This is a genomic window from Cryobacterium sp. 10S3 (assembly GCF_034344045.1).
Taxonomy (GTDB): domain Bacteria; phylum Actinomycetota; class Actinomycetes; order Actinomycetales; family Microbacteriaceae; genus Cryobacterium; species Cryobacterium glucosi.
Genome location: NZ_CP133773.1, coordinates 1,030,760 through 1,256,646 on the forward strand (window position 1 = coordinate 1,030,760; position 225,887 = coordinate 1,256,646).

The following is a 225,887-nucleotide window of genomic DNA, read 5'->3' on the forward strand; positions in this document are numbered from 1 at the left end:
AACACTGAGCGCCCGCAGCGTGATGGTGAGCGTCCTCCGTACCGCGGTAATTCCGAGCGTCCGCAGTCGGGCGAGCGTGCCCCGTACCGCGGCAATTCCGAGCGCCCCCAGGGCGACCGTGCTCCGTACCGTGGCAACTCCGAGCGTCCGCAGTCCGGTGAGCGCGCGCCCTACCGCGGCAACACTGAGCGCCCGCAGCGTGATGGTGAGCGTCCTCCGTACCGTGGCAACTCCGACCGTCCGCAGTCGGGCGAGCGCGCCCCGTACCGTGGCAACTCCGACCGTCCGCAGGGCGGCGCCGAGCGCAAGCCCTGGTCGAAAGACGCGCCCCGCACCGACCGCCCGCAGCGCGACGGCGAACGTCCCGCGTACCGCGGCAACTCCGATCGTCCCCAGACCGGCGAGCGCAAGCCGTGGTCGAAGGACGCACCGCGCACCGAGCGTCCGCAGTCGGGCGGCGACCGCAAGCCCTGGGCGAACGCGACCCAGCGCGGCGGTTCGGCCACCCGCGCCGGAGCACCGCGCGGCGACGCCGGCAAGAAGCTCTGGACCCGCGACGGCGCCCCCGCCCGCGGCGACCGCGATGCCCGCGCCGTCGAAGATGAAATGACCGAAGAGCAGCGGATGCAGCGCGAGCTGCGTTCGGTGCGCCCGCGCCACGACGATCCCGAGCTCCCCGACGACATCTCGTCTGCCGACCTCGACCGGATCGCACGGAACGAACTCAAGACCCTGACCAAGGACAACGCCGAGGCCGTCGGCGCCCACCTCGCCATGGCCGCCCGGGTCATCGACGAAGACCCCGAGCTCGCCCACCGTCACGTGATGAGCGCCGCCCGCCGTGCCGGCCGCATCGCGGTCGTGCGGGAGAGCCTCGCGATCACCGCGTACGCCACGGGCGACTTCGCCCTTGCTCTGCGCGAACTGCGCACCTACCGCCGCATCTCCGGGTCCAACTCGCAGCTGCCGCTCATGGTCGACAGCGAACGCGGCGTCGGTCGCCCGGACCGCGCCCTCGAGCTCGGCCGTTCCGTCGACCGCTCCACCCTGCCCGCCGGCGTCCAGGTCGCCCTGGCGATCGCGATGTCCGGTGCCCGTCTCGACCTCGGGGAGACCGAGGCCGCCCTGGCCGAGCTCGACATCCCGCAGCTCGACCCGAAGACCGCGTTCTCCTACAGTGCCGAGCTGTTCTCCGCCTACGCCGAGGTGCTCGAGGAACTCGGCCGCACCGACGAGGCCGCGCAGTGGAATGAGCGCGCCGACCGCGCGGATGCCGCCCAGGCATCCGCCGCCGACATCGACGAGACCATCGAGATTCTCGAGATCGACGAAGAGGACACCGACGACGAGTACTTCGACGTCGACGATGCGAGCGACGACGACGACGAAGACGGTGACGAGCCCGAAACCGACGAGCCCGCCGCCGAAATCGACGAGGTCGAAGAGCTCGATGAGATCGACGAGATCGACGTCGCCGACGAGACCATCGACGTGGTGCTGCCGGACTCCGAAGGGGACCCGGCGACGGGAACCGACGAGGAGTCCGATGCTCAGGCGCCGACGCATGAGTGAAACGACGACGCCGCTCACCGGCGTCGACGTGGTGCTCGCTGACCTCGACGGAGTCGTGTACCAGGGACCGCACGCGATCCCGTTCGCGATCGAGAGCCTGAACAAGGCCGCGGAGACCGTGCGGGTCGGCTACCTCACCAACAACGCCTCCCGCACCGACCAGACCGTCGCCGACCACCTCACCGAGCTCGGGCTGCACGCCCGCGCCGAGGACATCGTCACCTCGCCGCAGGCCGCCGTCCGGCTGCTCGCCCAGGAGGTGCCCGCCGGCGCGCGCATCCTCGTCATCGGGGGAGCCGGCCTTGTGAAGGAGGTCGAGAAGGGTGGATTCGAGATCACCCGCTCCGCCGACGACCACCCCGCAGCCGTGATCCAGGGCTTCACGCCCGAACTCGGCTGGAAGGACCTCGCCGAGGCGGCTTTCGCCCTGCACCCGAACGAAGACGGCATCGAGATCCCCTGGGTCGCGACGAACACCGACTGGACGATCCCCGTCGCCCGCGGCATCGCGCCCGGCAATGGCACTCTCGTCGCCGCCGTGCACAGCGCCGTTGGCCGTCTCCCGATCGTGGCAGGCAAGCCGGAGGTCGCGATCTTCGACGAAGCCATGACCCGCTTCCAGGCGAAGCACGCGCTCTTTATCGGCGACCGGCTCGACACCGACATCCTCGGCGCCAACCGGGCGGGCATTCCCGCGGTGCTCGTGCTCACCGGCATCGACAAGGCCAAGCAGGCCCTCGCCGCCGCAGAGAAGGAGCGCCCCCGCTTCATCCTCGACGACCTGCGCCAGCTGCACGAGCCCTACCCGGAGACCGTGTTCTCCAGGGACCGCGCCACTGCGACCGTCGCAGGCGCGAGCGTGCGCATCACTGGTGCTGACGTCGAGATCGTCGCGGAGGGCGACGGCGGGATCAATCTGCTCCGCGCCGCGTGCGCCGTGATCTGGGCGTCCGGCCGGCCCGTCTATGGGCTGAATGTTCCGGAGCGACTGTATCTCAGACGGTAACGTGGAGAGGGTGCAGCAGAACCCAGCGGACATCCCCCAGGGCGTCAGCCCCGTAAATGTGACCATGGCGGACGAACTCCTGTCCCGGCTCGGAGACATCGGCGACCTGCCCCTCGAAGACCGCGCGGCGGCATACGCGCAGTTGCACGACGAGCTGCGCACGCACCTCGAGGGCGGCGACAGTGCACCCCGGCCCTGAGGCGAACGCGGATGCCGGGGCGGACTCCGGGTCCGAGGCTGAGCTTGTTCCTGAGCGGATGCCCGACCAGCGCCTCGACACGGCCCTCGCCGACCGCGGGCTCGTGCGTTCGCGCACGGTAGCGGCGCAGGTGATCGCCGGAGGCCTCGTGACGGTCGACGGCCAGCCCGTCGTCAAGGCGTCCACCAAGGTGCGCGCCGACCAGGTGCTCGTCGTTGCCCCGACCGACCACTACGTCAGCCGCGGCGCCCACAAACTCATCGCGGCGCTCGATGCGTTCGACATCCCCGTCGCGGGCCGGACCGTGCTCGACGCGGGCGCCTCGACGGGCGGCTTCAGCCAGGTGCTCCTCGAACGCGGCGCCGCACAGGTGCTCGCCGTCGACGTCGGCCACGGCCAGCTCGCCCCCGAACTCGCCCTCGAACCGCGCCTCGCGGCCGTCGAGGGGTTCAACCTGCGCTACGCGACGCCGGAAACGCTCGCCGCGGCATCCGGTGTCGACACCCGCCCCGACCTCGTCGTCGGCGACCTGTCGTTCATCTCACTCCCGACCGTGCTGCCTGCCCTCGTGGCGACGGCAGCGGAGGGCGCCGATTTCGTGCTGCTGATCAAGCCGCAGTTCGAGGTCGGCAAGGAGAGCATCCGCGAGGGCGTCGTGCACCGGCCGGCCCTGCGCGCCGACGCGATCGCCGGCGTGCTCTGGGCGGGCTGGGACCTCGGCCTCCGCACAAACGGCCTGATCGCATCCCCGATCGTCGGCGCCGCGGGCAATCGGGAGTATCTGTGCTGGATGAGCGCGCGGGTGGGCAGCAATCCGACAGAATGGATCGACCGCACAACGGCACTGGTGGGAGCGTGACGAGATGACTGCATCACCCCGGCACATCCTTGTCGTCGCGCACACCGGGCGCACGGACTCGCTCCGGGCTGCTGTGACCGTCTGCCAGCAGCTCCTCGCCTCCGACGCGACCCCCGTGCTCGCGCCCACCGAACTCACCGACATCCTCGCCGCCTGCCCCGAGCTCGACGGCCGTCTCGCCATCCTCGGCGAAACCGTGCAGGCGACCGAGCTCGAGCTCGTCATCGTCCTCGGCGGGGACGGCACCATCCTGCGCGCCGCCGAGGTCGTGCGCGGCTGCTCGGCGCCCCTGCTCGGCATCAACCTCGGTCACGTCGGCTTCCTCGCCGAGAGCGAACGCGACGACCTCGGCGAAGCCGTGCGCCGCGCCCTCCTCCGCGACTACCTCGTCGAAGAGCGCATGGCCCTCGCCGTGCGGGTCAAACTCGGCGACGAGGTCATCTACGAAACCTGGGCCCTCAACGAGGCAACCGTCGAAAAGGCGAGCCGTGAGCGGATGCTCGAAGTCGTCGTCGAGGTCGACGGCCGGCCGCTCTCCTCCTTCGGCTGCGACGGCATCGTGATGTCCACCCCGACCGGATCGACCGCGTACGCCTTCTCGGCGGGCGGCCCGATCGTCTGGCCGAGCCTCGACGCGCTCCTGCTCGTCCCGCTCAGCGCCCACGCGCTCTTCTCCCGCCCGCTCGTCGTCGGGCCGGACTCGTCGCTCGCCGTCGAGGTGCTCGCGCACTACGGCGGAGCCGCGGTGCTCTGCGCGGACGGTCGCCGGGTGCACGACCTGCCCGCCGGATCCCGCGTGATCGTGCGCCGCTCCCCGGTGCCGGTGCGCCTCGCCCGCCTGCACTCCGGCCCGTTCACCGACCGCCTGGTGAACAAGTTCAACCTGCCCGTCACGGGCTGGCGCGGACCGGTCGGACGTGAGTGAGCGCCGCGTGAGTGAGCCCCGCGTGGATGAGCCCTGCGCGCCTCGCGCGAGTGAGCCGCGCGTGACCAGGCCCGTCGCGGGGGAGGCCCGCTCGTGATCGAAGAACTCGTCATCCGCGACCTCGGCGTGATCAAGGAAGCCACCCTCCCGCTCGGCCCCGGTTTCACCGCCGTCACGGGCGAGACCGGCGCGGGCAAGACCATGGTCGTCACCGCGCTCGGCCTGCTGCTCGGCGCCCGCGCAGACCCCGGCCTCGTGCGCCACGGCGCGCAGCAGACCTGGGTCGAGGGCCGCTGGCAGGTCGACGCCGACGGCACCGTCGCCGGCCGCGTGCGCGACGCCGGGGGAGACCTCGACGGCCCGGACCTCATCCTCAGCCGTTCGGTTTCGGCCGAGGGCCGCAGCCGCGCCATCGTCGGCGGCCGCAGCGCCCCCGCGAGCGTGCTCGGCGACCTCGGCGGCGACCTCGTCGTCGTGCACGGGCAGTCCGACCAGGTCCGACTCCGCTCCGCCGGCGCCCAGCGCGCCGCCCTCGACCGCTTCGCCGGCCCCGAACTCGGCCCGGTGCTCACCGACTTCGAGACCCACTACCACCGCTGGCAGGACGACCGCGCCGAACTCGCCCGCCTCGTCACCGAACAGGACGAGCGCACGAGCGAGGCCGCCGACCTCCGCGCCGCCATCGACGAGATCGAGGCGATCGCCCCGCAGGCGGCCGAAGACGACGACCTCGCCGCCCGCGCCGAACGGCTCGGCAACCTCGAGGAGCTCCGGCTCGCCGCCGCCCAGTCCCGTGAACTCCTCTCCGCGGAAGAGAACCCCGACGGGCTTCCGGATGCCGTCACCCTGCTCGACGCCGCGCGCCGGCAACTCGAACGCGCCGGCGACCACGACCCTGCCCTGTCCGAGCTCGCCCAGAGCCTCGCGAATGCCGGCTTCCTCGTGGCGGATGTCGCCGCGCAGCTCTCGAGCTACCTCGCCGGCCTCGACGCCGACGGCGCCCGCGAGCTCGAGATCGTGCAGGAGCGACGGGCCGTGCTGACCGGCCTGGCCCGCAAGTACGCCGGCGGCCTCGACGAGGCGATCGCCTTCCTCGACACCGGCAGCGCCCGCCTGCTCGAACTCGACGGGGACACCGACCGGATCGAGCAGCTCCGCGTCGACACCGAAGCCGAGCTGCTCGTCGTCGAGGCGCTCGCGGACCGGCTCACCGGCATCCGCACCACGGCGGCCGCAGCCCTCGGCACCGCCGTCACGGCCGAGCTCAGTGCCCTCGCGATGCCCGACGCCGCCCTCGTCGTCGAGGTCGACAGCGGAGGAGAGCTCACCGCGCACGGCCGCGACCAGGTCGGCATCCTCCTGCGCCCGCACGCGGGAGCCGAACCGCGCACCCTCGCCCGCGGCGCGTCCGGCGGCGAACTGTCCCGGGTGATGCTCGCCATCGAAGTCGTGATCAACGCGACAGACCCGGTTCCGACCTTCGTCTTCGACGAGGTCGACGCCGGCGTCGGCGGCGCGGCCGCGATCGAGATCGGCAGAAGGCTCGCCCGGCTTGCCGAAACCGCCCAGGTCATCGTGGTGACCCATCTCGCCCAGGTCGCGGCCTTCGCGGGCAACCACCTGAGCGTCGTCAAGGACAGCGACGGTTCCGTCACAGAGTCGAGTGTTCGCCAGCTGACCGGCGACGATCGCGCCGCCGAAATGGCCCGGCTGTTGTCCGGCCTGCCCGACTCCGTGAGCGGCCTCGAACACGCCCGCGAACTGATGAACCTCGCGAGTGCTGGCGGATCCACGAAGATCCGATGATAGAGTCGAAGCCCGTGGTGGAAAATAGAAACGCGGACAATTCAGACGGCACGACCAAGCACATCTTTGTGACTGGTGGTGTCGTTTCTTCATTAGGCAAGGGCCTGACGGCGGCAAGCCTCGGCAATCTCCTGACGGCCAGCGGCTTACGCGTGGTCATGCAGAAGCTCGACCCCTACCTCAACGTGGACCCGGGAACGATGAACCCGTTCCAGCACGGCGAGGTCTTCGTCACGGACGACGGCGCGGAGACCGACCTCGACATCGGTCACTACGAGCGGTTCCTCGACATCAACCTCAACCAGGCCGCGAACGTCACCACCGGCCAGGTCTATTCGCAGGTGATCGCGAAGGAACGCCGCGGCGAGTACCTCGGCGACACCGTACAGGTCATCCCGCACATCACCGACGAGATCAAGCGCCGGATGCGCCTCCAGGCCGACGACGCGCTGCGCCCCGACGTGATCATCTCCGAGATCGGCGGCACCGTCGGCGACATCGAGTCGCAGCCGTTCCTCGAGGCCGCCCGCCAGGTGCGCCACGAGCTCGGCCGCCAGAACGTGTTCTTCGTGCACGTCTCCCTCGTGCCCTTCCTCGGCGCGGCCGGCGAGCAGAAGACCAAGCCCACCCAGCACTCCGTCGCTGCGCTCCGCTCGATCGGTATCCAGCCCGACGCGCTCGTGCTGCGCAGCGACCGTCCCGTCTCCGACGCCAACAAGCGGAAGATCGCGCTGATGTGCGACGTCGACGAAGACGCCGTGGTCAACTGCGTCGACGTGCCCAGCATCTACGAGATCCCCGCCGTGCTGCACGAGCAGGGCCTCGACAAATACATCACCGACCACCTCGGCCTGCCCGTCACGAGCGTCGACTGGACCGGCTGGCAGAAGGTGCTCGACGCCGTGCGCGAACCCAAGCACGAGGTCACGATCGGCCTCGTCGGCAAGTACATCGACCTGCCCGACGCCTACCTCTCCGTCACCGAAGCCCTCCGCGCCGGCGGCTTCGCCCACAAGACCAAGGTCCACGTCCGCTGGATCGCCTCAGACGAGTGCGAGACCGAGGAAGGCGCCACCCGCCTGCTCGGCGACCTCGACGGGATCTGCGTTCCCGGCGGCTTCGGCGTGCGCGGCATCGAGGGCAAGCTCGGGGCTCTCCGCTTCGCCCGCGAGAACGGCATCCCCGTGCTCGGCCTCTGTCTCGGCCTGCAGTGCATGGTCATCGAATACGCCCGCAACAAGGCCGGCCTCACCGGGGCGTCCTCCTCCGAGTTCGACCCGGACACCGAGTTCCCCGTGATCGCGACCATGGAAGAGCAGGTCGAGATCATCGCCGGCGGCGACCTCGGCGGCACCATGCGCCTCGGCCTCTACCCGGCCGACCTCGCGGCGGGCTCCCTCGTCGCCGAGCTCTACGGGGCCCCCTCGGCCTCCGAACGCCACCGTCACCGCTACGAGGTCAACAACGCGTTCCGCGAACAGATCGCGGATGCCGGCATGTGGTTCTCCGGGACCTCTCCCGACGGCCACCTGGTCGAGTACGTCGAGCTGCCGCGTGCAGAGCACCCGTTCTACGTCGGGACCCAGGCGCACCCGGAGCTCCGCTCGCGCCCGAGCCACGCGCATCCGCTCTTCCGCGGCCTGATCGGCGCCGCACTCGACCGCCAGCAGGCCAGCCGCCTGTTCGAGGTCAACGAGGGCAACGACACGGGCGACGAGACCGTCGACGTCGCTGCGGTCGTCGGCGCCGAGGCCTGAGCCGTGACTGAGCTCCTCGAGGACGAGGTCGCCTCCGCGGCGGTCTCCGAGTCCGATGTGGTCTTCGCCGGCCACGTCTGGGACATCCGCAAGGACACCTTCCGCTACGGCGACTCCGACATCGTGCGCGACTACGTCGACCACACCGGTGCCGTCGCCGTCTTCGCCCTCGACGAGGACGACCGGGTGCTGCTGATCAAGCAGTACCGGCACCCCGTCGGCATGCGCGAGTGGGAACTGCCCGCCGGCCTCCTCGACGAGGCCAACGAGCATCCGGTCGAGGCGGCCAAGCGCGAACTGGGCGAGGAAACCGACTACGTCGCCGCCGAGTGGCACGTTCTGAGCGAGTTCTACACGTCACCGGGCGGCAGCAACGAGGCCTTGCGCGTCTACCTGGCCCGCGGCCTCACCGCCGCGCCCGAGGTCTTCAACCGCACCGAAGAGGAAGCCGACATGGAGATCCGCTGGGTCCCCTTCGCCGACTGCCTCGACGCCGTGCTCGCACGCCGGGTGCAGAACCCCGCGCTCGTGATCTCGGTGCTCGCCGCGTTCGCCGCGAAGGAACGCAACTGGAGCACCCTCGGCGCCGCAGACCTGCCCTGGCCGCGGCACCCGAACAATTGGAATCACACCGGCCGATGACGGTCGCGGCGGCGGTCGAAGCGTTCCTGCGGCACGTCGCGATCGAGCGCGGGCTCAGCGCGAACACCGTCGCCGCCTATCGGCGCGACCTCGTGGTCTACGCCGGCTGGCTCGAGGCCGAGGGCCTCACCGAACCCGGTCAGGTCACGGCGCTGCACGTCTCCGCGTTCGTGCGGCACCTCGCGACCCGATCCGAGTCGCCGCTCACGGCCGCGTCGATCGCGCGGATGCTGTCGACCGTGCGCGGGCTGCACCGGTTCCTGCTCGAGGAATCCCTCGTCGACGCGGACGTCGCCCACGACGTGAAACCGCCGAAGCTCGCGACCCGGCTGCCGAAGGCCATCAGCATCGAGCAGGTGGCCCTGCTGCTCGCCGCGACCGACGGCGAGGACGTTCACCAGCTGCGCGACAAGGCGCTCCTCGAATTGCTCTACGCGACCGGCGCGCGCATCTCCGAGGCCGTCGACCTCAACGTCGACGACGTGCTCGACCTCGACGTCATACGGCTCACCGGAAAGGGCGCCAAGCAACGCCTGGTTCCGGTCGGCAGCTTCGCCCGTGCGGCCGTTGAGGCCTACCTGGTGCGGGGGAGGCCCCTGCTCTCTGCACGCGGCCCGGCGACCCCCGCGCTCTTCCTCGGGCTGCGCGGCCGGCGCCTCGGCCGCCAGAACGCCTGGCTCCTGATCCGCGCCGCCGCCGAGCGCGCCGGCCTCGAGGGCCACGTCTCGCCGCACACGCTCCGGCACTCCTTCGCGACGCACCTCCTCGCCGGCGGCGCCGACGTGCGCGTCGTGCAGGAACTCCTCGGCCACTCCTCCGTCGCGACGACCCAGCTGTACACCCTCGTCACGGCGGACACCCTCCGCGACATGTACACCACGGCACACCCGCGCGCCCGCTGAGCCCGCTGAATCCGGGGCATCCGCGGTATCAGGCGGATGCGGAACCGCGGCTTCCCGGCGATCCTTGCGGAAGGGCGCCGATCGGCTCGCTACACTCGACTGAGTGATGGGTGCAGGACGGAACGAGGACACCGGAGTGAAGCGCGAAAAAGCTGACCGGACACTACTCCCCGGATTCGAGGACGTGGTCGTCGGTGCAACCGGACGGCCGAAACACGAATTCGACGAACCCGCGGCGCTGAAAAGCCACGGCCCCGCGCGCATCATCTCGCTCTGCAACCAGAAGGGCGGCGTCGGCAAGACGACGACCACCATCAACCTGGGTGCCGCACTCGCCGGTTACGGCCGCCGCGTGCTCGCCATCGACTTCGACCCCCAGGGCGCACTCTCCGCGGGCCTCGGCATCCCCACGCACGACCTGCCGACCGTCTACGACCTGCTGCTCGGCAACAAGTACACCCCGGCCGAGGTCATCCAGAAGACCGCTGTCGAGAACCTCGACATCATGCCCGCGAACATCGACCTCTCCGCCGCGGAGGTGCACCTCGTCAACGAGGTCGCCCGCGAGCAGATCCTCGCCCGGGTGCTCCGCAAGGTGTCCGCCGACTACGACGTCATCCTGATCGACTGCCAGCCCTCGCTCGGCATCCTCACCGTCAACGCCCTGACCGCGAGCCACGGCGTGCTCATCCCGCTCGAGTGCGAATTCTTCGCCCTGCGCGGCGTCGCCCTCCTGATCGAGACCATCGACAAGGTGCGCGACCGCCTCAACCCCGCGATCGAACTCGACGGCATCCTCGCGACCATGTTCGACTCGCGCACGCTGCACTCCCGCGAGGTCCTCGAGCGCGTCGTCGACGCCTTCGGCGACAGCGTGCTCGAAACCGTCATCGGCCGCACGGTGAAGTTTCCAGACGCGAGCGTCGCCGGGGTGCCGATCACCGAGTTCGCGCCGGAACACGCGGCCGCCAAGGCCTACCGCCAGGCGGCGCGGGAACTGATCCAGCGTGGCGCTGTCGCCTGACACCGTCCCCTCGCGGACATTCTCGGTCGCCCTGGGCAACTTCGAGGGCCCGTTCGACCTGCTGCTCTCCCTGATCGGCAAGCACGAACTCGACATCACCGAGGTGTCGCTCAGCCGCGTCACCGACGAGTTCATCGCCCACCTCAAGGGGCTCGACCAGGCCGAGGAACTCGACCAGGCGAGCGAATTCCTCGTCGTCGCCGCGACCCTGCTCGACCTCAAGGTCGCCGGGCTCCTGCCGCAGGGCGAGCTCGTCGACGCCGAGGATGCCGCCTTGCTCGAGGCCAGGGACCTGCTGTTCGCCCGGCTCCTGCAGTACCGCGCCTTCAAGACCGCCTCGGCCTGGTTCCTCGGCCGGATCGAGGTCGAGTCCGGCCGGCACGTGCGTTCCGTGCGCCTCGAGGACAAGTTCCGGCAGCAGACCCCTGAGCTCGTCTGGACGCTCTCCCTCGCCGACTTCGCCGCCCTCGCCACCCGGGCGCTCACCCCGCGTGAGGTGCCCACCGTGGGGCTGGACCACCTGCACGCGCCGCTGGTCAGCATCCGTGAGCAGGCGGCCTGGCTCGTCGGGATGCTGCGCTCAGGCGACACGCTCACCTTCCGTGAACTCATTGCCGACGTCGAACTGACCGGCGTGATCATCGCGCGTTTTCTCGCCGTGCTCGAGCTCTACCGGCGCGGCTTCCTCTCCTTCGACCAGCTCGAACCCCTCGGCGACCTGAGCCTGCACTGGAGTGCCGCGGCGTCCCCGGACGAGGACTGGTCGGACGACACCCTCGCGAACCTCGGAGCGGACTATGACAACTGACACCCTGGCCGGCCCCGGTGCAGGAACCGGCGCGACCCGCACGCCCGGCGCAGCTCCTGCACCCGGCAGCGCACTTGCCGTCGAGGCCGCCGCCCTGGACCGCTCTCTCGAGGCGATCCTGATGGTCGCCGACGAACCGCAGAGCCTGCTGCACCTCGGCACCGCGCTCCGCAGGCCGCTGAGCGACGTGCGCCGCTCGATCGCCCGGCTCGTCGCCGACTTCGACGGCACGGCAGGCACCGTGCGCCGCGGTTTCGAGCTGCGCGAGGTCGCCGGCGGCTGGCGCATCTACGTGCGACCGGAATACGACACCGCCGTCGCCGACTTCGTGCTCACCCAGAACCCGAGCAAACTGTCCCAGGCGGCCCTCGAGACCCTCGCCGTGATCGCATACAAGCAACCGATCAGCCGCGGGGCGGTAGCCTCAATCAGGGCCGTTAACGTGGACTCGGTCGTACGCACCCTCGTGGGGCGCGGCCTGATCACCGAGGTCTTCACCGATAGTGAGACCGGTGCGATCAACTACGGCACCACAGACTTGCTGCTCACACAGCTGGGAATCAACTCGCTCGACGAGTTGCCCTACTTATCGCCCCTGCTCGCAGACGGCGCAAATGGATTTGAGGATTCACCATGACGATCGACCCCCAGGGCACGCCCACCAACCCGGAAGCCGCCGCGGACGGCGTGCGCCTGCAGAAGGTGATGGCCTCGGCCGGTGTCGCCTCCCGCCGGGTCTCCGAAGACCTCATCGCCGCGGGCCGGGTGCGCGTGAACGGCAAGGTCGTCACCGAACTGGGACGCCGCATCCACCCGGACCACGACCAGATCATGGTCGACAACGTCGCCATCCAGCTCGACACCAGCCGCCGCTACGTGATGCTCAACAAGCCCGTCGGCGTCGTCTCCTCGATGCAGGACGAGAGCGGCCGACCCGACCTGCGCGAATTCACCGAGCAGTTCGAGGAGCGCCTCTTCAACGTCGGCCGCCTCGACGCCATGACGAGCGGCCTGCTCATCCTGACCAACGACGGCGACCTCGCCCACATCCTCGCGCACCCCTCCTTCGGCGTGATGAAGACCTATATCGCCAAAGTCGAGGGCCGCGTCACCGCGCAGACCATCCAGTTGCTGCAGACCGGCATCGAACTCGACGACGGCCCGATCAACGCCGACAAGGCCCGGATCCTGACGAGCCCTCCCGGCGACGGCTTCAGCCTCGTCGAGCTCACCCTGCACTCCGGGCGCAACCGGATCGTGCGCCGGATGATGGAGGCCGTCGGCCACCCCGTCGTCGACCTCGTCCGCCGCCAGTTCGGACCCCTGCACCTCGGCACCCTGCGGGCCGGTGACCTGCGCGACTTGACTAAGGTTGAACTCGGTCAGCTGCTCACGATTTCGCGGGCGGACACCGAATACTAGAGGCACAACACGCACGAAGTCAGGAGACACCCGTGGTCGAAAGTCGCCTGATCGGGCCCGTGCGCGTCGTCGGCACCGGGCTGCTCGGCACGAGCATCGGCCTCGGCCTCCGCGCGCGCGGCATCGAGGTCATCCTCGCCGACGCCTCGCCGACGAACCTCAGCATCGCGATCGACTACGGCGCCGGCCGGGCCGCCCAGGCCGGCGACCGGCCGCAGCTCATCGTCGTGTGCGTGCCGCCGGACGTGACCGCCGAGATCGTCGCCCGCGAACTCGAATCCTTCCCCGACGCCATCGTGACGGATGTCGCGAGCGTCAAGCTCGCGCCCCTCGCCGAACTGCGCGCCCGCGGCGCCGACATCTCCCGCTACATCGGCTCGCACCCCCTCGCCGGCCGCGAACGCGGGGGACCCCTCGCCGGACGCGCCGACCTCTTCCTCGGTCGGCCCTGGGTCGTCGCCGCCCACGACGGCATCAGCTACCAGCAGGCCACCGCGATCGACGACCTCATCCTCGACCTCGGTGCGACCCTCGTGGAGATGAGTCCCGAAGACCACGACCGCGGCGTCGCCCTCGTCTCCCATGTGCCCCAGGTCGTCTCGACCCTGATGGCCCGGCGTCTCACGGATGCCCCCGCCGCGTCCCTCAACCTCGCCGGCCAGGGCCTTCGCGACGTGACGCGCGTCGCTGCGAGCGACCCCGAACTGTGGGTGCAGATCCTCGGCGCGAACGCGGCCCCGGTGCGCGAGATCCTCACCGCATACCGCGACGACCTCGACCGGTTCATCACCGCCCTCGCCGACCCGGCGGCCCCCGGCGCCCGCCGCCGCGTCGCCGAAGAACTCGCCGGCGGCAACGCCGGCGTCTCCCGGCTGCCCGGCAAGCACGGCCACGACCGCCGCTTCGTCTCCCTGACCGTGATGGTCGACGACACACCCGGCCAGATCGCCCGGCTCCTCAACGAGATCGGCGCCCTCGGCGTCAACGTCGAAGACCTCCGGCTCGAGCACTCACCCGGTGCGGAACTCGGCCTCGCCGAGATCTCCGTGCTCCCAGAGGCCGTCACCCGCCTCACCGAAGAGCTGGCCGCACGCGGCTGGCGGATTGCCGGCTAGCACATGACTGAATCCACGCATCCGCTCGTCGTCGCCATCGACGGCCCCGCCGGGAGCGGCAAGTCGAGCGTCAGCCGTGCCGTCGCCCGCCGCCTCGGCTACGGCTACCTCGACACCGGCGCCGCCTACCGGGCCCTCGCCTGGTTCGTGCGCGACCGCGCCATCGACCCCGCTGACACGGATGCCGTCATCGGCGCCCTGCCCTCCTTCGACTATGCGATCGGCACAGACCCCGACGACCCGGCCGTCAGCGTCGGAGCGGTCGACGTCACCGAGGCCATCCGGGAGCCGGCCGTCTCGGCGATCGTGAGCGCCGTCGCCCGCGTCCCCGCCGTGCGCGCCCACCTCACCGCGCTGTTCCGCAGCATCGCAGCGGGCGTCGACCGGCCCGGAATCGTCGTCGAAGGACGGGACATCACGACCGTCGTCGCACCGGAGGCGGAGGTCCGGATCCTGCTCACGGCATCCGAACAAGCTAGAATGGCTAGGCGCTCTGCGGAAATATCGACTCAATCGGCTCAAACCGTGGCAGATCAGTTGCGATCGAGGGATCGCGCCGACTCACAGGTCGTCGAATTCATGAGCGCCGCAGACGGTGTGAACACCGTCGACTCCACCCATCTCGACTTCGAACAGACCATTGGCGCGGTCATCGAGGTCATCAACACACGTACCGCGAGGACCTCGCATGACTAACGAATACGACGAAACACTTCCCGATCTCGACCCCGACCTCGGGGCAAGACTGGACGATCTCGACGACGACCTGGCGACACAGCGCGCCGCCGCCCTCCGCACCGGGCTCAACGACTACGACCTCGACGACGAGGACTTCGATGTCCTCGACTCGGTGACGGACGACCCCGACGCGATCACCTACCTCCCGGCCCTGCCGGTCATCGCCATCGTCGGCCGCCCGAACGTCGGCAAGTCGGCGCTCGTCAACCGCATCCTCGGCCGCCGTGAGGCTGTCGTGGAGAACACCCCCGGCGTCACCCGCGACCGCGTCACCTACAAGGGCGAATGGCACGAACGCAAGTTCAGCATCGTCGACACCGGCGGCTGGGAGCCCGACGCCAAGGGCATCGACGCCTCCGTCGCCATGCAGGCCGAGCTCGCCATCGAGCTGTGCGACGTTGTCATGTTCGTCGTCGACTCCAACGTGGGCCCGACCTCGACCGATGAAGCCGTCGTTCGCCTGCTCCGCAAGGCCGGCAAGCCGGTCTTCCTCGTCGCCAACAAGGTCGACGACGTGCGCCAGGAGCCCGAATCGGCCAACCTGTGGTCGCTCGGCCTCGGCCAGCCGTGGCCCGTCTCGGCCCTGCACGGCCGCGGCGTCGCCGACCTGCTCGACGCGATCCTCGAGAAGCTTCCCGAGATCTCCGCCGTCGCCAAGCAGGAAGTCGGCGGCCCCCGCCGCGTCGCCATCCTCGGCCGCCCGAACGTCGGCAAGTCCAGCCTCCTCAACAAGGTCGTCGGCGAAGAGCGCGTTGTCGTCAACGAGCTCGCCGGCACCACCCGCGACCCGGTCGACGAGCAGGTCGAACTCGGCGGCAAGGTCTGGCGCTTCGTCGACACCGCCGGCATCCGCCGTCGCGTGCACCTCTCCCAGGGCGCCGACTTCTACGCCTCGCTCCGCACGAGCGCCGCACTCGAAAAGGCCGAGGTCGCCGTCGTGCTCATCGACGTGACCGAGGTCATCTCCGAGCAGGACGTGCGCGTCATCGACCTCGTCCTCGAATCCGGCCGCGCCCTCGTGCTCGCCTTCAACAAGTGGGACCAGATCGACGACGACCGTCGCCGGTACCTCGAGCGCGAGATCGAGCTCGACCTCGCCCACGTGGCATGGGCCCCCCGCGTGAACATCTCGGCGAAGACCGGCCGCCACATGGAGAAGCTCGTCCCCGCCCTCGAGGTCGCCCTCGAGTCGTGGGACACCCGCGTCGCCACCGGCAAGTTCAACGCCTTCCTCGCCGAGCTCGCCGCAGAGCACCCGCACCCCGTGCGCAGCGGCAAGCAGCCGCGCATCCTGTTCGGCACCCAGGCCTCGAGCCGCCCGCCGACCTTCGTCATCTTCACCACCGGGTTCCTCGACCCGGGCTACCGTCGCTTCATCCAGCGTCGCCTCCGCGAGGTCTACGGCTTCGAGGGCAGCCCGATCAACATCAGCATGCGCGTCCGCGAGAAGCGCAAGCGCTAAGCAGTCGTTCCACGCTTGACCTGACGCATGCGTCGCCGTCCCCGGTAGGGGGAGGCGACGCATCCGTCGTTTAAGCGCCTGTGGCGATGTTGCCGGGCCGATCGACGTGCACGGATGCGCCGCCGCCCCGAACCGGGGACTGTCGCGCATCGGCGCTCTCCTCTACATTCGGGCTAGCGCCCCAGCGGTGCCACAGGTGTCGGATCCCCGCCCGAATCGGGGAGCTCGCCACCCGCCACACGTGTCGGATCCCCGCCCGAATCGGGGATTTCGACATTCAAGCCTTACCCGAGGATTGTCCATGCATACGAAGTTCCCTGCTTCGCTGACCCGAAAACGTTTCGCCGCCCGAACGGTGCCGCCCGCCGCACCACTCGCGTCGACTGCGCCGTCGGATGCCCGCATCGCGCCGCCCGCTGCCCGGGCATCGCGCCGAGGCGTCCCCGAGATCGCCTATGGTCGCGCCGCCATCTTCACCGTGGTGGTCGGCTGGGCTGCCCTGCTCGCCGTCGTCATCCTCCGCCAGACGGGAATCGACGGCGCGCCCTGGTCGATCCTCGACCGCGCGCTGTCCGTGGCTGGCGCGACCCTGTGTGCGATCGCGCTCCTCTGCTACCTAGCCGCTCGGCAGGGCGCCCTGATCCGGCTGAACGAGCACGTGCGCGTCCCGCGCAGGGAACTGGAGCGTCACTTCGCCGCACGCCAGGAGGCCCTGACCGTGCTCGTCGCCGGGGGCGACAGTGCCGGTGCCCGAACCGGGCCGCACGCCCTGCGCGCCTCGCTCTGGTCCGCGGCCCTGCAGGAATACCCCACGCTCCGGGTCGTGCTGCTGCTCGACGCCAGCTCAGAGCCGAGCGCCCAGGCCGAGGCCCTGATGATCGTGCGCCGGCTCACCGATGCCCTGGCCGAACCCCGCGCCCGGTTCGAAGACGCCCTGTTCGTGCTGGAGCTCGAACTCGCCTGGGGCCACGACGCGACCGACGCCCACGAGGTGGCCGAAGACCTCATCGACGGCCTCGCCGCCGACTACCGCTGGGCCGTCGCCTGGCTGGCCCGGCAGCGCCTCGACGAGGCCGTCACCGACCCGTCGAGTGCCGTCTTCAGCACGCACACCCTCGGCGGTCCCGCCGCCGACTTCGCCCGCATCGCCGCGGACCTCGACCGGGCCATCTCCGAGCACATCCCGCAGACCCCCGAGCGGATGCTCCGTCTTCAGCGCCGCCTCGCCTGGACGTTCTCCGCCGAACTGGAGATCTTCGACGGCAGCCTCGCCGGTTACGTGGACCAGATCGGTGCCACTGCTACTTCCACCGGCACCGGCACCGGCGATGTCGCCGAGACGGACTACCTGCTCACCCTCGGGCCGGAAGCCCAGCTCCTCAGCGATTACTGCCTGCGCTCGATCTACTTCCTGGACGAACCGGAGCACCGCGGTGTCGCCGTGGTCCAAACCCCGTCGTTCCCGCAGGGCGGCCAGTGCACCGGGCGATTCTTCCCGGGGATCCGCAGCCTCCTGCACCGCAGCGCGTCCCGGTATGGAGCCTCGTTCTGGGTCGGGTCCACCGCGCTCATCCGCACGAGTGCCCTCGGCGATTTCCGTAGCGGTCGGGCCGGGGGAGTAGCGGCCGTGCCCGCCGAAGTGGATGCCCCCCGCGGCCTGGCCATGCCGGCCCGCGCCGCGTCCGGGCCGTCCTCACCGCCCTCGCCGTCCGCACCTGGCTCGGTCTCCGCGGTCGACCTGGGCGTGCGCGGCTGGACGCTCGCGAATTTCCCGGAGCGTCTCAGCTTCAGCCCGGCGGCCCCCGGATTCGGTTCGGTCATCGTGCAGCACCGCCGCCCGCTCCTCGGCGACGCCGTTCTCCTGCCCCGGATCTGGCGGCAGCTGCGCCGCGAGTTCGGGGCCGGGCGGTCCGCTGGCGGGAGCGGTCGTTCGCCCCGGTGGACGCCGCGCTGAGGGACGGGCGTCGCCGGGCGTCCGTTGTGCACACAAGAGGTCGCCGGAGGCGGTAAGCTTTCTAAGTTGTCTCCTGCAGAATGCGCTTCTCGAAGTGTGTTGGCGGAGGGTGACGGGCTGTAGCGCAGCTTGGTAGCGCACCTGACTGGGGGTCAGGGGGTCGCAGGTTCAAATCCTGTCAGCCCGACCAAATGTCCCGGAAACTCAAGGGTTTCCGGGACTTTTTGGTTAGAGGATTTAACGAGAGCCCCGCGCTACGCGAGCGGTCTCATCGAGGCACCCGGCTAAAACCGTAAAGGCCCACGGAACGTCTAGGCTCCTGAGGTCATCCGGGCGGTCGTGTCGAAGGTCTCGTGGACCTCTCGGTCGGCCGCGACGGGCAGCGCTAGAACTCACACCCGCGTGGGAGCGCAGTACGTCCATGTCGAGAGCGGCATCCGGGGTTCCCGGGGGCGAGCATCTCTTCGCTTCCCGAGTCGTCTGCGCTCACCATGAACGGCCGTAGCCGCGTGATTGCTGGGATGCCCATTCCCCCACCCGTTTCGAACGCCCGCGGGGTGAACGCTGGCCTTTCCATCAATCAAGAACCTCCATCGAAACCGGGGGGTGATACTACTGTTGCCGTATGTTCATGAACGAGCCGCTGCCCAGCCACCCCGCTCCGGATAACCCGTCAGGGAAGCTGATTCTCTTGCGCCATGGGGAGACGGAGTGGTCGAAGGAGGGTAAACACACTGGACTCACGGATGTTCCGCTCACCGACCGGGGAGAGGAACTGGCCCGCGGCGCGGGCAGGTTAGTGGCCGGCTACGATTTCTCCCTCGTGCTGACCTCGCCGCTGCAGCGTGCGCGACGCACTGCTGAGCTCGCTGGCCTTCAAGCGGAGGTTGATCCGCTTCTCATTGAGTGGGACTACGGCGGGTACGAGGGGCGTACGACGCGCGATATCCGCAGCGAACTCGGCTACAACTGGAGCGCATTCACCCACGGCGTGATTCGTGGTCACACGCCCGGTGAGACGGTCGAGGAGGTCGCCGCCCGCGCGTCGCGGGTGCTCACGCGGGTGCTGCCTGCCATGGAGGAGGGAAATGTCGCCCTGATCGCGCACGGCCATTTCCTGCGCATTCTCACCGCCGTGTACCTGAGGATGGCCCCTCGATTCGGTGCTCAAATCACCCTGGATGCTGGATCAGTCTCCGTGCTCAGCTTCTACCGTGAGCAGCCGGCCATCGTGTCTTGGAACTACGGAGCCGAACTTCCCTTGGTGCCCTCGGAGTCCTAAGACGCAACTCAGGCTGCCCAAGGACTTGCGATTCGGTGCCGGCTGCTGGTGCGCCGGCATGTGAGCGAGGTTGAACATTTCGCGGATGCGGCTGCCTGGGCGAAACCGTCGGACCTAGAACTGCGCGGCCTAAAAGCGCGCGGTACCTCGCAACGGGCGGGGCCGGCCATCCGGGTCCATGACGAAGCGCCCGATGGGGACCGCCCAGAGCCGCTGGATGCGCGTGACCGGTTCGGGAGTGTGGTGGCGCACTCGTCCCGTGGGGCGGGTCGCGCGGTGGCCGGTTGCGTGCCAGTCGTCGAGGCCGTCGGCGGTGGTGTTCCACAGGCGGAGCGCGGCGGCGGGGTCGCCGAGCGCGGGATCGTCCGGGTCCAGGCCCAGGTGTTCCGACCACAGTTGCAGGCGGAGGTCCCGGGCCAGACGCCCGGAAGCATCGGGGCCGTTCCCTGCGCCGGGTGCTTCCGGGGTGCCCGGGGTGGTATCGATGACGGCGCACGTGAGCTCGCTGTCGGTGGTCCACGATCGGCGATTGAAGTTGTCCGAGCCACAGGTGACCCACGTGTCGTCGACGATGCAGACCTTGGCGTGCACGTAGATCGGAGTGCCCGCGGCGTTCTCGAGGTCGAAAACGCCGACCCGGCCTGGCGCGGCGCGGCGGAGCATGCTGAGTGCCCGCAACTGGCCCAGCCGGCTTGCCGGCCCGGCGAGACGCCCGTCGGAGTCGGGATACCGGGGCACGACGACGATCAGGGTCAACTCGGGGTTGCGTGTGAGGGCCGCCGCGAGAGCGGCTGCGACTTCCGTGGACCACAGATACTGGTCCTCTATGTAGATCAGCGAGCGCGCGCGGGCGAAGGCCTTCCCGTAGGCGCGGGCAATGCTGCGCTCCCCGGCAGGCGCGAACGGGAACGGTGGGCGCTTCACACCGTAGGTGCGCAGCAGCTGCACGGCGTGCGGGCCCGCCGGCGGCGGTGGTGGCGCGGATTCCGGCAGGGGCCTGGGGTGCCGGGGCATGCGGGCGAGACGCTGTAGCAGCATCCGGTAGGGCGTGCGCCGGTCCAGTGGGTGAGGGTCGTTCCATCGCTCGGCGAACACCGCCAGTAGGTCTGCCACCACGGGGCCGTGCAGTTCGAGGGAGGCATCGTGCCACGGCGGGCGTTTGCCGTACCGCGGATCCATATCCAGCGCCTGCGGGTCTCCCGTGTGTCCGGCGTCGTCCCGGCGGCCGTGGCAAAGGTCGAGTCCGCCGACGAACGCGATGTCCCGCGACGGGTCGTCCCGACGGCGGATGACGAAGAACTTCTGGTGATGCGAGCCGAAGAGGCGCACGCGCTGGTCCAGCAGCACCTCGCCGCCAGCCTCGTTGATCTCGCGACCCAGCCGTTCGTTGGAGCGGCCGCTCATCGGGGCCGACACGCTTTCCCCGTGGGATCTCCAGACGAGGCCGCGCACTTCCACTCCCGAGCGGGCCAGTCCAGCGAGCAGATCGCCGATCGATGGCCCGTCCGGCAGCATCCGCTCGTCGGCATCGCCACGCCAGTCGGTGAACCAGACGCGGTCTCCCGCCTGCAACGCCGTCAACTCCTCGTGCAGCCGGGCGAAGTAGGTGGTGCCATGCACCAGGGGCACCACGAGGTTGCCCTCCGACCAGGCCGGCGATCCGGCACTACCCGCATGCACGTCCGTGGACAGGTTTCCGCGCTCGGCCCGGCTGAGGAACCAGGTACTCGGATCAGTGCGCACGCGATGCACTTTACGGCACGACCGATCCGAGGCCGAGGATCACTCCTGCACATCCTCGGGTGGGATAAGGGATCCGTGGAAGTGCTGCTGCCGGAACCATCCCGATGTGCCTCCACCGGGGATCTGATGCAGCCAAACGGGCAATGAAACGACCGTGATGTCTCCTTCAGGAGCAGCCGCGTGGATTTCGCACATGGACTGGCTCACCGACCCGCCGATCTACCTTCCACTTTGCGCCGAGGATCGAGCGTTTTCAATCGTTCCATCCGCGAAAGCGGAAGAACGTCCGTAACTTCCTTGGCGGTGCCGGTGTTGCTCGACGTGTCGGTCACGGTTCAGCGCTCCTAGTGCGTGCGGCCCTCGACGGGTGTGGGGCATCGAGCCGGTGTGCCGGTCAGCCCCCGTTGGAGACGGTCGTGGCGGTCGGGGAGATCGCGTCCTCGGGCCAGGCCGACTCGTACGGGTGGCCGGTCAGCTTCTCGACGACCACACGGGCCTCGGAGGTGACCTCGTCCTTGGAGCCGCCGGCCTCGAGGCGGTCGATCTCGGCGCGCAGAACTGCGTGGTTCTGCGGGTCGAGGTACATGAACCGTGAGATGGCGAACGCGATAGCGATGAGGACGAGCGGCCCGACGATGACGACGAGTGCGATGACGTGCTGGGTGCCGGAGCTCTGAACGAGGGGGCAGGAGTTGAGGCACGAGGCGTCGAGCTGCACGCCGCCCTCGCTGCCGGGCTTGAGGAATCCACCCAGGTCCAGGAACCACGAGACGATGAGGGTCGCGACCGCGCCTGTCGACTTGCGGCCGAAGGTCATCACCGCGGCATAGATTCCGGCGCGGTCCTGGCGGGTCATAATCCGGTCGACGTCGGGGATGAACGGGAAGACGTTCCACGGCGTGAACTCGAGGATGGATCGTCCGGCCTGATACGCGAGGCCGACGATGACGAGCAGCACCATCGTCGAGGACGGCTGGATGAGGTAGATCGCGCCGAGGGCGAGCAGGCAGGCGATGATCACGGAGTAGGACATGGCAAACAAGTAGCGCGGGCCCTTGCGGATCATGAGGAATGCGGCGAGCACCGTGGTCGGCAGCCCGATGATGGACAGCGCCTGGAGGGTGAGGCCGAAAGACTCGCTGCCGTGCACGGCGTACACGACGAAGAACGTCAGCGCTGTGGCGAAGATGTCCTTGCCCGTAAAGGAGAAGAGATAGATCGCCAGGTGCTTGCGGAAGCTCGAGTTCTTGAACGTCGAGCCGAAGTCCTTGAGGTTGTCGGTAATGAGCTTTCCGACAGGCACCTTGGGCTGGGCGTCGAGCTCCGCGAGGAACTCCGGGGTGAGCTTGCGCTCCCAGGTGGTGAAGTACGTCGTGATGACGGCGCCGGCGAACAGCACGGAGAAGATGAGACCGGTGATGAGGTAGGCGTTCGGGTTGTTCGTCCCCTTGATCTGGGCCGGGATGAAGAAGACGAGGAAGGTGCCCGTGGCCGACAGGAACATGCGGGTTGAGCTGAGCTTCGTCCGCAGCTTGTAGTTGTCCGTCATCTCGGTGGGCAGGGTCTCCCACGGGATGAGAATCATCGCCATGATCATCTCAACAGCCAGGTAGACGATCAGGTAGTACCAGAAGCCCTGTTGCGAGATCCACAGCAGGGGGAAGACGACGAGGAGCAAGGGTGCGCCGATGAGCAGGAAGAAGTGGCGGCGGCCGAACTTTTTGCCCAGGCGGGTCCGATAGAAGTTGTCGGTCAGCGGGCCGATGATGAGGCTGACGACCGCGTCGACGATGCGGGCGATGAAGAGGATCGTGCCGGCTTGGACGGCGCTGACGTCCCCGTAGGTCGTGAAGAAGTACAGCATCAGGCCGCTGATGATGGTGTTCCAGCCGCCGCCCATGAGGTCCAGGACACCGAAGCCGATGCTCCGGGCAAGCGTGATGGGTCGGGCCGTGTACACGCGTGGGGTCGATTTGTCGATGAGGGGGCTCACGTCATTGTGCCTTCTGCTTCAGGGTCCCAGGCTCGTTCCGGGGATGTCTGCACACTACCATACAAGCACACATGCGTGTGTGATCGAGGCATGAGCACAGCGATATACGGATCCTTCCCTGTGCCGACACGGCCGAGCTCAGCGACTAGGTCCGGCTCAGCGCTTCCTCATCGGCCGCAACATTCTTCTGCACGGCGAACTGGGTCCGGTGTAATTCCTCGTACCGACCACCCACAGCCAGCAGTTCCTCGTGCGTACCGCGCTCCACGATCGAGCCGTCCTCAACCACGAGGATCAGGTCCGCGTTGCGGATGGTGGAGAGGCGGTGTGCGATCACCATCGCCGTCCGTCCCTTGAGCGCCTCGCTGAGCGCCGCCTGCACGGCGGCCTCAGACGTCGAGTCCAGCGCCGCCGTTGCCTCATCGAGGATGACGACGCGCGGCTGGGCGAGCAGGAGTCTCGCGATGGTCATCCGCTGGCGCTCACCCCCGGACAGCCGGTAGCCACGCTCTCCCACCATGGTGTCCAGCTGGTCCGGCAGCGACCGGATAAGCGGCTCGAGCCGCGCACGGCGGACGGCGTCCCACACCTCGTCGTCGGACGCCTCCGGCCTCGCAAGGCGCAGATTGGAGAGGATGGTCTCGTGGAACAGGTGGCCGTCCTGCGTCACCATGCCCAGGCTGTGCCGCATGGAGACGAACGTGACATCGCGGACATCCGTCCCCGCGAGGCGTACGGCGCCGCTGTCGACGTCATACAGGCGCGAGAGGAGCTGCGCAATTGTGGACTTTCCGGCACCGGACGAACCAACGAGGGCAACGGTCTGCCCCGGCTCAATCCTGAAGGACACGCCGTGCAGCACCTCCTCGCCGCCGCGGGTGTCCAGCGTGGAAACCTCTTCGAGGGAGGCGAGGGAGACTTTGTCCGCGGACGGGTAGGCGAAGCGGACGTTGTCGAACTCGACGGCCACTGGGCCTTCGGGGATGGGGACGGCGTCGGGCTTCTCCTGGATGAGCGGTTCGAGGTCCAGCACCTCGAAGACGCGCTCGAAGCTGACCACCGCGCTCATGATCTCCACCCGTGCGTTTGCCAGGCCGGTGAGCGGCGCGTAGAGGCGGGTGAGGAGGAGCGCCAAGGTGACCACGTCACCCGTATTCAGCTGGCCGGCGAGTGCGAGGGAGCCGCCGAGCCCGTACACGAGCGCCAGAGCGAGAGCAGAGACGAGCATCAGTGCGGTGAAGAAGACGAACTGCAGCATCGCGGTCCGGACCCCGATGTCGCGGACGCGGGCGGCGCGGACGCGGAACTCCTCGGCCTCCTCGTCGGGCCGGCCGAACAGCTTGACGAGGGTGGCGCCGGGCGCCGAGAAGCGCTCGGTCATCTGCGTACTCATGGCGGAATTGTGGTCGGCGGCCTCGCGGCGCAGCGCGGCGAGGCGGCTGCCCATGCGGCGCGCGGGCACCAGAAAGATGGGGAGCATGATCACGGCGAGAACCGTCACGAGCCAGGACGTGCTGAGCATGACGATCAGGGTGAGGGTCAGCGCCACGAGGTTCGTGACCACGCCGGACAGCGTGCCGCTAAAGGCCTGCTGAGCGCCGATCACATCGTTGTTGAGGCGGCTCACGAGGGCGCCCGTCCGCGTGCGGGTGAAGAACGCGATCGGCATCTTCTGCACGTGGTTGAAGACGGCAGTGCGGAGGTCCAGGATCACGCCTTCGCCGATCCGCGCCGAGTACCAGCGCGTCACGAGTGATACGGCGGCGTCGGCCACGGCCACGAGGGCGATGACCACTGCGATCCAAACGATCGTGGTGACCGCGCCCTGGGCGACGATGACGTCGACCACCTTGCCGGCGAGTACCGGCGTCGCGACCGCGAGGAAAGCTCCCACGATGGAGAGGGTGATGAAGATCAGAAGCTTGGACCGGTAGGGCACCGCGAACGTCAGGATCCGCCGAACGGACTCACGGGAGAAGCCGTTCTTGCCGTCCCTGGCGGAAGAGATCTTGTACAGCGAGCTCCAGGCCGCGCTTTCCATGCTCATTGAGGTTCCTTCCGTGGGCAGAAGGCCCAGCTTAGATGGCGACGTGCCCCAGCTCGCTGTTCTCCGCTGCGCCGGCTCCGAGGCGGAAGTCAAGACGGTTGTCATCGTGGTTGGTGGTCGTGGTGGTGTTCCAGCCGGGGAACAGCCGGAGACTGACCCCGCGGCCGGGCCGAAGGAGCGGGCCCGGTCGGCGAACCACCGCCTCGACCCAAGTCGGTCAGCGGCACGATGCTGAAATCTTGTGAGCTAGGCTAACAAAAAGCTTGATGTTAGCGATCACTTTCGGCCAAAGAGCCCACTGGCGTGGCATCCAAGTCCCATAACCGGGAAGGGCATGCGTCAGAGTGGACAGCTGCGATAGGGAATAGCTGAGCACACCATAATGTGCCGCGCTCCATTTCATCGCCGAGAACGCACTCATGGCACAACGGCCTAGGCCCGAGACGACGTCCCGGCCAGCCATCCTTCCTAGTGATCAACCGGGGCTGAAACTAGTTCCTCACTCGGAGTGAAAAATGGAAAAAGAAAAAAAGATCGACAGCAAGTTCATCTACTTCTTCGGATCATTCGGAGGCATCCTTTTCGGCTACGACATCGGAGTCATGACTGGGGCGCTCCCGTTCCTGCAAAGCGACTGGGGCCTTGACGATGCCGCCATCATCGGTTGGGTAACCTCTGGCGTCATGTTCGGCGCCATCTTCGGTGGCGCTGTGGCCGGACAGCTTTCCGATCGATTCGGACGGCGCAAGATGATTCTCGCCGCAGCGGTCGTCTTCATGCTCGGATCAATTCTCTGCGGCCTGGCACCCGAGGATGGTGTCATCTATCTGGTCATCGCCCGAATCTTCCTGGGGCTGGCGGTCGGCGCGGCGTCCGCATCGGTTCCCGCGTACATGTCCGAGCTTGCACCCGCGCGGCTACGTGGACGCTTGTCCGGCCTGAATCAGACAATGATTGTCTCCGGCATGCTGATCTCATACATCTTGGATTTCCTGCTGAAGGATCTGCCCGAAGCGTGGGCGTGGCGAGTGATGCTCGCGACGGCCGCAGTGCCGGCTGTGATTCTGTATCTGGGCGTGTTGCGGTTGCCCGAATCGCCCCGGTTCCTGGTGAAAGTCGGCAAGGAAGACGAGGCACTCACGGTACTTCGCTACATTCGCCGCCCAGACGAGGTCGATGCCGAGCTCAGATCGATCACAGAAACGGCCCAAGTCGAGAAGCAGGCGGCTGGCAATACCTCACTTGCAACGTTGTTCGACAGCAAGTACCGGTATCTCGTCATTGCGGGTGTCGGTGTCGCCGCGTTCCAGCAGCTCCAAGGTGCCAACGCGATCTTCTACTACATCCCGTTGATCGTGGAAAAGGCCACAGGTAATGCGGCAAGTTCGGCGCTGATGTGGCCGATCATCCAGGGCGTGCTCCTAGTGCTCGGCTCATTGCTGTTCCTGGTGATCGCGGACAAGTTCAACCGACGCCTCTTGCTGACCGTGGGCGGCACGATCATGGGTGTGTCCTTCCTGCTGCCCGCGATACTGAATACCGTGATGAAGGACGCGAACCCGATGATGATCGTGGTGTTCTTGAGCATCTACGTGGCAGCCTATTCGTTCACGTGGGCCCCACTCACCTGGGTGATCGTTGGAGAGATCTTCCCAATGGCGATTCGCGGCAGGGCCTCTGGTATCGCATCGTCCTTCAACTGGATCGGATCGTTCGCTGTCGGTCTCTTGTTCCCGATCATGACCGCACTGATGAGCCAGGACGCGGTGTTCGCGATCTTTGGTGCCATTTGCATTCTTGGTGTCATCTTCATTCGGACTCGTGTCCCCGAAACTCGTGGCCGCACGTTGGAGGACATCGAAACCAAAAGTATTCCGACCCAGAAAGCTTTCGCTTCTTACGAGAGGGCAGGAAGGTGACGATGTTCTCCGAAAATTCGGGCGCTGCGTGCAAGAGTTACGGCGGATGCGACATATTCAGTAGGTGAGCATCGCCGACACCCCAGCCACCGCGGACAGGAGCGAGGGAGTGGCGCTGCCTGACAGTGCGGACCCGCCCACGACTGCGGCCGATGTGGACTGGTTCACCGTGATGGTCCGCGAGTACTCGACCGCGCTCATCCGCTATTTCGCCCGCCGCGGGCCGCGTCAGGATGCCGAGGACCTGGCCGCTGAGGTCTTCGCGACAGCCTGGCGTCGACGCAACGACGTGCCCCGGGAGGCCGTGCTGCCGTGGCTGTATCGCACGGCGGGATTCACGCTCGCGAATGCGCGCAGGAAGCACATCGATCTTCCGGTCGACGAGGTGCCCGAGTCGGGCGTGGCGCGAGTCGACGGCGATCCGGAGCTGAACAGCCTGTTCGATGCGGAACTCCGTGGCGCGCTGGCAAGCGTGAGCGAGCGCGACCGGCAGATCCTTCTTCTGCACGCGTGGGAGGGCCTGGACGGAGCCGAGCTCGCCGAGGTGCTCGGTATCTCCCGATCCGGGGCGGACGCCGCGCTGTCGCGTGCGCGCAAGCGATTGCGAGAAGCCTGGGGCGAGCGGATGTCGTTCTAGGGCTTCTGCAAGATGCGGCACGGAGCGCACATATACCAGGTGAACCGAAAGCCCGGAGGCTGATTGACATGAACGACGACGACAAACAACAAGACCCGGTCGCCCGGCTGCGTGCCGCCGACCCCGCGGGGGATATCGAGGCACGTGCCGGGTTCGCCGACGAGGTCGTCGCTCGGATGACCGGCCCTGAGGCTGAACCGATGTCCGGATCGGCACCCGTGGCCGACCTGGAGACGGCACGAGCACGCCGACGGCCGCGCTGGCTCCCGTTCGTCGCGGTCGCGGCGTCGATCGCGATCGTCGGTGCCGCGGGATACGGGATCGGAGCGAGCGAAGGCGGGCCGAAGAGCCTGGCCGACGGCGCTGCTCCGCCCATCACTCTGCAGTCCAATGGGCGCCCCGACAGCGTCGCGCACGGCGGAATGGAGACATCCGTGGGTTCTGGCGCCGCGACCGACCAGAAGATGTCTTCCTCGACCTACCCCCACGGATCCGGCCGGAACGCCTTCAGCGCGTCCGGTCTTGGCACACAGGCGGGCACAGCTCAGGCCTACGCCTACGACCCTCGTTCGGCATCCAGCTCAGACAAGGTCACCGCGCTCGCCGCGGCGCTCGGCATCGGGTCACCAGCCGAACTGCGGGACGGCAGCTGGGTCGCCGGCCCGCAGGATGGCAGCGCCCCGAGCCTGTCCGTGAGTCTCGACGGCATGCTGTCCTTCTACTTCCAGAACCCGCAAATAAACCCGTGGAAGTGCGAGGGTGACAGCGCCTGCGAGCCGACCGGCCAGCCGCCGAGCGAAGACGCCGCGATCGGAGCGCTTCGTGCGCTCCTCGCCGCCGCCGGCCGGGACCCCGCCGAGTTCGAATTCACCTCTCAGGTGTCGGAGGGCTCTCCCACACGAACCGTCACGGCAAAACCGGTCATCGACGGGCAGCAGGTCGACCAGGGCTGGTCCTTGGAGATGGCCGAAGGTGGTGTCGTCAACGCCAACGGTGCCCTCGCCGACGTCATCGCTCTGGGAACGTACCCGGTGGTCAGCGAGCAAGAGGGCTTCGAACGCCTCTCAGACCCGCGGTTCAGCGGAGCGGCGACGTCTCTGCCGATCGCCCTCCGCGATCAGGCGTCGACGACCGAGGAGTGGGTGGCACCGACGGAGCCGCCGGCAACACCAGTCGCCGGCACCTCGGTCTCCTGGCCGGTGAACAAGGTCGAGATCGTCAGTGCACGCCTAGGTCTCACCACCCAGTGGCAGCCGGACGGGAGCGTCCTGGTGGTTCCCGCGTTCGCATTCACGGATGCCGAGGGCGGCACCTGGTCGGTTCTCGCCGTCGCGGAATCGAAGCTGGACTTCCGGGCCTTCTAGACCATGACAGTCGCATCGGGCGACTATTTCATTCGCCGGTTCGTGCAGAGGCTGCTCTGCGTCGTGTCACGGGCGACCGCGGCGTTGGTTGACGAACCACTCATGGATCCAAGGATCGCGATCGTCTCGATGCAGGACCGAGTTGTCAGTCTCGGGCATGTCCGGATGGATCACCGCGTGCGTTCCTCCGACGACGTCCACCTGGAATCCATCGATATCGACACTGTCCCCGGGTGCGACGACCGTAACCCGGCCGTCGTTGTTGTGGACCTGCGCCACGACGTCTGCCGGCGCCCAGATCCGGAGCTCTCGCTGGGACTCGAGTGCCGCGGAGAGCAGGTCGACGTCGAAGTGGTCGGGGTGGTCGTGTGTGACCAGGACGGCGGACGTCCCGCCGACCAGCCGAGGCGCAGCAGGTGTGAACGTGCCGGGGTCGATGAGGAGAAAGGTGCGTTCTGTTCGCGGGAGAACCGTGGGATGGGGGTGCTTGTGGAGGATCACGAGAGGGTTGTCGCCTGTTCTGCTTCGGAGTGAGCGTCGGGGTGTGCGTCGAGCGGTGACCCTGGCGCACGGCGGATGCTGACTCGTCGGAGGACGATGGCGACCACCGCGATGAATGCGGCGACGATGAGGGCGTCGATGCCGATTCCGATGCGTAGGGCGAGGAGGCTGGAGAGGCCGCCGGCAGCGGTCGCGATCGCCGACACGATCGGGGTGCCGAGGGTCATGCCGACCTGCTGTGTCATTGTGACCAAGCCGGTCGCGAGGCCCTGTTGTCCCGGTTCGACACCGGACGTCGCGGCAACCAGGAATGTGACGACGGCGACCATATGACCGATCGCGGCTATGAAGCCGACCACGGAGTAGAGGGCGATCGATCCGGGGTGGTCGTTCACGGCGACGAGTGCGGCGGTTGCCAGCGCCTGGGTTCCGAGGCCAAGGAGCATCGCGCCGCGGATACCCAGCCGTCCGACGACGCGGGGCCCGATGACGCCGCCGACGACAGCGCCGACGCCTGTCAAGCCGATGATCAGACCGGTGATGAGCGGGTCGAGTTCCAGCACGTGCTGGAAGTACATCGTGGACAGGAACACAAGGCCGGTCTCCATCGCGAGCGATGCGAAGCCGATGAGGTGACCGGCGAGGATATTCGGCCGTGTCAGGAGCTTCAGGGGCACCAGCGGGGCGCTGTGGCGTCGCTCGGTGCGGATGAAGAAGACGATCAGGACAATGCTGGCGGCGAGACAGATCAGGCCGTTCGGGTCCGTGACGCCGTGCTCACCGAAGCGGGACATCGCGAAGACCAGGGTGATCAGCGCCGTGGTGATGAGCGCCGCACCGCGCACGTCAAGGCGGGCCTGATGCTCTCTGGTTGGTTCGCGGATGATGAGTAGCGCCAGTACAACGACTGCGGCGGCGATCGGGACGTTGACGAGGAACGCTGCCCGCCAGGACAGGTAGTTCGTCAAGATCCCGCCGAACACCGCGCCGGCAGTGAATCCCAGCGAGGCGAGGACGCTGCTCAGCCCGAGTGCCCGGCGTCGGAGCGGCCCCTCCGGGAAGATGGAGGTGATCAGCGCGAGCGCGGCGGGCATCGCGGCCGCTGTCGCCAAGCCCTGCAGCGCCCGCGCTACGAGCAGAACCGCGGGAGAGCCAGCGAAGCCGCCCACGAGCGATGCTCCAGCGAGGACTGCCATACCGATGACGAACATCCGGCGACGTCCGACCCAATCGCCCAGCCGCCCGAGCAACAACGTGAAGCCCGCCGCGCACAGCGCGAACGTCGTCGCGACCCACTGCACATCGGCGGACGCAAACCCCAATGCCGACCCGATTTCCGGAAGTGCGACGTTCAGAATCGAAAAGTCCACCGAGAGCAGGAACTGCGAGGAAAGGAGGATCAGGAGTGCGACGAGTTGGTGTCGGGTCATACGTGAGTGCATTTGCCCTAGCCTGTCGTTGTCGGTGATGACCAGCCAGACCCCCGGTGTGCGTACCACCAGCAGGGTCAGGCTGATCCTCCCGACCGGTCGCTGCACCGCGCATACTGGGATGATGTCAACAGAGTTTGGGGACTTCCTTCGCAGCCGCCGCGCCGCGCTGACTCCGGAAGCGGTTGGGGTGAATGCCTATGGGGCGCGGCGTGTTCCCGGACTGCGGCGAGAAGAGATCGCTCAGCTGGTCGGCGTGAGCGTCGCCTATTACACCCGGCTCGAGCAGGCAGCGGATGCAGAGCGAGCATCTGATCAGGTGATCGAAGCCCTCATTCGCGCCATGCGGCTCGACCCCGATGAAGCACTCCACCTCCGTCGCCTCGCGCGCCCCTCGTACGCGCGTGCGATCGGTGTCCCAGCCGAACGGCCGCGCCAGAGCATCTTGCGGCTCATCGCGGCCCTTCCCGGGCCTGCGATCGTCTTCGATCACGCCAACGATATCTACGCCTGGAACAGGCTCGGTCACCTACTACTTGCCCACGACCTTCCCTTTGACGCGACCGAGCGGGACGACATCCGTCCGAATTTCGCCCAGCGCTTCTTCCTCGGATGCGCTGGCCCCGAGCTGTTCGAGGATTCAGAGACCATGGCGCGTGAAGTCGTTGGGTTCCTCCGGTACTCGTCGAGCACCTGCCCCGACGACAAACGACTCAGCGGAGTCATCGGTGAGCTCGCACAACGCAGCGACGCGTTCGCCAGGATCTGGGCTGAGCACCCCGTGCACGACCTCAGCTATGGCCAACACCTTTTCGCCCACCCCTTGGTCGGTCGGCTCACCCTCGACTTCGACGTCCTCCGGCCAGCTGAATCCAACCTGCGCGTCCTCACCTACCAGGCACAGCCGGGCACCCCCGACGCCGACGCCTTACAACTCCTCGCCCAACTCAGCCAGTGACGGATGCGAGTGGGCACGTAGCATCGGTCGCGTGAGGTCCATATCATCCGTCACCGGGTCGTAGCTGTCATCGCTCAAAGGGGTTCGGACGGCCACTGGAGGGCGCTCCTATCCCCAGCGGGGACGCGGGACTACGCTGACGAAGCTCAGGATCTTGCGAATCCCGTCGAGACCATCGTGGTTGCCCGATCGACCTGCCTCGACCTGAAAACCGAAAAGTGGAGGAACGAACATGGCCACCGAACACGCAACCGTCCCGGCTCGCTCCCCATATCGAAGGACTTCGTTGATCGCGGGCATCCTTTATGTGCTCACCTTCGTCTCGATTCCGTCCCTCGTCCTGTACGGCCCGGTAAAGGGTGCGGACTATGTTCTTGGCCCCGGCCCGGACACCGGGGCCTTGCTCGGCGGTCTCTCGGAGATCATTGTCGCCCTCGCGGGTATCGGCACCGCCGTCGTTCTGTTCCCCGTGCTCAAGAAGCAGAACGAAGCGGCCGCACTGGGCCTGGTGGCCGCACGGATACTGGAGTCGAGCGCCATCTTGCTCGGCGTTGCCGTGATCCTGACGATCGTGGCATTACGGCAGGGCGGTACTGGAACAGACGTCGTGGTCGCCGGCCACACGCTCGCCTACCTGTACGATCGCATCTTCCTCTTGAGTCAGAGTTTCATGCCGGCCGTCTGTGACCTGCTCCTGGGGATCTTGCTGTTCCAGTCCCGTCTGGTGCCCCGGGCCCTGTCCCTGATCGGAATCGTTGGAGCCCCCGTACTCCTTGCGAGCTATCTCGCCGTATTCACCGGGCTCATCGGTCAACACGACGCATTGGCGGGAGCCTCAGCGCTCCTCGTTGCCGTATTCGAGTTCTCGCTCGGCATCTGGCTGATCTTCAGAGGGTTCAGCCCCCAGGCCATCGTGGCCCTGGAAAAGAGGAGCTTGTTCAGCGCTGCTGTTCGATAGTTCACCGGGGTCCTTCCCGTCGCCACTGTCTCGGATTCCGAGGTACGCGCACAGACGACGGCAGCGTCGGGAACAGATTCCGCGGGGATGTCGCCGGGTCTCGGGATCGAGTGCGTTACTCCGACTCCAGCGCCTCCGCGATCTGCTTGATCGTCGCCAGCCGGCGGTCCCACTGCGCCCCGATCAGGTCGAGCCGCCGGGCGGTCTCGGCGAGCTGGCTGCCCAGCACCCGGTACCGGACTTCGCGACCCACTCGCACTGGCTCGACCAGTCCGACGTCCTGCAGCACCGCCAGGTGCTTGGCGATCGCCTGGCGCGAGACGGGGAGGACCTCGGCGAGGGCGGACGCCGATGCGTCCGCCCCGCCGAGGGCTGCCAGGATGCTCCAGCGCGTGTCATCGCCGAGGGCGGCGAAAACGGGAACGAGGGTGGACGCGGTCACTCGGAACCTTCGAGGTAGGCGACCAACTCGTCCAGCTCGAAGTCCCAGCCACCGCGGTTGCCGTCCATGCTCGCGGCGGGGTCACGGAGGGCGTCGAAACCGGATTCGACGACCGTGAGTTGCGTGCCGGCATCCACTGTTTCGAGGGTGAAGCGGAAGACGGTGGTCTCGCCCGACTCGAGAGTGGATGCGGCGGCGTTGCTGTTGCCCCAGCGGTAGGCGATCATGTGCGGCGGGTCGAGCTCCTCGATGCGGACCGGGAAGTCGCCATGGTCGGACCAGCCGAAGACGCCGGTGGTGCCGACCGCGAGCGGTGACAGGGTTGCGTGCTCGGGAAACCAGCGGGCGATGTGCTGCGCCTCGGTGACGGCGGCCCAGACCTTCTCGATGGGGGCTGCGATGGTGATGGTTCGTGAGACGGTGAACTTGTCGGCATCGATAACGGACAACTCGTTGATCTTCGTGCTCATGGTGCATCCCTTCGGTGGATTAGTCCTTCAGTTGATTACTGCAACCTAAGCGTTGCACAAGCGAAGAAAAACTGCAACCAAAAAGTTGCAACCGAGTGTTGCTGTCCTGAGGACAATTCAGAGCGCGGTTGCCATTGAAACGAAGCGGCCCGACAGATGGTGCGCTTTGTGGAGGCGACGCGTTATTCGCTCTGCACGTCGCGCATCCACCGGCTGCTGTGTTGGCCGCTTTCGGGGCCTCCAGCGGTTATCGCACGCGCTGGGCGGTGAACTGCATGCGTGGGTGCGCATAGGATTCTTGCGCCTGAACGAGCTGCAGTTCTCGCTCACCTGACTGGTAGGTCAGCTCGAGGAGATCGAACACGCTGGACACGGTCCGTTCCAGCGCCACCGCAGCGTCACCTGTCGCGCGGTAGTGCGCCGAGAAAAGCGCCGCGGTGACGTCGCCCGATCCGTTCGCTTTGAAAGGGAGATGGGGCGTCTGCACGATCCACGCTCCCGTAGCATCCACGGCGAGCATCTCGACGGTGCCGGGTTCGCGGTCGGGGCGTTCCACGCTGGTCACGAGCACGGTGTCCGGTCCCATCGCCCGGGCGATGTCGACGGATGCGAGTGTGGAGTCCAGCGTCGAGGGCTCGGTTCCGGTGAGGAATCCCAGCTCGAACTGGTTCGGAGTGATGATGTCGGCCACGGGGACGACGCGATCCCGAAGCAGGTGGGGGATCTCGGGCGCCACGAAGCACCCGGACTTCGCGTTACCCATCACGGGGTCACACGCGTAGATGGCCGACGGGTTCGCCGCCTTCACCCGCTGCACCGCATCCACGATGACGTCGCCGATCCCGGTGCCGCCCTGGTATCCCGAGAGCACGACGTCGATCTGGGGGAGCACACCACGTTCTTCGATACCGAGGATGACATCGTGCACGTCCTCGGGTGCGATGAGGGATCCGCGCCACGCGCCATATCCCGTGTGATTGGAGAAGTTCACCGTGTTGACCGGCAGCACTTCGACCCCGATGCGCTGGAGGGGGAACACGGCTGCGGAGTTGCCAACGTGGCCATAAGCGACGGCCGACTGAATCGAGAGAATCTTCACGACACCAATCCTCCTCCCTACGAGCAGCCAGGGCCGCCGGGAAGCTCTGCACCGGAATCCGTGGGCGGGCGCAGCTACTTCGCGGAAGTGCTCAGCGTCGACAGCAGCGCGGCAGGTGTTTCAGGCTCATTGAGTGAGAGTGCGAACTGCTTCCCATTGGTGAGGGTGACGACGACCCCTGGTCCTGTGCGGAGGATGATCGCTGACCGCCCGGGCATGAATCGGTAGCCCCAGCCTCCCCAGTGCATCGGTTCCAGCGTATTGGTGTGCACGGACTCGATGTCCGTGAGCGGAATGGTCTTCAGTGCGATGCCCAGGAACCAGGTGACGACTTTCAGGCCGCGCCAGTCCACGCTGATCCGCAGTCGGGCAAACCCCAGCATGAGGACGGCCAGAAGGAGAAGGACCACGGCACCGAAGACATCCGCCCCGGGCTCGCCCTCTCTGGTTGTGAGGATGAGCAATGCCGCTGCGGCGGCGAACAGTGCCAGGCTCACGATCGCGAACAACGGAACAGTGACTGTGGTGATCCAGGCACCGATCTCTGTCGGCCCAAGCACGACCTCCACCGGATGATGTTCGGGTTCGGCAGCCACCCACCGGTGCGCGAGTAGGAACGGAATCAGGCCGTACCCGAGCAACGCCATGAGGAGCAGTGGCCACGCACCGACCTGCGGTTCCGCGCCGGGACCGGACGTGATCGTTGATCCGGCGATCATCAGCCAGCCTCCGGTTGCCAACCCTGCCGCGAAGCCGCTCCACAGGAATGTCTTGCGGCGAGTCGGTGCCGCACCCTCCCGCAACGCGAACGTTGCGATGAGAGCCGAAGCTAAGCAGACCACGACCAAGAGCGCGATTGCCATCCACGTCGGCCACGTCGAACTGACCCCATGGCTGCCCCACTGGCGGGGCAGGTCGGTCGGAAGCTCTTCTCGCCAGATGAGCCAGGTCGTGACGACTGCGGCGAGGGGGACCCAAACTGCGACCGCAGCGAGGACGTCGCGAGCGCGTGCCCGTCCGGAACTGCGTGCACCCATAGTTGGACTCCTTCTCCATTTGTTACAGAATCCTGGTAGCTGCTCACATTCAGTATGCGCACATGCTGACACGTGATCGGAATATGGCGCGGTGAAATTTTCTGACCCGATCAGGGGCAATTTGTCGTAAATTTCCCGCGGATGGCATTGACTAGTCATGGGGGTGGTCATGAAGACTACGGGGGAGTCCGACCTGGTGCTTTCGTACCGGTCGCAGAGAGCGCATGGCCGCGCATTCGGGCTGCGGTTCGACCGTTTCCGCTCTTCGGAAGCGACGGCACCACCGTTCTCGGCACCGTCCGCCTCGTTCTCTGACACGGGCATCCATCTGGTGCACACACCGCTGAAGGTCCCGGCTCCGCGCCCGGCACGGATCTCCTGGAAGGTCCTCGGCATTGCGCTCGCGCTCCTCGTGCTGAGCGGATGCGCCGCCGCGCCGATCCCTGCACCGCCGGCCACGCCCTCGCCGACGGCGACCTCGCACCTGTCGAAGTATCCGACGCCGCGAGACCAAGGACCGTTTGACGGCGCCGAAGGTACCACGACGATCGACAGCTCGGGCAAGATCACCTACACCGTCGTCAGCGGGGACTCTGCGAGCACGATCGCCACTCGCTTCGGCGTCTATCCCGAGCAAGTCGAGACCCTCGGCGGCGGCAAGGTCGGGATGTCCGCGATCCACCCCGGAGACAAACTCCAATTCGGCACCCGCGGCTACACGTGACCGAAGGCCAACGGTGCCGCGTTCCACCCGAGGTCGCACGCAAACCGAGGCACGAGTGTCGAGACTATTCGTGCGCTCTCGATTCGCCGGACGGCGGGAACGATTGGCGGGATGTCGGTCTCGATGGCACTGGGTCAGTCGAGAGAAGGCAGCAGGCCAGTCATCTCAGTGAACTCGTCGGCGATGTCTCGGGCGCTGAGCCACAGGTCGAGCTCGGCGGCGGGGACGGGCCGGGACATGTAGTAGCCCTGGGCTTGATCGCAGCCGAGGCGGACGAGCTCGGTGTAAGCGGCCTTGGTCTCGACGCCTTCGGCAACCAGCCGCAGGCCGAGGCTGTGGGCCAGGCCAATCGTGGAGGCGACCAGTGCTGCAGCCCGGGCGTCGTCGACCATCGGGAAGACGAACGAGCGGTCCAGCTTGAGCTCGTCGAGGGGCAGATCGCGCAGGTAGGAGAGTGAGCTGTACCCGGTGCCGAAGTCGTCGATGGAGATCTGGATACCGCTGCTCCGCAGCCGGGTCAGGATGCTCCGGGCCCGGTCGCGGTCGGCCATCAGGAACTCCTCGGTGATCTCCAGCTGGAGGGCACCCGGCGGGAGGTTACGGACCGTCAGCATCGCTGCGACCTCGTCGGGCAGGCTGGTGTCGATCAGCGTGCTGCCCGAGAGGTTGACTGCGACCGTGAGGGGTCGGCCTTCGGCGTGCCACACCGCCGCCTGGTCCAGGGCGACCTGAAGGACGACCCGGGTCAGGGTCCGCATCAATCCTGATTCTTCGACCAAGGCCAGGAACGCGTCGGGGTAGAGCAGGCCTCGGGTGGGGTGATCCCAGCGCACCAGCGCCTCCACGTTGTGGACCTCGCCGGTGTCCAGGTCGATCTTGGGCTGGTAATGCACCACGAGCTGGTCGGTGGTCAGTGCGGTTCGCAGTTCCTCGACCGTCTTCAGCCGGGTGGTGGCGTCGGTGTCGTCGGCGGTGTTGTAGACGTGCTGGCCACGGCCCGATGTTTTGGCCTTGTACATGGCGATATCGGCCGTGCGTAACAAGGAGCTCAGGTCCAGACCGTGGTCCGGGAAGAGCGCGATACCGACGCTGACACTGGTGTGCAGTGTGATGTCCTCCAGAGCGAATGGCTCGGCCAGCGCGGCGCGCAACTTGACGGTCACGTCAATGGCCTCGGCGTGGCCGGCATCCTCGAGCAGGACCGCGAACTCGTCGCCGCCCAGACGCGCCAGCAGGTCCCCAGGCCGCAGGTGCTCACGCAGGCGGGCGCCGACCTGGACCAGCAGCTGGTCTCCGGCGTGGTGGCCCAGGCTGTCGTTGACCTCTTTGAACTTATCCAGGTCGAGCATCAGCAGCGACTGGCGGCGACGCTCCGGGTCCACCAAGCGCGCGTGCCCCTCTACGTGGAGGGCCCGCCGGTTCGGGAGGCCTGTTAAGTCGTCCGTTGCAGAGGCAACGCGGCGCAGATGCGCCATCCACGCGACCTGACGGAAGGCGACCTGGGTGCGAGCTGTCGCCGCGACCAACGTCGCCCCCGCAAGAGCGACTGAAAACGTTGACAAGGGCACCCGGCTGCTCACCAAGAGCACCCCTAGCCCTGCGGCGGTGGCCACCACCGGCACCATCAGTGCCGCCCTGCCGGTCGCTGGGCTCGTCTCGGGTACCGCGGCCGGATGAGTTCGCTCCATACCGTCGACCCACAATGCCAACAGGGCAAGTCCGATCGCCCAGGCCGCGGCTAGCGGCGTACCGCGCACATAGGTGTTGGCGTTCACCTGCAGCGCGTAGAGCACGTCCGCCGCGGCAAAGACCAGCAGGCCCACGAACAGCAACACCCACCGTCTTCCCAGCCGCCTGCCCCCCAAGGCGCCGATCCCGCCGATAGCGGCCACGAGCAGCAGATCGAAGAGTGGGAAGGAGATCGCCGTCACGGTGGCCAACCACGATGAACTGGTCAGGGCCGAGTCCAGCACCGGGCTCAGCGGAATCGCCAGCACCGCGGCTGCGCCGAGCGACCCCACCACGCAGTCCAGCCAGACCGACGATGCCAGCGTCCGCACGTGGCGGCGCACCGCAACGATCAGAGCGGCCAGCATCAGCAGGTAGAACAGCGAATACAGGACGTCGCCAACCGACGGGAACGGAATCGAGCCGGTCGTGGCCTCTACCCAGGCTCTGTAACAGTCACCAGCAACGTAGGCGGTCATCGCGGTCGCGGCGAGCAGAACCTCCGGGCGCCGAAGTCCGACCCTTCCGACAGCCATCCAGCACACTGCGACGGGTAACAGGTCCGTCAGCCCTACCGAGACGACAAGGACCGGCTCGAACCAGACGTCACCTGCCGGGCCCCATCCGCCCCAATGCACAGCCAGCCCGACCACGCTGGCGGCCAGGACCAGGACCATCGCCCACACCAGTCCGGTATGAATCCGCGCGCGCATCAGCGCCTCACCGGAATAGGCAGACTCGAGGTAGTGCTCCGGAACAGGTCGCGTTCGCGAGGACAGACGCTCGAACGATCAACCACAGTCCCCCCTAGAACTCCCACCAATCTATCGACCCATTGAGTGACATTCCCCTCAAGAGGTGTCGACCCGAGGTCACCGCCCCAAACTGGGGGAGTCGCGAAGGTCGAGGCCTCCGCGCCCCCAGTCCACAGACACACGCTCACCTTGGCGAATGGTCCACTCAACTGGTCAATAAATGGCCCTTCACGCTGGACCGTAGAGCTTCTAGGTTGGGTGCTGTGAACGTCGGAATCTGGGCTGAACGAACGACAACATCCGCTACTCGCGAAGGAGACGCGTCATGAACGCCCCCATCACAATCACGCCCATTCATGTCGGTGACTTGACCGCAGAGGGGTACCCAATGCCCGTCTACGTGCACCTCATCGAACATCCCGATGCGAGGGTGCTCGTCGACACCGGTTTCACAGAGATCCACCCCGCAGCGGCCGATCTCGACCCTCGCCCCCACTCTCTCAAGGCGCAGGCATTCGACCTCGAGAGCGTCGACATCGTCATCAACACACACCTTCACTTCGACCACTGTGGCGGCAACCACCTCTTCCCCGGCACGCCCATCTACGTCCAGCGCCAGGAACTTGACGATGCCCGCACCGAAGACGACTACACCATCCGAGAATGGGTGGACCCGCCCGGCGTGCACTATGTACCCGTCGATGGAGAATTCGACCTGCTTCCCGGGATTCGACTCCTCCCGGCGCCGGGCCACACCCGCGGCTCACAGATCGTTGTCGTCGATACCGGCGAGCGTCCGACAATCATCGCCGGAGACACCGCGGTGTGGTTCGGCGAGCTGGACAACCCCGAGACCGAAGGCCAGCGACTGATTCGCTCGCTGCATCCTGAACACGTCTGGATCACGCACGAGCACACGTCCTGGACCGCAGATTAGCGGGATCTCCGTGTGCGACCGCGTCATCGGTTTCGCCGTGTCGTTCGCCGGCCGCGTGTAGCAGCCAGCGCTCTTATGGCACGATCCTATTAAAAGGATGTTCGTCCTCTATAATGGCACTCTGGGGTCATTCGACCCGCCCGAAGGAGAAGCCGTGACCGTCGAACCGATCATCCTGTCATCGGACCGTCGCCGTGCCGAACCTGCCGACCATGAAGCATCGGCCGAAGCGCCCACGCGCGCCATCTGACCCCGACGCTATCCTGACCTGACCCACGCCGATGACTACGCCGAGCCCTCTTCGCCGAACCGGCAGCGCTACGCGGGGCACCGGCCCGATGGAGCGGCCTCCTGTCACCGCCCGGCTGGTCTTCCTGCTCCTCGGGGGCATCGCCCTGCTCGCCGGACTCAACGGCGCGCTGCTCCTGCTCGGCCTCTGGGCGCCCGTCGACAGCACCCGACTAACGGAGGTGCACGGCCCGCTGATGGTGTTCGGCTTCGTCGGCACCGTCGTGGTGCTCGAGCGGGCCGTGGCCGTCCGCCGCACGTGGGCCTATCTCTCGCCCGGCCTGCTCGGTGCCGGCGGCATCGCGCTCATCTCACCGCTGCCGGTGGTCGTGGGCCAGGCCGCCTTGGTCGCCGGCACCACCATGTTGCTGGCAATCTACAGCGAGATCTGGCGCAAGCAGGGCTCGGTCTCCACCGCCGTACAGGTGCTCGGCGCCCTGGCCGGGCTCATGGCCACGATCTTCTGGCTGCGCGGAATCGGCATCCCGCAGCTCGCACCGTTGCTCATTCTCTTCCTGGTGCTCACGATCGCCGGCGAACGCCTCGAACTGTCCCGCATCTCGCCCACCGTCAACCGGCGCGCCGAACAGTGGATGCTCGGCATCAGCCTCGCGCTCAGCTTCGGCTCGGTCGTCGCCCTGGTCTGGCCGATCGCCGGCTACCCCCTGCTCGGTGCCGGGATGCTGGCGCTGGTGGCCTGGCTGTTCCGGCACGACATCGCCACCCGCATGGTGCGCTCGGTCGGGTCGCCCCGCTACATGGCCTGGTGCCTGCTGGCCGGGTATGGCTGGCTCGCCGTCGTGGGCGGCATCTGGTTGCTGCGGGGTCCGGTCTACTCCGGCCCCGGTTACGACGCCATGATGCACGCCGTGTTCCTGGGCTTCGTCATGTCGATGATCATGGCGCATGCTCCCACCATCCTGCCGGCCGTGCTGCGCCGGCCATTGCCGTATCGGCCGGTCATGTACCTGCCGGCGTCGCTGCTGCATGTGTCGCTTCTGGTGCGGGTACTCCTCGGCGACACCTATGGCCGGCCCGTGCTGGTGCAGTGGGGCGGAGTGTTCAACATCGTCGCGGTGCTGCTGTTCGTGGCGATTGCGGCAGTCTCGGTTCTGCGCGGAACCACTGTGCTGCCCGTGCGGACAACACCGCGCAGCACTGCGGCCCCGTCAGCACCGCCCCTGGGGAGGTCGCTGCTGTGAAAGACAAGCTCTGGCACATCGTCTCGGGCAGCCTGGTGCCCGCGTGGCTGGCTGCCGCGGTGATCCTCACCGTGGTGCACCGCCAACTGCCCTCGTCGGGCTGGCTGCTCGTGCACCTGCTGCTCCTCGGCGCGGTGAGCACGGCCATCCTGATCTGGAGCCAGCACTTCGCCGACACGCTGCTGCGCCGCAAGGCCCTCGGCCATCGTCTCTCGCTCGGGCTACGGTTGAGTGCGCACACCGTCGGCGCCATCGCGGTGATGACGGGCATTGTCATCGGCGGGTATCCGCTCGTGCTGGTCGGCGGCATCCTGGTGGGCCTGAACGCGTTGGCCCACGCCGCCGTCATCGTGGGTCAGACCCGTGGTGCGATGCCGGGCCGGTTCGCCCCGCTGGTGCGCTACTACGTGGCGAGCGCGGTGATGCTCGCCGCCGGCGTGACTCTGGGCATCCTGATGGCCCGGCTCGACGGGGGAGGCGAAGACTACGAACGCCTGTTCATCGGTCACCTCGCGTTCAACCTGCTCGGCTGGGTCGGCCTCACCGTGATCGGCACCGTCGCGCTGCTCTGGCCGACCGTCTTGCACACCCGAATCGCGGGTGCCACAGTGGCGGCCGGCAGCACCTTGTCGGTGCTGGTGGGTGGCCTGGTTCTCGTCGGGCTGGGCTGCCTTGCCGACCTGCGCCTCGTCGTTGCACTCGGTGTTCTGGTCTACCTGGTGGCCCTCGGCCGCATGCTCTGGGAGGGTGTCGGTCACCTGCGCCGGGCGCCCGCCGTGACCTTCGCAGCCTGGAGCCTGGGCTCCGCGCAGATCTGGTTCGCGCTCTGCACCCTCGGGTTCGGCCTGCGGGTGGCGATCGCCCCCAGCTGGACGGTCGCGGCCGCCGGCGTGGAAACCCTGGTGCCGTACTTCGCAATCGGCTTCGCCGCCCAGATCCTGCTCGGCGCCCTCAGTCACCTCGTGCCCGTCGTGCTCGGTGGCGGCCCGGCCGCCCTGAAAGCCACCGCCGCCGAGCTCGATCGCGGCGGCTTGTTCCGGGTCGTGGTCGTCAACGGCGCCCTCCTCCTGTCGCTGCTGCCGGTCTCCAGCACCCTCACCGTGGCGTTGTCGATGCTGATCGTGGCGACCCTGGCCAGCTTCCTGGTGCTGTTCACCCGGGCCCTTCGCGCGAACCGGCGGGTGCGCGCCCTGCCGCTCGTGCGCGTGGCGCCGGGCGAACGGCCGGTGGCGGGCCCGCGACCGCGCAGCACCGGGCGGATGCTCGCGGCCGCGAGCGTGCTGCTCCTCACGGTGACCGTGGGCATCGTTGTCGACCCGGCCTCGGTGGAACTGTCGGCGGTGTCGACCCAGGCCGCGGGCTCCTCTGGAACCGCTGCCGCGACCGGTCACACCACCACGGTCGCCGTGGACATGGTGCACACCCGCTTTGTGCCCGACCGCATCGAGGTGCCGCTCGGCGACGCACTTAGGATCACCCTCACCAATAGCGACGACATGGCGCACAACCTGGTGCTGGAGTCCGGCCTTGTGTCGGGGTCACTTGACCCGGGCACCACCACGACCGTGGCCGTTGGCGTGATCGGCGCGAGCGTGGACGGCTGGTGCTCGATCGCCGGACACCGGCTGCTGGGCATGGAGATCAGCATCGTCGCGGTGGGCGACGCGGGCGCATCCGCCACCGGCGACAGCACCTCGATGGGCGGCATGGCGGGCATGTCCGCGGACGGCAGTCACACCGGCCAGGACGCGGCCGCGACCGGAACCTCTGCGGCCGCCGACATCGACCCCTCGGCCGTACCCGACGCGAATTTCGAGGCGCACGATGCCGTGCTGCCGCCCGCTCCAGACGCCACGGTGCATCGCCGTACCTTGGTCGTGCGCAATGTGGAAACCGAGGTGGCCCCCGGTGTCACCCAGTTGCTCTGGACCTTCAACGGCACCGCGCCCGGCCCCACACTGCGCGGCAGGGTGGGCGACGTGTTCGAAATCACCCTGGTGAACAAGGGCACGGTCGGGCACTCCATCGACTTCCACGCAGGCGCCGTCGCCCCCGACGCCGTGATGCGCACCATCCAGCCCGGTGAGAGCCTGGTCTACACGTTCACCGCCACCCGGTCGGGCATCTGGCTCTATCACTGCTCCACAATGCCCATGTCGGTGCACATCGCGAACGGCATGTTCGGTGCCGTGATCATCGACCCGCCCGGCCTGGCCGACGTGGACCGCGAGTACCTTCTGGTGCAGTCCGAGCTCTACCTCGGCGCGCAGGGCGGCGAGGTCGACGCCGTCAAGGTCAAGGCGCAGACCCCGGACCTGATGGTCTTCAACGGCTACTCCAACCAGTACGCCGCCCGTCCGCTTCCGGCCCGTGTCGGCGAGACCGTGCGGGTCTGGGTGCTGGATGCCGGCCCGAACGTGGGCAGCGCCTTCCACATCGTCGGCGGCCAGTTCCATACCGTCTATAAGGAGGGCGACTACCCGCTCAAGGACGGCGGCAGCACCGGGACGGGTGGCTCGCAAGTGCTCGATCTGGCCGCCGCGCAGGGCGGATTCGTGGAGCTGTCCTTCTCCGAGGCTGGGCACTATCCGTTCGTGAGCCACGTCATGTCGGACGCCGAGAAGGGCGCGCGCGGCATCTTTGAGGTGTTGCCGTGAGTGAGTCGCCGAACACCGTGACGCAGGCTGCGGGAACGCGACCATGCTGACACGTGATCGGCACAAGGCGCGTTGAAATTTTCTGACCCGATCAGGGGCAATTTGCCGTGAATGCCCGCGGATGGCGTTCAATAGTCATGGGGGTGGTCATGAAGACTGCGGGGGAGTCCGATCTGGTTTTTTCGCGCGGGTCGAATAGTGCGGATCGCCGCGCGTCCGGGTTGCTGTTCGACCGTGTCCGCTCTTCGGAAGCGACGGCACCACCGTTCTCGGCACCTTCCGCGTCTCTCCCTGACGGCAGCATCCATCGGGTGCGCCCAACACTGAAGGTCCCGGCTCCGCGCGCGGCACGGGTGTCCTGGAAGGTCCTCGGCATTGCGCTCGTGCTCCTCGTGCTGAGCGGATGCGCCGCCGCGCCGGTCGCTCCACCGTCGGCCACGCCCATCCCGGCGCCCATCCCGCCCGTGATGACCGAGGCCGCCCGGCAGGAGCTGGCCGATCAGGCGCAAACTGCCTTGCGCGACGGATTCGTCGCCAGCTATCCGGACGTGGCCGTGCCGACGGCGACGCGGGAGAGGTTCCTGAGTCTGGAGGAAATCCCGTCGGTGATCGCCGCCTGCTTGACCGCCGCAGGAGTCCCTGCGGTCGCGAGCCCTGAGGGCGGCATCGAAACCTACGTGGCGCTCGGCGATGAGGAGCGTCATGCGATCGCGGACTACGTCTGCAATACCCGGTTTCCCAGCGACCCGAAGAACTCCGTTCCGCTGAACGAGTCGCAGGTCACCTACCTCTACCAGTACCAAACAACGGTCCTCATGCCGTGCCTGGAAACCGCCCACATCCGGGTTGATCCGCCACCGACCCTGGAATCCTTCATGGCCAACTACACCGGCCAAGGCCCCGCAACCGTGACCTGGCAGCCCTATGCACACATCGACCAGGGGCCCCCCGATCGAGGCATCTACAAACAATGCCCACAAATGCCCGAACACCTCAGGGACTGAACACCCATCGCCACTCGCTTCGGCGTCTACCCCGAGCAGGTCGAGACCCTCGTCGGCGGCAAGGTCGGGATGTCCACCATCCATCCCGGCGACAAACTCCAATTCGGCACCCGCGGCTACACCTGATCGATCGTCAACGATGCCGCGCTCGACCCGTGGCACGAAGCGGTGAGCCCAATGCGCTTCGAGGCGGTGGTTCCAGCCGTCGGGCACGGACATTCGCCGGTGAAAGCGAACGGCCGGGGTATCTGTTTTGAATGTTAGTGACCGGCGTCGCTCACGAGCTTCAGTCCGATCACGCAGCCGATCAGTCCCAGGAGGAGCACGATCTTGAGGATGCTGAGCGATTCGGTGCCGGTGACCATCGCGTAGACGACGGTCAGTGTCGCACCGATCCCGACCCAGACGGCATAGCCGGTCCCGATCGGGATCTCTCTCAGTGCGAAAGCGAGTCCTGCCATGCTTGCGATGATCCCCGCACCGAACACGAGGGTCGGGACGAGCTTTGTGAATCCCGCCGACTTGCCCAGGGCGGTTGCCCAGACGGCCTCGAGAACTCCGGAGAGGGACAGAACGACCCATGGCAACATGATGACTCCACTGGCAAGTCTTGTCGCGTACCGGGTACTTGGCCATCGTCCGGGAACCGTCAGGGGCTCTGCGGCCATTCTGCTTGAGGGCCCTGAGCAATGCCTGATCACCGCGCCCGGCCGGCGGTTTCACTGCCAGGACACGCGAGTCTCCATTCCCGTGTCCTGCGGAGCGTTGCCGCCGGTCACACCAAAGCTCGGACTGTCGTGCGTCGACGAGGATCGATGCTTAGGCCGACGCCTTGGGGAGGGCGTCGTCGATGAGGACGACGGCGATGGCGGCCGCGGTGGCAAACGTGTCGGTGTTGAGGACTCGGCTGCGAGCCGAGGCACCGTCCAGGAGCAGTGCCAGTTGCTCGCCGAGCTGTTCGGGGTTGGTGGCGCCGCCCTCGCGGGCGGTATCAGCGAGCCGGGCGGCGAAGCCCTCTTTATAGGTGCGGGCGAAGACGCGTGCTGGATGGCCCGGGTCCTCGATTTCGACGGCAGCTCCGATGAACGGGCACAGGGGGGAGTGGATGTCGAAGATGGCGAGGAGTCGCTCGCGCGGCGTCAGGTCGGAGCGGTCGAAGACTTCGGGCAGGATGTCGGGATCGAAACGGCGCAGATACTCGGCGATGAGCTCGTCCTTGCCGTCGAAGTGCTGGTACAGCGTCCGCTTGGAGACCCCGGCCACCGCACAGAGTTGGTCAACGCCGGTGCAGTTGATGCCTTGATCGGGAAACAGTTGCTGGGACGCGCTGAGAAGGCGCTCTCGAGCGCCCCTGCCGCTCCGCAGGCCGCGCGGTCCCTTCTCCAACTCCGTCATAGTCCCTAGCGTAGCCCGTTGGTACCGATCGGTGTGCATAGCTTGACTCGCCGCGCATCAGCCCGTTAGGTTAGGTACTCAGATCGGTGTACATACATCGACGCGGCGATTGGAAGACACCTCATGACCACCATCAGCATCATCGGCTCGGGCAACATGGCGACCGCCATCGGCACACGGGCGGCGAAGCACGGCCACACCATCGAGTTCATGAGCCGCAACGCCGCCAAGGCGCAGGCTCTCGCCGAACAGATCGGCAACGGTGCCACCGTCGGCGCGTTCGGCGCACGGCCGACGGGGGACATCGTCATCGTGGCCGTCCTCTACGCCGGCGCCGTTGACGTGGTCGCGCACTACGGCGATGCGCTGGCCGGCAAGATCCTCGTCGACATCACCAACCCGTTCAACGCTGACGCCAGTGGAGTCGTGACGACCCCGGGTAACTCTGTGTCGCAGCAGATGGCAGCGGCCGCCCCCGAGGGCGCACATGTCGTGAAGGCATTCAACACGATCTTCGGCGGCGTCATTGCTGAGGACAAGGCCGTCGATGTGTTCTTCGCCGGCGACAGCGCCGGGGCGAAGGCAGAGGTCGCCGCGTTTGTGGAGAGCCTGGGCATGCGGCCCCTCGACGCAGGAGCGCTTGAGATGGCCCACGCCCTTGAATGGGCCGGCATCCTCCTGGTGGGCCTGGCCGCCCATGGCGCAGGCTTCGACATCGCCATGGGCGCGAAGGTCCTCTGACGATTCTCTCCAACCGCGTGCCCGGCAACGGTGGTGAGCAGGCCTCGCCGGGCAGCGGGCCGGGGTGGCACAGGGAGGTACTGAGCCACCCTCCCTCGTTGACGGGACCGCACGTAGCCTCGAAGCATGACTACTTCGTTCACCCTCAACAATGGCGTCGATATCCCCGCGGTAGGTCTCGGGGTCTTCCAGAGTTCCGCGGAGGACACCGCGGCCGCCGTCGAGACCGCGCTGCGTACCGGGTATCGCCACATCGACACGGCTGCCGCCTACATGAACGAGCGGCAGGTCGGCGAAGGACTGCGCAACTCGGGTGTCGATCGCGCCGAGGTCTTCGTCGAGACCAAGGTCTGGATCAGCCAGTACGGCTACGAGGAGACCCTGCACGCCTTCGACGTCGCGACCGGCAAGCTCGGCCTCGACTACCTCGACCTCTTGATCCTGCACCAGCCGGTCCCGCTGAGCTTCGACAAGACTCTCGAGGCCTACCGCGCGCTTGAGACCCTCCTCGCCGAGGGCAAGGTGCGGGCGATCGGCGTGAGCAATTTCAAGCCGGAACACCTCGATGCGCTCCTCGAGGCGCGCACCATCGTTCCTGCCGTCAACCAGATCGAACTGCACCCGTACTTCGTGCAGAAGGAGACCCAGGCGGCGGATGCTGCCCGCGGCATCCTGACCCAGGCCTGGTCTCCGATCGGCGGCATCAACTTCTACCCGGGCTGGGGCGACGGCACTGCGAAGAACCCGCTGCATGACCCGGTGATCGAGGCGATCGGAGCCGTGCACGGCAAGTCGGCGGCGCAGGTCATGATCCGCTGGCACGTCCAGCAGGGGCGCAGTGCCATCCCGAAGTCGATCACGCCGTCCCGCATCGTCGAGAATTTCGATGTCTTCGATTTCGAACTGACGGATGCCGAACTCGCGGCGATCGACGGGCTCGACCTCGGCATCCGCCGCGGCCCCGAACCCGACACCCGCCGCATCGACGAGAACCGCTTCGTGATTCCGGAGGCGTGAACACGATGGCGATCAGCGAACAGGCACAGATGACGCGCTCGTCACCGCACAAATCACGGTGAAGGCCCCGCACCCACGCTCACGCGGGATGGGGGCCTCCACCGATGACGATCAGATGTTCTTCGTGACCTCATAGGCATTCCAGATGGCGTACATGATGCTGGAGACCTCGCCGGCATCTCCGATCAGGTGCAATTCGGGACCGGAGAAGCGCAGCTCCTCGTACAGTGAGCGCTCCGAGACGTAGCCGACGGCCACAACTGCCGAATCCGCCGTCAGGACCGTCTCCTCGTTGGTCTCGCGGTCCTTGATGACGAAGCCGCCATCGCGGGCGCCGGTCACCATGCTGTTCACGACCAGGTCGACGTTCTTGAACGCGATGAGGTCCCGGATCATGTCGGAGTTCGCGGTGCAGAGTGGGCCACCGAGCTGCAGGATGTCCGGCTGGTATTCAACCAGAGTGACCTTCTTGCCCAGGCCCTCCAGCCACAAGGCCAGCTCGCAACCAACGAGGCCTCCACCGATGATCACGGCAGATTCGCCGACGTCTTCTTTCAGGAGCAGGACGTCTTCCGCCGTGAAGACCCTGTCGGAGCCCTCGAGGGTCATGCGCTTGGGCTTGGAGCCCGTGGCGATGATGACACAGTCGTAGTCGCCGGCCTCAACCTGTTCCTGGGTCACGGTGGTGTTGTAGTGAACGGGGATGTCCATGGTCACCAGTTCGTTGGTGTACCACCGGGCCAGAGCGAGGTCGTCTTCCTTGAAGTCAGGCGCTCCGCCGGGAATGAGGTTGCCGCCGAGGTGATCGGACTTCTCGAACACGTCGACGACGTGGCCGCGCAGGTGGAGGTTGCGGGCTGCTTCGCAACCGGCGACCCCGCCGCCGACCACCATGATCTTCTTCTTGGTGACCGCGGGCTCGAGGGCGTAGGTCTTCTCGCGACCGGCGGCCGGATTCACGGCGCAGGAGATCGACGTGAAGTGCTGCAGACGGCCCATGCAGGCCTCCTGGCAGGACAGGCACGGGCGGACCGTGTTGTACTTGCCCGCACGGATCTTGTTGGGGATGTCGGGGTCGGCGAGGAGCGGGCGGGCCATGCCGATGAAGTCGGTCTGCTTGTTCCGGATGGCGTCCGAGGCGAGGTCGGGATCTTCCATTCGTCCGGCTGTGATCACGGGGATGTCGACGTGCCGCTTGAGGATTTCGTTGTATGGCAGGTAGAGGCCCTTGGCCTGGTACATCGGCGGGTGGGTCCAGTACCAGGAATCGTAGGTGCCGACATCCGCGTTGAGGCAGTCGTAGCCGGCAGCCTCCATGGCCTTGGCCGTCTCGATGCCTTCTTCGATGTCGCGGCCTTTCTCCTCGAATTCCTCGCCGGGGAGTCCGCCCTGGCGCCAGTCCTTGATCATCGACTTGAGGCCGAAGCGCAGGGAGACCGGGTAATCCGCGCCGCAGGTCTTCTTGATCTCCTGAACGATCTCCGTCGCGAATCGGAGGCGATTCTCCAGCGATCCGCCGTACTGATCGGTGCGGTGATTGAAGAAGGAGATCGCGAACTGGTCGAGCAGGTAGCCCTCGTGGAGGGCATGGATCTCGACACCGTCGAACCCGGCTTTCTTGCAGACCAGGGCGGCCTCACCGAACTTCCTGACGATGTAGTGGATCTCGTCAACGGTCATCTCGCGACAGACCACTCCGTCGATCCAGCGGTGGGGGATGGGTGATGGAGCAATGGCCGTCTTGCCCAGAATGGAGGGAATCGACACGCGGCCGAAACCTCCGGTCAGCTGGCAGAAGAATTTGGCGCCGTATGCGTGCACACGCTCGGTCATTTGCTTCGCGTTCTGGATGAAGTGGTTCGGGTTCAACGTGGCGCAGGGGAGGGAGGGCAGGGAGCAGACCTCGACCTCGTTCTCCACCATCGTCGTACCCGTAATGATGAGACCGGCGCCACCCTTGGCCCGCTCCACGTAATAGTCCGCGGCACGCTCCGTGTAGGCGCCCTGTTCGTCGCAGAATCCGCCGGGGCCCATCGGCTCCATCACATAGCGGTTCTTAATCTCCAGGTTCTTAATTTTCAGGGGTTCGAATAGAACGCGGTATTTTTCTTCAAGCATCGTCAGGGCCTTCTCTCAGGGCGATTTCGGAAACGGTCGCTTCCTGAAATTCGCGTTAAACTGAGATTGCCACAAACCTATGTTTGTGGCAAACCTACATCGATGCCGGAGGCTGTCCGTGAGCGAGATCGCGACCGAACTCACCCGATTGCTCGGGCCTTTGCGTCGGGAGATGTCCCGGGCGACCCGGGCCGCCGAAGACTTGCCGGACATCCCCGAAGCGCAGATTGAGCTGCTGCGAGTTCTCGTCGCCTCCGGCCCGGTCAATACCCGTGACGCCGCGATCGCTCTCCGCATCGCTCGCCCGACCGTCAGCAACCTCGTGAAAGCCATGACGGCGGCTGGATTGGTTGAGCGCGCCTCGACAGGGGACCTCCGCTCAGCGATACTCGTCGCGACGCCCCACGCGAGGGACATGCTCTACCGGTTCGACCGGACGAGCACGGCGACCGTGGCCGCGGCCATCGACATGCTCTCGCCCGCCGAACAAGACGTTCTGGCGTCCGCGATTCCCGTACTCAACATATTGCGCGATTTGTTTGAACACGCCGCCCGACCGGCCCCGTCGGCTTCCGATGCATCTGGTGACCCACTGAGGACTTGAGCCCGGTCTCAGTTTCGAATCCCGTCGACCCGACCACGAGTCCCGGAAACGCACAGGTCTCCGGGACTCTCTGGCTGTCCGGGTTGTAACCGCGTTCAGCCGAACGGGACGGCGCCGACAAGCACTCCGACGACCAGCATCACAAGCGAGATCACGCAGGCTCGCCAGAGCACTTTCCTGTGGTGGTCGCCGAGGTTGACGCCTGCAAGAGAGACGAGCAGAAGAATGGCCGGTACCAGCGGGCTCTGCAGGTGAACGGGCTGACCGATGATCGAGGCGCGGGCCATCTCGACCGGGGAGATCCCGTAGGTTGCTGCGCTCTCGGCGAGCACGGGAAGAATGCCGAAGTAGAACGCGTCGTTGGACATGAAGAAGGTCATCGGAATGGAGAGCACTCCGGTGATGACCGCGAGGTACTCACCCATCGATGCCGGCACGACCTGGACAACCCAGTCGGCCATCGCCGTGACCATCCCGGTACCGTTCAGCACTCCGACCAGGACGCCCGCGGCGAGCACCATCGAGACGACGCCGACGATGCTGGGCGCGTGCGCGACGATCTCGTCGGCCTGGCTGCGGAGCTTCGGAAAGTTGATCACGAGCGCCACGCCGGTGCCCACCATGAAGATATAAGCCAAGGGCATGACATCGAGCACGAGCAGCACCATGACGGCGACGGTGAGCGCGAGGTTCACCCAAATGAGTCTGGGCCGCAGCGTCGGCCGATCCGCCCGCATCATCGTGTCGGCCATCATCGTGTCGTGATCTTCGGCGTCGAGCACCTTCTGTTCGGCCAGGGCCGTGTGACCCACCGGCACACGCTGGCCCGGCCGCACCGTCACGATACCGGTCGTCGACAGGGTTGCCGCTGCACCCGGACTGACCTCCGTGCCGCGCACGACGCGGTTGCCGCCGAAGAAGCCGCGCCAGAAGCCGGGCGACGCCAGCGGGGCGGCATTCGCCTGCGCAGCCTGTGAGTACTCGAGCGACCCGATGCGCTTGCGTTCGCCGAGCCCGAGGAACCAGGCGAACGCCAGTGCAATGATGACTCCCGTCGCAAGAGACGGCAGCATCGGCACGAAGATGTCGGTCGGCGACACGCCGAGTGCCGAGGCCGCCCGCACGGTGGGGCCACCCCACGGAACGATGTTGAGCGTGCCGTTCATCAGGCCTGCAACGCAGGTGAGTACGACCGGGCTCATGCCCAGACGCAGGTAGATCGGCAGCATCGCTGAGGTCGTGATGATGAAGGTCGTCGACCCGTCGCCGTCGAGCGACACCGCACCGGCCAGGATCGCCGTGCCGAGGACGACCTTGGCCGGGTCGTTGCCGAGGAAGCGGGTGATGAACCGGATGAGGGGATCGAACAGCCCGACATCGATCATGATGCCGAAGAACATGATCGCGAACATGAGGAGCGCCGCCGTCGGGGCCAGGTCCCTGATCGACTCGATGATCATGTCGCCGAGGCCCAGGCCGGCACCGGCGAAGAGGCCGAAGATCGTGGGGACGAGAATGAGGGCGACCATCGGCGTGAGCCGCCTGGTCATGATGAGCACCATGAAGGTGAGGATCATGGTGAATCCGAGGATGACGAGCACATCGACTCCTTTGTCTATGTCTGAATGGTGCAGCCGAGCCAGGCGAATCCCGATCGGCAGTCACTGCCGAGGCGTATGACGAATGGCCTGAAGCTTAGGCAGACCGATGATGAAGCATCCGGTATCTCCCTTTGCTGCACGTATTGCGCATATGGTTGGTTGTGCGCATTCTGCACAATGCGCCGCAAGGGGGCGGAGATGCGGTTCTCGACGCAGATGCTGCTGCTGCAACTCGCCTGCGTGAGCGCGGTCGTCGTGATCTGCACCGGCGTGTTCGTCTGGATCGGCGTGCAACAGCTCCGGGCCGAGGCCGAGGCGTCGGCGCTGTCGATCGCCCGCACGGTCGCCGCCGACTCCGATGTGCGCGAGGGTATCGCCCGCGCTTCTGCAGACGTCGGCACGCCGACGAACGCGGGCCTCCGCGGCGGACCGCTGTCAACCCTCGCCGCGGCGGCAGAAGCCAATACCGGTGCACTGTTCATCGTGATCACCGACGATCACGGAATCCGATTCGCACACCCCGAGCCTCAGCTGCTCGGAGCGGTGGTGAGCACAGAGTTCGCCGAGGCTCTGGCCGGACGCGAGACGGTGTCGTGGGAATCGGGCACCCTCGGCGAGTCAGCTCGCGCAAAAGTTCCTGTCCGCGATCCCACCACCGGCGCGCCGGTGGGTGAGGTGAGCGTTGGATTCGCTCCGAGCAGTGTCTTCAAGGAGCTTCCCCTGCTGCTGGGGGGCGTCGCGCTGGCTGCCGCCGTTGCCCTCGCACTGGGCGCTGTCGTGTCGTTCGTCATTCGCCGCCGCCTCGAGCGACTCACCCTCGGCCTGCAGCCCGAGGAACTGGCCGCGCTGGTCCAGAATCAGGCGGCGGTGCTCGACGGCGTCGGGGACGGAGTGCTCGCATCCGGACCGGACGGCGTCGTGACCGTCGCCAACGCGACGGCCGCGCGATTGCTCGGCATCTCGGACCTGGTCGGACGGCGCATCCGCGACCTCGAATTGCCGGGGCCGGTGGTCGCAGCTCTGGCCGGTGAGCCGAAGCCACCGTCTCGGGGAAAGCGGGGAACGGATGCCGCCGATCCGGTCGTAATCGCCAACCATGTCGTCTACATCGACACTCACGTGGTGTCGCGGGCGAATCGGGACCTGGGCCTGATCGCGGTGATCCGCGACCGCACCGACATCGTGAGTCTCACGGACCGCCTGGAAACCGTGGCGTCGATGACCGACGCACTTCGGGTGCAGCGTCACGAGTTCGCAAACCGCCTGCACGTGACGGCCGGTCTGATGGATGCGGGCCGCGTGTCCGACGCTCGGGGCTACCTCAACGACGTGCTTCAGGCGTCACGCACCCCCGGCGGTCCGTTCGCCGGCGAGCACCTGACCGAGCCCTTCCTGGTGTCGCTGGTGGAAGCCAAGGCCGCTCAGGCCGGTGAGCGTGGAGTCCGCCTGTCGGTGGGTCTGGACTCACTGGTGCGCGGGGTCGTCTCTGCGCCCGAGGATGTGGCCACCGTGCTCGCCAACCTCATTGAGAACGCGGTGAGTGCGGCCGTGTGCGGTCAGCAGCCGGGTTGGGTGGAGGTGGAGCTGCTCGACGACGGCGACACGCTCGTCATGACCGTGGCCGACTCCGGGCAGGGCGTGCCCAACGGGGCACGCGTGTTCAGTGATGTGCGGAGCACGGATCTGGACCCGGACGCGGTGCATGGGCGGGGCATCGGCCTTCCGCTCGTGCGCGAGATCGCGGCGCGCCTCGGCGGAGAGGTGTGGCTGGTCGACGCCGGAGGCCGGGAAGGACACGGTGCCGTGTTCTGCGCCCGGCTGCCCGGGGTTATGGGGGAGCAGGCACGCCCACTACAAGGAGAAGAACAATGACCGATCCGATTTCCGTCCTCGTCGTCGACGACGACTTCCACGTCGGCGGCCTTCATCGCGATATCGTCGATGCGTGTACCGGCTACACCGCTTTTGAGCCGGTTCGGGGAGTGCGGGCCGCGCGCGCGGCGGTGCGGGATTTGTCTCCCGACCTCGTCATCTGCGACGTCTACCTTCCCGACGGCGACGGGATCGCCTTCATTGCGGAGATCGACGTGGACGCGTTCATGATCAGTGCGGCGTCGGATGGCGCCACCGTGCGCCGTGCCCTCCGCGCCGGCGCGCTGGACTACCTCATCAAACCGTTCGAACCCGCGCGGTTGAGCGAACGGCTGGGGGCATATCGCCGGTTCCGCACCCTGGTCGCCGAGGACCGCCAACTCGACCAGGATTCCATCGACAGGGCCCAGCGGGTGCTGCACGGGCGGGATGGTGGAGTCGCGTCGGTGTCGCGGTCCACGACCGAGAAGTTGCTCATCGAACTGCTCCAGGACGGGGAATCGTCCGCAAGCCTGATTGCCGGCCGTGCCGGTCTGTCGCGCGCGACGGCGCAGCGGCACCTTGCCGCCCTGGCAACCCGCGGTGATGTCGACGTGACCCTTCGTTACGGTTCGACCGGTCGCCCCGAGCACCGATACAGCGTTCGACGCTGAGCGTCGGGTTCTCAGGCGCATGCGGCGGGCCCGATGCGACAGGACCGGCGCCGCATGATCTCCCAGGAGGCTCATCGGTTGGCTCGCCGACCCCGAACCGGTAGAGTTCCCCTGAACGTGACACGATCTGAGGAGGTGAGCCCGATGCACACACTGTCCACTCTGGGCGCTCCTTTCGAGTTCACGATCGCGCGACTGACGTAGCCGTCGCGGGGAGCGCTTCGCGCACTCTCAGAAAGCTACGACTATGAATCAACACCGTTTGCACAATGCGGAGCCGATCTCACGCGACGTCTCCCCGCGCCCTTCCCGCACGGCCCTGGTCCTCGGTGGCGGCGGATCGACGGGTAACGCGTGGCTGATCGGGGTCATCGCCGGCCTGTACGAGGCCGGTCTCGACGTGACCGACGCCGATCTCATCATCGGGACCTCGGCCGGAGCGACAGCTGCGGCTCAGTTCACGGGCGCGAACCCCACTGACCTCCTGGCGCCCACCCTGATCGCCGTGCCCGTGCCCGTGTCTGCGCAGCGCACCGCCCCGGCCGGTTCGGACGGCCATCGCGCTCAGGGTGGTCCGGTGACCGATCACCTGGAACGTCGGCGCCGCATCATCGCCGCCGCCGAGGACGCGGCCGACATGCGCCGCAGAATGGGTGCCGTTGCGCTCGACCTGGCTGCGGCATCGGACCCGGCGGTGCAGGCCCGGTGGCGCGCCACCGTCGCCTCGCGCCTGCCCAGCCACGACTGGCCCGAACGAAGGGTGCAGATCACCGCGGTCAATGCGGATACCGGTGCGCCGGTGGTGTTCGACCGGCACAGCGGGGTCGATCTGGTGGACGCCGTGGCCGCCAGCTGTGCCAGTGGCTTCGCCTACGGTATCGGCGGCGGCCGATATATCGACGGCGGTTACCGGTCCAACGCCGAGAATGCCGATCTGGCTGCCGGGTCCGAGCGAGTGCTGGTGCTGTCACCGTTCGGCGGCCGGGCACTGACGCCGGTGGCGTGGGGCCTGCATCTTGCAACCCAGGTCGACGCGCTGCGCGCAGGCGGCAGCCGCGTCGAAACGATCTTCCCCGAGGGCAGCGCCGAATACCTGTTCGGCGCCAGGGCGATGGACGTCTCGTTGCGCCCGTCCGCCGCCCAGGCCGGATTCGACCAAGGCCGGGTCCGTGCGGAGGGGCTTACCGAGTTCTGGCGCTGAAGGAAGCCGCCTCAGGGCTCAGGAGAGCTACGAGGAGCTTGCTTCCTCGTCGGGTCGGGACGAGGCGGGTTGCTGTGTCCAGGCGGGCGGTGTGTCCGTTCCAGCCTTTTCGTCGGCCGCGGCTTCGGCGGCCGTCTTGTGGATATTCCCGGCGGCGTGGTGGACCGGTGCGTAGATGACGTAGAGGTTCATGGGTCCGTCACCGATATTGGTGACGTTGTGCCAGGTGCCCGCGGGGACGAGGATGCACCACCCGTCAGAAACGTCCTGCTCGAAAACGAGGTTGTCTTTCTCCGGCCCCATCTGTGCCCTCCCGGCGCCCGCATCGAGGCGCAGGAACTGGTCGGTGTCGGGGTGCATTTCAAGTCCGATGGATTCTCCGGCAGGGATGCACATCAGGGTGACCTGCAAATACTTGCCGCTCCAGGCCACTGTTCGATAGTTCGTGTTCTCGGTGGTGGCGGTTTCCAGGTCGAAAGAGTCCGGGTGGGGGCCGATGTCGCTGCGAGTCATGGTGGGGGTTCCTTTTTCTCGGGGGCTTACCCCCAGTCTCGTTGAATCGACTGTGGTTGGCTACCGTTCAGAGTCGTCACGGGTATGTGCGCGGAGCTGTGGAGGTTGGACGAACGGTGGGACGCCGCTCCTCCGCCGTCGATGCCCGCGCGTAGGCTGGATCATGGCATCGTGTGCCGCATCACTCACACACACTTCGCTGGTTGCCCCAGACCCTGGCAGCTCCGTTTTTCTCGCAAGTCAAGGGAGCAAAAAATGAATCTCTTTGTCATCGTCGCCATCATCGCGGTTGTCTTGCTTGTGGTGGGTGGTTTCGTTCAAGCCCTCCAGTTCCTGCTCTGGGTTGGTGCTGTCCTCCTGATTATCGCGATCATCGGGTGGGTCCTTCGCGCCGTCAGGGGAAGCAACCGCTGATCCGGGTGACCGACCCGGCCCGCTAGTCGGGCGATCGACCACCCGGAGCAGCTCGCGTCATGTTGCGTCGAGTCGCTCCGGGTGGCCGACGAAGTCGGTGCCCGCCGGGTAGCCTTCCCCGCGGTGAGCACGCAGCCCAGCGCTTGGACCGTCTTACTCAGCCAGGGGACGGGTCACGGGCGAGGGTGCGGGTGTCGCTGATGTAACTGCCTCGACTCGGCGTCACCAGGAGCAGCGGCCGCAGCCGGTTCTGCGACTATGCGCAGGCCGGCCGGCGTGTTGGAAAGGCCGACCAATTGCTCCAACCAGGCCCGGTTCAGGTGCGGTTCCTGACTGCCGGCGAATTCGAATTGGAGCGGTACGGCCGGGTTGAGCCAGATTGAACTGCGACCGCTTCCCGATTCCGGCGACTTCTCCCAGGAGAACGTGAAGCTCTCGCCGCGGCGCAGCTTCGCGATGATCACGACCTTCAGGTGAGCCAGGGTGCGATCGTCAATCTCGACCGACATGGCCGGGGTTCCGTAAATGAATTTACCCACGGGAAACCTCGTGTGATCGGGAGAATGGGAATACATCGACGACAGGGCCGAGGTGAGGGCAACAGCGCTTTGGGGACGATTATTCTGATCATAGGCCGAAGCGGTCGCGGTGCATATTGAGAAACCCCGGTCTTCTCCTGATTCAGGTCGTGGCGCCCTGCCCCAGTCCGCCATCGATGTCCAGGATTGCCCGATTGAAGTCTTCCGCCCCCGTTTCGGCGGCGGGGGACGGCTCGGTCACGGCGACCGGTCTGCTGGTCGGAAAGACCGGAACGGGAAAAAGCTCGCCTTCGTCGCCGGCCGGCAAGTTCTCGGCATCGGCCACCTCGAATTGGCTTGCCGGACCGAACAGGAACGTGTGCGTAGTCGTAGCCCCGTTCGTCTCACGAACGGGTATGTCCACGGTCAGGCTCCCCGCGCCGGGATCCAGGTGCGTCGCGAAATCCAGTAGGGCCGCTGTAACGGCATCACCGGTGACAATGGACCCGCCTGCGTACGTGATGCGCTTCATGACACGAATATAGCGGGGCCGGCGTTGGAATCGTCCTGAACGTGACACGATCTGAGGAGGTGAGCCCGATGTACGCACCGTCCACTCTGCGTGCTCCTTTCGCGTTCGCGATCGCGCGGCTGACGTAGCCGTCGCGGGAAGCGCGCCGAACACCTGCTCGGCGCCGCGAAGCGGTGCGGCTCGAGTTCAACAGTCCATCCTGCGACGAGCCGTTCCAGGGCGTCATCGATCAGGTACTCCGCGTCAACACCATAGTGAGCCGTTCCGAAACCGGTCAAGGCGAGCGCGGTGACCGCTTGCGCGATTCGTTGTGGCTGGGTATCGTACAATCAAATGGTTGTATCAGAACTTTCCGAACAGGATGTGAACCGCCTCTTCCGCGCCCTCGCAGACGCGACGAGGCGGGATATCGTGCGCCGCACGCTGGTCACCGACATCTCGGTGTCGCAGTTGGCGGACTCCTACGAGATGTCCTTCGCGGCCGTCCAGAAACACATTGCCGTGCTGGAGGAGGCCCATCTCGTGACGAAGGCAGCGCGGGGCCGTGAGCGGATGGTACGGGGAAACCTTGATCGCATCCGTCAGGCCCAGCGCCTGCTCGACCACTTCGAGGAGCTCTGGCGTTCGCGCATCGACCGCCTCGACAGCCTGCTCGCGGAAGACTCTCCGGCTACACCTGACACCTAACCGAAAGGATCATCATGCCCGTCACCTCCGTCGAGAAAGACCTCGACCAGCTCACGATCACGATCGTCGCCGACTTCCCTGTGCCCCTCCGCCGGCTCTGGGATGCGTACACGGATCCACGCCAGATCGAACGGTTCTGGGGCCCGCCGACCTATCCGGCCACGTTCTACCGGCACGACGCTCTGACCGGGGGACGCAGCGTGTATGCGATGACCGGGCCGGAGGGCGATACGCACTACGGCTGCTGGGACTGGACCTCGACCGATGCTCCCCACGCGTTTGAAGTGCTTGACAGCTTCTCGGATGCGGCGGGTGTGCCCAACGCCGACCTCCCCACCACCCGAATGGACTTCGCTTTTGAGGAGACGCCCGGCGGCAGTCGCCTGAAGACGACGTCGTACTTCGGCTCCCTCGACCAGATGCAGCAGCTCATCGAGATGGGAATGCTGGAAGGCACCCGCCAGGCGATGGCCCAGATCGACCAGGTGCTGGCCGACCTGGCGTCATACGCCGCCGACCACCTGGCGGAGGCGCAGATCCTCAGCGACACCCAGGTGCGGGTGGCACGGGTGATCCGCGGCACCGTCGACCAGGTGTGGCGGGCCCACAACGATGCCGCGCTCATGAAGCGGTGGCTCCTGGGACCGGACGGTTGGTCGATGCCCGTCTGTGAGATCGCAGCAGCCGTCGGTGACAGCTACCGCTACGAGTGGCAGCGGGACGGCGGAGAGGAGCGATTCGGCTTCACCGGTGAGCTCCTCGAGTCGGTCGAACCGCACCGCGCGGTCACGACCGAGGCGATGATCGGGATGGACTTCCCGGCAACGCTCAACGAGCTGACCCTCACGGAAGTCGAGGGCGGAACCCTGCTCTCACTCGTCATCACCTACGCCAATGCGGAGCAGCGTGACGCGGTGCTTGCTACGGGCATGACCGGCGGAATGGAGACCAGCTACCAGCGCCTCGAGGGGCTGTTGCAGCCGACGCTGGCGTAGCTCCAGCCGTATCAGCCTCGTGCGTCGCCCGTGCACGCGGTTGGTAACGTCGGATCATGGCACTCATCGAGCTGGTCCGAGGCGACATCACGGCGCTGCCCGCGGACGCGATCGTCAACGCGGCGAATCACACGCTGCTCGGGGGCGGGGGAGTGGACGGCGCGATTCACCGGGCCGGAGGCCCGAGCATCCTCGCGGAGTGTCGCCGGTTGCGTGCCACGACGCTGCCGGACGGGCTGCCGACCGGTGCCGCCGTCGCGACTACGGCGGGGCTCCTCCCCGTCCGGTGGGTCATCCACACCGTCGGCCCGATATGGGCGAAGACCCTCGACCAATCGGACCTGCTCGCCTCCTGCTACGTCGAGTCGCTGCGGGTCGCCGACGAACTCGGCGCCCACCACGTGACCTTTCCTGCGGTGAGCGCCGGCGTCTACGGGTGGCCGATGGACGACGCGGCGCGTATCGCCGTCGAGACGGTGGCCGCGAGCTCCACGGCCGTGGATGTCGTCACGTTCGTGCTGTTCAACGCTCACGCGATCGACGCGTTCCGGTCGGCACTCGCCCGGCTGCGCTGAGAAGAGTCGGCGACAGGCCGAGAGCCAGCCGGCACCTCATCCTCGCATCACCGCGGGGAGGGCACTCCGCACGCATCGGCGCCCGATGGGTTCGGCGGCTCGGGCCGCCGACTCCCTAGGCTGTACGCATGGCCACAGTCATCCTCGTGCGGCACGGCCGCACCACCGCGAATGCCGACGGACTCCTGGCAGGGCGATCTCTCGGGGTCGGACTCGACGCGATCGGGCGCACCCAGGCCGCGAGCGCCGGCGAGCGGCTCTCCGTCGTGCCTCTGGTCGGCGTGGTCTCGAGCCCCCTGCAGCGATGCCGGGAGACCTCCCGGCTGATCCTCGACCTGCAGGGCGGCATTCCCTCGACTCCCGTTGACGAGGACATCACCGAGTGCGACTACGGCGACTGGCAGGGCCGCACCCTGATCGACCTCGCCCAGGAGCCCCTGTGGCCGGTGGTGCAGGCGCACCCCTCTGCGGTCGTCTTTCCCGGCGGCGAATCGATGGCCGCCATGCAGGCGCGGTCGGTCGCGGCCATCCGGCGCCATGATGCGATCTTCGAAGCCGAGCATGGTCCCGGTGCGGTGTGGGTCGCGGTGAGCCACGGCGACATCATCAAGTCCGTCCTCGCCGACGCACTCGGGATGCACCTGGACCTGTTCCAGCGGATCAACGTCGGACCGGCATCCGTCTCGATCGTGCGCTACGGGCCCCATCGCCCGAGTGTCCACGCCATCAACACCGACGCAGGCGACCTGTCCTGGCTGGCGGCGGCCGGCCCGGTGGCCGATGCGCCGGTCGGCGGTGGGGCCGGCACTGAGCGGCCGCAGGAAACCGGAGCCTAAAATATCCCCATGCCTACAATCCTGTATGAGTTCGACTGGCCGGACCGGGTCGTCGTCGGAACCGTCGGCCGGCCGGGGTCGCGCACGTTCTATCTGCAGGTGCGCAGCGGAACCCAGATCGTCAGCATCGCCATGGAGAAGCAGCAGTCGGCGCTCCTCGCCGACAGCATCGACGAGATCCTCGATCAGCTGATGTCCACAGAGGGGAATCCCTTCAGCGTCCCCACCGCGACACCTGTGGAGCTCGTGGACAACGAACCGCTCGAGCAACCCGTCGAGGAGGATTTCCGCACCGGAACCATGACCCTGGGCTGGGACCCCTCGACCGTGCAGATCGTGATCGAGGCCTTCCCGATCGTGGTGGTCGACGAGGAGGGCCTCGGAGACGACCCCCTCGCCGTCGTCGATGCCGCAACGGCCGACCCCGAGCAGATGCTGTTGCTGCGGATTCCGGTCGGCACGGCCAGGGCCTTCGCGAAGCGCACCCACGAAGTCGTCGGCGCCGGGCGGCCCCTCTGCCCTCTCTGCGGTGACCCCATCGACCCGGACGGGCACGACTGCGTGCTGCGCGACGAGCCCTGATGACGCCGGGCTCCGGCGAGCTCGAGGCCGGCGGGCTTGAACGCGGTGAGCTCGAACTCACGGGCCGCATCACGACCGCCTCGAACGCGACATTCCTCGGCAGCATTGGCGGCGTCCCGGTGGTCTACAAGCCGGTCGCCGGCGAGCATCCGCTCTGGGATTTCCCCGACGGGACCCTCGCGAACCGGGAGGTTGCGGCATACCGGGTCTCCGAGGCCTTCGGGTGGAAGGTCGTACCCCGGACATGGCTTCGTGACGGTCCGATGGGCCCGGGGATGGTGCAGCTGTGGCAGGACGCGGATCCCGAACAGGACGCCGTCGACCTGGTGCCCTGGGAGATCGGGCCGGGCGCTGGCTGGCGCCGCGTCTTCGACGGTCGCGACGAGCAGGACCGGGCGGTCACGCTCGTGCACGAAGACTCGGTCGCGCTGCGCCGGATGGCCGTGTTCGACATCGTCGTCAACAATGCCGACCGCAAGGGCAACCACATTCTCGCCATGCCGGATGGCCACCGGCACGGCGTGGACCACGGGTTGACGTTCCACGTCGAGCACAAGCTGCGCACGGTGCTGTGGGGCTGGCTGGGCGATGCCCTCAGCGCCGAGGAGCTCGACGGGGTCGACCGGGTGCGCGCGGGGCTCGACGGCGACCTCGGTGTCACCCTCGGGGAACTGCTCGACGCGGACGAGCTCGAGGCCCTGGCCGCCCGCTGTGACCGGCTGCGGGCGGCGGGCCGGTTCCCCGCCCCGCGCGGCCAGATGCCCGCGGTCCCCTGGCCGCTGTTCTGACCCTGCGACCCTGACCTGTGATCGTCGGGTGGGTACGATCAGTGGATGCCCCCGCGTTCGCCCCTTCCGCAACGTCACGGGCTCGACGCGGCCTGGGTCTGCACCCCGGAGCGCGACCCATCCCGGCCGCAGCCGTGGCCGACCATGGGCGCCTGGCTGGCAGAACGGTTGGCCGGGTTCGTCGACGTGGCCGGGTTCCTGGCCGCGGAGCGCTTCGCCTACGAAACGGGCACGCCCGTCGCTACCAGCGACCCCTACCGGCCGCACACCTTCGTCTGGTTTCATCGTGATCTCGCCGCGGAGGTGGTCGTGCCGGGGACCATTCATGTGATCCACCGCGACGAGCGGCTCGTCGTGATCGACAAGCCGGCCTTCCTCTCCACGATCCCGCGCGGCCGGCACGTCGTGCAGAGTGTCGTGGTGCGCCTGCGCGCCGAGCTCGGACTGCCAGAGCTCTCTCCGCTGCATCGGCTGGACCGGGTGACATCGGGGCTGCTTGTGCTGGCGACCGAGAGGCGCTGGCGCGGGGCGTACCAGTCGATGTTCCAGCGCGGTGAAGTCCACAAGACCTACCGGGCCCTGGCCCCGGCCCGACCGGGGCTTGAGTTCCCCGTCACCGTCCGCAACCACCTGCTCACCCGGCGCGGTCACTGGCAGGCCGAGGTCGTGCCCGGGGCACCGGTCAACGCCGAGTCGCTGATCGAGCTGGAGACCTCGCTCGGCAGTGCCGCCGTCTACCGGCTGACGCCGAGCACGGGACGCACCCACCAGCTGCGGATGCACATGCTGGGCCTCGGCATCCCGATCATCGACGACCCGCTCTACCCTGTGGTCCAGGACGTCGCCATCGACGACTTCTCCCGGCCGCTGCAGCTCCTGGCGAGCGAGGTGAGCTTCACCGATCCGATCGACGGGCATCCGCGCTACTTCGACGGAGTGCGCACCCTGCCGGTGCTCCCGGAGACTCGTGCCCCGGAGACGGGTGCCTCGGAGTGAGCGGGTGGCTCAGCCGAGGGTCTTCTTCATCTTGATCGACGTCGTCTCGTAGTCCAGCGTCTCGTAGAGCCGCCGCGCCACCGTATTGAAACCGAAGACGCTCAGGCCGAGGGTCCTGGCGCCGTGGGACTTCGCGAACTGTTCCGCGAGCAGCATGGTCTCCCGGCCCAGCCCCTTGCCACGTTCGTCCTCGTTGATGGAGATATCCCAGACCCACCAGTCCGAATCGTCCTCACCCTGGGCGCGGCCGATCCAGAGGTAGCCGACCGGGCGGCCAGGGCCGTCGTGCACGTCGAACACGTACTGACCGGATGCCGGTTGTCCGCCGGGGAAGGAATTTCCGAGACTCCGGGCGGCGAGCCGATGAGCATCTGAGGGGGAGCGGCCGAGGCTGATCAGATCGGATGCGTACTCCTCCGCGCTGCGTCGCAGCCATTTCGGAAGACGTTTGGGGGACAGGGGTTCCAGGGTGACGGGCACGAGCCGAGCCTATCCGTCGGCCGGTGCCCGGTCACACCGTTCGTGGGGGGCCTAGGTCGCGAGGAAGGCGAGGATGTCCTGGTCGAGCTCCGCCTGGTAGTCGCCATAGATTCCGTGGGGCGCGCCGGGATAGACCTTGAGGGTGCCGTTCTTGACCAGCTTGATCGACTTAAGTGCTGCGTCCTTGATGGGAACGATCTGGTCGTCGTCTCCGTGGGCGATGAAGATCGGTACCTCGAGCGCCGTGAGGTCTGCGGTGAAGTCGGTCTCCGAGAACGCCTTGACGCAGTCGTAGGCCGCGGCGAGGTTCACCAGCATTCCCTGGCGCCAGAATTCGCGCTTGGCACCCTCAGAGACCGCGCTTCCGGGCCGGTTCGCCCCGAAGAACGCTTCGGTGAGCTCGATGTAGAACTGGGACGAATCGCTCAGGACACCCGCACGGATGCCGTCGAACACCTCGATCGGAAGGCCGTCGGGGTTGCTTTCCGTCTTCACCATGAGCGGCGGCACCGCGCCGGCGGTGATGACCTTGGTCACCCGGCCGACCCCGTGCTGCGCCGCATAGCGCACCACCTCGCCGCCGCCCGTGGAGTGACCGATCACGGCGAGGTTCTTCAGGTCGAGCGACTCGACGAGTTCGGCCAGGTCGCGGGCATACGTGTCCATGTCGTTTCCGGTATACGTCTTCGCTGAGCGACCGTGCCCGCGGCGGTCGTGTGCGATGGCACGGTACCCGTTGTCGGCGAGCAGTTTCACCTCGACCTGCCAGGCGTCGGACGAGAGCGGCCAGCCGTGGCTGAGGAGGACCGGCTGTCCTTCGCCCTGGTCGGTGTAGTAGATCTCGGTTCCGTCGGATGTGCTGAAGTACGGCAAGAGGGATCTCCTTCAAAGAATCGTCGGAATGAAAATGACAGGATAGCCCGGCCTCGTGAGCCCTGCCCGGACAGGTATGCTGCGAGTGCGTTCGGCGTTAACGAGGACACCCAGGGAGAAATTCATGAACAAGTACGTTGTCACCAACCCCGCCACGGGGACGAGCGGCCCCAGTTTCACGCTGGCAACCGACGACGAGGTTTCGGACGCGATCGGCGTGGCGGACCGCGCCCACACGGAGTTCTCGCGCCGCACATCCGTCGCGGAGCGGGCGGCACTCATGCAGCGCGTCGCCGACCTGCACACCGAGCGTCGCGAGCACCTGGCCGAGCTCATCGTGCGCGAAATGGGCAAGCCCGTCGAGCAGGCCCTCGGTGAGGTCGACTTCTCCGCCGACATCTACTCCTACTACGCGACTCATGGCGAGGCCTTCCTCGCCGACGAGCCGATCGAACTTCTGGGTGGCGAGGGCACCGCGTTCATGCGTAGCGCGTCCCTCGGCGTTCTCCTCGGCATCATGCCGTGGAACTTCCCCTACTACCAGGTCGCCCGTTTCGCCGGCCCGAACCTGGTGCTCGGCAACACCATCCTGCTCAAGCACGCCTCGCAGTGCCCGGAATCCGCCGCCGCCATCGAAGAGATCTTCACGGATGCCGGGTTCCCCGCCGGCGCATACCGCAACCTCTACGCATCCAACGCCCAGATCTCCGACATCATCGCCGATCCGCGGGTGCACGGCGTCTCCCTGACCGGGTCGGAGGGGGCAGGCGCGGCCGTCGCGGAGGTCGCCGGCCGCAATCTCAAGAAGGTCGTGCTCGAACTGGGCGGATCCGACCCGTTCATCGTGCTCAGCGCGGACGACCTCGAGGAAGCCGTCGACGCTGCCGTCGCGGCCCGCCTGGACAACTCCGGGCAGTCCTGCAACGCGGCCAAGCGTTTCATCGTCATCGACGGCCTCTTCGACGCCTTCACCGAGAGCTTCACCGCCAAGATCACCGGCAACGTGCCGGCAGACCCGACGTCACCGGAGACGACACTGGGACCGCTCTCCTCCCTCGGCGCCGCCGAAAACCTCGAGGAACAGCTCCAGCGGGCGGAGGCCCAGGGCGCCACCGTCGTTGCCAGGGGAACGCGGGACGGCGCCTTCTTCTCGCCGACGGTGATCACCGGGGTCTCCCCGCAGAGCGACGCCTACCGGGAAGAATTCTTCGGCCCGGTGGCCGCGATCTACCGTGTGCAGGACGAGGCGGAGGCGGTTCAGGTGGCCAACGACATCCCCTACGGCCTCGGTTCCTACCTCTTCACGACCGACCCGGAGCAGGCACTGCGCGTCGCCGACCAGATCGAGGCCGGGATGGTGTTCATCAACGGGTCGCTCCTGGACAGCCCGGAACTCCCCTTCGGCGGCGTGAAGCGGTCCGGCTTCGGCCGGGAACTGGGACGCTTCGGGATCGCAGAGTTCGCCAACCGCAAGCTCATCCGCATCCTGAAGTAGTCACTCGTGCATCGGCCGGGTCCCGATCGGGCCCGGCCGACACGGGGCGTGTCAGCTTAACGAGCGCCCAGCATCAGGCCGGGAAAAGCGGCGAGGATGCTGGTGACGACACCGTCATCGTCGTTCGACGGAGCGAGGTGGCGGGCACGGGCACGGATGCTCGGGTGCGCATTGGCCATCGCGTAGGACTCTCCGGCGGCGTCGAGCATCTCGGCGTCGTTGAGGTAGTCGCCGAACGCCATCGTCTGCTCCCGGGTGATCCCGAGTTCGCGCTGGAGGCGGATCAGCGCCCGCCCCTTGTTGACCCCTGGACGCATCACATCGACCCAGTGCTCGCCCGAGACCACGACATCGGCCTCGAGTCCGAGGCCGCGCAGGGACGGCCCGGTGTGCTCTTCCGCTGAGGCGAAGTCGTAGATCGCGAGTTTCACCACCTCGTCGTCGGAGGACGCGGCGAGGACATCGTCCACGATCGCCAGGGCCTCGTAGTACGGCTTGACCCTGGCGAAGTACTCGGCGTCGGTGCGCTCGATATACGCCGTTCGCACCCCGCACACGACGATGCCCACGTCGGAGCCCGTGGCGGCCGCGGTGCGCACCCACTCGACGATGGCGGGGATGACGGACAAGACGATGGGTTCCAGTGCGATGCTCGTGCCGTCGCGAACGACGTTCGTGCCGTTCTCGGCGATGAACACCAGGCCCTCGCGCTCACCGAAGGTTTCCCGCAGGGTCTGGTATTGGCGTCCACTGGCAGGGGAGAACATCACTCCGGCGCGGAGCAGCGCCTCGAGCACGGGCCAGAAGCCGTCGGGCACCCGGCCGGAATCATCGAGGAGAGTGCCGTCCATGTCCGAGACGATCAGGCGGATATCGGCGGGTTCCTGGAGGTGAGTCACCCTTTCCATTATCGAGGACGGCGCGGGGTGCGGTGACCGTCGACAGTGGGCCGGCCCCGTGCACCCCGTTCCGGCGCCCTGCCCGGCGCCCTTGTGTGCTCCCGGTCGTGGGGGCACCATGCATCGTGGACACCGTGCCCGATTCACCGTCGAAAGGTCGTTCCCATGCCTCGTACCTCCGTTGTGACCGGCTCGGCAAGCGGCATCGGGAAGGCAACCAAAGAACTTCTCATGGAGCGCGGTGAGACCGTCATCGGCGTCGATATCCATGATGCGGACGTGGTCGTCGACCTGTCCACCGCTGCAGGGCGCGCGTCCCTCGTCGAACAGGTGAGCGACCTGAGCGGCGGTGCGGTCGACGCCGTGCTCGCCGTTGCCGGTCTGGCTTCGCCGACGGCCACCACCGTGGCCGTGAACTACTTCGGAACCATCGCGACGCTTGAGGACCTGCGCCCCCTGCTGGTCGGCTCGGCCGCCCCCCGCGCCGTCGCCGTCGCGTCGATGGCCTCGCTCTTCCCGCCGGACGACATCCTGCTCGCCGCACTCCTCGCCGGCAACGAAGCGGATGCCCTGGCCCGCGCCGCAGAGCTCGAAGCGGGCGGCGAGGAGCTGGGAGCCTTGATCTACGGCACGACCAAGCGCGCCCTGGCCCGGTGGATCCGCCGGAACGCTGCGACGGACAACTGGGCCGGCGCCTCGATCCCCCTGAACGCGATCGCACCCGGGGTCGTGGACACCCCGATGACCTCCGACATGATCAAGACGCCGCAGCAGCGCGAGGCGATGGCCACGATGGTTCCGATGCCCCTCAACGGGATCTTCGAACCGCGCTCGGTCGCCTACCTCCTGGCGTGGCTCGCCGGCGAGGAAAACGCCCACCTGTGCGGTCAGGTGATTTTCATCGACGGGGGTTCGGATGTGGTCATCCGGGGGGACGCGACCTGGTAGCGATAGCGGGCGTTCACCGTGTTGTGAGCGCGCCGTCGACCATCGAATGCACCGAGGTCATCAGCGGGAGCAGGCGCTGGTCGTGGGTGACGAGGATCGTGGCGGTGTCGAACTCCGCTGTCAGCCGCAGAATCAGGGCCAGGATGCTCGAACCGCGTTCCTGGTCCAGCGCACTCGTGGGCTCGTCGACCACCAGTGCGCTCGGCTCATTCATCAGTGCCCTGGCGATATTGACCCGCTGGCGTTGCCCTCCCGAGAGTTGCGCCGGATGCTTGGCGGCGTGATCGGCGAGGCCGACGGCATCCAGGAGCTCCCTGGCCCGCGCCCGTGCGGCGTTGCGGGCACTGCGACCCCGGCGGGGTCCGTCGAGTTCCCCCATCACAACAAGCTGCTCCTCTGCGGTCAACGACGGGATCAGGTTCGATTGCTGGAAGACGATGCCGATGCTGTCCCTTCGCAGCTCCGCCCGTTCGGCGAGGGAGAGGGCGGTCGCGTCCACGTCATCGACGTGCAGGGTTCCTGCATCCGGGCTGATCAGGGTCGAAGCCACGGCGAGCAGGCTCGACTTCCCCGATCCGGATGGGCCGGTGATCCCGACCACGGAACCGCGATCGACCCTGAGGCTGACGTCGTCGACGGCGGTGATCCGCCGGTCGCCGTCCGGGAAGCTGAGGGTGATGTGGTCAAGGCGGATCATCGGTTGCTCCCGAGGGCGGTGAGGGGGTCGGCGGTGGTGACGGAACGGAGCGCGAAGGCCGCGCCGGCGAGACCCAGCGCGATCATCGCCGCACCGGGAAGGAGGGTCGTCAGGGGACTGATCACAAACGGCAACGCGGTGCCGGCCAGTGCGCCGAGCAGGGCGGTGAGCGCGATGCCGAGCCCGACGCCCACGATGAGGACGAGGGCGGCCTGGCCGAGAGCGTCGCCGACGAGCATCCGGTTGGACGCACCGAGCGCCTTGAGGACTGCGACGTCCGGTTGGCGTTGCATGCTCCAGACGGTGAAGAACGCGCCGACCACGAGGGCGGAGATGCCGAAGAGCATGGCCACCATCAGGAGCAGCGAGCCGATTTCGGAGCGGAATGCCGACAGGGCCGTCAGCGATTGCAGGACGCCGGCCGAGGACGTGCCGGTCGCCGTGTCCGCGGCGGACCAGTCGGTTCCCGAGGCGGTCACGGCCAGGACGGTCGCGTATGCGCCGGGGCTGCCGGTCGTGGCGGCGAGCTTCTGCCAGTCGGTCAGGGCCAGCCAGCTGACCGGCGTGTGCGAGTACCAGGTGTCGTCGGTGACCCGGTCGACGACGAATGTTGAACCCAGGATGGTGACCGAATCGCCTGCCCCGATGCCGAGTTTCGCAGCGGCCGTCCGCGGCAGGGTCAGGTGCCCGCTCGCGGGAGCGCTGCCGGAACCGAACCCGGAGGCGCTGCCGAACAGCGCGACGGCGACCTGGTTGTCGCCGGCCGATACCCTCTGCTGGCTGATGCCCAGGGGGTGCACGTCCCGGACCCCGGCCTGGTCTCGCCACCGGATCGCATCCGCTTCGGTCACAGCGGAATCGGCGAAGCTGCGTTCGGAGTCCGCGACCGGGGCAGAGAAGACGATCCGATCGGCGCCGAGGCCGGTGATCGCGGAGATGTTCTGGTCGGCCAGGCCGCCGGTCAGGCCGGACAGGAATCCGACCAGCAGGGTGATCAGGGTCACCACGGTTCCGATGAGGACGAATCGCCCCCTGGCGAATCTCAGATCGCGCCACGCTACGTACACAGAGGACTCCTTTTCACGCCGGTCCCGTCACTGGACCGGCTGCAGATGGCGAGCCCGTGCCCGCCACTGACCACTCTGCCGAGAACCGAACGCCCGGTCATCGTGCACCCGAACGGTCATTCCGGGACGAAGGGCGGAGCATCCGCTACACCTTTCGAAGGATGCCGTCCCGGCCTATTCCCCGTACGGTGGACTGGTGATCGCCGAGTGAGAGAAGCAACGCCATGACCGCGCACGGCTCCGGACTCGACTCCGTCTTCCTGGGTCTGCGCGTGAGCCTGCACCTGTTGGTGCTCGGCCTCGTCGTGCTCGTGGTCGCGATGGCCGGGCAGGCGGGGATGCCCGCCGCGGGAGTCATCATCTGCCTTTCCGCCGTGCTGCTCGGAACCTATGCCACCGGCACACTCGTCGCATACAACCTCCCGAGCCGTTCCCTGCCCGGGTGGGCACTGGCCTGGACGGCCGCGCTGAGCCTCGAGTGGGTTGTCCTCACGGTCTTCAGCCCGGAGGCCATCTACCTGCTCTTCCCGCTCTTCTTCATCTACCTGCACCTGCTTCCCGGCTGGACGGGCCCCGCAGCAATCGCCCTCGCGACCGGGATCGCGATCGTCGCATTCGGCGTGCATCGCGGATTCAGCGTGGGCGGCGTGATCGGTCCCGTGATCGGTGCCGTGGTCGCCGTCGTCATCGGGCTCGCGTACCGGTCGCTCACCAGGGAAGCCCGGGAGCGGGACCTTCTGATCGCCGAGCTGCAGGACACCCGAACCCAGCTCGCTGCGGCCGAGCGGGCCGCGGGAGTGCTCGACGAACGCGGCCGGCTGGCGCGCGAGATCCATGACACGGTGTCCCAGAGCCTCTCCAGCATCGTCCTGCTGCTGCACGCTGCCGAGCGCTCCGCCGATTCGAGTGCCGCCGTGCGCATGCGCGTGGGCCAGGCCAGGGATGCCGCGACTCAGGCCCTCGGCGAAACCCGTTCTTTCATCGACGAACTCTCGCCACCGGCGTTGCGGCAGACCACGCTGGTCGAGGCGCTCCGCCGGCTTGCCGCCGAGACGGATGCGGCCAGCGGAGTACCGGTCAACGTCACGATCTCCGGGGACATCGGCCTGTTGCCGACCCGGCTCGAAACGGCCCTGCTCCGGATTGCGCAGGGGTCGCTGGCCAACGCCGTGCAGCATGCCCGGGCCGGCCGGATCGACCTCACGTTGAGCCGGCTCGATTCGGAGGTCATTCTGGACGTGGTCGACGACGGAGTGGGGTTCGACCCCGAGTCCGGCCCACAGGTCGTACCCGATACCGTCGTACCCGCTGCCGTCGTTCCCGCTGCCGTCCCCACCGCTCGCAACACCTTCGGCCTGCACGCCATGCGGGAGCGTGTCACCGAGCTGGGCGGGACGCTCACGGTCGAGAGCACGCGCCCGGATGGCGACCGGAACCGGCACGGGACCAGCGTCGTAGCCAGCTTCGAGCTCGCCCGATGACCATCCGGGTGCTGATCGCAGACGACCATCCCATCATGCGCACCGGGCTGCTTGCCCTGTTGGACACGGAACCGTCGATCACTGTCGTCGCCGCGGTCGGTACGACCGCCGAAGCGCTCACCGAAACCGTGCGCCTGGGCCCTGACGTCGTGCTGATGGACCTGCAGTTCCAGGGCCAGTTCGAGGGCGCCGCGGCGACGCAGCGCATCCGCGCGCTCGACAACGCGCCCGCCGTGCTGATCCTCACGAACTATGACGCCGAAAGCGACATCGTCACCGCGATCGAAAGCGGCGCCGCCGGATACCTGCTGAAGGACACCCCGCCGGACGATCTCATCACTGCCGTGATCGCCGCCGCGTCCGGGCAGTCGGCACTGGCACCGGCCGTGGCCACCCGGCTGCTCGCTCGGGTGCGCGACGCGCAGTCGGCGCTGAGCATCCGCGAACTCGAGGTCCTGACCCTCGTGGCGGCCGGGCACAGCAATGGCGACATCGCGCGCGGGCTGCACCTGAGTGAGACCACCGTCAAGTCGCATCTCGCCCATATCTTCCCCAAGCTCGGTGCGACGAGTCGCACGGCGGCGGTTGCTGCCGCGCGCGAGGCCGGGCTCATCCGCTGATTCAGCCTTCGGGTGGCCTGCCTGCTCGTCAGGGGCGTGGCTGCCGCCTGCCCGACTCTTAACGGACTATGTTGAAAAGGTGAACAACGGGTGAACGAAGCCTGATCGATCGGTGAACGTGAGCTGGTATCGATGAGCGGTGGGGCTTCGCGGGTCCGTCACGCCGACCGGATGCCTCACGGTGCGCCGGGCTTCCGAGACCGGAGTACCCCACGAGAGATGCGCAGCGCGACAGTAGCCAGTCGGTTCGAGCCCGGCTCCTCATCGTCGGCGGTTTCCTCGTCGCGACGGCGGTCGTCTCTGCGGTCTGTGTCTTCGGAGCCAGCCAGCACCTGAGCGCAACGTCGTCAGGACCGGGTTCCGTCGTGACCGTGGCGACCGGGACTCTCCCTGGCCCAGCGGAGTCGGTGGATGGCCTGGACAACTCCCATGACTCCGGGATCGAGCTCAGTGTCGATGTACTCTCCTCCCCGTCGATCGTGGACCAGGGCGCTGGCCCGGTCCAGCCTCGATCGTCGATGGGCGACGATTACACGTCCACCGTCACGCTCGCCGGCCGGCAGCCCGAGATCGACCTGTGTTCCGGGCTCGTGGACACGACAGCCTGGTACGGCACGCCGATGCTCGTCGAGCACTGGGGCTGCGGTGGCGAACTCTTCCCGCGGTGGACCGGGGCGCAGGTCCGCCTGGCCGGCATCGACTCCGGCGTCTACCGGGTGACCGGTGTGATCGGCTCCCTGAGCGCTGGCACCGCGATGGTCAGCGACGTTCCGCGTGGCCACGACCTCGTCTTTCAGACCTGCCTGAACGGCGACAGCACTCACATGGTCCTGGTCGGGCTATCCAGGATCGGCTAGACCTGTTCGGGTCGTTCGGGTCGTTCAGGCTATTGGGCTCGCCCGGCCTGTCCGGGCCAGGGCGCCGGCCGGCCGAAGAGATAGCCCTGCCCGTGCAGCCAGCCCTGTGACAGCAGGGTCCGCGCCTGCGTCTCGGTCTCGACGCCCTCGGCGACACCGGTCAGGCCCAGGTGCGCGACGAGCCCCGCGAGGTCTGCCGCCAGGGCATCTGCGCCGCGGTTGCCGTCACCGAGGCCCGCGACGAAGCTCGCGTCGAGCTTGAGTCCCGTGACCGGGAGGTCGCGCAACAGCGAGATGGAGGAGAACCCGGTGCCGAAATCGTCGACGTGCAGGCCGACGCCGAGATCGCGGACCGCATCGAGGCTTCCTGTGGTGGATGGCCGCAGTGACAGCACGGCCGTTTCGGTGACCTCGACGATGAGTCGGGACGGGTCGACGCCGTGGGTCCGGAGGGCCGACCGGAAGGTCTCGGCCCAGGACTCGTGGGCCAAGTCGACGGCGGACACGTTGACGCTGATCGTTGTCGCACCGTTGGGATCCGAGGCCAGGACGGCGCAGACCTGGTCGAGCACGTAGCGATCGATTCCGAGGATGAGCCGGGATTCCTCGGCGATCGGGAGGAACTCGGCCGGCGCAAGGAGTCCCCGCCCGGGGTGCTGCCAGCGGACGAGTGCCTCATAGCCGACGGTGGAGCGATCGAGGAGGGCGACGATCGGCTGGTAGTAGACGACGAAATCGCCCTTCCGCAGCGAAATGCGGATTTCGTCCTCGATGGTGAGCCGCTCCATCGCCTGGGAGTGCATCGTGTCGTCGAAGAACTGCCACTGGGCCCTGCCCGACTTCTTGGCCCGGAAGAGAGCGGAGTCGGTGTCCCGAAGAAGACTGGCGGCGGTGGAACTGTCCGTGGAGAGGGCGATTCCCATCGACACCGTCGGGATGATCCGGTGTCCGTGGATCGAGAGCTCGGTGCTGAGAGCAGCCGTGATGTTCACCGCGACACGTTCGACATCCGCGGGCTCGGATGCATTCGGAACGACGACGACGGTCCTGCTCGAGAACGCGGAGGATCCAGTCCCGGTTGTGCATCCCGGTCAGCCGGTCGTTGTGTGCCTGGAACAGCAGCTCCTCGCGGGACTCGTGCTCGGCCGTGACATCTTCGAGCTGCACGACCAAACGTTCCGGTGCGCCCGCACTGGTCCGGATCACCGACGCGGTCCGGCGGGCCCAGATAATGGCCCCGTCGGCCCTGACCATCCGCAATTCGCGGAAAGGAGCCCTGGCGGCGATGGCGATCGTCAAGGCCCTGGCCTGGATCACGGTCGCCCTGTCGTCGGGGTGCACCAGCTCGTCGGTGCGCCTGGCGAGAAGCCAGGCCTCGTCGCGGAGGAGCATGGTGCACAAGGCCTCGTTCACGACCTGGATGCGTCCGGTGAGGTCACAGAGGATCATTCCCGTCGTCGATGACGTCAGCACGACCCGGAACAGCTCCTCCGACTTCTCGAGGGACTGCCGCGCGACGGTCTCCTCGTGCACGTCGCGCAGGGGAATCACCCGGCCGGCGGTCTGGCCTGCCGCGTCGTGAAGGTCGCGCGTGATGGTCGACACCGAGCGATAGGTGCCGTCACTGCGCCGAACCCGGAACGGACGATGGCGCCGCACGCCCTCGTTCTGGTTGGTGCGGGCCGCCAGCACGCCCGGCAGGTCGTCGGGGTGCACGAATTCGGCGGACATCCGATTCAGCAGGTCATCGTGCTTCCAGCCCAGCGCCTCTTCGAGGGAGGGCGACGCCCAGACATACCGGTCGGCGGAGTCGACCATGAGTACGACGTCGGAGGCGTTTTCGGCGAGCAGCCGGTAGGGCTGCTCCGAATCCTGCAGGGCCTGGAGGGCGAGGTGCTGCCCGGTCACATCCCGCCAGATCACGGACACGCGGTCACCGACAGGAGCGGCGTGGAAGTCGTACCACCGGTCCGGCCGGTCGCCGTGAGGTGAGGCGGCCCGGAAACCGTCGCGGTGACAGGGGACACCCTGCTCGAGGACCTCCGCGCAGAGGTCGCCGAGCGCCCCGGAGATCGCCGCCGGCATGGGGTTGAGCAGCGAGCCGCCGATGAACTGCCCCTGCGGCATCCGGTGGAAGGCACAGGCCGCGGGGTTGGCCTCGTCCACCACGAAGTCGATGATGGTCCCGTGGATGTTGCGCACCGCGTGGACGAGGACGTACGGGTCGCCCAGGCCGGCCAACGATGCCTGCAGGGTCCTCCGGTCGGTCCTCGCGGACGTCCAGGAGGGCGAAGGCGCCCACGGTCGCACCGGCCTCGTCGACGGCCGGAATCCCCGAGATCCTGAGCCAGGCCAGACGAGCCGGGTCGGTGTCATCGCCGGGAACGAACAATCCGATCAGGGTTTCTGCTACCGGCGCGCCCGTGCGCAGGGCCGACAGGGCCGGCAGATCGTGCAGGGCGATCGAGGCGCCCCACTCGTCGATGGGATTCCAATTCTGCGCCTCGGGCGTACGTCCGAGCTGATCGTCCCAGACCTATCCTCGCACATCGTGTCCCCCGTTTGGGGTCCAAGCCGGGCGGGACCAGCATCGGCAGAATTCGCACCGCCTACAGACAATTCGGCGGACGCGAGCGTATTTTGTTCGGTGAAGCACGGGGTCTCGCTCGTGGGATGGACATGAAGGGCAGGGTGGCCGGCATGACAGCAGTGGCCGCGGTGATTCTGGCATTGGCAGCGATCCTCGTCGTCTCCGCAGGCGCGACGATCGTGGTGGCGCGGATGCTGTACAAACGCATTCGTCGCAGCCGTGCCGTGGCCGGTGCGGCGCTTCGCACCCGGGCCGCCCTGAGCCGGGGACCGCAGCGCGAGGTCCTGGGACTGCGCATCCGACTGAGAGACACTCTGGGAAGCGGTCAGGCCGCAGTCGATCTCGCGCTGGGCAGTGACGGGCCGCGGGGCGAGCTTCCCCGCCTGTTTCACCGGATCCAGGATGAAGGCGCTGCCCTCGACGCGCAACTGGTGCTGTTGACGAGTGAGGCCGATGCCGTCGTCCTCGCAGAGGAACTTCCGATGGCCAGACGACGGGTGGACGACGTCGCCGGACTCGTTCGTCGGCTGCGGGCGACCGTTGCAGGCGGCCGCGGGGACCTCACCGATGATGTCCTGCTGGCGCTGCGTTCGGAGGTCGACCGCGAGGTCTCGGCCCTGGAAGCCGGAGTCCAGGAACTGCACGCACTCAACCTGCACGATCACCGCGACACCACGAGAGGGAGCGAATCATGAGCGCCACGTCACGGCTGCGCATCATCTTCCGGAGCAAGACGTCACGCGCCCTCGACCGGCTTGAAGACCCAGGAGAGGCCCTCGACGACAGCTATGAACAGCAGCTGAAGATGCTCCAGCAGGTGCGGCAGGGACTCGCCGAGGTGACGACGGCGAAGAAACGGATCGAGCTGCAGGGGCAGGAGATGGGAGCCCGATACCAGCGGTTGGCCGACCAGGCCCAGGAGGCCCTGGACCAGGGACGCGAGGATCTCGCCCGGACCGCTCTCGAACGCCGTTCCTACCTCGAGACCCAGGTCGGTGCCATTCGTGAGCAATACGCCTCGCTCGAACGGCAGCAGGGGCAGTTGCAGGACAACGAGCGGCGACTCGCCGAACGGGTCACCGCGTTCCGGACCGAGAAGGAGACTCTCAAGGCCACCTATGCAGCTTCCGAGGCCCAGGCGCGGGCGAATGAGGCGGCGGCCGGCATCGGTTCCAATCTGGGTGATGTCGGCGCCAACCTCGATCGGGCCAGGGACCGGGTTGCGCAGATGCAGGCGCGTGCTGCCGCGACCGATGAACTGCTCGCCCGGGGCGTCCTGAACGATCTCACGGCGCCCGCGGACGCGGACCTCGACCGGCAGCTGTCCGCGGGAGTGCGTCAGGCATCCGTCGAACGCCAGCTTGAGGAACTGAAGAACGCCCGCGCAGCAACCGAGGACGGCGCCGCTCGCGCCCAGCGCGCGGGACCGGACGCGTGGCTGAGCATCGGGCAGGGGCCGGACGCCCCCTGAGGCAGAGCCCTGAGGCAGAGCCCTGAGGCAGAGCCCTGAGGCAGAACCCTGAGGCAGAACCCTGAGGCAGAACTCGGAGGAACCAGGTCGACCATGAACCCCGCGGCGCGGCGCGTGCAGAGGATCTACCTGATCCTCCTGCTCGGCAACACCCTGGCCGCGTCCTTCATCTGGGGCATCAACACGCTGTTCCTGCTCGACGCCGGACTGTCGAACTTCGAGGCCTTCGCCGCGAACGCATTCTTCACCGCCGGGATGGTGCTCTTCGAGATCCCGACCGGGGTCGTCGCGGACACGGTCGGGCGGAAGGCGTCCTACCTGCTGGGCACGATCACGCTCTCGGCCACCACCGCGCTGTACTGGTTGCTGTGGCTCTGGCACGCGCCCTTCGGCTGGTGGGCGCTCGTGTCCGTGCTGCTCGGGCTCGGCTTCACGTTCTTCTCCGGTGCTGTGGATGCCTGGCTCGTCGATGCTCTGACCTTCAGCGGGTACACCGACGGCCTCGAGGCGGTCTTCGGCAGGGGACTCGTCGTGACCGGCATTGCGATGTTCGCCGGGTCGGTCCTCGGCGGCGTGATCGCCCAGGCGACCAATCTCGGCGTTCCTTTCCTGCTGCGCGCCGGGGTGCTCGTCGTGATGCTCGTGTTCGCGGCGGTCGTGATGAAGGACCTCGGATTCACTCCGGATCGATCCCAGGGACCGCTGAAGGCGACCAGGACCGTTCTCGCCGAGTCGATCGAGCACGGCCTCCGGAGGCGCTCCGTCCGGTGGGTGATCCTGTCCGCGCCCTTCGCCTCCGGGGTCGGGGTCTATGCGTTCTACGCCCTGCAGCCCTACCTGCTGGTGCTCTCCGGCGACCCGTCCGCGTACTCGATCGCCGGTCTCGCCGCGGCCGTGCTCTCGCTCGCGCAGGTCGCGGGCGGGGTGCTGGCCCCGCGTATCCGGGGAGTATTCCACCGGCGGACGACCACGGTGATCGGGGCATCCGTCACGAGCATCGTCGTGCTCATCGCTCTCGGGCTCACCAGCCTCTTCTGGCTCGCGATCGTGCTGCTGGTGCTCTGGGGGTTCGTCTTCGCCGTCGCCGGCCCGGTGCGGCAGGCGTACCTCAATGACATGATCCCGTCGAAGCAGCGCGCGACGGTGCTGTCGTTCGACTCACTGTTCGGCAGCCTCGGCGGGGTCTTCGTCCAGCCGGCACTCGGCCGCGCCGCCGACCTCTGGGGCTACGGAACGTCGCTCGTGATCGGAGGCCTCATTGAGCTGATCGGCATCCCGTTCTTGTTCGCCAGCCGACGCCAGCGCGATCCGGCCGACACCGTCAGCACCCTGCGGGCGGATGCCGCGCCGCAGGAACCCGAGGCGCACTGACTGCCGGCCGAGCCGAGGCTCACCTCTGGGACTCCCCGGCGCCGAGCGGTTCGCCGGCGCGCCAGTAGTTGAGGCTCAGCGCGCCCCCGACGAGGAAGAGGACCGCTCCACTGAGGACAGTGGCCTGGAAGAACGGCTGCTCCTCGAAGGCGAGGGCGATCCAGCATGCCCCGAGGAAACCGCCGCCGAGGCCGCCGAGGCCGGCGAACCAGAGGTCGAAGCGCCAGCGGTATGGCATCCACCGCCAGAATCCCTGCGCTGAACCGCCGGAGGCCGCCTCGGGATGGACCCACACCCAGGCCAGGTAGAACGACTTCTTGATCAGGGAGGCGAGCATGGTCGCAAGGAGGCCGCCCGCGATCACGCCGTAACTGCCGAGGAAGAGCCAGACCGCGGTCGACTGGTCTCCGCGCAACCCGTCCGGCCAGCCCCCGGCCATCATGCTGCGCACGGGCATGGCGATCAGGGCGACCCAGGCCGCCAACGGGAGCAGGAGCCACAGCGCATGCGCCCAGAGCGCGAGGGTCCGGTCGGCACCCGTCGCCGGCGTTGGCCGATCAGGACGCCCGCGACAACGAGACCCGCACCGATCAGCTGGCGCGCACCGAAGGGCTCGGCGGCGACAAGCGTGCCCAGGAGCACCCCGGTGACGGGATTGAGGAGACCGACCAACCCGACCGTCGCCGCCGGCAGGTGCCGGAGACCCGAGAACCAGGCGACGAACGCGACGGCTGTTGCGATCACCGTGACGTACGCGAAGCCGGCCAGGGCCGGACCGTCGAGGGCGGGCGGCGGGCCTTCGACGAACGCCGCGAACGGCAGGAGCAGGAGTCCGCCGGCGACCAGCTGCCAGGAGGTCATCGCGATGGTGGACTCCCGGGCCGCCCATTTCCTGGCCAGGATGTAGCCGACCGACGACATCAGCATGGCGACCACCGAGGCGAGTACCCCCACGGGATTCACTGCGCTGCCGCCGTCGAGGAGCAGGACGCACACGCCGGCGAATCCGGCACCCGCGCCGAGCGCGGCCGTCCAGGTCGGGTGTTCGGACAGCATCGGCCAGGCCAGGAGCAGGAGTACCCCGGCCGAGCTGGCCATGATCGTGGCCGCCACGCTCGAGGGCAAGAGGTGGGAGGCAATGTAGATGAGGACGAAGAACGCTCCGACATTCAGAGCCCCGAGTACCAGGGACTTCCACCACCAGGCGCCGCGGGGAACGGACCGCGCCAGCGCCAGCAGGAGGAGGCCCGCAGGCAGGGCGCGCAGCGTGCTGCCCCATAGCGGATAGTCGAGGGGCAGGAACTGCCGGGTGACGAAGTAGTTCGATCCCCAGGCGATCGGGGCGATCGCGGTGACGAGCAGCCAGCGCCATTTAGTTTCCATGGAAGCTACTATAACTTCCATGGAAGGTATAGTGGCAGTATGACGGAAGACGCATCGGATCGGGTCGCACGCATCCAGGCTGAATGGCGACGTGAACGCCCGGATCTCGACGTCGCCCCGCAAGCCGTCATCGGGCGTCTGCACCGGCTCGCCGCCCACCTTACCGGGGAGCTCGCGAGTGTCTATCGCGCCCACGATCTCGGGGAGGGGGAATTCGATGTGCTCGCTGCCTTGCGTCGCGCCGGCAGTCCCTACGAACGAGCGCCTCGTGAACTCGCCGACCATACGATGGTGACGACGGGCGCGATGACCAAGCGACTCGACCGGCTGGCGGCGGCCGGACTGATCGTGCGCAGGCACGTCGCCGGAGACGGTCGGCGCCGGGTCGTCGCGCTCACCCCCCGCGGCCTCGACGTCATCGATGCCGCGTTCGCAGACCACATGGACAATGAGCGACGCCTGGTCGACCAGCTCTCCGACGACGATCGTGACCGGCTCGAGGCGATCCTGACCCGGTGGTTGCGCGCCTACGAATCCCCGCTGCCGTCGTAAGCATCACCGGGAGAGCGCCTGATCCGCCAGCGCGGGGCCGGTCGCCTGAAGCGACCGGCCCCGCGTCCTGCCATGCGGTCAGCTCACGCTCTGGTGCACCTGGCTGTAGCCGATGGAATCCGCAAGGGTCCCGACGAGCCCGAGTGTCACGGAGCCGAGTGTCGACGGTAGCCCGCCCGGCGGGGGAGTGGCCGCTCCGAAGCTGACGCTGGTTCCGTCGGGCAGGGTCGTGGTGATCGAGTCCAGGTAGACCTGCACGTTGCCGTGCAATTCCATCCGCGGGGAGCTCGTCACGAGGCCGGAGCCGGATGTCGACCGCACGTCGATGACGGCGTCCGTCAGAACAATGTCATCGGCCACGATCCTGAGCGCGGGCACGGTGGTGCCGTCGGCGTGCGACACGGTCACGACCGTCACTGAGGCGAGCCCGGTGATGGTCATCGAGGATGCGCCGAGTTGAGCCGCCGGGTTGCCGAACACGGGTGCATTCGGGTCTGCCACGGCGACAACCGCCGCCGCGGCCGGGGTGTTCGGGCCCGGAGCCGTGACGCCCACGGTCGGACCGGTGGTGGGGACCGGGATCGGGGCAACGACGGGAGCCGGATCGACCGGAGCTGTCGGGACGGTGCTGGGGGTCGCATCCGCCACGGTTGGGTCAGCGGTCGTGCTCGGCGTCGGCGTCGGGACGCCGCAGTCCACGAGGAGCAAATCGCACGGCACGGCCTGACCCGGCGACGGCATCGCTGCCGCCCCGATCGCCGACAGCGACAGCACGAGCCAGACGCCGACGACGCGCGGTCGCAGATCGCGGGTGCGCCCGCGGTCGCGCATCACAGGGCACGCCGCGGACGCGAGCGTTCTTCGAAGAGCTCACCCAACTGGATGTCGGGCTCCTCGACCGGGCTCGCAAACAGCTCGACGGCGGTTCCCGCCCTGGCCGGCTTCGGCATCCAGGCGACGACCAGAATGCCGCCGATCGCGCTCAGGACCATCCCGATGAAGAATCCGCCGAGGTTGACGCCGACCAGCGAATAGATCGAGAACACCAGTGTGATCACCCCGTAAAAGATCCGGTGCGTGGGCATCGCGATCGCGAGGATACCGAGCAGCACCACGATGATCGGGATGATCATCGCCTGCATGCCTTCGATCCCGACCTGCACGTGGATCGTGCCGACGTCGAGCTGGCCGGAGAAGAACATCTCCACTCCGGCCAGCACGACGAGGATGCCACCGACGAACGGTCTCTGACGGCACCAGGCAGTGAATGTGGCCCACGTGCTGGTTTTCATCCGGTCTCCTCCGTGGTGACGGGGTGCTTCGATTAGAAGCACTCAGTTCCGTTGGTCAGCTGCAGGTGCATGCCGTTCAGGGTGAACACCGAGGCCTGGGTGCTCCATGCCGTCTGCTGAAGCCCGGCGACCTTGATCGTGTCGGCGTCCTGGGCGAAGTCGCCCGTGGTGCCCTTGGCCGCCGTCTTCACCGCGGCGGCGTCCACGCCGATGCGGATGTTGCCGAAGGTCGCGTCACCCTTGAGGTCGGTCATGCCGATCTGCAGGTCGGTCGCGGTGGCCGGCTTGCCGCCGCCGCCCGCACCGATGAGCAGGCCGACCTTGCCGAGCGGGGTCACGGCGACCACGGACTGGCACAGGTCGGCCAGACTCGCGGTCGCGATGTTCGCGATCGCGACGGGGTGGTACGTGCCGGTCTTGCCTTCCTGGGCGACGCCTCCGTACTGAGAGAAGCCCGTCCCATCGAGCTGGGAAGCGCTGATCTTGAACTGGCCTCCCGACACGGCGAACGAGACGGGGACGGCGCCGTTGGCCACCCCCGCCATGAGGACGGTGGACAGCAGGGCCACGGGAACCGCAGCGAGCACGATCCGTCCGGCGTGGGTGCCGGTGAGCTTGGTGAACTTCATAGATCCTCCTTGATCTGGGCAAACAGTCCGGCAGGTCGTTATTGACTCGCCAACCAATAAGCGCTGTTGACGAGTGTACTAATAGCCGGATTTGCGAAACATCACGGTTTGGCAACGCTTTTTGCGATCTGCTAACCGGGCACTCGCGTGGGAGTGCCCGGTTCGGGGGTGCCGTGGACGGCCCGCTGCCGAACGCGGATATGCTCTAACCATGGAAACGGAGCGGCGAACGCGGCTGACTCCGGACGAGCGCCGGGCCCAGCTGGTCGCGCTCGGAGTGAAGTCCCTCGCGGACCAGCCGCTGGAATCCCTCACCATCGACTACCTCTCCGCGCGGGCCGGCGTTTCCCGCGGATTGCTGTTCCACTACTTCACCTCGAAGAAGGGCCTGCACCGTGAAGTGGTGCGCACAGCCCGCGACGCCATGCTGGACGCCACAGAGCCTGCCCCGGAACTGCCGCCCCTCGAACGACTCCGCGACACCCTGACGCGGATCGTCGGTTTTGTCCGCGAGTACCGCGGGACATTCTTCTCCCTCGTGCGCGGTGTCGCGAGCGGCGACACCGAGGTGCGCGAGGTGCTGGAAGAAGCACGGGCGGCCCAGGCCGATCGCGTGATCACGGTCTTCCTGGAACTCGGAGTCGCGGACTCGGAGTTGCTTCGTCTCGCCCTGCGCTCCTGGGTCGGATTCGCCGAGGACATCCTCGTCGACCTCGCGCTCGACACCGAGATGCCCTCAGAGGAGATCGTGTCGTTCCTGGAGCGGAGCGTCACGGCGATCGCGGTATCCGTTGACCCGCAGGGCACGATCGCTCGCGAGTGACGTTCGTCGCGGATTCCGGTCAGTCCTGGCGGGCGTCCCTGCGGTCCTGACGCAGCTGTGAGACCTTGGAGGCACCCCGCCTGGCGAGGTCGTTTGCCCGGCGGCTGACCTTCTTCGCGCCGTCGAACTCGGTGCCGAGCAGCGCGAGGCCGCCGAGGCTGATCAACGCGCCGGGCCCGGGGAGAGGGATGAGCACGATACCCAGCACGACGGTTCCCCCGCCGATGACACCGACGGAGGTGCGGTAGACGCGGTCGACGGTGCGGTTGCGGCCGATGAGGTCGCGGGCGGAGTGGGCTACGGTTCTGACCGGCATGCCGCGAGTGTAGCCGACCCGGTTGGGCTGGGGAGGTTAGGCCGTCTGGTCTGCCGGGGGGCCCGGTTGGACGATATTCGGCCAGAGGCGCCCGCGAGAGTACCCGGTTGCACTGCTGTGACCGAACCAGATGATCGTCGCGAGATAGCCCCAGGTGAAGAGCTGGGACCCGAGTCCGGTGCTCCAGGTCGTTCCCGTCCCCGCGTCCCAGCCGTTGAGGATTCCCAGGCCGACGGCTCCAACGGCCAGCCACGCGATCATGGTCTGAAACATGCTCGCGCTGCGCAAGGTCTCGGCGCGGAAGGCGTCGTCCCAGGCCTGCTCGAGGTCGGTACCCGCCGACTGGGCCTGGCGGAGGATCCGCCGTGATGCGAACCTGCCGGCCTCGAGGCTGGAGCCCGCAACGGCAAGAACCGGAAGCGCGGCGCTCTGCAGGAAGACGGCGAGATCGAGAACGCCGACGGACCCCAGCCAGAGGGCTGTGCCCGCGAGAACGGCCGCGACGATCACCAGCAAGGGGGCCGCGCGCAACCGTCCAGGGCTGACGTAATCGGCGAGAACGACCGCGGGCGACCGATCCGGTCGAGTGCCATTCATGGAGGGCAGGAATCGCGACTGTCGAACGGTGAGACCCAGGTCGAGTGTGGACGCTCCTATCAGGGTCGCCGGCAGGGCGACCAGCCAGACGAACGGGGGCGAGGCGAGTTCCGGTCGCAGAAGGAGGATCACGGATGCCGCGAGCAGACCGGTCAGCGCACCGACGAGGACGACGGTTCCTGAGGTGCGAATCCGGCGGCGGACGGTGGCCGCCATCCGTTCAGTGCCGATCGGCAAACCGGTGGTGTGCCAGAACTGCAGAAAGCGCCGGTCCTGCGCCCCTCGGGTCCGCGTGACGAGTAGTGAGCCCAGGATCATCAGCCAGCCCACAGCGACGCAGACCCAGACAAAGACAGTATCGGATGACATGCGGCCCCCAGCACTCGCGATGCACAACAACTTAGCATTGGATATTGCATCGTGTTCAGCGGATTGAGGCGGGGGCATCCGTTGTGTCACCTTGGAGGACCTTCGTCGCGATTCTCTAGGCTGGGGTCATGCTCGACGTAACGGACGATCCCCGGGCGCAGCTCGCGGCTCTGTGCGAGCGCGGCCTGGACTGGCACACCGGGGTGACGCGTTCCCTGCCGGATGCGGCGCAGGCAAGGCACGCTGCGGTGCTCGTCCTCTTCGGGGTGCTCGACTCTTCGCCTGCCCAGTCACCGGTGCAGGGACGCGCGCGAGCGCAGGTCCCACGGGACCTCGACGTGTTGCTGCTGCGTCGTGCTGCAACGCTCGGGAGCCACCCGGGGCAGATCGCCTTCCCGGGCGGACGGCTCGAAGCCTCCGATGCCGGCCCGATCGCGGCCGCTCTGCGGGAGGCCGTCGAGGAGACCGGCCTCGACCCGGAGGGCCTCGAGCCGCTCGGCACCCTTCCGGCACTGCCCGTGCCGGTGAGCAACCACCTCGTGACCCCGGTGCCGGCCTGGTGGACGCGCGAGTCGGAGGTGGCAGCCGTCGATCACCTGGAGACGGTCGACGTCTTCCGGGTGCCCGTCGCAGACCTGCTCGACCCCGCCAACCGGGTGAGCACGGCTCACACCGTCGGGGGAGCCGCGTACCGTTCGCCGGCCTTCACCGTCGGCGGCCGGCTGATCTGGGGGTTCACGGCGATCGTGCTGTCGCGGATGTTCGATGAGCTCAGCTGGGCCGAGCCGTGGGACCTCGGCCGGACCGTTCGGCCGGACCTGTAGCCGCAGAGGTGTGGGCCGCTCCCGACCCCGGCAGTGGACGGGAGGTGCCTGAGACGAGCGCGGCCCCGGCGATCAGATCACCGGGGCCGCGAGTGCAGTTCTTAGACGGATGTCTCCGTGCGGGCGGGCAGGCGCCAGCCCGGCCGGACATAGTGGCAGGTGTACCCGGCGGGGTACTTCTCCAGGTAGTCCTGGTGCTCGTCTTCGGCTTCCCAGAAATCGCCAGCAGGCTCGACCTCGGTGACGACCTTGCCCGGCCACAGGCCGGAGGCGTCGACGTCCGCGATCGTGTCGCGGGCGACCCGTTCCTGCTCGGGCGTCGTGTAGTAGATGGCCGAGCGATAGCTGCGACCGACGTCGTTGCCCTGCCGGTTCTTCGTCGACGGGTCGTGGATCTGGAAGAAGAACTCCAGCAGCTCGCGGTAGCTGATCACCGCGGGATCGAAGACGATCTCGACGGATTCGGCGTGGTCACCGTGATGACGATAGGTCGCGTTCGGGGTGTCGCCTCCCGAGTAGCCGACCCGCGAGGAGATGATGCCGGGGCGCCGGCGCAGCAACTGCTGCGCTCCCCAGAAACACCCTCCGGCCAGGATCGCTTGTTCTGTACTCATGATTCCTCCACATACGTTGGGGTGACCGCCGGCTGCGTTCTCACGTCGCCCGCGGGTCAGTGGATAGAACACCGCTCGTGTCGCAGATGTTCCATCACCGCGCCGACGGCCTCCGAGCGCTAGTCGCGGCGGGGGTGGCGCGGGGCGCGGTCCTCGCGGCGCACCGGGCCGCTGTTGTCCGGCTGGATCTCGATGAGCTTGCCGCTGATCCGGGTTCCCACGAGACGATCGAGGACGTCCTGGGACAGGTTCTCTGGCAGCTCGACGAGCGAGTAGTCCGGGTTGATCTGGATGTGCCCGAAGTCCTCGCGGCTCAGGCCGCCCTCGTTCGCGATCGCGCCGACGATCTGGCGCGGCTCGACCTTCTGGCGCTTGCCGACCTCGATCCGGTAGGAGACGAGCGGGATGGTGCTGTCGCGGGGGCGCGGTTCGGGGCGCTCGCTCTTGCGCGGGCGGTCGTCGCGGTCCCAGCGATCGTCGCGTCCGCCACGGTCGTCGCGTCCGCCACGGCTGTCGCGGTTGTTGCGATCGTTGCGGGGCGCATAGCTGCCGCTGTCGTTGCGCTCGGAGCGTTCGCGTTCGTTGCGTTCGCGTTCGTCGCGACGCTGGTTGCGGGCATCCTGCTCGGAGAGGAGCAGCGGGGTCTCACCCTGGGCGACGACCGCGAGAGCTGCGGCGACGTCGGCCTCCGGCACGTCGTACTGCTCGACGTAGTGGGCGATGATGTCGCGGAACCGGTCGACGCGGGCGGTCTGGCCCAGCGCCTCGGTGATCGCGTCGTCGAAGCGCGCCAGGCGGGTGATGTTGACGTCCTCGACACTCGGCAGCTGCATCTGGGTGAGCGGCTGGCGGGTTGCCTTCTCGATGGCGTTGAGCAGGTGACGCTCACGGGGTGTGACGAAGCTGATCGCGGCACCGCTCCGCCCGGCGCGGCCGGTGCGGCCGATGCGGTGCACGTAGGACTCGGTGTCGATCGGGATGTCGTAGTTGATGACGTGGCTGATGCGCTCGACGTCGAGGCCGCGAGCGGCGACATCCGTTGCGACGAGGATGTCGAGCTTGCCCGACTTCAGCTGCTCGACCGTGCGTTCACGCTGAGCCTGCACGACGTCACCGTTGATGGCGCTCGCCGAGTAGCCGCGCGCGCGAAGCTTCTCGGCGAGGGTCTCTGTCTCGTTCTTGGTGCGGGTGAAGACGATCATGCCCTCGAAGTTCTCCACCTCGAGGATGCGGGTGAGCGCGTCGACCTTCTGCGGGTACGAGACCATCAGGTAACGCTGGGTCGTGTTCGCCGAGGTCGTGGTCTTGGTCTTGACCGTGATCTCTTCGGCGTCGTGCAGGTACTTCTTGGCGATGCGCCGGATGGACGCGGGCATGGTCGCAGAGAACAGCGCGACCTGCTTGTCTTCCGGGGTGTCGGCGAGGATCGTCTCGACGTCTTCGGCGAAGCCCATCTTGAGCATCTCGTCGGCCTCGTCGAGCACGAGGTACTTCAGCTCGGACAGGTCGAGGGTTCCCTTGGCGAGGTGGTCCATGATGCGACCGGGAGTACCGACGACAACGTGGACGCCGCGACGGAGCGCGGAGAGCTGGACGCCATAACCCTGTCCGCCGTAAACGGGGAGGACGTGCACGCCGCGCATGTGCGAGGCGTAGCTTTCGAAGGCCTCGCAGACCTGGAGTGCGAGCTCGCGGGTGGGGGAGAGGACGAGGGCCTGCGGGTTCTTCTGCGCCATGTCGAGGCGGGACAGGATCGGCAGCGCGAACGCTGCCGTCTTTCCGGTCCCGGTCTGGGCGAGGCCGACGACGTCGCGGCCGGCGAGCAAGGGGGGAATGGTCGCGGCCTGGATGGCCGAGGGAGTTTCGTACCCGACGTCCTTGAGGGCTTTGAGCACGGCATCGGTCAGGCCGAGCTCGGAGAAGGTCTTCGCGACGAGGGCAGTTGCTGCCTCGCTCGGCGCTGTTGTATCAGGAGGCGTCATGTTATCAAAGGTAGTCGGTCGAAGCTCACCCCCCTATTAGGGAGACCGGGCCATCGGGACGAATCGGGCCGAATATGTACCATAGGGGGGTATCGGGTGTACCATAGGGGGGTATAAGGATCCGACGAGGAGGACAGCGCGATGACGGATATCAGTTCTACGGAGGTCGGTGCGACCGCGGTCGGTGCGACCGCAGCAGGTGCGACCGCAACGATCGCCGCCGAAGCGAGTGCAGACCCGCACAGCGGTCCGCATGGCTACATGTCCAACAAGGACGCCTACCTGAAACGGCTCCGCCGGATCGAGGGCCAGGCCCGCGGTCTGCAGGGCATGGTCGCAGACGACAAGTACTGCATCGACATCCTCACCCAGGTGTCGGCGATGACGAGCGCCCTGCAGGCGGTCGCTCTCGGCCTGCTCAACGACCACCTCAGCCACTGCGTGGTCGAGGCCGCCGTCAAGGGCGGCGACGAGGCCGACGCCAAGGTCAAAGAGGCCTTCGACGCCATCGCACGGCTCGTGCGGTCCTGAGCCACGGCTCACCCATTCACTACAAGGAACCAGAAAGAAGTGCATTCCATGATCGGACAGACGGAAAACGACCTCGGCATCAGCGAATACCAGGTGACGGGGATGACCTGCGCGCACTGTGTAGCGGCCGTGACGAAGGAGGTCGGCAAGCTCGCCGGCCCCGAGAACGTCGCGATCACCCTCGTTCCGGGCGGCACGTCCGTCCTGACGGTAACCGGCGCCCCAGTCGACCGTGCTGCCGTCGCAGCCGCCGTCGACGAAGCGGGTTACGAACTGGTCGCTGAGTCACGATGACCACCGAACGCGTCGACCTTCTCGTGGGCGGGATGACGTGTGCCTCCTGCGCGACCCGCATCGAGAAGAAGCTGAACCGGATGCCGGGAGTCGAGGCATCCGTCAACTACGCCACCGAAAAGGCGAGCGTCTCCCTGCCAGAGGGCACCACCGTCGACCAGGCCATCGCCGTGATCGAGGACACCGGTTATACCGCAGAGCGCCCGCGCCCGCCGGAGCCGACCGCCGGGACCTCTGGCAGCGCACCCGCTCCCACGGCGCAGGAGCTCGAGGTGGCGAGCCTGCGTCACCGCCTCCTCGTGTCGACGGCGCTCGCGATCCCCGTCGCCGCGATGTCGATGATTCCCGCCCTGCAGTTCACCAACTGGCAGTGGCTCGCCCTGACCCTCGCGGCGCCCGTCGCCGTCTGGGGCGCCTGGCCCTTCCACCGCGCCATGTGGATGAACCTCCGGCACGGCGCGACGACCATGGACACCCTGATCAGCATGGGCATCATCGCCTCACTCGGCTGGTCGCTCTACGCGCTCTTCTTCGGCACCGCCGGCATGCCGGGCATGCGGATGACGTTCAGCCTCACCGCCCAGGCCGGCGGCGGAGCGAACGAGATCTACCTCGAGGTCGCATCCGCGGTCACGGTCTTCCTCCTCGCGGGCCGGTACTTCGAGGCGCGCGCGAAGAAGCAGTCCGGGGCGGCGCTCACCGCCCTCCTCGAACTGGGCGCCAAGGAGACCGCCGTGCTCCGTGACGGCGTCGAGGTCATCGTGCCCACATCATCCCTCGTCGTCGGCGACCAGTTCGTGGTGCGGCCCGGCGAGAAGATCTCCACGGATGGCGTCGTGGTCGAGGGCGTGTCCGCCATCGACGCGAGCATGCTCACCGGCGAAGCCGTGCCGGTCGAAGTCGGTCCGGGCGCCGTCGTCGTCGGGGCGACCCTCAACTCGGGCGGACGGCTCGTGGTCCGGGCCACCCGGATCGGCGCAGACACCGAACTCGCCCAGCTCGGGCGCCTCGTCGAGCAGGCCCAGACCGGAAAGGCCGACGTGCAGCGCCTCGCCGACCGGGTCTCCGGGGTGTTCGTGCCGATCGTCCTCGGTCTCTCCCTCGCGACCCTCGCGGTCTGGCTTCTGGTCGGTGCAACCCCCGTCGTCGCCTTCACCGCCGCCGTCGCGACACTCATCATCGCCTGCCCCTGCGCGCTCGGGCTGGCCACACCGACGGCACTGCTGGTCGGCACCGGCCGCGGCGCACAGCTCGGCATCCTGATCAAGGGCCCGCAGGTGCTCGAATCCACCCGGCGCGTCGACACCATCGTGCTCGACAAGACCGGCACCGTGACCACCGGGCGGATGTCCCTGGTTCAGGCCGTCCCCGCCTCAGGGCTCGAGGCCGCCGAACTGCTCCGGTTCGCCGGGGCCGCAGAGGCCGGGTCCGAGCATCCGATCGCGAAGTCCATCGTGACCGGGGCGAGGGAACGGGTCGGTACCCTCCCGGCGGCCGAATCGTTCGCCTCCGCGGACGGCCTCGGAGTACAGGCCGTCGTCGACGGTCGCCTCGTCGCCGTCGGCCGGCCGCGTTGGCTCACCGAGCAGTGGGGCATCGTCTTCACGCCCGACCTCGAGGCGGCGCTCGCCGCTGGCGAGGACAGAGGCGAGACCCCGGTCGCCGTGGCCTGGGACGGAGTGGCCCGCGGCATCCTCACCGTCGCCGACGCCGTCAAGGACACGAGCGCCGCCGCAATCGCCGAATTCCGCCGCCTCGGCCTCACCCCGGTGCTCCTGACAGGGGACAACGACACCGTTGCCCGGAACGTAGGCACCCTCGTCGGCATCGACGACGTGCGCGCCGGCGTGCTCCCCGCCGAAAAGGCCGAGGCCATCCGCGCCCTGCAAGCCGAGGGACGGGTCGTTGCCATGGTCGGCGACGGCGTGAACGACGCCGTCGCGCTCGCCACCGCCGACCTCGGCATCGCCATGGGCACCGGCACCGACGTCGCGATCGAGGCGAGCGACCTCACCCTCATCCGGAGCGACCTCGTCGCGGCAGCGGATGCCATCCGGCTGTCCCGGCGCACGCTCGCCACGATCAAGGCGAACCTGTTCTGGGCCTTCGCCTACAACGTGGCCGCGATCCCGCTCGCCATGCTCGGCCTGCTCAACCCCCTGATCGCCGGCGCCGCAATGGCGCTGTCCTCGGTCTTCGTGGTGAGCAACAGCCTCCGCCTCCGCGGTTTCCGCGGACTGACCCTGCCGGCCGCTGCCCCTCGTACCCCCACGGGTATGGCGAGTAGCGTGACGGTATAACGAAGGAGAACAGAATGATGTGGGGCAACGGGTACGGCATGGGATTCATGTGGTGGGTGTGGCCGGTCGGGCTGGTCCTGATCCTGGGCGTAGTCCTGCTCACCATCGTGACCATCCGGGTCTTCAGCAGCGGGAGCGGGACCCGTGCGGAAGGGCCGCAGGGCAACGTCCCTTCCGGGCCGGTTTCGACCAGACGCAGCGCAGCACGCCTCCTTCTGGACGAGCGCTTCGCGCGCGGCGAACTCGACGCCGAGGAGTACCGGCACCGCGTGCAGGTGCTCGGGGAGTAGTCGACTCAGGCTCAGGCTTCGCCGCCGCCGCGCCCGTTTCGGCAGACCTAAGCCGCCGTTTCGGGCGCGCCCAACTTTAGGGTCGTCCTTCGTGCTGACCTCGGCGGTCAGGAGCCCAGCGTCAGTCTTGCGCTGCTGAAAGCGAGTGCTCAACGGATGCAAGGTGGAGATTGACGCCCAGGCCTCTGATCTGATCCTGAGCGTCGACCGGAAGCTCCTCGTCGGTGACGATCGCATCGAGCCTTTCGAGCGGGGCGACCAGGAACTTCGAGACAGTGCAGAACTTGGTGCTGTCGGCCAGCAGGAAACACGCCGACGCGGCCTTGAGAGCCGCCAACTTGATCTCGACCTTGTCGAGCGAGGGAGTAGTGACGCCGCGGGGAAGGCTCCACGTTCCCGTACTCAGGAAGAACAGGTCGAGGTTGATCGAGGAGAGCGTCTGGGCGGCCAGACGCCCGCAACTCGAGCCGCTGGAGGCATCGACGAGGCCACCGGTGTGGATCGTCTCGATATTGGGGTAGTCGAACAAACTGGTCACGACGTAGAAGTCATTTGTCACGACGGTCACGTTCTTGCGCTCCCGGAGGAACGGGACAATGGATTGGCAGGTCGTACCGGCGTCCAGGAAGATGACCATTCCATCCTCGACGAAACCGGCGCCGAGTTCGGCGACGGCCTGTTTCCGGGGGAGTTCCAATTGCGCGCGAGAAACTCGCTCGCGCGGCGGCTCTCTGCTTGTCCAATCGGCGAGACGCACACCTCCCTGCACCGATGTGACGAGGCCGCTCTCCTCCAGGGCGGCAATGTCCCGGCGCACAGTCATGTGCGACACATTCAGGAGGTCGGTGAGGTTTCGGATACCGAGAACACCCTGGGCGCGCAGAACGCGAAGTATCTCCTGTTGGCGCTGCTCGGGGATCAGTGGCATAAGAGAGGCGCTCATGGTCCTGCCTTTCTGGTGGGTACACCCCTCAGCTTAACTTAATTTCACATATGTGTCACACGTTTGCACATTTGGGGTACTCTGTTAAACAATGTTAAAGAAATATGCAACTTTAGAAGCCATCGTCCAGACCGGCGCCGTCCTCATCGTGCGCCTCAATGATGCCGAGGAAGCGTTCGCAGTATCGGAGGCCGCCATCGCAGGCGGATTCCGCGCACTCGAGATCACACTTTCGGTGCCCGGAGCCCTGGGAGTAATCGAGAGACTGTCGGCGAAGTACGCGCACCAGGGCGTGGCAATCGGTGCCGGAACCGTGATCGACGCCGAGTCCGCATACGCGTCCATTTCCGCCGGTGCCCAGTTCCTGGTGAGCCCACAGCTCAACCCGAAGATGATCGCCCTCGCCAATCGATATCAGGCGGTGACGATCAGTGGCGCGTTCACCCCGACTGAGATCCTCGACACTCTCGAGGCCGGCGCAGACATCGTCAAACTCTTCCCTGCCGAGATCGCCGGACCTCAATATGTGCAAACGATCCTTGCGCCTCTGCCTCAGGCACCCATACTGCCTGCCGGCGGAGTCACCAAGGACAACGTCAAGGCCTGGTTCGACGCTGGTGTCACCGCAGTGGGCGTCGGGAGCTTCGTGACGAAAGCCGCCCAGGCCGATGGCGACTACTCGAAGGTCACCAGCGCCGCCGAAACCTTCCTTGCCGCGATCAGCGAAGCCCGCAAGTAACCCCCTCAATCACCAAGAAGGCCGACGATAATCGTTGGTCAGATCACAAAGGAGTGAACCCCATGACCAAGTTGTCTATGGAGGCTGATTCATCCGCACTGGTAGAACCGAAAAGCGTCAAGATCCGCTGGTTCTTCATCGCCCTGCTCGTTCTCGGTGGCATCGTCAATTACCTCGACCGGGGCACGCTCAGCATCGCGAACACCACTATCGCTGCGGAGTTCCACCTGAACGCCATCGAAATGGGACTTCTGCTCTCCGCATTCGCGTGGCCGTATGCCATTGCGAACCTGCCTGCCGGCTACCTCGTCGATAAGTTCGGTCCGAAGCGCATGTACGCATGGGCGGCGATCGCCTGGTCGGTTGTATCCATGGCCACTGCCCTGGCGAACTCGTTCACGTTCATCTACGTGATGCGAATGGCCCTGGGCATCTCGGAATCCCCGTTCTTCACGTCGGGACTGAAGGTCTCCGACCGCTGGTTCAACAAAACCGAGCGCGCCCTTCCCGTGTCGATTGTGAATACCGGCTCGCAGATCGCCAACGCGATCGCGCCGCCGCTGCTGACGTTCCTGCTCCTGACGATGAGCTGGCGAGGCATGTTCGTGATGGTCGGCGCACTCGGCATCGTGGTCGCCGCAATCTGGATCAAGATCTACCGTGACCCGACGGCAATGGAAGAGATCCGCATCAAGGGTGCGGCGCTCCACGAGGAGAACCACCCCAAGGACAAGCAGGTTGGTTGGGGCGACCTTCTCAAGCACCGCAACACCTGGTTCATGATCATCGGAGCCTTCGGTATCTTCTACACGGTCTGGGTCTACCTGACCTGGCTCCCGAGCTACCTGCAGACCGCGCGCGGGTTCAGCCTCAGCCAGACCGGCTGGCTCGCCGCGCTGCCCTTCCTCTGCGGCATCATCGGCGTCCTGGCCGGCGGTATCATCTCAGGAAAGGCCATCAAGAGGGGCATACCCACCATCAGGGCGCGCAAGATCCCGATCGTCGGTGGTGCCCTCCTGGCAGCCGTCGCGGTCCTGCCGGTCGCATACGTCGACAACACGCCGCTCGCGATCACTCTTCTCTGTATCGGGTACTTCGCAGCGCAGGTCCCCATCGGAGTCATCTGGACGCTGGCCGCCGACCTCGCAGAGAAGAACCAGGTGGCATCGCTCGGCGCCATCCAGAACTTCGGTGGATTCCTGGGCGCCGCACTGGCCCCCATCGTCACCGGCTACATCCTGAACGCGACCGGGGGCAACTACACCCTCGTATTCGTGATCGGTGGGATCATGCTGCTGGTCGGTGCACTCTCCTACGGGTTCTTCGTCAAGGACCGCCGCCCGCGCATCACCGCCTGACCGTCGCCCTGTGGGGCCCGGCCAAGCGCCGGGCCCCACAATCCAGGCCGATGAGCACATCAATTCACTGAAGAAGAGACAGTTGCAGACCATGAAGCCCAAAGTATTCTTTGTCGTCGGACCCGCAGGCTCCGGCAAATCGAGCGTGAGCAAATTCATCGCCCGACAGAACCACGCGGCGTACATCGACAAGGACACCGCGACAACCGGTTTCACCGAGCTCCTGCTGGAATTGCGTGGATTCGACAAGAACGAGCGAGACAACAACGAGTACTACCAGACGGTCATCATGCCGCTGGAGTACGAGACGATCCTCAAGCTCTGCCGCGACAACCTGGCCCTAGGGAACTCGGTGGTCCTCGACGCGCCGTTCGGCAAGTACTTTTCGAACGAAGACTTCCTCACCGAAGTGCATGCGAGGTATTACTGGCCAGAGGCCGAGAAGATCGTCGTTCACGTGCACGTGGACGGTGAAGAGATGCGGCAAAGGCTCATCAATCGGGGCTATCACCGCGACGAGTGGAAGTTGCACAACTGGGACGCATTCTGGGCCAAGGCGCAATCCGTGGACTGCGCCTGGAAGTCGGCCCACCACGTGGCGTTCAACAACAACGGCGACGGGATCGACACCACCGAATTCGATCGGGTGATCGAGGGCATCGACGCCGAGATGGCGAGGCTCTAGCGACCAAAGGCGGGGTGTGCCGTGTCGCGCGCGGCCGGGGAGCCGTTCGCGGGAGGATGGGAGCATGGCCAACACTGAGCAACAGCCCTGGGTAAAGAACTACCAACCGGGGGTTCCTGCCGAAATCGACCTTCCGACGGAGTCGCTCGTCGCCATGCTCGAACGGTCCGTCGCCGAGGCAGGCAGCCACCCGGCCCTCGAGTTCTTCGGACGGCGGACGACCTACACCGAGCTCGGTGAGCAGATCGACCGCGCGGCGGAGGGCCTCCGGCACCTCGGCGTCCGCGCCGGAGACCGGGTCGCGCTCCTGCTGCCGAACTGCCCCCAGCACGTCGTCGCGTTCTACGCGGTGCTGCGCCTCGGCGCGGTCGTGGTCGAGCACAACCCGCTCTACACCTCGCGGGAACTCCGCCACCAGTTCGAGGACCACCAGGCCCGCATCGTGATCGCCTGGGACAAGACGGTCGCGGCGATCCGCGCCTTCCCTGCCGACATCGAGATCGACCACATCGTCTCTGTCAACCTGCTGATGGCGTTCCCGACGATCAAGCGCCTGGCCCTGTACCTGCCGGTCAAGAGCCTGCGGGAGTCCCGCGAGGCCCTCACTGGTTCCGCGCCCGGCACGATCGCCTGGAAGGAACTACTCACGCACGGTCGCATCGACCCGGAGCACCCGCATCCGTCGGTCGACGACCTTGCCGCCATCCAGTACACCTCCGGCACCACGGGCCGTCCCAAGGGTGCGATGCTCACCCACTTCAACCTGTATTCGAACGCGCTCCAGGGCGAGGCGTGGATGCACGGAGCCGAGTATCGCAAGGAGATCTTCTACGCGATCCTGCCGATGTTCCACGCCTTCGGCATGACGCTCTACCTGACTTACGGCATCCGCAAGCAGGCGCTGCTCGTGCTGTTCCCGAAGTTCGAGCCCGGGCTGATCCTCGCCGCGATGAAGAAGTCGCCCGCGACCGTCTACTGCGCCGTTCCGCCCATCTACGAGCGCACCGCCCGGGCCGCGCAGGAACAGGGCGTCTCGCTGCGCTCCTGCAAATACTGCATCTCCGGCGCTATGAACCTGCCCGCGCACGTCGTCGAGCTCTGGGAATCGGTCTCCGGCGGCCTTCTTGTCGAGGGCTATGGGATGACCGAATCCTCCCCGGTCGCCCTCGGCAACCCGTTCTACTCCACCCGCCGTCCCGGAACTATCGGGGTGCCGTTCCCCTCGACCCTGATGAAGGTCGTCGATCTCGACGACCCGAGCATCGAAGTAGCCCAGGGGCAGCCGGGGGAGCTGTTACTCAAGGGTCCTCAGGTCTTTCAGGGGTACTGGAACAACCCGGACGAAACCAAGAAGGCGCTCTTGCCGGGCGGCTGGCTGCGCACCGGCGATATCGTCACCGTGGACGCCGACGGCTTCACGACAATCGTCGACCGGGCCAAGGAGCTCGTCATCACCGGCGGGTTCAACGTCTCACCCACCGAGGTGGAGACGGCGCTGCGGCTGCACGCGTCCATAAAGGACGCCGCGGTCTTCGGCAAGCCGCTCGAGCGCGGCGGGGAGATGGTCGTCGCAGCCGTGGAGCTCGAGCCCGGCGCGACGCTCGACCAGGAGGCCCTGCGCGCGCACTGCCGTGAACTGCTCGCCGCATACAAGATCCCGCGCCGCATCGTGCAGATCGACGACATGCCGCGGTCGATGCTCGGCAAGATCCTGCGCAGGCAGGTGCGCGAGCAGGTGCTGCCGCTGCTCTGAGGCGGATCGTACCCGCCACCCGTTTGTTGTTATCACAAACAAATACCCGGGATGCGGTTTAGGATTGTCCACGTGGACCTCACCGAACGACCGACCCCCGATCCCGACCGCTCCGAATTCGACAAGATGGTCGCGGGGGACTGGTACCGCTACCGGTCCGGCCCCGAGCTCGCCGAAATGACGAACAGCACCCAGCGCACCTGCCGTCGGATCACGGCCCTCTACGACGAGGACAGGGAGGCCGCATACGCGCTGCTGACGGGCATGCTCGGCACGGCGGGGGAGAACCTCGACTTCCGGCCGCCGATGTACCTCGACTACGGATCCCGCCTGCACATCGGCAGGGACACCTTCATCAACGGGGACTTCCTCACCCTGGGCGGCGGCGAGATCACGATCGGGAACAACGTGCTGATCGGGCCGAGCGCCCGCCTCTACACGCCGATCCACGCTCTCGACGTCGACGAGCGCCGCGCGGGCTACGAGCGCGTTCTGCCGATCCACATCGGCAACGACGTCTGGCTCGGCGGCAACGTCGTCGTATGCCCCGGGGTCACGATCGGTGACGGCAGCGTGATCGGTGCCGGGTCCGTCGTGACCAAGGACGTGCCGGCCGGGGTCATCGCCGTCGGCAACCCGGCCAGGGTCGTGCGCACGATCGGCGAGCCGGAGCAGGCCACGGGCGAAGGCGAATAGAGCCGCGCCTCGCCGAGTGGCCCGAGTGGCCCGGCAAGCCCGAGACCGCCCGCAGCGGATGCCGCGGCTCAGGTGCCGAGGTAGCGTCCCGGCCGGTGGTTGAGCGCGAGCACGAGGTTGAGCACGATCGCGCCCGCCGCCGAGAGGGCGACGTTCAGCGGTGCGACGACCGTGATCGCGGCGACGACGACGGTCACGTCGAACACCATCTGCACATACCCGGCACGCCAGCCGAGGCGCTCCTGCAGGAGCAGGGCGAGGATGTTGAACCCACCCAGGCTGGCCTTGTGGCGGAACAACACGATCAGCCCCACCCCGATCACGAGGTTGCCGAACAACACGCCGTAGACCGGATTGAGGTGCTCGATCCCGAGGGCGTACGGGTGCAGGGACGAGAACGCGGAGACGAGCGCGACCGCGATGACGGTGCGCAGCGTGAAGTTCCAGCCCTTCTTCCAGAGAGCGAGGGCGAAGAACGGCACGTTGATCGCGAAGAAGAACACACCGAACGGCACGGGAGCCGCGTAGCTCAGCAGGAGCGCGAGTCCCGCCGTGCCGCCGGTCACCGCCGCGCTCGCCTTGAGCAGGAACAGCCCGAACGACGCGAGGAGGGTGCCGGTGAGGATTCCGAGAACGTCCTCGACCGCCGAATGGCGCGGCGCGACATCCGTGTTGAGTGTTCTGGGCTCGACGGCCAGGGGAGATTTCGGCATTATGCAAGTCTGCACGATGGCACGGGTAACGTTTCGCACCCGTGCGTGGTTGTCCACGGTATGACTGTTGCCCTGTCCATTCTTGACCTCGCTCCGATTGCACCCGGGCAGACTGCCAGGGAGAGCTTCGCGGGAAGCGTCCGCCTTGCGCAGACCGCCGAGAAGCACGGCTATACCCGTGTCTGGTACGCCGAACACCACAACATGCCGACGATCGCGTCCTCGGCCACGAGCGTCCTCGTCGGCCATGTCGCGGGCCAGACGTCGACCATCCGGCTCGGCTCCGGCGGCGTGATGCTGCCCAACCACTCTCCGCTCACCATCGCCGAACAGTTCGGCACCCTCGCCGAGCTCTACCCTCGGCGGATCGACCTGGGCCTCGGCCGCGCCCCGGGCAGCGACCAGACCACCGCGCGGGCGATGCGTCGCGACCCCCGCGCCTCCGACCAGTTCCCCCAGGACGTGATGGAGCTCCAGGCCTACCTGCGCGGCGAGTCAATCGTGCCGGGGGTGCAGGCCATCCCCGGTGCCGGCACCAACGTGCCGCTCTACATCCTCGGCTCCTCGCTCTTCGGAGCAGGCCTGGCCGCGGCGCTCGGCCTGCCGTACGCCTTCGCCTCCCACTTCGCGCCGGACGCCCTGCACGAGGCCATCGCCCTGTACCGGCGCGACTTCAGGCCCTCGGCGCAGCTCGCCGAGCCGCACGTGATCGTCGGTGTGAACGTGATCGCCGCAGACGACCGGGCGGATGCCGTCCGACAGTTCGAGGAGACCCGGCGGAACCGGGTGCGCGGCATGCTCACGCGCGGTCCGGCGTCGCCGGAGTACACCGACCAGCAGGTCGACGCCTTCCTCATCACTGCGGAAGGGCGTCAGATCGCGAATATGATGCGCTACTCGGCCGTCGGCGATCCCGCAGACGTGCGGGTCTTCCTCGACGACTTCGTCGCCTCGACCCACGCCGACGAACTGATCATCGCGCACGCCTCGCGGGACATCGAGGCTCGGCTGCGCTCGGTCGAGCTGACCGCCGGAGCCATGAACGGCGTGACCGTCTGACCGATCCCGGCGCCTTGGATTCTTCGCATGGGAGGGTCCTCCTAAAAGGGGACTATCCGATTCCGGCAGGCGGTGGCGTTAATGTCAGCCACGAGTCGAGAGGTTCCATGAGCTGCCCGGGGTCACCGGTAGCCCCGGCCGACCGTCGTGAGAGCCGGAGATCCGATGTCGCACCCCGCAGTCCAAACCACCCGCCGCCGCACGCCAGCTGTCGCCTCCCTGTCGCTTCGCCTGATTTCCCGGGACGACGCGATCAGGACGATTCGCCTCGTCGTCGTGCGGTGCGAGGATGACAGCCTGCAGGAGATCCGGTTCCGCGACCAGGTGATCGGCTTCATCCGCCGGGACGAGCCGTTGTTCCGCGCGCTCAGCGGCACCCAGCTCGACGGGGCGTGTGAACGCGGACACTCCCTGCTCTGGGACAAGGCGGCGGCTCTCCTCGTCGACGCAAGCGGGCTGCTCCCCGCCTGACCGTGCATTCGGCGCGGGCGCGACCGGTCGTGGAGCGCGGGCGTCGCTGGGGAGCGTAGCGTGGAGCAGACCCGATCGATTTTCGATCGTGGGTAGACGCAGGGCATTTCTTGACTTCACCCGCGGATCTTTTCCCGCCCACCACTCCCATTCCGGTGAACGAAGGCCCCCGCCCGTGGCGCCAGACCCTCGACTCCCTGAGCGTTCCGAACTTCCGCCTGTTCACGGCGTCCAACGCGGTGGCCATGACCGGCACCTGGATGCAGCGCATCGCCCAGGACTGGCTCGTGCTGCAACTGACCGGCAGCGTCGCGGCCGTCGGGGTGACCGTCACGATGCAGTTCGCTCCGATGCTCGCCTTCGGCCTCTTCGGCGGCGTGATCGTCGACCGTTATTCGAAGCGGATGCTGCTCATGCTCACCCAGTCAGCGGCCGCCCTGCTCAGCGCTGTCCTCGCGGTGCTCACCCTCACCAACACCGTGCAGGTCTGGCAGGTCTGGGCGATCGCCTTCCTGGTCGGGCTCGTCACCGTGATCGACAACCCCACCCGTCAGGTCTTCGTGAACGAGATCGTCGGCCCGCGCTACCTCCGCAACGCGATCACGGTGAACTCGACGGTCTTCCAGCTCGGCGCGCTGATCGGGCCGGCCATCAGCGGTGCCCTGATCGTCGCGGTCGGGTCCGGCTGGTCCTTCGGCATCAACGCCGCCGCGTGCCTGCTGACCGTCCTCGCCCTGACCAGGCTCGACGCCTCCGCGCTGTACCGCACCCCGACGGCTCCGCGGCAGAAGGGGCAGCTCATCGAGGGCCTGCGCTATGTCGTCTCGAAGCCGACCATCCTCTGGCCGATCGTGATGCTCGCCTTCCTCTCCGTCTTCTCCCTCAACATGCCCGTGCTCCTGGCCGCATACGCCGACCACGTCTACAAGGTGGGCGCAGGCGGCTACGGCCTGTTCAACACCCTGATCGCCGTCGGCGCGGTCGCGGGTGCGCTTGCCTCGACACGTCGGGCCAACATCCGCTTGCGGACGGTCATCGTCAGCGGCGGAGTCTGGGCCCTGATCCAGGCGAGTTCCGGCCTGATGCCCACCGAGATCAGCTTCGGGGCCGCCCTCATCGTCACGGGCATCGCGAACCAGTTCTTCTTCACCGCGGGCAACCCACTCGTGCAGATGTCGTCCAACGTGCGGGTGCGCGGGCGGGTCATGTCGGTCTGGGTGCTCGTGCTGCTCGGCGGCCAGGCAATCGGAGGACCCCTGATGGGCTGGATCGTCGAGTCCTTCGGCCCGGACACCGGGATGCTCGTGTCCGGCCTCGTGCCCGCGCTCGCCGCGGTGGTCATCGCCCTGATCCTCGCGCACCGGAACGAGCTGCACCTGACGGTGCGCCTCCGCCGACGCGGGCGCCCGGGAGAGCACTGGGGCGGCTCGAACCTAAGCTCCTGACCGGCCCCCGTGCCCGTCCCGTTCCTGCCCAGCGCCAGCCCGTGCGACCGGACCCTGGACAGAATCGAATCTCGCGCCCGTTACGGTTGAAGGGGTCCGGGAAGGGAACTACCACTGTGAGCGAAATTGCGGGTGAACTGGCGCGCGTGCGCGAAGCCTTCGACAAACCCACCCTGCGCTTGCTCGATCGCAAGTGGGCGCCGTTTGTCCTCGCCGTCTTCAAGTCGGCGTTCAGCCGTGACCGGCGGAGCGTTCAGGCCGACCGCCTGCACTCGCAGGTCGACGCCTACCTCGCCGACCTCCGGTCCGTCGGGAGCGAGGTGCCGGGCAAGAACGGCCGCGCCCTCTGCGTCCAGTGGATGAATGACCTCTGGCTCTACCGCGAGACCGGGGAGGGCGGTGAGGAGCAGTACTCCCTCACCTCGCACGCCCTCGAGGCACTCCTCCTCGTCGACAGCCTCTCCCAGGACCGCGCCCTGATCAGCGAGTCCCGCCTCACGACCATCGTCGACAGCGTCCGCCACCGCGCCACCCAGGCCACCCCCGACCGGGAAGCGCGGATCCGCCGTCTCGACCAGGAGATCGCCGAGAAGACCGCGGAGCGCGACCGACTCCAGGGCGGCGGCGAGATCGCCACCGCGACCGACGAACAGATGCACGAAGGCTACGCGAACCTCGTCGACCTGATCATGCAGCTGCCGAGCGACTTCAAACGCGTCGAGGAATCCGTCGCGGCCATGCACCGCCAGATCGTGAGCGACTTCCGCGGCGAGGAACGCCCCATCGGCGAGGTCCTCGACGAATACCTCGCCAAGACCGATGCCCTGATGTCGGCGACCGCGGAAGGTCGCGCCTTCGAGGGCGCCTTCACTCTGCTGCGCGACGACGCACTCCTCTCCGACGTCAAGAACGACCTCGAGGCGATCCTCGACCATCCCTTCGCCGCCCGGCTGACCACCGCGGAGCGACGCACCTTCCTCGGCACCGTCGGGCTGATCCGCAAAGGCATCGACGACGTGCTGACCCAGCGGAACGGCCTCACGACCACTCTCCGCGAGCACATTGTGAACCACGACGTCGTCAAGGACCGCGAACTCGAGCGCCTCCTGCGGGAGATCAACAAGGAACTCGCGGTCTGGATGGAGACCGCCGGACCCCGGTCGACGGTCACGGCAGAACTCATGCCCGGCATTCTCGACGTCGAGCACCTCCGCGAACGGTTCTACGATCCGCTGAACCACAGGCCGCCGCCGGACCTCGAGGACGTGTCCGAGTACGCCCCCGAACCGCCGAGCCTCGACGAGATGCGCAGGCAGGGCGGCCCGATGCTCGAACGGATGCGTGACGCCCTCGTGACGTTCCGCGGAACGGGAGACGCGGCATCCGTCGGTGCGGCGTTCAACGGCCTCGAACCGGCGTTGCGGCGCCCGGTCGAGATTCTCGGCATGCTGCAGATCGCGACCCAGGTCGACGCGCTCGGCCGCGCGCACCAGGTCGAGAGCTTCGAGACCGTCCGGCCCGACGGCAGCCGGCGCACCTTCTCGGTTCCCCGCATCATCCTGAACGACGACGAAACGGCGGCCCTGGCCGCCCTGAACTATGGATCCGATCATGACTGACGAGTGGACAGACGACCAGGACGACCAGGACGGCCGCGACGACCTCGACCGCGACGACGACGGCCTGGACGGTGACGCCGGCGCAGGGATCGACGCCGCCATCGACGACGAGCCCGCGAGCTTCTCCCTCTTCGAGGGCGACGAGGGCGGCCTCACCGTGGAACAGCGCCGCACCCTGGTGCTCCTGATGAAGCACCGCTACGTGTCAGCAGCGCTTCAGCCCGCGGAATGGCGCACCCTGCTCGACTCGCAGCGGCTGCTCAAGTCGCGCCTCAACGACATGTTCCTCGACCTGCACATCGACCTGCACTACCAGGTCGCGTTCAAACGGCAGGCCGTCTCGGAGGCGGGAGACCGGTTCCCGACCCTTCTGCACGACGTCGCATACACGCGCGAGGAAACGATCCTGCTCGTGCTGCTGCGCCAGCGGTTCCGCAGCGAACGCGCAAACGGCCAGGACATCGTGCTCGTCGACCGCGACAATCTCGTGGAGAATGTGGCGCACTTCCGCCCCGAGTTCTCGATGGACCGGTACGGCGACGCCCGCAAGGCGAGCGCCGCCGTCGACAGCCTCGCCAAGGCGCGGGTGCTGCTCAAGACGAGCGATCCGGACCGATTCCGCATCTCGGCCGTGATCGAAGTTCTGCTTCCGCTCGAACGGCTCGCCGAACTGCACGAATGGCTCGTCGAGCAGAACGCAGCCGGTGCGCCCGCCGCGGTCGTGCCCGCACCCGGGCTCCCCGACAAGGGTGCGCTTGATCCGGGCGACCGCGACCCCGAACTGGAGGCGATCTCATGAGCGATTCCCCACTCTTCTACATCGACGGATCCACTGAGGGCACGACGCAGTGGCGCGCCGAACTGTTCCAGATGGTCAACTGGGGCGGCTTCCAGGGCCACCACGAGATCACCTTCGCCCCCTCGGCGACCCTGCTCTCCGGGGCATCCGGAACCGGCAAGAGCAGCCTCCTCGACGCCTACCTCGCGCTGATGATGCCCTCGGACACACCGTTCAACGGTGCGTCCAACGACGCGGGGTCCGGCAGGGCACGGAGCCTCGACCAGCGCAACCTGATGACCTACCTCAGGGGCAAGACCGACTCCAACCGTGAGGCCGGCACAGGGGAGATGCAGGACCAGGTCCTCCGCGGCGCGCACGACGCGACCTGGGGCGCGGTCGCGATGACCTTCGTCGACGACAACGGCCGCCGGTTCACGGTGCTGCGCGCCTATTTCGTGCCACGGGGCGCGACCAAATTCGCCGACATCACCATGAAGATGGCCACCCAGGACGGCCTCCTCGACCTGCGTGACCTCGCCGACGTCACCGAGGCGCGCTTCGACAAGCGGGCGCTCCGGACCCGGTTCCCCGAACTGGATGTCTTCGACACCTACGCGGCATTCGCCCAGACCCTCTACACCCGGCTCGGAATCGGCGCCAACGGCGAGGGCGGCAAGGCGCTGCGGCTCCTCGCGCGGATCCAGGCCGGACAGCAGGTCAAGACGGTCGACGGGCTCTACAAGTCGATGGTCCTCGAAGAGCCGGCCACCTATGCGGCGGCAGACAAGGCCGTCGATCATTTCGAGGACCTCGAGAGGTCCTACGGGGCCATGCTGACCGAGGCCCAGAAGGCGAAGGTCCTCGAACGAATTCCCGACCTGCACCGGGAGTACGAGACAGCTGCGGAGAAGGCCGACCTGATCGACACCTTCGGGGTCCATCGCACCGGCGACACCCCGTTCGTGCTCTGGCAGCTCCTCACCGAGCAGGGACTGCTCGAGGGTGCCGCAGACACCAATCGCATCGGCCGCCGGGACAACCAGGTCGAGCTCACCCGGGCCAGGAACGCCGAGACCGAGCTCAAGTCCCGCGTCGCCGAGGTGCAGCACCAGCAGCGTGACAACGGCGGCGACGTCCTCGTCAGCCTGCAGAACGAGATCGGCCAGCTCCGGGACCAGCGCGACGACGTAGCGGCTGAGCGTGCGAAGTTCGACGACCGCACCGCCGTCCTCGCCCCGGCGATCGTCTCGCCGGCCGAATTCACCCTCGCGCAGAACGACGCGGAACGCTTCCTCGCCGGGTTTTCCGGGGCCGAGCGTGACCTCGAGGCCGAGCGCACGACCCTGCAACGGAACGCCTTCCCCGTCGAGGAACAGCTCAGGACCCTGGGCCAGGAGCACGACTTCCTCGCGGGCCGCGAGAACCTGATTCCCCAGCACCTGCACAATGCCCGGGTGATGATCGCGGAGGCCGCGGGGATCCCCGCGGACGAGTTGCCCTTCGTCGCCGAACTCGTCGACCTCGCCGCCGGCGAGGAATCCTGGCGCCAGGCCGCCGAAGTCACCCTGTCGTCCGTCGTGCGCGTCATGCTCGTCGACGAGACGCGGTTGCGCGCCCTCAGCGCGGCCATCGAACCGATTCAGATCCCGGTGCGCATCCACTTCGAGGGCGTCGCACTCCGGGCGCACCGACCTCGTACCGGCGACCCCCGCTACGTGTCCGGCAAGCTCGTCTATCAGGATTCACCCTTCAGCGGCTGGGTCCAGGACCGGGTCAGCGCACCGAGCCTCGACGCGCTCTGCGTGGCCGAGGCCACCGACCTGGCCGGCGACGGCCCGCGGGTCACCCCGAGCGGCCAGACCCGAAACGGCAAGCGCGGGGCACACGGCTGGAACAAGGGCCAGGCGCCGATCGTCGGCTTCTCGAACGCCGGTCGACTCGCCGAGATCGTGGCCGAACGCGCCGAACTGGCCGGCGCGGCCGAGGCACTCTCCCGTGACGCCGCCGAAGTGGGGAACCGCATCGCCGACCTCCGCAGCAGGCGAAGCGCCCACCAGTACGTCGTGGACACCACCTGGCTGTCGATCGATGTGGCCGGCGCCGAGGCCAGGATCGCCGAGAAGGAAGCCGAATCGGAGCGCGTCCTCGCGGGCAGCGACATCCTCCGCGCCCTCAAAGCCGAGGAAGGACGCTTCTCCTCCGAACTCGAGGCCGCCCAGAAGCTCAAACACGCGGCCGATGGGACCGCCGAGCGTCTTGCCGCCGAACAGGCGCGGATCGTCGACCGTCAGGACGCCGTCTCCGGCATGCTCGACCGGATCGAACGTGACCAGGCGGCCACCCTCTCCGAGGAGCACTTCGCGCACCTGACCGACCAGTTCGCCCTCGTCGGAGACCAGGGCGACCTCGCCGCACTCGAGGGCGGCGTCCGACGGCTGCGCGAGCGCCTCACCGAGCAGTCCGCGCACGACAGGGAGAACGCCACGAGCGCCCGGGATTCACTGGTCCGCATCTTCGAGACGTTCCAGGGCAGGTGGCCAGACCCGAACATCGGCACCTCGCTCGAGTCGTACACGAGCTACCGGGACATCCTCGACGCCGTCTACACGCTCGGCCTGCACGAGCGGCGCCAGGAATGGAAGCGACGGCTGTCGGCGTGGAGCGGACAAGACCTCGTGCCTCTCACCGCGGCGTTCAACACTGCCATCGAGGAGATCGAGGACCGGCTCAGACCGATCAACGAGATCCTTGCAACCCTGCCGTTCGGGGCCGGCCGCGATCGACTGAAGATCGCACTGCGCCGCCTGCACCGCGACGACGCCACCGCGTTCCGCAAGGAGCTCAAGGTCCTCGCGTCCGGAGCGACCGAGGACTTCACCGACGAGGAAACCGAGGCCCGGTTCACCCGTCTCCACAATTTCATGGCCCAGATTCGCCGGCCGGAACCAGGGACGCGCACGGAGTCGCAGCGGGACCTGCTCCTCGACGTGCGCAAGCACGTGGAGATCACCGCGGTACGGTCGACGCCCGACGGCGTCGAGGTGAGCACATACTCCTCGCTCGGCGGCAAGAGCGGTGGAGAGTCCCAGGAACTCGTGGCGTTCGTCGTCGGGGCCGCGCTGCGCTTCCAGCTCGGCGACGAGAGCCGCACCCGCCCGCGGTTCGCACCGGTCTTCCTCGACGAGGGTTTCGTGAAATCGGACTCCGAGTTCGCCGGCCGTGCTGTGGCCGCGTGGAAGGGACTCGGCTTCCAGCTCATCGTGGGGTCGCCGCTCGACAAGGTCACCGCCCTCGAACCGCACATGGAACTCGTGCTCTCGATGACCAAGAACACCAGCACCGGCTACTCGTACATCACCCCGCTGTCGTCCCCAAATCCGGTCCCGGTAAGCTCGAACCATGGATGAAGAACAGACTGTACCGACCACCTATGTGCTGCCGAACAAGGAATTCCTCGAGATCGCCGATGGCGACACTCTTCCGGAAATCGGCGACGGGATCTACACCGGTGGCGTGGCCTACCGCGTCACCGACCTGTGGTTCATCGACGACGACGACGCGCCGTTGCCCTACGGCTTCAACGTGTTCCTCACGGAAGCACCCAAGAACGGCAACACTCTCCGCGAGTTCGACCCGATCTTCTTCGCGTAGGCCGTCTGCCGCCGCGCCGGCTCAGGCCCGCGCGGCGAGCTCGGCCTCGAGTCGTTCGACGTCCTCGCGGTGGCACAGTTCGGTTGCGGGTGTCGAGGCCGTTGCACTCCCGGCGGCGACTCCCGCACGGAAGGCCTCCTCGACGGTTCTGCCCTGGGCGAGGCGCAGCACGAAGGCGCCGAGAAAGCTGTCGCCGGCCCCGACGGTGCTGATCACGGTCACCTTCGGAACCTCAGAGCGGATGACCCCGGTCTTCGATGCAAGCAGGGCGCCCTCTCCGCCGAGGGTGAGCGCCACGTACTCTGCTGCGCCGCTGGCGACGAGCGCCGACGCGGCCTCCGCCTGGCTCTCCGGAGTCTCGAGCTTCACGCCGGCGTGAGCCTCGAGTTCGCGGAGGCTGGGCTTGACCAGGAAGACCCCTTCCGCGAGCGCTCCGCTGAGGGCCGGACCGGAGGCATCCACGATGCACCGCGCTCCATTGGTTCTGGCCAGGCGGGCGACCCGTGCGTAGAAGTCGTCGGGGACTCCCGGGGGCAGGCTGCCGCTCGCGATGACATATCCGCCGCGGGGCATCGACGCGGCGAGGGTGTCGAGGCACGTGGTCCACTCGGCCTCGGACAACTCGGGTCCCTGGAGCACGAAGCGGAACTGCTTGCCGGTATCGGTTTCGTCGACGGTGAAGCTCTGGCGCGTGCTTTCCTTGATCGGCACCAGAACGGTGGGGAGTCCTTCCGCTGCGATGAGCTGGCGATAGGCCTCTCCCGTTGGCCCGCCTGCCGCATACAGGGACAGAGCGGTGCCGCCGAGGCGACGGATGACCCTGGCCACGTTCACGCCGCCGCCCCCCGGGTCGATGCGCGTGCTCCCGCACCGGAGCTTGTGCTCCCCGGTCACATGGGCCGTCGAGGTGCTGACGTCGAGGGCGGGATTAATGGTGAGGGTCAAAATCGGTGGTGCATTCACGAGGCTCGAGGCGTCCATCTGCCCAGTCTAGAAGCCGCTACCGGAAGCGCTGGAGGCTCACGCCCTTCGCAGCGCGCTACCTGAGCGCCTTGGCCTTGAGCGCCTCGAACTCCGTGGCCGTGATCGAGCCGCTGTCGAAGAGTTCTTTCGCCTTCGCGATTTCCGCGGAGGGGCTGGCGGACGAGGCGACGGACCTCACGTAGTCATCCGTATATGCCTGCGCCTGCTGCACGCGTTCCGCCTGTCGTCTTGCCATGTCCGGGCCGCGGGCGATCAGGTAGACCAGGGCCGTCAGGAAGGGAACGAAAACGAGGAAGATCAGCCAGACGGCCTTGGCCAAACCGGTGAGCTTGTGATCCCGGAAAATGTCGCCGACGATCGAGAACAACACCATGAGATACGCGATGAACGCGAAACTCCAAAAGAAGAACCACACGACGTCCCAGAAATTCGCAAACATGAACTGCTCCTTGCCTCAGGTGCTCTTCTGTGTCCTTGCGATGCCAGGGGTTCTTGCGGTTCCAGGCCGGGTGGAACAGGCAGGGCGAACCGAGCACGAGATCCGCTCCAGTGCCGGGCTATCTCGCCGGCAGCCCGACCATAGCGCGACCAGAGTCCGCCGGAAAGGTCTCCTTTCGCGGGCACCTTGATGCCCGCATCGGACCGGATTAGTGTCCCCAGTGTCCTGATGGAGCGTCTCGACGACGAGGTCGTGACGACGAGCGAGGAGAGACCGTGCCGACTCTCCGACGACGATGTTGACGAGCTGTCGACGGACCTCGAGAACAACAGCTCGGCGGCCATCCTGGTCTTCGAACACACCTGGTTCAGGCCGCTGCGCGATGCGATCCTGGACTCCGGAGGAGTCCTTCTCGAAGACGTGCACGTACCCGAATCCGTCGTGGACGAGGTGCTGATGGCGCTGGAAGAACCCGGGGCCGACACCGACTGACCCCAACAGGCCACGCAACACATTTCGGAACACGACGAAAGGAACACCATGATGCGTCGAGGTGGGCGACCCGGGCTGATGGGGACGATGGCACGCACCGCGGTCATCGCAGGCACGGCGACCGCAGTTTCCGGCGGAGTGAGCCGTCGGCAACAGGCCAGGGCCCAATCCGCAGCCGACCAGCAGGCTGTCCAGCAACAACCGCAACAGCCGCAGTACGCTCCACCACCGCAGGAGTATGCGCAGGCGCCGCAACCGGCAGTCGCCGCCGACGACAGCCTGTCCGCCCAGATCGAACGGCTCGCGACCCTCAAGACGGCCGGCGTGATCACCGACGCGGAGTTCTCGGCGGCGAAGGCAAAACTCCTCGGCATCTGACAATTGTTACCGCAGGTTTCACGCATGACTTTGTGTGACCTGCCTGCGGCCTGGCGGAACAGTGCCGTGCATATCGTGGGTGTCCGCGCAGACGACCGTGTCTCGCGCAGAGAAAAGGACACTCCCGATGACATCGTCGCTGTACCTGGGAATCGCACTCGACGGCGCCGGCTGGCACCCGTCGGCCTGGCGCGAGCCGGACGCCCGCCCCGCAGACCTGTTCCACCTCGACTACTGGGTCGCCCTCGTGCGTGCCGCCGAGGCTGCCGGCATCGACCTGGTCACGATCGAGGATTCCTTCGGCCTCCAGAGCTCGGGCTTCGGCGGAATCGACCCCCGCCGCGACGAGGTGCGCGGTCGACTCGACGCGCTTCTGCTCGCGACATCGATTGCGCCGCACACGAGCACGATCGGCCTCGTGCCGACGATCACCACGACGCACACGGAACCGTTCCACGTGGCAACGGGGGTGCAGACCCTCGACTACGTGAGCGAAGGCCGGGCCGGCTGGCGCGTGCAGGTCTCCGGGCGTGCCCATGAGGCCGCGCACGTCGGACGCCGCACGCTGCCCGCCCTCGACCCAGCCCTCGTCGTCCTGGGCGCAGACCCGGCCCAGACCGCCCTGATCGAGGACCTCTTCGGCGAGGCGCGCGACACCGTCGAGGTCGCCCGGCGGCTCTGGGACAGCTGGGAGGACGACGCCGTGATCCGCGATGTGGAGACGGGCCGGTTCGTCGACCGCGACAAGCTGCACTACATCGACTTCGAGGGCGACCGGTTCACCGTCAAGGGGCCCTCGATCACCCCGCGCCCGCCGCAGGGCCAGCCGCTCGTCTACGCGCTCGCCCACCAGAAGGTCCCGTACGAACTCGCCGTGGCCGGCGCCGACATCGTCGGCGTTACCCCGCACGACGACGCGCACCTCGAGGCCATCCTTGGGCAGCTCGAGACGGCGGCCCACGACGTGTCGCGCGGGGCAGACGAACCCCTGCGGGTCTGGACCGAGATCTCGGTCCTGATCGCGGAGACGGCGGATGCGGCCCAGGCGACCCTTGCCCGGCTCAACGCCACCCACGGGGAACCCTGGACCTCCGACACGCTCATCCTCGCCGACACCGCCGAAGCCGTCGCCACCCAGCTCCTGCACTGGCACAAGCTCGGCATCGACGGCGTTCGGCTGCGCCCGGCACGGCTTCCGGAAGACCTCTCGGCGATCACCGAGAGCGTCGTTCCGCTACTGCGTTCCGCGGGTGTCCTCGACCGGCCCGACGGGGTGGCCACGCTCCGCGCCCGGCTCGGATTCGGTCGCCCGGAGAGCCGCTACGCGACCCCTGCCGACGCCGACGCTCGCGGCACCGCTACGGCAGACACCGAAGGCGACCCCGCCGCAGACTCCACCTTCGAACTCGACCTGACCGGAAGCATCCGCTGATGACCACGACCGCCAGCACGACCGTCCACCCGATCGCCCAGGATCCCGCCGGGCGTCCGATTCGGCAGGTGCACCTCGCCGCGCACTTCCCCGGGGTGAACAACACCTCGGTCTGGAGCGACGGCAAGGCCGAGAGCCAGATCGCGTTCTCCTCCTTCCGGCACTTCGCGCAGAATGCCGAGCGCGGCAAGTTCGACTTCCTCTTCCTCGCCGAGGGGCTCAGGCTGCGGGAACAGAAGGGGCTCATCCATGACCTCGACGTCGTGGGTCGACCCAACACCCTCGCGATCCTGGCCGGGATCGCCGCCGTGACCGAACACATCGGCCTCGTCGGCACCCTCAGCTCGACCTTCAACGAACCGTACGAACTCGCCAGGCAGCTCGCGAGTCTCGACCTGCTGAGCGGGGGGCGGGCCGGCTGGAACATCGTCACGACCTCCGACGCCTTCCACGGCGAGAACTTCCGTCGCGGCGGCTTCCTCGACCCGAAGGACCGCTACGTGCGCGCCGAGGAGTTCGTCGCCGTCGCGCGCGCACTGTGGGATGGCTGGGCGCCCGGGGCCCTCGCCGCGAACAAGGACACGGGGGAGTTCCTCTCCGCCGATGCGCTCACGGCGGTCGACCACCACGGCCAGCAGTTCGACGTGAAGGGCTTCGGTACCCTCCCGCGCAGCCCACAGGGCCACCCGGTGATCGTGCAGGCCGGAGACTCTGCCGACGGCCGTGATTTCGCGTCGGCGAACGCGGAAGTGATCTTCTCCCTGCACTCCGAATTCGAGGACGGCCAGCGGTTCTTCCGCGATGTGAAGGGCCGCCTTCCGGCCGTCGGCCGCCACCCCGACTCCCTCAAGATTCTGCCGGCGGCGACCTTCATCCTCGGCGACACCGCGGCCGAAGCGCGGGAACGCTCCCGCGAAGTAGCGCTCCTGCAGGTGAGCCCGCAGACCGCGATCTCGTTCCTCGAGCAGCTCTGGGGCACCGACCTGGGCGGCTACGACCCGGATGGCCCACTGCCGGAGACCGACCCCGTCCTCGCCGACGAGGGCGTCACCCGCGGCCGGGTGCGCCATGTCGCGGACCCGGTTGCGGTCGCGAAGTCCTGGCGCGGCCTTGCTGAGGCCGAAGGGCTGAGCATCCGCGACCTGGTCATCCGCTTCGCCGCGAAGCACACCTTCGTCGGCACGCCGGTGCACGTCGCCGAGCAGATCAACCGGCACGTTCAGGAGGAAGCTTCAGACGGCTTCGTCATCGTCGGCCACACGAATCCGACGGGCCTCGACGAGTTCGTCGACCGGGTCATCCCGGAGCTTCAGGAGCGCGGCGTCTACCGCACCGAGTATGAAGCCGGCGCGACCCTGCGCGAGACGCTGGGCCTCACTCAGTAGCCCCAGGAGATTCGGGCAGCGGTGGTTGCAAATTCAGGAGATTGTTTGGGCCGGGCGGGATCGGCAGCACTGGTCCGCGGGCCGGTGCTGCTCGCCCGGGCGGATCTCCTGAGTTAGCCACCACGGGGTCGGAGCACTCGTTCTCAGGTATGAAAGTTGGGCTGAAAGGCCCAAAATTATGTGAGTAAGTCTCGCATTCGTGTTCGATTCGGGGTAGAATCGGGGTATGGCAGGAGCTTCCGATCCCCAGTCACACACCCCGCAGTCACCCGGTTCCGGGGCTGCGGGGCACCAGCCCACCGCAGCGGGCGACCAGCTGGCCCCATCGGCGGAGTCGGCCCATCCGGTTGCGGTTGCCGAGGGTTTCGAGGGCGCGGAGGGTCTGGCCGGTTCGGTGCCGTCGGTGCATGCGGATGCTGTCGCAAGGCTCGCCGGAGCCCGGGCGGCTCTCGCGGAGGCTCTGGCTGCGATTCCGGTGGGGTTGCTCAGTGATGCGGAAGCGGTCACTGCTCTGAAGGAAGTGGAGGCCATCGGGCGCACGGTGGACGCGGCCCGGGTGAACACGGCGACGGATGCGGACCGGCGGGCCCGGGTCCTCGGCCGCGAAGGTCTGGCCTGGCGGATGGGCTGCACGGGCCCGTGGGATGTCCTCACCCGGGTGACACGGGTCTCGGCCCGGGAGGTCAAACGCCGCACGAAGCTCGGCGACGCGGTGTTGCCGCGGCCGTGCGGCGGGAGCAGCTGGTTACCGCCCTTGTTCCCGACGGTCGGGGCCGCCCTGGCGGCGGGGCAGATCGGGGTGGAGACGGCGGAGTTGATCGTGGCCGGGCTGCAGGTGATCAGTCACCGGGTGGCGCCGGATGACCTGTTGACGGCGGAGCGGGCCCTGGTCGCCTCTGCGGCCGGGCTGATCACCCCGGAGACCGAGGATTTGGCCGGGGCCGGTGTGCCGGTGACCACGGACCTGATCCGGGGCATGGTCGCGCAGTGGCAGGCGGCCCTGGACCCCGACGGGGTCCTCCCGACCGAGGACCTGTTCGAGGCGAAGTCCAACATCGGCTTCGGACAACTCAAGAACGGGCTCTACCCCGTCAAGGGCGGAGTCACGCCGGAACTCTACGGGGTGATGAACACCCTCTTCGACGCCTTCCTCAGCTTCCACGCCCGCCCGGCGTTCCCCACCGCCGAGGAACAGGCCCTGATGGATTCGGGGCAGATGATCCCCGGCGCCGAGACCGCGGGTACCGACGCCGACACGGGCCCGGATCTGGACGTGATCGAGGCAGAGCTCCGGGAGCGCCGGGCGGATACCCGCACGAGTGGGGAGAAACGCGCCGACATCCTCCGGGCCCTGTTCGAACACGCCGCCCGCGACGAGGACACGCCCAGCATGGGCGGGTCGGCGCCGACGGTGATGGTGCACGTCAACGCTGCGGACCTCGCCTCGGGGGTCGGGGTGGGGTGGGTCGACGGGGTCGAGGCCCCCGTGTCGTTGAAGACGGTGCATCAGCGCATCTGTGACGGCGGCTTCCAGGGCGTGTTGTTCGGGGCGAACAACGAAGTGCTCAAGCTCGGGCCGGAACGACGCTACTTCAACCGGGCCCAACGCCGGGCGATTACCGCCCGGGACGGCGGGTGCATCATTCCCGGGTGCAAGGCCCCGGCGCACTGGGCCGAAGTGCACCATGTGAAGCCCTGGGCGAAAGACGGCCCGACGACCGTCGACAACGGGGTCTTACTCTGCTGGTTCCATCACCACAGCATCGATACCTCCGGGTGGGAGATCCGAATGGTGAAGGGCTCACCGCAGGTGCGGGCCCCCGGGTTGATCGACCCGCAACGACTCTGGCGGCCACCGAACAGGCACCGCGCCCACCAGGTCCTCACCGGACCACCCAACCGCGACTGACCAACCGTGACGTGACCAACCGTGACGGGGCACGGCCTCCGTCAGCGGACCGGGAGCGACTCGAGGTCGAGGTCGGCTGCGGCGAGCACATCGGCACCGGCATCGCGGAGTGCGGCCATGAAGGCGGCATGAACGGATGCCCCCGGAACCTCAGTGCCCTGGAACTCGAAGGCAGGCGCCGCGCAGGCGTTGTGCACGATGGTGACGGCGAAGCCGAGGTCGAGGGCGGCCCTCGAGGTCGCATCGATGCACATGCTGCTCATCATGCCCATGACGACAAGGTGGTCGATGTTCTCAGCGCGCAACAGCCGTTCGAGGCCGGTGTCCACAAAGGCGTTCGCGGAGCCCTTGGTGAAGTGGCGCTCCGGTGTCACCGGTGCCACGAGCGGGTAGATCTCGACGCCTGTGGTCCCCGGGACGAAGAACGTCGCATCCGCTTCGGTGGCGATGTGCTGGAAGTGTATGACGGTCGTGCCGGTTGCACGGGCAGAGTCGAGGACGCCCCGGGCAACCACCGCGGCGGACTCACTCCCGGAGAGGGGATATGCGCCCCCGGGGAAGTAGTCCTTCTGGATGTCAATGACCACAATTCCAGTGCTCACACCTGCTCCGCTTCGTTTCCTGTGCCGATTCCCCCACACGACTCTAATTGTTACGGGCCGGATTTGCAGTGTCACGCGCTGCCGTATTCTCGGCTCCATCCTCCCCGTTTCATTTCCGATCCCGCAAGGACATCGTGACCGCCACATATACCGGAATCTCCGTCGAATTGCCCGTGCTGACCTGGGGCGATCCCGCCGCGTCGCGGAGCGTGCTGCTGCTTCACGGACTCACGTCCGCGGGAGCGGTCTGGTGGCGAGTCGCGAGCGGACTCGCTGCGGAGGGATGGTTCGTGGTCGCTCCCGACCAGCGTGGCCACGGTCGGGCCCCGCGCACGACCTCGTATCCGCTGGAGGGATTCGTCGCCGACACGCTGCGGCTCCGCCCGGCGCCGGGGAAGCCCTGGGACCTGGTCATCGGGCACTCGCTCGGCGGCGCTGTCGCGCTCCTCGCCGCGGCGGGCAGCGACGACTGGACTCGGAGCGTTTTGCTTCTCGACCCACCGCTCACCCTCGGACCGGACTCGGTCGCACCGCTCCTCGCCGAAACGATCGCGGAGATCACCGATCCGACAACGGCGGGAATACTCAGCCAGAACCCGGGCTGGCACGCGGAAGACGCGCACCAGAAGGTGGAGGCCGCACGTGTGGTCAGCCCGTTCACGGTCGAGCGCGTGCTGAGCGACACCAGCCCCTGGGATCTCGAACCGCACCTCGACGACGTCCGGGTGCCGGTCAGGCTCCTCGGCGCGGACCCCGCGTCGGGCAGCGCATCGGTGCTTCCCGAACAGGGCGAGCGCCTCGCAGCCCGGCACGCGAACCTCAGCTACGCGTTCGTTGCGGGTGCAGGGCATTCGATTCACCGGGACTCGGCGGATCGCGTGATTGCCGAGGCGCTCGGGGCCGCGATCACGGCCGCGCGTACAACCAGTCCATGACCGCTGGACACGCCTCGAGCACGGAAATGTGGCCGTCGTCGGGGCGCAGCCGGAGCTCGGCTCGGGGAAGGCGCCGACTCAGCCAGTCGGCGTGAGATGGCGGGACCACCCGATCCCTGACGCCCTGGAGGAGCAGGACCGGGGCGGAGACCGCGGAAACGGGGAAGCCCCACGGGGCCACGAAGGCGAGATCATCATCGATCAGGCCCTCCGGCCCCGCTTCCGAAGCCAGGCCGACATCGGTGCCCAGGGAGGCCCACGGGCCCGCCAGTGCGTCGTAGTCCGCCTCGATGAAGCTGTCCGGGTCGAAGTCCACGGTTTCCTCGTACGTTGTGCGCTCCGCGCGACCGAGCAGTGCCGCGCGGAGGGAGGCTCCGTCCGTGGCCATGCCGGCGAACCAGTCGATACCGTCGGCGTCGAGCGGGGCCAGACTCGCGAGGCAGCCCACTGCCGAGACTCGCTCCGGCAGCAGGGCGGCGCAAGCGAGGGCGTGCGGACCGCCGCCGGACGCGCCCATGACGGCGAATCGGGCGATGCCGAGCGCGTCGGCAAGCTGTTCGACGTCGGTGGCCGCGGCGGCCACGTCACGACCCGGCAGCGCAGACGAACCGCCGTAGCCGGGCCGGCCATACGAGATGAGACGGATGCCGCGAGCGGCCGCCGCGGACAGCAACGGCTCGAGCAGGGCTCCCGTCTGGGGTGAACCGTGCTGCCAGAGCACGGTGAAGGCCGAGTCGAGTTCGTGGTCGGCGGCGCTGTCGTGCACGCGGAGCGTGCGACCGTCGCGAAGGTGCAGGTCCTGAATGAACACCATGGAGACATCCTAGGCAGGGGGCGGGCAGGAGACAGGCATGAAACCGGAAGAGCCGGGCCGGGAGAAGTGTCTCTCCCGACCCGGCTCTTCCGGTCACTGAGTGGTGGCTACTCGCGCTACTCGCGCGGAAGTCCTGCCGGGTTCACGAGGGACTCGGTGACGCCCTCGGACGTGAGGCCCCAGCGGGCGAGAACGTCGCCGTATTGACCGCCCGTGATCGCCTTGTTGAGCACGATGCTGACGCCCTCGATGAGGCCGTTGCCCTTCTTGGTGCCCGCAGCGATGTTGGCGTGCGCCGGGTAGCCGCCGTTGAAGGTGCCGACGAGCCTGGTCTCACCGTTCTGGGCTGCTGCGTAGGCAGAGGTCGCGTTCGGTCCGAAGTTGGCATCGGCGCGCCCGGACTGCAGGGCGAGGTTCGCGGCTGCGGTGTCGTCGAAGTACTGGTACTCGACGGGGGCGAGGCCCTTGGCGATGTTCTCCTTGTCCCAGCCCTGGAGGATCTTCTCCTGGTTGGTCCCGGAGCCGACGATGACCTTGAGGCCGGCGACGTCCTTGGCTTCCTTGATGGACGAGATCTTCGAGTCGCTCTTCACGTAGAAGCCGAGGAGGTCCTCGCGGTAGCTCGCGAAGTCGTAGAGGTCCTTGCGGGCCTCGGTCACCGTGACGTTGGACGTGATCAGGTCGTACTTGCCGGACTGGATGCCGAGGGGCCAGTCCGCCCACGCTGCCGGCTGCAGGTTGAGCTCGAGGCCGAGACCATCGGCGATGAGCTGGGCGATGTCGGTTTCGTTGCCGATCAGGGTCGTGTCGTCGGTCGCGAACAGGCCAAGGGGAGCGACGTACGGGCTGACGACGACCGTGAGCTTGCCGGCCTCGATCGGGGTGAAACCGCTCTTCTTGATGGCCGCGATGGCCTCGGGCACCTTGTCGAGACGGATCCGGTCCTGCTTCGGGCCGAGGTTGAACGTCACAGGTGCGGCGGACGCCGAGGGAGAGGCCGCGCCTGCGGCCTGGGCCGAGCTGTTGCCGGTGCCGGCCAGGACGGCCGCGGTGATGCCGCCTGCGACGAGAGCAACGGCGGCGATGCCTCCGATGATGACCGCGGTTTTCTTCTTAATTGCCATTGTGTGCCTCTATTTCTGTGGGGTTCTGTTTGTGAATGCTGCTGTGCAGGGTGGGTGGTGGCTGATTGGCCCGGAACGCGTTTAGAGCACGCGACCCAGGAATTCTTTGGTGCGCGGGTGCTTCGGCGAACCGAAGACCTGCTCGGGGGGACCGACTTCGAGGACGTGCCCGGCGTCGATGAACACGATCCGGTCGGCGACCTCGCGGGCGAATCCGATCTCGTGGGTCACGATGATGAGCGTCGTGCCGAGTTTGGCCAGGTCTCGGATCACGTCCAGGACCTCTCCGACGAGCTCGGGATCGAGCGCCGATGTCGGTTCGTCGAAGAGCAGCACCTTGGGCTGCAGGGCCAGGGCCCGCGCTATCGCGACGCGCTGCTGCTGGCCGCCGGAGAGTTGGCGGGGATAGGCGTCCGGCTTGTCGGCGAGGCCCACCTTCGCGAGGAGTCCGAGGGCGAGTTCGCGGGCATCCGACTTGCCCAGGCGCCCGAGAGCGACGGGAGCGACGGCGATGTTCTCTGCGGCCGTGAGGTGCGGGAAGAGGTTGAAATTCTGGAAGACGACGCCAACGTTGGTGCGCCGCTTCAGGATCTCGCGTTCCTTCAGCTCGAAGAGCCGGTCACCGCGCTGCTCGTACCCGATGAGCTCGCCGTCCACGGTGACCCAGCCCCTGTCGACGCTCTCGAGGTGGTTGATTGTGCGGAGCAGGGTGGACTTGCCGGACCCCGACGGCCCGAGGATCGCGACGACCTCCCCGGGCTGCACGGTCAGGTTCACGTCGTGCAGGACTTCGTGGCCGGCGTAGCTCTTGGAGACGCCGCGAATTTCGACGAGGCCGCGGGTCGCCGGTGCGGTCAGCGTGCCGGAGGCCTGGGTTACTGCGATGCTCATGATCCGTTTCCGCCGATCCGGGTGGTGGGTGCTTCGGGTGTTTCGGGTTTCTCGTCGTGCCGCGCCCATTGGGTCTTCACCCAGCCGCGTGCCGCCTGGATGGGCGTCGGCGGAACCACTCTGAGGGCACCTCTGGCGAAGTGGCGCTCCACATAGAACTGGGCGACGCTCAGCACGGTGGTGAAGATGATGTACCAGACCACCGAGACCAGCAGCAGCGGGATCACCTGCTGGTTGCGGTTGTAGATCACCTGGGTTACGTAGAAGAGTTCGCCGAGGGCGATGACCGACACGATCGAGGTGCCCTTGATCAGGCCGATGATCTCGTTGAAGGCGTTCGGGAGAATCGCCCGGGCGGCCTGCGGCAGGATGATCCGCAACACCCGTACGTGCCGGGGGAGTCCGAGGGCGGCAGCGGCTTCCAGCTGGCCCTGGTCGACCGAGAGGATGCCGCCGCGGATGATCTCGGCGGAGTACGCCGCCTGGTTGAGCGAGAGTCCGAGCACCGCGGCAGCGAACTGGCTGACCAGGGTCACGGTGTCGAAGCTCCAGAAGTAGTTGTCGGTGAACGGGACGCCGAGCCCGAGGCGCGGGTACAGGTAGCCGAGGTTGTACCAGACGAGCAACTGGACGAGCAGCGGAACCGAGCGGAAGAACCAGATGAACGACCAGGACACGCTGTTCAGGATCGGCGACTTCGACAGCCGGGCGAGGGCGAGCAGTGTGCCGAGGACGAACCCGATCGTCCCGGAGACGACCGTGAGGGCGAGTGTCAGCTGGATGCCCTTGATAATCGCCGGTGCGAAGAAGTAGGTCGCGAAGATCGGCCAGCCGTATTTGTCGTTCGTGGCGAGGCTCCAGAGGAACTGCAGCACGACGAAGAGCACGAGGGCGCCGAAGATCCAGCGCACAACGTGGCGGGTGTGCACGACCTTGAGGGCGGCGAAATCGGGCGACTTCCGGTTCACGACCTGGTTCACGTCTCGGCGAGAAGCGGACGAGTCCTCGGTCGGCGCCGCCGACCGGTGTTCCTTCACGGTGTCCGTCATGGTCTCAGTCGCTTTCGGGGATCAGTGCGACGAAGCGCGGGTTGTCAGCGTGTTCGCGCCGGATGGCTGCATGGTGCGCCGCCGTGATGCCGGCAACGTCGAGTTCCTGGGCGTCGAGGCTCTTCGCGAAGGCGTGGATGACCACCTCATCGGGGGTGAGCGCGGTGTCGAAGAGCGGCGTGTAGCCGGTGACGAGGTAGAGGTTCTTCGCTTCGGGCTGGCGGGGGCCTGTCGTCAGGAACACCCGGTCGTAGCCGCGCCTGGCGGACTCGGCTTCGAGTTCGGCGACGACGAGCCGGGCCAGGCCCTGACGCCGATGGGTCGCGGCGGTCCAGATGCGCTTGAGCTCTGCGGTGCGCTCGTCGAACCGTTTGAACGCGCCACCGGCGATCGGGATGCCGTCGCGCACCAGCACGACGAAGGCTCCGTCGGGCGCCGCGAAGGCGTCGACCGGGTACCGGGAGATCTCGGTGGAAGCACTCTCGCCGAAGTATGAGCCGTACCGGGAGTGGTACTCCGCGGCGAGGTCCGTCAGCAGCGGCTGGGCGAGCGGGTCGTCGGCGGCGACGTAGACGAAGGTGTCTCGCGTGGTGGTGGTGCCGGCAAATTCGATGCTCACGGGGTGCCTTCCTTTCTCGTGGGTGGCGGTGGGAAGCGATGGGGAGCCAGGAAGCGGGACGACCCCGCTGGAGTTGAAACCTAAGGGGGTCTCCGAAGCGGCGCCAACGCATCCGCTTCACAATTCGTCACCTCGTCACGGCGCGACACATTGGGCGGGATTTGTCGCCGTCGAGACGACTCTTGTGTCATGAGCGACTCCAGAGGCACTGACCCCACGGGACCCGACCGCGCCCCGGCCATCGCGATCATCGGCGGCGGGCCCCGCGGATCCGGCGTGCTCGAACGCCTCGCGGCAAACCTCGACGAAACGTGGGGGAGGGACCGGCCCCTGGTCGTGCACGTGATCGACCCGTTCCCACCCGGAGCCGGCCGGATCTGGCGGCACGACCAATCCCCGCTGCTCAAACTGAATTCCCTCGCCGAGGACGTCACGATGTTCACCGACGAGACGTCGGTCATCGAGGGCCCGATTCTGCCCGGACCATCCCTGATCGAGTGGGCCGCCGGCGTCAGGGCCGGAACGATCGAGATCCCCGCGATCGACGGTGCCGGAAAGGACGGTGCCGGAAAGGACGGTGCCGGCGAGATCGATGCGGTCCTCGCCGCCGAGATCGCCGGCCTCACCGGGGCGAGCTTCCCGACCCGTCGCCTGCAGAGCCTCTATCTCGCCTGGTTCCATGAGGAGGCCGCCGCCGCACTGGGGCCGAACGTGACCGTCGAGTCCCACCGGGCCACCGCCATCCGGGTCGACGACATCGACGACGCCGCCGGCCAGATCGTGGTCCTCTCGACCGGGGTCACCCTGAACGTCGATCTCGTGCTCTACTCCCTCGGTCACAACGGTGCCGACCCGTCCCCAGAGCACGCGGCCCTCACCGAATTCGCCCGCCGTCATGACCGCTACTACCTGCCGCCCGCCTTCACGGCGGATGCCGACACGAGCGCGCTCGAGCCAGGCGAGCGGGTCATCGTGCGCGGCTTCGGCCTGGCCGCGGTGGACCTCACCGTGCTCCTGACCGAGGGCAGGGGCGGCCGCTTCACCCGGCTGCCCGATGGGCGGCTGCACTACGCGCCGTCCGGGCTCGAACCCCGGGTACTGATCGGGTCGCGCAGGGGAGTGCCGTACCACTCCAAGATCAGCTCGACCATCGTCGGGGAGCCACCGGTTCCCCGGTTCTTCACGCCCGACGTTGCCGCGGCCCTCGACAGGGACAGCTCGAGCCTCGACTTCACGAGCGATGTCTGGCCACTGATAGCGCAGGAAATGGTCTGGGGATACTACCGGGAGCTTTTCACCGGACACCCCGAGCGGGTGTCCGCGTCCTGGGCGGACTTCTCCGACCGTTTCGACGCGATCGACCCGAGGGCGCTGCCGGTCGCCGCCGCACGGCCGGAACGGTCAGGGGAACGTGCGGCGAGTCATCCGCTCACCGAGTGGGGTGCCGACACGTTCCTCATCGAGCAGGATGCGGCACGCTTCCGCGCCCTCGTCGAGTCAACCGTCACCGACCCGATCGACCGGCTGTTCCTGCCCGACTTCGACCGTCCCCTCGACGGCCTTCGGTTCGAGTCGGTCGCCGAGCTCCAGGATGCCCTGCGCGACTATATCCGCCGCGATCTCACCCTCCGCACCACGCCGGAGCACAGCGCGACCTTCGCCCTGTTCATCGCCCTGCTCCGGAGCCTCTTCGCGCTTTCGGACATCATCGATTCACCGAAATGGAGCGCGCAGTCACGGGTGCGTGACATCCACGGCTGGTGGCTCGGCTACTTCAGTTTCATCGCGAGCGGTCCACCTGGCCACCGGCTCGAGGAACTCCTCGCGCTCTCCGAAGCCGGCATCGTCGAATTCCTCGGTGGCGACCTCTGGGTCGAGACCGACGAGGTGACGGGCCTGTTCCGGGCCGGAAGCGCGAACCTCGACCGGGTCGTCACGGCGACCGCACTCGTCGACGCGCGACTTCCCGACACCGTGGTCTCCGCGAGCGACAACCCGCTGCTCAGGTCGCTCCTCGACTCCGGCGCCGGTGTCGAGGAGCAGGCGACGGATGCCGGCTTCACCGGGAGCACGGGACGTCTCGCGGTGCGCCAGGCCGACACCCGGGTCCTGACGCCGGACGGAGACCACCACCCGCGACGATTCGCCATCGGGCCGTACACGAACTCGCCGTTCGTCGGCGCCTTCTCCCGCCCGCGCACGAATGCGATCTCCTTTCGCGAGAACGACAAGGTCGCCAGGGCGCTCCTGGTCCACCTCGACAGCCTCGTGGGCGACCCGGGGCGCACTCGGCTGCCGGCCGACCTGGCCGCGAGCACCCGATGATCCGGGCGCTGTGGGCGTTCCTGGCGAGTTGCCCGGTGCCGGCCGATGAGACTCTGCTTGCGACCTCGTCGCCCTATGTCCTGCGTCTCGTTGATGACGGCGTCGCCCCCTTCGACAGAAAGGACGAGCTCACCACCTGAATTGCACCGCGGCGTGCCCGAGAGGACGAAGGGACCGGTTTCATATTCCGGTAATCGCAGGTTCGAATCCTGCCGTCGCGTCACGACCCGTCGACGCTAGGCACTGGCGCGCGATAATGCCAGCGATCACGCATTCTTTACGACATGTTTCCGTCCGCGACGGGATGTGTCGGCCAGGACCCCGGCCCGAATCGACCCGGCCTAGCGTCGACCCATGACGAATCACACCTCCCCGGCGTTCGACGCCGACTGGTCGGAGCGCGACGGCCACCTCGTGCTCGGTGCGATGGTGCGCACCCTGGGGTCCTTCCCGTCCGGTTGGAGGTATCCCGGTGCGCACAACGACCCTTCGACCGATCCCCGCGCGCTCAAGCGCCTCGCGCTCGCCGCGGAGAAGGCCGGCTTCGACTACCTGTTCCTCGGTGACTGGCTCGCGACGGATCCGGAGCTCGAGTTCTCGGACCCGCACCTGCTCTCCCGCGTCGACTCGATGAGCACAGCGGCTTACCTCGCGGCGATCACGCGACGGATCGGTCTGGTCGGAACAGTGGAGACCGCCCACTCCGAGCCATACGCGACGGCCAGGGCCGCTGCGTCGATCGACCGGCTCAGCGGAGGGCGCTTCGGGCTGAACCTCACCGTCGGATCCGATGCCAAGGTCGAGGCGAATTTCGGGCCGCCCGGAGCCCGCACCCACCTCGACCGCTTCGACGTCGCAGACGAATACGTCACCGTGCTCCGCGGCCTCTGGGACACCTGGGGCGAGAACGCCTTCACCAGGAACGTCGCGAGCGCCGCCATCATCGACCGGTCCAGGGTCACGCCCCTTGAGCACGTCGGACCGGCCTTCGCGGTGGCCGGTCCCCTCAATGTGCAACGACCCGTCCAAGGCCATGTCCCGCTCGTCCACGCCGGCACCTCGCGTCGCGCCCAGCAGTTCGCGGCCGAGCAAGCCGACATCTACGTGGTCGCACCGACGAGCCTGGGCGACGCCGCCGAGTTCTATCACGACACCAAGGCCAGGGTCGAGGCGGCCGGCCGTGCGGCATCCGCCCTGACCATCGTCGCCCTCGTCCTTCCGATCGTCGGCGAGACGCGAGCGGATGCCTGGGCCGTCTACGACCGGCTCGTGGACCTGTTCCCTGTCGACGACGGCACCCCGGAAGCGGCGGACCTCGACCTGCCCGCCAACCGGAACATCCGGCACCTGCGCCAGGTCATCGGGCTTCCGCTCGTCGAGAGACGCTTCGACGAGGCCGTCACCCCCGGCACCGCGAGCCGTTTCACCGCGGCGGGCGCCCGTCTCGTCGACGTGGTCACCCGCCGCTCCGGTCGCACGATCGGCGGCAAGCGGCCGGTCACCTATCGGCACCTCCTCGTCGCCCACCTGATCAGGTCCCCGATCGTGGTCGGGTCGCCCGCCGATATCGCCGACCACCTCGAAACCTGGTTCCGGGCGAGTGCGGTCGACGGCTTCAACGTACTGAACGCCTTCCTGCACGAACAGTTCGAGACCTTCGCCCGTCTCGTCGTGCCCGAACTCCGCAGTCGCGGGCTCATCAGGGACGAGTACGAGGCCACCACTCTCCGCGGTCACCTCGGTTCTCCACTGCCGACCGCGCCATTGCCGGCGCTCGCCGCCGCGACCGCCCCCACCACCCGCACCGACTGAAGGACAACCATGACCGAATCACACGTGACCGAGACGCCGACCGAGACGCCGACCGAGACGCCGACCGAGACGCCGACCGAGACGCCGGCCAGGCCCCTCCGCGTCGTCGCCGTGTCCGGCAGCCTGCACGCGCCCTCGAAGACGACGGTTCTCCTCAAGGAAATCCTCGCCTCCGTCGGCCGGGAACTCCCTATCGCCGCGCATCTCATCGGCGTGCACGAGATCGGCGAGCAGTTCGCCGGCGCGTTGCGACGCGACCAGCTGCCCGCAACGATCGAGGCCGAACTCGACCGGATCGAGGGCGCCGACCTGCTCATCGTGGCGAGCCCGGTCTACCGGGCGTCGTTCACCGGACTGTTCAAGCACCTCTTCGACTTCGTCGACCAGTACGCCCTCGTCGACAAGCCGGTGCTGCTCGCGGCCACCGGGGGGAGCGACCGCCACGCCCTGATCATCGAGCACCAGCTCCGCCCGCTGTTCGGATTCTTCCAGGCGCTCACCCTCCCGATCGGCGTCTACGCGAAGGATTCCGACTTCACCAACTACCGGGTCTCGAGCCTCGACCTGCAGGAGCGCATCGATCTCGCGGTCACACGCGCCCTGCCCTTGATTCGCAGCAGGCGGGAGAGCCTCGAAGCGGCTCTGTGACGCCGCTTTACCTTTCATGACCTGCCCGATTCCCTCACCGTGTTGCCGGACGCTAGATTGCCGGACATGACCTCCCCAGCCTCAGTTCCAGCATCAGCGCCCACGCCGTCCCCGTTCCGTCTCGGCTTCCTCGCGTTCGTCGAACACGGCGGTGTCGCCGGCGCCACGTCGCAGGGCCTGCAGGACGGAATCGACCTGTTTCGGCACGCCGACGAACTCGGTTTCGACACCGGCTGGGTGCGACACCGGCACCTCGAGAAGTACCTCTCCTCGCCGCTCACCTTCCTCTCGGTCGTCGCCCAGCACACCGAGGGCATCAGGCTCGGCACCTCCGTGACCCCGTTGCGGTTCGAGAACCCGGTGCGACTCGCCGAGGAGGCGGCCACCGCCGACCTCCTCACCGATGGACGCCTCGAGGTCGGCTTGAGCTCCGGCTACGCCCAGTCAGAAGGCATCTTCGGCCCCGTCTACGGTGCCATCACCGGCTCGCTCCGAGAAGAGGCGGATGCCCGGCTCGCCTCCTTCCGTTCGGCACTCCGCGGCGACACCCTCGCCATCGCCGACGCGAGCTTTCCCGCCTTCCCTGCCGGCACGCCACTCACTGCCCAGCCGCTGAGCCCGACCCTCTCCGACCGCCTCTATTACGGCGCAGGCGCGACCCCGAGCGCAGTGCGCACCGGCCAGCAGGGCCTCCGCCTGCAGCTCTCGACCCTCAACACGGAACCGAGCGAGCTTTCCTTCGAGGAAGCCCAGCTCGAGTCGATCACCGCGTACCGTGCCGCCCATGCCGCTGTCACCGAGCGACCGTCCTACGCACTCGTCGGACGTCAGGTGCTGCCGATCCTCGGCAGGGACGACGCTGACGAATTCGCCTGGCTGATCGAGCGCGACGAGGAGCGGCAGCGCGCCCACGGCACTCCCGGAGCCGCCCTGCCGTTCCAGTTCGGCAAGGTGCCTTCCGGCGATCCGGACGACATCATCGAGGCCCTCCTCGCCGACGTCGCCTTCCGTGGTTCCGACGAGCTCGTGATCGCCCTTCCCTTCGACCATCCGCCGGCGGGGTTGCACCGCATTCTCACGGCCGTGGCCGAACGCATCGCCCCCGCCCTCGGCTGGACGCCGCGCCGTTAGGCCCCATCCGCGAATACCCGGCCGCCCATACAGATCCGGGTGGCACTGTCAACCCCCTTTTGCCGGAACTGACAGCCCGTAGCGTGAAAGGACGCACAGCGACGTGCGCGCGAATCCCTCGGTTCGCGAGCTCAGCAAGGACAGCGCCATGAACACACTCAGCCTCACCCACTTTTCACAGCGCGGGCAGCGGCAGGGAGACGACAGTCATTCGTCGCTGCTCCTTGCTGATGCTCTCCGCTTCGCCAGGACGGCCTGCGCGGGGAAACGCGACGAGGCAGGGGAGGCGGCCATCGAGCATCCGCTTCGTGTGATGGCCGCACTGGCACGCGAGGACGAGAAAGTCGTCGCCCTGCTGCACGACACCTGCGCGTCGTCCGGCCCCGGCCTGGCCGGACTGCGCGGCTTCGTACCCAACCGGCTGCTGATGGCCGTCACTGCGCTTGGGCACGGCTTCGAGGAAACGGACGAGATCTCGTTCCGGTTCCTGCTCGCCGACCCGATCGCCCTCGCCGTGAAGCTCGCCTGCGTCGGAGACCTCACCGATCCGGGGCGGCTCGCCCGACTTGACCCGTTCACCCGTCGGCGCCGGGAAATCGCGGGTGCTGCCGCCGCGCGCGGACTCGGGACAACCCTCGACGCGATCCGCACTCCGTTCGCAACGCCGTGATCGCCGAATAACGGAGTACGCTCAGTTTTAGGGCATACTCCTCACTACGGGGGTGTCGCCCCGACCGTGAGGAGTGCACCATGGCGCACGCCACCGAGAATCGATGAGCTTTTCGGCGAGCACTTCTTCGCGACCAACTTCTGGCAGATGTGGCGCACGACGTTCGCCTTCCAGAACTGGCACTCCGCCGCCGAACTGCGTCGGTACTTCAAGCGCTTCATCCAGGAATTCGACCGGATCCACCTCCTGTCCGGCGTCAGCCGGACCACGTACAACCAATACGATTCGATGGTCGTGCCGACGTCGACTTCGCCGCGGCTCTGGAACCACGCCGGGCGACCCGGCTTCACCTCGAGAACGCCGAGGGGACATCCGCTCTCGACCTCGACGACAACACCTTCATCACAATCGGTTCGATCACTGACAAGAAGATGTCCGAGGCGACGGGCGAAGAGATCCTGACGGAGCTCGTGCACCAGCTCGGCTTCGAGGACATCCTCGACGAGGTGCTCGCGTCGACCGACGTGACAACGGTCATGATGCCGTATGCGTCAGCCCTCTTTAGCCGGCGCGTGCCGGAGGACCGGCCGAAGGTGCTCCCGGACGGCGCGGAGAACTTCGCCTTCCTCGGCCAGTTCACCCCACTACCCGAGGACGTCGTCTTCACGGTCGAGTACTCCGTGCACGGCGCCATGCAGGCGGTCTATACGCTCTTCGACGTCGAGAAGCCCATCCCGCCGATCTATCACGGGTTACTGGACCCGAAGGTCGACCTGCACGCGCTCGCAGCGGCGTTCCGGTAACCCGCTTCCCCCGCGTCCTGTGTCCGCGAGAGCCCGCCGCACCGCTACCCGACGGCGCGTTCGATCCCCGCCGCGGCGTAGATGGCATCGATGGCCGCCATGTTGCCGACGGAATCGTCCCCCTCGGTGAGGAGCGGCTCGCCGCTCGCAAGGCCGCGCACGACCGCATCGAGCTGGTGATCGTAGGTCTCGTTGCCGCGAACGGTGAGCCAGCGTTCGATTCCCCGGCTGACTTCGCGGATGCTGTGGCCGCGGGACGGGAAAACCATGTTGTCCACGTGCACGGTGCCCTCTGTCCCGACGATGTCGAACGAGGTGTCGAGGGGAGTGCCCGCGATCATGCTCGAGGAGACCCGGGCGGTGACGCCGGAGGGGAACACCAGTGCGGCATCCATGCTCATGTCGGCCCCCAGCGGGTTCAGGGTGGCTACGGCGCTCGTGACGAGGGGTTCCTCGCCGGTGAGGGCCCGCACCCAGTGCAGCGGGTAACACCCGAGGTCCATCAACGAACCACCGCCGAGGGCCGGGATGTGCCGGATCGACGTCGGGTCGAAGGGGTTGCTGCCGGAGAATTCGCCGCGCAGGGACACGACGTCGCCGAGCCGGCCGGACGCGACAATGGCGTCGAGCTCGAGGCTGAGCGGGTGGTAGCGGTCGTGGAACGCCTCGATGAGACGCTGCCCCGTCTCGGCGGCCGCCTGGCGCATCAGCCCGGCCTGGGCGGCGTTCATCGCGAAGGGCTTTTCGCAGAGCACGTCCTTGCCGGCCTCGAGCGCTGCAATCGACCACTCGGCGTGCTCCGAGGGCGGCAGCGCGACATAGACGAGGTCGATCTCCGGGTCCGCAAGGAGTGCGCGGTAGTCGCCGTATGAGCGGTCGATGCCGTGTTCCTGCGCATAGGCGGCGGCAGCGGATGCCCGGCGCGAGGCGACCGCGGCGATCACGACATCGGTTCGTCGCCGGGCGGGGCGGATGATCGCGGACGGCGCGATGCCGGCGGCACCGAGGATTCCGATCCTGAGCATCAGCGCACCGACCCACGGGCCGCGACATTGCGGCGACTATTTGTTGCGTGTAGTGACATATTCGGGACACTACCATTGAGCAGCGGCCTGCCGCATCTCACGTGCCGCTATCGCTGGATCTGTCGAAGAATCGAATCGGAGGGGCTCGTGTCTGAACCCGTTTCCCCGGCCGGCCGCCGCCGCCTCGCGGTACTGGGGTCTCCCATCGGTCATTCGCGCTCGCCCCTGCTGCACACGACGGCGTACACCCTGCTCGGTCTCCCGTTCGACTATTCCCGGGCCGAGGTCCGCTCGGGCGAGCTGGCCTCGTGGCTCGTCTCCCTCGACGACAGCTGGCTCGGGCTCAGCCTCACCATGCCGCTCAAACGCGAGGTCGTCCCGCTGCTCGACACGACCTCGTCGCTCGTCGACGACCTCGGCGTCGCGAACACCGTGCTGTTCACGGCCGACAATGGCACGCGCCGGTTGCACGGCTTCAACACCGACGTCGACGGCATCGTCCGTACGGTTTCGACGCTGGACTCTGCTCGACCCTCCTCTGCCGCGATCCTCGGCGGTGGTGCGACGGCAGCCTCGGCACTTTACGCGGCTCACGCGCTCGGCGCGGGGGAGATCACGGTCTACCTGCGGGATCCCGCCAGGGCCACCGACCTGTCGGCCCTCGGCGACCAGCTCGGGGTCCCCGTGCGGGTTCGGCGGCTCGACGAGCTGGACGCGGCCGGCCCGCTCTCCTTCGTCATCAGCACGCTGCCGGGCGGGGTTGCGGACGGCCTCGACCTCCGGCCCCTTGACGCCGGTTCCATCCTCTTCGACGTGGCGTACGACCCGTGGCCGAGCCCGATCGCCGAGGGTTGGGGTGCCGCAGGCGGCGTCGTCTTCAGCGGGCTCGACATGCTCGTCGAGCAGGCGATCAGCCAGGTGCGCATCTTCACCGGCGGGAAACAGGACCAACCCCTGCACGGTGAGGCGGGCATCCGCGCTGCCATGCGGTCGGCCGTCGGCCTTGCGCCCGCGCACTCCCCGGCAGGGGGAGAGGCCTCATGACCGGCGCGACGGCACGGTCCTCTGTGCGGATGCGCTCGATCGTGCTCGGCGAGGGCAGGCCGCAGATCTGCGTTCCGTTGGTCGGGGCGACGATCGCCGAACTCGCGGCGGCCGCCTCCGGACTCATCGCCGGGGACTATGACCTCGTCGAACTCCGGATCGACTTCTTCTCCGAATCGGATATCCCAGCGGCCGTCCGGGAAGCGATCGCCGTCGTGCGTGCTGCCCTTCCGGAGGGCGTCCCGGTGATCTTCACCTTCCGCACGAAACGGGAAGGCGGGCAGCGGGACATCCTCCCGGAGGCCTACGCCGACCTGCTCGGGCTGGCGATCGCCGCCGGGGTCGATGCGGTCGACGTCGAACTCTTCACCGAGCGGTCGTGCCTGCTCCGCATCGTGAGCGCGGCCCACGAGGCGGGCGTCCTCGTCGTGATGTCCTCGCACGACTTCGAGTCCACGCCGCCGCGGGCCGAGATTCTCGCACGCTTCGCGGAGCAGCAGGCACTCGGGGCGGATGTGCTCAAGCTCGCGGTGATGCCGTCGAGCCCGCGCGATGTCCTCACCCTGATGGACGCGACCGCCGAGTTCGTCGCCGAGCAGGCCCGGCGCCCGGTGATCGCGATGTCCATGGGGGGACTCGGCGTGGTGTCGAGGCTGGCCGGGGAGACCTTCGGTTCCTGTGTCACCTTCGGTTCCGTCGGAGCCTCGAGCGCCCCGGGCCAGATCGAGGCCAGCGAGTTGCGGGCCGTCCTGGACCTGGTGCACGGAGCCCGGTGACCGGGCCTGCTGAGCCCCGCCAGATCGCTGTGTGCTAGATCGCGGTGTCGTCGAGCTCGAGGGTCGATTCGCGTTCGCGGAAGATGTTCAGCTGGCGACGCCGGTACTCGGAAAACATGCTGCCCACCTCCGACGGTGCCAGGGTCTGGCCGTGCTCGGGTTCGTCGGCGTGCTTCAGGCTCTCGGTGTACGCGACGTTCTCGGTGCGCTCGGTGCGCTCGGTGTGCTCGGTGTGCTCGTAGTTCTCCGCGTGTTCGGACTTCTGCGGCAGGTCGGAGGATTCGTGGTTCATGGGGATACCCAATTCTTTCTCTGGGGTGAGTGTGGGGGAACTGCTGCGGCGGCGAGCGAACCGGGGACAACCGGCAGTGGTGCCGGGCGTTCCTGGTGAGCGCTCTCAGCGCGTGGTGTGGGCCGATGGGTGGCGCAACGGATGATGTCGCGAACCGACGTGAGGCGAAGCCTGGAGTCGTTCCCGCATCAGTGGTCCTTCCGTGATGAAGCGGTTTCTCGGGTGCGGCAGTACGGCGGGTTACCGAACGGCCGACGGGGATCCTGAAGCACTTCATCGGGCGGAGGAGCTTTGGAGGAACGTTATGTGATTCACTCCGAGATGTCAACGGCCGGATATCGGCGATCCATGAGATATTTCTGAGTATCACCGTGTCTCAGGCGAGGTCTCTGTCGTGCGGGAATAGGAAACCCCCGATCGAGGTTGGGTACGATATCCATGCAAATGCATTGAAAATACTGCCCGAGAAAATGCAGTAAACACTCAGAGAGGCTGACCATGCAGTTCGGAATCTTTTCGGTCGGGGACCTGACAACCGACCCGACCACCGGCCGTACCCCGACCGAGCAGGAGCGCATCAAGGCGATCCTGACGATCGCCCAGAAGGTCGAAGAAGTCGGACTCGACGTGTTTGCAACCGGTGAGCACCACAATCCGCCCTTCGTGCCCTCGAGCCCGACCACGATGCTCGGCTACATCGCGGCCAAGACCGAGCGCATCATCCTCTCCACGGCGACGACCCTGATCACGACGAGTGACCCGGTCAAGATCGCCGAAGACTTCGCGATGCTCCAGCACGTCGCCGACGGCCGGGTGGACCTGACCCTCGGCCGCGGCAACACCGGCCCGGTCTACCCGTGGTTCGGCCAGGACATCCGCCAGGGCATTCCCCTCGCGCTCGAGAACTACGCGCTCCTGCGCCGGCTCTGGACCGAGGAATTCGTGGACTGGGAGGGCCAGTTCCGCACCCCGCTGCAGGGCTTCCAGTCGACGCCCCGCCCCCTGGACGGCGTCGCGCCGTTCGTCTGGCACGGCAGCATCCGCACCCCGGAGATCGCGGAGCAGGCCGCATTCTACGGCGACGGCTTCTTCGCCAACCACATCTTCTGGCCGGCCTCGCACACCGCGAAAATGGTCGGGTTCTATCGCCAGCGCTTCGAGCACTACGGCCACGGCACCGCCGAGCAGGCGATCGTCGGACTCGGCGGCCAGGTCTTCATGCGCAAGAACTCGCAGGACGCCGTGAAGGAGTTCCGCCCGTACTTCGACAACGCGCCCGTCTACGGCCACGGCCCGAGCCTCGAGGAATTCACCTCGCAGACGCCGCTCACCGTCGGCAGCCCGCAGGAAGTCATCGACCGCACTCTCGGCTTCCGGGACTACGTGGGCGACTACCAGCGCCAGCTGTTCCTGATGGACCACGCCGGACTGCCGCTCAAGACCGTTCTCGAACAGCTCGATCTGCTCGGTGAAGAGGTTGTGCCCGTGCTGCGCCGCGAGTTCGCGAAGAACCGTCCGGCAACGGTTCCGGATGCCCCCACCCACGCGTCGCTCGTTGCTGCGGCGGCCGCGGCTCCCGTCGGCGCATCCGTCGGCGCTCCGGTCGAGGTGGCCTAGCCATGACGGAACGCACCCGTACCATCGCCGTCGTCACCGCAGGACTCAGCCAGCCGTCCTCGACGAGGATGCTCGCCGACCGTCTTGCGGAGGCGACCTCCTCCCGCCTGGCCGAGAAAGGCATCCCCGCCGAGGTCAGGATCTTCGAACTGCGCGACGTCGCCCTCGACGTGATGAACAACATGCTCACCGGGTTCCCGAGCCCGAAGCTCGATGCGGTGATCGAAGCCGTGACCGGCGCGGACGGGCTCATCGCCGTCACCCCGATCTTCACGACCAGCGCGAGCGGCCTCTTCAAGTCGTTCTTCGACGTCATCGACAACCGGTCGCTGACCGACATGCCGACGGTCATCGCGGCGACGGCGGGCACCGCACGCCATTCCCTGGCCCTTGACTACGCCATCCGCCCGATGTTCACCTACCTGCACGCGGTCGTCGCCACCACCGCGGTGTTCGCCGCATCGGAGGACTGGGGAAGCGGCGCGGACACGGTCAAGACGCTGCCCGACCGCATCGACAGGGCGGCCGGGGAACTCGCGGCTCTCATCGCGGCATCCGATCGCTCGAATTCCGTGCGCGACCCGTTCACGATCGACGCGTCCTTCAGTCCGACGGGCGGATTCCAGCCCTCGATCTGACCGGTTCCCTGCGAGAATGGGGGAATGCCCGCACCTACCGCTCTCCCCGCTGATCCCGAGCTGCTCGCGCAACTCCTGCTCGCTCGTCGCGCGACCGCGTTCTTCGCGCACGAGCTCAACGGGTTGTCGAACGTCGACCTCGACGGCGACTCGCTGTTGCCCGGCTGGAGCCGCCGTCACGTGATCGCCCATGTCGCATATAACGCGAGGGGCATCGTACGACTCGTGACCTGGGCGCGCACCGACGTCGAAACGCCGATGTACGTCTCGAACGCGGCTCGCGACAGCGACATCGCCGCCGGGGCCGAGCTCGACCGCGACGCCCTGCGGACCCTCTTCGACGTCGCGACCATCCAGCTCGACGCCGCGTGGCGCCGGCTCACCCCCGAGACGTGGAGCCACCCGGTCCGGACCCCGAGCGGCCGGGAGATTGCCGTGTCCGAGACCGTGTGGATGCGCAACCAGGAACTCTGGGTGCACACGATCGACCTCGCGACCGGCGCATCCTTCGCCGACGTGCCGGTCGAGGTGCTCGATCGCCTGCTCACCGAGATCACCTCGGCCTGGGCGACCCGGGGTGACGGGGGAGACCTCGTGCTCTCCGTCACTGATTCCCACGACGAGCGCAGGTTCGGCGACCTCCATTCCGCGCATCCCATCGTCGTGTCCGGCAGCCTCGCTGGCCTCGTCCAGTGGGCGACCGGGCGTGGCGGTTCCGGCGTGGGTTCGAGCGCCGGGACTCCGGCCGACCCGCCTCGGTGGCTCTGAGCCCAGCTGAACGATCCTGCTGAACGATCGCGCTGAACGATCCCGCCGCGTGGCAGACTGGTACTCGAAGCAACGGGGGCTGACAGTGGACGATCCGCGCGCGAACATGCAGGACAACCGACTGATCGCCCTCGGCGCGCCGCGTGCCGACTGGACGAAGACACCCGGGCGCTCGCTCGGATTCTGGATCACCCTCGCCGGATTCGTCCTCGCTCTCGTGCTCCCGTTCTGGGGAGTCATCGCTGTCCTCGTCGGGCTCGCATACTCGATGCGCGCGCTCCGGGTCATGCCCGCCGGCGTGCACGGCCGGGGCCTGGTCCTGATCGCGCTGGGCGTCGCGGCCGTGACCGTCGTCGTCGTCGTGGCGCGCGGCATCCTCGGGGCCTGAACCTCTGGGCCTGTTCGCACTCCGTTCGCCGACCGCGTAACCGGGGGTTTCCCAGCATGAGGCGGGAATGAAACCCACGGCCTGACGTTGAGTTGAGTCAATAGCACTCAAGTTTCAAGATCAGGAGGTCTCGTGCCTACATTCTTCGGTCCCGCGGATTCCGGTAACGGTTCGTTCGACGAGTTCATCGCCCGCTACCTGCAGGGCCAGCAGGGTGCTGCACCCACAGGGCGCCCGATCGACATCACCCGGCTGCTCAGCCGCCGCACCCACGAGGTGCTCGCCGAGGCCGCCCAGTACGCGGTCGAGCACGGGCACTCCCACGTCGACGTCCTGCACATTCTCCGGGTCCTCGTCCTGCGCGAACCGGCCGCCCAGGCGATCCGGAATACCGGCACAGACCCCGCGGCCCTCGCCCTGGCCGCCGAGCAGCGCCTGCCGGAGCGCTCCGCCCCGACCGGAGACGCGACGCCGGGACTCACCCCCTCCGCCCAGCGCGCCCTCCTCGACGCGCACCAGATCGCGCGCGCCTTCGGGTCGACCTACATCGACCCCGAACATCTCTTCTTCGCCTTCGTGGTGAACGAGGACTCCCCGGCCGGCCAGGTCCTCGCTGCGGCCGGCGTCACCCAGGAATCCCTGCAGGCCGGTGCACGCGAGCCGCAGGCGGATGCGACGGGCCAGGACCCTGCCCCGGCATCCGCTTCGGAAACGCCGATGCTCGACACCTACGGCACCGACCTCACGGCCCGGGCCCGCGACGGGAAACTCGACCCGGTGATCGGCCGTGCCGACGAGATCGAACAGACGATCGAGATCCTCTCCCGGCGCACCAAGAACAACCCGGTTCTGATCGGCGAGGCCGGCGTCGGCAAGACCGCCGTCGTCGAAGGGCTCGCGCAGGCCATCGTGGCGGGAACCGTGCCGGAGCAACTGCGCGGCAAGCGCGTCGTGGCACTCGACCTCGCGGCGATGGTCGCCGGGACCCGGTACCGCGGCGACTTCGAGGAACGCCTCGGTAAGACCATGGACGAGATCACCGCGCACAGCGGCGAGCTCGTGATCTTCATCGACGAGCTGCACACGGTCGTCGGCGCCGGCGGATCCGGCGACGGCGGCATGGACGCCGGAAACATCCTCAAGCCGCGGCTGGCTCGCGGTGAGCTGCACGTGATCGGCGCGACGACGCTCAAGGAGTACCGCAAGGTCGAGAAGGACCCGGCCCTCGAACGCCGTTTCCAGACCGTGCGGGTCGGCGAGCCGAGCATCGACGACGCGGTGAGCATCCTCGCGGGGCTGCGCGGCCGCTACGAAGAGCACCACGGCGTGCGCTACACCGACGAGGCGCTGCGTGCCGCCGTCGAGCTTTCCGCACGCTACGTGTCCGACCGGTTCCTGCCCGACAAGGCCATCGACCTGATCGACCAGGCCGGTGCCCGGCTGCGCCTGACCCTCGGCTCCCTGCCCGACCGTGAGGCCCTCGAGGCCCTGCGTGCGCGCGTGGTGACACTCGAGGAGGCGAAGAGCGCCGCCGTCCTCACCGAACAGTACGAGGAGGCCTCCCGGCTCCGGGACGAGATCGAGACGGTCCAGGCACAGCTGCAGCTCCAGGAAGACCCCGCCCAGGCCGTTGCAGCAGAGGCCGTCGTCGGCGAGGCCGAGATCGCCCGCGTCATTGCCCGCGCGACGGGCATACCCGTCGCCCGGCTCACCGCGGACGACCGTTCCCGCCTCGGCCTGCTCGAGGCCGAGCTGCACGAACGCGTCGTCGGACAGGACGACGCCGTCACGCTCATCGCCAAGGCGGTGCGCCGCAATCGCACGGGCATGAACGATGCCGGCCGACCCGTCGGCAGCTTCCTGTTCCTCGGGCCGACGGGCGTCGGTAAGACAGAGCTCGCCAAGGCCCTCGCTGAATCGTTGTTCGGCGACGAGCACGCGATGGTGCGCTTCGACATGAGCGAGTTCGGCGAACGGCACACCGTGAGCCGGCTCGTCGGGTCCCCTCCCGGCTACGTCGGCTACGACGAGGCCGGGCAGCTGACCGAGCGCGTGCGCAGGAACCCGTACTCGGTGATCCTGCTCGACGAGATCGAGAAGGCCCACCCCGACGTGTTCAACCTGCTGTTGCAGGTGCTCGACGACGGCCGCCTGACCGACGGCCAGGGTCGCACCGTCGACTTCCGGAACACGGTCATCATCATGACCTCCAACCTCGGCTCCGAATTCCTCGCCAGCCGGAGCGGCGCCCTCGGCTTCACCGCCCAGATCGATGGCGGGGCCGACAACGGCTTCGGCTCGGAGAAAGCGCTCCGCGACCGGGTGATGGGCAAGCTCCGCGAGGCGATGCGTCCGGAGTTCCTGAACCGGCTCGACGAGATCGTGCTGTTCCGCAAGCTCGACGCGCCGCAACTGCACGACATCGTGCGGATGCTGCTCGCCGGGACGCGCACCCGGCTCGCCGCCCAGGGCTTCGCCCTGACCGTGAGCGAGGACGCGATCGACTGGATCGCCACGCGGGGCTACGAACCCGAGTACGGTGCCCGGCCGCTCCGCCGCGTGATCCAGCGGGAACTCGACGACAAGATCGCCGACCTCCTCGTCGGCTCTGACCTGCTGGCGAGTACCGGAGTCGAAGTCTCGGTTGCTGACGGCGCACTCGTCGTCGCGGCCGCGGCATCCGCGCCGGCGCAGCCGCTGCCCCTGGCCGCGTAAGGAGTCGCTGCGGAGTCGCCGCCAGGCTGGTTCAGCCCCTGGCGGCGATCCCGGCGGCGATCTCCGCGGCGATCTCCGTGTCGGAGCGGGCATTGAACACACCCCACATGATGTGCGTCGGGCCGCTGCCGTCGCTTCCGGGGGCCGCGGCCCGCGCGGTCCACCGGTTGGCGATGGCGGCGCGACCGAGGTCCCCGAGGGAGTCGGCGATCCGGGCCTTCCGGAGTTTTCCGGCCACGACACTGCCGTCCTCGGCGAGTCGCCAGCCGCGATCGCTCGCGAGCACGCGTCCGATCTCCTCCTCGGTGAGCCAGCGCGAAAAACTGCGACCGGGCGGGTCGATATCGGTGAGTTTCATGCTCGAAACTGTACCCAGCTTTCCGGGTAAGCGATTGAGAACCCCAACTGGTCAATCACAGCGATGACGGCTGTTGGACAGATCAGTGGTCCTGGAGGAGGCTGAAGTCATGGAATACACACACCTCGGTCGCTCTGGTCTTTCCGTCTCCCGACTGTGCCTCGGCACCATGAACTTCGGGCCGCTCACGCCGGAACCGGAGGCGCACTCCATCATGGACTCGGCGCTCGCCTCGGGAATCAACTACTTCGACACGGCGAACGTCTATGGCGGCGACCTCGGGCCCGGGGCCACCGAGTCCCTCGTCGGCCGGTGGTTCGCGCGCGGCGGCGATCGCCGGGAGCGGACCGTGCTCGCCACCAAGCTCTACGGGACGACCTCGGACTGGCCGAACAACGGCAGGCTCTCGGCCCTCAACATCCGCCGGGCCCTCGACGCGAGCCTCCGGCGACTGCAGACGGATTACATCGACATCTACCAGTTCCACCACATCGACAGGGAGACGCCCTGGGACGAGATCTGGCAGGCCATGGAGACGGCCGTCGCCCAGGGAAAGATCCTCTACGCGGGCAGCAGCAACTTCGCCGGCTGGCACATCGCCACGGCCCAGGCGGAAGCGCGACGTCGCAACTTCACCGGCCTGGTGAGTGAGCAGTCGATCTACAACCTCCTCACCCGGGACCTCGAGCTCGAAGTGCTCCCGGCGGCGCGAGCGAACGGGCTCGGTGTGATCGCCTGGTCCCCGCTGCAGGGCGGCCTCCTCGGGGGAGTGCTCGGCAAGGAGCGCGACGGCAGACGGCGCCTCGAAGGGCGCTCTGCCGAGACGCTTGCCGCGCACCGACCGGCCATCCAGGCCTTCGAGGACTTCGCCGCAGACCTGGGGCACGAGCCGGGAGACGTGGCCCTGGCCTGGCTCCTGCACCAGCCGGGAGTGACGGCGCCGATCATCGGGCCGCGCACCCAGGCCCAGCTCGACGACGGTCTCCGGGCGCTCGACGTCACCCTCGATGCCGCAGCTCTGGCCCGTCTCGATGAGATCTTCCCCGGGCACAAGCCGGCCCCTGAGGACTATGCCTGGTGACCAACCCCGCAACAGGTCCCGCAACAGATCCCGCAACAGATCCCGCAACGAATCCCGCAACGAACACTGCAGAACCGCCAGCCCCGTCAACCGCTCAACGAAGGAAGCCATGCCGACCCGAATGATGCAAACCCGAATGATCGCCGACCGAACCGTGAGCGCGATCGGACTCGGCGGAATGCCGATGTCGATTGAAGGACGACCGGATGCGGCCAGGTCCGTCGCGACGATCCACGCGGCCCTCGACGAGGGCGTGACCCTGTTCGACACCGCGGACGCGTACCACCTGCACGCCGACGAGGTCGGCCACAACGAAACCCTCATCGCAGGAGCGATCGCGTCGTGGGGCGGGGACACCAGCGACCTGCTCGTCGCGACGAAGGGCGGGCACCTGCGCCCCGGTGACGGCACCTGGTATGTCGACGGCCGCCCTGAACACCTCAAGAAGGCCGCGGAGGCCTCACTCGCGCGGCTCGGCGGCGACGCGATCGGCCTCTATCAGTTCCACCGGCCGGACCCGGCGGTGCCGTACGCCGATTCCATCGGGGCGCTCGTCGAGCTCCTCGACGCCGGCACGATCCGCCTCGCCGGCATCTCCAATGCGAACGTCGATCAGATCCGGCTCGCCCGCGAACTGCTCGGCGGGCGCCTCGCGAGCGTGCAGAACCAGTTCTCTCCTGCGTTCCGCAGCAGCGAACCGGAGCTCGAGCTCTGCACCGAACTCGGAATCGCCTTCATCCCCTGGAGCCCGCTCGGTGGGATCTCCTCTGCGTCCCGGCTCGGCGAACGCTTCGCGCCGTTCCAGCAGGTAGCAGCAGACCGAGGGGTCAGCCCGCAGGTCGTCTGCCTGGCCTGGCACCTCGCGAAGTCCCCTGTGGTCATCCCAATCCCCGGCGCCTCGCGGCCGGAGAGCATCCGGGATTCGGTTCACGCTGCCGGCATCACGCTCACGACTGAGGAACTGGCGCTGCTGGGCTGATCCCCGCGAGCTGGGTGAGGAACGCCGTGGCGGCCGGGCTGGGCTCGTCCGCCACGGCGACCGCGGCCGTCCACGGCGGCATCGGATCCTCGATCTGAATGGCTCGCAAGAGGTCAGGGCGCTTCGCTGCGAAACTCTCCGGCACGATCGCGACACCGAGGTTGTAACCGACGAGGTCGAGCATCGGATGCACGTCGTTGACCTCGAGCGCGGCCCGGTAATCGAACCCGGCAGCAGCGAAACCGCGGCGGGCGAGGACGTGTGCGCCCCAGCCTGCGGGGAACCCGACGAGTGACTCGGCATGCAGGGATGCGAGGTCGACGGAGCCCCTGGCCGCGAACGCGTGATCGGGATGGCAGAGCACGATGAGCCGCTGCGTGCTGAGCGGACTGAGTCGGACGCCGGGAGTCTGGTCGCCGACCGAGACGACAAGGGCGACGTCCGTGCGGCCGTTCGCGACGCCCTCGATGAGCTCGAGCGATCCGGCGTGCCTGAGACGTACGTCGACCCCTGGATGCGTCATGCGGAAGCGGGCGAGCTCTCCCGGAAGGTCCACCGAGCCCAGGCACGGCTCGGCGCCGACGGTCAGGCTCCCCAGCATGAGGCCGCGCACAGCCGCAACGGCGTTCTGGGCCGCGGTGGCGCTCGCGAGCGTGCGCAACGCCTCGACCAGGAAGGCCTGTCCGGCGACCGAGAGTTCGACGCTGCGGGTGCTGCGGATGAAGAGTGACGTCCCGAGCTCGCTTTCGAGCGCCCGAACGGATGCCGACAGACCGGATTGTGAGATCTGCAGGATCTCGGCGGCCCGGGTGAAGTGGCGTTCCTCGGCGACGATCGCGAAATGTTCGAGCTGGCGGAGTTCCATTCAGCAAGGCTAGTGCCTCACGCGAGGCCATTCACAGGTGCGAGGACTGGATCCACCGCCTCGTCTTTTGCCGTTCCGGGGTCGATAATGTCTCGGAAGCGCGGGCCCGACGGCGGGCACGCCCCGGTCTGGAGGTCTCAGATGACAACGCTCAACCCCTATCTCTCGTTCCGTGATTCGGCCAGGGCGGCCATGGACCTGTACGAGTCGGTCTTCGGCGGCACGGTCACGCGCAGTACCTTCGCGGAGCTCCACGCCAGTGAGGATCCTGCGGAGGGCGACAAGATCATGCACTCCGCTTTGACGACGGACGGCGGGATGGTCCTGATGGCGGCGGACACACCGAACAGCATGGATCTGACACCGGGCACCACTATGTCGGTCTCGCTGAGCGGCGACGACGAGGCGGAACTGAGCGGCTACTTCGAAAAACTGTCTGCCGGCGGGACCGTACTCCAGCCGCTTGCGAAGGCGCCGTGGGGAGACAGCTTCGGGATGCTCGTGGACCCGTTCGGCGTGAGCTGGCTGGTCAACATCTCCGGATCGGGCAGCACAGCGCCCGAGTGACGTTCAGGCGCCGGGCTGGACGTCGAGGCTGATCGAGTCGTCTTCCGTGCCGTCGACAAGGCGCTGCAGGGCGTTGCGGACGAGGAGGCCGCGCATGGTGTCGCGGTGCGCCCGCGCCTTCGGCAGGAAGTGCGGCACGTACCCGTAGACGGCGTGGCTCTTCTTCGAGCCGAGGTACGGACCAGGGGGAGTGTCGGCGAGCGGTACGAACGGGATGCCCAGAAAGTCCCGCATCTTGCGCAGCGGGCGGTCGTCGACGATGGACACAATGTGCTTGATCCGGTGCACGAGCGCGGAGAGGTACATGGCGCGGTAGAGCTGCACGCTCACCGCTGCTTCGCCGCGACGGTAGTCGGGGAGGACGGCGACGGTGCCGATGTCCCAGATCTCGGTCGGATCGGTGATCGCGTGAAAGCGGAACGCCTCATCGAGTTCCAGATTGAACGGTTCCTGGGCGGCATCGTTGAGGCTCTTGAGTCCATGCGGGGAATCCTCGATGATCCGCAGCACCCCGCTCGGCGTGCCGGTGTCCCTGTCGATGGAGATGAAGAATGTGCTCGTGCCCTCGTACGCGCCGTACTCGTCCGTCATCTGCGCGGCATCGTTGCCGAACGTCGCCTCGAAGACAACACGTTCCACGTGCCGGCCGACGTTCGAAAACGGGCTCCGGCCGTCGACCTCGATCGCGACCAGCCGGTAGTGCTCCGGGAGGTCACGCGTGCGCGCGGCGAGCAGCCGCACGGTGAGGTCCTCGAGCTCGGCATCGCTCAGGTCGTATCGGGGGCTGAACACCTCGGCGCCGATCACGGTATCGGTGTCGCGGGTCGGCACTAAAACTCCTTGTATTCGGCGCTGGCACTGCCGAAGAAACGCGTGGTGTATTCGACGGCCACGAGGGGGTCGAACGGCTTGCAGGTGTAGATGTCGACACTGTAGAAGAGCACCGGTTGTTCCCACGCGTAGAAATGCGCCCCCGACGTTTCCCAGTGAGTCCACCCGGCCCAGCCGTACAGATCGCTGCGATGCGTGACCGGTTCGATCAGGCCTTTCATGTCGAGCACCGGGGCAAGCCCTGACAAGTAGTCCGTGATCTGCACTGCGCTGATCGGTTCGGCGGGGTAGGCCTCGATGACAAGACGCTGCCGGTAAATGGTTGGTGCAAGGTCGCGCATGAAAGCCATTCCCCCAGTGATGTGATCAAGAGCTTGGGGAAAGGAATCCCCGGCGGCAGCCGTTTCATCAGGGCGACATTGGAACCTGAGACTGAGCGGTGCTGCCTCACTGTACGCCCCCCAGACATCCATCGGGGTCCGAGGGCACGTCCGACAGTCTGGACGAGTCCCCGGTGGGTCCCTTTTCTTCACCGCGATGCCGGTGCACACTGAGCGAATGCGCAGGCTTTCCGTCACGAGACACCCGGGAAAGGGGCCGGTTGCGCCGCCCATTTTCGGGGCCGCGCTGCTGGTGATCCTTGCAGTGGGCCTTCCCCTCGCGGCCATCCAGGTAGCAGGTGCGATCCGACCGGACCCGGCGGCATCCGCCCCGTCCGGCATCCCAGCGGTTTCCCCGACCGCGGCCCCACTCCGGTGCCGACCGTACCGGCCCAATCGTCGCGGGCCCAACCGTCACCGGCGATCAGGGCGCTGGATTCGGACAATCCGATTTCCGATCCTGCCTGGTTCGTGCAGGCATACGAAGCCGGGTTCCGGCTCTACATCCTCAGCTCCACCGAGTTCGGCACGTGCACGCCTCTCGCCCGCACCCAGGCGCAGCTCGCGATGGCCATCGACGCCGGTCTCGCGATCGCCGCGTACACCAGGGATCCGCGCTGCTGGCGGGAGGGGATCGCGGCGACGGGCTCCTTCCGCATCCGGCTCCAGTTCTTCGCCCTCGACATCGAAACGGGCGGCCCGCCGCTCACCCGCGCCATGATCACGGGCGTCCAATCCACCGGAGTGCGCCCCGTCGTCTACACCGGCGCGCGGATGTGGGACGACATCATGGGCGCGGGAACGACGGAGTTCTCGGACGTCGCCCTCTGGGATGCCGTGCCCGTCCAGCCGGGCTCGACTGCCGTGGCCGGCCTCCCTGACGACCCCGTCGATCTCCTCTCGCCTGCACCGATTCCGTTCGGTGGCTGGAACGCGTCCGGGAATCTCCGAGTCGGTGTTCAGCAGCATTTTGAACGGGTCTTCAACGGCGTCAACATCGATGTGAACACCTTCGCGAGGTCATTCCTGTACTGATCGGGAAGCGCGCACCGGAATGGGCGCCGCACCGCGTATCATGGCGGCGTGAAGCCCTACCTGCTCTTGGCCAGCCGTCCGGAGGACGAAGCCGCCGACGACGAGTACGAGGGTTTCCTGAGCGCCGGCGGCCTCACCCCGGAGGACCTGCACCGGGTCAGGCTCGAGGCGGCGCCACTGCCGCCGATCCGGCTGGACGACTACTCCGGCATCATCGTCGGTGGCAGCCCCTTCAACGCCAGCGACCCCGCGGCGACGAAGTCCGCCGTCCAGCTCCGGGTCGAGCGGGAACTCCAGTCGCTCCTCGACCTCGTCGTCGCCCGTGATTTTCCCTTTCTCGGAGCCTGTTACGGCATCGGGCTGCTGACGACACACGGCGGGGGTGTCGTCGACGGAACGTGGCCGGAGGACGCCGGCCCGACGAGAGTGCGGCTGACGCAGGAGGGAGCCGCCGACCCCCTGTTCGGTATCCTCGAGCCCGACTTCGAGGCCTTCGTCGGACACAAGGAGGCATGCACGGTCCTCCCGCCCGGCGCCGTACTCCTGGCCACCGGAGAGGATTGCCCGGTCCAGGCCTTCCGGGTCGGACGGAACGTCTACGCGACCCAGTTCCACCCGGAGCTCACCAATGCGAGCATCCTCACCCGCCTCCGGATCTACCGCGACAACGGATATGTCAAGCCGGATGCCTGGACCGGAGTCATCGCGAGCATCGCGGCGGCCACGGTGACGCAACCGGCGAACCTGATGCGTGCCTTCGTGCGGCGCTTCGGCACCGAATAAGCTGCGCCACCAAATAAACTGCTACGAATGCCAACCTCACTCGCGACCCCGTATGAAGACCTGCTTCGCCACACCCTGGCGACGGGCACCGCCAAAGCCGACCGGACCGGGACCGGAACCACGAGCATCTTCGGCGCCCAGCTCCGCTTCGACCTTCGTGAGGGCTTCCCGCTCATCACGACGAAGCGCGTGCACTTCAAGTCGATCGCCTACGAACTCCTGTGGTTCCTGCGCGGCGAGAGCAACGTCGGATGGCTCCGGGAACACGGCGTCAGCATCTGGGACGAGTGGGCATCGGAAACCGGAGAACTCGGTCCCGTCTACGGAGTGCAATGGCGCTCCTGGCCCACCCCCGACGGTGGTCACATCGATCAGATCGCCCAGGTGATCGAGACCCTGAAGACAGACCCGGATTCGCGTCGCATGATCGTGTCGGCCTGGAACGTCGCGGACATCCCGTCGATGGCCCTTGCACCGTGCCACGCGCTCTTCCAGTTCTACGTCGCCGACGGCCGCCTGTCCTGCCAGCTCTACCAGCGCAGCGCCGACCTCTTCCTCGGCGTCCCCTTCAACATCGCGAGTTATGCGCTGCTGACCCACCTCGTCGCCGCCCAGGCCGGCCTCGAGGTCGGCGACTTCATCTGGACCGGCGGGGACTGCCACATCTACGACAACCATCGTGACCAGGTCACGGAGCAGCTGACCCGTGCCCCGTATCCGCTCCCGACGCTCCGCATCACGGGCGAACGCGCGAGCATCTTCGACTACGGGTACGAGGACCTCGAGGTCGTCGGCTACCAGCACCACCCCGCGATCAAGGCACCCGTTGCCGTCTGATCCCGCCCGTCACACTCCCGTGATCGCACTGGTCTGGGCGCAGGCGCACGACGGGATCATCGGCAGCGCCGGTTCGATACCCTGGCACCTTCCCGAAGACCTCGCGCATTTCAAGGCCGTGACGGATGCCGCGACGGTCGTGATGGGTCGTCGCACGTGGGATTCCCTCCCCGAACGATTCCGGCCGCTCCCCGGGCGACGGAACATCGTCGTCACCAGGGACGCCGACTGGGCCGCTGCCGGAGCCGAACGCGCCGGGTCCGTGGACGATGCCCTCGCTGCGGACGACTCGGCCACAGATCCGGCCACGACGATCTGGGTGATCGGCGGAGGCGAGGTCTACCGCGAAGCCCTGGCCCGCGCCTCACGACTCGAGGTCACCGAGCTGGACCTCGCCGTGCCCGGCGACACGAGGGCCCCCGCGGTTGACGGGGAGTGGACGCGTGCCCACGCCTCGGAATGGATGGTCTCGAGGACCGGCATCCGCTTTCGCTTTGTCGGGTACGAGCGGCCGGTTCCGCGGAACTGACGTCTCTTCGGGCACGGACATCTCTTCACGAGCTGACGTCTCCGGCGGCACCGGCTTCTCCTGCAGCGCGGGAGCCACGGGCGCCACGGTGACTCGGCGTTCCGGACTCCTCCAGCGTCCGCTCGACGGCGTCAGGAATGCCTGGGGAAGGGTCGCCAGGCAGATCGCCGCGTCGACCACACGTACGAGTGGGAAGGCGAACCCGAGCAGCAGATAACTCGGCCGGCGGGTGACGGCGACGACGAGCACGGTCAACAGGTAATCGGGCACGAGCACGCCGAGCAGGATCAGGGTCGGCGGAATCGCGTCCGTCAGCCGCGTGGCGATGCCGGACGGGTCCGTCGACGTCGCCTCCCAGATGACCGCGCCGACCGATACGACGAGCAGCGGCAGGAACAGCAGCATCATCACACTGCTCGTCACGAGCTCGAACACGTGGAGCGCCAGCGCACCCCAGAACCAGCCGAGCCGGAATCCGTGGCGGCGCAGCGTCTGCCAGAACCCCAGGGTCCAACGCCGGAGCTGCCGGGTGTAATCGTGCAGGTTGTCCGGATCCTGGGTCGAGGCCCTCGCGATCGAGGGGTGGAATGCGATCCGGCCGAGCTTGCGCGCGTGCACTTCGAACGTCATGTTGAAGTCCTCGATCGCGAGCCCGGGAGGATCGATGTCGATGCTTCCGAGGACCCGGCTGCGATACATGCTCGCGAAACCGGGAACGATGGAGATCACGTTCGCGAGCCTGGCGGCCTGACCGTACTTGAGCAGGTACTGCACCATGACGTAGAAACGTTCCCGGTATGCGACCAGGAATCGGCCCATCATCGTCGCGGGGGGAGGATCAGCGATCGTCGACGCACACGCTGCAACCGCGACGACCCCCGGATCCTGGAAGCACGGCAGGCCGGTCAGCAGGTAGTCGGGGGCCAGCACCGTGTCCGCATCGAGGAGCACCACGACCGGGAACCGGCGTGCCAGTTCGAAATGGTCGATTGCCGCGACGAGCGCGCCGGCCTTTCCGTGATTCGACTCGAGTTCGAGCACGTTCGCTCCGCTGGCTCTCGCGAGGTCCGCGGTCCGGTCTGCTGAGGCGTCCGAAACGACGAAGACGTGTCCAACGGGCACCTGGCCGGTTGCGGAACCGATCGTCGCGGCGATCACTTGTTCTTCGTCGTGGGCGGCGACCAGGACCGCGACCTCGTCCGCGGAGATCAGCGGGTCCTGCGATCGATCGGGCGACCGGCGGCGGCTGCTCTCGACCACGGCACGGATGAGACCGACCGTGGTCCAGAGCAAGGTGTTGATTCCCACAACAAGAATGAAAATGACGAAGAACGTAACCATCTGTGCCCCCGGGGTGAAATCGAACGTCCCACACTGGAACCGGAGACGCCACGTCGAGACTGTCGGTGTTGACGTGCACGAAGCTACCCGAGGCCGGAGGGGACCGCTGGCCCTGTCACCCGGATGGGGCGACCCATGTGGTTAACCACATCCGGGTGTGGGTTGCCCCCGGAACGCGCCGCGACGTGTTTTCCGGATGCATGCAGTTACAGGCATTTATGAGTGAGGATGATGGAGAAGTGACTTTTCCGACGAGTACCTCCAATTTTCGTGCCGCCCGCGATCAGCTGCTGCGCCTCTGGGACGGCCACGCCCGTGCCGCCGCGGAATTCCGCTGGCCGGATGTCGGCGCGTCATTCAACTGGGCCGTCGACTGGTTCGACGTGATCGCGGCCGGCAACGACAACATCGCCCTGTGGATCGTCGAGGAGGACGGCCGTGAGCTGAAGGTCACTTTCGCGGAGATGTCCGCACGCTCCAACCAGGTCGCGGCGTGGCTCACCCAGCAGGGCGTCGGCAAGGGCGATCACGTGATGCTCATGCTCGGCAACCAGGTCGAACTCTGGGAGCTCATGCTCGGCATCATGAAGATCGGCGCCGTGATCCTCCCGACATCGACCGTGCTCGCCGCCGGCGACCTCGCCGACCGCGTGCAGCGCGGCGAGGTGGACTGCGTCATCGCGAATGCGGGTGACGCCGCCAAGTTCGCGGAGATCGACGGCGATTTCCGGCGCATCTGCGTCGGCGGCACGGTTCCCGGCTGGGCTCACTACGCCGACGCCGCCCTGCTGTCCACGGCGCCCGTTCCCGTGGCCGTCGGTTCGGACGACCCGTCGCTCATCTACTTCACCTCGGGGACCACGAGCAAGCCCAAGATGGTCGTGCACACCCAGACCTCGTACCCCGTGGGCCATCTCTCCACGATGTACTGGCTCGGGCTTCGTCCCGGCGACGTGCACCTCGCCATCAGCTCACCGGGCTGGGGCAAGCACGCCTGGAGCAGCTTCTTCTCGCCCTGGATCGCTGAGGCCACCGTCTTCGTCTACAACTACGGCCGGTTCGACCCGCAGGCGCTCACGGCCCAGCTGCACCGCGCCAAGGTCACGACGTTCTGTGCGCCGCCGACGGTGTGGCGGATGCTGATCCAGTCCGATGTGGGCGAGAAGCCGGTCGGCCTCCGCGAGATCCTCTCGGCGGGTGAACCGCTCAACCCCGAGGTGATCAGCCAGATCCAGCGTGCCTGGGGGCTCACGATCCGCGATGGGTACGGCCAGACCGAGACGACGGCCATCGTCGGCAACGTGCCGGGGTCCGTCCTCAAGGCCGGGTCCATGGGCCTGCCCCTGCCCGGTGTCGCGATCACCCTCGTCGATCCGATCACGGGAGGCGTCGCAGACGAGGGCGAGATCTGCCTCGACCTCGCCGAGCCCGCCGTCAACCTCATGGCCCGGTACCACGGCGACCCGGTCAGGACCCAGGCCGCGCTCCGGGATGGCTACTTCCACACGGGCGACGTCGCCACCCGGGACGACAACGGCTACATCACCTTCATCGGCCGCACGGATGACATCTTCAAGTCCTCCGATTACAAGGTCTCCCCGTTCGAGGTCGAAAGCGTGCTGCTCGAACACCCCGCCGTCGCCGAGGCCGCGGTCGTCCCCGCCCCCGACGACACCCGACTCAACATCGCCAAAGCGTACATCCACCTCGCGGCCGGCTGGGCACCCGACAGCGCGACCGCTCTCGCCGTGCTGCGCCACGCCCGCAACGGGTTGCCGCCGTACATGCGGGTGCGGCGTATCGAGTTCTTCGAACTGCCCAAGACGAGCTCAGGCAAGATCCGCAGGGTCGAGCTGCGGGCGCGCGAGAACGATGCCGCAGAGCAGCAGCTCCGGCTTCCGGAGGAATGGCGCGACGACCAGTTCCCCGAGCTTAAGCGTTCGTCGAAGAGCTGATCCGCGCGCCCGCGAAAGCGGGTGAAACGTCGTACTGAGCTCGGCATACCGACGACTCACCCGCTTTCGCGAACGGCGGCGGGGACGGGAACGGGGGCGAGCAGGGCGTCGATCGCTGCGAGGGGGATCGGCAGCCAGTCGGGCCGATTGAGTTTTTCGTAGACGACCTCGTAGAGAGCCTTGTCGAGTTCGAAGGCGCCGAGCAGCGGGCGTTGCTCTCCGAGGCTCCTGCCGGAACGTTCGCTGTACCCGGCAAGGAACGCCCGACGGCAGGCCTGTGCCCACCCGGTGACGACACCGGTCCGCTCGGGAGCTTCCCGCGCCACGGTTCCGGCCGCGTAGGAGAACGACCTCAGCATCCCGGCGACATCCCGCCAGGGCACGTCGACACGGGTCCGGTCCTCGAGAGGAGTGAGCGGTTCGCCCTCGAAATCGACGAGCACCCAGCCCCTGCCCGGAACGAGCAGCACCTGGCCGAGGTGCAGGTCCCCGTGGATGCGCTGCAGCCTCGGCCAGGACACCTCGGCCGCTGCGGCGAACACCGCCTCGATCGCCGGGGCGTACCGGTCGAGTGCAGGCACCTCCGCGATCGCGCGCCGGGCGCGGGCGCGCAGGCCGTCGAGGACCGTGCCGACGACCTCAGCGGTCGGCTCCGCCGTCGGCATCGCGTCAGCGAGGTCGGCGTGGACTGCCGCGGTCGCGACGCCGAGGCTCCGCGCCCGCGCAGTGAAGTCCTCGTTTCTCCGTGCCGCACCGAGTACCACCCGCCAGGCGTCTTCGACGCCGGGCAGGAACTCCTGGGCGAAAGCGAGGTGGCCGCGCGCGGTGCCGCCAGGCGCGCGGGGGTCCGCCCAGTCCCCGACGATGCAACCGACGGGAAGGGGAACGAAGTGCGAGCCGGCGCGGGCGAGTGCGGACTGCACGGTGACGTCGGGGTTGTCGCCGTGGTGGAGCGCCCGGAAGACCTTGCAGATCACGGGAGTGAGTGCGCGACCGTCAGGACCCGCGAGTTCGTAGATGATCGAGGTGTTGGACTGCTCTCCCCGGAGCACGTGACTCGACACGACGGTCGGCTCGACACCCTCCGGCGCGACTCCGTCGCCGGGTACACCTCCGGGTACACCGCCGGCGAGGCCGTTGGGAAGGGTCTCGCCTTCCGCGACCGAGCATCCGTCTGCACCAGGGCCTGACGTGCCGCGACGCAGGATCAACAGGAGCAGCGCCCGCGCATAGGCCGGATCCGCCGGAGCGTCATAGACGAACTTTCGCCGCCCGTCCGCTCCGGTAAGGGTCGTGATGAGGGCCGCCTCGCCGCCAGGGAGAGCCACCTCCCGCTCGGTCACGGGAAGCTGGTAGACCGTCCGGCGAGGGTCGCCGGCGTCGACGACGCAGTCGGTGCGGATCAGCACCCCCGGCTCGCCGGAGGGCAGCGACCAGCCGCCCACGCGCGCCAGCGCCACCGGGCGGCCCGTGTCCGCGAACCAGCGCTGGCGGGCGGCCCAGGAGCTCACATCTTCGGGCACTGCGGATCCGAGGCCATTCCCAGTCATGCCGCCAGCGTACGCCAGCGGCAGAGTGTGGCCCGCAGACATCCTGATCAGCTTGGAAACACCAGTGCCCAGCCGATGTTCATGGGGCAGAACTGTCATTTGACGGCGTATTCACAGGAAAGTGATAGCGTCCGGAAAGCCCTGATCCATAACTTCGATCCCGGTGGGCCCCACGGAGAGTCCCCGGAACCGGAGACTCATGTTCTATACCTACCTGCGTCGGGAACTCGCGGGCCGTCGCAAGCAGACCGCCATCGTCGCGATCGGCATGGCCCTCGCCATCGCGCTGGTCATCATCGTCAACTCGGTGTCGAGCGGAGTCCAGCTCGCCCAGGCATCCGTTCTCGAGTCCGTGTACGGCGTCGGCACCGACATCACCGTGAGCCAGGCCCCTGCTGCCGCCGCGACGCCGGGCACCGGAAACGGCGCGCCCCAACGCTTCGACTTCGGTTCGGCGGACGGTGCCGCAGCGGACGGAACCACGACGATCAGCCGCAGCAGGCTCACGGCTGAACGCGGGACGGAGACCTTCGCCTCGACCGGTCTCGACTCGGTGCGCGCGGTTCCGAACGTCAGTGCGGCCGCTGCGACGCTCCTGCTGAGCAACTCCACCTTCAGCGGCGCCCTCCCGACCCGCAGCCAGGGCGCCACCCGGCCATCGACCGGCCAGGGCGCTCCGTCAGGCCAGAGCGCTGAGACGCCGTCGACGGGTGGCCCCGACGGTGCGGGCGGCAGCTCGTTCAGCGTCGACTCCTTCACCGTGCTCGGGCTGAACCCGGCCGACGCAGCCGTCGGCCCGCTCTCCGCCGTGACGCTCACAGCCGGGCGCTCGCTCGCGAGCACGGATGCCGGTGCGAACGTCGCCGTCCTCGACGCGAGCTACGCGACGACCGCCTCCCTCGCCGTCGGCGGCACCGTCGCTATCGCGGGCACCGACTTCAGCATCGTCGGGCTGGTCTCCGCGGCGACCTCGGACAGCGCGACCGCGGCCAATGTCTACATTCCGCTCGACGTCGCCCAGTCCCTCGCGGCCCTGCCGAGCCAGGTCTCCAACATCTACGTGCAGGCGGCGTCGTCGACGGACATCAACCAGGTCCAGGCGGACATCAGGACCGCACTGCCCGCAGCGACCGTCAAGACCCAGGCGGACCTCGCGTCGAGCGTATCCGGGTCGCTCGCGAGCGCATCGAGCCTCGTCTCCAACCTCGGGTTGTGGCTCTCCCTGATCGTCCTCGCAGCGGCGTTCCTGATCGCGATCCTCTTCACGATCTCCGGGGTCACCCGGCGCACCCGTGAGTTCGGAACGCTCAAGGCGATCGGGTGGTCCAACGGCCGGATCGTGCGCCAGGTCGGCGGCGAATCGCTCGTGCAGGGCCTGATCGGCGGCGTCGTCGGGATCGCCGTCGGGCTCGCCGGGATCCTCGTGATCAACATCATCGCCCCGACGTTGACCGCAGGGGCCTCGACGGCCGTGCAGGCGGTGGGCCGCGGGGCCGGGGCCGCCGGCGGCGCGGGAGGTGCGGGAGGCGCAGGCTTCGGCCCTGGCGGTGGCGGATTCGGTGCCGCAACCCAGGCGGCCACCCAGTCGAACATCGTCCTGACGGCGCCCGTCACGGTATCCGTGATCCTGATCGCGGTCGGACTCGCCGTTCTCGGCGGCCTGCTCGCCGGAGTGATCGGGGGGTGGCGAGCCTCCCGGCTCCGGCCGGCGGAAGCCCTGCGCAGCATCGCGTAGCACTGCCTGCGTCACCCGATTCGATTCGCTCCGATTCTCACTTTCAGCTTCCAAAAGGAACCAGACCATGTACCAGCTGACGAATGTCACCAAAAAGTATGACCAGGGCAAGCGCTCGGTGACCGCGCTGCAGGACGTCACCGTTTCGATCCCCGATGGCCAGATGGTCGCGATCCAGGGGCCGACCGGTGGCGGCAAGTCGACCCTCCTGCAGATGCTCGGGGCACTTGACCGCCCGAGTTCCGGATCCGTGGTGCTCGAGACGGAGCACCTCGGCAGTTCGAACCTGTCGAGCCTCGGGGACTCCCAGCTCGGTCGCATCCGCGCCACCGAGATCGGCTTCGTGTTCCAGGGCTTCAACCTGATCCCGACGCTGACCGCCCAGGAGAATGTCGAGACGGCGCTCGCGCCGCTCGGCGGGACGAACGCCGCGCGCCGGGAGCGCTCGGCGGCCGCCCTCGAGGCCGTCGGCCTCGGGGACCGCCTCGGCCACCTTCCCGCCGAACTCTCGGGCGGCCAGCAACAGCGGGTCGCGATCGCGAGGGCACTCGTCAAGGACCCGACCGTGCTCCTCGCCGACGAGCCGACCGGCAACCTCGACGAGGAGACCAGGGACGAGATCATGGACCTGCTCGAGGGGCTCTGGCGGGCACAGGGCCTCACCCTGATCGTGGTCACGCACGACAGTGCCGTCGCCAGGCGCGCCCAGCGCCGCCTGCACATCAAGGCCGGACGACTCACCGAACTCGCCTGACTGCCGGGCTCGCCTGATGACCGCCGGGCTCGACAAACATTAGAGTAAAGACTCTAATGGGAGTATGACGCCCGACAGGACACCCAGGAACGACCGGAACGAGCCGAAAGGCCGGTACGACAAGAAGGGGCGGACGTCGACCCGGCGTTCGTTCCTCAAGGTCGCCGGCATCGGCCTGGGGACGATCGCGATCGCCGGCGCCGCAGGCCTCACCTGGCGCGCGGTCGACGGTGGCGTGTTCGCGAGCGGGACAGGCGAGGCATTCGCCGCATGGGCGCAGGCCGGCCCGGAGGCGCATGACGCCCTCGGCCTCGTTCGGGCCGCCGTGCTCGCCGCGAACGCGCACAACGCCCAGCCCTGGCAGTTCAGGGTCGCCGACAACCGGATCGACGTCTTCGCTGACACGACCAGGAACCTCGGGACGATGGACCCGCTGCTCCGGGAGATGGACGTCTCGCTCGGGTGCGCGATCGAGAACATCGTCGTCGCGGCACCCGCGAACGGGAAGAAGGCCGCCGTCACCCTGCTGCCGGACCCCGCGGACCCCACACACGTCGCACGGATCGACCTTCAGGCGGCGGAGGCATCCGTCTCACCGCTGTTCACCGCGATCGCATCCCGACACACCGACCGCAACTCCTATGACCTCACGCGGCCCGTGAGCGCCGCGGAGCTGGCACGGCTCAGCGGACTCATCGACGAGACCGTCGCCGAACTCGTCTGGTTCTCGGACCCCGCGGAGAAGAATGCGTTCGGTGCCCTGACCGTCCGCGCGACCGAGGCGATCATCGCAGACCCGCAACAGGTGGCGGACGACGCCGCCTGGTACCGCACCGACTGGCACGAGATCCAGTCGAAGAAAGACGGCATCACGATCGACCCGTCCGGGCAGTCGGAATTCATCAGGGCCGTTTCGAAGGTCATTCCCGTTTCGACGGCCCAGAACAACGCGGGCTGGCTCGCCGGCACCAGGGACAGCCAGGTCCCCACGGCCGCGGCCTTCGGAGCGCTCGTCGTGCGCGACCCGCTCGACACCGGCGAGCGTCTCGCCGTCGGCAGGGCCTGGCAGCGCCTGCACCTGAGCATGACGGTCGACGGGGTGAGCGCCCAACCGCTCTGCCAGCTTCCGGAACGGATCGACAGGGAACGCTCGACGGGCCTCAACCCGGACTTCGGCGACGCGCTGGCCGCGCTCCTGCCCGCCGGCCGCCACGCGATCATGACCTTCCGGATCGGACATCCGACCGGCTCGGCCCTGCCGAGCCCTCGACGCCCCGCGCGGGAAGTCGTGCTTTCGTGAGCCGGGTCCCGACCACGGTGACGGCGGGGGAGACCAGGGCCAGGATCCTCTTCGTCGCCCTCGGCCTCTTCAACGAACGCGGCACCGCCGCCGTGACCACCAACGCGATCGCGGCGGCCGCCGGAATCAGCCCGGGCAACCTGTACTACTGGTTCGGCGGCAAGGACGAGATCGTGCGCGAGCTGCATGCCCAGCGCGTGACGGCCTACGAATCTCTCTGGGAGGCATCCGCTGCCGGGGGAGGGGACGGGCCTGAACGCCTGGACCCCGAGCAGGTACTCGACCGCCTCGGTGCCGGTGTCGCGCTGACGCGGCAGTACGCGTTCCTGGCCCGCGACCTCTTCGGCCTGCTGCACGCGGACCCGGTGCTCGCCGAACACTACCGGCTCGTGCGCGCCCGGCGCCTCGTCAGGTTCAGCGAGATCGCCAGGGGCTGGCGTGAACACGGCGAGATCCGCCCGCTCGGCGATCGGGAGCTCGATGACCTCGTGCGGGCGCTCTGGATCCTCGCCGAGTCCTGGTTCGCCTTCGAGGAGCTCGACGGGGCGGACACCGGAGGGCCTTCGGATTCCACTACAGATTCCACCGGCGGGACGCGCTACCTGCGCGCCGTCCTCACGCCGTACCTCAGCGCCCCTTTACCCGGGCGGGGCTAGACGCGGCGGATGCCCCAGGCCACGACGGCGAGGGACGCCGCGCAGACGACACCGAGCAGGGACATCAGCAGGGTGTAGCTCGCGACGGCGTTGAGCGCCGCGAAGAGGACCGGCAGCAGGAACCCGAGGTAGGTGAGGCTGTAGTACACGCCCGTGATGCCGGCGAGGTCGGCAGGGGTGGAGATGCGCTGCACCTCGACGAGGCCCGCGACGACGCACACGCCGTACGCGGCGCCGAGCACGATCGCCGTGACGAGGGCGACGATCGGGGACAGGGTCGCCGCGGCGCAGATGGAGAGCAGGATGCCGACGAGCATCATGCCCATGCCGACGACGAGCGCTCGCCCGTTGGTGCGTGTGTTGATCCGGGCGACCTGCGGCTGGACCAGGGCCCCCGTACCGAGGGTGACGACCGTGAGCAGGGTCGCGTATGCGAGGTTGAACTCGCCGAGCTGGGTGTCGACGAGCTTCGGCATGATCGCGTACGCGATCCCGGCCGCGCCGAAGACCCAGGGCGCTGAGGGCGCGATGACGCGCAGGAAGCGGCGATGCCCGGCGAGAGGAACCGCAAGGTCACGCCAGAACGGGCGGTGCGCGCGGTAGCGCGGCACGGTCTCCGGCGTCGTGACGAGCAGGGGCAGTACGGCAAGGCTCAGCACGATGTGGACGAGGTAGGGGGCGAGCGTCGGCATCGGGCCCCACTGGGCGAGTGCGCCGGCGACGCCGGCACCGAGTCCGAAGCCGAGGGTGAGGGTCAGTGCCGGGCGCCGGGCGCCTGCCACCGTGTCAGCGCGCTTGTCGAACGGCGCGGCGGAGAGTTCCTTGAGCCACGCCGTTCCGACCGACATCGCAACGCCGACGCTCAGCCCGGCCAGGAAGCGGCCGAGGCACAGCATGACCGTGCTCGAGAAACCGAAACCGAGAAGGATGCTGGCCACGAGTCCCGTGATCACGCCCGCGATCGCGAGGGGCTTGCGTCCATACCGGTCCGAGAGCGCCCCGGCGAGGAGGAGCCCGGGAATCAGGCCGACGACGTACGCCCCGAGGAAGACATCCGCCATCACGGTCGTGTAGTGGCCGAGCGCCTCGTACATGTGCAGCAGCGGGGTGAAGTGGTTGCCGCCCCAGGCCATGACGAAGATGGCGGGTGCTGCGCGGAGCCAGGCGGGAATGGTACGGGGAATCATCGGACTTTCGGAACGCGATCGGGGATGGACGGTGGTGGTGGTCAGGGGACCGTGGCGGTCAGGCGACCCTGGTGGAGAAATGCCCGGCCTCGACATGTTCGCGGAGGGCACGGTCGTACGCTGCGGTGTCTCCGCTGGACACGTGACCGGCCAGGGTGCGGTGCTCGGCGAGAAGGCGTTCGAGGTTGCGGGGGTCCCGGGAAGCGACCCGGTGGGTGAGGCGTTCGAGCCTCGGGCCGAGCTGGGCGTAGAAACCGTCGATCACCCGGTTGCGGTTCTCGTCCACGATCCGGGAGTGGAAGCGGTGGTCTGCCCTGGCGAAGGTGAGCAGGTCACCGCTCGCAGCGGCATCCGCCTGGATCTCGATCAGGGCGGCGAGGTCGGTGTCCACCCCGCCTGTCCCGCCCTCGCGTTCGCCCAGGAGCCGGACGGCGGTCGTCTCGAGCATGATGCGCACCTGGAGCAACTCGGCGGTCTCCGCCTCGTCGAGCGCGGTGACGACGGCGCCCTTCTTCGGGAAGAGCCGGATCAGCCCGCGGGCCTCGAGCGCGAGGAAGGCTTCGCGCACCGGTGTGCGGCTGAGTGAGAGGGCTCCGGCGATCTCCCCCTCGGTCAGGAAGGAGCTCGCAGGGAGGGACCCCGAGATGATCAGGTCCGCGACGTGCGTGTATGCCCGCTCGACGGCGGAGGCCCCGGCCGGCATGAGGGAGGCTGATTCGGTCGGCATACCCCCAGCCTAGCCATAGATACATCAATAACTACAAGTCGGCTGCGGAATATACCGCCTCATATACTGGGCAAACGCCCCGATTGAGGCACACCCACCGCCGGGCCGCAGGCCTTTCGCCCGGTGCCGGCTCGTCCACTCTGACCCAGAGGCCCCCGTGACTGAAACGCTTTCCCCGCAGACGATCCTCGACGAACTCGCCACGATACTGCCGCCCGTGCAGCTCGTGACCGGACAGGCGACCGATGCGTATCTCACGGACCAGTCGGACGGCACCGCTGCGGGGGAGCCCCTCGCCGTCGTGTTCCCCAAAAGCACCGCCGAGGTTGCGGCGGTCGTCACCCTCGCAGCGGCCAACGGCATTGCGCTCGTGCCGCAGGGTGCCCGCACCGGACTCGCCGGCGGTGCGAACGCGATCACCGGAGCCATTGTCGTGAACCTCACCCGGATGAACCGGATCGTCTCCGTCGACAAGGCAGACCAGACCGCGACGGTCGAGGCCGGCGTGCGCACATACGCCCTGGCCAGGGCCGCCGCGACCGCCGGCCTCTTCTACCCGCCGGACCCCGGCTCGTGGAAGGGCTCGACGATCGGCGGCAACGTGGCCACCAACGCCGGCGGGATGCTGTGCGTCAAATACGGCGTGACGGGTAACTTCGTGCGCCGCCTCACGGTCGTCCTCGCGGACGGCTCCATCGTGCACACGGGGCAGCGCACCATCAAGGGTGTCGCCGGGTACAACCTGACGGCGCTCCTCGTCGGGTCGGAGGGCACCCTCGGGATCATCACCGAGATCACGGTCGGGCTGCTGCCTGCCCCTGCCCCGGCCTCCGGCGTGTCCGCGACGTTCTCGACCACCGCGGAGGCCCTCGCCGCCGCCGCACTGATCGTCACGAACAACCGGCGTCCGAGCGTGCTCGAATTCCTCGACGGATCCTGCATCACCGCGATCAACGCCTTCGACCCCGCGTCCACGCTCCCGGAGGGTGCTGCAGCACTTCTCCTCGTGCAGTCGGATGCCGCGGGGCAGGCCGACGACGACGTCGCAGAATACGCGCGCATCCTCGAGGCCGGGGGAGCGGGCGAGATCGTCATCGCGCACGACGCCGCGCACCTCGACCAGCTGATGAGCGCGAGACGCCTCCTCCAGCCGGCCCTGCAGGCCGCGCGCGGTGCGAGCCTCAACGAGGACGTGACCGTTCCGCGGTCGCAGCTGCAGGCGCTCCTCTCCGGCCTTCAGGAGATTTCCAGCGAACTCTTGATTCCGATCAGCACCGGAGGGCACCTCGGCGACGGGAACCTGCACCCGGTGATCGGCTTCAACCCCGACCTGCCCGCGGAGGTCGATGCCGCCCACCGCGCGTTCAAACGGGTGATCCAGCTCGCCGTCACGCTGGGTGGGTCCGCGTCGGGGGAACACGGGATCGGCCTGCTCAAGCAGGCGCACCTCGACGACGAACTCGGCCTCGCCGTGCGGGAGCTGCAGCGCCGCGTCAAGCTCGCTTTCGACCCCGCCAGCCTGCTGAACCCCGGAAAGAAGCTCTAGCCGCCAGGTTTGAGAATTCTCAGGATCGTCACTCCCCGCAGTGGATTACCGGGGTTTGGCTGTGCTAGGCGAGTCCTTTTAAACGCGCGGGCGAGAGACGCGGCGGAAGAACCCCCCGACCGGCCCTTGCCGGGGAGTAGTGTTGGAAAAAGAGAGCGGACCACGGTGCATCGGTGCACGTCTGGCGCCTCGTGTCCCCCCGCTCACTACCCCGAGCGCGGGATCTTCCGCGGCGGGAAAGCTCAATCCCACGAGGAGAGTAGTCCACATGACAATTACAGAGGGCGTCCTCAGCGGCGACACTTCGATGCAGCACGGCAAGGCGGAATTCGTTTCCGGGCCGTGGCAGGATTCGATTAACCTTCGCGATTTCATTCAGCGCAATTACACGCCGTATATCGGCGACGCGTCCTTCCTGGCCGGGCCGACTGCCCGCACCACGGGAGTCTGGGCCAAGTTGTCCGCGATGTTCCCCGAGGAACGTCGTAAGGGCGTCTACGACATCGACGCCTTCACGCCGTCCTCCATTACAGCCCACAAGCCGGGCTACATCGACAAGGACAATGAAGTCATCGTCGGCCTCCAGACGGATGCGCCGCTCAAGCGCGCGATCATGCCGTTCGGTGGATGGCGCATGGTCGTCAACTCCCTCGAGACCTACGGCTACCCCGTCTCTCCCGAACTCGAGAAGATCTTCACCGACTACCGCAAGACCCACAACACCGCCGTGTTCGACGTCTACCCTCCCGGTGTGCGTCGTGCCCGCAACAGCCACCTGATCACCGGTCTTCCGGATGCCTACGGCCGTGGCCGTATCATCGGCGACTACCGTCGTGTCGCCCTCTACGGCGTCGACGCACTGATCGCCGGCAAGAAGAACGACCGCGCCGAGCTCGACATGGAGCCCTCGACCGAGGACATCATCCGCGCCCGCGAGGAAAACTCGGAGCAGATCCGGGCCCTCAAGGAACTCGTCCAGATGGCCGCGTCCTACGGCTCCGACATCTCCAAGCCGGCCCAGACCGCCCAGGAAGCCGTCCAGTGGCTGTACTTCGCGTACCTCGGTGCCGTCAAGGAACAGAACGGCGCTGCAATGTCGTTCGGCCGTAACTCGGCCTTCCTCGACGCGTACATCGAGCGCGACCTCGCCGACGGCACCATCACCGAAGAGGGCGCCCAGGAGCTCATCGACGACCTCGTCATCAAGCTCCGCATCGTGCGCTTCCTGCGTACCCCGGAATACGACGAGATCTTCGCCGGCGACCCGACCTGGGTCACCGAGTCCCTCGGCGGCATCGGCGAAGACGGTCGCCCGCTCGTCACCAAGACGGCGTTCCGTTTCCTCCAGACGTTGTACAACATCGGCGCAGCACCGGAGCCGAACCTCACCGTTCTCTGGAACGACGGCCTTCCCGATGGATTCAAGCGCTTCTGCGCCCAGGTCTCCATCGACACGTCGGCGATCCAGTACGAGTCCGACGACCTCATCCGCGCCGAGCTCGGTGACGACGCTGCGATCGCCTGCTGCGTCTCCCCGATGCGCGTCGGCAAGCAGATGCAGTTCTTCGGTGCTCGCGTCAACGCCGTCAAGGCGCTGCTCTACTCGATCAACGGCGGCAAGGACGAGGTTTCCGGCAAGCAGGTCGCCCCGGCGACCGCGCCGAACCTGGACACGATCCTCGACTATGACACCGTCTTCGCGAACTACCTCGTCACGCTCGAGTGGCTTGCCGAGACCTACGTCACCGCGCTGAACTGCATCCACTACATGCACGACAAGTACGCGTACGAGCGTCTCGAAATGGCTCTCCACGACAAGGAAATCGTTCGCACGATGGCCTGTGGCATCGCCGGCCTGAGCGTTGTCGCCGACTCCCTGTCCGCGATCAAGTACGCCAAGGTGCGTCCGGTCCGCGACGACAACGGACTCGTCATCGACTACACGATCGAGGGCGAATTCCCCAAGTTCGGTAACGACGACGACAAGGTCGACTCCATTGCGATCGACGTCATGGAACGCTTCATGAACATGATCCGCAAGCACCCGACCTACCGCAACGCGATCCACACCCAGTCGATCCTGACGATCACGTCCAACGTGGTCTACGGCAAGGCAACCGGCAACACGCCCGATGGCCGTCGCAAGGGTGAGCCGTTCGCTCCGGGTGCAAACCCGATGAACGGCCGCGACACGCACGGCATGCTCGCGTCGGCGCTCAGCGTCGCCAAGCTGCCGTTCAGCCAGGCGCAGGACGGCATCTCGCTCACGAACACGGTCGTCCCCAGTGGCCTCGGTCACACCAAGGACGAGCAGATCACGAGCCTCGTCGGACTCATTGACGCGTACACGGAAGCCACCGGCTACCACATCAACGTCAACGTGCTCAACAAGGAAACCCTTGAAGACGCCATGCTGCACCCGGAGAACTACCCGCAGCTGACGATTCGCGTCTCCGGCTACGCGGTCAACTTCGTGCGCCTCACGCGCGAACAGCAGATGGACGTCATCAGCCGTACGTTCCACCAGCGCTAAGGATTCACCAGCGCTAAGGATTCACCAGCACCGAAGATTCACCAGCACTAATATCCACCGATAACAGATGGCGGCGACGCTGAGTAGGACGAGACAATGCCCGCAATAAACCTCGGCCTACCCAGCGTCGGCCCCGCCATCGCACTCGTCGCGCTGGAGGACGGCAAGACTCCCAGCACCGAACAAGCTGAACTTGCCGAACTCCATCACCTCGAGATGGCCGCGATTCACAACGGCTCGGTGGCGAGCGTCCATTCCTGGGAACTCGTCACGGCCGTGGACGGTCCCGGAACGCGGATGACCCTGTTCCTGTCCGGGTGCCTGTTGCGTTGCCAGTACTGCCACAACCCGGACACCTGGAAGATGCGCGACGGGTTGATCACCACCCTCGACGACCTGGTCACGCGCCTCAAGCGCTACAAGGGCGTCTTCGACGCAACCGGGGGAGGCCTCACCATCTCCGGCGGTGAGCCGCTCATGCAGCCGGCCTTCGTGGAGCGCATCTTCGAGGAATGCCACAAGCTCGGCATCCACACCACCCTGGACACCTCGGGGTTCCTCGGGAAGAGCGCGTCAGAGACGCTGCTCGACAACCTCGACCTCGTGCTTCTGGACGTCAAGTCCGGTCTTCACGACACGTACAAAGAGGTCACCGGGCGTGAGCTCCAGCCGACACTCGATTTCGGCGATCGCCTCGCGGAAAAGGGAATCCCCGTCTGGGCCCGCTTCGTGCTCGTCCCCGGACTGACCGATGCCGTCGACAACGTCGACGCCGTCGCGGAAATCATTTCCCGCTGGCCGAACGTCGAGCGCGTCGAAGTGCTCCCGTTCCACCAGATGGGCGAGGACAAGTGGGACCGGCTCGAGATCCCGTACCCGCTGCACGGGGTGACGCCCCCCGACAACGATCTGCAGGAGCGCGTGCGGGAGCAATTCCGCGCGAGGGGCCTGACCGTTTTCTAGGCGAAACCGGCGTTCAGACGCTGGGAAAGGCGCGGCATCCAACGGATGCCGCGCCTTTCCTCCGCCACCGTGCAAACGTTTACCACCAATGTTGCAATCGGCAGAGAAAATGTGATGAATGCGCTTTCATTACTGGCAGACTGGGGGGTAACACGAGTGTCACGACAGGCGCGACACCAGGAAAGGTATCTCATGACAACCGCTACGACAACGGCTGCCCAGCCCCTGATCGCCGGTTCCGGCCAGGCGCGTATTCTTCGGATTATCGGCCTCCTCGGCATTATCGGCGGCCTCGTTATGCTCCTCGTCGGCGGCGTCGTCTGGGGCACCGTCAGCAGCCAGCTGGCCGGCGAGAAGATTACTGTCGCGGCCGACGCATCGTTCCTCGCCGGAACGACCGTCGACAACCCCCTCTCCGCCCTCGCGCAGGCGAACATCATTAACCACCACGCCATGGAGGCCTCGGGCGGCAAGACGTACGCCGAGCTCGCCCAGGACGACAAGGTCCGCCCGACGGTCATGACCGCGTCGCTGCTGCGCGCCTCGCTCTTCACCTCGATCGTCGCCTTCGGCGTCTCCTTCTTCGCCATGGGCCTCGGCATCCTCGTCGGCCTGTTCGGCTGGGCGATCTTCGTCCTCACGCCGCACGCTTCGAAGAAGACCGCGGTTCCGGCCGTCGCCTGATCCGATCCGGCAGTATCGAACGGGCCTCGCGGTAGTCGCGGGGCCCGTTTTCTGTGCCCGGCGCAGCTTGTTACCGTGCCGAAACACGGGAACCCCTACGATGGGGCTAACGGACGATCTTGCCGCCCCGAGGGGTGGCCATCGGGAACCACGTCCGCGGAATACTGGGGGACCAGCATGAGTGCTCGCGACAGCTATGCCACGAGGCAGATTTCCCCAACGGCGTCGGTACGACCGCGGCGCGGAGGCGCCACCGGACGCCTGGTCGCATTCGTGGCTGCCGCCCTGCTCCTGACGGGCGGCCTCGTGACGGCGGCTCCGCAGCCGGCGGCATTCGCGGCATCCTCCGTCAGTGCGCCGTCCGGCTGGCTGCACACCGCGGGTGGCACGATCCAGAACTCCGCCAACCAGACGTATGTCGTCAAGGCCATCTCCTGGTTCGGAATGGAGACGAGCAACTGCGCCCCGCACGGACTCTGGACGATCGGCCTCGACGCCGGCCTCGCGCAGATCAAGTCGCTCGGATTCAACACCCTGCGGCTGCCGTTTTCGAACGAGTGCCTCGGCGGGGCCCCCAGCAATTCGATCAACTACGCGGTGAATCCGACCCTCGCGGGACTGACCCCGCAGCGGCTGATGGACACGGTCATCGCCCGGGCGAAGGTCGCCGGACTCAATGTCATCCTCGACCGGCACCGTCCGGATTCCGGAGCCCAATCGGAGCTCTGGTACACGGCGCAATACAGTGAAGCCAAGTGGATCAGCGACTGGCAGGCACTCGCCACCCGGTATAAGAATGATCCGACCGTGATCGGCTTCGACCTGCACAACGAACCGCACGGGCAGGCATGCTGGGGCTGCGGTAACCCCGCGATCGACTGGCAGGCGGCCGCGACCCGCGGTGGGAACGCCGTGCTCGCCGTGAACCCCCGGCTGCTGATCCTCGTCGAGGGCATCGAGAACCAGGCCACCGGCGGATCCACCTGGTGGGGTGGCGGCCTGAGCGGTGTCAAGGGCAAGCCTGTCATCCTCTCCGTCGCGAACCAGGTGGTGTACTCGCCGCACGACTACCCGGCGACGGTCTACGCGCAGAATTGGTTCAGCGCGGCCAACTACCCGGACAACCTCGCCACCGTCTGGGACCAGAACTGGGGCTACATCAGCAAGACCGGGATCGCACCGGTGCTGCTCGGCGAGTTCGGTACGAAGCTTGCGACCGAATCCGACCAGAAATGGCTTGCCAAGCTCGTACCGTACCTCTCGAGCAACGGCATGAGCTTCGCGTACTGGTCGTTCAACCCGAACAGCGGCGACACCGGCGGCATCGTCAAGGACGACTGGGTCACCCCGGAGGCGGCAAAGCTCACGGCCCTCACGCCGCTGCTCGGTGCAGGGACTCCGATCGTCGTTCCGCCGACTGCGACGCCGACGCCGACCGCTACTCCGACTCCGACGGCTACTCCGACTCCGACACCGACTCCGAAGCCGACCGCTACTCCGACTGCGACGCCGACTCCGACGGCGACTCCGAAGCCGACCGCTACTCCGACGCCGACTCCGACCGCCACTCCGATTCCCGTCCCCGGCACGGCCTCGATCACCACGACGTGGAACCTGCAGAGCGCGTGGGGCGCCGGCTACGTCGCCGACTTCCAGGTGAAGAGTGCGACCGGTGCCAAAGCCTGGAGCGTGACCTGGTCCGATCCGACCGTGACTGCGGTGACCAACGCGTGGGGGATGACGTGCACGGTCAAGGTCAGGACCTCGATCACGTGCACCGGAGCGGGTTGGGCGAGCACCATTCCCGCAGGGCAGAGCGTCTGGGTGGGCCTTCAGGTCGAGGCGACCAAGGCCCCGGTAGCACCGGCGCTGATCCTCACCGCCAGGTAAGCTCCCCGGCGGGCCAGCTCGACATCCGTTGCCCAGACCTGATCGCTCCGATAACGATCGTGAGACGCCCCTAGCAATTCTGTCGGCGCCGGGGTTCCATGAACCGTGATGGGGGGTTCAGATGCGGACGACGGAATTCCAGGAGCGGCGCACGCCTCGGGGTGTGATCGGCGGGCTGGTCGGGCTTGTGGCCATGAGCGGGGTTGCCGGACTCCTGATCGCCGCGTCGGTGACGCCCGTCGTCGCGCTGTCGGGACTCGCCGTGACGGACACGATCAACACCTTCCAAAGCCTTCCGGAATTCCTGTCGATCGACAGGCTCTCCCAGAAGAGCAACATCTACGCGATGCGGGGTGATGGCTCTCCCTACCTGCTTGCCTCCTTCTATGACCAGAACCGGATCGAGGTCGGCTCGGACTCGATCAGCCCCTTTGTGACGGATGCCGCGGTCTCGAGTGAGGACCCGCGCTTCTATGAACACGGCGGCATCGACATGCAGGGCACGATCAGGGCCGGACTCAGGGTGAGCCTTGGCGGGGAAACTCAGGGCGGGTCGTCCATCACTCAGCAGTATGTCAAGAATGTCCTCGTTCAGAAGTGCGAGGTACTCTCCGACCCCGTGGCGCGCGACTCCTGCTACACGACGGCCACCCGAACGAGCGCCGAGCGCAAACTCAAGGAGATGCGGCTCGCGATCGGCGTCGAGAAGAAATACTCCAAGAAGGACATCCTTCGCCAGTATCTCAATATCACCGGCTTCGGAGGAACGGTCTACGGAATCGAGGCGGCCGCCGAGTACTACTTCAACACGACGGCGGCGGCCGTGAGCCTGCCGCAGGCCGCGAGCCTCGTCGCCATCATCAACAACCCGGTCAAGTTCCAGCTCGACGACCCGAACAGCGCCTCCAACGGTACGGCGAACGGCTACGCGGCGAACCGGGACCGCCGGGACTATATCCTCGGGACGATGCTGAAGTACGGCACGATCGGACCGGACGATTATGCGGCGGCGGTCGCGGCACCGGTCGAACCCAGCATCCACGAGCCCAGTACCGGGTGCCAGACCGCGGGCGGAAGCGCCTATTTCTGCGACTACGTGACCCATGTGCTTCGGAACGACCCGGCGTTCGGGGCGGATGCCGACACCCGGCTTCTCAACTTCCGCCGGGGTGGCTACAACGTCTACACAACCATTGATCTGGACCTTCAGAATGCCGCGGAGGCCACGATGAAGCAGAATGTACCGTCGACCTTCCCCGGCTGGGATGTCGGCGCTGTCATCTCGAGCGTGCAGGTCGGCACCGGTCGTGTGCTTGCGATGGTGCAGAACAAGGACTACAGCCAGGATCCTGTCGTCGAGGCCACGGGAGCGAACTACACGAGCATCAACTACAACACCGACTATGCCGATGGCGGTTCGAGTGGCTTCCAGCCGGGTTCCGGGTACAAGGTGTTCACCCTCGCCGAGTGGCTCACGGAAGGTCACGCTCTCTACGAACGCGTCGATTCCCGCCGCAAGGCCAATTGGGGCACCTTCCAGGACAGCTGCCTCGGCCCGCAGAACTACGACAAGGAGAAGTGGAACCCGAAGAACGACGCCAACGAGAGTGGGGCGCACTACAGCGCCCTCGAAGCCACCGTGGGTTCGATCAACACCGGGTACATCGGGATGGCCAAGAAGCTCGACCTGTGCGGAATCCGTAAGACGGCTGAGGCATTCCGGATGCACCGCGCTGATGCGACCCCTCTCCTGCAGAGCGCTGCGTCGGTGATCGGCACGAATGAGATCGCGCCGTTGAGCATGGCCGTCGCGTTCGCGGGAATCGCGAACAGGGGGGTGACGTGCAGTCCGGTCGTGATCGACCGCATCGTTGGCCCGACCGGCGCTGAGGTTCCCGTGCCGACCAGCGAGTGCGCGGCTTCCGTCAACCCCACGGTCGCGGCGGGCATGGCCTACGCCATGCACAAGGTCATGACGACCGGGACAGGGCAGCAGTCGAACCGGGGCATGGCGCCGCAGGTGCCCGTGATCGGAAAGACCGGTACGACGGATGGCAATAAGGACACCTGGATGACCGGGTCGAGTACGAAGGTCGCAACCGTCGTCGCGGTGGTCAGCCTCACCGGCGATGCGAACCAGCGGACCACATACTTCGACAGCGGCCAGGCCGCGACCGCCCGGCACCGGATGTGGCCGGCGGTGATGTCGGTCGCGAATGCGAAGTACGGTGGAGATGACTTCATCGAAGCCAATCCGACGCCGACTCAGACACCGAGACCGACACCGGCGCAGACTCAGACTCCGACGCCCCGTTAAACACAGCGCTGAGGGTTTTCCTTCCTGAGAGTTTCTCAGCTATGAATGTGTCGTGAGTTCCCCGTGATTACGGCGATCTCTCAGTTTTTTTGTTTGTCAAGCCCCTAGCGCAGCCGTAAAACTGGGGGTATTTTCCGGAGCCGTGTACTTCGAATGGGTTACAGTCAACCCATCGAAAATGCGTGTCGTAGGTTCTGTGGATGGATTTGTGATCGGCGCGTTCCGGTCATTTGAAAGGCAAAAAACTCCATGCAACAGCTCTTTCGTCGCGCCGAGAAGTCCTCGCCGCGTAGTACAACCGCGCGTCGCAAACTCGCAGGCGGTGTCCTGGCCGCAACGGCGGCCCTGTGCATCGTCGTCGGCACAACGGCCTCCTGTGCGTTCGCCTCCGGCGACTCCTCGTCTTCGTCGTCCCGCTCGTCGTCCGGTTCATCGTCCGTGAGCGCACCGTCAGGCTGGCTCGCCGTGACCGGGGTGTGGTCACACCGTAAGAACCACCACAACGGAACTCCGACTCCGACTCCGACTCCGACTCCGACTCCGACGCCTGCGCCGACGCCTGCGCCGACGCCGACGCCCACGCCGGCTCCGACGCCTGCGCCGAAGCCCACCCCGACTCCGACTCCGACGCCTACGCCCACGCCTACGCCGACGCCGACGCCTACTCCTACGCCGACGCCGACGCCTACTCCGACGACGCCCCCCATCGCCATCGGAACGTCCCCGCTGCACACCAATATCGTGTCGACGACCTTCTGGGTCGGCGAGATCTTCAACGCGAACCTCAGCGACGGCAGCCAGGTCTGCAGCACCTATGACAGCAAGTGGGCGCTTCACCACACCGGCGTTCAGCTCGGGTCCTCAACGGACACCGGCTGCGGCGGCTCGCCCGTCGGCGGGTGCGATGGCCCGTCCAGCGGCGCGACCGCTGCGACCTTCACGTGCACGACAGAGAAGCGCACCGCTGCCAACGGCTACTTCCCGACCAGCCAGCCCAAGCCGCTCGAGAACCCGTTCTACCTGGATCTTCCTTACGACGACGTCAACGACGCGACGGCGTTCGCCAACCGCGACACCGTCGTACCGTGGGCGAACGTGGCCCCGTACAGCGCTCACCATGGTGACTCGAACTACTCGTACATGAAGAACCACTGGGTCCAGCTCACCGGTCCCAATGGCCAGACGTGCTACGGACAGGTTGAGGACGCGGGCCCCTCGAGCGGCTCGCTGTACCACGACGCTGCCTACGTGTTCGGAAGCAACGACGCCCGTCCGGTGAACAAGCAGTTCAGCGGCGACCCGAGCCAGGGCGCAGGCACCGACGTGTCGCCCGCCCTCAACGGATGCCTCGGCTTCACCGACCTCGACGGGGACAACGACCACGTCAACTGGCGTTTCGTGGACCGGTCCGCCGTTCCCGCCGGCCCGTGGCTGAACGTGGAAACGACCAGCCAGGTGGCCCAGTAGCCGCCGGATAGTCGAACGGCCGTCCGGATCTACCGCCGGACGGCCGGTACAAGGATCCATCGGATGCCCGGTGCCGCGCCTGCGGCACCGGGCATTCGCCTGCCCGGACGGGTCGCGGCCGTTCCGTGGGCCGGGTTCGTGGGCCGGGTTCGCGTGTCGGATCAGGCGGAGCGCGCGGACCAGAGGTGGCGCACGTTTGTGGGCGCGACCGCGGCGAGCTCGGCCGCCAGGGCCTCGGCCCGGGCCTCGTCGCCCGCAGCGTTCTCGGCCGCGCGCTCGGCGCTGTGCCGTTGTTTGACCAGCCGGGCGGCATCCGCGAGGTCCCAGAGCGAGTCGCCCGTCACCGACACCCCTTTCGCACCCGAGCGCCTGGTGCGGCCGCGGACGAGCAGGTGCCTGGTCTGGAAGACCAGGGCGCCGATGCGTTCCTGGGCGTCGTGGAAGAAGACCACGTTCGCGACCGGCCCGGTGCCGTCGTCGAGGCTCACGAACACGACGCGTCGCCCGCCGCGCATCGGCGGGGTGTTCGTCGCCCGCCGCACGCCGGCGAGGAGCACCTCGGTGCCGCCGGGCAGGTCGGCGAGGGCCGACGCCGGGGTGACGCCGAGTTCGGCGAAGAGCGGATAGAAACGGGCGAGCTGGTGCCCGGACACGGCGAGGCTCAGGTCGCGCAGCTCGAGTTCGGTCTGGGTTCGGCCGCGCAGCTCGAGGGAGGTGACGGCGGTGAACCGGTCGCCGGTGTACCGGGGGACCGGCAGGTCGACGTCGAAGGCGAGTTGGTCGTCGTGCACGGCGACGGCCGTGCCGCGGAGCGACTGGATGTGCGCGAGCAGCTCATGCCGGCGCTCACGGTCATAGCCGATGAAGCTGTCGAGGGCGCCGACCCGTGCGAGCGCCTCGAAGCTCGACCGCCGTGGCCGCACCCGGTCCCGGAAGTCCTGGAGCGAGGAGAACGGCTGGTGCCGCACGATCCGGGCCCTCTCGGCGGCGGTGCTGCCCGAAAGCTCTGGCAGCGCCAGGCGGATGCCTCTGCGCGGCCCGGCAGGCCCGGGAGACCCGGCAGTCACCGGTTCGACCTGGACAGGCCCGGCGTGGCCAGGAGGAAGATCCTCGACCCGGTAGTCGAGCACGCTGTGCTGCACGTCGAGCGGAAGCACGGGCACCCCGAGCGCCCGGGCTTCGGCCACGAGCAGGTCCTTCGGCCACATTCCCGGGTCGTGGGTGAGGAGACCGGCAAGGAAGACCGCAGGGTGATGGGTCTTCAGCCACGCGGACTGGTAGGTGGGCAGGGCGAACGCGGCGCCGTGCGCCTTGGCGAAGCCGAAGCTGCCGAATCCGGCGAGCACGGTCCAGATCCGGTCGATCACCGCCGGGGGGAATCCGCGGCCCAGGGCCTGCTCACGGACGTACGCCTCGATGAGGGGCAGCTGCTCGGGTTTCCCCAGGTGCCTGCGGAAGACATCCGCCTTGCCCAGGCCGCAGCCGGTGAGTTCGTCGAAGAGCCGCATCACCTGTTCGTGGAAGATGACGACGCCGCGGGTCTCCCGCAGGATCGGTTCGAAACGCGGGTGGATGTAGTCCGGCACGACCTCGCCGTGCCGCGCCTGCAGGTAGAGCAGGGGCATGTTGTTCTGCATCGGGCCGGGTCGGAACAGGGAGATCTCCACGGTGAGGTCGTTGAAGACCTCGGGCTGCAGCTTGCCGACGAGCTCCATCTGGCCTGGCGACTCGAGCTGGAAGATGCCGAGGGTGCGCGTCGAGCGGATGAGCTCGAAGGTCGGCTCGTCGTCGAGCGGGATCCGGTCGAGGTCGATGCTCTCTCCGGTGAGGCGTCGGTGCTCCTCGACGGCATGCGCCATCGCAGACTGCATCCGAACGCCCAGGATGTCGAGCTTGATCAGGCCCATCGGGTCCATGTCGTGCTTGTCGAACTGCGACATCGGCAGTCCCATTCCCGACGCCTGCACCGGGGTGCGGTCGAGCAGGCTCGCGTCGGAGAGGATCACGCCGCACGGGTGCACCGAGATGTGCCGCGGCAGCCGGTCGAGCCGTGCGGTGAGGTCGACCAGCTGATCGAGCTGCTGCGAGGCGCGCACTTCGGCGGCGAGCGGTTCGAGCTCGGGCTTCTCCTCGAGGGCACGGCGGAAGTCGCGGGCGTTGAACCGCCACATCTGCTTCGCGATCGCCGACACCTGCCCGGCATCCATGCCGAGGGCCAGCCCGGCGTCCCTGACGGCGCCGCGGCCGCGGTAGGCGTTGGTCATCGACATCAGCGAGACCCGGTCGGCACCGAAGGTCTGGAAAATGGCGCGGTAGATATCGTGGCGGCGCGCTGACTCCACGTCCAGGTCGATGTCGGGCAGGGTCTGGCGTTCGGGGGAGAGGAACCGTTCCCAGAGCAGGCCGTTCGCGATCGGCTCGACCGATGAGGTGTGCAGGGCGTAGTTGAGCACCGAGCCGACGCCGGAGCCACGGGCCTGGATACGAACGCCCATGCCCCTGACGAGGTCGGCGACGCGGGCGACCGTGAGGAAATAGCTCGCGAAGCCGAGATGCTCGACCGTCGCCATCTCGTACTCGAGGCGGGCGTGCGCCGTTTCGACCGCCGTCCGACCGGATGCCGCGTAGCGTTCGTCGACGCCGGATCGTCCGCGTTTCCAGAGTTCGGCGAGCGGGTCGCCGGTGACCCCGATCACGCGTGCCTCCGGCATCCGCGGGGTACCGAGGCCGATGTCGGCCTGCGGGTCGAGGGTGCAGCGGTCGGCGAGCATGTCCGTATCGCGCAGCAGCCGGTTGAGCGCGCCGTCGTCGTGCAGGCCGGCATCGACGACCATGCGGGCCACCTGCCGCATCGCGCCTGCCGGTTTGAGCCAGGCCTGTCCGTTCGTCTGCGGCTGCTCGAGCTCGGCGAGCGGGGTCAGGGTGCGGGCGGCGTCGGCAAGGTCTGCGGTCACCGCGTCCTCCGGCTCGCCGTAGCGCACCGCATTCGTGAGCACGGCGGGCAGGCCGTTCTGCTCGGCGAGGGCGAGCATGCGGGTCGCGGGAGTGACGCTGCCGCGGCTGCCGGGCTCGGCGAGATGGCAGACGACTTCGAGGCACACCGACCCGGTGGGCATCGATCCCTGCCAGGCCGTGAGCCGGGCGCCGGCTTCCTTCGTCGCGCGGCGGCCGATCGCCTCACCGACGTCTGAGACCGGCCCGAGCAGAACGGTCAGCGCCCGGAGCCCGGCCAGTTCGGCAAGCTCTGACCGGCCGATGCTCGGCTCGCGCCCTGTTCCGGTCGACATGGCCTGGTGGGCGGCGGACACGGCGCGGCACAGGGCAGCATACCCACGGCCGCTGGTGCCTCCGTGCGCGAGAACGACGACGCGGCCGAGCGGCAGCCGGTCGTCGTCGTGCACCGCGAGGTCGGCCCCGAGGCCGGCGCGGATGCCCTCCGCCCCACACGCCCGAAGGTGCTTGACGGCCCCATAGAGCCCGTCACGGTCGGTGAGTGCAAGGAAGGAGGCGCCCTGGGCCCTCGCCTGGCCGGCAAGCGCTTCGGGAAGCGTCACCCCGTAGTGGGTCGAGTATGCGCTCGCGACGTGCAGGTGCGGGAAGCCGGTGCCCGGCCCGGCAGTGCGCGACCGGCCCGTGCCCGGCTCGTTCATCCCCAGTCGAGGGCGAGCACCCACGACCCGTCGACGTCGCGTCGCAGGTCGTACCGGTGTTGTTCCTCGCCCCCGCGGGCCGCGTCGACCCGCCACAGCTCGGTGTCGATGCGGGTGGGCACCCCGTCGTTCTCCCACCAGCGGGTGCGCGTGAACACCGCCTGCGGTTGCCCGATGATGGTGTGCTCGAAGCGGTCCCAGGTGAAGGCGCGGGGGTCGCCGTCGGCCGAAAGCTCGACGTCGACGCGGATGTCGATGATCTGGGGCATTCGGTGGCTCCTCCGTAATGATCGAACAAATGTTCGATATTGGGAGTGTACGTCACCCCGCCGACACTAGCCAGCGCCGACCGTCGATCGAGGTCGCTCCGGTGCCTCGACGCGCAGCGCGTCGGCCCCGAGCAGGGCGGTCGGCACCCGGAAGGTCTCCCGCGCGGTGACGGCGGCGATCGCCGAGAGCACCATGGTGGCTGCGGTGAAGACGGCGACGGGAACCCAGCCGTCGATCCCGCTCCCGAGCAGGGCATAACAGATGCTCGGAGCGAAGCCGGCGAGCAGGAATCCGAGCTGGGTGCCGATCGCAAAGCCGGAGTAGCGCACCGGCGCGGCGAACATCTCCGTGAAGAACGACGGCCAGAGCCCGTTGACCATCGAATAGAACAGCGTCATGTTCAGGAAGCCGCCGAGGAAGATGAGCGGGATCGAACCGGTCGAGATCGCTCAGAAGTAGAGGAAGATGGTCGCCGCGGAACCGAGGGTGCCGATGATCCAGACCGGCCGGCGCCCGATGCGGTCCGACAGAGCCGAGAACAGCGGGATGGTGACGAGGGAACCCGCGATGGACACGGTCGCGACCCACAGCATCGTGCCGCGATCGATGCCCACGGCGGGGCTCGTCGCATAGGCGAGGCCGAAGACGGTGAACACGGTCTGCGTCACAGCGAACAGAGAGCAGACGAGCACGCGCACGACGTCGCGCCACTGGTGCCTGAACACCTGCGCGGCCGGGAACCTCTCGACGGCGGCGACGGACTTCGTCTCGGCGAACACCGGCGTCTCGTCGAGACGGGACCGCACGATGTATGCGACGACGAGCACGACCGCGCTCAACAGGAACGGCACCCGCCAGCCCCAGGCATACAGCTGGTCCTCCGGTAGGGCCGCGACGGGAATGAAGACGATGGTGGCGAGCACCATACCGGCCGCATACCCGGTCATCGTGAAACCGGAGAAGAACGCCCTGCGATGTTCGGGGGCGTGCTCGATGGCGAGGGTGCTCGCCCCTGCCGCTTCCCCGCCGGCCGAGAACCCCTGCGCGAGGCGGCACAGCACGAGGAGGGCCGGGGCGAAGGCCCCGATCTGGTCGTAGGTGGGCAGGAAGCCGATCGCGAGGCTCGCGACCCCCATGATCACGAGGGTGAGGATCAGCACCCGCTTGCGGCCGATCCGGTCGCCGAAGTGGCCGAGGATCAGCCCGCCGAACGGCCGGGCGACATAGCCGACGCCGAATGTCGCCAGGGAGGCGATGGTCGCGATCGCCGGGTCGGCGGCGGAGAAGAAGATGTGGTTGAAGACGAGGGCGGCCGCGGCGCCGTAGATGAAGAAGTCGTAGTACTCGAGGGCGCTGCCGACGAATGCCGCTGCCGCGGCCTTTCGAGGCATCCGCTGGGGGATGGTCGACGCTGGAACCGTGCTGGACATGCTGTCTCCTTTGACAAGGTGCCTGGTGGGGTTGGGGCGGGTGGTTCGGGTGGTGCGGGTGGTCTGCCCTGGGTCAGACGGCGGTGTATCCGCCGTCGATGACCAGTTCGGAACCGGTGCTGAAGCGGGATTCGTCGCTCGCGAGGTAGAGCACGCCGTAGGCGATCTCGTCGGGTTCCCCCTGCCGGCGGAGCGGATTGCCCTCGACCAGCTGGCGGTAGTACGCCTCTGGCCCGACAGCGCTCATGTCGGCGGCCGTGCGGCTCATCCTCGTGTTCATCGAGCCGGGGTGGATCGAATTCACCCGGATGCCGTGCTCACCGTAGGTCGCGGCGTCGGACTTGGTGAGCAGCCGGACCGCGCCTTTCGTGGCGTGGTACAGCGGCACGCTCCTGCCGCCGGTGATGCCGTGGATCGACGAGAAGTTGACGATGCTGCCGCGCGACGCGGCGATCATGGCCGGGACCACGTACTTCGTCATGAGCCAGGTGCCCTTGACGTTCACGTTGAAGATCCGGTCGAACTCGGCGAGGGTCGACTCGTGCGAGGGCGCCGCGCGCCCGATGATACCGGCGGCGTTCACGAGGATGTCGGGAACGCCGACCGTCTCGAGTACCCGGGCCACGGCGCGTTCCACCTGTTCCGGGTCGGTGATGTCGAGTTCGAGGGAGGTGATTCCCGGCTCGTGCCACGGTTCGGCCGGCGGGGTGACGTCGAGGCTGACGACCACGGCGCCCTCGCGGGCGAGGAGCCGCACGCAGGCGCTGCCGAGGTCGCCGCTCCCTCCCGTGACGATGGCGATCTTGCCGTGCACCCGCCCCTTCCTCTGCTCCGCGTGCGTCGTGGCCGGTTCCGGAACGTCGAAATCGACGGATGCGATCTGCCGGGTGTGCGGGCTGGAGAGGGCGATCAGCGGGGTGTGCAGCGGATGCCCTGCGTACCCGGCCACGTCGGCGGCCGTGTCGAAGTCCGCGACGATCGTGCAGTCCCAGGACCTGGCCTGTCCGGAGAGGTCGCGGCCGACGCTCAGCGACCGGAGCCCCGGCACGTGACCGACGAGACCGTCGAGCCCGGCACGCCAGTCGTGTTCGATCGAGGGAGTGAAGCTGTCTTCGAACCGGAAAAGCACCACGTGGCGGATCATCGGACGACCGCCGTCGCCGCAGCGTCGGCCAGGTCGGGGTAGCCGATCGGGCTGCCTGCGAGGGTGCGGCCGATCAGGTAGCCCATCGTCATCAGCGGCCCGAGGGTCGCGCCTGCGCCGGGGTAACCGGCCCCGTACGCGCTCTCGGTGGTGTTCCCGGCGGCGAACAGTCCACCGATGACGGCGCCGTCGACGTCGACGACGCGACCGACGCCATCCGTCGACACGCCTCCGCTCGTGCCGAAGGCGCCGTTGACGACCGGGAGCGCGTAGAACGGCCCGGTGGTGAGCGGGCCGAGGCTCGGGTTGGGGAAGACGTTCCCCGCATCGCCCCAGTAGGTGTCGTAGCGGCTCCGGCCCCTGCCGAAGTCTGGGTCCTCACCGAGCTCGGCGTAGTGGTTGAAGCGGCCGACCGTCTCCGTGAGGGCGGCCGGGTCGACGTCGATGCGCGCGGCGAGGTCGGCCAGGGTGGCGCCTTCGAGCAGCCACGCCGGCGTCGGCCGGCCGGCGCGGTGGCTCAGGACGCCGTAGCGCTCGAGGAAGGCGTGGTCGAAGACGACGTGGGACGGCGTGTTCAGCGGGGCATTGGCCGCGGGGTCCCACGAGTGCAGGGAACGCGCGAGGTCGTTGTAATCCTGGGATTCGTTCGCGAAACGGCGCCCGTGCTGGTTGACCATGATCGAACCGGGACCCTGGCGTTCGAAGCGGAGCAGGGTGCCGACCTGTTCCCCGTCGCGGAGATCGCCGGGGATGACCGACATCGGCGCCCACCAGGCTTCCCTGGTCCCACCGGTCCGTGCACCGATGCGCTGGGCCATCCGGAGGCCGTCTCCGGTGTTCGACGGGGGAGAGCAGACGACGTGCAGCCGGGTCTGGAGCAGCCCGTCGGCGAGTTCCTTGTCCCACTCGAAGCCGCCGCAGGCGAGCACGACGCCGTCATTCGCGTGGAACGTGCGTCCGTCCACGACGACGCCCGTGACGCGCCCGTTCTCGACGACGAGGCGTTCGGCGCGGGCGTCGACGGAGAGGGTCACGTCGTTCCCGAGGCAGGAGGCGAGCAGCATGCTGACGAGCGCCTGCCCCTTGGCGACGAGGCCCGCCGCTTCCCGTGCCGCGAGTTCTGGCCAGGGGAAGTGGGTGAAGGCTCCCCAGGCTTCGTATTCCTGCATCGTGAAGGGCGCCCGGCCGTCGGTGCGCACGTGTGCCCGCACGGGGCCGAGCGCGGCAGCGGCGTCGAAGAGTTCGGGTTCGACGGTGCGTCCGCCGTCGAGGGCGCCGTCGAGATCCATCCGGTAGTCCGGGAAGTTATCAAGCAGCAGGAAGGCCACGCCGAGCTCGCGTTCGACGTAGCGCAGCATGTCATCGCCGCTGTCGATCGCGGCATCGAAGAGCTCGTCCCTGCCCCGGCCCCTGGAGACCGCTCGCACGTACCGTGCGGCGTCTTCCGGCGAATCCGCGATGCCCGCGCCGCGGGCGAGATGGTTGGCGGCGACCCAGAGCATCCCGCCCGATACCGCCGAGGTCCCGCCGAGCAGGGCCGACTTCTCGACCACCAGCACGCTCTTGCCTTCGTTGGCCGCCGTCGCGGCGGCCGTGAGCGCCGCGGCGCCGGACCCCACCACCACGACATCGAATCGGTCCTGCGGCTTGCCCTGGAGAATTCGCATCGAATCCCACTCCCGTCGTCGTTGACACAAGAATTTGCGTTTCTGAAGACTGCCAACGGTCGGGGTCGCTCATCGTGCCCCTCCCATTCAATGGGAGGAATATTCGCCGGGGAATCGGGGCGTCCCGGTCAGACGGCCCGCGGCATCCGGCTTGTGCCGCCGCGCGGCCGGTCGGAGCCGAGGGCGCGGGAGATGCCGTGCGCCGCGGTCTTCAGGGCGGGCACGGTCGCCCGGAGGTCCTCCTCGCCGAAGGGGACGATCACGTTCAGCGCGGCGATCACCCGATCGCCGCGTTCGAACACCGGAACGGCGATCCCGGTCGTGTTCGGCACGATGATCCCGGGCACGGAAGCGTGGCCGAGCTGCCTGATCCCGGCCAGTAGCCGGCGCAGGGCTGCGGGTTCGGTGACGGTGTGTTCCGTGTAGCGCACGAGTTCCCTGCCGAGCACGTCGTCCTGGAACTCCGGCGGGGAGTATGCCAGGAGCACGAGCCCGGACGAGCACGCGTGGATCGGCAGCCGGCCGACGATCTGGGTGATGTTCACCGCCGAACCGCGGGTCGTGAGCCGCTCGATGTAGAGCACGTTCTCGCTGTCGAGCAGGCTCAGGGTCGTGTGCTGCTGCACGACGGCGTGCACGTCCTCCATGAAGGGAAGCGCGATCTCGCGCAGGTCGGTGGTGCGCGAGCCCCGCGAGGCCAGCTCCCACAACCGGATGCCGAGGCGAACTCCTCCGTCCGCGTCGCGCTCGAGGAGCCGTTCGTCGAGGAGCTGCACGACGAGCCGGTGGGTCGTGGCGAGTGGGATGCCCACCCGGCGCGATAACGCGGAGATCGTCATGGACGAGCGATGGGAATCGAAGGCGTCGAGAATCGTCACGAGCCGGGACAGCAGGGAGTCGCCGGAGCGGGAATTCGCCATGGCCCCACAATATGCTGCCCGCCGGTGCGCGGGCGAGTAGCGTGGTGCTGATGTCAGGGAAGCCCGCACAGTCGAGGGGAACCGAGGACGCTGCGGCGTTCCCGGTCGATGACCGCGGCGTGGCCGCCCGGCTCTTCGCCATTCTCGACGCGTTCACCGCGCCGCCGGCGAGTTCGCTCACCCTCACCGCGATCGCGCAGCGCACCGGGATCCCGCTGACGACGGTGCATCGCCTCGTCGGCGAATGGACGAGCTGGGGAGGCCTTGCCCGCCAGGAAGACGGACGCTACGCGCTCGGGATGCGGCTCTGGGAGGTCGGGGTGCAGACCCCGACGGCGCGGAACCTGCGCACGATCGCCCTGCCCTATCTGGAAGACCTGTACGAGTCGACCCACGAGCACGTGCACCTCGCCGTCCTCGATGGGAGCGACGCCCTCTACCTCGAGAAGCTGTCCGGGCACCAGGCCGTGCGGGTGATCTCCCGGGTGGGCGGCCGCCTCCCGCTGCACGCGACCGGGGTCGGACTCGTGCTGCTGGCCTTCGCTCCGAACGAGGTGATCCAGACCTACCTGGCCGGGCCGTTGCCGCGGTTCCTGCCACAGACGGTGACCGACCCCGAGGAATTGCGGCGGCGCCTGGCCGGCATCCGCGCCCAGGGCATCGCCCGCATGTCCGAGGAGATGACAGCCGGTTCGAGTTCGATCGCGGCGCCGATCCGGGACCGCACCGGCCAGGTGGTTGCGGCCGTGTCTATCGTCACCCGCACAACGCCCCGGTCGAGCCCCGAGCAGGAACAGGCCGTGCGCGTCGCGGCCCACGGGGTCGGCAGGGCGCTCGGGTACCGCCGCGCCGCCGGCTGAGTGCGGATCAGCTGCGGACTGATTGCGGACTGATCGCGCGGGGATGCCCGCTCGATGGTTGCGGCAGTCGATAATGGGGGAATGCCCGTTGAGGAGCTCGTTCCCCGTGGTCGATGGCGACCCCTGCTGTCGGTCCGGGTGCGCATCCTGGCCGCCATCCTGGTCGTCACAGCGTTCGGCATGGCCACCGCGGGGACGACCGCGTATCTGGTGCAGCGCGAACGAACCCTGGATGCTCTTGACGCCTCACTGAAGGTGACGGTCGAGGACGCCCGTTTCATCGCAGGGGACTCCGGGCTGACCACGGTGGCCGGCGTGCTCGGTGCCGTCGTGCAGCGGGTGCGGCCGGGAACGAATGAGTCCACACTCGCCGTCATCGACGGTGCTGCGGCCTTCGCCCCCGCTGGGGACGTCGCCTTCCGCCTCGAAGACGACGCCGGGTTCGTCACGCGGATCACAGCCGAGACGTCGGGCGGAGCAGTCGTGCTCGGCACCGCGGTCGGGAACGGACGGGCTGTGCGCTACGTCGCGGCACCCGTCACCGTCGGCACGGACCCCGCCGCCGGGGTGTTCAGCGCCGCCTTCGATCTCGACGCCGAGCTGCGGCCCGTCACGGATGCCTTCCGCACCTACCTGGGAGTCGCCGCGCTGACCCTGGTCCTGCTCGGCCTCGTCGGCTGGCTGGTATCCGGACGTCTGCTGCGTCCCATCCGTGCCCTGCGTGAGGCGGCCGCGCGGATCACCGCGTCCGACATGAGTGAGCGCATACCGGCCTATGGCCGGGACGATGTCTCACTCCTGACCGAAACCGTCAATGGCATGCTCGACAGGCTCGATCACTCGATCACCAGCCAGCGTCGCCTGCTCGACGACATCGGCCACGAGCTCAAGACTCCGATCACCATCGTGCGCGGGCACCTGGAACTCATGAACGAATCCGACCCCGCCGACGTTGCAGCGACGAGGGCACTGGCGATCGACGAGCTCGACCGGATGAACGGCCTGGTCAGGGACATCTCCGCGCTCGCAGAAGTGCACAGGCCGGTGAGCCTGAACCTGGCGCCTGCCGACATCGCGGCCCTCACCGAACTCGTGCGCGCCAAGGCAGCTGCGCTCTCCGACCACCACTGGGTGTCGAGCCGGAGTGCCGCTGTCATGGCTACCGTCGACGCCGACAAGCTCACCCAGGCCCTGCTCCAGCTCGCGGCAAACGCTGTCAGTCACGGTTCGCCCGGAGGAACGGTCGACATCGGCAGCGCGGTCGACCGGGCGGCGGACGGCTCATCCCGGCTGCGGCTCTGGGTCAGGGACGACGGTCCAGGGATCAGTATCGAGGCGCAGGAACACATTTTTGAACGATTCACGCGTGGAGCGGTCGGACGGGGAGAGACCGGTTCCGGACTCGGCCTCGCGATCGTCGCGGCGATCGCCGACGCCCACGGCGGTTCGGTCCTGGTGACGTCGCAGCAGGGACAGGGCGCGACCTTCACGCTCGATATCCCGCTCCCGCCCCGAAGCGTCGAAGCGCCAGAGACCACGGAGGTCACCCCATGAGCCGCATCCTGATCGCAGAGGACGAAGCGCGGATCGCGACCTTCGTCGACAAGGGCCTCTCGGCGGCCGGGTACGCGACGTCGGTCGTGCGCACCGGACCTGACGCACTCGACTTCGCCCTCACCGGCGGATTCGACCTGATGGTGCTCGACATCGGCCTTCCGGGCATCGACGGTTACGAAGTACTCCGCAGACTGCGCGCGGAGGACTCTGCGCTACCGGTGATCGTGCTGACGGCGCGGGACTCTGCAGAAGACACCCTGGCCAGCCTTCAGGGCGGTGCCAACGACTACATGGCCAAGCCGTTCCGGTTCGATGAGCTGCTCGCCCGCGTGCGCCTGCGTCTGGCAGATGCCGCCAGAGTCCTCGAACCCGTCCTGGGCGTCCCTGGGCTCCAGCTCGACCTGCGTAGCCGCCGGGCGATCGTCGGTGATCACCAGGTGGACCTGTCGGCCAGGGAATTCGCTCTGGCCGAGGAATTCCTGCGCAACCCCGACCAGGTGCTCAGTCGGGAGCAGCTGCTCAGCCGGGTCTGGGGGTACGACTTCGATCCCGGTTCGAACGTTGTCGACGTCTACGTCGGCTATCTCCGGGCCAAGTTCGGCGCCTCGCGCATCGAAACGGTCAGGGGAATGGGCTACCGGCTGCGCTGATCGCGCTGAGCCGGCAGCCCATTTCCCGTCCCCGGCGACGAGCCCGGGCGGATATCGGTGTTCGGGGAGTTCTAGCCGTTGCTGCCGTGCCCGGAGTTGTCGTGCCCGGTGCTGTCGTGGCCGGAGTTGTCGTGGCCGGAGTTGCCTGAGCCGGAGGTGTCCGTTCCGTGGTCGTCGCCGACGTCGTGGGTTGCGGGGTCGTCGACGCCGTGGTCATCGGTGCGGACCGGAGTCGCAGGCGTGGCGGGCACGGCCGGGGCGGCGGAGTGGTCGTCGCCGACATCGTGGGTGGCGGGATCGTCGGCTCCGTTGTCGTCGGTCGTGACGGCGGGGGTCGTCGGTGTCGGCGTGGCGGGGTCGGTCGAGTGATCGTCGCCGAGGTCGTGGGTCGCCGGGTCGTCGGTGCCGACGATGGTGCCGGGTGTGGTCGTGCTGGAACTGCTGGTCGGCGTCGGGATGACGTCGCCGTGCCTGCCGGTGTCTGCCTGTGCGGTGGCGATACCCGCAGACAGGAGCCCGGCGAGGCCGAGGGTGGCGAGTGCGAGGGAACTCTTCTTTGTCAGGTGGGCCATGAGATGTCCTTTCGACGGCGCCGGGACCGGCGCTTCAGCGGATGTCACTGAGTGCTTCCACTCTGCGGTGTGGTTCTAAGCCCGGAAGGAGACGCCGGTGAGAGCTCTCTTAGCGTTCGGGCGGTTCAGTCCTTACCGCTGCTCCCACTGCTGCCGCTGCCACCGCTTCCTCCCGATCGGTTACCGCCGTGGTCGTCGACGACAACCGGCGTCGGGGCAGGCACCAGCTCGGGCACGGGTGCGGTGGTCGGTATCGTGGCCGGGACCGTGCCCACCGACGGCGCGCCGGTGGAGACCGCGCTCGGCGCGACGACCGGGGCGTCGCCCGTGGCGGGCGGCTGGGTTCCGACCGTGACCCCGGGAACGGTGAGCGGCGTCCCCGCCTGGTCCGCGAGCGCGAGGGAGCTCACCATGGCTGCGGCAAGGCCGGCGGTGGCGACGACGACGATGAGTGCAGCCCCGGCGAGGCCGGCACGCGTCCGCCGCCGACGACTGTCAGGTGCTGGGATGGGCTCGCGCATTGATCTGCTCCTATTCAGCGGGGGAAGGCTCCACAGCCAGTGTGCCGTCACCGGGCGTCGGGGTCATCATCCGACAGTGTGCCTGTCCTCGATGAGGCAGACGCGAGACGCGTGTGAGAGCTTTCTTAGAAAGATCTGCTTGCCGTGAGTCCAGCCCGCGATCTTTCACTCAGTGGAAACGGCTGCGCTGGAGGGTTGCTGACTCCGCAAGATGGTGCGATCACCTGTCATCGTCGCTAGGAGAACCCCGTGTCCCCAGAAAACACCCGTGTCGCCATCATCGGCGCAGGCCCCGCCGGTCTTCTCCTCAGCTGGGCGCTGCGGGACGCCGGAATCGACTCGATCGTGGTCGAGAACCGTTCGCAGGACTACGTGCTCGCCCGGATCCGGGCCGGCGTACTCGAGCAGAGCGCCGTCGAGACCCTCACCCGCCTGGGGCTCGGCGAGCGGATCAGGACCGAGGGCCTCGAGCACGACGGCATCTACCTGCAGTTCCGGGGCGAACGCCACCACGTCGACTTCCAGGAGCTCATCGGCCGCAGCGTCACGGTGTACGGCCAGCAGGAAGTCGTCAAGGACCTCATCGCGGCGCACAACGCCGCCGGCTCGACGATCTACTATGAGGCGGCGGATGTCGCCGTGCACGACCTCGAGTCGAGCGCGCCGCGGGTGACGTTCACCCACGCGGGCGAGGCCCACGAGATCACGGCGGACTTCGTCGTCGGCGCCGACGGCTTCCACGGCGTCTGCCGCGCGAGCATCCCCCGCGAAGCCATCACGCTCTACGACCGGAGTTACCCGTACGCCTGGCTCGGGATCCTCGCGAACGTGGCTCCGTCGACCGACGAGCTCATCTATGCGCTGCACGAAGACGGCTTCGCAATGCACTCGATGCGTTCGCCGCACGTCTCCCGGCTCTACCTGCAGGTCGACACCGCGGACTCGCTCGACCAGTGGCCGGACGAACGGATCTGGGAGAACCTGCACGCCCGGCTCGGCGTGCCGGGCTGGACCCTCCAGGAGGGCGAGATCACCGACAAGTCGATCACGCCCATGCGCAGCTTCGTGGCGTCCCGCCTCGCGTACGGCAGTCTCTTCCTCGCGGGGGACGCCGGACACATCGTGCCGCCGACCGGGGCGAAGGGCCTCAACTCCGCCATCGCCGACGTCACCATGCTCGCCGCCGCCCTCGCCGCCCACTACGCGGACGACGACGCCCTCCTCTCCGGTTACGGCGAGGCGGCGCTCCGCCGCCAGTGGCGCGTGCAGCAGTTCTCGCAGTGGATGACCGACCTGCTGCACCGCAACCGCACCGACCTGCAGACGATGGAGTTCGACTACCAGAGCCAGCTCGGCCGTCTCGACTACGTCACGGGCTCGGTGCACGCCCAGCGCGAGCTCGCCGAACAGTATTCCGGACTCCCGTTCTAGCCCCCACTCCCGACCCCATACTCCCGAGAGGAATCAGCGACATGACCGATACCACGTCACAACACGAGATCTCCGCAGAGATGCAGGCCATCGAGGCGGAAGCCAGGGCCCGCGTCGCGGAGGGCAACGCCCCGGAACTGCACCCGCGTCGCGACTACCCTCCCTATCGCAGTTCGATCCTGCGGCACCCGACCCACGAGCTCGTGCGGGCGGACCCCGAGGAGATCGAACGGCACTCGCCCGCCTTCGGGCACAGCGACGTCAGCCCCCTCGAGAGCGACCTGACCATCCAGCACAACGCCGAACCTCTCGGCGAGCGGATGACGGTGTCCGGGCGGGTGCTCGACGGCGAGGGCCGCCCGGTGCGGCACCAGCTCGTCGAGGTCTGGCAGGCCAACGCCGGCGGACGCTACGTGCACAAGCGCGACCAGCATCCCGCCCCGCTCGACCCCAACTTCACCGGCGTCGGCCGGGTCATCACGGGGGACAACGGCGAATACTCCTTCACCACGATCAAGCCGGGACCCTACCCGTGGCGGAACCACCTGAACGCGTGGCGGCCGGCACACATCCACTTCTCCCTCTTCGGTACCGCGTTCACCCAGCGCCTGATCACCCAGATGTACTTTCCGGGCGACCCGCTCTTCGCGCTCGACCCGATCTACCAGTCGATCACAGACCCCGCAGCGCGCGCCCGGCTGATCGGCGTGTACGACCACGACCTGAGCGTGCCGGAGTTCTCGCTCGGCTACCGGTGGGACATCGTGCTCACCGGTCCGAAATCCACCTGGATGGAAAGTGAAGAAGCCCATGACTGAGTCGCCTGCCGCCCGGTACGTGCAGACCCCCGCGCAGACCGTGGGCCCGTTCTACGGGTTCGCGTTGCCGTACGACGGTGGAGCCGAGCTCGTGCCCGGCCACCACCCGCACGCGATCCGGCTGCACGGAACCGTCTTCGACGGCGCAGGGGAACCGGTGCCCGATGCCATCCTCGAAATCTGGCAGGCCGACGAGACCGGCGCCTTGCGGACCGAACGGGGCTCCCTCGCCCGCGACGGCTTCGGCTTCACGGGCTTCGGCAGGGCGGCCGTCGACTTCGGCGGTCACTACACCTTCACGACGGTCGAACCCGGCCCGGTCGCGGGCGGTGCGCCGTACGTGCTCGTCACCGTGTTCGCCAGGGGGCTCATCCACCACCTCTTCACCCGGGCCTACTTCCCCGGGAATGCGGAGCTGAATGCCACGGATGCCGTGCTCGCCGCGGTCCCGGCGGACCGGCGGCACACCCTCGTCTGCGTGCAGGAAGGGACCGGGCCGACGGGCGCTGCCTCGTACCGGTTCGACATCCGCCTGCAGGGCGAGAACGAGACCGTGTTCCTGGATTTCGATGCCTGAGTCAGTGCTGCCTGAGTCTTCGATGCCTGAGCCCATTCTCGACGCCGGGCTGCTGGCTCCGCTCGACCACGGCAGCCGGGCGCGGGCGCTCACGAGCGACGCGGCCTGGCTGCAGGCGATGGTCGACACCGAGCTCGCCCTGACCAGGGCGCTCGTCGACGCAGCACTCGCCCCCGAGTGGATGCTCGGCGTCTGCGACACTCTCGCCGACGCCAGTGCGCTCGACCTCGGTGCGATCGCGCGGGAGGGGCGCGGCGGCGGCAACCCCGTGATCCCGCTCGTGAAGCACCTCGGCCTCGCCGCGGAACGCGTGCGTGCAGGGGCCTCCGACCACATCCATGTCGGCGCCACGAGCCAGGACGTCCTCGACACGGCGGCGATGCTCGTCGCCGACCGGGTCTGCGGCGAGCTCGCCGACCGGCTCGGGGAATTCGCCGCCGCGCTCGCCGTGCTCGCGGGGCAGCACCGGGACACGATCATGGCCGGCCGCACCCTGGGCCAGCAGGCCTCGCCCACGAGCTTCGGCTTCGTGGCGGCCGGCTGGCTCGACGCCGTGCTCACGGCCGCGACCGCGCTCGCCCGGGTGCGCGCGGGGCTGCCAGCGCAGCTCGGCGGCGCTGTCGGGAACCTCGCCGTGCTCACCGCCATCGCCAACGCCCGCTCCGGGGTCGCCGGGCCGGCGGCATCCACGTCGGGCACCCCGGCCGTCGAGGTCGTCACGGACCGGTTCGCCGCCCGGCTCGGGCTGCGCCGCCCGCTGCTCAGCTGGCACACCGACCGCCTGCCGGTCGTGGAACTTGGATCCGCGCTCGCCGCGGTGACCGGGGTCGCCGGGGCGTTCGCCCTCGACGTGTCCGTGCTGTCCCGCACCGAGATCGCCGAGGTGAACGAGCGGCTCGGTGCGGGACAGGGCGGCTCCAGCGCGATGCCGCACAAGCGCAACCCGGTGACGGCCGTGCTCGTCACGGCCGCAGCGCGCCAGACCCCTGCTCTGCTGGCGTCGCTCTACGGCAGCCTGCTCGCCGAGGACCAGCGCCCGAGCGGAGCCTGGCACGCCGAGTGGCAGACCCTGCGCGAGCTCGAGCGGCTCGCGGTTTCCGCGGTCAGCGGAGCGGCCGACCTCGCCGGGCGCCTCGACGTCCACCCCGGGCGGATGCGGGTCAACCTCGAGTTCACCGACGGGCTCGTCTTCAGCGAACGCGTGACCACCCTGCTCGCCGAGGCCCTCGGGAAGACCAGGGCCTTCGCACTCGTACAGCGTGCCGCCGAGGAATCCCACGAGACCCGGCGACCGCTGCGGGTGACGCTGGGTGGCATGCTGGCAGCAGAGGGCGCCACCGGGGGAGTGACCGACGCACTGCGGGACCGGGCCTGGGCCGCATTCGACGCGGACTCCGGCCTGGGCCAGGGTTCGTCAGCGATCGACCGGGTGCTCGCCCGATACCGGGCACACGTCGAGGCAGAAGTGCCTCGTGAACCGGCAGTGCCTCGTCAACCGGCAGTGCCTGCCCACCCAGCACGGAAGGTTGAACGATGACCCAGCCCCTTCTTCGTGGCACGATTCGCCCTGGCCCGGCTGGCCGGGCGTCGCTGCTCGTTCTCGGACCGTCGCTCGGCACCACGACGACGCTCTGGGACCCGGTCGTCGACGCCCTCGGCGCCCTCGGCGACCCGGCACATCCGGACCTGCGGGTGCTCAGCTTCGATCTGCCCGGACACGGGGTCAGCCCGGCCGCGCGGGAACCGTTCACGGTCGCCGAACTCGCCGACGCGGTGATCGCGCTCGTCGACTCCGCGACGGCCGCCGCCCTCGGTCCGGACGCGGCACCGGAGTCCTTCCACTATGCCGGGATCTCGCTCGGCGGAGCGGTCGGGCTCGAGCTCGGCATCCGCCACCCCGGGCGCCTGCTGAGCCTCACCGTCGTCTGTTCGGCGGCACGGATCGGCACAGCGGAGGGCTGGCACGAGCGCGCCGCACAGATCCGGGCGAGCGGAACGCCCTCGATGGTGATCGGCAGCGCCGAACGCTGGTTCGCTCCGGGGTTCCTGGAGCGCGATCCCGCGGCGGGTGCCGGTGCGCTGAACCGGCTGCTCGACATCGACGACGAGTCATACGCGCTCTGCTGCGAGGCGCTCGCCGCCTTCGACGAGCGCGACGCGGTCGCCGGCATCGCCGTGCAGACGCTCTGCGTCGCCGGGGAACTCGACCTCGCCACGCCGAGTGCCCTCGTCACCGAACTCGCCGCGGCCATTCCCGGCGCCCGGTTCGCCGAGATCGCGGGAGTCGCCCACCTGCCCTCCCTCGAGCGGCCGCGGGACCTCGCAGGCCTGCTCAGGGAACAGCTCGCGGCGACGCCCCCGGCAACGTCTGCGGAGCAGCCGATCGGACTAGCCGTGGCCCAGGATCCCTCCGCACGAACGGCGGCCGAGGTGTACACCGCGGGCCTGGCCGTGCGCCGGGCCGTGCTCGGTGACACGCACGTGGATGCCGCGACGGCCGCGATCACCCCGGAGACCGCCGACTTCCAGGACTTCATCACCCGATACGCCTGGGGTGAAATCTGGACCAGGCCCGGCCTCGACCGGCGCACCCGCAGCTTCCTCACCCTCGCCTGCCTGATCACCGGCGGCCACGAGCACGAGCTCGCGATGCACGTGCGCGCCGCGCTCACCAACGGGCTCAGCCGCGCCGAGATCAGCGAGGCGATGCTGCATACCGCGATCTACGCCGGGGTGCCTGCCGCGAACTCGGCGCTCTCGATAGCCCGCACGACGTTCGCCGCCCTGGACGCGGAGGCCGCCGCCTCTGCACCGACCCCGACACTTCCCTGAACCGGACCGAAGGACTGCTCCATGGATAAGACGTTCACCTCAGCGGCGGCCGCCGTCGCGGACATCCCAGACGGCGCTTCCCTCGCCGTCGGCGGCTTCGGCCTGGTCGGCGTGCCGATCGTGCTGATCCGCGCCCTGCTCGACCGGGGCACGACAGACCTCCGGGTCGTCTCCAACAACTGCGGCGTCGACGGCTGGGGACTCGGTGAGCTGCTCAGGGAGGGCAGGATCAGCAGGGTCATCGCGTCATACATCGGCGAGAACAAGGACTTCGCTCGGCGCTACCTCGGCGGGGACCTCGAGGTCGAGCTCACTCCGCAGGGAACCCTCGCCGAGCGGCTTCGCGCGGGCGGCAGCGGCATCCCGGCGTTCTTCACCGCGAGCGGCGTCGGAACCCTGGTCGCCGACGGCGGCCTGCCCTGGCGCTACGGGCCAGACGGGGAGGTGCTGGTGTCCTCGCCGCCGAAGGAGACCAGGGTGTTCTCCTCGCTCGGAAAGACGCAGGAATACGTGCTCGAGGAGGCGATCGTCACCGACTTCGCCCTGGTGCGCGCCGCTCGCGGCGACCGGCACGGCAATCTGGTCTTCGAGAAGTCGGCCCGCAACTTCAACCCGCCGGCAGCGATGGCCGGCCGGATCACCATCGCCGAGGTCGACGAGCTCGTCGAACCGGGCGAGATCGATCCGGACGACGTGCACCTCGCCGGCATCTACGTGCAACGGATCGTGCAGCTGAACCACGCGGATGCGCATGACCTCCCGATCGAGAAGGTCACGACCCGGCCACGGCCGGGAGACGCCGCCGCGGCCGCGGCATCCGCCCATACCGCCAGAACGGAAGGCTGACATGCCCCTGACCCGCAACGAGATGGCGGCCCGAGCCGCGCAGGAACTCGCCCCCGACAGCTACGTCAACCTCGGGATCGGCCTGCCGACCCTGATCCCGAACTTCCTGCCGGAGGGGGTGCACGTCATCCTGCATTCGGAGAACGGGGTGCTCGGCGTCGGGGCGTACCCGTGGGAGGGCGAGGAGGACCCGAAACTGATCAACGCCGGCAAGGAGACCATCACCGTCAATCCCGGTGCGGCGTACTTCGACTCCGCGCAGAGCTTCGGCATGATCCGTGCCGGGGTCATCGACGTGGCCGTTCTCGGCGCGATGCAGGTCTCGGAGACGGGAGACATCGCGAACTGGGCCGTGCCGGGCAAGATGATCAAAGGTATGGGCGGGGCGATGGACCTCGTGCACGGCGCCGATACCGTGATCGTCGTGATGGAGCATGTCACGCGTGCCGGCGAGCACAAGATCGTGGCGGAGTGCTCCCTTCCCCTGACCGGCAAGCACGTGGTCACCCGGATCATCACCGACCTCGCGGTGATCGACGTCACCGGGGAGGGGCTCGTGCTGCGGGAGGTCGCTCCGGGTCTCACCGTCGCGGAGGTGCAGGCCGCGACCGGGGCGCGGCTGCTCGTGCCCGCGGAACCGGGCGTCATCCGCACCCTGCTGTCAGGGGTCGGCGCATGAACGAGCGGATGCGCGAGGTCGTCATCTGCGAACCGGTGCGCACCCCGATCGGGCGCTTCGGCGGGATGTTCGCCACGGTCGCGCCGGCCGACCTCGCCGCCGCCGTGATCGCGGCCCTGCTGGAACGTACCGGCATCGACGGGGGTGTGATCGACGACGTGATCCTCGGGCAGGCCTACCCGACCGCGGAGGCGGCATCCGTCGCCCGCGTCGCCGCCCTCAACGCCGGCCTGCCGGTGACCGTCGGCGGGCTCCAACTCGACCGGCGGTGCGGCTCCGGCCTGCAGGCCGTGCTCGACGCGGCGATGCAGGTGCAGACCGGCATCAGCGACGTCGTCGTGGCCGGCGGGGTCGACTCGATGAGCCAGGCGCCGTTCTACACCGTCGATTCCCGTTTCGGAATCACGGCCGGGCCGGGCCTGCTGCTGCGCGACGCGCTCAGCCGTGGCCGGGAGACCGCCGGCGGCCGCAACTACCCGGTTCCCGGCGGCATGCTCGAGACCGCGGAGAACCTGCGCCGGGAGTACGGCATCGGTCGTACCGAGCAGGACGAGCTCGCCGTGCGGTCCCAGCAGCGCGCCGCGGCGGCCGTTGCAGAGGGCCGCTTCGACGCCGAAATCGTTCCGGTCACGGTTCCGGGGCGAAAGGGCGCCGTCGTCGTCTCCCGCGACGAAACCCCGCGGCCGGACACGACCCTGGCCGGTCTCGCCGGGCTGCGTCCCATTCTCGTGAAGACGGATGCCGCCGCGACGGTCACCGCCGGAAACGCGAGCGGGCAGAACGACGCCGCCGCCGTGTGCCTCGTGACGACCCCTGAGCGCGCCGCGGAGCTCGGGCTCACCCCGCTCGTGCGCCTCGTGACGTGGGCAAGGGCCGGCGTCGAGCCCTCGCGGATGGGCATCGGGCCGGTGCCCGCAACGAAGAAGGCCCTCGAACGCGCAGGCCTCACCCTCGCGGACATTGACCTGATCGAGCTCAATGAGGCATTCGCCGCGCAGGTGCTCGCGGTCAGCCGGGAGTGGAAATTCACCGACGCCGACTGGGAACGCACCAACGTGAACGGTTCCGGCATCTCCCTGGGTCACCCCGTCGGTGCCACCGGCGCACGCATCCTGGCGACCGCGAGCAGGCACCTGCACCGCACCGGGGGGCAGTACCTGCTCGAGACCATGTGCATCGGGGGTGGACAGGGCCTCGCCGCCGTCTTCGAACGGGTGTGATGGGAGGCGATCGCTGTCCGGTCGCTCGGGCCGGGCATCCGGTGCGCGCAAGCCGAAGCAGGAGCCGACCGTGCGCTCCGCAGTTGGCGGCCGTGCTCAGGCGGCCGGGGGCCGGAACGCGAGCGCGAGCTCGACGAGCAGGCGGGCTCCGAAACCGGTCGGTCCCTTGGTCCGCCAGGAGTCGTCGGAGTCCGACTGCATCGGGCCGCACATGTCGACGTGCGCCCAGGGGGTGTCGCCGACGAAGTCCGCGAGGAACAGGGCAGCGGTCGTCGCGCCGGCGAACGGCCCGCCGAGGTTCGACATGTCCGCGACGTCCGAGTCGAGCTGGTTGCGGTAGCGGCGGTCGAGCGGAAGTTGCCAGACTGTCTCGTCGGTGAGGTCGGATGCCGCGCGCACCTGGTCGATGATGTCCTGGTCGTTGCCGAACAGCGCCGCCATCATCGGGCCGAGCGAGACGAGCGCGGCCCCGGTGAGGGTCGCGAGGTCGACGATGGCGTCAACGCCCTCTTCGGTGGCGAGGACGAGCCCGTCCGCCATCACGAGCCACCCCTCCGCGTCGGTGTTCTTGACTTCGACGGTCGTGCCGCCGCGGATCGTGAGGACGTCACCCATCGCGGTCGCCGAACCGGAGGGCATGTTGTCTGTGCACATCAGATAGGCGGTCACGGCGTTCGTGCAGCCGAGTTCTGTGAGCGCAGTCATCGCGGCGAAGATCGCGCCGGCACCGGACATGTCCATCTTCATCGCGAGGTGCGTGACATCGCCCGGCTTGAGAGCGATCCCGCCGGAGTCGTACATGATGCCCTTGCCGACGAGGGCGAGGTGCCCGGTCGGCTGTTCGGAGGGGCGATACCGGACCTCGATCATCCGGGGCTCTTCGATGCTGCCGGCATTGACGCCGAGGAGGCCGCCGCAGCCGAGCTCGATGAGTTCCGCCTTGTCGAAGACGCTCACCTCGAGCCCGAATTGCGGTGCGAGAGCCTCTGCGAAGTCGCCGAAGACCGTCGCCGTGAGATGGGAGGGCGGGGCGGCCGCAAGGTCGCGCGCGAGGGCCGTCGCCCGGGCGAGGGCGAGGCCGCGTGCGACGCCGCCTGCGTGTGCGGTGCTCCCGACGAGGTCGAGCGCTTCGAGGGGAATGTGGGTGGTCGCCGTTTTGAGTTCGAGGTAGCGATAGCGTGCGAGCACGGCGCCCTCGACGACGGCCGCGCTGGCCGCGACCGGGTCGAGCCCGCTCGCGGCGTCCAGGAGGTCCGTCGCGAGACGGCGTCCCTGCCGGCCGGCCCTGGCGAACGCGGCGGCGGCGTCTCTCAGTGTCGCGGTCGTGAGCAGACCCTGCGCGCCGACGCCGATGGCGACGAGGGTCGGTGCGGATGCCTGGGGGAGCACGAGCGCCTGGCCCACCGCACCGGTGAACCCGGCCTCCGTGAGCGCGGCACGGTCGAGTCCGATCGCCGCGGGGACGGGGCCGTCACTCGAGACGGCGTAGCCGGCGATCGTGGCGCCCTGACCGAAGTCGGGCGTGATCTCGACCCGCGTGCGCAGGTCGAGGGAGGGTCCGGGAGCGAAACTCGCGGGGATCAGTCTGTGGGGCTGGTGGGGCATCGGTGAACCTCGTTCCGGCAGTCGGTTCGGCGGAGCGGGGATTCCGCCGGCGCCAGCATACTGCCGGGTGCGTCCGCGCGGCGAGGATGCTGCGCGGGTACTGTGGGGCTGTGGAATCCGAACGCATACCGCCGCTATCCCTCGTCACCGAGCAGACGCTCGATGTGGCTGCGCACGTCCTCGCGGTGTCCTCGCGGTCAGCCGGCGCCGTCGTCACCTTCGTGGGCCAGGTGCGGGATCACGACCCCGACGCCGCAGGCGCCGTGACGGGCCTCGACTACAGCGCCCATCCGGATGCCGGACGTATCCTCACGGAGATCGCCGCGCGGTTCCGGGCCGGGAACCCCGCGGTGGAGCTCGTCGTCAGCCACCGGATCGGCCACCTCGAGGTCGGCGACCTCGCCCTCGTCGCCGCCGTCGCGAGTGCGCACCGCGCCGACGCCTTCCTGGTCTGCGAGCGTCTCGTCGAGGCGGTCAAGGCCGAGGTCCCGATCTGGAAGAAGCAGTACGAAGTCGACGGCACCCACTCCTGGGTCGGCCTGGGCCTGTAGCGTCTCGAGCGTCTGGGTTTCTGTTCGGGGTCGAGTCCGGGTGGTGGGGTGAGCCAGTAGCCGCCCGTGTCGTCGCGGGTGATGCGCCAGTGTTCGTTGTGGAGCCTGAGGTGGTCGCCGCGGCAGAGCAGGATGCCCTGGTCGAGGTTGGTCTGGCCGGTGTCCTCTTTCCAGTGTTGGATGTGGTGGGTTTCGGTCCAGGAGGGTGGGCGGTCGCAGCCGGGCCACATGCAGCCGCCGTCGCGGAGGGCGAGGGCCGCGCGTTGGGCGACCGCAGTCCCCTCGATGACGCCGGGCTGGAGCGCGGGTGACGCGGTTTCGGGGTTCGCCGCAGCGTCGGCTGTGGGTGACGGGGCCTCGGTTGGCGCGGCATCGGTGGTTGTGGTTCCCCTGGGCGCGAAACCGGCGGGTGTGGTGCTCCTAGGGCGGATGGTGATCATGCGGACGGCGGGGCTGCGGCTTCCGGCGATGCGCTTGGGGTCGGCCTTCACGCCGAGTCTCATCAGGGCCAGGAACGCGTCCGCGGTGAGCTGCTCGGTGGTGCGCGGGTCGTCCTGCACCTGCTTCGCCCACGCGGCCTGCTCCTTGTCCACGAAGCGGACCCCGCCCCGGCGGGGGCTGGTGATGGCGTCGTAGGTGCTCATCAGGTATTCGCCGTCTTCCGGGGCGAACAACCCGACCATGCGCACCTGTCCCGTGTGGAGTCGCCAGAACCGTAGGGACCGGTCGTCGTAGGCGGCTTTCTCGCGGGCGGCGATGCCGGCTTCATCGAGCACGTCCCGTACCCTTCGGGCGCGCTTGAACAGCTGGTCAGCGTTCAGGGTCCGCGCTTCGGTGAGGAGCCGGGCGAGGGCGGTGGCGAGTTTCTCCGGGGTGATCGCCCGGTCCAGGTCGCCGAGCCCTTTGCGGAGCGAGTCTGCCTTCTCCACGCTCAGCCAGCCCTCGCGCAGGGCCCGGCCGATTGGTGCGTGCCAGGGCGGCACGGCGGCCGGCGGAACCGGCAGTTCGAGCGGCGGTAGGTCCGGGGCGGCGCCGTCGAGGGGCGGGATCTCGTCGAGCAGCTTCTTCGCGTCGGCGGCTTCGCGGGCGGCTTTCTCGGCGGCGTCGGTCTCAGAGAGCAACCGGCCGACCGCGAAGAGCTTGGCAGCGTCCCCTCTGCTCGATCCGGAGATGCTCTGCAGCAGGTCTTCCGGAGTCCGGAAGCCTTGCCGGGCCGCGAGGCCCTTCCCGCCGAGTTCGGGCCGGGACCGCCGGGCCAGGGTTGCGGCGAACCACGCCGCCTGGGTGTCCAAGGCCCGCCGGGCTCCCGCGATCAACATGTGCCCCTCGAGCACCGCTTCATCGCTGAGCGTGTCGACAGCTGCAGACGAACCGCCCAGGCCGGTGACGACATCCGCCATCGACCGCAACCCGTCGAGCACGCCGCCCTGCACCGGGTCACCGTGCACCGGGTCACCCTGCCCCCGGTCGCCGTGCGGCTGATCGGGTGAAGCGGGTGACTCGGGACAGTTGGTCATGCCCCCACGTTACGACCGACCACCGACATTTTTTGAGCATGGCTCAGGTCTGTGGAAACTAGCTCTGATCAGGTACGTGTTGAGGAGATTCCGTCATATTCGCAGCCTGCCGACCTGGCGCAGGTGCTCGACCTCGCCGCGGCGCAGGGCGGCTTCGTCGAGCTCACCTTCCCCGAGGCCGGGCGCTATCCGTTCGTCAGCCACGTCATGTCGGATGCGGAGAAGGGTGCCCGTGGGGTCTTAGCCGCCACACCGTGAATCCGGTCTGAAAACGCCGGGAAGGCGCCCCATGCGGCGTGTCGCACCTCACCGGTGAATTTGTTTCGGCGATGTTTCGCCGCGGTCCTATTCCGGGGCCTCACCGTTTGATCTGGTGTTTATGTTCCGATCACTTCCCTTCGACGAGAATTGTGCGCATTAAAATGAAGTTAATAAGTTTTAAGACGTGGTAGTTTTTCCCCACCTCGCGTGACCCATTCGGGGGAGGAACTTCGGCTGTCGCGAGCGCGGGCATGCCGCACGACCTTGAACAAGGCAACAGCGAGAGGGTCCGACATGGTCCAACTGAAATCCGGGGTCGGAAGAATTCGTTCCGAGTTGATGGTGTCCAAGGGTTGGCTGCAGGGCGTCGCCCTCGTGATGATCTTCGGCTTCGCGGTGATGGGATTCCTCGCCGTGATGACGTACACCGATTCGATGCCCCAGCCCAAACAGGTCGTGGACGAACGGGGAACGGTCGTCTTCACGGGCGCCGAGATCACTGCCGGCCAGCAGACCTTCGTGCAACGCGGCCTTCAGGAATACGGCTCGATCGTCGGACACGGCGGCTATCTCGGTCCCGACTACACTGCCGACTATCTCCGCCGGTCCTCGACCTTCGTCCTCGACGCCCTCACCGCCTCGGGCGTGCAGGACCCGCACGGAGCACTCGTCACGATGGTGCGGACCAACCGGTACGACCCGGCAACGGGAAATCTCGTGTTCACGGACCTGCAGATCAGTGCGTTCGAGTCTGTCCAGAAACACTATGCGGACTTCTTCGGCACTCCGACGACCCAGAACGGGCTGATCCCGAGCGTGATCACCGATCCGGCCGAGATCCACGAGCTCACGGCGTTCTTCGCCTGGACCGCGTGGGGCTCCGCGGCCGAACGGCCGGGGCACAACTACTCGTACACCAACAACTGGCCGGCGGAGAAGCTCGTCGACAACGGGCCCACCGCGGACATCATCGTGTGGAGCGGTCTGTCGCTCATTTCGCTGATGGTCGCCCTCGGCGCGCTGTTCGCCCTCTACGGGCGCTGGAGCAAGCGAATGGGCTGGCAGCACGGAGAAGAGACCCCGCCGCTGTCCTTCAGGCAGCCCGGCGACGTCGCCGTCACCCCCGCCCAGTCTGCGACCGCCTGGTTCTTCTTCGTCGTCGCGTTGATGTTCCTCGCGCAGGCGTTCCTCGGCGCGGCCGTCGAACACTACCGGGTCGATCTGACGAGCTTCTTCGGGATCGACCTCGCCCAGCTGTTGCCGATCAACCTCGCCAGGACCTGGCACGTGCAACTCTCCCTGCTCTGGACAGCAGCCTCGTTCCTCGCGGCAGGGATCTTCCTCGCGCCGTATATCTCGGGTCACGAACCGAAGCGGCAGCACTGGCTCGCATACATCCTCCTGGGAGCCCTCGCCTTGGTCGTCGCCGGTTCCCTAGCGGGAGAAGCCCTCAGCATCTTCGGCGTCACCGCCGCCAAGGACTCGCCGTTCTGGGGGATGCAGTGGGAGTACATCGACCTGCCGAAGTTCTGGCAGGGCTTGCTGACCGTCGGGATGTTCATCTGGATCGCGATCATCTACCGCGGTATCCGGGCCCGGCTGAAGTCTGAACACCGGTTCAACCTGCCGTGGCTGTTCTTCTATTCGGGTCTCTCCATCCCCGCCTTCTACGCCGTCGGCATGCTCGCCGGCAGCGAAGTGACACTGAGCGTCGCCGAATTCTGGCGCTTCTGGGTTGTGCATCTCTGGGTCGAGGACTTCCTCGAACTTTTCACGACCGTCATGGTCGCCTACATCTTCGTGATGCTCGGCGTCGTGCACCGCCGGATCGCGATGCAGATCATCCTGCTCGACGTGATCCTGTACTCCGCGGGCGGAATCCTCGGAACCATGCACCACCTGTACTTCTCGGGAACCCCCGTCGAGCACATGGCGCTGGGTGCGTTCTTCTCCGCACTCGAGGTGATCCCGCTGACGTTCCTCACTGTGGAAGCGTGGAGCTTCCTGCAACTCGGGGCCCGCCAGCAATCCCGAAGCGCCGCCCCGTTCCCACACCGCTGGTCGGTGATGTTCCTCGTGGCCGTCGGCTTCTGGAACTTCCTCGGCGCCGGCGTCTTCGGATTCCTGATCAACCTCCCGATCGTCTCGTACTACGAGATCGGCACCGCCCTGACCGCCAACCATGCCCACGCGTCGATGATGGGCGTCTACGGGATGATGGGCGTGGGACTATCCCTCTTCGCCCTGCGCTACCTGATTCCGGCCAAACGCTGGCCGGACCGGCTCGCCAAGATCTCGTTCTGGTCGCTCAACATCGGCCTGGCCTGGATGACCTTCGCGACGCTCCTGCCGCTCGGTGTGCTGCAGTTGTGGCACTCCGTCAGCGATGGCTACTTCGAGGCCCGCAGCATGAACTTCATCACCGGAACCGGCAACACGGTCCTGGAATGGCTGCGGATGCCCGGCGACCTCGTCTTCATCTTCGGGGGAGTCGTTCCGTTCGTCTGGATCGCCTGGCTGGGCGTGCGGTACCGCATCAAGGGAACCACCCAGGATGTCCCGATGGAGGCCCTCTTCGTGGAGGCGCAGCCCGCCGGGGCGGTCGGCGGCACTTCCGATGCGGGTGTCGATGGCGCGACACCGGAGTCCGGGTACGGGTCGGGCTACCGCAGGCGCGTCGCCGATCAGGACGGTGAGAACCGGCCGGACAGGGGCGCGTGATGGAGACGGTCAATCCTGACGTCTGGTTCGCCCTCGGCTACGGCGGCTTCCTGCTGCTCGTGGCGCATGTCCTGGACATCCTGGCCCGGCGCACGGCGGCGGCGACGACGAGCGCGCGGTCCGGGGGATTCGAGTACCACGAGGGACACGACGCCTGGACCTGTTCCGAAGACCAGTGGCTCTGGCCGATCTCCTTCGACCCGGAGAATCGGGTGACCCGGTACCGCGCTTCCCCGACCGTCTGCAATCCGTGCCCGGTCAAGGACGACTGCACTCCGTCCCACGCGGGCCGGGAGGTCGTGCGGAACATCGATTCCTGGCCGAGCTCCGAAGCCGAGCGATTCCACAGGGGGATCGCCTGTGCCGTCGTGGTCCTCGGGGTCATCTGGCCGATCGCCGTCATGTTCCAGGGCCGCACCGGCCTCGAACTGCTCATCCTGGGAGTCGTGTCCGCGATCATCGCAGCGGGCAGCTGGCCGCTCTGGTCCCATCTCCGACGCGCTCCCGCGCGCTTCCCCGATCACCTCACGGCGCTCGGACTCGAAGACAACGAGGACCAGCGGGCCGCCATCTCGGCGAACGAACTCGCCAGGCGGAGCGGCTACGGCAGCATCCGCAAGACGGGACCGCGCACGGTCCCCGGAAAGGAAGCCCGATGACCGGAATACTCGTGACGGCCGGCGTCATCCTCCTGATCGTCGTGGTCTGGTTGACCGTCGCCTTCACGGTCCTGCAGGAGTACGAGCGGGGGGTCGCCTTCCGGTTCGGCCGCCTTCGGCAGCTCCGCGAACCCGGAGTGCAGATGGTCTTTCCGGGCATCGACACGATGGTCAGGGTGGACCTGCGTATCGTCACCCTCACGATTCCGCCGCAGGACGTCATCACCAAGGACAACGTGCCCGCGCGGGTCAATGCCGTCGTGCTCTTCCAGGTCACCGACCCGCTGCGGTCCGTGATGGCGGTTGAGAACCACGCGGTGGCGACCTCACAGATGGCCCAGACGACCCTGCGCTCCGTCGTCGGGCGAGCGGACCTCGACACCCTGCTCGCGCATCGGGCCGACCTGAACGAGGATCTGGCCAGGAGTATCAATGCGCAGACAGAGCCGTGGGGAGTCCAGGTCAAGGTCGTCGAGATCAAGGACGTCGAGATTCCCCAGGCCATGCAGCGCGCCATGGCGCGCGAGGCCGAAGCCGAGCGGGAGAGGCGGGCGAAGATCATCAACGCCCACGGCGAACTGCAGGCCTCGGAAGAGCTCGGCCAGGCCGCGGAGATCCTCAGCCGCAATCCGGCGTCGCTCCAGCTGCGCTACCTGCAGACCCTGCTCGAGCTCGGCGCGGACCACAACTCGACCGTGGTCTTCCCGCTGCCGATGGACATCATCGGGCCGTTCCTGAAGAAAGTACCGCAGTGGCTCGACCCAACCGAGCCCGGCCGTCCCGGCCAGACTCACGGAGAGAAAACGGATGTGACCGACCATGGCTGACACAGTGCACGCGGAGCGGGGCACGCATGTGCCGACGATCGGTTCGGCTCACGACCGGGGTGTCAGCATCCGCCTGATGCTGATCGGGGTGCTCGTCGGGCTGTTCGGTCCCATCGGCGGCTTCCTCGGCGGCACGATCGTCAACGCCGACCACACTATCGCCGGCCTCGAACCACTGTTCGTCTGGCTCTTCCTCGGCATGATCGTCGGTGGGATCGGCGTCACGGTCGGCATCATCGGCGCCTTGCGCTGGGTTCGCGGCAACCACCACCTCGAATAGCGCTCCGAACCAATTCGACGGAGTTCGTGCCGTTCGGGTCGCCCCACCCGCCCAGGTGCCGAAAACCCCACGAGTCCGTCGACTGGGTCAGGAAACCGGGACGGTGGCGACCGGCCGGTACGCGCAGCTCGGATCCTCGGCGAGAGGATCGCCGGTGACTGCGTACGCGTGCGAGCGGGAACCGCCGCAGACCGTGCGGAACTCGCACGCTCCGCACCGGCCGCCGAATGAATCCGGGGTGCGCAGCTCCTGGAGTAGCCGCGCCTCCCGGTAGATCTCGGGGAACGACTGCTCACGCACCGAACCGACGGACACGGGCAGGAACCCGCTCGGGTAGACCGCGCCGACGTGGTCGACGAATGCGAAGCCGCGGCCGGAGTTGACATCGATCGGGGCGCGCGGCGCGCGGCGCCTGGGCTCGTCCCCGGTCAGCAGTTCCGCGGTGTCGCACCGCAACCGGGCGCGCAGCGGGCCGACGGGGAACGCCGCATCGAGATCGGCGACACCGGCGCGCTGGATTGCGATCCGGCGGTAGTGCGGCGCCTCCGTCGTCTTGATCGCGACGAGTTCGGAGACATCGTGCAGCCAGTGCAGCACCTCTTCGGCCTCGGTGGAGGTGAGCGCGTTGAGAAGCTTGCCGCGCCCGGTCGGGACGAGGAAGAACACGCTCCACAGCGTCGTGCCGAGCTCGAGGACCGTCTTCAGGATGGCGGGCAGCTCGTGGACGGTGTCGCGGGTGACGGTCGTGTTGATCTGCAGCCGGCAGCCGACGTCGCGCACCATCCGTGCGGCGACCATCGTGTCGTCGAAGACCCCGTCGACACCGCGGAAGGCATCATGGGTCGCCGCGGATGCCCCGTCGAGGGAGAGCGACACCGCCTTCGCTCCGGCGTCGTGCAGCTCGACAAGGACCTCCCGGGTGAGGCGTGGGGTGACGGAGGGCGAGAGGGCCATGCTGAGGCCCAGGCCCGTTCCGTGGGCCACGAGTTCGGGGAGGTCGGGGCGTTCGAAGGGGTCGCCGCCGGTGAGGACGACGAGCGGGCGGGGCGTGCCGAACGACGCGAGATCGTCCAGGAGCTTCCGGCCCTGGTCGGTGGTCAGCTCGAAGGGATTGCGGGTGCGAATGGCGTCCGCACGGCAATGCGTGCAGACGAGCTGGCAGGCCCGCGTCACCTCCCAGATCACGATGAAGGGACGCTCGCCGGCATCGTGGTGCAGGTGTCGAACGGCGCGCGTTGCGGTGTCAGTCACGTGATCCTGGTCCGGTACAGCTCGAATGCGCACCTCAGTTGTTTTTACCACACTTATAGGGAAAACTAGGGGTGTGCCTGCCTCCGACCTCGATGCCCGTACCCACCGCGCCCTCTCCGGCGTGAGCCGGGTCGCCGTCCTCGACGTGCTGCGCACCCACCGGATGCCGCTGGACGTTCCCGCACTCGCGGCGGCGGTCGGCCTGCACCCCAACACCGTTCGCTCGCACCTCGAACGGCTCCTCGAGGTCGGCCTCGTGACCGAGACGGTCGAGGCGCGGACGCGACCTGGCCGTCCCCGCCTGCTCTACGCCGCGGTACCGCCCGAGGCGGAACCCGCCGGGCCCGGTTCCGCCGGGCCGGCAGAATCCGGGACCTCCGAGGACTCCTACCGACTCCTCGCGGGCCTCCTCGCGGACAGCCTTGCCGCAGGAGCCCCCGACGCGCGCCCCGGCAATGAAAAGGCCGGCGACGCCGGGCGACGCTGGTCGGAACAGTTCGTGCCCGCCGACGAGCCAGCTGCCGGTCCGGTTGATCCCGCTGGAGCGATCGACCGGGTGGTCGAGATCCTCGACGGCGTTGGTTTCGCCCCCGCCCTGTCGGAGGACCGCACCGCGATCGAACTGCATCACTGTCCGTTCCTGGACGTCGCGAAAGACCACAGCGCCATCGTGTGCTCCGTGCACCGCGGACTGATGCAGGGTGCACTGGACCGGATGCACGCGCCCACCATCGGCATCCGCCTCGAGCCGTTCGTGCGCCCGGGGGTATGCGTCGCACATGTGCTCTACTCCTCAAACCCGGCACACCATGGCGGCTTCCTGACAAAGAGCGGATAGTAGACCCATGTCTTCGAGCCCACCGTCGAGCTACCGCACGCTCGCGTCGTTCAGCAGAATCAAACTGCTGTACTTTCTGCAACAGCGCGGGACGATGACGGTCGGCGACCTCGCCGAGGCCACCGGGCTGCACCACAACACGACACGCGAACACCTGCAACGCCTGATCAATGACGGATTCGTCACCTGTGAACCCGAAGAGCGCGACGTCAAGGGCCGGCCGCGGATGCTCTACAGTGCGGCTGCCGGCGTCGACCATCGGGAGGGCTCGATCCGGGTCGCGAAGATCGAGGCCGCCGAACGGCGCGGCGACCTGGTCCGGCGGATGCTGCCGGTCAGCGCCGCGATCGACTCGCCCTTGCAGCGGCAACTGGACGCCCTCGACGACCACCTCGACCAGACCGGGTTCGACGGGCGGATCGACGCGGACGGGCGTCACGTCAGGCTGCACGATTGTCCGTACATCGAGATGGTCAAGGAACACCCGGAGGTCTGCCGCGTGCACCTCGGCCTGCTCCAGGGGATCCTGCAGCAGACCGGCGGTCCGCTGACGGCCGACGCGCTGCATCCGCTCGACGAGCCGGACTCCTGCACACTGGACCTCCGGCACTCCGACGAGGGTGCTGAGTGTGAGGAATCCGAGGGGGCCGATGCCGGGCCCGTTCGGGTGCCCACCGAGACCGACGTGGTTATTATTCACGGCGTTTTCCGCTTGTAGCCCGTTCGGGTGCCCGTGAGACTCGGATGCGAGGGTGGTTGCTGAATCGGCAATGCCCGGCACCGCAAGGGGTATGTCGTGAAAACTCTCAAGAACTCGAGCTTCTCGAAGCGCAAAGCCGGCCAGCCCGGCATCAAACCGGGCATCGACGGCCCGATCGCGGACAGCATCCTGAACCTCGGCCGTTTCCTTCGCAGGGGCGAGACCTCGCCGGACCTGCGCTCCCTGTTCCTCGAAGGCGGCAGGGACGCCGACAGCTTCTATCGCGACCGCTGGACCCACGACAAGGAGGTGCGGTCCACCCACGGCGTGAACTGCACCGGCTCCTGTTCGTGGAAGGTGTACGTCAAGGACGGCATCATCACCTGGGAGACCCAGCAGACCGACTACCCCTCCGTCGGCCCTGACTCGCCGGAGTACGAACCCCGCGGCTGCCCCCGTGGCGCAGCATTCAGCTGGTACACCTACTCGCCGACCCGGGTGCGGTACCCCTACGTGCGCGGCGTGCTGCTCAACCTCTACCGTGAGGCGAAGGCACGCCTCGGCGACCCGGTGCTCGCCTGGGCCGACGTCACCGGCAACCCCGAGTCTGCCAAGGCCTACAAGAGCGCTCGCGGCAAGGGCGGCCTGGTGCGCGCGAGCTGGGACGAGGCCGCGGAAATCGTCGCCGCCGCCCACGTGCACACCATCAAGACCTACGGGCCGGACCGAATCGCCGGTTTCTCGCCGATCCCGGCGATGTCGATCGTCTCGCAGGGCGTCGGCAACCGCTTCATCTCCATGCTCGGCGGCACGATGCTGTCCTTCTACGACTGGTACGCCGACCTCCCCGTCGCGAGCCCGCAGGTTTTCGGCGACCAGACCGACGTCCCGGAATCCGCCGACTGGTGGAACTCGTCCTACCTGATCATGTGGGGCTCGAACGTGCCGGTCACCCGCACCCCCGACGCCCACTTCATGGTCGAGGCCCGGTACCGTGGACAGAAGGTCATCACGGTCTCTCCCGACTACGCCGACAACTCCAAGTTCGCCGACGAATGGCTCGCCGTTCACCCCGGCACCGACGGCGCCCTTGCGATCGCGATGGGCCACGTCGTTCTCAAGGAGTTCCTCGTCGACCGGCGGACCCCGCGTTTCGTCGACTACATGAAGCGCTACAGCGACTCCGCCTACCTGATCACGCTCACGAAACGCGGCGACGCCTGGGTGCCCGGCAAGTTCATGACGGCGGATGCCCTCCCCGACACCGAGCCGACGGTCGCGAGCGCGGCGTTCAAGCCGATCCTCCTCGACCAGGACGGCCGCACCGTCATCCCGAACGGATCGATCGGACACCGCTTCTCCGAGACCGACGTCGGCAGGTGGAACCTCGACCTCGAGGGCGTCGACCCGCTGCTCTCGATCATGGACGCGCCGGACTACGACGGCGCATCCGCTTCGGTCGACCTGCCGCGCTTCGACGTGTCGCCGACGACAGACGACGCGGGGGAGCAGCAGGCCGGCGGCGCCGGTATCATCCGCCGCGGCGTGCCCGTGCGGCGCGTCGCCGGCGAACTCGTGACGACCGTCTTCGACCTCCTCCTCGCCCAGTACGGCGTCGGTCGCGACGGGCTGCCGGGCATCTGGCCAACGGGCTACGACGATGCGTCCTCGCCCGGCACCCCTGCCTGGCAGGAGGCCATCACCTCGGTGCCGATGCAGGCTGCTGAACGCATCGGCCGCGAATTCGCGCAGAACGCCGAGGAATCGGGCGGTCGCTCGATGATCCTGATGGGGGCAGGCACGAACCACTGGTTCCATTCCGACACGATCTACCGGGCCTTCCTCGCCCTCACGACGATGACCGGCTGCCAGGGCGTCAACGGCGGCGGCTGGGCCCACTACGTCGGGCAGGAAAAGGTCCGCCCGCTCACCGGCTACGGACAATACGCCTTCGGCCTCGACTGGGTGCGCCCTCCCCGCCAGATGATCGGCACCGGCTTCTTCTACCTCGCGACCGACCAGTGGCGCTACGACGGGCTGTCCGCCGACACCCTCTCGAGCCCGCTCGGAGTCGGTACCTTTGCCGGCCGCACCACCGCGGACTGCCTTGTCGAATCGACGAAGCGCGGCTGGATGCCGAGCTACCCGACGTTCAACCGGAATTCGCTCGACCTCGTCGACGACGCCGTCGCCGCCGGGGTCGACCCGGCCCAGTACGTGGTCGAGTCGCTGGAGGACGGCAGCCTCGCGTACTCGGTCGAGGACCCCGACGCACCGGAGAACTTCCCTCGCGTGATGGTCGTCTGGCGGGCGAACGTACTCGGCTCTTCCGGCAAGGGCAACGAATACTTCCTCAAGCACCTGCTCGGCACCACGAGTGCCGTGCGCGCGCCCGAATCCCCGCCGGAGAAGCGCCCGAAGACGATAAAGTGGCACGAGTCCGCTCCGGAGGGAAAGCTCGACCTCCTCGTGACGAGCGACTTCCGGATGACCTCGACGACCGTCTTCAGCGATGTGGTCCTGCCGCCGGCCACCTGGTACGAGAAGAACGACCTGTCGACGACGGACATGCATCCGTTCATCCACTCGTTCAACCCCGCGATCACGCCGCCGTGGCAGGCGAAGACCGACTTCGACATCTTCCACATCCTCGCGAAGAAGATCTCCGAGCTCTCGGTCGACCACCTCGGCGTGCGCCGGGACATCGTCGCCGTGCCCCTGACGCACGACACCCCCGATGCGATGGCGACCCCGCACGGAACCGTGCAGTACGGCCAGCCGCTCGTGCCCGGCATCACGATGCCCAAGCTCGTCGTCGTCGAGCGCGACTACCCGGGCTTCGCAGACAAGCTCGGCGCACTCGGCCCGCTCACCGCGAAACTGGGCATGGTCACGAAGGGCGTCAAGTTCAATCCCGATGTCGAGGTCGAGTACCTCGGCCGGAAGAACGGTCTCGTCGAGAGCGGCCCCGCTGCCGGCCGGCCGCGCCTCACGACCGCGATCCACGCCTGCGAGATGGTGCTGGCCCTCTCCGGCACCACGAACGGCCGTCTCGGCACCCAGGGCTTCCGGCAGCTCGAGGAGCGCACGGGCATGAAGCTCGCCCACCTCGCGAGCGACAACGAGGGCAGGCGCTTCTCATACCCGGATGTCCAGGGCGCGCCCGTCCCCGTCCTCACCTCCCCGGAGTGGTCCGGCAGCGAGCACGGCGGTCGCAGGTACAGCGCCTTCACGATCAACGTCGAGCACCTCAAACCGTGGCACACGCTGACCGGGCGGCAACACTTCTACCTCGACCACGACTGGATGATCGAGCTCGGGGAGCAGCTGCCGATCTTCAGGCCGCCGCTCGACATGCACCGCCTGTTTGACGACTCGATCGTCGGTTCCACGGCGGCGACCGGTTCGACGGGGTCGAAGGGCCGCGCGGAGGTCGCCGTGCGCTACCTGACGCCGCACTCGAAGTGGTCGATCCACTCCGAATACCAGGACAACCTGATGATGCTCTCGCTGTCCCGCGGCGGGCCGACGATCTGGATGTCACCGCAGGACGCCGACAAGATCGGCGTGCGCGACAACGAATGGATCGAGTCGTACAACCGCAACGGCGTCGTCGTCGCACGGGCCATCGTCTCGCACCGGATGCCGGAGGGCACCGTGTACATGTACCACGCGAAGGACCGCACGATCAACGTACCGATCGCCGAGACGAGCGGCATGCGCGGCGGAACCAACAACTCGCTGACCCGGATCCTGCTCAAGCCCAGCCACCTGATCGGCGGCTACGCCCAGCTGTCCTTCGCCTTCAACTACCTCGGCCCGACCGGGAACCAACGCGACGAGGTCACCGTGATCCGTCGACGCAGCCAGGAGGTTGAGTACTAAATGCGCGTAATGGCCCAAATGTCGATGATCATGAATCTCGACAAGTGCATCGGCTGCCACACCTGCTCCGTGACCTGCAAGCAGGTCTGGACCAACCGCACCGGCGTCGAATACGTCTGGTTCAACAACGTCGAGACGCGGCCAGGCCTCGGTTACCCGAAGCGGTACGAGGACCAGGAGAAGTGGAACGGCGGCTGGGTGCGCAACAAGCGCGGACGCCTGAAACTGCGCTCCGGCGGCCGGCTCAAGCGGCTCGCCACGATCTTCAACAACCCCGACCTGCCCGTCATCGACGACTACTACGAGCCGTGGACCTACGACTACGACATGCTCACCAAAGCTCCGCTCAGCACCGAGAGTCCCGTCGCCCGACCCAAATCCCTACTGACCGGCAAGAACATGGACATCAAGTGGTCAGGCAACTGGGACGACGACCTCGGTGGTTCCCAGGAGACCGCGGCGGAGGACCCCATCCTCGCGACGATGAGCGAGCACGTGAAGATGGAGTTCGAGAACACCTTCATGTTCTACCTGCCACGGATCTGTGAGCACTGCCTGAACCCGGCCTGCGTCGCGGCGTGCCCATCCGGTGCGATGTACAAGCGCGAGGAGGACGGCATCGTCCTCGTCGACGAGGATGCCTGCCGCGGCTGGCGGATGTGCGTCTCGGCCTGCCCATACAAGAAGGTCTACTTCAACCACAAGACCGGCAAGGCGGAGAAGTGCACCCTCTGCTATCCGCTGATCGAACAGGGCAAGCCGACCATCTGCTCGGAGACCTGCGTCGGTCGACTGCGCTACCTGGGCCTGATGCTCTACGACGCCGACGCCGTGCTCGCCGCCGCCGCGATCGAGAACGACCAGGACCTGCTCGAGGCCCAGCGCGGGGTGTTCCTCGACCCGTTCGACCCCGAGGTCATCGCCGCGGCGAAGGCGGAGGGCATGGAGGACGACTGGATCCTCGCCGCGCAGAACAGCCCGATCTACAAGCTCATCTCCGAGTACAAGGTCGCCCTGCCGCTGCACCCCGAGTATCGAACGATGCCGATGGTCTGGTACATCCCGCCGCTGTCCCCGGTCGTCGACGTCATCTCGACGACGAACAACGACGGTGAGGACGCCCGCACCCTGTTCGCCGCAATCGACAAGCTGCGCATCCCCATCGAATACCTCGCCGGGCTGTTCTCGGCCGGAGATGTCGTCCCGGTCGAATCCTCGCTGCGGAAGCTCGCCGCGATGCGTTCGTACATGCGCGACATCAACCTCGGCCGGGACCGCGACGAGTCCATCCCCGAGGCCGTCGGCATGACCGGCACCGAGATCGAAGCAATGTACCGCCTCCTCGCGATCGCCAAGTACGAGGACCGTTACGTGATCCCGAAGGCGCACGTCGAGACGGCGCGCGAGCTCGAGGAGCTCGCGTGCTCGCTCGACACCGACGGCGGCCCCGGCATGGGCGGCCCGACGTCGACCGCCGCAGGGCCCTATGGCAAGACACCGGGAATGCCGTTCAACGCGACGGTCGACAACTACAACGAGATGATCGGCAAGGGCGGGGAGAAGACCAAGCCGACAACGCCCGGCCGGCTCAACCTGTTGAATTGGAACGGCTCGGGGGCGCCGAAGGGCCTGTTCCCGCCGATCCCGCCGATCATTCCGCCCGTCGCCGACACCGGGAGCCCCGCATGAGGCTCCCAAAGCTTCCGCCGCGCACCGTCAGGGCGATTCCGCTCAGTGCGGAGGACGGCGCCATCGCGCACATGGCGGCGTCGATCCTGCTCGATTATCCAACCATCGAACGCCGGGCGCGGTTTGCGGTCGTCGCCGAATCGGTCACGCTGCTGCCCGACCCGCTTCGGCACGCCTTCGAGGCGTTCCTTGGCGCGGCCGGCACCATGGACCAGCAGCAGCTCGAGGTGCACTTCACGGCCACGTTCGACCTCAAACGCAAGTGCTGCCCGTACCTCTCGTACTACGCCGCCGGCGACACCCGTCGCCGGGGCATGGCGCTGGTGCGCTTCGTCGAGGCGTATCGCGCGGCCGGCTGGGAGGTCGCGGCGGACGAACTGCCCGACTACCTTCCGATGGTGCTCGAATTCTCGGCGCTCAGCGATTCGCCCATCGCACGGGAGCTGCTGGCGGCACACCGCGACGGGATCGAGGTGCTCCGCACCGCACTCGAGACCATCGAGAGCCCGTACGCGCACGTCGTCGAAGCGGTCTCCCTCTCACTCCCGAGCATCGATGAGGAAACCCGCGAACGCTACCTGAACCTCGTGAACGAGGGCCCGCCGACGGAGACGGTCGGCATGACCTTCCTCGGCAATCTCAAACCATTTTCGCCGTCCGGCATCGCGAGTGAGGAACTCAGGGTATGAACCCGATCGACTTTCTACTGTGGGTGGCGTTCCCGTACGCGGCCATGGCCGTGTTCGTGGTCGGCCACATCTTCCGGTACCGGCACGACCAGTTCGGCTGGACTTCCCGGTCGAGCCAGGTCTACGAGAACCGGCTGCTTCGCTGGGGATCACCGATGTTCCACTACGGCATCCTGATGGTTCTCGGCGGCCACGTCGTCGGGCTCCTGGTTCCCAAGGAATGGCTCGAATTCGTCGGCGTCTCCAATGAGATCTACCACGTCGGCGCGACCTGGCTCGGCAGTATCGCGGCCGTCCTCACCCTCGCCGGGCTTGCGATCCTGATCTACCGGCGGCGGCTGAACACCCGGGTGCTGCTCGCCACAACGGTGATGGACAAGGTCATGTACCTGCTCCTCGGGGCGACCCTGCTGTTCGGGACCACCGCCACCGTGCTGTTTCAGGTGCTCGGTGCCGGCTACGACTACCGCGGAACCATCTCACCGTGGGTGCGCGGGCTGCTCTCGGCCCAGCCGGACCCGTCGCTGATGGCTCATGTGCCGTTCTTCTTCCAGCTGCACGTACTGACCGCGACCCTGCTGTTCCTGCTCTGGCCGTTCACCAGGCTCGTGCACGTGTTCTCGGCCCCGATCGGCTACATCGTGAGACCGTACATCGTCTACAGGTCGCGCGACTCTCACAGGGGATCCGGCGCGCGCAAGGCCCGCCGCGGCTGGGAGAAGAGCGTACTGCCGGCATCCGCCAGGGACAGGGACGACGCTCGCCGCTAGTCGGACCCGCCTCACTTCGCTCCAGAGAAGCGCCCGCACGACACCGAATCGTGCGGGCGCTTCGTCGTCCCCGCTGGTCTTCGCTCATCCCCGTGTTAACTCAGGAAGACCGGGCGGGCGCGACGAAGGCCCCCGCTCCAGAGAGCGGCGGCCTTCGTCGTGGTGGTGCCAGGTGGTGCGCTGAGCCGGCGGCCGGGTGGTGCCGGTCAGCTCGGGTACGGAGCGCCGGGACGTGCGTAGTAGTGCCACGCGAGCCAGGTGCAGAAGACGCAGAAGACCGCGCAGCCGACGAAGAACGCGGTGGGACTGATCGCCGTGAGCGCGATGCCTACGATGAACGGGCCGAATGCCGCGATGGCGCTCGTCCAGGCGATCGCCCCGCCGGCCTGCCGCTTGGGGAAGATCATCGGCATCTGCTTGAACGTGCCGGCGTTCGCAAATCCCGCGAAGGTGAAGATGATGAGCATCCCGGTGAGGAAGCCCCAGAAGTCGGACACGCTGCTCGGGCTGAGGAAGAACGCGGTGACCACGGTGCCGACGGTCATGCCGATACCCCCGATCAGGGTGAAGATCGCGCCGCCCCACCTGTCGCAGAACGGACCGCTGGCCGCGCGCACGAGGGCGCCGACGACGGGGCCGATGAAGGCGAAGGCGAGCGGATTCGGGGCATCGGGAAAGTGCCCGTAGACGTTCAGGATGATCAGGCCCATCTGTGCAGCGAGGCCGCTGTACGCACCGAAACTCATCAGGTAGATGGCCGTCATGATCCAGGTGTGCTTGATCCTGAAGATGTCCATCTGCTGGCGGAAGTTCGCCGTGACCGGGACCCGGCGCAGATAGACGATCGCGAGGACGACGGCGAGGAGTGCCCAGGGGATCAGGACGAGGCCGCCGTTGTGCAGCCAGACCAGGTCGCCCTTGGCGCTGCTCTGAGGGGTGAGCGCCGCGGTGCCGAGCAGGCCGAAGCCGACGACCCACGGCAGCAGCAGCTGCATGAGGCCGATCCCGAAGTTACCGATGCCCGCCTGAAGTCCGAGCGCGGTGCCGGCGAGGCGCTTGGGAAAGAAGTAGCTGGTCGAGGCCATGAATCCGGAAAACGTCCCTCCGCCGATGCCGGCGGAGAAGGCGAGCGCGAGCAGCACCCAGTATGGGGTCGCAGTGTCGCGGGCCGCGAGCGTCCAACCGAGCATCGGCAGGACGAGGAGGGCGGACGACATGGCCACGAGGGACCGGGTGCCCATGATCGGCGGCAGGAACATGAAGACGAGTCGCAGCAATCCGCCGGCGAGTCCGGGGATGGCCACAAGCCAGTAGAGCTGGCCGGGCGCGAGGGAATAGCCGATGTCGTTCAGACGTGGGGCGATCGCGCTCACGAGGTACCAGGCCGCAAAGGCAAGCGTCAGGCTGAAGGTCGTGATCCACAGGGTGCGCCACGCGAGCTTGGGATCCCAGGTTTCTTCATTCTCCGGATCCCAGTTGGAGAGGTCTGGTTTGAGCTTCGACGAGACGAGTGCGGAAGGGACTGACATGTGCTTCCTCGGACTAGGTGGTTTCGGGCCGTGCGGCCCGCGTAACTACCACCCTGACCGTGCGTGCGGACCTCGACAATCGCGGAACACCGTGAAAAATCATTCCCCTCCGATCAGGCCGGGTCAGTCGGATCGTGCCGCTCACACCCGGTCCGCGTCGATCTGCGGTTCAGCCGCCGGCGAAGGGGGGCAACACGTCGACGGTGTCGGTCCCGGCGAGGGGCACCGCGTCATCCGCTGCCCTGATGCCGTTGACCAGCAGGGAACAGCGCGACAGGATCCTGGCGAACTCGGTGCCGTGGCGGTCGGCCAGGAGCGTACGGAGATCGCCGATGCTGGCAACGTCGACGGTCGTGGTCTCAGTGCCCGCGGACTCTGCCACGGCCGCGAAGAAGCGGATGCCGGCCACTAGCGGGTCTCGGTGGGGTGTGTCTTCGCCCACTCGAGGGCCAGCCCGGTGGCGGTGGCGCAGGCCTGCTCGATGTCTGCTGCGGTGCCGCCGTTGCGGGCAGCGGCGAAACCGACGAGGAACGTGCTGAGCGGGGCGGCGGGGCGGGCGACGCCGTGCGCGACGTCGCGGGCGACGTCGAGGAGAGTGCCGACCGGCACGTCGGCCGGATCGAGGTCGAGCCCGGCGGCGAGGACGGCAAGCCAGTCGTCGAGGGCCTCGGGAGGCAGGGGGGTGGAGGTGCTCATGGGGTGTCGCTCCTCGGAGGGGTGGTGCTGACCGGGCTGGGTCCCGACAGGAGCGCGGTGCTCCACTCAACATCCTGCCACGTGTCCACGTCGCGGCTGCTTCCCGAGTCGTCACGGACCCCGACGAGCCGAAGCCCGGACAGGAGGGCGCGCATGCTCGCGCCGTTCGCTGCGGGGCCGAGGCGTGCCGCGGCGTCCCGGAGGGTGCTCGCCCGGTAGAGACCGGCGAGCCACTGGGGGTGACCGTCCGGGTCGGACAGGTGCAGGCCGTCCAGGGCGTCTGTGCCGGTGGTGTTCCTGCCTGCGCGGTCAGCGAGGGCCTGGTCGGCGAGGGCTGCGACGAGGGTGCCGGCGGCATCCGCCGCCCAGGGCAGGTCGCACGCGAGGACGAGCAGCCACTCGGCCGGGGCATCGGCCGGGGCGCCGGCTGAGGTTGCGGGTGAGGGTGCCGCGAGGGCCGCGAGGCCGGCGGCGATGCCCGCGACGGGGCCGCCGAACGGGGGATCCTCGAGCGCCCAGAGCACTCCGGCCGCCTCGGGGCCGGCGGCGACCCGTGCTGACGCCGGCCCGACGACGACGACTCGACGGGCGAGGGTCCGAGCGTCGAGCACCCGGGAAAGCAGTGTGCGGCCCGCGACGTCGACGGCGGCCTTGACGGCGCCGCCGAGCCGGCTGCCGCGGCCGCCCGCAAGCACGATCAGGTCGACCTGAGGGGTGAGGGCTTCAGGCATGGGCGGTCCTACTCCGCGGGGCGCAGCCAGTCGCCGGACTTGCCGCCGGTCTTGCTGATCAGGCGGATGTCCCCGATGCTGACGGACTTGTCGAGTCCCTTCACCATGTCGACGACCGCCAGCGCAGCGATCGACACGGCCGTGAGCGCCTCCATCTCGACGCCGGTGCGGTCGGCCGTGCGGATGGTCGCCGCCACCCGCACGCCGGTGTCTTCGATCGTGAGGTCGACAGCCGCGCCGTGCACCCCGATCACATGGGCGAGGGGGAGCAGGTCCGCGCACTTCTTCGCGCCCTGGATGCCCGCGATGCGCGCGACGGCGAGCACATCGCCCTTGGGCGTCGTGCCGTCGCGCAGCGCGGCGACCACGCGGGGCCCGCAGAATACGAAACCCGCGGCGGTCGCGCTGCGCACGGTCGGCTGCTTCTCGGTCACGTCGACCATCCGGGCCTGGCCGGCGGTATTGAGATGCGTGAACGGCTGCCCGGCCTGCGCATTCGGCGCAGCGTGCCCTTCGGGTCTGGCGGCGGCGGTTTCGTCTCGGGCGGAAGTCATACCACCAGCATGACTCATATCACCAGCATGACCGGGAGCAGGTCGCCCTCAGCCACGGTGTCGGACTCCTCCGGAACGATGGCGAGACCCTCGGCCTGGCCGAGTCCCGCGACGAGGTGCGAGCCGGAACCGCCGGAGGTGGCCGGCCACACGAGGGTCTCCTGGCCACGACGCTCGCAGACGACGGGCATGTACTGCTGGCGGCCGCTCGGTGAGCTCCAACCGCGGGCGACGGTCCCCGTGATCGTCGGACGGGTGGTGGTGCCGTGGCCGCCCATGAACAGGAGCGCCGGGCGTACAAAGGCCTCGAACGAGACGAACGCGCTCACCGGGTTGCCGGGCAGGGCGAACACGATCGGGCCGAGCGCGGCGCTTCCGGCGGAGCCTGTCTTCCCGGTGGTGCTGTTGCTGCCGGTGCCGGCTGCGGGCAGGCGGCCGAAGCCCTGCGGCTTGCCGGGCTGCATCCGCACCGGGCCGAACCACACGCCGAGCGGGGCGAGCACCGCCTTGACGACGTCGTACGCTCCCACGCTGACGCCTCCGGAGAGGATGATCGCGTCGACCGTGCCGATGAGGGAGTCGAGCACGGTGCGCAGGGACTCCTCGTTGTCGGGGACCGCCCCGATCCGGTGCACGACGCCGCCGGCCTGGGCCACTGCAGCGGCGAGCAGGTACGAGTTGGAGTCGGGGATCTGGCCTCGCCGCGCGGGGGTGCCGGGCACGATGAGCTCGTCGCCGGTCGAGATCACCGCGACGCGGGGCGCCGGGTGCACGAGCAACTCAGCGCGGCCGGCGCTCGCGGCTGCGGCGATCCGGGTGGGCCAGAGCGTCGTCCCTGCCCGCAGTATGGTGTCGCCGGCTGCGGCGTCGCTGCCGGCCCTGCGAATGTGGGCTGCCGGCTCCGGCACCCTGAGGATGCCGACCCGGTCGATGCCCCGGTCGGTGTCCTCGATCGGCACGACGGCATCCGCCCCGTCGGGGATCGGCGCCCCGGTCATGATCCGGGCGACCTGCCCGGCGTCGATGCGCGGGTTCTGTGCGGTACCGGCGGCGAGGTCGGCGACGACGGGCAGCACGACCGGGCTCATGGGGGTCGCGGCGAGCAGGTCGGCGCGCCCCACGGCGTAGCCGTCCATCGCCGAGTTGTCGAACGGCGGGGTGTCCGTCGCGCTTGTGACGTCCTCGGCAAGGGCGAGCCCGAGCGCGTGTTCGAGCGGGACCCGGACGGGCTCGAGAATGGGCAACTGCCCCAGGATCCAGTCGAGGTGCTCGGCGACCGGGCGGGCGGATGCCGCGTCAGCGTGCCCGCCGCGCCTCGCGTGATCGTGGTTCCCCGCAGCGCCCTCTGCTACTGCCACGGTCAGCTCCGCGCTTCGACGGACCACTCGGGGGACCAGGTCCCCGACCACTGGGTCGACCACTTCTGGCCGAAACCGGGAGCTCCGCCGTCGGCGACGGCGGCGTCCCAGGCGATGATCCCGCCCTCGAGCAGTGTCAGGTCGGTGAAGCCGTCCGCGGCGAGCGCGGCGGCGGCGCTCAGCGCGCGCGGCCCCTGCGCGCAGTGCAGCACGAGGGGAACGTCGCGCGGCAGCGACGCCAGTCCCTCCGGGGTGCGCAGCTGGTCGAGGGGGAGCAGCAGGGAGCCGGGCACCGCACTCTCGGCGTGTTCACCCGGCTCACGCACGTCGAGGACGATGAAGTCGTCCGCCCCGTTCGCGCGCGCGACCAGGCGGGAGACGAGCTCGGCCGCCGACAGTGTCGGCCAGGTCGGCACGGGGGCTTGCATGTTTGCCGTACCGGAGTCGGTCGCGGCAGCCGCGGCGGCCTCCCTGGCGGCCTCCCTGGCGGCCCGGGCGTGCCCTTCCGCGTCTCCGCCTACGAGCGGTACCTCGGTGAACCGCCCGGAGAGGGCGTCGATCACGAGCACCCGCCCGATCAACGGTGCGCCGATGCCGGCGACGAGCTTGATCGCCTCCGTCGCCATCAGCGAACCGACCTGGCCGCAGAGGGCGCCGAGCACGCCGGCCTCCGCGCAACTCGGCACTTCGCCCTCGGCGGGCGGATTCGGGAACAGGTCCCGCAGCTGCACGCCCGCAACGCCGCTCCCTTCGGGCGGGGTGGCCCAGAACACCGAGAGCTGGGCATCGAAGCGCAGCACGGATGCCCAGACGAGCGGCTTCCCCAGTTCGGCGGAGACGTCGTTCACGAGGAACCGGGTCGGGAAATTGTCGGTGCCGTCGATCACGACGTCGTACCCGGAGATGAGCGCGCGGGCATTGCCGTGGTCGAGCCGCTCGGCATGCTGGATGACAATGGTCGCCGGGGCGATGGCCGCGATGGACTCCGCGGCACTCACGACCTTCGACCTGCCGACATCCGCCTGGCCGTGCACGATCTGGCGTTGCAGGTTGCTCGGCTCGACGTCGTCGCCGTCGACGATGCCGATCGTGCCGATCCCGGCCGCCGCCAGGTAGAGCAGGGCCGGGGAGCCGAGGCCGCCCGCGCCGAGCACGAGCACCTTCGCGTTCGCCAGGCGACGCTGGCCGAGCTCGTCGAGCTGCGGCAGGCGGCGTTGACGGGCGGTGCGCACGGATTCGGTCGGGGTGAGCCGGGCGACGGGTTCGACAAGGGGAGGAAGGGCCATGCCCCTTACGCTAGGCGCTCCCGGCGGCCGGCGCATCCGCATCCGCCCAGAGTCTCGGCAACCCCCTTGATATCCCCAGCCGATGGGTGTTTCGTCGAAGACGGCACCACCGAGTAAGCGCCACCCCACAGCGCACCAACTAGCACCACTGCAATCTCGCACGATCGAAACGGCCGTGCACAGAGGATCACTACGCAGAACCTAGGAAGGTATGTAATGACAGGGAACAGAGCAGTTGCCTACAAGAGCCCGGGGCACGTCGAGGTCATCGACATCGACTACCCCACCTTCGAGCTGAAGGACGGGCCCGGCGTCAACCCGGCCAACGTCGGCCGGAAGGTACCGCACGGGGTCATCCTCCGCACGGTCAGCACCAACATCTGCGGCTCGGACCAGCACATGGTCCGTGGACGCACGACAGCCCCGGCCGACCTCGTGCTCGGTCACGAGATCACCGGCGAGGTCGTCGAGACCGGGCCCGATGTCGAGTTCATCAAGGTCGGCGACATCGTGTCGGTCCCGTTCAATATCTCCTGCGGCCGGTGTCGCAACTGCAAGGAGCGCAAGACCGGGATCTGCCTGAACGTCAACCCCGACCGCCCCGGCAGCGCGTACGGCTATGTCGACATGGGCGGCTGGGTCGGCGGCCAGGCCGAGTACGTTCTCGTGCCGTACGCCGACTGGAACCTCCTGAAGTTCCCGGACCGGGACCAGGCCCTCGCGAAGATCATGGACCTGACCATGCTCTCCGACATCTTCCCCACCGGGTTCCACGGGGCGGTGAGCGCCAACGTCGGCGTCGGGTCGACGGTCTACGTCGCAGGAGCAGGGCCGGTCGGCCTCGCGGCAGCGGCATCCGCGCACCTGCTCGGAGCGGCCGCCGTCATCGTCGGCGACCTCAACGAGGAGCGGCTGGCCCAGGCCCGCAGCTTCGGCTGCGAGACGGTCGACCTGCGCAAGGGCGACCCGCAGGACCAGATCGAACAGATCCTCGGCGTCCCAGAGGTCGACTGCGCCGTTGACGCGGTCGGCTTCGAGGCCCGCGGGCACGGCCAGGCGGCGGGGGAGGAGCGGCCGGCGACGGTGCTCAACTCGCTCATGACCATCACCGCCGCCGGCGGCGCGCTCGGCATCCCCGGGCTCTACGTCACCGGTGACCCGGGCGGGGTCGACGAGGCTGCGAAGGTCGGGTCGCTCTCGATCCGGCTGGGGCTCGGCTGGGCGAAGTCGCTGTCCTTCACCACGGGCCAGTGCCCGGTGATGAAGTACAACCGCAAGCTCATGATGGCGATCCTGCACGACAAGGTGCAGATCGCGAAGGCCGTCAACGCCCAGGCGATCAGCCTCGAGGACGCGCCGCGCGGCTACGCCGAGTTCGACGCCGGCAAGTCCGTGAAATATGTGCTCAACCCGAACGGTTACGTCAAGTAGTGAATCAGTGACGTAAGAGCAACCGTTTCGAACGGATGCCCGGCCGGGGCCGCCCCGGTCGGGCATCCGTGTCGCGGGGCCGTGATGACAGAAGATTAGGGTGGAGCGTATGACCGGAAACCCGACACTCACGGACACCCGAGGCCGGCCGCTGCACGACCTGCGGATCTCGGTCACGGACCGGTGCAACTTCCGGTGCGTGTACTGCATGCCGAAGGAGATCTTCGGCCGCGACTTCGCCTTCATGGAACGCGACGAACTGCTCACCTTCGAGGAGATCACCCGGCTCGCCCGGGTGAGCGTCGCGCACGGGGTCGGCAAGATCCGGCTGACCGGAGGGGAGCCGTTGCTGCGCCGCGGCCTCGAAGACCTCGTCGCCGAGCTTGCGGTACTCCGCACCCCGGACGGACGGCCCATCGACATCGCCCTGACCACCAACGGCTCGGCGCTCGCGGTCAAGGCCCAGGCCCTCAAGGACGCGGGACTTCGCCGGGTCACGGTGTCCCTCGACTCCCTCGACGACGCGACCTTCCGGGCCATGAACGACGTGAACTTCCCGGTCGCGAAGGTCCTGCACGGCATCGACGTCGCCGCGGCCGTCGGGCTCGGCCCGGTCAAGGTCAACATGGTCGTCAAGCGCGGCCAGAACGACGGGGACATCCTCGCCATGGCGCGGCATTTCCAGGGCACGCCGGTCATCCTCCGCTTCATCGAATTCATGGACGTCGGATCGAGCAACGGCTGGGAGATGGGCGCCGTCGTGCCGTCCCGCGAGGTGATCGCCCGGATCGACGCCGAACTGCCGCTGGAGGAGATCGCCCCGAACTACACAGGGGAGACCTCGAGCCGCTGGCGGTACCGGGACGGCAGCGGCGAGATCGGGGTGATCTCGAGCGTGACGCAGTCGTTCTGCTCGACCTGCTCCCGCGCCCGGGTGTCGACGGACGGCAAACTCTTCACCTGCCTGTTCGCGACGGAGGGACACGACCTGCGCGCGCTCCTGCGCGGCGGCGCAACGGACGACGACCTCTCCGCCGCCATGGCCGCGGTCTGGCGAGAGCGGACCGACCGGTATTCGGACCTGCGGAGCGCGAAAACGAGCGAACTGCGGGCATCCGGTAAGAAGAAGATCGAGATGTCGTACATCGGAGGGTGACCAGGAACAATGACACGAATCACGGCACGACGAAAGGTTGTCCGGCTCACGGTCGGCGGCCGGAGGACCAGCCGGGAAGACGTGCTCGCCGTCGAGGAGCCGCTCGAGATCCGCGTGAACGGCACCTCGCTCGCGGTCACGATGCGCACGCCCGGCAACGACTATGACCTGGCCGCGGGCTTTCTGGTCTCCGAGGGCGTGATCAGCCGCGGCGAGCATTTCTTCGCGGCGCGCTACTGCGCCGGCGCCACCGTGAACGGAGAGAACACCTACAACGTTCTCGACGTGAGCCTCGCGCCGGGCGTGGCTGCTCCCGACCCGAGCCTCGAGCGGAACTTCCTCACCACGAGCGCGTGCGGGCTCTGCGGCAAGGCGAACATCGACGCCGTGCGCACGCGGTCGGTCTTCACCGTCTCGGACGACCCTGTGCTCCTCGACGCCGAACGCCTCGTCACTTTCCCGGAGGTGCTCCGGGCCGGCCAGCGGGTATTCGAGAAGACCGGCGGCCTGCACGCTGCCGGGCTCTTCGACGCCGCCACCGGGGAACTGCTCGTGCTGCGCGAGGACGTCGGGCGCCACAACGCCGTCGACAAGGTGATCGGATGGGCGGTCAAGGAGGACCGGCTGCCGCTGCGTGGAACCGTGCTCCAGGTTTCCGGCCGGGCGAGTTTCGAACTCGTCCAGAAGGCGGCGATGGCCGGCATCCCGATGCTGGCCGCGGTCTCCGCGCCGTCCTCCCTCGCGGCGGAACTCGCCGCCGAGGTGGGCATGACCCTGGTCGGCTTCCTGCGCGGCGACTCGATGGTGATCTATGCGGGCGCCGAGCGGATCACCGGCGGTGGCGGTCGCGCAGCGGAAGATTTCGCCGGTGCCGAGGGTGCTGAGGGTGCCGAGGGTGCTGCGAGTGTTGCGAGTTCTGCCCCATCGGCCCTTGCCGGTTCCGCAGCGCCGAATTAGTATGTGCGCATACTAACTGTCCCGCTGCGAGGGGCAGCTTCGGACGAGAGGTCATCTGATGTGGAGAACTGAGTACACGGCAGACACCAGCGCCACACCCGCCGCGGTCTGGGCGGCGTTCCGGGACATCCACACCGGGGTCGCCGCGGCCGCGGGCGGGGACGTCTTCGAGATGGACGGTGCATTCACCGTCGGCACGGAGTTGAGCGTGACGCCGGTCGGGCAGGACACGTTCCGATCCCGCATCATCGAACTGGCCCCGAACGAACGGTATGCCGACGAGACCACATTCGGCGACGTCGTGCTGACGTTCCGGCACGTGTTCACACCGAGTGACGGCGGCACGCGGGTCACCCACGAACTCGTGATCACCGGGCAGGATGCTGACGAGATCGGACCGGGGCTCGGCCCGGAGATCAGTGCGGACTTCCCCGAGGCGATGGCCGGGCTGTTCGCGCTCGCCGAGGCATCCGCTGACCCTGCTGACCCTGCTGACCCTGAAGACCCTGACCACTGATGCCGGACGCCGAGGAGAGCGGGCTCGACAGCGAGTTCGCGTCCGCGGAGGACAGCACGGGGCTGATGCTGTGGCGGGTCACCAACGCCTGGCAGGCGGCCCAGCGGGCGGCGCTCCGGCCGTTCGGCCTGACCCATGTGCAGTTCGTGCTGCTCGCCTCGCTCGTGTGGCTCGACACGGACGGGCCGACCACCCAGCGGGAACTCTCCCGCCACGCCGGAACGGACCCGATGATGACCTCGCAGGTGCTGCGCACCCTGGAACGGAAGGGCCTCGTGGAACGGCGGGGTCACCCGACGGATGCCCGGGCGAAGTCCCTCAGGGTGACAATGGCGGGAGCCGAGCTCGCCCGCCACGCGAACGCGGCCGTGGAAGGCGTCGACCAACGTTTCTTCACCCCGCTCGGCGCCGAGCGGGCGGTCTTCACCGGCATGCTCCGCGTGGTGCTCGGCCCGGCGTCCTAACCGGCCGTCGGGACCGGGGCCTGCTCGTGGGCGATGAAGCGCACCGCCATGGCCTTGTAGCCGGGGGTGTTCGACTCGCGGGCGACGAGTTCGCGGTGCATCAGAGCGTTCGCCTCGGGGAAGTACGCGGCGGCACAGCCGCGCGGGGTCGGGTACACCACGAGCCGGAACTCGTCCGCGCGGCGTTCCTCGCCGCGGAAGGTGCTGATCACGTCGACGAGGTCGCGGTCGTGGAAGCCGAGCTCGACGACGTCGTCCTTGTTGATCAGGATGACCCTGCGCCCGTTCGAGATGCCACGGTACCGGTCGTCGAGGCCGTAGAACGTCGTGTTGTACTGGTCGTGGCTGCGGATGGTCTGCAGGATGAGGTGCCCGGCCGGCGGAGTCAGGTATTCGAGCGGGCTCACCGTGAACCGGGCGCGGCCGATGTCGGTCGCGAAGCTGCGGGTGTCGCGGGGCGGGTTCGGCAGCACGAAGCCGTTCTTCGTCTTCAGCCGGCGGTTGAAGTCGGTGAAGCCGGGGACGACCCGGGAGATGTGGTCGCGGATCAGGTCGTAGTCCTCGCTCATCGCCTTCCAGTCGACGGGGTGTTCGGCGCCGAGGGTCGCGCTCGCCATCCTGGCGACGATGACGGGCTCGGCGAGCAGGTGCTCCGACACGGGATCGAGGCGCCCCTGTGTCGTGCGGACGACCGACATCGAGTCCTCGACGGAGAGCACCTGGCGTCCGCCGGGGTGCTTGTCGTCGGTGTCTGTCCGGCCGAGGGTCGGCAGGATCAAGGAGGTGCGCCCGTGCATCACGTGCGAGCGGTTCGGCTTCGTGGAGATGTGGACCGTGAGCCCGACCCGCTGCATCGCGGCCTCGAGCTTCGCGGTGTCCGAGCAGGCGAGGGCGAAGTTGCCGCCGAGGGACACGAACACGTCGACGTCCTCGTTCTCGAAGGCCTCAACCGTCGCGACGGAGTCCAGGCCGTGCGTGCGCGGGCTCACGATCCCGAACTCCGTGTCGAGTGCGGCGAGGAACGCCTCCTTCGGCTTCTCCCAGACGCCCATGGTGCGGTCGCCCTGCACGTTGGAGTGGCCGCGCACCGGGCAGGCGCCCGCGCCCGGCTTGCCGAAGTTGCCCTGCAGCAGCAGCAGCAGGTTGATGATCTCCTTGAGAGTGTTGACCGAGTGCGGCTGCTGGGTCAGCCCGAGCGCCCAGCAGATGATCGTGGCCTTCGAGGTCACGAGCATGCTCGCGACCACACCGATCTGCAGCCGGGACAGCCCGGTCGCCTTCTCGGTCTCCTCCCAGTCGATCTCGCCGCGCGCGGCCCGGTACTCCTCGAGTCCCTGAGTGTTGGCGTCCATGAAGGCCTGGTCGACGACGGAGCCGGGCACGCGCTTCTCCTCCTCGAGGAGCAGGTGGCCGAGGGCCTGGAACAGGGCGAGGTCCCCGCCGACCTTGATCTGCAGGTATTCGTCGGCGAGCGCGGTGCCGTCGCCGATCAGTCCGGAGACGGACTGCGGGTCCCTGAAGTTGAACAGCCCGGCCTCGGGGAGGGGGTTGACCGCGACGATCCGTCCACCGTTGTCCTTGCATTCCTTCAGGGCTGACAGCATCCGCGGGTGGTTGGTGCCCGGGTTCTGGCCGACGACGAGGATGAGCTCGGCGTGGTGGATGTCCTCGAGGGAGACGGTGCCCTTGCCGATGCCGATCGTCGCGTTCATCGCCGAGCCCGAGGACTCGTGGCACATGTTCGAGCAGTCCGGCAGGTTGTTCGTGCCGATCGAGCGGGCGAAGAGCTGGTAGAGGAACGCGGACTCGTTCGCGGTGCGGCCGGAGGTGTAGAAGACGGTGCGGTCGGGGGTCGTGGCACGGATCTGCTCGCCGATGAGCTCGAACGCGTCGTTCCAGGAGATCTGCGAGTAGTGCGTGTCACCGGGGCGGATGACGACGGGGTGCGTGATGCGGCCCTGGTTGCCGAGCCAGTACTCGGTCTTCGTCGCGAGCTCGGCGATGGAGTGCTCCGCCCAGAATGCGGGGGTCACCTGGCGCACGGTGCTCTCCTCCGCGACGGCCTTCGCGCCGTTCTCGCAGAATTCGGCCGTCTTGCGGTGACCCTGCGACTCCGGCCAGGCGCAACCGGGGCAGTCTGTCCCGTCGCGCTGGTTGAGCCGAAGCAGGGCCCGGGTGGTGCGGCCGATCCCGGCCTGGGCGACGCCGCGCTCGAGCGCTACGACGACGGCTTCGAGGCCCGCCGCGCTGGTCTCCGGCTTCTTCACGACGAGGGAGTCTTCGTTGATGTCCTGGATCGGGGCGTGACGTGTCATGCCATCCATGATGCTCCTTTTGACTGCGTACCGGCACAACGGCAGCCGTCGCAGGGTCTGAGAACGGCGATGCGTCCTCTCGGGTGATTCCCAGCCCGGAAGGGCGCGCGAACCGGGAAAGTGGCGTTGAATCGACAAGGGGCTTTTGTCCCGGCCCACCGGGCCATTCTCGGCCCACCGGCCGACACCAGCCGCGGCATCGCCGGCAGACAGGGAGTTCGACCATGGGAACGCAGAGCACACTGGATTCGCTCCGGAGCGCGGACTCGATCCTCGCCACGATCATGGCCGCAGACGACCTCACCGTTGCAGCGAGCCGGGACGGCGGCACCAGGGCCGTGCGCCTGCTCGCAGAGGCCGCCGTCGATCCGGCAGACCAGGTCACCGCGATCGCCGCGGTGCACGCCCTCGCCCAGGTCTTCGACGAGACGGCGGACGAGGTCCTCGTCTCCCTCCTCGGGCACGAGCAGCTCTTCCTCCGCGAGCACGCGGCCTGGGCGTTCGGCGCCCGCCTGCCCCGCTTCGACGCGGTCGCGCCCCTGCTCGGGATGGTCATCGACGGCGGTTTCGCCGGGATGATCGCCCAGCGCACCCTCGAGCAATGGAGCGCTGCCGTCGCGGCCCCTGTCGCCCTCGCCGTCGAGGGCGCCCTGCTGGGCGTCACCGAGCCGGGCGCCCGGGCCAGACTGGTCGAAACCATCGGCCAGATCTCGGGGCGCATTCCCGAACGCATGCTGTTCCGCGTCGCCGTCGACCCGGCCGAGGCGACAGAGGTGCGGGCCGCCGCGATCGCCGCGATCGGCGACCGGGGCCTCGCCGATGCCGGTCCCGGCTCCCTCTCGGGCGCCGGCGCGGGTATCGGAACCGGGATCGGTTCCAACGACACCGGCCTCCGAATCGTCACCGGACTGGCCGCAGGCAGCGGGGTCCTCGCCGAGGTCGCCAGGCTCGCCGTGATTGACCTGACCGTGCCGCGCTACCCGCGGGCACCGTGGAGCAGCGGAACGACCGTCGCCCAGCTCTTCCTGCACGCTGACATCGACGGCGCGCTGACCCGGGTCGGCTCCGGCGACAACGGCGGCATCGCGACCCTGCTGGTCCGGCTCGGGGACGCGCTCGTCTCCGGACAGTCCGGCAGCGGTGCCGGGACTGGTGCCGGTGATGTCGGCCGGGTGCTGACCCTCTCCCGCGGCGGCTTCGCCTCCGCGCTCGACTGCCTGCCCGAGGTCGCGTCTACCCTGTCCGGCCACGCCTTCGCGACGGTTCCCTTCCTCGGCGAGCCCGTCGCCTCCGCCGACGCCTGGTCCCGCCGGATCGCGACCCAGCGCGGCATCCGCCGGGTGCTCCGTGCCGCGGGGCCGGTCGACGCGATCCACCTGCGGATGGCGGACGTGGGCACCCTCGCCGCCTCGACGGTCGCCAGGGAACTCGACATCCCGGTCGTGTTCACCGTCGCGCCGGACCCGCACAGCCTCATCCGCTCGCTCGAGTCCGCCGGTGCCCTCACCCGCGCGACCTTCGGCACGGCCGATGCCGCCGATCACTTCTGGTTCCGCGTCCGGCTCGTGCAGCGCCTCGCAGCGGATGCCGCCCACACGGTGCTCTTCCCCCGGCCAGACCTCGAGCGTGACCTGCGCGAGCTCGTCGGCATCGACGTGACGCAGCACCCGGAACGCCACTCGATCGTCGCCGAGGGCATCGACATCGGCGTGATCGAGGCTTCGCTCGTCGACGCCGGGGCGAGCGAGGGCACGCCGGTCGCGGAGGTCGTGGCCGCAGCGTACGCGGAGCCAGACCTGGCTACCCCGCCCTCGTCCGTGGTTCCCGCCCAGATGAGCGTCGAGGGTGCCCTCGCCCTCGGCCAGCTCGACGAACTCCTCGCAACCCTCCCGCTGGAGCGCCGCGCACTGCCGCTCGCGATCACCGTCGGCCGGCTGCACCGGGTCAAGGGCATGGCAACCCTCGTCGAAACCTGGGCGGCCGACCCGGCGCTCCAGTCCGCCTGCAACCTCCTGATCGTCGGAGGCGACCTCACGGATCCCACTCCGGACGAAGCCGGCCAGCTCGACAGGATCCACGCCGTCGTGCCGCGCGGCGACGCCGCCTCTGCGGGGCTGCTCCTCGCCGGGCACCGCTCCAACGACACCGTCGCCCGCTGGCTCGCCGCCACCCGCCTCGGCCGCACCGGCCTCGCCGCGGCGAACGGCGTGTACGTCTGCGCGAGCATGAAGGAGGAGTTCGGCATCGCGTTGCTCGAGGCGATGGCCGCGGGGCTCACCGTGGTCGCCCCGAACGGCGGGGGACCGGCCACCTACGTCGAGCAGGGAGTGACCGGGTTCCTTGTCGACACCGGGAAGCCGGCAGGCCTCGCCACCGGGGTGCGTGAAGCCCTCGATCTCGCGGCCGGCCCCTTCGGCCCCGAATTCGCCGAGCGCGCCATGGCCATGGTCTCCGGCTCGTTCACGATCCAGGCGATGGCCGCAACCCTCTCCGGGGTGTACCGCGACGTCGCAGAAGCGCACGAGCGCCTCAGGGCGGATGCCGGGAACGGCTACGGCCGGGGACTGGCGTCAAACTGGACGCTGAGCGCCTCATGACCCTGCTCATCATCAGCCCCGACTACGCCTCGCACCTGTTCCCGCTCGCGACCCTCGGCACGGCCTGGCAGGCCGCAGGGGAACGGGTCGTCGTCGCGAGCGGCCCCGCGACGGCCGGAATCGTCGCCGAGTTCGGCTTCGAACGGGTGAACCTGCAGCTCGGCCGCGGTTCGAACCCCGGCACCATCCGGGCGGAACAGCAGCCGAGCGGTGAGGACGACGCCCTCCGCGGCTTCTTCGCCGCGACGAGGCTCGGCCTCGTGCCGACTCTGCAGTTCCAGGCCGAGGCACGCAGCAACGACCTGCTCTGGAACCCGGTCGAGATCGCCAGGGAGGTGCAGCGCATCGTCGCCGAGGTGCGCCCCGACCAGATCATCGTCGACCACCTGGCCTTCAGCGCCCGCCTCGCGCTCGTGAGCGCCGGCATCCGCCACGCCGACGTCGTGCTCGGGCACCCGAGCGCCCTTCCGGTCGGCACCGAGGTCTATGGCTTCCCGTCCGCCTGGCCCGATGCCTTCGCGCCGGAGCCGGACGACCTCGCCGGGCTTCACAGCACCTGCGAGGCGGTGCGCGACACCTTCACCGCCCAGTGGAACGCCGCCCTGCTCGAACTCGACCCGGCGGCCGAGCCGAGCCGCGACGCCTTCACCGAATCCGGCGACGTGCTGATGCTCAACTATCCGGCCGAACTGCACGCACCGGCCCGGACGGCACTGCTGCCGCAGCACGTCTTCCTCGGTTCCGCGGTGCGCGAGGAGGCCCGCGACGCCGAGGTCGAGGCGTGGCTCGCCGACGCCGTCGCGGCCGGCGACGACCGTCCCCTCGTCTACGTGAGCTTCGGGAGCTTCCTCTCGGTGCGCGGCGACGTGCTCGCCCGGGTGGCGGATGCCCTCAGCGGCCTCTCCGTCAGGGTCGCCCTCGCGACGGGGTCGACGGACCCCGCCGAGCTCGGCCGGATCCCGGACGCCTGGCTCGTGCGCGGCTTCCTGCCCCAGGTCGCCCTGCTCGGCGCCGCGGACCTCGCCGTCACGCACGGCGGCAACAACAGCGTGACCGAGGCGATGACCGCGGGAGTACCGCTGCTCGTGCTGCCGTTCTCCACCGACCAGTTTGCCGGGGCCGAGGGCGTCGAGACGAGCGGATTCGGGCTCTCGCTCGCGCCCAACACCGCGACGAGCCTCGAGCTCCGCGCCGCCGTCCTCTCGGTGCTCGGGCTTCCGGCCGGCGACCGCGCGCGTCTCGACGCCCTCAGCGACTCACTGCGGGGCGGCGCGGGCCCGCGTCGGGCTTACGAGGCGCTGACCGCGCTCGAAGCCCTCCCTGTCGCGATCGCCTAGCGGTCGATGGCGTAGACGAGGGACTCCTGGACCATGCCGAGCCACTCGTAGATGCTGCTGAGCAGCGGGGCCTCGTCGGCGTCGAGGTGCTGTTCGCCGTCGGGGGAGATCTGCAGACGCTCGGCAAGCGTGAGCCGAAGGTCGGTGAGCGTGCGGAGCCAGGACTGCACGCCGACGTCGTCGAGGGCGATCGGCATCGGCGGAACCTCGAAGCGGTCGTCCAGGAAGGGCAGCGACGGTTCGTCGGCGATCTTATCGAGGGGTTCCTCGCCGAGTGAGGCGAGCAGGACGCGGGCGTTCGCGAGCTTGCCGTCGAGGAGATCCCCGGAGGTGAACCGGCGGAACTCTGCCGAGGCTTCGGCGTCGTCAGGGTAGGCGTCCGGCAGCAGGCGTCTCAGCGCGGGATCGGCGCTGGTCCCGAGGGCATGGGTCTCCGCGGCGAGCAGGAGCTCGATCAGCTGGCTCGCGGCGAGCCGGAGCAGCCCGAGCTCGACCGATTCGAAGCTCGCGGACACCGTTCCGGCCGGGTCACGGGTGAAGAGCATCAGGAGTCCTCGCGCGAGAGCGTCGCCCAGAGCCCGAAGCCGTGCATCGCCTCGACGTGGCGCTCCATCGACTCCCGGTTCCCGGTGGAGACAATGGCCTTGCCGGAGTTGTGCACCCGCAGCATCAGGCGTTCGGCCTCCTCGGGGGCGACCCCGAAGTAGCTGCGGAACACGTAGGACACATAGGACATCAGGTTGACCGGGTCGTCCCACACGATGGTGACCCAGGGGCGGTCGAGGGAGACGGCTTCACGCAGGTCCGATTTTTCAGAAGTCTTCGGCACCGGTTAAGCCTCACACGCCGGGGTCATTCCCGCCACCAAGACCGGAAACTCATGCACTCGCTCTGTTTTCCGGCGCATGGTGCGGGCGCCCGGCCGCATGCCCGAGCGACGCGACGACGAGGGTGA

At 67.9% G+C, this 225,887-nt stretch carries 214 protein-coding genes, 2 tRNA genes, 4 pseudogenes and 1 riboswitch (2 of these 221 running past the window's edge); of the genes and pseudogenes, 141 read left to right on the forward strand and 79 right to left on the reverse strand.

Annotation, left to right across the window (positions count from 1 at the left end; genetic code table 11):
* From RHM57_RS04735 to RHM57_RS04825, 19 genes are all read left to right on the forward strand, one after another.
* Window positions 1-1,572: the 3' portion of a primosomal protein gene (locus tag RHM57_RS04735; protein ID WP_322189607.1), read on the forward strand. Its footprint begins 609 nt before the window's first position; only the last 1,572 of its 2,181 coding nucleotides appear in the window; its start codon lies beyond the left edge, outside the window; it ends in the stop codon at window positions 1,570-1,572.
* Window positions 1,565-2,578 (forward strand): HAD-IIA family hydrolase, encoded by a 1,014-nt coding sequence (locus tag RHM57_RS04740; protein ID WP_416173105.1) that lies wholly within the window; start codon window positions 1,565-1,567, stop codon window positions 2,576-2,578. Before RHM57_RS04735 ends, RHM57_RS04740 begins: the two co-directional genes overlap by 8 nt.
* A 10-nt stretch (window positions 2,579-2,588) precedes the next feature.
* Window positions 2,589-2,777: a hypothetical protein gene (locus RHM57_RS04745; RefSeq protein WP_322189609.1), complete on the forward strand. Its 189-nt coding sequence runs from the start codon at window positions 2,589-2,591 to the stop codon at window positions 2,775-2,777.
* 58 nt (window positions 2,778-2,835) lie between these two features.
* On the forward strand, window positions 2,836-3,636 hold the full coding sequence (locus RHM57_RS04750) for a TlyA family RNA methyltransferase (protein WP_134450266.1): 801 nt from the start codon (window positions 2,836-2,838) through the stop codon (window positions 3,634-3,636).
* A gap of 4 nt (window positions 3,637-3,640) precedes the next feature.
* Window positions 3,641-4,561, forward strand: a complete 921-nt coding sequence (locus tag RHM57_RS04755) for an NAD kinase (protein ID WP_134450153.1) — start codon at window positions 3,641-3,643, stop codon at window positions 4,559-4,561.
* A 93-nt stretch (window positions 4,562-4,654) separates the two neighbouring features.
* The gene (gene recN, locus RHM57_RS04760) at window positions 4,655-6,367 is read left to right on the forward strand and encodes a DNA repair protein RecN (RefSeq protein ID WP_134562269.1); all 1,713 of its coding nucleotides are present in this window, start codon (window positions 4,655-4,657) and stop codon (window positions 6,365-6,367) included.
* On the forward strand, window positions 6,364-8,124 hold the full coding sequence (locus RHM57_RS04765; protein ID WP_134558561.1) for a CTP synthase: 1,761 nt from the start codon (window positions 6,364-6,366) through the stop codon (window positions 8,122-8,124). The genes recN and RHM57_RS04765 overlap by 4 nt, the downstream gene beginning before the upstream one ends.
* 3 nt (window positions 8,125-8,127) lie before the next feature.
* A complete protein-coding gene (locus RHM57_RS04770; protein ID WP_134558560.1) occupies window positions 8,128-8,766 on the forward strand; it encodes an NUDIX domain-containing protein in 639 nt (212 codons plus the stop codon).
* Window positions 8,763-9,668 (forward strand): site-specific tyrosine recombinase XerD, encoded by a 906-nt coding sequence (gene xerD / locus RHM57_RS04775; RefSeq protein WP_322136119.1) that lies wholly within the window; start codon window positions 8,763-8,765, stop codon window positions 9,666-9,668. The genes RHM57_RS04770 and xerD overlap by 4 nt, the downstream gene beginning before the upstream one ends.
* Window positions 9,669-9,804: 136 nt before the next feature.
* Window positions 9,805-10,692 (forward strand): ParA family protein, encoded by an 888-nt coding sequence (locus tag RHM57_RS04780; protein WP_241975279.1) that lies wholly within the window; start codon window positions 9,805-9,807, stop codon window positions 10,690-10,692.
* A complete protein-coding gene (locus RHM57_RS04785; protein ID WP_134558558.1) occupies window positions 10,676-11,500 on the forward strand; it encodes a segregation and condensation protein A in 825 nt (274 codons plus the stop codon). Before RHM57_RS04780 ends, RHM57_RS04785 begins: the two co-directional genes overlap by 17 nt.
* Window positions 11,490-12,137 carry an SMC-Scp complex subunit ScpB gene (gene scpB / locus RHM57_RS04790; protein ID WP_134562271.1) on the forward strand — a complete coding sequence of 216 codons (648 nt, stop codon included), beginning with the start codon at window positions 11,490-11,492 and terminating at the stop codon, window positions 12,135-12,137. Before RHM57_RS04785 ends, scpB begins: the two co-directional genes overlap by 11 nt.
* Entirely contained in the window at window positions 12,134-12,922 is a 789-nt protein-coding gene (locus tag RHM57_RS04795; protein ID WP_134450161.1) for a pseudouridine synthase, read from the forward strand. The genes scpB and RHM57_RS04795 overlap by 4 nt, the downstream gene beginning before the upstream one ends.
* Window positions 12,923-12,954: 32 nt before the next feature.
* Window positions 12,955-14,037 (forward strand): prephenate dehydrogenase, encoded by a 1,083-nt coding sequence (locus tag RHM57_RS04800; RefSeq protein WP_322140732.1) that lies wholly within the window; start codon window positions 12,955-12,957, stop codon window positions 14,035-14,037.
* 3 nt (window positions 14,038-14,040) lie between these two features.
* Entirely contained in the window at window positions 14,041-14,733 is a 693-nt protein-coding gene (gene cmk, locus RHM57_RS04805) for a (d)CMP kinase (RefSeq protein WP_134450162.1), read from the forward strand.
* Window positions 14,726-16,237, forward strand: a complete 1,512-nt coding sequence (gene der / locus RHM57_RS04810; RefSeq protein WP_134450163.1) for a ribosome biogenesis GTPase Der — start codon at window positions 14,726-14,728, stop codon at window positions 16,235-16,237. Before cmk ends, der begins: the two co-directional genes overlap by 8 nt.
* Before the next feature lie 301 nt (window positions 16,238-16,538).
* Window positions 16,539-18,191, forward strand: a complete 1,653-nt coding sequence (locus tag RHM57_RS04815; protein ID WP_322140733.1) for a hypothetical protein — start codon at window positions 16,539-16,541, stop codon at window positions 18,189-18,191.
* A gap of 113 nt (window positions 18,192-18,304) precedes the next feature.
* Window positions 18,305-18,381, forward strand: a tRNA-Pro gene (locus RHM57_RS04820).
* A 435-nt stretch (window positions 18,382-18,816) separates the two neighbouring features.
* Window positions 18,817-19,473: a histidine phosphatase family protein gene (locus tag RHM57_RS04825; protein ID WP_322140734.1), complete on the forward strand. Its 657-nt coding sequence runs from the start codon at window positions 18,817-18,819 to the stop codon at window positions 19,471-19,473.
* A gap of 129 nt (window positions 19,474-19,602) precedes the next feature.
* On the opposite strand, the gene RHM57_RS04830 is transcribed toward RHM57_RS04825, so the two are convergent.
* The 4 genes from RHM57_RS04830 to RHM57_RS04845 all read right to left on the reverse strand — a co-directional run bounded on the left by RHM57_RS04830 (window position 19,603) and on the right by RHM57_RS04845 (window position 25,455).
* The gene (locus RHM57_RS04830; RefSeq protein ID WP_166791034.1) at window positions 19,603-21,216 is read right to left on the reverse strand and encodes a phospholipase D family protein; all 1,614 of its coding nucleotides are present in this window, start codon (window positions 21,214-21,216) and stop codon (window positions 19,603-19,605) included.
* Between the two features lie 394 nt (window positions 21,217-21,610).
* Window positions 21,611-23,209, reverse strand: coding sequence for an MFS transporter (locus tag RHM57_RS04835; RefSeq protein WP_322140736.1), 1,599 nt, complete (start codon window positions 23,207-23,209; stop codon window positions 21,611-21,613).
* Window positions 23,210-23,354: 145 nt separating this feature from the next.
* Entirely contained in the window at window positions 23,355-25,256 is a 1,902-nt protein-coding gene (locus tag RHM57_RS04840) for an ABC transporter ATP-binding protein (RefSeq protein ID WP_322136113.1), read from the reverse strand.
* Between the two features lie 31 nt (window positions 25,257-25,287).
* A complete protein-coding gene (locus tag RHM57_RS04845; RefSeq protein ID WP_198413402.1) occupies window positions 25,288-25,455 on the reverse strand; it encodes a hypothetical protein in 168 nt (55 codons plus the stop codon).
* Between the two features lie 316 nt (window positions 25,456-25,771).
* On the opposite strand from RHM57_RS04845, the gene RHM57_RS04850 reads away from it, so the two are divergent.
* The 3 genes from RHM57_RS04850 to RHM57_RS04860 all read left to right on the forward strand — a co-directional run bounded on the left by RHM57_RS04850 (window position 25,772) and on the right by RHM57_RS04860 (window position 29,176).
* Window positions 25,772-27,175, forward strand: coding sequence for a sugar porter family MFS transporter (locus RHM57_RS04850; RefSeq protein WP_134558554.1), 1,404 nt, complete (start codon window positions 25,772-25,774; stop codon window positions 27,173-27,175).
* Between the two features lie 64 nt (window positions 27,176-27,239).
* Window positions 27,240-27,812 (forward strand): sigma-70 family RNA polymerase sigma factor, encoded by a 573-nt coding sequence (locus RHM57_RS04855; RefSeq protein ID WP_322140737.1) that lies wholly within the window; start codon window positions 27,240-27,242, stop codon window positions 27,810-27,812.
* Window positions 27,813-27,880: 68 nt separating this feature from the next.
* Window positions 27,881-29,176, forward strand: coding sequence for a hypothetical protein (locus RHM57_RS04860; protein ID WP_322136110.1), 1,296 nt, complete (start codon window positions 27,881-27,883; stop codon window positions 29,174-29,176).
* Between the two features lie 66 nt (window positions 29,177-29,242).
* Here RHM57_RS04860 and RHM57_RS19540 read toward each other — a convergent pair whose 3' ends face one another.
* Entirely contained in the window at window positions 29,243-29,677 is a 435-nt protein-coding gene (locus tag RHM57_RS19540) for an MBL fold metallo-hydrolase (RefSeq protein WP_369125143.1), read from the reverse strand.
* Window positions 29,674-31,107 carry an MFS transporter gene (locus tag RHM57_RS04870; protein ID WP_322136108.1) on the reverse strand — a complete coding sequence of 478 codons (1,434 nt, stop codon included), beginning with the start codon at window positions 31,105-31,107 and terminating at the stop codon, window positions 29,674-29,676. Before RHM57_RS04870 ends, RHM57_RS19540 begins: the two co-directional genes overlap by 4 nt.
* A 124-nt stretch (window positions 31,108-31,231) precedes the next feature.
* On the opposite strand from RHM57_RS04870, the gene RHM57_RS04875 reads away from it, so the two are divergent.
* On the forward strand, window positions 31,232-32,065 hold the full coding sequence (locus RHM57_RS04875) for a helix-turn-helix transcriptional regulator (RefSeq protein ID WP_134450270.1): 834 nt from the start codon (window positions 31,232-31,234) through the stop codon (window positions 32,063-32,065).
* 286 nt (window positions 32,066-32,351) lie between these two features.
* Window positions 32,352-33,023, forward strand: coding sequence for a DUF4386 domain-containing protein (locus tag RHM57_RS04880; protein ID WP_322136107.1), 672 nt, complete (start codon window positions 32,352-32,354; stop codon window positions 33,021-33,023).
* 115 nt (window positions 33,024-33,138) lie between these two features.
* Here the strand turns inward: RHM57_RS04880 and RHM57_RS04885 are convergent, their stop codons facing one another.
* The 4 genes from RHM57_RS04885 to RHM57_RS04900 all read right to left on the reverse strand — a co-directional run bounded on the left by RHM57_RS04885 (window position 33,139) and on the right by RHM57_RS04900 (window position 36,071).
* Window positions 33,139-33,465, reverse strand: coding sequence for an ArsR/SmtB family transcription factor (locus tag RHM57_RS04885; RefSeq protein ID WP_134450194.1), 327 nt, complete (start codon window positions 33,463-33,465; stop codon window positions 33,139-33,141).
* Complete coding sequence (locus RHM57_RS04890) at window positions 33,462-33,935, reverse strand: SRPBCC family protein (RefSeq protein WP_322136106.1); 474 nt, start codon at window positions 33,933-33,935, stop codon at window positions 33,462-33,464. Before RHM57_RS04890 ends, RHM57_RS04885 begins: the two co-directional genes overlap by 4 nt.
* A 247-nt stretch (window positions 33,936-34,182) precedes the next feature.
* Window positions 34,183-35,034: a pyridoxal kinase PdxY gene (gene pdxY, locus RHM57_RS04895; protein ID WP_322140739.1), complete on the reverse strand. Its 852-nt coding sequence runs from the start codon at window positions 35,032-35,034 to the stop codon at window positions 34,183-34,185.
* A 74-nt stretch (window positions 35,035-35,108) separates the two neighbouring features.
* The gene (locus tag RHM57_RS04900) at window positions 35,109-36,071 is read right to left on the reverse strand and encodes a hypothetical protein (protein WP_322140740.1); all 963 of its coding nucleotides are present in this window, start codon (window positions 36,069-36,071) and stop codon (window positions 35,109-35,111) included.
* 169 nt (window positions 36,072-36,240) lie between these two features.
* Here RHM57_RS04900 and RHM57_RS04905 point away from each other — a divergent pair, with 169 nt between their 5' ends.
* Entirely contained in the window at window positions 36,241-36,795 is a 555-nt protein-coding gene (locus RHM57_RS04905) for a LysM domain-containing protein (protein ID WP_322189610.1), read from the forward strand.
* A gap of 134 nt (window positions 36,796-36,929) precedes the next feature.
* On the opposite strand, the gene RHM57_RS04910 is transcribed toward RHM57_RS04905, so the two are convergent.
* On the reverse strand, window positions 36,930-39,236 hold the full coding sequence (locus tag RHM57_RS04910) for a putative bifunctional diguanylate cyclase/phosphodiesterase (protein ID WP_322140741.1): 2,307 nt from the start codon (window positions 39,234-39,236) through the stop codon (window positions 36,930-36,932).
* Window positions 39,237-39,603: 367 nt separating this feature from the next.
* On the opposite strand from RHM57_RS04910, the gene RHM57_RS04915 reads away from it, so the two are divergent.
* The 4 genes from RHM57_RS04915 to RHM57_RS04930 all read left to right on the forward strand — a co-directional run bounded on the left by RHM57_RS04915 (window position 39,604) and on the right by RHM57_RS04930 (window position 45,366).
* On the forward strand, window positions 39,604-40,215 hold the full coding sequence (locus RHM57_RS04915; protein ID WP_134558546.1) for an MBL fold metallo-hydrolase: 612 nt from the start codon (window positions 39,604-39,606) through the stop codon (window positions 40,213-40,215).
* Window positions 40,216-40,553: 338 nt separating this feature from the next.
* Window positions 40,554-41,705 (forward strand): hypothetical protein, encoded by a 1,152-nt coding sequence (locus RHM57_RS04920; RefSeq protein WP_322136101.1) that lies wholly within the window; start codon window positions 40,554-40,556, stop codon window positions 41,703-41,705.
* A complete protein-coding gene (locus RHM57_RS04925) occupies window positions 41,702-44,362 on the forward strand; it encodes a multicopper oxidase domain-containing protein (RefSeq protein ID WP_322136100.1) in 2,661 nt (886 codons plus the stop codon). The genes RHM57_RS04920 and RHM57_RS04925 overlap by 4 nt, the downstream gene beginning before the upstream one ends.
* A gap of 149 nt (window positions 44,363-44,511) precedes the next feature.
* Window positions 44,512-45,366 (forward strand): hypothetical protein, encoded by an 855-nt coding sequence (locus RHM57_RS04930; RefSeq protein ID WP_322140742.1) that lies wholly within the window; start codon window positions 44,512-44,514, stop codon window positions 45,364-45,366.
* A gap of 260 nt (window positions 45,367-45,626) precedes the next feature.
* Here RHM57_RS04930 and RHM57_RS04935 read toward each other — a convergent pair whose 3' ends face one another.
* Together RHM57_RS04935 and RHM57_RS04940 are read right to left on the reverse strand one after the other, a co-directional pair.
* The gene (locus RHM57_RS04935; RefSeq protein ID WP_322137331.1) at window positions 45,627-45,953 is read right to left on the reverse strand and encodes a multidrug efflux SMR transporter; all 327 of its coding nucleotides are present in this window, start codon (window positions 45,951-45,953) and stop codon (window positions 45,627-45,629) included.
* Window positions 45,954-45,965: 12 nt separating this feature from the next.
* Window positions 45,966-46,028, reverse strand: a riboswitch (guanidine-III (ykkC-III) riboswitch).
* A 157-nt stretch (window positions 46,029-46,185) separates the two neighbouring features.
* Window positions 46,186-46,761 (reverse strand): TetR/AcrR family transcriptional regulator, encoded by a 576-nt coding sequence (locus RHM57_RS04940; RefSeq protein ID WP_322140743.1) that lies wholly within the window; start codon window positions 46,759-46,761, stop codon window positions 46,186-46,188.
* Between the two features lie 123 nt (window positions 46,762-46,884).
* On the opposite strand from RHM57_RS04940, the gene RHM57_RS04945 reads away from it, so the two are divergent.
* Together RHM57_RS04945 and RHM57_RS04950 are read left to right on the forward strand one after the other, a co-directional pair.
* Window positions 46,885-47,502: an NADPH-dependent F420 reductase gene (locus RHM57_RS04945; RefSeq protein ID WP_134450203.1), complete on the forward strand. Its 618-nt coding sequence runs from the start codon at window positions 46,885-46,887 to the stop codon at window positions 47,500-47,502.
* A 126-nt stretch (window positions 47,503-47,628) separates the two neighbouring features.
* On the forward strand, window positions 47,629-48,519 hold the full coding sequence (locus tag RHM57_RS04950; protein WP_134450204.1) for an aldo/keto reductase: 891 nt from the start codon (window positions 47,629-47,631) through the stop codon (window positions 48,517-48,519).
* A gap of 111 nt (window positions 48,520-48,630) precedes the next feature.
* Here RHM57_RS04950 and RHM57_RS04955 read toward each other — a convergent pair whose 3' ends face one another.
* Window positions 48,631-50,637 carry an FAD-dependent oxidoreductase gene (locus RHM57_RS04955; protein WP_322140744.1) on the reverse strand — a complete coding sequence of 669 codons (2,007 nt, stop codon included), beginning with the start codon at window positions 50,635-50,637 and terminating at the stop codon, window positions 48,631-48,633.
* Between the two features lie 118 nt (window positions 50,638-50,755).
* Here RHM57_RS04955 and RHM57_RS04960 point away from each other — a divergent pair, with 118 nt between their 5' ends.
* Window positions 50,756-51,241 (forward strand): MarR family winged helix-turn-helix transcriptional regulator, encoded by a 486-nt coding sequence (locus RHM57_RS04960; protein WP_198413690.1) that lies wholly within the window; start codon window positions 50,756-50,758, stop codon window positions 51,239-51,241.
* Window positions 51,242-51,336: 95 nt separating this feature from the next.
* On the opposite strand, the gene RHM57_RS04965 is transcribed toward RHM57_RS04960, so the two are convergent.
* Window positions 51,337-52,818 (reverse strand): CitMHS family transporter, encoded by a 1,482-nt coding sequence (locus RHM57_RS04965; RefSeq protein WP_416172974.1) that lies wholly within the window; start codon window positions 52,816-52,818, stop codon window positions 51,337-51,339.
* 222 nt (window positions 52,819-53,040) lie between these two features.
* On the opposite strand from RHM57_RS04965, the gene RHM57_RS04970 reads away from it, so the two are divergent.
* The 3 genes from RHM57_RS04970 to RHM57_RS04980 all read left to right on the forward strand — a co-directional run bounded on the left by RHM57_RS04970 (window position 53,041) and on the right by RHM57_RS04980 (window position 56,568).
* Complete coding sequence (locus RHM57_RS04970; protein WP_322140745.1) at window positions 53,041-54,714, forward strand: sensor histidine kinase; 1,674 nt, start codon at window positions 53,041-53,043, stop codon at window positions 54,712-54,714.
* The gene (locus tag RHM57_RS04975; RefSeq protein WP_134450207.1) at window positions 54,711-55,367 is read left to right on the forward strand and encodes a response regulator; all 657 of its coding nucleotides are present in this window, start codon (window positions 54,711-54,713) and stop codon (window positions 55,365-55,367) included. Before RHM57_RS04970 ends, RHM57_RS04975 begins: the two co-directional genes overlap by 4 nt.
* Window positions 55,368-55,614: 247 nt before the next feature.
* Complete coding sequence (locus tag RHM57_RS04980) at window positions 55,615-56,568, forward strand: patatin-like phospholipase family protein (RefSeq protein ID WP_322136092.1); 954 nt, start codon at window positions 55,615-55,617, stop codon at window positions 56,566-56,568.
* 27 nt (window positions 56,569-56,595) lie between these two features.
* On the opposite strand, the gene RHM57_RS04985 is transcribed toward RHM57_RS04980, so the two are convergent.
* Window positions 56,596-57,081, reverse strand: a complete 486-nt coding sequence (locus tag RHM57_RS04985) for a cupin domain-containing protein (RefSeq protein WP_134450208.1) — start codon at window positions 57,079-57,081, stop codon at window positions 56,596-56,598.
* A gap of 255 nt (window positions 57,082-57,336) precedes the next feature.
* On the opposite strand from RHM57_RS04985, the gene RHM57_RS04990 reads away from it, so the two are divergent.
* Entirely contained in the window at window positions 57,337-57,495 is a 159-nt protein-coding gene (locus RHM57_RS04990) for a hypothetical protein (protein ID WP_166787437.1), read from the forward strand.
* Window positions 57,496-57,528: 33 nt separating this feature from the next.
* Entirely contained in the window at window positions 57,529-57,696 is a 168-nt protein-coding gene (locus RHM57_RS19545; RefSeq protein WP_323505066.1) for a macro domain-containing protein, read from the forward strand.
* On the opposite strand, the gene RHM57_RS04995 is transcribed toward RHM57_RS19545, so the two are convergent.
* A complete protein-coding gene (locus RHM57_RS04995; RefSeq protein ID WP_322140746.1) occupies window positions 57,669-58,208 on the reverse strand; it encodes a hypothetical protein in 540 nt (179 codons plus the stop codon). The genes RHM57_RS19545 and RHM57_RS04995 overlap by 28 nt on opposite strands.
* Window positions 58,177-58,545: a hypothetical protein gene (locus RHM57_RS05000; RefSeq protein WP_322136090.1), complete on the reverse strand. Its 369-nt coding sequence runs from the start codon at window positions 58,543-58,545 to the stop codon at window positions 58,177-58,179. Before RHM57_RS05000 ends, RHM57_RS04995 begins: the two co-directional genes overlap by 32 nt.
* A 333-nt stretch (window positions 58,546-58,878) precedes the next feature.
* Here RHM57_RS05000 and RHM57_RS05005 point away from each other — a divergent pair, with 333 nt between their 5' ends.
* The 7 genes from RHM57_RS05005 to RHM57_RS05035 all read left to right on the forward strand — a co-directional run bounded on the left by RHM57_RS05005 (window position 58,879) and on the right by RHM57_RS05035 (window position 64,004).
* On the forward strand, window positions 58,879-59,232 hold the full coding sequence (locus tag RHM57_RS05005) for an ArsR/SmtB family transcription factor (RefSeq protein WP_134450211.1): 354 nt from the start codon (window positions 58,879-58,881) through the stop codon (window positions 59,230-59,232).
* Between the two features lie 14 nt (window positions 59,233-59,246).
* The gene (locus tag RHM57_RS05010) at window positions 59,247-60,227 is read left to right on the forward strand and encodes an SRPBCC family protein (protein ID WP_134558535.1); all 981 of its coding nucleotides are present in this window, start codon (window positions 59,247-59,249) and stop codon (window positions 60,225-60,227) included.
* Window positions 60,228-60,283: 56 nt separating this feature from the next.
* Window positions 60,284-60,802, forward strand: coding sequence for an O-acetyl-ADP-ribose deacetylase (locus tag RHM57_RS05015; protein WP_322189611.1), 519 nt, complete (start codon window positions 60,284-60,286; stop codon window positions 60,800-60,802).
* A gap of 128 nt (window positions 60,803-60,930) precedes the next feature.
* Complete coding sequence (locus tag RHM57_RS05020) at window positions 60,931-61,638, forward strand: histidine phosphatase family protein (RefSeq protein ID WP_322136089.1); 708 nt, start codon at window positions 60,931-60,933, stop codon at window positions 61,636-61,638.
* A 9-nt stretch (window positions 61,639-61,647) separates the two neighbouring features.
* Window positions 61,648-62,220 (forward strand): DUF3090 domain-containing protein, encoded by a 573-nt coding sequence (locus RHM57_RS05025; RefSeq protein WP_322136088.1) that lies wholly within the window; start codon window positions 61,648-61,650, stop codon window positions 62,218-62,220.
* Entirely contained in the window at window positions 62,220-63,008 is a 789-nt protein-coding gene (locus RHM57_RS05030; protein WP_134450216.1) for an SCO1664 family protein, read from the forward strand. The genes RHM57_RS05025 and RHM57_RS05030 overlap by 1 nt, the downstream gene beginning before the upstream one ends.
* Window positions 63,009-63,053: 45 nt before the next feature.
* Window positions 63,054-64,004 (forward strand): pseudouridine synthase, encoded by a 951-nt coding sequence (locus tag RHM57_RS05035; RefSeq protein ID WP_322136087.1) that lies wholly within the window; start codon window positions 63,054-63,056, stop codon window positions 64,002-64,004.
* Between the two features lie 9 nt (window positions 64,005-64,013).
* Here the strand turns inward: RHM57_RS05035 and RHM57_RS05040 are convergent, their stop codons facing one another.
* Both RHM57_RS05040 and RHM57_RS05045 read right to left on the reverse strand, forming a co-directional pair.
* Entirely contained in the window at window positions 64,014-64,484 is a 471-nt protein-coding gene (locus RHM57_RS05040; protein WP_134450218.1) for a GNAT family N-acetyltransferase, read from the reverse strand.
* Window positions 64,485-64,535: 51 nt separating this feature from the next.
* Entirely contained in the window at window positions 64,536-65,357 is an 822-nt protein-coding gene (locus tag RHM57_RS05045) for an alpha/beta fold hydrolase (protein WP_134558531.1), read from the reverse strand.
* 124 nt (window positions 65,358-65,481) lie between these two features.
* On the opposite strand from RHM57_RS05045, the gene RHM57_RS05050 reads away from it, so the two are divergent.
* The gene (locus RHM57_RS05050; protein WP_134558530.1) at window positions 65,482-66,852 is read left to right on the forward strand and encodes an NAD-dependent succinate-semialdehyde dehydrogenase; all 1,371 of its coding nucleotides are present in this window, start codon (window positions 65,482-65,484) and stop codon (window positions 66,850-66,852) included.
* A 56-nt stretch (window positions 66,853-66,908) separates the two neighbouring features.
* On the opposite strand, the gene RHM57_RS05055 is transcribed toward RHM57_RS05050, so the two are convergent.
* Complete coding sequence (locus RHM57_RS05055) at window positions 66,909-67,751, reverse strand: Cof-type HAD-IIB family hydrolase (RefSeq protein ID WP_322189612.1); 843 nt, start codon at window positions 67,749-67,751, stop codon at window positions 66,909-66,911.
* A 165-nt stretch (window positions 67,752-67,916) separates the two neighbouring features.
* Between RHM57_RS05055 and RHM57_RS05060 the strand changes: the two genes are divergently transcribed.
* Entirely contained in the window at window positions 67,917-68,699 is a 783-nt protein-coding gene (locus tag RHM57_RS05060; protein ID WP_322140747.1) for an SDR family oxidoreductase, read from the forward strand.
* Window positions 68,700-68,712: 13 nt separating this feature from the next.
* Here RHM57_RS05060 and RHM57_RS05065 read toward each other — a convergent pair whose 3' ends face one another.
* Complete coding sequence (locus RHM57_RS05065; protein ID WP_322136084.1) at window positions 68,713-69,396, reverse strand: ABC transporter ATP-binding protein; 684 nt, start codon at window positions 69,394-69,396, stop codon at window positions 68,713-68,715.
* Window positions 69,393-70,463: an FtsX-like permease family protein gene (locus RHM57_RS05070; protein ID WP_134558526.1), complete on the reverse strand. Its 1,071-nt coding sequence runs from the start codon at window positions 70,461-70,463 to the stop codon at window positions 69,393-69,395. Before RHM57_RS05070 ends, RHM57_RS05065 begins: the two co-directional genes overlap by 4 nt.
* A 224-nt stretch (window positions 70,464-70,687) precedes the next feature.
* Between RHM57_RS05070 and RHM57_RS05075 the strand changes: the two genes are divergently transcribed.
* The 3 genes from RHM57_RS05075 (at window position 70,688) to RHM57_RS05085 (ending at window position 73,421) form a co-directional block, all read left to right on the forward strand.
* Window positions 70,688-71,944 (forward strand): sensor histidine kinase, encoded by a 1,257-nt coding sequence (locus RHM57_RS05075; protein ID WP_322136083.1) that lies wholly within the window; start codon window positions 70,688-70,690, stop codon window positions 71,942-71,944.
* On the forward strand, window positions 71,941-72,564 hold the full coding sequence (locus RHM57_RS05080; RefSeq protein WP_322136082.1) for a response regulator transcription factor: 624 nt from the start codon (window positions 71,941-71,943) through the stop codon (window positions 72,562-72,564). Before RHM57_RS05075 ends, RHM57_RS05080 begins: the two co-directional genes overlap by 4 nt.
* Before the next feature lie 365 nt (window positions 72,565-72,929).
* Window positions 72,930-73,421, forward strand: a complete 492-nt coding sequence (locus tag RHM57_RS05085) for a hypothetical protein (RefSeq protein ID WP_322136081.1) — start codon at window positions 72,930-72,932, stop codon at window positions 73,419-73,421.
* A 29-nt stretch (window positions 73,422-73,450) separates the two neighbouring features.
* On the opposite strand, the gene RHM57_RS05090 is transcribed toward RHM57_RS05085, so the two are convergent.
* From RHM57_RS05090 to RHM57_RS05095, 3 genes and pseudogenes are all read right to left on the reverse strand, one after another.
* Window positions 73,451-74,209: an EAL domain-containing protein gene (locus tag RHM57_RS05090; protein ID WP_166791031.1), complete on the reverse strand. Its 759-nt coding sequence runs from the start codon at window positions 74,207-74,209 to the stop codon at window positions 73,451-73,453.
* A 99-nt stretch (window positions 74,210-74,308) separates the two neighbouring features.
* Window positions 74,309-74,413 (reverse strand): annotated as a pseudogene (locus RHM57_RS19550) (hypothetical protein); the annotation flags it as partial.
* A 139-nt stretch (window positions 74,414-74,552) separates the two neighbouring features.
* Window positions 74,553-75,797: pseudogene (locus tag RHM57_RS05095) on the reverse strand (PAS domain S-box protein); the annotation flags it as partial.
* Between the two features lie 297 nt (window positions 75,798-76,094).
* On the opposite strand from RHM57_RS05095, the gene RHM57_RS05100 reads away from it, so the two are divergent.
* From RHM57_RS05100 to RHM57_RS05110, 3 genes are all read left to right on the forward strand, one after another.
* Window positions 76,095-76,706 (forward strand): hypothetical protein, encoded by a 612-nt coding sequence (locus RHM57_RS05100; RefSeq protein ID WP_322189613.1) that lies wholly within the window; start codon window positions 76,095-76,097, stop codon window positions 76,704-76,706.
* Window positions 76,703-77,482 carry a PspA/IM30 family protein gene (locus RHM57_RS05105; RefSeq protein ID WP_322140748.1) on the forward strand — a complete coding sequence of 260 codons (780 nt, stop codon included), beginning with the start codon at window positions 76,703-76,705 and terminating at the stop codon, window positions 77,480-77,482. Before RHM57_RS05100 ends, RHM57_RS05105 begins: the two co-directional genes overlap by 4 nt.
* A gap of 93 nt (window positions 77,483-77,575) precedes the next feature.
* On the forward strand, window positions 77,576-78,853 hold the full coding sequence (locus RHM57_RS05110) for an MFS transporter (protein ID WP_322136078.1): 1,278 nt from the start codon (window positions 77,576-77,578) through the stop codon (window positions 78,851-78,853).
* Between the two features lie 19 nt (window positions 78,854-78,872).
* Here RHM57_RS05110 and RHM57_RS05115 read toward each other — a convergent pair whose 3' ends face one another.
* Window positions 78,873-79,337, reverse strand: a complete 465-nt coding sequence (locus RHM57_RS05115; protein ID WP_322136077.1) for a hypothetical protein — start codon at window positions 79,335-79,337, stop codon at window positions 78,873-78,875.
* Window positions 79,316-80,236: a DMT family transporter gene (locus RHM57_RS05120; protein ID WP_322136076.1), complete on the reverse strand. Its 921-nt coding sequence runs from the start codon at window positions 80,234-80,236 to the stop codon at window positions 79,316-79,318. The genes RHM57_RS05115 and RHM57_RS05120 overlap by 22 nt, the downstream gene beginning before the upstream one ends.
* Window positions 80,237-80,275: 39 nt before the next feature.
* On the opposite strand from RHM57_RS05120, the gene RHM57_RS05125 reads away from it, so the two are divergent.
* Window positions 80,276-80,788: a MarR family winged helix-turn-helix transcriptional regulator gene (locus RHM57_RS05125; protein WP_134450234.1), complete on the forward strand. Its 513-nt coding sequence runs from the start codon at window positions 80,276-80,278 to the stop codon at window positions 80,786-80,788.
* Between the two features lie 78 nt (window positions 80,789-80,866).
* Here RHM57_RS05125 and RHM57_RS05130 read toward each other — a convergent pair whose 3' ends face one another.
* Genes RHM57_RS05130 through RHM57_RS05140 form a run of 3 tightly spaced genes read right to left on the reverse strand, consistent with a single transcriptional unit; the run spans window position 80,867 to window position 82,709 of the window.
* Complete coding sequence (locus RHM57_RS05130; RefSeq protein ID WP_322136074.1) at window positions 80,867-81,622, reverse strand: hypothetical protein; 756 nt, start codon at window positions 81,620-81,622, stop codon at window positions 80,867-80,869.
* A complete protein-coding gene (locus tag RHM57_RS05135; protein ID WP_174774589.1) occupies window positions 81,619-82,080 on the reverse strand; it encodes a DUF6114 domain-containing protein in 462 nt (153 codons plus the stop codon). Before RHM57_RS05135 ends, RHM57_RS05130 begins: the two co-directional genes overlap by 4 nt.
* Before the next feature lie 32 nt (window positions 82,081-82,112).
* Entirely contained in the window at window positions 82,113-82,709 is a 597-nt protein-coding gene (locus RHM57_RS05140; protein WP_134450236.1) for a DUF6230 family protein, read from the reverse strand.
* A 211-nt stretch (window positions 82,710-82,920) separates the two neighbouring features.
* Between RHM57_RS05140 and RHM57_RS05145 the strand changes: the two genes are divergently transcribed.
* On the forward strand, window positions 82,921-83,532 hold the full coding sequence (locus tag RHM57_RS05145; protein ID WP_322136073.1) for a TetR/AcrR family transcriptional regulator: 612 nt from the start codon (window positions 82,921-82,923) through the stop codon (window positions 83,530-83,532).
* A 19-nt stretch (window positions 83,533-83,551) separates the two neighbouring features.
* On the opposite strand, the gene RHM57_RS05150 is transcribed toward RHM57_RS05145, so the two are convergent.
* Both RHM57_RS05150 and RHM57_RS05155 read right to left on the reverse strand, forming a co-directional pair.
* Complete coding sequence (locus RHM57_RS05150; protein WP_134561327.1) at window positions 83,552-83,848, reverse strand: PGPGW domain-containing protein; 297 nt, start codon at window positions 83,846-83,848, stop codon at window positions 83,552-83,554.
* Window positions 83,849-83,884: 36 nt separating this feature from the next.
* Window positions 83,885-84,814 (reverse strand): hypothetical protein, encoded by a 930-nt coding sequence (locus RHM57_RS05155; protein ID WP_322140749.1) that lies wholly within the window; start codon window positions 84,812-84,814, stop codon window positions 83,885-83,887.
* A 128-nt stretch (window positions 84,815-84,942) separates the two neighbouring features.
* On the opposite strand from RHM57_RS05155, the gene RHM57_RS05160 reads away from it, so the two are divergent.
* On the forward strand, window positions 84,943-85,638 hold the full coding sequence (locus RHM57_RS05160) for a CoA pyrophosphatase (protein WP_322136071.1): 696 nt from the start codon (window positions 84,943-84,945) through the stop codon (window positions 85,636-85,638).
* 101 nt (window positions 85,639-85,739) lie between these two features.
* Here RHM57_RS05160 and msrA read toward each other — a convergent pair whose 3' ends face one another.
* A complete protein-coding gene (gene msrA / locus RHM57_RS05165) occupies window positions 85,740-86,252 on the reverse strand; it encodes a peptide-methionine (S)-S-oxide reductase MsrA (protein WP_134558512.1) in 513 nt (170 codons plus the stop codon).
* Between the two features lie 119 nt (window positions 86,253-86,371).
* Window positions 86,372-88,234: a DEAD/DEAH box helicase gene (locus RHM57_RS05170; protein ID WP_134558511.1), complete on the reverse strand. Its 1,863-nt coding sequence runs from the start codon at window positions 88,232-88,234 to the stop codon at window positions 86,372-86,374.
* 141 nt (window positions 88,235-88,375) lie between these two features.
* On the opposite strand from RHM57_RS05170, the gene RHM57_RS05175 reads away from it, so the two are divergent.
* Genes RHM57_RS05175 through RHM57_RS05190 form a run of 4 tightly spaced genes read left to right on the forward strand, consistent with a single transcriptional unit; the run spans window position 88,376 to window position 91,649 of the window.
* Window positions 88,376-88,765, forward strand: coding sequence for a metal-sensitive transcriptional regulator (locus tag RHM57_RS05175; protein WP_134450243.1), 390 nt, complete (start codon window positions 88,376-88,378; stop codon window positions 88,763-88,765).
* A gap of 48 nt (window positions 88,766-88,813) precedes the next feature.
* A complete protein-coding gene (locus RHM57_RS05180; protein ID WP_134450244.1) occupies window positions 88,814-89,059 on the forward strand; it encodes a heavy-metal-associated domain-containing protein in 246 nt (81 codons plus the stop codon).
* A complete protein-coding gene (locus tag RHM57_RS05185; RefSeq protein ID WP_322140750.1) occupies window positions 89,056-91,359 on the forward strand; it encodes a heavy metal translocating P-type ATPase in 2,304 nt (767 codons plus the stop codon). The genes RHM57_RS05180 and RHM57_RS05185 overlap by 4 nt, the downstream gene beginning before the upstream one ends.
* A 14-nt stretch (window positions 91,360-91,373) precedes the next feature.
* Window positions 91,374-91,649 (forward strand): SHOCT domain-containing protein, encoded by a 276-nt coding sequence (locus RHM57_RS05190; protein ID WP_322136069.1) that lies wholly within the window; start codon window positions 91,374-91,376, stop codon window positions 91,647-91,649.
* 121 nt (window positions 91,650-91,770) lie between these two features.
* On the opposite strand, the gene RHM57_RS05195 is transcribed toward RHM57_RS05190, so the two are convergent.
* Window positions 91,771-92,592, reverse strand: coding sequence for a DeoR/GlpR family DNA-binding transcription regulator (locus RHM57_RS05195; protein WP_322140751.1), 822 nt, complete (start codon window positions 92,590-92,592; stop codon window positions 91,771-91,773).
* Between the two features lie 91 nt (window positions 92,593-92,683).
* On the opposite strand from RHM57_RS05195, the gene RHM57_RS05200 reads away from it, so the two are divergent.
* The 5 genes from RHM57_RS05200 to RHM57_RS05220 all read left to right on the forward strand — a co-directional run bounded on the left by RHM57_RS05200 (window position 92,684) and on the right by RHM57_RS05220 (window position 97,823).
* Window positions 92,684-93,331 carry a bifunctional 4-hydroxy-2-oxoglutarate aldolase/2-dehydro-3-deoxy-phosphogluconate aldolase gene (locus RHM57_RS05200; RefSeq protein WP_134450248.1) on the forward strand — a complete coding sequence of 216 codons (648 nt, stop codon included), beginning with the start codon at window positions 92,684-92,686 and terminating at the stop codon, window positions 93,329-93,331.
* Between the two features lie 62 nt (window positions 93,332-93,393).
* Window positions 93,394-94,689 (forward strand): MFS transporter, encoded by a 1,296-nt coding sequence (locus tag RHM57_RS05205; RefSeq protein WP_134450249.1) that lies wholly within the window; start codon window positions 93,394-93,396, stop codon window positions 94,687-94,689.
* Window positions 94,690-94,699: 10 nt separating this feature from the next.
* Window positions 94,700-95,374, forward strand: coding sequence for an ATP-binding protein (locus tag RHM57_RS05210; protein ID WP_322140752.1), 675 nt, complete (start codon window positions 94,700-94,702; stop codon window positions 95,372-95,374).
* A 64-nt stretch (window positions 95,375-95,438) separates the two neighbouring features.
* A complete protein-coding gene (locus tag RHM57_RS05215) occupies window positions 95,439-97,127 on the forward strand; it encodes a long-chain-fatty-acid--CoA ligase (protein WP_322136067.1) in 1,689 nt (562 codons plus the stop codon).
* Between the two features lie 72 nt (window positions 97,128-97,199).
* Window positions 97,200-97,823: a sugar O-acetyltransferase gene (locus tag RHM57_RS05220; protein WP_322136066.1), complete on the forward strand. Its 624-nt coding sequence runs from the start codon at window positions 97,200-97,202 to the stop codon at window positions 97,821-97,823.
* Between the two features lie 68 nt (window positions 97,824-97,891).
* Here the strand turns inward: RHM57_RS05220 and RHM57_RS05225 are convergent, their stop codons facing one another.
* Window positions 97,892-98,536, reverse strand: a complete 645-nt coding sequence (locus RHM57_RS05225) for a YitT family protein (RefSeq protein ID WP_134450252.1) — start codon at window positions 98,534-98,536, stop codon at window positions 97,892-97,894.
* Window positions 98,537-98,596: 60 nt separating this feature from the next.
* Between RHM57_RS05225 and RHM57_RS05230 the strand changes: the two genes are divergently transcribed.
* The 7 genes from RHM57_RS05230 (at window position 98,597) to RHM57_RS05260 (ending at window position 107,562) form a co-directional block, all read left to right on the forward strand.
* A complete protein-coding gene (locus RHM57_RS05230) occupies window positions 98,597-99,595 on the forward strand; it encodes an LLM class flavin-dependent oxidoreductase (RefSeq protein WP_322140753.1) in 999 nt (332 codons plus the stop codon).
* Window positions 99,596-99,760: 165 nt separating this feature from the next.
* A complete protein-coding gene (locus RHM57_RS05235) occupies window positions 99,761-100,066 on the forward strand; it encodes a hypothetical protein (protein WP_134450254.1) in 306 nt (101 codons plus the stop codon).
* A gap of 149 nt (window positions 100,067-100,215) precedes the next feature.
* Window positions 100,216-101,511 (forward strand): MFS transporter, encoded by a 1,296-nt coding sequence (locus tag RHM57_RS05240; RefSeq protein ID WP_370294748.1) that lies wholly within the window; start codon window positions 100,216-100,218, stop codon window positions 101,509-101,511.
* A gap of 116 nt (window positions 101,512-101,627) precedes the next feature.
* Window positions 101,628-103,130 carry a DUF3375 domain-containing protein gene (locus RHM57_RS05245; protein ID WP_166787438.1) on the forward strand — a complete coding sequence of 501 codons (1,503 nt, stop codon included), beginning with the start codon at window positions 101,628-101,630 and terminating at the stop codon, window positions 103,128-103,130.
* Entirely contained in the window at window positions 103,123-103,929 is an 807-nt protein-coding gene (locus RHM57_RS05250) for a DUF4194 domain-containing protein (protein ID WP_134558507.1), read from the forward strand. The genes RHM57_RS05245 and RHM57_RS05250 overlap by 8 nt, the downstream gene beginning before the upstream one ends.
* A complete protein-coding gene (locus tag RHM57_RS05255; protein ID WP_322136064.1) occupies window positions 103,926-107,318 on the forward strand; it encodes an ATP-binding protein in 3,393 nt (1,130 codons plus the stop codon). The genes RHM57_RS05250 and RHM57_RS05255 overlap by 4 nt, the downstream gene beginning before the upstream one ends.
* Window positions 107,311-107,562 carry a hypothetical protein gene (locus tag RHM57_RS05260; protein WP_134450258.1) on the forward strand — a complete coding sequence of 84 codons (252 nt, stop codon included), beginning with the start codon at window positions 107,311-107,313 and terminating at the stop codon, window positions 107,560-107,562. Before RHM57_RS05255 ends, RHM57_RS05260 begins: the two co-directional genes overlap by 8 nt.
* A gap of 21 nt (window positions 107,563-107,583) precedes the next feature.
* Here RHM57_RS05260 and RHM57_RS05265 read toward each other — a convergent pair whose 3' ends face one another.
* Entirely contained in the window at window positions 107,584-108,543 is a 960-nt protein-coding gene (locus RHM57_RS05265) for a 1-phosphofructokinase family hexose kinase (RefSeq protein ID WP_134450259.1), read from the reverse strand.
* 58 nt (window positions 108,544-108,601) lie between these two features.
* Window positions 108,602-108,985, reverse strand: a complete 384-nt coding sequence (locus RHM57_RS05270) for an SHOCT domain-containing protein (protein WP_134450260.1) — start codon at window positions 108,983-108,985, stop codon at window positions 108,602-108,604.
* Between the two features lie 228 nt (window positions 108,986-109,213).
* On the opposite strand from RHM57_RS05270, the gene RHM57_RS05275 reads away from it, so the two are divergent.
* The 5 genes from RHM57_RS05275 (at window position 109,214) to RHM57_RS05295 (ending at window position 114,581) form a co-directional block, all read left to right on the forward strand.
* Window positions 109,214-109,477: a hypothetical protein gene (locus RHM57_RS05275; protein ID WP_134450261.1), complete on the forward strand. Its 264-nt coding sequence runs from the start codon at window positions 109,214-109,216 to the stop codon at window positions 109,475-109,477.
* A 48-nt stretch (window positions 109,478-109,525) separates the two neighbouring features.
* The gene (locus tag RHM57_RS05280; protein WP_134561317.1) at window positions 109,526-109,855 is read left to right on the forward strand and encodes an SHOCT domain-containing protein; all 330 of its coding nucleotides are present in this window, start codon (window positions 109,526-109,528) and stop codon (window positions 109,853-109,855) included.
* Window positions 109,856-109,982: 127 nt separating this feature from the next.
* On the forward strand, window positions 109,983-111,287 hold the full coding sequence (locus tag RHM57_RS05285; protein WP_134561316.1) for an LLM class flavin-dependent oxidoreductase: 1,305 nt from the start codon (window positions 109,983-109,985) through the stop codon (window positions 111,285-111,287).
* Window positions 111,287-112,672, forward strand: coding sequence for an NtaA/DmoA family FMN-dependent monooxygenase (locus tag RHM57_RS05290; protein ID WP_322140754.1), 1,386 nt, complete (start codon window positions 111,287-111,289; stop codon window positions 112,670-112,672). Before RHM57_RS05285 ends, RHM57_RS05290 begins: the two co-directional genes overlap by 1 nt.
* A 226-nt stretch (window positions 112,673-112,898) precedes the next feature.
* Complete coding sequence (locus tag RHM57_RS05295; protein WP_322189614.1) at window positions 112,899-114,581, forward strand: HNH endonuclease signature motif containing protein; 1,683 nt, start codon at window positions 112,899-112,901, stop codon at window positions 114,579-114,581.
* A 41-nt stretch (window positions 114,582-114,622) separates the two neighbouring features.
* On the opposite strand, the gene RHM57_RS05300 is transcribed toward RHM57_RS05295, so the two are convergent.
* Window positions 114,623-115,183 (reverse strand): cysteine hydrolase family protein, encoded by a 561-nt coding sequence (locus tag RHM57_RS05300; RefSeq protein ID WP_198413439.1) that lies wholly within the window; start codon window positions 115,181-115,183, stop codon window positions 114,623-114,625.
* 134 nt (window positions 115,184-115,317) lie between these two features.
* On the opposite strand from RHM57_RS05300, the gene RHM57_RS05305 reads away from it, so the two are divergent.
* Complete coding sequence (locus tag RHM57_RS05305; protein ID WP_322136060.1) at window positions 115,318-116,118, forward strand: alpha/beta hydrolase; 801 nt, start codon at window positions 115,318-115,320, stop codon at window positions 116,116-116,118.
* Here the strand turns inward: RHM57_RS05305 and RHM57_RS05310 are convergent.
* From RHM57_RS05310 to RHM57_RS05330, 5 genes are all read right to left on the reverse strand, one after another.
* Window positions 116,090-116,932, reverse strand: coding sequence for an alpha/beta fold hydrolase (locus RHM57_RS05310; protein WP_134559972.1), 843 nt, complete (start codon window positions 116,930-116,932; stop codon window positions 116,090-116,092). The two genes, RHM57_RS05305 and RHM57_RS05310, sit on opposite strands and share 29 nt — an antisense overlap.
* 116 nt (window positions 116,933-117,048) lie before the next feature.
* Window positions 117,049-118,056, reverse strand: a complete 1,008-nt coding sequence (locus tag RHM57_RS05315; protein ID WP_134559974.1) for an ABC transporter substrate-binding protein — start codon at window positions 118,054-118,056, stop codon at window positions 117,049-117,051.
* Window positions 118,057-118,137: 81 nt separating this feature from the next.
* A complete protein-coding gene (locus tag RHM57_RS05320) occupies window positions 118,138-118,947 on the reverse strand; it encodes an amino acid ABC transporter ATP-binding protein (RefSeq protein WP_322136058.1) in 810 nt (269 codons plus the stop codon).
* Complete coding sequence (locus RHM57_RS05325; protein WP_322136057.1) at window positions 118,944-119,996, reverse strand: amino acid ABC transporter permease; 1,053 nt, start codon at window positions 119,994-119,996, stop codon at window positions 118,944-118,946. The genes RHM57_RS05320 and RHM57_RS05325 overlap by 4 nt, the downstream gene beginning before the upstream one ends.
* 4 nt (window positions 119,997-120,000) lie before the next feature.
* The gene (locus RHM57_RS05330) at window positions 120,001-120,615 is read right to left on the reverse strand and encodes a GNAT family N-acetyltransferase (protein ID WP_322136056.1); all 615 of its coding nucleotides are present in this window, start codon (window positions 120,613-120,615) and stop codon (window positions 120,001-120,003) included.
* A gap of 189 nt (window positions 120,616-120,804) precedes the next feature.
* Here RHM57_RS05330 and RHM57_RS05335 point away from each other — a divergent pair, with 189 nt between their 5' ends.
* The 6 genes from RHM57_RS05335 (at window position 120,805) to RHM57_RS05360 (ending at window position 127,201) form a co-directional block, all read left to right on the forward strand.
* Complete coding sequence (locus RHM57_RS05335) at window positions 120,805-122,940, forward strand: FAD/NAD(P)-binding protein (protein WP_322136055.1); 2,136 nt, start codon at window positions 120,805-120,807, stop codon at window positions 122,938-122,940.
* A gap of 147 nt (window positions 122,941-123,087) precedes the next feature.
* Window positions 123,088-123,161, forward strand: a tRNA-Met gene (locus RHM57_RS05340).
* A 133-nt stretch (window positions 123,162-123,294) separates the two neighbouring features.
* Window positions 123,295-124,752, forward strand: a complete 1,458-nt coding sequence (locus RHM57_RS05345; protein WP_134448835.1) for an NtaA/DmoA family FMN-dependent monooxygenase — start codon at window positions 123,295-123,297, stop codon at window positions 124,750-124,752.
* Between the two features lie 9 nt (window positions 124,753-124,761).
* Window positions 124,762-125,400, forward strand: a complete 639-nt coding sequence (gene msuE / locus RHM57_RS05350; RefSeq protein WP_322140756.1) for an FMN reductase — start codon at window positions 124,762-124,764, stop codon at window positions 125,398-125,400.
* A gap of 66 nt (window positions 125,401-125,466) precedes the next feature.
* Entirely contained in the window at window positions 125,467-126,531 is a 1,065-nt protein-coding gene (locus tag RHM57_RS05355; RefSeq protein WP_322136052.1) for an LLM class flavin-dependent oxidoreductase, read from the forward strand.
* Window positions 126,532-126,679: 148 nt separating this feature from the next.
* Window positions 126,680-127,201, forward strand: coding sequence for a phosphohydrolase (locus RHM57_RS05360; protein ID WP_134448838.1), 522 nt, complete (start codon window positions 126,680-126,682; stop codon window positions 127,199-127,201).
* A 44-nt stretch (window positions 127,202-127,245) separates the two neighbouring features.
* Here RHM57_RS05360 and RHM57_RS05365 read toward each other — a convergent pair whose 3' ends face one another.
* Window positions 127,246-127,422 (reverse strand): hypothetical protein, encoded by a 177-nt coding sequence (locus tag RHM57_RS05365; protein ID WP_322137415.1) that lies wholly within the window; start codon window positions 127,420-127,422, stop codon window positions 127,246-127,248.
* Here RHM57_RS05365 and RHM57_RS19555 point away from each other — a divergent pair.
* Both RHM57_RS19555 and RHM57_RS19560 read left to right on the forward strand, forming a co-directional pair.
* On the forward strand, window positions 127,349-127,663 hold the full coding sequence (locus tag RHM57_RS19555) for an oleate hydratase (RefSeq protein WP_347233218.1): 315 nt from the start codon (window positions 127,349-127,351) through the stop codon (window positions 127,661-127,663). The two genes, RHM57_RS05365 and RHM57_RS19555, sit on opposite strands and share 74 nt — an antisense overlap.
* Window positions 127,618-128,004: an oleate hydratase gene (locus RHM57_RS19560; protein WP_347233219.1), complete on the forward strand. Its 387-nt coding sequence runs from the start codon at window positions 127,618-127,620 to the stop codon at window positions 128,002-128,004. Before RHM57_RS19555 ends, RHM57_RS19560 begins: the two co-directional genes overlap by 46 nt.
* 44 nt (window positions 128,005-128,048) lie before the next feature.
* Here the strand turns inward: RHM57_RS19560 and RHM57_RS05375 are convergent, their stop codons facing one another.
* Window positions 128,049-129,029 carry a Gfo/Idh/MocA family protein gene (locus tag RHM57_RS05375; protein WP_134448841.1) on the reverse strand — a complete coding sequence of 327 codons (981 nt, stop codon included), beginning with the start codon at window positions 129,027-129,029 and terminating at the stop codon, window positions 128,049-128,051.
* Between the two features lie 147 nt (window positions 129,030-129,176).
* Between RHM57_RS05375 and RHM57_RS05380 the strand changes: the two genes are divergently transcribed.
* Window positions 129,177-130,073, forward strand: coding sequence for a shikimate dehydrogenase (locus RHM57_RS05380; protein WP_322140757.1), 897 nt, complete (start codon window positions 129,177-129,179; stop codon window positions 130,071-130,073).
* Window positions 130,070-130,849: a type I 3-dehydroquinate dehydratase gene (gene aroD, locus RHM57_RS05385; protein ID WP_322140758.1), complete on the forward strand. Its 780-nt coding sequence runs from the start codon at window positions 130,070-130,072 to the stop codon at window positions 130,847-130,849. The genes RHM57_RS05380 and aroD overlap by 4 nt, the downstream gene beginning before the upstream one ends.
* 34 nt (window positions 130,850-130,883) lie before the next feature.
* Here aroD and RHM57_RS05390 read toward each other — a convergent pair whose 3' ends face one another.
* The gene (locus RHM57_RS05390) at window positions 130,884-131,141 is read right to left on the reverse strand and encodes a hypothetical protein (protein ID WP_134448844.1); all 258 of its coding nucleotides are present in this window, start codon (window positions 131,139-131,141) and stop codon (window positions 130,884-130,886) included.
* Between the two features lie 498 nt (window positions 131,142-131,639).
* On the opposite strand from RHM57_RS05390, the gene RHM57_RS05395 reads away from it, so the two are divergent.
* From RHM57_RS05395 to RHM57_RS05415, 5 genes are all read left to right on the forward strand, one after another.
* Window positions 131,640-132,758 (forward strand): LLM class flavin-dependent oxidoreductase, encoded by a 1,119-nt coding sequence (locus RHM57_RS05395; protein ID WP_134448845.1) that lies wholly within the window; start codon window positions 131,640-131,642, stop codon window positions 132,756-132,758.
* 2 nt (window positions 132,759-132,760) lie between these two features.
* Complete coding sequence (locus RHM57_RS05400; protein WP_134448846.1) at window positions 132,761-133,396, forward strand: FMN reductase; 636 nt, start codon at window positions 132,761-132,763, stop codon at window positions 133,394-133,396.
* A 24-nt stretch (window positions 133,397-133,420) separates the two neighbouring features.
* Entirely contained in the window at window positions 133,421-134,164 is a 744-nt protein-coding gene (locus RHM57_RS05405; protein WP_134559994.1) for a maleylpyruvate isomerase family mycothiol-dependent enzyme, read from the forward strand.
* A 49-nt stretch (window positions 134,165-134,213) separates the two neighbouring features.
* Window positions 134,214-134,552 (forward strand): hypothetical protein, encoded by a 339-nt coding sequence (locus RHM57_RS05410; protein ID WP_322189615.1) that lies wholly within the window; start codon window positions 134,214-134,216, stop codon window positions 134,550-134,552.
* A 132-nt stretch (window positions 134,553-134,684) separates the two neighbouring features.
* Window positions 134,685-137,267, forward strand: coding sequence for an ATP-dependent Clp protease ATP-binding subunit (locus tag RHM57_RS05415; protein ID WP_322189616.1), 2,583 nt, complete (start codon window positions 134,685-134,687; stop codon window positions 137,265-137,267).
* A 31-nt stretch (window positions 137,268-137,298) separates the two neighbouring features.
* On the opposite strand, the gene RHM57_RS05420 is transcribed toward RHM57_RS05415, so the two are convergent.
* Complete coding sequence (locus RHM57_RS05420) at window positions 137,299-137,625, reverse strand: hypothetical protein (protein ID WP_134448850.1); 327 nt, start codon at window positions 137,623-137,625, stop codon at window positions 137,299-137,301.
* Window positions 137,626-137,734: 109 nt separating this feature from the next.
* Between RHM57_RS05420 and RHM57_RS05425 the strand changes: the two genes are divergently transcribed.
* Complete coding sequence (locus tag RHM57_RS05425; RefSeq protein WP_134448851.1) at window positions 137,735-138,706, forward strand: aldo/keto reductase; 972 nt, start codon at window positions 137,735-137,737, stop codon at window positions 138,704-138,706.
* Window positions 138,707-138,830: 124 nt separating this feature from the next.
* The gene (locus tag RHM57_RS05430; RefSeq protein WP_322141114.1) at window positions 138,831-139,685 is read left to right on the forward strand and encodes an aldo/keto reductase; all 855 of its coding nucleotides are present in this window, start codon (window positions 138,831-138,833) and stop codon (window positions 139,683-139,685) included.
* Here RHM57_RS05430 and RHM57_RS05435 read toward each other — a convergent pair.
* Entirely contained in the window at window positions 139,654-140,550 is an 897-nt protein-coding gene (locus RHM57_RS05435; protein ID WP_322136044.1) for a LysR family transcriptional regulator, read from the reverse strand. The two genes, RHM57_RS05430 and RHM57_RS05435, sit on opposite strands and share 32 nt — an antisense overlap.
* A gap of 141 nt (window positions 140,551-140,691) precedes the next feature.
* Between RHM57_RS05435 and RHM57_RS05440 the strand changes: the two genes are divergently transcribed.
* Complete coding sequence (locus RHM57_RS05440; RefSeq protein WP_134448853.1) at window positions 140,692-141,117, forward strand: VOC family protein; 426 nt, start codon at window positions 140,692-140,694, stop codon at window positions 141,115-141,117.
* Window positions 141,118-141,120: 3 nt separating this feature from the next.
* Here RHM57_RS05440 and RHM57_RS05445 read toward each other — a convergent pair whose 3' ends face one another.
* Window positions 141,121-141,948, reverse strand: a complete 828-nt coding sequence (locus RHM57_RS05445) for a hypothetical protein (RefSeq protein WP_134560002.1) — start codon at window positions 141,946-141,948, stop codon at window positions 141,121-141,123.
* Window positions 141,948-142,289: an S-adenosylmethionine decarboxylase gene (locus RHM57_RS05450; RefSeq protein WP_198413440.1), complete on the reverse strand. Its 342-nt coding sequence runs from the start codon at window positions 142,287-142,289 to the stop codon at window positions 141,948-141,950. Before RHM57_RS05450 ends, RHM57_RS05445 begins: the two co-directional genes overlap by 1 nt.
* 510 nt (window positions 142,290-142,799) lie before the next feature.
* Between RHM57_RS05450 and RHM57_RS05455 the strand changes: the two genes are divergently transcribed.
* From RHM57_RS05455 to RHM57_RS05470, 4 genes are read left to right on the forward strand one after another with little or no spacing between them, the layout of a single operon-like run.
* The gene (locus tag RHM57_RS05455; RefSeq protein WP_322136043.1) at window positions 142,800-143,363 is read left to right on the forward strand and encodes a hypothetical protein; all 564 of its coding nucleotides are present in this window, start codon (window positions 142,800-142,802) and stop codon (window positions 143,361-143,363) included.
* A gap of 48 nt (window positions 143,364-143,411) precedes the next feature.
* On the forward strand, window positions 143,412-144,146 hold the full coding sequence (locus RHM57_RS05460; protein WP_134448857.1) for a glutamine amidotransferase: 735 nt from the start codon (window positions 143,412-143,414) through the stop codon (window positions 144,144-144,146).
* A 27-nt stretch (window positions 144,147-144,173) separates the two neighbouring features.
* Entirely contained in the window at window positions 144,174-144,983 is an 810-nt protein-coding gene (locus RHM57_RS05465) for a thymidylate synthase (RefSeq protein WP_134448858.1), read from the forward strand.
* Between the two features lie 19 nt (window positions 144,984-145,002).
* Window positions 145,003-145,512, forward strand: a complete 510-nt coding sequence (locus RHM57_RS05470; protein WP_166787364.1) for a dihydrofolate reductase — start codon at window positions 145,003-145,005, stop codon at window positions 145,510-145,512.
* 375 nt (window positions 145,513-145,887) lie between these two features.
* On the opposite strand, the pseudogene RHM57_RS05475 reads toward RHM57_RS05470, so the two are convergent.
* Window positions 145,888-146,853, reverse strand: a pseudogene (locus tag RHM57_RS05475) (glycosyltransferase family 2 protein); the annotation flags it as partial.
* A gap of 239 nt (window positions 146,854-147,092) precedes the next feature.
* On the opposite strand from RHM57_RS05475, the gene RHM57_RS05480 reads away from it, so the two are divergent.
* A complete protein-coding gene (locus tag RHM57_RS05480; RefSeq protein WP_241985080.1) occupies window positions 147,093-148,808 on the forward strand; it encodes an AMP-binding protein in 1,716 nt (571 codons plus the stop codon).
* A gap of 56 nt (window positions 148,809-148,864) precedes the next feature.
* Here RHM57_RS05480 and RHM57_RS05485 read toward each other — a convergent pair whose 3' ends face one another.
* Entirely contained in the window at window positions 148,865-150,358 is a 1,494-nt protein-coding gene (locus RHM57_RS05485) for a maltokinase N-terminal cap-like domain-containing protein (protein ID WP_166787354.1), read from the reverse strand.
* Window positions 150,359-150,557: 199 nt separating this feature from the next.
* On the opposite strand from RHM57_RS05485, the gene RHM57_RS05490 reads away from it, so the two are divergent.
* From RHM57_RS05490 to RHM57_RS05505, 4 genes are all read left to right on the forward strand, one after another.
* The gene (locus tag RHM57_RS05490) at window positions 150,558-152,093 is read left to right on the forward strand and encodes an ABC transporter permease (RefSeq protein ID WP_322189617.1); all 1,536 of its coding nucleotides are present in this window, start codon (window positions 150,558-150,560) and stop codon (window positions 152,091-152,093) included.
* Window positions 152,094-152,160: 67 nt separating this feature from the next.
* Window positions 152,161-152,847 carry an ABC transporter ATP-binding protein gene (locus RHM57_RS05495; protein WP_134448862.1) on the forward strand — a complete coding sequence of 229 codons (687 nt, stop codon included), beginning with the start codon at window positions 152,161-152,163 and terminating at the stop codon, window positions 152,845-152,847.
* Between the two features lie 64 nt (window positions 152,848-152,911).
* The gene (locus RHM57_RS05500) at window positions 152,912-154,147 is read left to right on the forward strand and encodes an Acg family FMN-binding oxidoreductase (RefSeq protein WP_166791025.1); all 1,236 of its coding nucleotides are present in this window, start codon (window positions 152,912-152,914) and stop codon (window positions 154,145-154,147) included.
* On the forward strand, window positions 154,144-154,803 hold the full coding sequence (locus RHM57_RS05505) for a TetR/AcrR family transcriptional regulator (protein WP_322136038.1): 660 nt from the start codon (window positions 154,144-154,146) through the stop codon (window positions 154,801-154,803). Before RHM57_RS05500 ends, RHM57_RS05505 begins: the two co-directional genes overlap by 4 nt.
* Here the strand turns inward: RHM57_RS05505 and RHM57_RS05510 are convergent.
* Window positions 154,800-155,990 carry an MFS transporter gene (locus RHM57_RS05510; RefSeq protein ID WP_134448864.1) on the reverse strand — a complete coding sequence of 397 codons (1,191 nt, stop codon included), beginning with the start codon at window positions 155,988-155,990 and terminating at the stop codon, window positions 154,800-154,802. The two genes, RHM57_RS05505 and RHM57_RS05510, sit on opposite strands and share 4 nt — an antisense overlap.
* 58 nt (window positions 155,991-156,048) lie before the next feature.
* Window positions 156,049-156,717, reverse strand: coding sequence for a GntR family transcriptional regulator (locus RHM57_RS05515; protein ID WP_322140761.1), 669 nt, complete (start codon window positions 156,715-156,717; stop codon window positions 156,049-156,051).
* 157 nt (window positions 156,718-156,874) lie between these two features.
* Between RHM57_RS05515 and RHM57_RS05520 the strand changes: the two genes are divergently transcribed.
* From RHM57_RS05520 to RHM57_RS05550, 7 genes are all read left to right on the forward strand, one after another.
* Window positions 156,875-158,263 (forward strand): FAD-binding oxidoreductase, encoded by a 1,389-nt coding sequence (locus tag RHM57_RS05520; RefSeq protein WP_134561294.1) that lies wholly within the window; start codon window positions 156,875-156,877, stop codon window positions 158,261-158,263.
* 268 nt (window positions 158,264-158,531) lie between these two features.
* Window positions 158,532-160,796, forward strand: a complete 2,265-nt coding sequence (pflB, locus tag RHM57_RS05525) for a formate C-acetyltransferase (RefSeq protein ID WP_134448867.1) — start codon at window positions 158,532-158,534, stop codon at window positions 160,794-160,796.
* Window positions 160,797-160,892: 96 nt separating this feature from the next.
* A complete protein-coding gene (gene pflA / locus RHM57_RS05530; RefSeq protein WP_134448868.1) occupies window positions 160,893-161,759 on the forward strand; it encodes a pyruvate formate-lyase-activating protein in 867 nt (288 codons plus the stop codon).
* Window positions 161,760-161,951: 192 nt separating this feature from the next.
* Window positions 161,952-162,443, forward strand: a complete 492-nt coding sequence (locus RHM57_RS05535) for an aromatic ring-opening dioxygenase LigA (protein WP_174774856.1) — start codon at window positions 161,952-161,954, stop codon at window positions 162,441-162,443.
* 177 nt (window positions 162,444-162,620) lie between these two features.
* On the forward strand, window positions 162,621-164,333 hold the full coding sequence (locus RHM57_RS05540) for a cellulase family glycosylhydrolase (protein WP_322140762.1): 1,713 nt from the start codon (window positions 162,621-162,623) through the stop codon (window positions 164,331-164,333).
* A 121-nt stretch (window positions 164,334-164,454) separates the two neighbouring features.
* On the forward strand, window positions 164,455-166,650 hold the full coding sequence (locus RHM57_RS05545; protein ID WP_134448870.1) for a transglycosylase domain-containing protein: 2,196 nt from the start codon (window positions 164,455-164,457) through the stop codon (window positions 166,648-166,650).
* A 249-nt stretch (window positions 166,651-166,899) separates the two neighbouring features.
* Window positions 166,900-168,117, forward strand: coding sequence for a hypothetical protein (locus tag RHM57_RS05550; RefSeq protein WP_322189618.1), 1,218 nt, complete (start codon window positions 166,900-166,902; stop codon window positions 168,115-168,117).
* Between the two features lie 161 nt (window positions 168,118-168,278).
* Here RHM57_RS05550 and RHM57_RS05555 read toward each other — a convergent pair whose 3' ends face one another.
* From RHM57_RS05555 to RHM57_RS05585, 7 genes are all read right to left on the reverse strand, one after another.
* The gene (locus RHM57_RS05555) at window positions 168,279-171,767 is read right to left on the reverse strand and encodes a DNA polymerase III subunit alpha (protein ID WP_322140764.1); all 3,489 of its coding nucleotides are present in this window, start codon (window positions 171,765-171,767) and stop codon (window positions 168,279-168,281) included.
* Window positions 171,764-172,036, reverse strand: a complete 273-nt coding sequence (locus RHM57_RS05560) for a hypothetical protein (RefSeq protein ID WP_134448872.1) — start codon at window positions 172,034-172,036, stop codon at window positions 171,764-171,766. Before RHM57_RS05560 ends, RHM57_RS05555 begins: the two co-directional genes overlap by 4 nt.
* A gap of 66 nt (window positions 172,037-172,102) precedes the next feature.
* Window positions 172,103-172,435 (reverse strand): hypothetical protein, encoded by a 333-nt coding sequence (locus RHM57_RS05565; protein ID WP_322136029.1) that lies wholly within the window; start codon window positions 172,433-172,435, stop codon window positions 172,103-172,105.
* A gap of 51 nt (window positions 172,436-172,486) precedes the next feature.
* Entirely contained in the window at window positions 172,487-173,467 is a 981-nt protein-coding gene (locus RHM57_RS05570; protein ID WP_322140765.1) for an MFS transporter, read from the reverse strand.
* A gap of 73 nt (window positions 173,468-173,540) precedes the next feature.
* Window positions 173,541-174,611 (reverse strand): SDR family oxidoreductase, encoded by a 1,071-nt coding sequence (locus RHM57_RS05575; protein ID WP_134448874.1) that lies wholly within the window; start codon window positions 174,609-174,611, stop codon window positions 173,541-173,543.
* Complete coding sequence (locus RHM57_RS05580; RefSeq protein WP_322136027.1) at window positions 174,608-176,278, reverse strand: FAD-dependent oxidoreductase; 1,671 nt, start codon at window positions 176,276-176,278, stop codon at window positions 174,608-174,610. The genes RHM57_RS05575 and RHM57_RS05580 overlap by 4 nt, the downstream gene beginning before the upstream one ends.
* A gap of 128 nt (window positions 176,279-176,406) precedes the next feature.
* Complete coding sequence (locus RHM57_RS05585; protein ID WP_322136026.1) at window positions 176,407-177,198, reverse strand: IclR family transcriptional regulator; 792 nt, start codon at window positions 177,196-177,198, stop codon at window positions 176,407-176,409.
* 50 nt (window positions 177,199-177,248) lie between these two features.
* On the opposite strand from RHM57_RS05585, the gene RHM57_RS05590 reads away from it, so the two are divergent.
* The 3 genes from RHM57_RS05590 to RHM57_RS05600 all read left to right on the forward strand — a co-directional run bounded on the left by RHM57_RS05590 (window position 177,249) and on the right by RHM57_RS05600 (window position 180,265).
* Entirely contained in the window at window positions 177,249-178,058 is an 810-nt protein-coding gene (locus tag RHM57_RS05590) for an IclR family transcriptional regulator (protein WP_322136025.1), read from the forward strand.
* A gap of 81 nt (window positions 178,059-178,139) precedes the next feature.
* Window positions 178,140-179,612, forward strand: a complete 1,473-nt coding sequence (locus RHM57_RS05595; protein WP_166790687.1) for a sensor histidine kinase — start codon at window positions 178,140-178,142, stop codon at window positions 179,610-179,612.
* Window positions 179,609-180,265, forward strand: coding sequence for a response regulator transcription factor (locus RHM57_RS05600; RefSeq protein WP_134560034.1), 657 nt, complete (start codon window positions 179,609-179,611; stop codon window positions 180,263-180,265). Before RHM57_RS05595 ends, RHM57_RS05600 begins: the two co-directional genes overlap by 4 nt.
* A gap of 71 nt (window positions 180,266-180,336) precedes the next feature.
* On the opposite strand, the gene RHM57_RS05605 is transcribed toward RHM57_RS05600, so the two are convergent.
* Together RHM57_RS05605 and RHM57_RS05610 are read right to left on the reverse strand one after the other, a co-directional pair.
* Window positions 180,337-180,837: a hypothetical protein gene (locus RHM57_RS05605; protein ID WP_322136023.1), complete on the reverse strand. Its 501-nt coding sequence runs from the start codon at window positions 180,835-180,837 to the stop codon at window positions 180,337-180,339.
* Window positions 180,838-180,962: 125 nt separating this feature from the next.
* Window positions 180,963-181,358: a hypothetical protein gene (locus RHM57_RS05610; protein WP_166790688.1), complete on the reverse strand. Its 396-nt coding sequence runs from the start codon at window positions 181,356-181,358 to the stop codon at window positions 180,963-180,965.
* Between the two features lie 249 nt (window positions 181,359-181,607).
* On the opposite strand from RHM57_RS05610, the gene RHM57_RS05615 reads away from it, so the two are divergent.
* From RHM57_RS05615 to RHM57_RS05650, 8 genes are read left to right on the forward strand one after another with little or no spacing between them, the layout of a single operon-like run.
* Window positions 181,608-182,789, forward strand: a complete 1,182-nt coding sequence (locus RHM57_RS05615; RefSeq protein ID WP_134448882.1) for a 4-hydroxybenzoate 3-monooxygenase — start codon at window positions 181,608-181,610, stop codon at window positions 182,787-182,789.
* A 41-nt stretch (window positions 182,790-182,830) separates the two neighbouring features.
* Window positions 182,831-183,607, forward strand: a complete 777-nt coding sequence (gene pcaH / locus RHM57_RS05620; RefSeq protein WP_134448883.1) for a protocatechuate 3,4-dioxygenase subunit beta — start codon at window positions 182,831-182,833, stop codon at window positions 183,605-183,607.
* Window positions 183,600-184,184, forward strand: coding sequence for a protocatechuate 3,4-dioxygenase subunit alpha (gene pcaG / locus RHM57_RS05625; protein ID WP_322136022.1), 585 nt, complete (start codon window positions 183,600-183,602; stop codon window positions 184,182-184,184). The genes pcaH and pcaG overlap by 8 nt, the downstream gene beginning before the upstream one ends.
* Window positions 184,185-184,206: 22 nt before the next feature.
* Window positions 184,207-185,721 carry a lyase family protein gene (locus RHM57_RS05630; protein WP_322189619.1) on the forward strand — a complete coding sequence of 505 codons (1,515 nt, stop codon included), beginning with the start codon at window positions 184,207-184,209 and terminating at the stop codon, window positions 185,719-185,721.
* Window positions 185,718-187,016 (forward strand): 4-carboxymuconolactone decarboxylase, encoded by a 1,299-nt coding sequence (gene pcaC, locus RHM57_RS05635; RefSeq protein WP_134561286.1) that lies wholly within the window; start codon window positions 185,718-185,720, stop codon window positions 187,014-187,016. Before RHM57_RS05630 ends, pcaC begins: the two co-directional genes overlap by 4 nt.
* A gap of 21 nt (window positions 187,017-187,037) precedes the next feature.
* Window positions 187,038-187,862 carry a CoA transferase subunit A gene (locus RHM57_RS05640; RefSeq protein ID WP_322189620.1) on the forward strand — a complete coding sequence of 275 codons (825 nt, stop codon included), beginning with the start codon at window positions 187,038-187,040 and terminating at the stop codon, window positions 187,860-187,862.
* A 1-nt stretch (window position 187,863) separates the two neighbouring features.
* Complete coding sequence (locus tag RHM57_RS05645; RefSeq protein WP_134448888.1) at window positions 187,864-188,541, forward strand: 3-oxoacid CoA-transferase subunit B; 678 nt, start codon at window positions 187,864-187,866, stop codon at window positions 188,539-188,541.
* Complete coding sequence (locus tag RHM57_RS05650; protein WP_277612965.1) at window positions 188,538-189,761, forward strand: acetyl-CoA C-acetyltransferase; 1,224 nt, start codon at window positions 188,538-188,540, stop codon at window positions 189,759-189,761. The genes RHM57_RS05645 and RHM57_RS05650 overlap by 4 nt, the downstream gene beginning before the upstream one ends.
* Before the next feature lie 96 nt (window positions 189,762-189,857).
* Here the strand turns inward: RHM57_RS05650 and RHM57_RS05655 are convergent, their stop codons facing one another.
* On the reverse strand, window positions 189,858-191,366 hold the full coding sequence (locus RHM57_RS05655; RefSeq protein WP_322189621.1) for a leucyl aminopeptidase family protein: 1,509 nt from the start codon (window positions 191,364-191,366) through the stop codon (window positions 189,858-189,860).
* Between the two features lie 86 nt (window positions 191,367-191,452).
* Between RHM57_RS05655 and RHM57_RS05660 the strand changes: the two genes are divergently transcribed.
* Window positions 191,453-191,917: a molybdenum cofactor biosynthesis protein MoaE gene (locus tag RHM57_RS05660; RefSeq protein ID WP_134448890.1), complete on the forward strand. Its 465-nt coding sequence runs from the start codon at window positions 191,453-191,455 to the stop codon at window positions 191,915-191,917.
* Window positions 191,918-192,021: 104 nt separating this feature from the next.
* On the opposite strand, the pseudogene RHM57_RS05665 reads toward RHM57_RS05660, so the two are convergent.
* Window positions 192,022-193,434 (reverse strand): annotated as a pseudogene (locus tag RHM57_RS05665) (DUF222 domain-containing protein); the annotation flags it as partial.
* Window positions 193,435-193,485: 51 nt separating this feature from the next.
* On the opposite strand from RHM57_RS05665, the gene RHM57_RS05670 reads away from it, so the two are divergent.
* The 5 genes from RHM57_RS05670 to RHM57_RS05690 all read left to right on the forward strand — a co-directional run bounded on the left by RHM57_RS05670 (window position 193,486) and on the right by RHM57_RS05690 (window position 198,182).
* Window positions 193,486-193,692, forward strand: a complete 207-nt coding sequence (locus RHM57_RS05670; RefSeq protein WP_134448892.1) for a hypothetical protein — start codon at window positions 193,486-193,488, stop codon at window positions 193,690-193,692.
* 297 nt (window positions 193,693-193,989) lie between these two features.
* Entirely contained in the window at window positions 193,990-196,416 is a 2,427-nt protein-coding gene (locus RHM57_RS05675; protein WP_322189622.1) for a nitric-oxide reductase large subunit, read from the forward strand.
* Complete coding sequence (locus RHM57_RS05680) at window positions 196,416-197,075, forward strand: hypothetical protein (RefSeq protein WP_134448894.1); 660 nt, start codon at window positions 196,416-196,418, stop codon at window positions 197,073-197,075. Before RHM57_RS05675 ends, RHM57_RS05680 begins: the two co-directional genes overlap by 1 nt.
* Complete coding sequence (locus tag RHM57_RS05685) at window positions 197,072-197,902, forward strand: slipin family protein (RefSeq protein WP_322189623.1); 831 nt, start codon at window positions 197,072-197,074, stop codon at window positions 197,900-197,902. The genes RHM57_RS05680 and RHM57_RS05685 overlap by 4 nt, the downstream gene beginning before the upstream one ends.
* Complete coding sequence (locus RHM57_RS05690) at window positions 197,895-198,182, forward strand: hypothetical protein (protein ID WP_134560194.1); 288 nt, start codon at window positions 197,895-197,897, stop codon at window positions 198,180-198,182. Before RHM57_RS05685 ends, RHM57_RS05690 begins: the two co-directional genes overlap by 8 nt.
* Before the next feature lie 87 nt (window positions 198,183-198,269).
* On the opposite strand, the gene RHM57_RS05695 is transcribed toward RHM57_RS05690, so the two are convergent.
* A complete protein-coding gene (locus tag RHM57_RS05695; protein ID WP_134561282.1) occupies window positions 198,270-199,433 on the reverse strand; it encodes a TIGR04053 family radical SAM/SPASM domain-containing protein in 1,164 nt (387 codons plus the stop codon).
* Between the two features lie 73 nt (window positions 199,434-199,506).
* Between RHM57_RS05695 and RHM57_RS05700 the strand changes: the two genes are divergently transcribed.
* The 6 genes from RHM57_RS05700 (at window position 199,507) to narI (ending at window position 208,004) form a co-directional block, all read left to right on the forward strand.
* Window positions 199,507-200,271 carry a helix-turn-helix transcriptional regulator gene (locus RHM57_RS05700; protein WP_166787360.1) on the forward strand — a complete coding sequence of 255 codons (765 nt, stop codon included), beginning with the start codon at window positions 199,507-199,509 and terminating at the stop codon, window positions 200,269-200,271.
* Window positions 200,272-200,278: 7 nt separating this feature from the next.
* Complete coding sequence (locus RHM57_RS05705) at window positions 200,279-200,989, forward strand: helix-turn-helix transcriptional regulator (RefSeq protein ID WP_322189624.1); 711 nt, start codon at window positions 200,279-200,281, stop codon at window positions 200,987-200,989.
* A 132-nt stretch (window positions 200,990-201,121) separates the two neighbouring features.
* A complete protein-coding gene (locus RHM57_RS05710) occupies window positions 201,122-204,856 on the forward strand; it encodes a nitrate reductase subunit alpha (protein WP_322189828.1) in 3,735 nt (1,244 codons plus the stop codon).
* Entirely contained in the window at window positions 204,857-206,545 is a 1,689-nt protein-coding gene (gene narH, locus RHM57_RS05715) for a nitrate reductase subunit beta (RefSeq protein ID WP_322189625.1), read from the forward strand.
* Window positions 206,542-207,234, forward strand: coding sequence for a nitrate reductase molybdenum cofactor assembly chaperone (gene narJ / locus RHM57_RS05720; RefSeq protein ID WP_322189626.1), 693 nt, complete (start codon window positions 206,542-206,544; stop codon window positions 207,232-207,234). The genes narH and narJ overlap by 4 nt, the downstream gene beginning before the upstream one ends.
* Window positions 207,231-208,004: a respiratory nitrate reductase subunit gamma gene (narI, locus tag RHM57_RS05725; protein ID WP_134448902.1), complete on the forward strand. Its 774-nt coding sequence runs from the start codon at window positions 207,231-207,233 to the stop codon at window positions 208,002-208,004. Before narJ ends, narI begins: the two co-directional genes overlap by 4 nt.
* Window positions 208,005-208,210: 206 nt before the next feature.
* Here the strand turns inward: narI and RHM57_RS05730 are convergent, their stop codons facing one another.
* From RHM57_RS05730 to RHM57_RS05760, 7 genes are all read right to left on the reverse strand, one after another.
* Window positions 208,211-209,533, reverse strand: coding sequence for an MFS transporter (locus tag RHM57_RS05730; protein WP_134448903.1), 1,323 nt, complete (start codon window positions 209,531-209,533; stop codon window positions 208,211-208,213).
* A 169-nt stretch (window positions 209,534-209,702) separates the two neighbouring features.
* Entirely contained in the window at window positions 209,703-209,942 is a 240-nt protein-coding gene (locus tag RHM57_RS05735) for a MoaD/ThiS family protein (RefSeq protein ID WP_134448904.1), read from the reverse strand.
* Entirely contained in the window at window positions 209,942-210,229 is a 288-nt protein-coding gene (locus RHM57_RS05740; protein WP_174774645.1) for a DUF6457 domain-containing protein, read from the reverse strand. The genes RHM57_RS05735 and RHM57_RS05740 overlap by 1 nt, the downstream gene beginning before the upstream one ends.
* The gene (gene mobA / locus RHM57_RS05745; RefSeq protein WP_134448905.1) at window positions 210,226-210,960 is read right to left on the reverse strand and encodes a molybdenum cofactor guanylyltransferase; all 735 of its coding nucleotides are present in this window, start codon (window positions 210,958-210,960) and stop codon (window positions 210,226-210,228) included. Before mobA ends, RHM57_RS05740 begins: the two co-directional genes overlap by 4 nt.
* Window positions 210,961-210,968: 8 nt before the next feature.
* Window positions 210,969-211,514, reverse strand: a complete 546-nt coding sequence (gene moaC / locus RHM57_RS05750; RefSeq protein WP_134448906.1) for a cyclic pyranopterin monophosphate synthase MoaC — start codon at window positions 211,512-211,514, stop codon at window positions 210,969-210,971.
* A 14-nt stretch (window positions 211,515-211,528) separates the two neighbouring features.
* Window positions 211,529-212,872 carry a gephyrin-like molybdotransferase Glp gene (gene glp / locus RHM57_RS05755; RefSeq protein WP_322189627.1) on the reverse strand — a complete coding sequence of 448 codons (1,344 nt, stop codon included), beginning with the start codon at window positions 212,870-212,872 and terminating at the stop codon, window positions 211,529-211,531.
* Window positions 212,873-212,874: 2 nt separating this feature from the next.
* Window positions 212,875-214,158 carry a ThiF family adenylyltransferase gene (locus tag RHM57_RS05760; protein ID WP_322189628.1) on the reverse strand — a complete coding sequence of 428 codons (1,284 nt, stop codon included), beginning with the start codon at window positions 214,156-214,158 and terminating at the stop codon, window positions 212,875-212,877.
* 216 nt (window positions 214,159-214,374) lie between these two features.
* Between RHM57_RS05760 and fdhA the strand changes: the two genes are divergently transcribed.
* The 5 genes from fdhA to RHM57_RS05785 all read left to right on the forward strand — a co-directional run bounded on the left by fdhA (window position 214,375) and on the right by RHM57_RS05785 (window position 218,683).
* A complete protein-coding gene (gene fdhA, locus RHM57_RS05765; RefSeq protein ID WP_134448909.1) occupies window positions 214,375-215,589 on the forward strand; it encodes a formaldehyde dehydrogenase, glutathione-independent in 1,215 nt (404 codons plus the stop codon).
* Between the two features lie 109 nt (window positions 215,590-215,698).
* Entirely contained in the window at window positions 215,699-216,745 is a 1,047-nt protein-coding gene (gene moaA / locus RHM57_RS05770) for a GTP 3',8-cyclase MoaA (protein WP_134448910.1), read from the forward strand.
* Between the two features lie 9 nt (window positions 216,746-216,754).
* Window positions 216,755-217,702 (forward strand): formate dehydrogenase accessory sulfurtransferase FdhD, encoded by a 948-nt coding sequence (fdhD, locus tag RHM57_RS05775; protein ID WP_322189629.1) that lies wholly within the window; start codon window positions 216,755-216,757, stop codon window positions 217,700-217,702.
* 58 nt (window positions 217,703-217,760) lie between these two features.
* Window positions 217,761-218,219, forward strand: coding sequence for an SRPBCC family protein (locus tag RHM57_RS05780; protein WP_134560209.1), 459 nt, complete (start codon window positions 217,761-217,763; stop codon window positions 218,217-218,219).
* Window positions 218,219-218,683 (forward strand): MarR family winged helix-turn-helix transcriptional regulator, encoded by a 465-nt coding sequence (locus tag RHM57_RS05785; RefSeq protein ID WP_322189630.1) that lies wholly within the window; start codon window positions 218,219-218,221, stop codon window positions 218,681-218,683. The genes RHM57_RS05780 and RHM57_RS05785 overlap by 1 nt, the downstream gene beginning before the upstream one ends.
* Here RHM57_RS05785 and RHM57_RS05790 read toward each other — a convergent pair.
* Entirely contained in the window at window positions 218,680-220,998 is a 2,319-nt protein-coding gene (locus RHM57_RS05790) for an FdhF/YdeP family oxidoreductase (RefSeq protein ID WP_322189829.1), read from the reverse strand. The genes RHM57_RS05785 and RHM57_RS05790 overlap by 4 nt on opposite strands.
* Before the next feature lie 224 nt (window positions 220,999-221,222).
* On the opposite strand from RHM57_RS05790, the gene RHM57_RS05795 reads away from it, so the two are divergent.
* Both RHM57_RS05795 and RHM57_RS05800 read left to right on the forward strand, forming a co-directional pair.
* The gene (locus RHM57_RS05795) at window positions 221,223-223,595 is read left to right on the forward strand and encodes a glycosyltransferase (RefSeq protein WP_322189631.1); all 2,373 of its coding nucleotides are present in this window, start codon (window positions 221,223-221,225) and stop codon (window positions 223,593-223,595) included.
* On the forward strand, window positions 223,592-224,932 hold the full coding sequence (locus RHM57_RS05800) for a glycosyltransferase (RefSeq protein ID WP_322189632.1): 1,341 nt from the start codon (window positions 223,592-223,594) through the stop codon (window positions 224,930-224,932). Before RHM57_RS05795 ends, RHM57_RS05800 begins: the two co-directional genes overlap by 4 nt.
* On the opposite strand, the gene RHM57_RS05805 is transcribed toward RHM57_RS05800, so the two are convergent.
* The 3 genes in view from RHM57_RS05805 to RHM57_RS05815 are tightly spaced (at most 49 nt apart) and all read right to left on the reverse strand, a layout consistent with a single transcriptional unit that may run on beyond the window.
* Complete coding sequence (locus tag RHM57_RS05805) at window positions 224,929-225,477, reverse strand: DUF2017 family protein (RefSeq protein WP_134448917.1); 549 nt, start codon at window positions 225,475-225,477, stop codon at window positions 224,929-224,931. The two genes, RHM57_RS05800 and RHM57_RS05805, sit on opposite strands and share 4 nt — an antisense overlap.
* Window positions 225,477-225,761 carry an ATP-dependent Clp protease adapter ClpS gene (clpS, locus tag RHM57_RS05810; RefSeq protein WP_241975459.1) on the reverse strand — a complete coding sequence of 95 codons (285 nt, stop codon included), beginning with the start codon at window positions 225,759-225,761 and terminating at the stop codon, window positions 225,477-225,479. Before clpS ends, RHM57_RS05805 begins: the two co-directional genes overlap by 1 nt.
* Before the next feature lie 49 nt (window positions 225,762-225,810).
* Window positions 225,811-225,887 carry the 3' portion of a YoaK family protein gene (locus tag RHM57_RS05815; RefSeq protein ID WP_241975460.1) on the reverse strand. 631 nt of this gene lie beyond the right edge of the window, so only the last 77 of its 708 coding nucleotides appear in the window; its start codon lies off the right edge, out of view; the stop codon is at window positions 225,811-225,813.

What these genes read in the sequence shown, in the direction of transcription:
- RHM57_RS04740 (WP_416173105.1), top strand. Translation starts at nt 1,565, where the DNA reads ATGAGTGAAACGACGACGCCGCTCACCGGCGTCGACGTGGTGCTCGCT.
- RHM57_RS04750 (WP_134450266.1), top strand. Translation starts at nt 2,836, where the DNA reads ATGCCCGACCAGCGCCTCGACACGGCCCTCGCCGACCGCGGGCTCGTG.
- RHM57_RS04755 (WP_134450153.1), top strand. Translation starts at nt 3,641, where the DNA reads ATGACTGCATCACCCCGGCACATCCTTGTCGTCGCGCACACCGGGCGC.
- RHM57_RS04765 (WP_134558561.1), top strand. Translation starts at nt 6,364, where the DNA reads ATGATAGAGTCGAAGCCCGTGGTGGAAAATAGAAACGCGGACAATTCA.
- xerD (WP_322136119.1), top strand. Translation starts at nt 8,763, where the DNA reads ATGACGGTCGCGGCGGCGGTCGAAGCGTTCCTGCGGCACGTCGCGATC.
- scpB (WP_134562271.1), top strand. Translation starts at nt 11,490, where the DNA reads ATGACAACTGACACCCTGGCCGGCCCCGGTGCAGGAACCGGCGCGACC.
- RHM57_RS04795 (WP_134450161.1), top strand. Translation starts at nt 12,134, where the DNA reads ATGACGATCGACCCCCAGGGCACGCCCACCAACCCGGAAGCCGCCGCG.
- cmk (WP_134450162.1), top strand. Translation starts at nt 14,041, where the DNA reads ATGACTGAATCCACGCATCCGCTCGTCGTCGCCATCGACGGCCCCGCC.
- der (WP_134450163.1), top strand. Translation starts at nt 14,726, where the DNA reads ATGACTAACGAATACGACGAAACACTTCCCGATCTCGACCCCGACCTC.
- RHM57_RS04815 (WP_322140733.1), top strand. Translation starts at nt 16,539, where the DNA reads ATGCATACGAAGTTCCCTGCTTCGCTGACCCGAAAACGTTTCGCCGCC.
- RHM57_RS04825 (WP_322140734.1), top strand. Translation starts at nt 18,817, where the DNA reads ATGTTCATGAACGAGCCGCTGCCCAGCCACCCCGCTCCGGATAACCCG.
- RHM57_RS04840 (WP_322136113.1), bottom strand. Translation starts at nt 25,256, where the DNA reads ATGAGCATGGAAAGCGCGGCCTGGAGCTCGCTGTACAAGATCTCTTCC.
- RHM57_RS04850 (WP_134558554.1), top strand. Translation starts at nt 25,772, where the DNA reads ATGGAAAAAGAAAAAAAGATCGACAGCAAGTTCATCTACTTCTTCGGA.
- RHM57_RS04860 (WP_322136110.1), top strand. Translation starts at nt 27,881, where the DNA reads ATGAACGACGACGACAAACAACAAGACCCGGTCGCCCGGCTGCGTGCC.
- RHM57_RS04870 (WP_322136108.1), bottom strand. Translation starts at nt 31,107, where the DNA reads ATGACCCGACACCAACTCGTCGCACTCCTGATCCTCCTTTCCTCGCAG.
- RHM57_RS04875 (WP_134450270.1), top strand. Translation starts at nt 31,232, where the DNA reads ATGTCAACAGAGTTTGGGGACTTCCTTCGCAGCCGCCGCGCCGCGCTG.
- RHM57_RS04890 (WP_322136106.1), bottom strand. Translation starts at nt 33,935, where the DNA reads ATGAGCACGAAGATCAACGAGTTGTCCGTTATCGATGCCGACAAGTTC.
- RHM57_RS04900 (WP_322140740.1), bottom strand. Translation starts at nt 36,071, where the DNA reads ATGGGTGCACGCAGTTCCGGACGGGCACGCGCTCGCGACGTCCTCGCT.
- RHM57_RS04905 (WP_322189610.1), top strand. Translation starts at nt 36,241, where the DNA reads ATGAAGACTACGGGGGAGTCCGACCTGGTGCTTTCGTACCGGTCGCAG.
- RHM57_RS04910 (WP_322140741.1), bottom strand. Translation starts at nt 39,236, where the DNA reads ATGCGCGCGCGGATTCATACCGGACTGGTGTGGGCGATGGTCCTGGTC.
- RHM57_RS04915 (WP_134558546.1), top strand. Translation starts at nt 39,604, where the DNA reads ATGAACGCCCCCATCACAATCACGCCCATTCATGTCGGTGACTTGACC.
- RHM57_RS04920 (WP_322136101.1), top strand. Translation starts at nt 40,554, where the DNA reads ATGGAGCGGCCTCCTGTCACCGCCCGGCTGGTCTTCCTGCTCCTCGGG.
- RHM57_RS04930 (WP_322140742.1), top strand. Translation starts at nt 44,512, where the DNA reads ATGAAGACTGCGGGGGAGTCCGATCTGGTTTTTTCGCGCGGGTCGAAT.
- RHM57_RS04940 (WP_322140743.1), bottom strand. Translation starts at nt 46,761, where the DNA reads ATGACGGAGTTGGAGAAGGGACCGCGCGGCCTGCGGAGCGGCAGGGGC.
- RHM57_RS04945 (WP_134450203.1), top strand. Translation starts at nt 46,885, where the DNA reads ATGACCACCATCAGCATCATCGGCTCGGGCAACATGGCGACCGCCATC.
- RHM57_RS04950 (WP_134450204.1), top strand. Translation starts at nt 47,629, where the DNA reads ATGACTACTTCGTTCACCCTCAACAATGGCGTCGATATCCCCGCGGTA.
- RHM57_RS04955 (WP_322140744.1), bottom strand. Translation starts at nt 50,637, where the DNA reads ATGCTTGAAGAAAAATACCGCGTTCTATTCGAACCCCTGAAAATTAAG.
- RHM57_RS04965 (WP_416172974.1), bottom strand. Translation starts at nt 52,818, where the DNA reads ATGATCCTCACCTTCATGGTGCTCATCATGACCAGGCGGCTCACGCCG.
- RHM57_RS04970 (WP_322140745.1), top strand. Translation starts at nt 53,041, where the DNA reads ATGCGGTTCTCGACGCAGATGCTGCTGCTGCAACTCGCCTGCGTGAGC.
- RHM57_RS04975 (WP_134450207.1), top strand. Translation starts at nt 54,711, where the DNA reads ATGACCGATCCGATTTCCGTCCTCGTCGTCGACGACGACTTCCACGTC.
- RHM57_RS04980 (WP_322136092.1), top strand. Translation starts at nt 55,615, where the DNA reads ATGAATCAACACCGTTTGCACAATGCGGAGCCGATCTCACGCGACGTC.
- RHM57_RS04985 (WP_134450208.1), bottom strand. Translation starts at nt 57,081, where the DNA reads ATGACTCGCAGCGACATCGGCCCCCACCCGGACTCTTTCGACCTGGAA.
- RHM57_RS04990 (WP_166787437.1), top strand. Translation starts at nt 57,337, where the DNA reads ATGAATCTCTTTGTCATCGTCGCCATCATCGCGGTTGTCTTGCTTGTG.
- RHM57_RS04995 (WP_322140746.1), bottom strand. Translation starts at nt 58,208, where the DNA reads ATGGCGGACTGGGGCAGGGCGCCACGACCTGAATCAGGAGAAGACCGG.
- RHM57_RS05000 (WP_322136090.1), bottom strand. Translation starts at nt 58,545, where the DNA reads ATGAAGCGCATCACGTACGCAGGCGGGTCCATTGTCACCGGTGATGCC.
- RHM57_RS05005 (WP_134450211.1), top strand. Translation starts at nt 58,879, where the DNA reads ATGGTTGTATCAGAACTTTCCGAACAGGATGTGAACCGCCTCTTCCGC.
- RHM57_RS05010 (WP_134558535.1), top strand. Translation starts at nt 59,247, where the DNA reads ATGCCCGTCACCTCCGTCGAGAAAGACCTCGACCAGCTCACGATCACG.
- RHM57_RS05015 (WP_322189611.1), top strand. Translation starts at nt 60,284, where the DNA reads ATGGCACTCATCGAGCTGGTCCGAGGCGACATCACGGCGCTGCCCGCG.
- RHM57_RS05020 (WP_322136089.1), top strand. Translation starts at nt 60,931, where the DNA reads ATGGCCACAGTCATCCTCGTGCGGCACGGCCGCACCACCGCGAATGCC.
- RHM57_RS05025 (WP_322136088.1), top strand. Translation starts at nt 61,648, where the DNA reads ATGCCTACAATCCTGTATGAGTTCGACTGGCCGGACCGGGTCGTCGTC.
- RHM57_RS05030 (WP_134450216.1), top strand. Translation starts at nt 62,220, where the DNA reads ATGACGCCGGGCTCCGGCGAGCTCGAGGCCGGCGGGCTTGAACGCGGT.
- RHM57_RS05035 (WP_322136087.1), top strand. Translation starts at nt 63,054, where the DNA reads ATGCCCCCGCGTTCGCCCCTTCCGCAACGTCACGGGCTCGACGCGGCC.
- RHM57_RS05050 (WP_134558530.1), top strand. Translation starts at nt 65,482, where the DNA reads ATGAACAAGTACGTTGTCACCAACCCCGCCACGGGGACGAGCGGCCCC.
- RHM57_RS05060 (WP_322140747.1), top strand. Translation starts at nt 67,917, where the DNA reads ATGCCTCGTACCTCCGTTGTGACCGGCTCGGCAAGCGGCATCGGGAAG.
- RHM57_RS05065 (WP_322136084.1), bottom strand. Translation starts at nt 69,396, where the DNA reads ATGATCCGCCTTGACCACATCACCCTCAGCTTCCCGGACGGCGACCGG.
- RHM57_RS05075 (WP_322136083.1), top strand. Translation starts at nt 70,688, where the DNA reads ATGACCGCGCACGGCTCCGGACTCGACTCCGTCTTCCTGGGTCTGCGC.
- RHM57_RS05080 (WP_322136082.1), top strand. Translation starts at nt 71,941, where the DNA reads ATGACCATCCGGGTGCTGATCGCAGACGACCATCCCATCATGCGCACC.
- RHM57_RS05090 (WP_166791031.1), bottom strand. Translation starts at nt 74,209, where the DNA reads ATGGAGCGGCTCACCATCGAGGACGAAATCCGCATTTCGCTGCGGAAG.
- RHM57_RS05100 (WP_322189613.1), top strand. Translation starts at nt 76,095, where the DNA reads ATGGACATGAAGGGCAGGGTGGCCGGCATGACAGCAGTGGCCGCGGTG.
- RHM57_RS05105 (WP_322140748.1), top strand. Translation starts at nt 76,703, where the DNA reads ATGAGCGCCACGTCACGGCTGCGCATCATCTTCCGGAGCAAGACGTCA.
- RHM57_RS05110 (WP_322136078.1), top strand. Translation starts at nt 77,576, where the DNA reads ATGAACCCCGCGGCGCGGCGCGTGCAGAGGATCTACCTGATCCTCCTG.
- RHM57_RS05120 (WP_322136076.1), bottom strand. Translation starts at nt 80,236, where the DNA reads ATGGAAACTAAATGGCGCTGGCTGCTCGTCACCGCGATCGCCCCGATC.
- RHM57_RS05125 (WP_134450234.1), top strand. Translation starts at nt 80,276, where the DNA reads ATGACGGAAGACGCATCGGATCGGGTCGCACGCATCCAGGCTGAATGG.
- RHM57_RS05135 (WP_174774589.1), bottom strand. Translation starts at nt 82,080, where the DNA reads ATGAAAACCAGCACGTGGGCCACATTCACTGCCTGGTGCCGTCAGAGA.
- RHM57_RS05140 (WP_134450236.1), bottom strand. Translation starts at nt 82,709, where the DNA reads ATGAAGTTCACCAAGCTCACCGGCACCCACGCCGGACGGATCGTGCTC.
- RHM57_RS05145 (WP_322136073.1), top strand. Translation starts at nt 82,921, where the DNA reads ATGGAAACGGAGCGGCGAACGCGGCTGACTCCGGACGAGCGCCGGGCC.
- RHM57_RS05150 (WP_134561327.1), bottom strand. Translation starts at nt 83,848, where the DNA reads ATGCCGGTCAGAACCGTAGCCCACTCCGCCCGCGACCTCATCGGCCGC.
- RHM57_RS05155 (WP_322140749.1), bottom strand. Translation starts at nt 84,814, where the DNA reads ATGTCATCCGATACTGTCTTTGTCTGGGTCTGCGTCGCTGTGGGCTGG.
- RHM57_RS05160 (WP_322136071.1), top strand. Translation starts at nt 84,943, where the DNA reads ATGCTCGACGTAACGGACGATCCCCGGGCGCAGCTCGCGGCTCTGTGC.
- msrA (WP_134558512.1), bottom strand. Translation starts at nt 86,252, where the DNA reads ATGAGTACAGAACAAGCGATCCTGGCCGGAGGGTGTTTCTGGGGAGCG.
- RHM57_RS05170 (WP_134558511.1), bottom strand. Translation starts at nt 88,234, where the DNA reads ATGACGCCTCCTGATACAACAGCGCCGAGCGAGGCAGCAACTGCCCTC.
- RHM57_RS05175 (WP_134450243.1), top strand. Translation starts at nt 88,376, where the DNA reads ATGACGGATATCAGTTCTACGGAGGTCGGTGCGACCGCGGTCGGTGCG.
- RHM57_RS05180 (WP_134450244.1), top strand. Translation starts at nt 88,814, where the DNA reads ATGATCGGACAGACGGAAAACGACCTCGGCATCAGCGAATACCAGGTG.
- RHM57_RS05185 (WP_322140750.1), top strand. Translation starts at nt 89,056, where the DNA reads ATGACCACCGAACGCGTCGACCTTCTCGTGGGCGGGATGACGTGTGCC.
- RHM57_RS05190 (WP_322136069.1), top strand. Translation starts at nt 91,374, where the DNA reads ATGATGTGGGGCAACGGGTACGGCATGGGATTCATGTGGTGGGTGTGG.
- RHM57_RS05195 (WP_322140751.1), bottom strand. Translation starts at nt 92,592, where the DNA reads ATGAGCGCCTCTCTTATGCCACTGATCCCCGAGCAGCGCCAACAGGAG.
- RHM57_RS05200 (WP_134450248.1), top strand. Translation starts at nt 92,684, where the DNA reads ATGTTAAAGAAATATGCAACTTTAGAAGCCATCGTCCAGACCGGCGCC.
- RHM57_RS05205 (WP_134450249.1), top strand. Translation starts at nt 93,394, where the DNA reads ATGACCAAGTTGTCTATGGAGGCTGATTCATCCGCACTGGTAGAACCG.
- RHM57_RS05215 (WP_322136067.1), top strand. Translation starts at nt 95,439, where the DNA reads ATGGCCAACACTGAGCAACAGCCCTGGGTAAAGAACTACCAACCGGGG.
- RHM57_RS05225 (WP_134450252.1), bottom strand. Translation starts at nt 98,536, where the DNA reads ATGCCGAAATCTCCCCTGGCCGTCGAGCCCAGAACACTCAACACGGAT.
- RHM57_RS05230 (WP_322140753.1), top strand. Translation starts at nt 98,597, where the DNA reads ATGACTGTTGCCCTGTCCATTCTTGACCTCGCTCCGATTGCACCCGGG.
- RHM57_RS05235 (WP_134450254.1), top strand. Translation starts at nt 99,761, where the DNA reads ATGTCGCACCCCGCAGTCCAAACCACCCGCCGCCGCACGCCAGCTGTC.
- RHM57_RS05250 (WP_134558507.1), top strand. Translation starts at nt 103,123, where the DNA reads ATGACTGACGAGTGGACAGACGACCAGGACGACCAGGACGGCCGCGAC.
- RHM57_RS05255 (WP_322136064.1), top strand. Translation starts at nt 103,926, where the DNA reads ATGAGCGATTCCCCACTCTTCTACATCGACGGATCCACTGAGGGCACG.
- RHM57_RS05260 (WP_134450258.1), top strand. Translation starts at nt 107,311, where the DNA reads ATGGATGAAGAACAGACTGTACCGACCACCTATGTGCTGCCGAACAAG.
- RHM57_RS05265 (WP_134450259.1), bottom strand. Translation starts at nt 108,543, where the DNA reads ATGGACGCCTCGAGCCTCGTGAATGCACCACCGATTTTGACCCTCACC.
- RHM57_RS05270 (WP_134450260.1), bottom strand. Translation starts at nt 108,985, where the DNA reads ATGTTTGCGAATTTCTGGGACGTCGTGTGGTTCTTCTTTTGGAGTTTC.
- RHM57_RS05275 (WP_134450261.1), top strand. Translation starts at nt 109,214, where the DNA reads ATGGAGCGTCTCGACGACGAGGTCGTGACGACGAGCGAGGAGAGACCG.
- RHM57_RS05280 (WP_134561317.1), top strand. Translation starts at nt 109,526, where the DNA reads ATGATGCGTCGAGGTGGGCGACCCGGGCTGATGGGGACGATGGCACGC.
- RHM57_RS05285 (WP_134561316.1), top strand. Translation starts at nt 109,983, where the DNA reads ATGACATCGTCGCTGTACCTGGGAATCGCACTCGACGGCGCCGGCTGG.
- RHM57_RS05290 (WP_322140754.1), top strand. Translation starts at nt 111,287, where the DNA reads ATGACCACGACCGCCAGCACGACCGTCCACCCGATCGCCCAGGATCCC.
- RHM57_RS05295 (WP_322189614.1), top strand. Translation starts at nt 112,899, where the DNA reads ATGGCAGGAGCTTCCGATCCCCAGTCACACACCCCGCAGTCACCCGGT.
- RHM57_RS05310 (WP_134559972.1), bottom strand. Translation starts at nt 116,932, where the DNA reads ATGGTGTTCATTCAGGACCTGCACCTTCGCGACGGTCGCACGCTCCGC.
- RHM57_RS05315 (WP_134559974.1), bottom strand. Translation starts at nt 118,056, where the DNA reads ATGGCAATTAAGAAGAAAACCGCGGTCATCATCGGAGGCATCGCCGCC.
- RHM57_RS05320 (WP_322136058.1), bottom strand. Translation starts at nt 118,947, where the DNA reads ATGAGCATCGCAGTAACCCAGGCCTCCGGCACGCTGACCGCACCGGCG.
- RHM57_RS05325 (WP_322136057.1), bottom strand. Translation starts at nt 119,996, where the DNA reads ATGACGGACACCGTGAAGGAACACCGGTCGGCGGCGCCGACCGAGGAC.
- RHM57_RS05335 (WP_322136055.1), top strand. Translation starts at nt 120,805, where the DNA reads ATGAGCGACTCCAGAGGCACTGACCCCACGGGACCCGACCGCGCCCCG.
- RHM57_RS05345 (WP_134448835.1), top strand. Translation starts at nt 123,295, where the DNA reads ATGACGAATCACACCTCCCCGGCGTTCGACGCCGACTGGTCGGAGCGC.
- msuE (WP_322140756.1), top strand. Translation starts at nt 124,762, where the DNA reads ATGACCGAATCACACGTGACCGAGACGCCGACCGAGACGCCGACCGAG.
- RHM57_RS05355 (WP_322136052.1), top strand. Translation starts at nt 125,467, where the DNA reads ATGACCTCCCCAGCCTCAGTTCCAGCATCAGCGCCCACGCCGTCCCCG.
- RHM57_RS05360 (WP_134448838.1), top strand. Translation starts at nt 126,680, where the DNA reads ATGAACACACTCAGCCTCACCCACTTTTCACAGCGCGGGCAGCGGCAG.
- RHM57_RS19555 (WP_347233218.1), top strand. Translation starts at nt 127,349, where the DNA reads ATGTGGCGCACGACGTTCGCCTTCCAGAACTGGCACTCCGCCGCCGAA.
- RHM57_RS05365 (WP_322137415.1), bottom strand. Translation starts at nt 127,422, where the DNA reads ATGAAGCGCTTGAAGTACCGACGCAGTTCGGCGGCGGAGTGCCAGTTC.
- RHM57_RS05375 (WP_134448841.1), bottom strand. Translation starts at nt 129,029, where the DNA reads ATGCTCAGGATCGGAATCCTCGGTGCCGCCGGCATCGCGCCGTCCGCG.
- aroD (WP_322140758.1), top strand. Translation starts at nt 130,070, where the DNA reads ATGACCGGCGCGACGGCACGGTCCTCTGTGCGGATGCGCTCGATCGTG.
- RHM57_RS05390 (WP_134448844.1), bottom strand. Translation starts at nt 131,141, where the DNA reads ATGAACCACGAATCCTCCGACCTGCCGCAGAAGTCCGAACACGCGGAG.
- RHM57_RS05395 (WP_134448845.1), top strand. Translation starts at nt 131,640, where the DNA reads ATGCAGTTCGGAATCTTTTCGGTCGGGGACCTGACAACCGACCCGACC.
- RHM57_RS05400 (WP_134448846.1), top strand. Translation starts at nt 132,761, where the DNA reads ATGACGGAACGCACCCGTACCATCGCCGTCGTCACCGCAGGACTCAGC.
- RHM57_RS05405 (WP_134559994.1), top strand. Translation starts at nt 133,421, where the DNA reads ATGCCCGCACCTACCGCTCTCCCCGCTGATCCCGAGCTGCTCGCGCAA.
- RHM57_RS05420 (WP_134448850.1), bottom strand. Translation starts at nt 137,625, where the DNA reads ATGAAACTCACCGATATCGACCCGCCCGGTCGCAGTTTTTCGCGCTGG.
- RHM57_RS05425 (WP_134448851.1), top strand. Translation starts at nt 137,735, where the DNA reads ATGGAATACACACACCTCGGTCGCTCTGGTCTTTCCGTCTCCCGACTG.
- RHM57_RS05430 (WP_322141114.1), top strand. Translation starts at nt 138,831, where the DNA reads ATGCAAACCCGAATGATCGCCGACCGAACCGTGAGCGCGATCGGACTC.
- RHM57_RS05435 (WP_322136044.1), bottom strand. Translation starts at nt 140,550, where the DNA reads ATGGAACTCCGCCAGCTCGAACATTTCGCGATCGTCGCCGAGGAACGC.
- RHM57_RS05440 (WP_134448853.1), top strand. Translation starts at nt 140,692, where the DNA reads ATGACAACGCTCAACCCCTATCTCTCGTTCCGTGATTCGGCCAGGGCG.
- RHM57_RS05450 (WP_198413440.1), bottom strand. Translation starts at nt 142,289, where the DNA reads ATGCGCGACCTTGCACCAACCATTTACCGGCAGCGTCTTGTCATCGAG.
- RHM57_RS05465 (WP_134448858.1), top strand. Translation starts at nt 144,174, where the DNA reads ATGCCAACCTCACTCGCGACCCCGTATGAAGACCTGCTTCGCCACACC.
- RHM57_RS05485 (WP_166787354.1), bottom strand. Translation starts at nt 150,358, where the DNA reads ATGACTGGGAATGGCCTCGGATCCGCAGTGCCCGAAGATGTGAGCTCC.
- RHM57_RS05490 (WP_322189617.1), top strand. Translation starts at nt 150,558, where the DNA reads ATGTTCTATACCTACCTGCGTCGGGAACTCGCGGGCCGTCGCAAGCAG.
- RHM57_RS05495 (WP_134448862.1), top strand. Translation starts at nt 152,161, where the DNA reads ATGTACCAGCTGACGAATGTCACCAAAAAGTATGACCAGGGCAAGCGC.
- RHM57_RS05500 (WP_166791025.1), top strand. Translation starts at nt 152,912, where the DNA reads ATGACGCCCGACAGGACACCCAGGAACGACCGGAACGAGCCGAAAGGC.
- RHM57_RS05510 (WP_134448864.1), bottom strand. Translation starts at nt 155,990, where the DNA reads ATGATTCCCCGTACCATTCCCGCCTGGCTCCGCGCAGCACCCGCCATC.
- RHM57_RS05515 (WP_322140761.1), bottom strand. Translation starts at nt 156,717, where the DNA reads ATGCCGACCGAATCAGCCTCCCTCATGCCGGCCGGGGCCTCCGCCGTC.
- pflB (WP_134448867.1), top strand. Translation starts at nt 158,532, where the DNA reads ATGACAATTACAGAGGGCGTCCTCAGCGGCGACACTTCGATGCAGCAC.
- pflA (WP_134448868.1), top strand. Translation starts at nt 160,893, where the DNA reads ATGCCCGCAATAAACCTCGGCCTACCCAGCGTCGGCCCCGCCATCGCA.
- RHM57_RS05535 (WP_174774856.1), top strand. Translation starts at nt 161,952, where the DNA reads ATGACAACCGCTACGACAACGGCTGCCCAGCCCCTGATCGCCGGTTCC.
- RHM57_RS05540 (WP_322140762.1), top strand. Translation starts at nt 162,621, where the DNA reads ATGAGTGCTCGCGACAGCTATGCCACGAGGCAGATTTCCCCAACGGCG.
- RHM57_RS05545 (WP_134448870.1), top strand. Translation starts at nt 164,455, where the DNA reads ATGCGGACGACGGAATTCCAGGAGCGGCGCACGCCTCGGGGTGTGATC.
- RHM57_RS05550 (WP_322189618.1), top strand. Translation starts at nt 166,900, where the DNA reads ATGCAACAGCTCTTTCGTCGCGCCGAGAAGTCCTCGCCGCGTAGTACA.
- RHM57_RS05555 (WP_322140764.1), bottom strand. Translation starts at nt 171,767, where the DNA reads ATGAACGAGCCGGGCACGGGCCGGTCGCGCACTGCCGGGCCGGGCACC.
- RHM57_RS05560 (WP_134448872.1), bottom strand. Translation starts at nt 172,036, where the DNA reads ATGCCCCAGATCATCGACATCCGCGTCGACGTCGAGCTTTCGGCCGAC.
- RHM57_RS05565 (WP_322136029.1), bottom strand. Translation starts at nt 172,435, where the DNA reads ATGACGCTGTTCTATTCGATGGTCAACGGGCTCTGGCCGTCGTTCTTC.
- RHM57_RS05570 (WP_322140765.1), bottom strand. Translation starts at nt 173,467, where the DNA reads ATGTCCAGCACGGTTCCAGCGTCGACCATCCCCCAGCGGATGCCTCGA.
- RHM57_RS05575 (WP_134448874.1), bottom strand. Translation starts at nt 174,611, where the DNA reads ATGATCCGCCACGTGGTGCTTTTCCGGTTCGAAGACAGCTTCACTCCC.
- RHM57_RS05580 (WP_322136027.1), bottom strand. Translation starts at nt 176,278, where the DNA reads ATGCGAATTCTCCAGGGCAAGCCGCAGGACCGATTCGATGTCGTGGTG.
- RHM57_RS05585 (WP_322136026.1), bottom strand. Translation starts at nt 177,198, where the DNA reads ATGGCGAATTCCCGCTCCGGCGACTCCCTGCTGTCCCGGCTCGTGACG.
- RHM57_RS05590 (WP_322136025.1), top strand. Translation starts at nt 177,249, where the DNA reads ATGTCAGGGAAGCCCGCACAGTCGAGGGGAACCGAGGACGCTGCGGCG.
- RHM57_RS05595 (WP_166790687.1), top strand. Translation starts at nt 178,140, where the DNA reads ATGCCCGTTGAGGAGCTCGTTCCCCGTGGTCGATGGCGACCCCTGCTG.
- RHM57_RS05600 (WP_134560034.1), top strand. Translation starts at nt 179,609, where the DNA reads ATGAGCCGCATCCTGATCGCAGAGGACGAAGCGCGGATCGCGACCTTC.
- RHM57_RS05605 (WP_322136023.1), bottom strand. Translation starts at nt 180,837, where the DNA reads ATGGCCCACCTGACAAAGAAGAGTTCCCTCGCACTCGCCACCCTCGGC.
- RHM57_RS05610 (WP_166790688.1), bottom strand. Translation starts at nt 181,358, where the DNA reads ATGCGCGAGCCCATCCCAGCACCTGACAGTCGTCGGCGGCGGACGCGT.
- pcaH (WP_134448883.1), top strand. Translation starts at nt 182,831, where the DNA reads ATGACCGATACCACGTCACAACACGAGATCTCCGCAGAGATGCAGGCC.
- pcaG (WP_322136022.1), top strand. Translation starts at nt 183,600, where the DNA reads ATGACTGAGTCGCCTGCCGCCCGGTACGTGCAGACCCCCGCGCAGACC.
- RHM57_RS05630 (WP_322189619.1), top strand. Translation starts at nt 184,207, where the DNA reads ATGCCTGAGCCCATTCTCGACGCCGGGCTGCTGGCTCCGCTCGACCAC.
- pcaC (WP_134561286.1), top strand. Translation starts at nt 185,718, where the DNA reads ATGACCCAGCCCCTTCTTCGTGGCACGATTCGCCCTGGCCCGGCTGGC.
- RHM57_RS05640 (WP_322189620.1), top strand. Translation starts at nt 187,038, where the DNA reads ATGGATAAGACGTTCACCTCAGCGGCGGCCGCCGTCGCGGACATCCCA.
- RHM57_RS05645 (WP_134448888.1), top strand. Translation starts at nt 187,864, where the DNA reads ATGCCCCTGACCCGCAACGAGATGGCGGCCCGAGCCGCGCAGGAACTC.
- RHM57_RS05650 (WP_277612965.1), top strand. Translation starts at nt 188,538, where the DNA reads ATGAACGAGCGGATGCGCGAGGTCGTCATCTGCGAACCGGTGCGCACC.
- RHM57_RS05655 (WP_322189621.1), bottom strand. Translation starts at nt 191,366, where the DNA reads ATGCCCCACCAGCCCCACAGACTGATCCCCGCGAGTTTCGCTCCCGGA.
- RHM57_RS05660 (WP_134448890.1), top strand. Translation starts at nt 191,453, where the DNA reads ATGCTGCGCGGGTACTGTGGGGCTGTGGAATCCGAACGCATACCGCCG.
- RHM57_RS05675 (WP_322189622.1), top strand. Translation starts at nt 193,990, where the DNA reads ATGGTCCAACTGAAATCCGGGGTCGGAAGAATTCGTTCCGAGTTGATG.
- RHM57_RS05680 (WP_134448894.1), top strand. Translation starts at nt 196,416, where the DNA reads ATGGAGACGGTCAATCCTGACGTCTGGTTCGCCCTCGGCTACGGCGGC.
- RHM57_RS05685 (WP_322189623.1), top strand. Translation starts at nt 197,072, where the DNA reads ATGACCGGAATACTCGTGACGGCCGGCGTCATCCTCCTGATCGTCGTG.
- RHM57_RS05690 (WP_134560194.1), top strand. Translation starts at nt 197,895, where the DNA reads ATGGCTGACACAGTGCACGCGGAGCGGGGCACGCATGTGCCGACGATC.
- RHM57_RS05705 (WP_322189624.1), top strand. Translation starts at nt 200,279, where the DNA reads ATGTCTTCGAGCCCACCGTCGAGCTACCGCACGCTCGCGTCGTTCAGC.
- narH (WP_322189625.1), top strand. Translation starts at nt 204,857, where the DNA reads ATGCGCGTAATGGCCCAAATGTCGATGATCATGAATCTCGACAAGTGC.
- narJ (WP_322189626.1), top strand. Translation starts at nt 206,542, where the DNA reads ATGAGGCTCCCAAAGCTTCCGCCGCGCACCGTCAGGGCGATTCCGCTC.
- narI (WP_134448902.1), top strand. Translation starts at nt 207,231, where the DNA reads ATGAACCCGATCGACTTTCTACTGTGGGTGGCGTTCCCGTACGCGGCC.
- RHM57_RS05730 (WP_134448903.1), bottom strand. Translation starts at nt 209,533, where the DNA reads ATGTCAGTCCCTTCCGCACTCGTCTCGTCGAAGCTCAAACCAGACCTC.
- RHM57_RS05740 (WP_174774645.1), bottom strand. Translation starts at nt 210,229, where the DNA reads ATGAGCACCTCCACCCCCCTGCCTCCCGAGGCCCTCGACGACTGGCTT.
- mobA (WP_134448905.1), bottom strand. Translation starts at nt 210,960, where the DNA reads ATGCCTGAAGCCCTCACCCCTCAGGTCGACCTGATCGTGCTTGCGGGC.
- moaC (WP_134448906.1), bottom strand. Translation starts at nt 211,514, where the DNA reads ATGACTTCCGCCCGAGACGAAACCGCCGCCGCCAGACCCGAAGGGCAC.
- RHM57_RS05760 (WP_322189628.1), bottom strand. Translation starts at nt 214,158, where the DNA reads ATGGCCCTTCCTCCCCTTGTCGAACCCGTCGCCCGGCTCACCCCGACC.
- fdhA (WP_134448909.1), top strand. Translation starts at nt 214,375, where the DNA reads ATGACAGGGAACAGAGCAGTTGCCTACAAGAGCCCGGGGCACGTCGAG.
- moaA (WP_134448910.1), top strand. Translation starts at nt 215,699, where the DNA reads ATGACCGGAAACCCGACACTCACGGACACCCGAGGCCGGCCGCTGCAC.
- fdhD (WP_322189629.1), top strand. Translation starts at nt 216,755, where the DNA reads ATGACACGAATCACGGCACGACGAAAGGTTGTCCGGCTCACGGTCGGC.
- RHM57_RS05780 (WP_134560209.1), top strand. Translation starts at nt 217,761, where the DNA reads ATGTGGAGAACTGAGTACACGGCAGACACCAGCGCCACACCCGCCGCG.
- RHM57_RS05785 (WP_322189630.1), top strand. Translation starts at nt 218,219, where the DNA reads ATGCCGGACGCCGAGGAGAGCGGGCTCGACAGCGAGTTCGCGTCCGCG.
- RHM57_RS05790 (WP_322189829.1), bottom strand. Translation starts at nt 220,998, where the DNA reads ATGACACGTCACGCCCCGATCCAGGACATCAACGAAGACTCCCTCGTC.
- RHM57_RS05795 (WP_322189631.1), top strand. Translation starts at nt 221,223, where the DNA reads ATGGGAACGCAGAGCACACTGGATTCGCTCCGGAGCGCGGACTCGATC.
- RHM57_RS05800 (WP_322189632.1), top strand. Translation starts at nt 223,592, where the DNA reads ATGACCCTGCTCATCATCAGCCCCGACTACGCCTCGCACCTGTTCCCG.
- RHM57_RS05805 (WP_134448917.1), bottom strand. Translation starts at nt 225,477, where the DNA reads ATGCTCTTCACCCGTGACCCGGCCGGAACGGTGTCCGCGAGCTTCGAA.